Origin of the sequence: Duganella hordei (assembly GCF_040369125.1) — a bacterium.
Lineage (GTDB): Bacteria > Pseudomonadota > Gammaproteobacteria > Burkholderiales > Burkholderiaceae_D > Rugamonas > Rugamonas hordei.
This window is the reverse complement of record NZ_BPWI01000002.1, coordinates 56407-278423: the sequence shown is the minus strand read 5'-3', so window position 1 is coordinate 278423 and position 222017 is coordinate 56407. Positions and strand designations below refer to the sequence as shown.

Annotated in this window: 225 protein-coding genes and 1 riboswitch (1 of these 226 running past the window's edge); of the genes, 88 read left to right on the top strand and 137 right to left on the bottom strand. The window is 64.1% G+C overall.

Features of this window, described 5'->3' with window-relative positions:
* On the top strand, positions 1–654 hold the end of the coding sequence (locus ABWW33_RS05510; protein ID WP_353399788.1) for a thiamine pyrophosphate-binding protein. The gene continues 1050 nt to the left of window position 1, outside the view; 654 of the gene's 1704 nt are visible here — the last part of the coding sequence; its start codon lies off the left edge, out of view; it ends in the stop codon at positions 652–654.
* Between the two features lie 24 nt (positions 655–678).
* Here ABWW33_RS05510 and ABWW33_RS05505 read toward each other — a convergent pair whose 3' ends face one another.
* The 10 genes from ABWW33_RS05505 to ABWW33_RS05460 form a co-directional block, all read right to left on the bottom strand.
* A complete protein-coding gene (locus ABWW33_RS05505; RefSeq protein WP_353399785.1) occupies positions 679–1239 on the bottom strand; it encodes a hypothetical protein in 561 nt (186 codons plus the stop codon).
* Between the two features lie 71 nt (positions 1240–1310).
* Positions 1311–2393 carry a porin gene (locus ABWW33_RS05500; RefSeq protein WP_176654649.1) on the bottom strand — a complete coding sequence of 361 codons (1083 nt, stop codon included), beginning with the start codon at positions 2391–2393 and terminating at the stop codon, positions 1311–1313.
* Between the two features lie 759 nt (positions 2394–3152).
* Complete coding sequence (locus tag ABWW33_RS05495; protein WP_353399781.1) at positions 3153–3587, bottom strand: nuclear transport factor 2 family protein; 435 nt, start codon at positions 3585–3587, stop codon at positions 3153–3155.
* Positions 3584–4354: an SDR family NAD(P)-dependent oxidoreductase gene (locus ABWW33_RS05490; protein ID WP_353400696.1), complete on the bottom strand. Its 771-nt coding sequence runs from the start codon at positions 4352–4354 to the stop codon at positions 3584–3586. Before ABWW33_RS05490 ends, ABWW33_RS05495 begins: the two co-directional genes overlap by 4 nt.
* Positions 4355–4356: 2 nt before the next feature.
* Positions 4357–4929 carry a DUF3833 domain-containing protein gene (locus tag ABWW33_RS05485; RefSeq protein WP_353399778.1) on the bottom strand — a complete coding sequence of 191 codons (573 nt, stop codon included), beginning with the start codon at positions 4927–4929 and terminating at the stop codon, positions 4357–4359.
* Positions 4930–4944: 15 nt separating this feature from the next.
* Positions 4945–6225 (bottom strand): MFS transporter, encoded by a 1281-nt coding sequence (locus tag ABWW33_RS05480; RefSeq protein ID WP_353399776.1) that lies wholly within the window; start codon positions 6223–6225, stop codon positions 4945–4947.
* Complete coding sequence (locus ABWW33_RS05475) at positions 6222–6776, bottom strand: chalcone isomerase family protein (RefSeq protein ID WP_353399773.1); 555 nt, start codon at positions 6774–6776, stop codon at positions 6222–6224. The genes ABWW33_RS05480 and ABWW33_RS05475 overlap by 4 nt, the downstream gene beginning before the upstream one ends.
* 2 nt (positions 6777–6778) lie before the next feature.
* A complete protein-coding gene (locus tag ABWW33_RS05470; protein ID WP_353399770.1) occupies positions 6779–8014 on the bottom strand; it encodes a class I SAM-dependent methyltransferase in 1236 nt (411 codons plus the stop codon).
* Positions 8011–8805: a DUF1365 domain-containing protein gene (locus ABWW33_RS05465; RefSeq protein ID WP_353399767.1), complete on the bottom strand. Its 795-nt coding sequence runs from the start codon at positions 8803–8805 to the stop codon at positions 8011–8013. The genes ABWW33_RS05470 and ABWW33_RS05465 overlap by 4 nt, the downstream gene beginning before the upstream one ends.
* A complete protein-coding gene (locus tag ABWW33_RS05460; protein WP_353399765.1) occupies positions 8795–10069 on the bottom strand; it encodes an NAD(P)/FAD-dependent oxidoreductase in 1275 nt (424 codons plus the stop codon). Before ABWW33_RS05460 ends, ABWW33_RS05465 begins: the two co-directional genes overlap by 11 nt.
* Before the next feature lie 272 nt (positions 10070–10341).
* Here ABWW33_RS05460 and ABWW33_RS05455 point away from each other — a divergent pair, with 272 nt between their 5' ends.
* The 5 genes from ABWW33_RS05455 (at position 10342) to rpoH (ending at position 15189) form a co-directional block, all read left to right on the top strand.
* Positions 10342–11286, top strand: coding sequence for a MerR family transcriptional regulator (locus ABWW33_RS05455; protein WP_176654650.1), 945 nt, complete (start codon positions 10342–10344; stop codon positions 11284–11286).
* A gap of 117 nt (positions 11287–11403) precedes the next feature.
* Positions 11404–12444 carry a signal recognition particle-docking protein FtsY gene (ftsY, locus tag ABWW33_RS05450; RefSeq protein ID WP_353399762.1) on the top strand — a complete coding sequence of 347 codons (1041 nt, stop codon included), beginning with the start codon at positions 11404–11406 and terminating at the stop codon, positions 12442–12444.
* 16 nt (positions 12445–12460) lie between these two features.
* Positions 12461–13117: a cell division ATP-binding protein FtsE gene (locus ABWW33_RS05445; RefSeq protein ID WP_353399759.1), complete on the top strand. Its 657-nt coding sequence runs from the start codon at positions 12461–12463 to the stop codon at positions 13115–13117.
* Positions 13114–14034 (top strand): permease-like cell division protein FtsX, encoded by a 921-nt coding sequence (ftsX, locus tag ABWW33_RS05440; RefSeq protein ID WP_353399757.1) that lies wholly within the window; start codon positions 13114–13116, stop codon positions 14032–14034. The genes ABWW33_RS05445 and ftsX overlap by 4 nt, the downstream gene beginning before the upstream one ends.
* A 255-nt stretch (positions 14035–14289) precedes the next feature.
* On the top strand, positions 14290–15189 hold the full coding sequence (gene rpoH, locus ABWW33_RS05435; RefSeq protein WP_176654654.1) for an RNA polymerase sigma factor RpoH: 900 nt from the start codon (positions 14290–14292) through the stop codon (positions 15187–15189).
* A 76-nt stretch (positions 15190–15265) separates the two neighbouring features.
* On the opposite strand, the gene ABWW33_RS05430 is transcribed toward rpoH, so the two are convergent.
* Positions 15266–15529, bottom strand: coding sequence for a hypothetical protein (locus ABWW33_RS05430; RefSeq protein ID WP_176654655.1), 264 nt, complete (start codon positions 15527–15529; stop codon positions 15266–15268).
* Positions 15530–15681: 152 nt separating this feature from the next.
* Here ABWW33_RS05430 and ABWW33_RS05425 point away from each other — a divergent pair, with 152 nt between their 5' ends.
* Positions 15682–16200 carry a hypothetical protein gene (locus ABWW33_RS05425; protein WP_353399754.1) on the top strand — a complete coding sequence of 173 codons (519 nt, stop codon included), beginning with the start codon at positions 15682–15684 and terminating at the stop codon, positions 16198–16200.
* Between the two features lie 17 nt (positions 16201–16217).
* On the top strand, positions 16218–17981 hold the full coding sequence (ggt, locus tag ABWW33_RS05420) for a gamma-glutamyltransferase (protein ID WP_353399751.1): 1764 nt from the start codon (positions 16218–16220) through the stop codon (positions 17979–17981).
* On the opposite strand, the gene ABWW33_RS05415 is transcribed toward ggt, so the two are convergent.
* Complete coding sequence (locus tag ABWW33_RS05415) at positions 17970–19112, bottom strand: cytochrome P450 family protein (RefSeq protein ID WP_353399748.1); 1143 nt, start codon at positions 19110–19112, stop codon at positions 17970–17972. The genes ggt and ABWW33_RS05415 overlap by 12 nt on opposite strands.
* 125 nt (positions 19113–19237) lie before the next feature.
* On the opposite strand from ABWW33_RS05415, the gene lepB reads away from it, so the two are divergent.
* The 3 genes from lepB to ABWW33_RS05400 all read left to right on the top strand — a co-directional run bounded on the left by lepB (position 19238) and on the right by ABWW33_RS05400 (position 23132).
* The gene (gene lepB, locus ABWW33_RS05410) at positions 19238–19924 is read left to right on the top strand and encodes a signal peptidase I (protein WP_353399745.1); all 687 of its coding nucleotides are present in this window, start codon (positions 19238–19240) and stop codon (positions 19922–19924) included.
* Positions 19925–20013: 89 nt separating this feature from the next.
* Positions 20014–20754, top strand: a complete 741-nt coding sequence (locus tag ABWW33_RS05405; protein ID WP_176654659.1) for an ABC transporter ATP-binding protein — start codon at positions 20014–20016, stop codon at positions 20752–20754.
* A complete protein-coding gene (locus ABWW33_RS05400; protein WP_353399742.1) occupies positions 20751–23132 on the top strand; it encodes a CPBP family intramembrane glutamic endopeptidase in 2382 nt (793 codons plus the stop codon). The genes ABWW33_RS05405 and ABWW33_RS05400 overlap by 4 nt, the downstream gene beginning before the upstream one ends.
* On the opposite strand, the gene ABWW33_RS05395 is transcribed toward ABWW33_RS05400, so the two are convergent.
* On the bottom strand, positions 23098–23496 hold the full coding sequence (locus ABWW33_RS05395; RefSeq protein WP_176654661.1) for a RidA family protein: 399 nt from the start codon (positions 23494–23496) through the stop codon (positions 23098–23100). The genes ABWW33_RS05400 and ABWW33_RS05395 overlap by 35 nt on opposite strands.
* Before the next feature lie 115 nt (positions 23497–23611).
* Here ABWW33_RS05395 and ABWW33_RS05390 point away from each other — a divergent pair, with 115 nt between their 5' ends.
* Positions 23612–24532: a LysR family transcriptional regulator gene (locus ABWW33_RS05390; RefSeq protein WP_353399739.1), complete on the top strand. Its 921-nt coding sequence runs from the start codon at positions 23612–23614 to the stop codon at positions 24530–24532.
* Here the strand turns inward: ABWW33_RS05390 and ABWW33_RS05385 are convergent.
* Together ABWW33_RS05385 and garD are read right to left on the bottom strand one after the other, a co-directional pair.
* Positions 24520–25326, bottom strand: a complete 807-nt coding sequence (locus tag ABWW33_RS05385) for an NAD-dependent epimerase/dehydratase family protein (RefSeq protein ID WP_353399736.1) — start codon at positions 25324–25326, stop codon at positions 24520–24522. The two genes, ABWW33_RS05390 and ABWW33_RS05385, sit on opposite strands and share 13 nt — an antisense overlap.
* A gap of 29 nt (positions 25327–25355) precedes the next feature.
* On the bottom strand, positions 25356–26918 hold the full coding sequence (gene garD, locus ABWW33_RS05380) for a galactarate dehydratase (protein WP_176654664.1): 1563 nt from the start codon (positions 26916–26918) through the stop codon (positions 25356–25358).
* Positions 26919–27225: 307 nt separating this feature from the next.
* On the opposite strand from garD, the gene ABWW33_RS05375 reads away from it, so the two are divergent.
* From ABWW33_RS05375 to ABWW33_RS05345, 7 genes are all read left to right on the top strand, one after another.
* Positions 27226–27930, top strand: a complete 705-nt coding sequence (locus ABWW33_RS05375; protein ID WP_176654665.1) for a FadR/GntR family transcriptional regulator — start codon at positions 27226–27228, stop codon at positions 27928–27930.
* 230 nt (positions 27931–28160) lie between these two features.
* Entirely contained in the window at positions 28161–30884 is a 2724-nt protein-coding gene (locus ABWW33_RS05370; protein WP_353399732.1) for a TonB-dependent receptor plug domain-containing protein, read from the top strand.
* Positions 30885–30892: 8 nt separating this feature from the next.
* Positions 30893–32767, top strand: coding sequence for a glycoside hydrolase family 28 protein (locus ABWW33_RS05365; RefSeq protein ID WP_353399729.1), 1875 nt, complete (start codon positions 30893–30895; stop codon positions 32765–32767).
* Positions 32768–32823: 56 nt separating this feature from the next.
* Positions 32824–33630, top strand: coding sequence for a rhamnogalacturonan acetylesterase (locus tag ABWW33_RS05360; RefSeq protein WP_353399726.1), 807 nt, complete (start codon positions 32824–32826; stop codon positions 33628–33630).
* Entirely contained in the window at positions 33627–36251 is a 2625-nt protein-coding gene (locus tag ABWW33_RS05355) for a pectinesterase family protein (RefSeq protein WP_353399723.1), read from the top strand. Before ABWW33_RS05360 ends, ABWW33_RS05355 begins: the two co-directional genes overlap by 4 nt.
* 10 nt (positions 36252–36261) lie before the next feature.
* A complete protein-coding gene (locus tag ABWW33_RS05350) occupies positions 36262–38103 on the top strand; it encodes a glycoside hydrolase family 28 protein (RefSeq protein WP_353399720.1) in 1842 nt (613 codons plus the stop codon).
* A gap of 30 nt (positions 38104–38133) precedes the next feature.
* Complete coding sequence (locus ABWW33_RS05345) at positions 38134–38619, top strand: hypothetical protein (protein WP_353399717.1); 486 nt, start codon at positions 38134–38136, stop codon at positions 38617–38619.
* Positions 38620–38713: 94 nt separating this feature from the next.
* Here the strand turns inward: ABWW33_RS05345 and ABWW33_RS05340 are convergent, their stop codons facing one another.
* The 12 genes from ABWW33_RS05340 to ABWW33_RS05285 form a co-directional block, all read right to left on the bottom strand.
* The gene (locus ABWW33_RS05340) at positions 38714–38935 is read right to left on the bottom strand and encodes a hypothetical protein (RefSeq protein ID WP_353399714.1); all 222 of its coding nucleotides are present in this window, start codon (positions 38933–38935) and stop codon (positions 38714–38716) included.
* Positions 38936–39028: 93 nt separating this feature from the next.
* A complete protein-coding gene (locus ABWW33_RS05335; protein ID WP_353399711.1) occupies positions 39029–40555 on the bottom strand; it encodes a glycoside hydrolase family 43 protein in 1527 nt (508 codons plus the stop codon).
* Between the two features lie 68 nt (positions 40556–40623).
* Positions 40624–41499: an SMP-30/gluconolactonase/LRE family protein gene (locus ABWW33_RS05330; protein WP_353399708.1), complete on the bottom strand. Its 876-nt coding sequence runs from the start codon at positions 41497–41499 to the stop codon at positions 40624–40626.
* A complete protein-coding gene (locus tag ABWW33_RS05325; RefSeq protein ID WP_176654674.1) occupies positions 41487–43064 on the bottom strand; it encodes an aldehyde dehydrogenase (NADP(+)) in 1578 nt (525 codons plus the stop codon). The genes ABWW33_RS05330 and ABWW33_RS05325 overlap by 13 nt, the downstream gene beginning before the upstream one ends.
* Before the next feature lie 70 nt (positions 43065–43134).
* Complete coding sequence (kdgD, locus tag ABWW33_RS05320) at positions 43135–44046, bottom strand: 5-dehydro-4-deoxyglucarate dehydratase (protein WP_353399705.1); 912 nt, start codon at positions 44044–44046, stop codon at positions 43135–43137.
* A 150-nt stretch (positions 44047–44196) separates the two neighbouring features.
* Positions 44197–44961: a FadR/GntR family transcriptional regulator gene (locus tag ABWW33_RS05315; protein WP_176654676.1), complete on the bottom strand. Its 765-nt coding sequence runs from the start codon at positions 44959–44961 to the stop codon at positions 44197–44199.
* A gap of 145 nt (positions 44962–45106) precedes the next feature.
* Complete coding sequence (locus ABWW33_RS05310; RefSeq protein ID WP_353399702.1) at positions 45107–45925, bottom strand: HDOD domain-containing protein; 819 nt, start codon at positions 45923–45925, stop codon at positions 45107–45109.
* Between the two features lie 25 nt (positions 45926–45950).
* Positions 45951–47369 carry an MFS transporter gene (locus ABWW33_RS05305; RefSeq protein ID WP_353399700.1) on the bottom strand — a complete coding sequence of 473 codons (1419 nt, stop codon included), beginning with the start codon at positions 47367–47369 and terminating at the stop codon, positions 45951–45953.
* Positions 47370–47455: 86 nt separating this feature from the next.
* Positions 47456–48037, bottom strand: a complete 582-nt coding sequence (locus ABWW33_RS05300; protein ID WP_176654679.1) for a TerD family protein — start codon at positions 48035–48037, stop codon at positions 47456–47458.
* Between the two features lie 19 nt (positions 48038–48056).
* Positions 48057–48755, bottom strand: a complete 699-nt coding sequence (locus tag ABWW33_RS05295) for a TIGR00266 family protein (RefSeq protein WP_176654680.1) — start codon at positions 48753–48755, stop codon at positions 48057–48059.
* A gap of 27 nt (positions 48756–48782) precedes the next feature.
* The gene (locus ABWW33_RS05290) at positions 48783–49358 is read right to left on the bottom strand and encodes a TerD family protein (RefSeq protein ID WP_176654681.1); all 576 of its coding nucleotides are present in this window, start codon (positions 49356–49358) and stop codon (positions 48783–48785) included.
* Between the two features lie 101 nt (positions 49359–49459).
* Positions 49460–50509 (bottom strand): DUF475 domain-containing protein, encoded by a 1050-nt coding sequence (locus tag ABWW33_RS05285; protein WP_176654682.1) that lies wholly within the window; start codon positions 50507–50509, stop codon positions 49460–49462.
* Between the two features lie 104 nt (positions 50510–50613).
* Between ABWW33_RS05285 and nhaR the strand changes: the two genes are divergently transcribed.
* Positions 50614–51525, top strand: coding sequence for a transcriptional activator NhaR (nhaR, locus tag ABWW33_RS05280; RefSeq protein WP_353399695.1), 912 nt, complete (start codon positions 50614–50616; stop codon positions 51523–51525).
* A 5-nt stretch (positions 51526–51530) separates the two neighbouring features.
* On the opposite strand, the gene ABWW33_RS05275 is transcribed toward nhaR, so the two are convergent.
* Positions 51531–51908, bottom strand: coding sequence for a hypothetical protein (locus ABWW33_RS05275; protein WP_353399692.1), 378 nt, complete (start codon positions 51906–51908; stop codon positions 51531–51533).
* 160 nt (positions 51909–52068) lie between these two features.
* Between ABWW33_RS05275 and ABWW33_RS05270 the strand changes: the two genes are divergently transcribed.
* Together ABWW33_RS05270 and ABWW33_RS05265 are read left to right on the top strand one after the other, a co-directional pair.
* Complete coding sequence (locus tag ABWW33_RS05270) at positions 52069–53406, top strand: hemolysin family protein (protein WP_176654685.1); 1338 nt, start codon at positions 52069–52071, stop codon at positions 53404–53406.
* 16 nt (positions 53407–53422) lie between these two features.
* Complete coding sequence (locus ABWW33_RS05265) at positions 53423–54223, top strand: substrate-binding periplasmic protein (RefSeq protein WP_353399689.1); 801 nt, start codon at positions 53423–53425, stop codon at positions 54221–54223.
* On the opposite strand, the gene ABWW33_RS05260 is transcribed toward ABWW33_RS05265, so the two are convergent.
* From ABWW33_RS05260 to ABWW33_RS05235, 6 genes are read right to left on the bottom strand one after another with little or no spacing between them, the layout of a single operon-like run.
* The gene (locus ABWW33_RS05260; protein WP_353399686.1) at positions 54220–55254 is read right to left on the bottom strand and encodes an AI-2E family transporter; all 1035 of its coding nucleotides are present in this window, start codon (positions 55252–55254) and stop codon (positions 54220–54222) included. The two genes, ABWW33_RS05265 and ABWW33_RS05260, sit on opposite strands and share 4 nt — an antisense overlap.
* A 10-nt stretch (positions 55255–55264) precedes the next feature.
* Positions 55265–55864 (bottom strand): SCO family protein, encoded by a 600-nt coding sequence (locus ABWW33_RS05255; protein WP_353399684.1) that lies wholly within the window; start codon positions 55862–55864, stop codon positions 55265–55267.
* Positions 55864–56754 carry a heme o synthase gene (gene cyoE / locus ABWW33_RS05250; RefSeq protein ID WP_176654689.1) on the bottom strand — a complete coding sequence of 297 codons (891 nt, stop codon included), beginning with the start codon at positions 56752–56754 and terminating at the stop codon, positions 55864–55866. The genes ABWW33_RS05255 and cyoE overlap by 1 nt, the downstream gene beginning before the upstream one ends.
* Positions 56751–57920, bottom strand: a complete 1170-nt coding sequence (locus tag ABWW33_RS05245) for a COX15/CtaA family protein (RefSeq protein WP_353399680.1) — start codon at positions 57918–57920, stop codon at positions 56751–56753. The genes cyoE and ABWW33_RS05245 overlap by 4 nt, the downstream gene beginning before the upstream one ends.
* Before the next feature lie 6 nt (positions 57921–57926).
* Positions 57927–58544, bottom strand: coding sequence for an SCO family protein (locus ABWW33_RS05240; RefSeq protein WP_353399678.1), 618 nt, complete (start codon positions 58542–58544; stop codon positions 57927–57929).
* Positions 58528–59259 (bottom strand): SURF1 family protein, encoded by a 732-nt coding sequence (locus tag ABWW33_RS05235; RefSeq protein ID WP_353399675.1) that lies wholly within the window; start codon positions 59257–59259, stop codon positions 58528–58530. The genes ABWW33_RS05240 and ABWW33_RS05235 overlap by 17 nt, the downstream gene beginning before the upstream one ends.
* A 39-nt stretch (positions 59260–59298) precedes the next feature.
* Here ABWW33_RS05235 and ABWW33_RS05230 point away from each other — a divergent pair, with 39 nt between their 5' ends.
* A complete protein-coding gene (locus ABWW33_RS05230) occupies positions 59299–59502 on the top strand; it encodes a twin transmembrane helix small protein (RefSeq protein ID WP_176654692.1) in 204 nt (67 codons plus the stop codon).
* 95 nt (positions 59503–59597) lie between these two features.
* Here ABWW33_RS05230 and ABWW33_RS05225 read toward each other — a convergent pair whose 3' ends face one another.
* From ABWW33_RS05225 to ABWW33_RS05195, 7 genes are all read right to left on the bottom strand, one after another.
* The gene (locus ABWW33_RS05225; protein ID WP_176654693.1) at positions 59598–60458 is read right to left on the bottom strand and encodes a cytochrome c oxidase subunit 3; all 861 of its coding nucleotides are present in this window, start codon (positions 60456–60458) and stop codon (positions 59598–59600) included.
* A 41-nt stretch (positions 60459–60499) separates the two neighbouring features.
* Positions 60500–60703, bottom strand: a complete 204-nt coding sequence (locus tag ABWW33_RS05220; protein WP_176654694.1) for a DUF2970 domain-containing protein — start codon at positions 60701–60703, stop codon at positions 60500–60502.
* 11 nt (positions 60704–60714) lie between these two features.
* On the bottom strand, positions 60715–61272 hold the full coding sequence (locus ABWW33_RS05215; RefSeq protein ID WP_353399670.1) for a cytochrome c oxidase assembly protein: 558 nt from the start codon (positions 61270–61272) through the stop codon (positions 60715–60717).
* Between the two features lie 4 nt (positions 61273–61276).
* On the bottom strand, positions 61277–61384 hold the full coding sequence (locus tag ABWW33_RS05210; RefSeq protein ID WP_217430623.1) for a cytochrome oxidase small assembly protein: 108 nt from the start codon (positions 61382–61384) through the stop codon (positions 61277–61279).
* Between the two features lie 2 nt (positions 61385–61386).
* Positions 61387–62976: a cytochrome c oxidase subunit I gene (gene ctaD / locus ABWW33_RS05205; protein ID WP_176654696.1), complete on the bottom strand. Its 1590-nt coding sequence runs from the start codon at positions 62974–62976 to the stop codon at positions 61387–61389.
* Between the two features lie 15 nt (positions 62977–62991).
* Positions 62992–64218 (bottom strand): cytochrome c oxidase subunit II, encoded by a 1227-nt coding sequence (gene coxB, locus ABWW33_RS05200; RefSeq protein WP_176654697.1) that lies wholly within the window; start codon positions 64216–64218, stop codon positions 62992–62994.
* A 396-nt stretch (positions 64219–64614) separates the two neighbouring features.
* The gene (locus tag ABWW33_RS05195) at positions 64615–65541 is read right to left on the bottom strand and encodes a methyltransferase domain-containing protein (protein ID WP_176654698.1); all 927 of its coding nucleotides are present in this window, start codon (positions 65539–65541) and stop codon (positions 64615–64617) included.
* Between the two features lie 38 nt (positions 65542–65579).
* Here ABWW33_RS05195 and ABWW33_RS05190 point away from each other — a divergent pair, with 38 nt between their 5' ends.
* Together ABWW33_RS05190 and trmL are read left to right on the top strand one after the other, a co-directional pair.
* Entirely contained in the window at positions 65580–66356 is a 777-nt protein-coding gene (locus ABWW33_RS05190; protein WP_353399665.1) for a ComFC family protein, read from the top strand.
* Positions 66357–66376: 20 nt separating this feature from the next.
* The gene (trmL, locus tag ABWW33_RS05185; protein ID WP_176654700.1) at positions 66377–66847 is read left to right on the top strand and encodes a tRNA (uridine(34)/cytosine(34)/5-carboxymethylaminomethyluridine(34)-2'-O)-methyltransferase TrmL; all 471 of its coding nucleotides are present in this window, start codon (positions 66377–66379) and stop codon (positions 66845–66847) included.
* Here trmL and ABWW33_RS05180 read toward each other — a convergent pair.
* The 11 genes from ABWW33_RS05180 to ABWW33_RS05130 all read right to left on the bottom strand — a co-directional run bounded on the left by ABWW33_RS05180 (position 66829) and on the right by ABWW33_RS05130 (position 75579).
* A complete protein-coding gene (locus tag ABWW33_RS05180; RefSeq protein WP_353399663.1) occupies positions 66829–67776 on the bottom strand; it encodes a DMT family transporter in 948 nt (315 codons plus the stop codon). The two genes, trmL and ABWW33_RS05180, sit on opposite strands and share 19 nt — an antisense overlap.
* A 62-nt stretch (positions 67777–67838) precedes the next feature.
* Entirely contained in the window at positions 67839–68585 is a 747-nt protein-coding gene (locus tag ABWW33_RS05175) for a helix-turn-helix domain-containing protein (protein WP_353399660.1), read from the bottom strand.
* 27 nt (positions 68586–68612) lie between these two features.
* Complete coding sequence (locus ABWW33_RS05170) at positions 68613–68918, bottom strand: cytochrome C oxidase subunit IV family protein (RefSeq protein ID WP_176654703.1); 306 nt, start codon at positions 68916–68918, stop codon at positions 68613–68615.
* Positions 68919–68926: 8 nt separating this feature from the next.
* Positions 68927–69577: a heme-copper oxidase subunit III family protein gene (locus ABWW33_RS05165; RefSeq protein WP_353399657.1), complete on the bottom strand. Its 651-nt coding sequence runs from the start codon at positions 69575–69577 to the stop codon at positions 68927–68929.
* Positions 69574–70155, bottom strand: a complete 582-nt coding sequence (locus tag ABWW33_RS05160; protein ID WP_353399654.1) for a cytochrome c oxidase subunit 3 family protein — start codon at positions 70153–70155, stop codon at positions 69574–69576. Before ABWW33_RS05160 ends, ABWW33_RS05165 begins: the two co-directional genes overlap by 4 nt.
* A complete protein-coding gene (gene ctaD / locus ABWW33_RS05155; RefSeq protein WP_353399651.1) occupies positions 70152–71912 on the bottom strand; it encodes a cytochrome c oxidase subunit I in 1761 nt (586 codons plus the stop codon). Before ctaD (ABWW33_RS05155) ends, ABWW33_RS05160 begins: the two co-directional genes overlap by 4 nt.
* Before the next feature lie 9 nt (positions 71913–71921).
* Positions 71922–73019 carry a c-type cytochrome gene (locus ABWW33_RS05150; protein WP_353399649.1) on the bottom strand — a complete coding sequence of 366 codons (1098 nt, stop codon included), beginning with the start codon at positions 73017–73019 and terminating at the stop codon, positions 71922–71924.
* 15 nt (positions 73020–73034) lie between these two features.
* Entirely contained in the window at positions 73035–73538 is a 504-nt protein-coding gene (locus tag ABWW33_RS05145) for a hypothetical protein (protein ID WP_176654708.1), read from the bottom strand.
* Positions 73539–73586: 48 nt separating this feature from the next.
* Positions 73587–73889 (bottom strand): hypothetical protein, encoded by a 303-nt coding sequence (locus ABWW33_RS05140; protein WP_353399646.1) that lies wholly within the window; start codon positions 73887–73889, stop codon positions 73587–73589.
* A 7-nt stretch (positions 73890–73896) separates the two neighbouring features.
* The gene (rfaE2, locus tag ABWW33_RS05135; RefSeq protein WP_176654710.1) at positions 73897–74379 is read right to left on the bottom strand and encodes a D-glycero-beta-D-manno-heptose 1-phosphate adenylyltransferase; all 483 of its coding nucleotides are present in this window, start codon (positions 74377–74379) and stop codon (positions 73897–73899) included.
* A 12-nt stretch (positions 74380–74391) separates the two neighbouring features.
* The gene (locus ABWW33_RS05130) at positions 74392–75579 is read right to left on the bottom strand and encodes a PilT/PilU family type 4a pilus ATPase (protein ID WP_176654711.1); all 1188 of its coding nucleotides are present in this window, start codon (positions 75577–75579) and stop codon (positions 74392–74394) included.
* Positions 75580–75681: 102 nt separating this feature from the next.
* On the opposite strand from ABWW33_RS05130, the gene ABWW33_RS05125 reads away from it, so the two are divergent.
* The 3 genes from ABWW33_RS05125 to ABWW33_RS05115 all read left to right on the top strand — a co-directional run bounded on the left by ABWW33_RS05125 (position 75682) and on the right by ABWW33_RS05115 (position 77989).
* Positions 75682–76614 (top strand): hydrogen peroxide-inducible genes activator, encoded by a 933-nt coding sequence (locus tag ABWW33_RS05125; protein WP_353399642.1) that lies wholly within the window; start codon positions 75682–75684, stop codon positions 76612–76614.
* A 68-nt stretch (positions 76615–76682) separates the two neighbouring features.
* Positions 76683–77537 (top strand): 4-hydroxybenzoate octaprenyltransferase, encoded by an 855-nt coding sequence (ubiA, locus tag ABWW33_RS05120; protein ID WP_353399639.1) that lies wholly within the window; start codon positions 76683–76685, stop codon positions 77535–77537.
* Positions 77538–77638: 101 nt separating this feature from the next.
* Complete coding sequence (locus ABWW33_RS05115; RefSeq protein ID WP_176654714.1) at positions 77639–77989, top strand: ElaB/YgaM/YqjD family protein; 351 nt, start codon at positions 77639–77641, stop codon at positions 77987–77989.
* Positions 77990–78060: 71 nt separating this feature from the next.
* Here the strand turns inward: ABWW33_RS05115 and ABWW33_RS05110 are convergent, their stop codons facing one another.
* The gene (locus tag ABWW33_RS05110; RefSeq protein WP_353399636.1) at positions 78061–78306 is read right to left on the bottom strand and encodes a hypothetical protein; all 246 of its coding nucleotides are present in this window, start codon (positions 78304–78306) and stop codon (positions 78061–78063) included.
* On the opposite strand from ABWW33_RS05110, the gene ABWW33_RS05105 reads away from it, so the two are divergent.
* The 5 genes from ABWW33_RS05105 (at position 78305) to ABWW33_RS05085 (ending at position 83646) form a co-directional block, all read left to right on the top strand.
* Entirely contained in the window at positions 78305–79645 is a 1341-nt protein-coding gene (locus tag ABWW33_RS05105) for an MFS transporter (RefSeq protein WP_353399633.1), read from the top strand. The genes ABWW33_RS05110 and ABWW33_RS05105 overlap by 2 nt on opposite strands.
* Before the next feature lie 71 nt (positions 79646–79716).
* The gene (locus ABWW33_RS05100) at positions 79717–80709 is read left to right on the top strand and encodes a M14 family metallopeptidase (protein ID WP_353399631.1); all 993 of its coding nucleotides are present in this window, start codon (positions 79717–79719) and stop codon (positions 80707–80709) included.
* Between the two features lie 122 nt (positions 80710–80831).
* Complete coding sequence (locus tag ABWW33_RS05095; protein ID WP_353399628.1) at positions 80832–81773, top strand: LysR family transcriptional regulator; 942 nt, start codon at positions 80832–80834, stop codon at positions 81771–81773.
* A 342-nt stretch (positions 81774–82115) separates the two neighbouring features.
* Complete coding sequence (locus tag ABWW33_RS05090; RefSeq protein WP_353399625.1) at positions 82116–83126, top strand: porin; 1011 nt, start codon at positions 82116–82118, stop codon at positions 83124–83126.
* Positions 83127–83187: 61 nt separating this feature from the next.
* Positions 83188–83646 (top strand): cache domain-containing protein, encoded by a 459-nt coding sequence (locus ABWW33_RS05085; RefSeq protein WP_353399622.1) that lies wholly within the window; start codon positions 83188–83190, stop codon positions 83644–83646.
* Positions 83647–83781: 135 nt separating this feature from the next.
* Here the strand turns inward: ABWW33_RS05085 and ABWW33_RS05080 are convergent, their stop codons facing one another.
* The 3 genes from ABWW33_RS05080 to ABWW33_RS05070 form a co-directional block, all read right to left on the bottom strand.
* The gene (locus ABWW33_RS05080) at positions 83782–84009 is read right to left on the bottom strand and encodes an addiction module protein (protein WP_353399619.1); all 228 of its coding nucleotides are present in this window, start codon (positions 84007–84009) and stop codon (positions 83782–83784) included.
* Positions 84010–84088: 79 nt separating this feature from the next.
* Positions 84089–84412 carry an MmcQ/YjbR family DNA-binding protein gene (locus tag ABWW33_RS05075; protein WP_353400694.1) on the bottom strand — a complete coding sequence of 108 codons (324 nt, stop codon included), beginning with the start codon at positions 84410–84412 and terminating at the stop codon, positions 84089–84091.
* Between the two features lie 30 nt (positions 84413–84442).
* Positions 84443–84742: a high-potential iron-sulfur protein gene (locus ABWW33_RS05070; RefSeq protein ID WP_176654718.1), complete on the bottom strand. Its 300-nt coding sequence runs from the start codon at positions 84740–84742 to the stop codon at positions 84443–84445.
* 134 nt (positions 84743–84876) lie between these two features.
* Between ABWW33_RS05070 and ABWW33_RS05065 the strand changes: the two genes are divergently transcribed.
* Both ABWW33_RS05065 and ABWW33_RS05060 read left to right on the top strand, forming a co-directional pair.
* Positions 84877–86136: a parallel beta-helix domain-containing protein gene (locus ABWW33_RS05065; RefSeq protein WP_353399615.1), complete on the top strand. Its 1260-nt coding sequence runs from the start codon at positions 84877–84879 to the stop codon at positions 86134–86136.
* Between the two features lie 14 nt (positions 86137–86150).
* Entirely contained in the window at positions 86151–87287 is a 1137-nt protein-coding gene (locus ABWW33_RS05060; RefSeq protein WP_353399612.1) for an SO2930 family diheme c-type cytochrome, read from the top strand.
* Here the strand turns inward: ABWW33_RS05060 and proC are convergent.
* Positions 87284–88108 carry a pyrroline-5-carboxylate reductase gene (gene proC / locus ABWW33_RS05055; RefSeq protein ID WP_353399609.1) on the bottom strand — a complete coding sequence of 275 codons (825 nt, stop codon included), beginning with the start codon at positions 88106–88108 and terminating at the stop codon, positions 87284–87286. The two genes, ABWW33_RS05060 and proC, sit on opposite strands and share 4 nt — an antisense overlap.
* Before the next feature lie 2 nt (positions 88109–88110).
* Complete coding sequence (locus ABWW33_RS05050) at positions 88111–88815, bottom strand: YggS family pyridoxal phosphate-dependent enzyme (protein WP_353399606.1); 705 nt, start codon at positions 88813–88815, stop codon at positions 88111–88113.
* Positions 88816–88890: 75 nt separating this feature from the next.
* Between ABWW33_RS05050 and ABWW33_RS05045 the strand changes: the two genes are divergently transcribed.
* The 4 genes from ABWW33_RS05045 (at position 88891) to ABWW33_RS05030 (ending at position 94332) form a co-directional block, all read left to right on the top strand.
* Positions 88891–89934: a type IV pilus twitching motility protein PilT gene (locus ABWW33_RS05045; protein ID WP_176654723.1), complete on the top strand. Its 1044-nt coding sequence runs from the start codon at positions 88891–88893 to the stop codon at positions 89932–89934.
* Between the two features lie 106 nt (positions 89935–90040).
* On the top strand, positions 90041–91177 hold the full coding sequence (locus ABWW33_RS05040) for a PilT/PilU family type 4a pilus ATPase (protein WP_176654724.1): 1137 nt from the start codon (positions 90041–90043) through the stop codon (positions 91175–91177).
* Between the two features lie 9 nt (positions 91178–91186).
* Positions 91187–91672 (top strand): glutathione peroxidase, encoded by a 486-nt coding sequence (locus ABWW33_RS05035; RefSeq protein WP_353399602.1) that lies wholly within the window; start codon positions 91187–91189, stop codon positions 91670–91672.
* 155 nt (positions 91673–91827) lie between these two features.
* On the top strand, positions 91828–94332 hold the full coding sequence (locus ABWW33_RS05030) for a putative bifunctional diguanylate cyclase/phosphodiesterase (RefSeq protein WP_353399599.1): 2505 nt from the start codon (positions 91828–91830) through the stop codon (positions 94330–94332).
* Positions 94333–94339: 7 nt separating this feature from the next.
* Here the strand turns inward: ABWW33_RS05030 and ABWW33_RS05025 are convergent, their stop codons facing one another.
* The 4 genes from ABWW33_RS05025 to ABWW33_RS05010 form a co-directional block, all read right to left on the bottom strand.
* Positions 94340–95119, bottom strand: coding sequence for a mechanosensitive ion channel family protein (locus ABWW33_RS05025; RefSeq protein WP_176654727.1), 780 nt, complete (start codon positions 95117–95119; stop codon positions 94340–94342).
* A 137-nt stretch (positions 95120–95256) separates the two neighbouring features.
* Positions 95257–96498, bottom strand: a complete 1242-nt coding sequence (glcF, locus tag ABWW33_RS05020) for a glycolate oxidase subunit GlcF (RefSeq protein ID WP_353399596.1) — start codon at positions 96496–96498, stop codon at positions 95257–95259.
* 8 nt (positions 96499–96506) lie between these two features.
* The gene (gene glcE / locus ABWW33_RS05015) at positions 96507–97601 is read right to left on the bottom strand and encodes a glycolate oxidase subunit GlcE (RefSeq protein ID WP_444550981.1); all 1095 of its coding nucleotides are present in this window, start codon (positions 97599–97601) and stop codon (positions 96507–96509) included.
* A 10-nt stretch (positions 97602–97611) separates the two neighbouring features.
* The gene (locus tag ABWW33_RS05010; protein ID WP_353399593.1) at positions 97612–99102 is read right to left on the bottom strand and encodes an FAD-linked oxidase C-terminal domain-containing protein; all 1491 of its coding nucleotides are present in this window, start codon (positions 99100–99102) and stop codon (positions 97612–97614) included.
* A gap of 186 nt (positions 99103–99288) precedes the next feature.
* Between ABWW33_RS05010 and ABWW33_RS05005 the strand changes: the two genes are divergently transcribed.
* The 12 genes from ABWW33_RS05005 (at position 99289) to ABWW33_RS04950 (ending at position 107741) form a co-directional block, all read left to right on the top strand.
* Positions 99289–99852, top strand: coding sequence for a hypothetical protein (locus ABWW33_RS05005; RefSeq protein ID WP_176654730.1), 564 nt, complete (start codon positions 99289–99291; stop codon positions 99850–99852).
* Positions 99852–100097, top strand: a complete 246-nt coding sequence (locus tag ABWW33_RS05000; protein ID WP_176654731.1) for a helix-turn-helix domain-containing protein — start codon at positions 99852–99854, stop codon at positions 100095–100097. Before ABWW33_RS05005 ends, ABWW33_RS05000 begins: the two co-directional genes overlap by 1 nt.
* Positions 100098–100329: 232 nt before the next feature.
* Entirely contained in the window at positions 100330–100458 is a 129-nt protein-coding gene (locus ABWW33_RS04995; protein WP_353399589.1) for a hypothetical protein, read from the top strand.
* Between the two features lie 83 nt (positions 100459–100541).
* Positions 100542–101768, top strand: coding sequence for a hypothetical protein (locus tag ABWW33_RS04990; RefSeq protein WP_353399586.1), 1227 nt, complete (start codon positions 100542–100544; stop codon positions 101766–101768).
* A 21-nt stretch (positions 101769–101789) separates the two neighbouring features.
* The gene (locus ABWW33_RS04985) at positions 101790–102761 is read left to right on the top strand and encodes a hypothetical protein (RefSeq protein ID WP_353399583.1); all 972 of its coding nucleotides are present in this window, start codon (positions 101790–101792) and stop codon (positions 102759–102761) included.
* Between the two features lie 2 nt (positions 102762–102763).
* Positions 102764–103771: a lysophospholipid acyltransferase family protein gene (locus tag ABWW33_RS04980; RefSeq protein WP_176654734.1), complete on the top strand. Its 1008-nt coding sequence runs from the start codon at positions 102764–102766 to the stop codon at positions 103769–103771.
* A gap of 17 nt (positions 103772–103788) precedes the next feature.
* Positions 103789–104460: a DUF2987 domain-containing protein gene (locus ABWW33_RS04975; protein ID WP_176654735.1), complete on the top strand. Its 672-nt coding sequence runs from the start codon at positions 103789–103791 to the stop codon at positions 104458–104460.
* A gap of 13 nt (positions 104461–104473) precedes the next feature.
* Entirely contained in the window at positions 104474–105346 is an 873-nt protein-coding gene (locus ABWW33_RS04970; protein ID WP_176654736.1) for a CPBP family intramembrane glutamic endopeptidase, read from the top strand.
* Positions 105347–105426: 80 nt separating this feature from the next.
* Entirely contained in the window at positions 105427–105570 is a 144-nt protein-coding gene (locus ABWW33_RS04965; protein WP_353399578.1) for a hypothetical protein, read from the top strand.
* Positions 105571–105632: 62 nt separating this feature from the next.
* Complete coding sequence (locus ABWW33_RS04960) at positions 105633–106535, top strand: hypothetical protein (protein WP_353399576.1); 903 nt, start codon at positions 105633–105635, stop codon at positions 106533–106535.
* A gap of 79 nt (positions 106536–106614) precedes the next feature.
* Positions 106615–107169: a suppressor of fused domain protein gene (locus ABWW33_RS04955; RefSeq protein WP_353399574.1), complete on the top strand. Its 555-nt coding sequence runs from the start codon at positions 106615–106617 to the stop codon at positions 107167–107169.
* 17 nt (positions 107170–107186) lie between these two features.
* On the top strand, positions 107187–107741 hold the full coding sequence (locus ABWW33_RS04950; protein WP_176654740.1) for a cob(I)yrinic acid a,c-diamide adenosyltransferase: 555 nt from the start codon (positions 107187–107189) through the stop codon (positions 107739–107741).
* Here ABWW33_RS04950 and ABWW33_RS04945 read toward each other — a convergent pair.
* Both ABWW33_RS04945 and ABWW33_RS04940 read right to left on the bottom strand, forming a co-directional pair.
* On the bottom strand, positions 107738–108487 hold the full coding sequence (locus ABWW33_RS04945) for a M48 family metalloprotease (protein ID WP_353399570.1): 750 nt from the start codon (positions 108485–108487) through the stop codon (positions 107738–107740). The two genes, ABWW33_RS04950 and ABWW33_RS04945, sit on opposite strands and share 4 nt — an antisense overlap.
* A 69-nt stretch (positions 108488–108556) precedes the next feature.
* On the bottom strand, positions 108557–109468 hold the full coding sequence (locus ABWW33_RS04940; RefSeq protein WP_353399567.1) for a LysR family transcriptional regulator: 912 nt from the start codon (positions 109466–109468) through the stop codon (positions 108557–108559).
* A gap of 103 nt (positions 109469–109571) precedes the next feature.
* Here ABWW33_RS04940 and ABWW33_RS04935 point away from each other — a divergent pair, with 103 nt between their 5' ends.
* On the top strand, positions 109572–110792 hold the full coding sequence (locus ABWW33_RS04935) for an SGNH/GDSL hydrolase family protein (RefSeq protein ID WP_353399564.1): 1221 nt from the start codon (positions 109572–109574) through the stop codon (positions 110790–110792).
* On the opposite strand, the gene dxs is transcribed toward ABWW33_RS04935, so the two are convergent.
* From dxs to ABWW33_RS04920, 3 genes are read right to left on the bottom strand one after another with little or no spacing between them, the layout of a single operon-like run.
* Positions 110779–112650, bottom strand: coding sequence for a 1-deoxy-D-xylulose-5-phosphate synthase (gene dxs, locus ABWW33_RS04930; protein ID WP_176654743.1), 1872 nt, complete (start codon positions 112648–112650; stop codon positions 110779–110781). The two genes, ABWW33_RS04935 and dxs, sit on opposite strands and share 14 nt — an antisense overlap.
* Positions 112651–113541 carry a polyprenyl synthetase family protein gene (locus ABWW33_RS04925; protein WP_176654744.1) on the bottom strand — a complete coding sequence of 297 codons (891 nt, stop codon included), beginning with the start codon at positions 113539–113541 and terminating at the stop codon, positions 112651–112653.
* Positions 113538–113795, bottom strand: coding sequence for an exodeoxyribonuclease VII small subunit (locus ABWW33_RS04920; protein WP_176654745.1), 258 nt, complete (start codon positions 113793–113795; stop codon positions 113538–113540). The genes ABWW33_RS04925 and ABWW33_RS04920 overlap by 4 nt, the downstream gene beginning before the upstream one ends.
* 323 nt (positions 113796–114118) lie before the next feature.
* Between ABWW33_RS04920 and ABWW33_RS04915 the strand changes: the two genes are divergently transcribed.
* From ABWW33_RS04915 to ABWW33_RS04905, 3 genes are read left to right on the top strand one after another with little or no spacing between them, the layout of a single operon-like run.
* Positions 114119–115219, top strand: a complete 1101-nt coding sequence (locus ABWW33_RS04915) for an aromatic ring-hydroxylating oxygenase subunit alpha (RefSeq protein WP_176654746.1) — start codon at positions 114119–114121, stop codon at positions 115217–115219.
* Between the two features lie 8 nt (positions 115220–115227).
* On the top strand, positions 115228–116151 hold the full coding sequence (locus tag ABWW33_RS04910) for a DMT family transporter (protein WP_176654747.1): 924 nt from the start codon (positions 115228–115230) through the stop codon (positions 116149–116151).
* Between the two features lie 9 nt (positions 116152–116160).
* Positions 116161–117012, top strand: a complete 852-nt coding sequence (locus ABWW33_RS04905) for a sulfurtransferase (RefSeq protein ID WP_353399558.1) — start codon at positions 116161–116163, stop codon at positions 117010–117012.
* A 116-nt stretch (positions 117013–117128) separates the two neighbouring features.
* Here the strand turns inward: ABWW33_RS04905 and ABWW33_RS04900 are convergent, their stop codons facing one another.
* The 4 genes from ABWW33_RS04900 to polA form a co-directional block, all read right to left on the bottom strand.
* On the bottom strand, positions 117129–117410 hold the full coding sequence (locus ABWW33_RS04900) for a hypothetical protein (RefSeq protein WP_353399555.1): 282 nt from the start codon (positions 117408–117410) through the stop codon (positions 117129–117131).
* A gap of 61 nt (positions 117411–117471) precedes the next feature.
* Positions 117472–118173, bottom strand: a complete 702-nt coding sequence (locus ABWW33_RS04895) for a ZIP family metal transporter (protein ID WP_176654749.1) — start codon at positions 118171–118173, stop codon at positions 117472–117474.
* A 171-nt stretch (positions 118174–118344) separates the two neighbouring features.
* Positions 118345–119229 carry a dienelactone hydrolase family protein gene (locus ABWW33_RS04890; RefSeq protein ID WP_353399552.1) on the bottom strand — a complete coding sequence of 295 codons (885 nt, stop codon included), beginning with the start codon at positions 119227–119229 and terminating at the stop codon, positions 118345–118347.
* 35 nt (positions 119230–119264) lie between these two features.
* Complete coding sequence (gene polA, locus ABWW33_RS04885) at positions 119265–122033, bottom strand: DNA polymerase I (RefSeq protein WP_353399549.1); 2769 nt, start codon at positions 122031–122033, stop codon at positions 119265–119267.
* Positions 122034–122265: 232 nt separating this feature from the next.
* Here polA and ABWW33_RS04880 point away from each other — a divergent pair, with 232 nt between their 5' ends.
* From ABWW33_RS04880 to ABWW33_RS04870, 3 genes are read left to right on the top strand one after another with little or no spacing between them, the layout of a single operon-like run.
* On the top strand, positions 122266–122670 hold the full coding sequence (locus ABWW33_RS04880) for a hypothetical protein (RefSeq protein ID WP_176654752.1): 405 nt from the start codon (positions 122266–122268) through the stop codon (positions 122668–122670).
* A gap of 60 nt (positions 122671–122730) precedes the next feature.
* Positions 122731–123690, top strand: coding sequence for a homoserine kinase (locus ABWW33_RS04875; protein ID WP_176654753.1), 960 nt, complete (start codon positions 122731–122733; stop codon positions 123688–123690).
* A complete protein-coding gene (locus ABWW33_RS04870) occupies positions 123687–124466 on the top strand; it encodes a BPSS1780 family membrane protein (protein ID WP_353399546.1) in 780 nt (259 codons plus the stop codon). Before ABWW33_RS04875 ends, ABWW33_RS04870 begins: the two co-directional genes overlap by 4 nt.
* Before the next feature lie 3 nt (positions 124467–124469).
* Here the strand turns inward: ABWW33_RS04870 and ABWW33_RS04865 are convergent, their stop codons facing one another.
* From ABWW33_RS04865 to thiC, 11 genes are all read right to left on the bottom strand, one after another.
* Positions 124470–126773 carry a UvrD-helicase domain-containing protein gene (locus ABWW33_RS04865; protein ID WP_353399543.1) on the bottom strand — a complete coding sequence of 768 codons (2304 nt, stop codon included), beginning with the start codon at positions 126771–126773 and terminating at the stop codon, positions 124470–124472.
* Between the two features lie 37 nt (positions 126774–126810).
* On the bottom strand, positions 126811–129018 hold the full coding sequence (locus tag ABWW33_RS04860) for a M56 family metallopeptidase (RefSeq protein WP_353399540.1): 2208 nt from the start codon (positions 129016–129018) through the stop codon (positions 126811–126813).
* 130 nt (positions 129019–129148) lie between these two features.
* Positions 129149–129331: a hypothetical protein gene (locus tag ABWW33_RS04855; RefSeq protein ID WP_176654758.1), complete on the bottom strand. Its 183-nt coding sequence runs from the start codon at positions 129329–129331 to the stop codon at positions 129149–129151.
* 128 nt (positions 129332–129459) lie between these two features.
* On the bottom strand, positions 129460–130566 hold the full coding sequence (locus ABWW33_RS04850) for an S-(hydroxymethyl)glutathione dehydrogenase/class III alcohol dehydrogenase (RefSeq protein ID WP_176654759.1): 1107 nt from the start codon (positions 130564–130566) through the stop codon (positions 129460–129462).
* A 99-nt stretch (positions 130567–130665) separates the two neighbouring features.
* A complete protein-coding gene (locus ABWW33_RS04845) occupies positions 130666–131121 on the bottom strand; it encodes a DNA-binding transcriptional response regulator (protein WP_353399536.1) in 456 nt (151 codons plus the stop codon).
* 229 nt (positions 131122–131350) lie between these two features.
* The gene (locus ABWW33_RS04840; protein WP_176654761.1) at positions 131351–131980 is read right to left on the bottom strand and encodes an ANTAR domain-containing response regulator; all 630 of its coding nucleotides are present in this window, start codon (positions 131978–131980) and stop codon (positions 131351–131353) included.
* 70 nt (positions 131981–132050) lie between these two features.
* Complete coding sequence (thiE, locus tag ABWW33_RS04835; RefSeq protein WP_353399533.1) at positions 132051–132674, bottom strand: thiamine phosphate synthase; 624 nt, start codon at positions 132672–132674, stop codon at positions 132051–132053.
* A gap of 9 nt (positions 132675–132683) precedes the next feature.
* Positions 132684–133454 carry a bifunctional hydroxymethylpyrimidine kinase/phosphomethylpyrimidine kinase gene (gene thiD, locus ABWW33_RS04830; RefSeq protein ID WP_353400690.1) on the bottom strand — a complete coding sequence of 257 codons (771 nt, stop codon included), beginning with the start codon at positions 133452–133454 and terminating at the stop codon, positions 132684–132686.
* 53 nt (positions 133455–133507) lie between these two features.
* Positions 133508–134293: a thiazole synthase gene (locus ABWW33_RS04825; RefSeq protein ID WP_353399531.1), complete on the bottom strand. Its 786-nt coding sequence runs from the start codon at positions 134291–134293 to the stop codon at positions 133508–133510.
* A 29-nt stretch (positions 134294–134322) separates the two neighbouring features.
* Entirely contained in the window at positions 134323–134526 is a 204-nt protein-coding gene (thiS, locus tag ABWW33_RS04820; RefSeq protein ID WP_176654764.1) for a sulfur carrier protein ThiS, read from the bottom strand.
* Positions 134527–134533: 7 nt separating this feature from the next.
* Complete coding sequence (gene thiC / locus ABWW33_RS04815; protein ID WP_176654765.1) at positions 134534–136450, bottom strand: phosphomethylpyrimidine synthase ThiC; 1917 nt, start codon at positions 136448–136450, stop codon at positions 134534–134536.
* Positions 136451–136523: 73 nt separating this feature from the next.
* Positions 136524–136629: riboswitch (TPP riboswitch) on the bottom strand.
* Positions 136630–136867: 238 nt separating this feature from the next.
* Here thiC and ABWW33_RS04810 point away from each other — a divergent pair.
* Positions 136868–138091, top strand: a complete 1224-nt coding sequence (locus ABWW33_RS04810; RefSeq protein ID WP_353399528.1) for a DUF4382 domain-containing protein — start codon at positions 136868–136870, stop codon at positions 138089–138091.
* 29 nt (positions 138092–138120) lie between these two features.
* Here ABWW33_RS04810 and ABWW33_RS04805 read toward each other — a convergent pair whose 3' ends face one another.
* The gene (locus ABWW33_RS04805) at positions 138121–139017 is read right to left on the bottom strand and encodes a sterol desaturase family protein (protein ID WP_353399525.1); all 897 of its coding nucleotides are present in this window, start codon (positions 139015–139017) and stop codon (positions 138121–138123) included.
* A 105-nt stretch (positions 139018–139122) separates the two neighbouring features.
* Between ABWW33_RS04805 and ABWW33_RS04800 the strand changes: the two genes are divergently transcribed.
* Positions 139123–139716 (top strand): TetR/AcrR family transcriptional regulator, encoded by a 594-nt coding sequence (locus tag ABWW33_RS04800; protein ID WP_353399522.1) that lies wholly within the window; start codon positions 139123–139125, stop codon positions 139714–139716.
* Here the strand turns inward: ABWW33_RS04800 and ABWW33_RS04795 are convergent.
* Both ABWW33_RS04795 and ABWW33_RS04790 read right to left on the bottom strand, forming a co-directional pair.
* A complete protein-coding gene (locus tag ABWW33_RS04795) occupies positions 139702–140517 on the bottom strand; it encodes a crotonase/enoyl-CoA hydratase family protein (protein ID WP_353399519.1) in 816 nt (271 codons plus the stop codon). The genes ABWW33_RS04800 and ABWW33_RS04795 overlap by 15 nt on opposite strands.
* Before the next feature lie 77 nt (positions 140518–140594).
* The gene (locus tag ABWW33_RS04790; RefSeq protein WP_353399516.1) at positions 140595–142139 is read right to left on the bottom strand and encodes a M20/M25/M40 family metallo-hydrolase; all 1545 of its coding nucleotides are present in this window, start codon (positions 142137–142139) and stop codon (positions 140595–140597) included.
* A gap of 199 nt (positions 142140–142338) precedes the next feature.
* On the opposite strand from ABWW33_RS04790, the gene ABWW33_RS04785 reads away from it, so the two are divergent.
* Complete coding sequence (locus ABWW33_RS04785; RefSeq protein ID WP_353399513.1) at positions 142339–145134, top strand: valine--tRNA ligase; 2796 nt, start codon at positions 142339–142341, stop codon at positions 145132–145134.
* Positions 145135–145191: 57 nt separating this feature from the next.
* Here ABWW33_RS04785 and ABWW33_RS04780 read toward each other — a convergent pair whose 3' ends face one another.
* Positions 145192–145617 carry an Lrp/AsnC family transcriptional regulator gene (locus ABWW33_RS04780; RefSeq protein ID WP_353399510.1) on the bottom strand — a complete coding sequence of 142 codons (426 nt, stop codon included), beginning with the start codon at positions 145615–145617 and terminating at the stop codon, positions 145192–145194.
* A 123-nt stretch (positions 145618–145740) separates the two neighbouring features.
* On the opposite strand from ABWW33_RS04780, the gene ABWW33_RS04775 reads away from it, so the two are divergent.
* On the top strand, positions 145741–147345 hold the full coding sequence (locus ABWW33_RS04775; protein WP_353399508.1) for a phytoene desaturase family protein: 1605 nt from the start codon (positions 145741–145743) through the stop codon (positions 147343–147345).
* Here ABWW33_RS04775 and ABWW33_RS04770 read toward each other — a convergent pair whose 3' ends face one another.
* Together ABWW33_RS04770 and ABWW33_RS04765 are read right to left on the bottom strand one after the other, a co-directional pair.
* On the bottom strand, positions 147346–148314 hold the full coding sequence (locus tag ABWW33_RS04770) for a threo-3-hydroxy-L-aspartate ammonia-lyase (RefSeq protein WP_353399505.1): 969 nt from the start codon (positions 148312–148314) through the stop codon (positions 147346–147348).
* Between the two features lie 18 nt (positions 148315–148332).
* Complete coding sequence (locus ABWW33_RS04765; protein ID WP_176654775.1) at positions 148333–148959, bottom strand: helix-turn-helix transcriptional regulator; 627 nt, start codon at positions 148957–148959, stop codon at positions 148333–148335.
* 160 nt (positions 148960–149119) lie between these two features.
* On the opposite strand from ABWW33_RS04765, the gene ABWW33_RS04760 reads away from it, so the two are divergent.
* The 5 genes from ABWW33_RS04760 (at position 149120) to ABWW33_RS04740 (ending at position 154685) form a co-directional block, all read left to right on the top strand.
* Positions 149120–150244: a glycosyltransferase gene (locus tag ABWW33_RS04760; RefSeq protein ID WP_353399502.1), complete on the top strand. Its 1125-nt coding sequence runs from the start codon at positions 149120–149122 to the stop codon at positions 150242–150244.
* Positions 150231–151013 (top strand): DUF2334 domain-containing protein, encoded by a 783-nt coding sequence (locus tag ABWW33_RS04755; protein ID WP_353399499.1) that lies wholly within the window; start codon positions 150231–150233, stop codon positions 151011–151013. Before ABWW33_RS04760 ends, ABWW33_RS04755 begins: the two co-directional genes overlap by 14 nt.
* A 79-nt stretch (positions 151014–151092) precedes the next feature.
* The gene (locus ABWW33_RS04750) at positions 151093–151533 is read left to right on the top strand and encodes a DUF2147 domain-containing protein (protein WP_176654777.1); all 441 of its coding nucleotides are present in this window, start codon (positions 151093–151095) and stop codon (positions 151531–151533) included.
* A gap of 206 nt (positions 151534–151739) precedes the next feature.
* Complete coding sequence (locus ABWW33_RS04745) at positions 151740–153515, top strand: Ig-like domain-containing protein (RefSeq protein ID WP_353399496.1); 1776 nt, start codon at positions 151740–151742, stop codon at positions 153513–153515.
* A 24-nt stretch (positions 153516–153539) separates the two neighbouring features.
* The gene (locus ABWW33_RS04740; RefSeq protein ID WP_353399493.1) at positions 153540–154685 is read left to right on the top strand and encodes an OmpA family protein; all 1146 of its coding nucleotides are present in this window, start codon (positions 153540–153542) and stop codon (positions 154683–154685) included.
* A 12-nt stretch (positions 154686–154697) separates the two neighbouring features.
* Here the strand turns inward: ABWW33_RS04740 and ABWW33_RS04735 are convergent, their stop codons facing one another.
* Positions 154698–155459, bottom strand: coding sequence for a ThuA domain-containing protein (locus ABWW33_RS04735; RefSeq protein ID WP_353399490.1), 762 nt, complete (start codon positions 155457–155459; stop codon positions 154698–154700).
* A 196-nt stretch (positions 155460–155655) separates the two neighbouring features.
* Between ABWW33_RS04735 and rpsK the strand changes: the two genes are divergently transcribed.
* Positions 155656–156060, top strand: coding sequence for a 30S ribosomal protein S11 (rpsK, locus tag ABWW33_RS04730; RefSeq protein WP_353399487.1), 405 nt, complete (start codon positions 155656–155658; stop codon positions 156058–156060).
* A 21-nt stretch (positions 156061–156081) separates the two neighbouring features.
* On the opposite strand, the gene ABWW33_RS04725 is transcribed toward rpsK, so the two are convergent.
* From ABWW33_RS04725 to ABWW33_RS04710, 4 genes are all read right to left on the bottom strand, one after another.
* Entirely contained in the window at positions 156082–156435 is a 354-nt protein-coding gene (locus tag ABWW33_RS04725; RefSeq protein ID WP_353399484.1) for a YkgJ family cysteine cluster protein, read from the bottom strand.
* Positions 156436–156545: 110 nt separating this feature from the next.
* Positions 156546–156737: a ribbon-helix-helix protein gene (locus ABWW33_RS04720; RefSeq protein WP_353399481.1), complete on the bottom strand. Its 192-nt coding sequence runs from the start codon at positions 156735–156737 to the stop codon at positions 156546–156548.
* Between the two features lie 69 nt (positions 156738–156806).
* A complete protein-coding gene (locus ABWW33_RS04715) occupies positions 156807–157007 on the bottom strand; it encodes a ribbon-helix-helix protein (RefSeq protein ID WP_353399478.1) in 201 nt (66 codons plus the stop codon).
* A gap of 163 nt (positions 157008–157170) precedes the next feature.
* Entirely contained in the window at positions 157171–158016 is an 846-nt protein-coding gene (locus ABWW33_RS04710) for a spermine/spermidine synthase domain-containing protein (RefSeq protein WP_353399475.1), read from the bottom strand.
* Positions 158017–158819: 803 nt separating this feature from the next.
* On the opposite strand from ABWW33_RS04710, the gene ABWW33_RS04705 reads away from it, so the two are divergent.
* Positions 158820–159620, top strand: coding sequence for a fused MFS/spermidine synthase (locus ABWW33_RS04705; protein WP_353399472.1), 801 nt, complete (start codon positions 158820–158822; stop codon positions 159618–159620).
* Between the two features lie 55 nt (positions 159621–159675).
* Here ABWW33_RS04705 and ABWW33_RS04700 read toward each other — a convergent pair whose 3' ends face one another.
* The 12 genes from ABWW33_RS04700 to tyrS form a co-directional block, all read right to left on the bottom strand.
* The gene (locus ABWW33_RS04700) at positions 159676–160143 is read right to left on the bottom strand and encodes a YaiI/YqxD family protein (protein WP_353399469.1); all 468 of its coding nucleotides are present in this window, start codon (positions 160141–160143) and stop codon (positions 159676–159678) included.
* Complete coding sequence (gene ruvB, locus ABWW33_RS04695; protein WP_176654784.1) at positions 160143–161198, bottom strand: Holliday junction branch migration DNA helicase RuvB; 1056 nt, start codon at positions 161196–161198, stop codon at positions 160143–160145. Before ruvB ends, ABWW33_RS04700 begins: the two co-directional genes overlap by 1 nt.
* Before the next feature lie 182 nt (positions 161199–161380).
* A complete protein-coding gene (locus ABWW33_RS04690; RefSeq protein ID WP_176654785.1) occupies positions 161381–162094 on the bottom strand; it encodes a phosphoribosyltransferase in 714 nt (237 codons plus the stop codon).
* A 69-nt stretch (positions 162095–162163) separates the two neighbouring features.
* Positions 162164–162742: a Holliday junction branch migration protein RuvA gene (gene ruvA, locus ABWW33_RS04685; protein ID WP_176654786.1), complete on the bottom strand. Its 579-nt coding sequence runs from the start codon at positions 162740–162742 to the stop codon at positions 162164–162166.
* Positions 162743–162769: 27 nt separating this feature from the next.
* Positions 162770–163330 (bottom strand): crossover junction endodeoxyribonuclease RuvC, encoded by a 561-nt coding sequence (gene ruvC / locus ABWW33_RS04680; protein ID WP_353399466.1) that lies wholly within the window; start codon positions 163328–163330, stop codon positions 162770–162772.
* Between the two features lie 109 nt (positions 163331–163439).
* Complete coding sequence (purH, locus tag ABWW33_RS04675; protein ID WP_176654788.1) at positions 163440–165026, bottom strand: bifunctional phosphoribosylaminoimidazolecarboxamide formyltransferase/IMP cyclohydrolase; 1587 nt, start codon at positions 165024–165026, stop codon at positions 163440–163442.
* Positions 165027–165120: 94 nt separating this feature from the next.
* Positions 165121–165354: a helix-turn-helix domain-containing protein gene (locus ABWW33_RS04670; protein WP_008445162.1), complete on the bottom strand. Its 234-nt coding sequence runs from the start codon at positions 165352–165354 to the stop codon at positions 165121–165123.
* Between the two features lie 109 nt (positions 165355–165463).
* Positions 165464–166480, bottom strand: coding sequence for a tRNA dihydrouridine synthase DusB (gene dusB, locus ABWW33_RS04665; RefSeq protein WP_176654789.1), 1017 nt, complete (start codon positions 166478–166480; stop codon positions 165464–165466).
* 146 nt (positions 166481–166626) lie between these two features.
* On the bottom strand, positions 166627–167277 hold the full coding sequence (locus ABWW33_RS04660; protein WP_353399461.1) for a histidine phosphatase family protein: 651 nt from the start codon (positions 167275–167277) through the stop codon (positions 166627–166629).
* Complete coding sequence (locus ABWW33_RS04655; protein ID WP_176654791.1) at positions 167274–167942, bottom strand: YbhB/YbcL family Raf kinase inhibitor-like protein; 669 nt, start codon at positions 167940–167942, stop codon at positions 167274–167276. The genes ABWW33_RS04660 and ABWW33_RS04655 overlap by 4 nt, the downstream gene beginning before the upstream one ends.
* 17 nt (positions 167943–167959) lie before the next feature.
* The gene (gene dtd / locus ABWW33_RS04650) at positions 167960–168406 is read right to left on the bottom strand and encodes a D-aminoacyl-tRNA deacylase (RefSeq protein WP_176654792.1); all 447 of its coding nucleotides are present in this window, start codon (positions 168404–168406) and stop codon (positions 167960–167962) included.
* The gene (gene tyrS, locus ABWW33_RS04645) at positions 168403–169656 is read right to left on the bottom strand and encodes a tyrosine--tRNA ligase (RefSeq protein WP_176654793.1); all 1254 of its coding nucleotides are present in this window, start codon (positions 169654–169656) and stop codon (positions 168403–168405) included. The genes dtd and tyrS overlap by 4 nt, the downstream gene beginning before the upstream one ends.
* Before the next feature lie 157 nt (positions 169657–169813).
* On the opposite strand from tyrS, the gene ABWW33_RS04640 reads away from it, so the two are divergent.
* Both ABWW33_RS04640 and ABWW33_RS04635 read left to right on the top strand, forming a co-directional pair.
* Positions 169814–171196 carry a M23 family metallopeptidase gene (locus ABWW33_RS04640; RefSeq protein WP_176654794.1) on the top strand — a complete coding sequence of 461 codons (1383 nt, stop codon included), beginning with the start codon at positions 169814–169816 and terminating at the stop codon, positions 171194–171196.
* Positions 171197–171333: 137 nt separating this feature from the next.
* The gene (locus ABWW33_RS04635) at positions 171334–172428 is read left to right on the top strand and encodes an anhydro-N-acetylmuramic acid kinase (RefSeq protein WP_353399456.1); all 1095 of its coding nucleotides are present in this window, start codon (positions 171334–171336) and stop codon (positions 172426–172428) included.
* 62 nt (positions 172429–172490) lie between these two features.
* Here the strand turns inward: ABWW33_RS04635 and erpA are convergent, their stop codons facing one another.
* The 6 genes from erpA to ABWW33_RS04605 form a co-directional block, all read right to left on the bottom strand.
* The gene (gene erpA, locus ABWW33_RS04630; RefSeq protein WP_008445143.1) at positions 172491–172853 is read right to left on the bottom strand and encodes an iron-sulfur cluster insertion protein ErpA; all 363 of its coding nucleotides are present in this window, start codon (positions 172851–172853) and stop codon (positions 172491–172493) included.
* A gap of 51 nt (positions 172854–172904) precedes the next feature.
* A complete protein-coding gene (locus ABWW33_RS04625) occupies positions 172905–173276 on the bottom strand; it encodes a bactofilin family protein (protein ID WP_176654796.1) in 372 nt (123 codons plus the stop codon).
* 70 nt (positions 173277–173346) lie between these two features.
* On the bottom strand, positions 173347–174384 hold the full coding sequence (gene argC / locus ABWW33_RS04620) for an N-acetyl-gamma-glutamyl-phosphate reductase (protein ID WP_353399452.1): 1038 nt from the start codon (positions 174382–174384) through the stop codon (positions 173347–173349).
* A gap of 173 nt (positions 174385–174557) precedes the next feature.
* Positions 174558–174950, bottom strand: a complete 393-nt coding sequence (gene rpsI / locus ABWW33_RS04615) for a 30S ribosomal protein S9 (protein ID WP_008445137.1) — start codon at positions 174948–174950, stop codon at positions 174558–174560.
* Positions 174951–174959: 9 nt separating this feature from the next.
* On the bottom strand, positions 174960–175388 hold the full coding sequence (gene rplM, locus ABWW33_RS04610; RefSeq protein ID WP_056157909.1) for a 50S ribosomal protein L13: 429 nt from the start codon (positions 175386–175388) through the stop codon (positions 174960–174962).
* 129 nt (positions 175389–175517) lie between these two features.
* Positions 175518–177707, bottom strand: a complete 2190-nt coding sequence (locus ABWW33_RS04605) for an NHL repeat-containing protein (protein ID WP_353399447.1) — start codon at positions 177705–177707, stop codon at positions 175518–175520.
* A gap of 132 nt (positions 177708–177839) precedes the next feature.
* Here ABWW33_RS04605 and ABWW33_RS04600 point away from each other — a divergent pair, with 132 nt between their 5' ends.
* On the top strand, positions 177840–178265 hold the full coding sequence (locus tag ABWW33_RS04600) for an OsmC family protein (protein WP_353399444.1): 426 nt from the start codon (positions 177840–177842) through the stop codon (positions 178263–178265).
* Here the strand turns inward: ABWW33_RS04600 and coq7 are convergent.
* A complete protein-coding gene (coq7, locus tag ABWW33_RS04595) occupies positions 178262–178903 on the bottom strand; it encodes a 2-polyprenyl-3-methyl-6-methoxy-1,4-benzoquinone monooxygenase (protein WP_176654800.1) in 642 nt (213 codons plus the stop codon). The genes ABWW33_RS04600 and coq7 overlap by 4 nt on opposite strands.
* Before the next feature lie 46 nt (positions 178904–178949).
* A complete protein-coding gene (locus ABWW33_RS04590; RefSeq protein WP_176654801.1) occupies positions 178950–179384 on the bottom strand; it encodes a hypothetical protein in 435 nt (144 codons plus the stop codon).
* 111 nt (positions 179385–179495) lie between these two features.
* On the opposite strand from ABWW33_RS04590, the gene ABWW33_RS04585 reads away from it, so the two are divergent.
* The 4 genes from ABWW33_RS04585 (at position 179496) to ABWW33_RS04570 (ending at position 186154) form a co-directional block, all read left to right on the top strand.
* The gene (locus tag ABWW33_RS04585) at positions 179496–180275 is read left to right on the top strand and encodes an ABC transporter ATP-binding protein (protein ID WP_353399439.1); all 780 of its coding nucleotides are present in this window, start codon (positions 179496–179498) and stop codon (positions 180273–180275) included.
* Positions 180276–180278: 3 nt separating this feature from the next.
* Positions 180279–181475 (top strand): ABC transporter permease, encoded by a 1197-nt coding sequence (locus tag ABWW33_RS04580; RefSeq protein WP_176654803.1) that lies wholly within the window; start codon positions 180279–180281, stop codon positions 181473–181475.
* A 193-nt stretch (positions 181476–181668) separates the two neighbouring features.
* Complete coding sequence (locus ABWW33_RS04575; protein ID WP_176654804.1) at positions 181669–182562, top strand: ABC transporter ATP-binding protein; 894 nt, start codon at positions 181669–181671, stop codon at positions 182560–182562.
* A gap of 10 nt (positions 182563–182572) precedes the next feature.
* Complete coding sequence (locus ABWW33_RS04570) at positions 182573–186154, top strand: ABC transporter permease/M1 family aminopeptidase (protein ID WP_353399436.1); 3582 nt, start codon at positions 182573–182575, stop codon at positions 186152–186154.
* A 33-nt stretch (positions 186155–186187) separates the two neighbouring features.
* On the opposite strand, the gene ABWW33_RS04565 is transcribed toward ABWW33_RS04570, so the two are convergent.
* The 4 genes from ABWW33_RS04565 to ABWW33_RS04550 form a co-directional block, all read right to left on the bottom strand.
* Positions 186188–187801: a methyl-accepting chemotaxis protein gene (locus ABWW33_RS04565; RefSeq protein ID WP_353399433.1), complete on the bottom strand. Its 1614-nt coding sequence runs from the start codon at positions 187799–187801 to the stop codon at positions 186188–186190.
* 133 nt (positions 187802–187934) lie between these two features.
* The gene (locus ABWW33_RS04560) at positions 187935–188414 is read right to left on the bottom strand and encodes a hypothetical protein (RefSeq protein WP_353399430.1); all 480 of its coding nucleotides are present in this window, start codon (positions 188412–188414) and stop codon (positions 187935–187937) included.
* A gap of 92 nt (positions 188415–188506) precedes the next feature.
* Positions 188507–188989 (bottom strand): hypothetical protein, encoded by a 483-nt coding sequence (locus tag ABWW33_RS04555; RefSeq protein WP_353399427.1) that lies wholly within the window; start codon positions 188987–188989, stop codon positions 188507–188509.
* Between the two features lie 104 nt (positions 188990–189093).
* A complete protein-coding gene (locus ABWW33_RS04550) occupies positions 189094–189987 on the bottom strand; it encodes a LysR family transcriptional regulator (RefSeq protein WP_353399424.1) in 894 nt (297 codons plus the stop codon).
* A 74-nt stretch (positions 189988–190061) separates the two neighbouring features.
* On the opposite strand from ABWW33_RS04550, the gene ABWW33_RS04545 reads away from it, so the two are divergent.
* From ABWW33_RS04545 to ABWW33_RS04525, 5 genes are read left to right on the top strand one after another with little or no spacing between them, the layout of a single operon-like run.
* Complete coding sequence (locus tag ABWW33_RS04545; protein ID WP_353399421.1) at positions 190062–191087, top strand: NADP-dependent oxidoreductase; 1026 nt, start codon at positions 190062–190064, stop codon at positions 191085–191087.
* Positions 191084–191758 (top strand): hypothetical protein, encoded by a 675-nt coding sequence (locus tag ABWW33_RS04540; RefSeq protein WP_353399418.1) that lies wholly within the window; start codon positions 191084–191086, stop codon positions 191756–191758. The genes ABWW33_RS04545 and ABWW33_RS04540 overlap by 4 nt, the downstream gene beginning before the upstream one ends.
* Before the next feature lies 1 nt (position 191759).
* Positions 191760–192368 (top strand): hypothetical protein, encoded by a 609-nt coding sequence (locus ABWW33_RS04535; RefSeq protein WP_353399415.1) that lies wholly within the window; start codon positions 191760–191762, stop codon positions 192366–192368.
* On the top strand, positions 192347–192919 hold the full coding sequence (locus ABWW33_RS04530) for a hypothetical protein (protein ID WP_353400713.1): 573 nt from the start codon (positions 192347–192349) through the stop codon (positions 192917–192919). The genes ABWW33_RS04535 and ABWW33_RS04530 overlap by 22 nt, the downstream gene beginning before the upstream one ends.
* Positions 192920–192932: 13 nt before the next feature.
* Positions 192933–193262, top strand: a complete 330-nt coding sequence (locus ABWW33_RS04525; protein ID WP_353399413.1) for a DHCW motif cupin fold protein — start codon at positions 192933–192935, stop codon at positions 193260–193262.
* On the opposite strand, the gene ABWW33_RS04520 is transcribed toward ABWW33_RS04525, so the two are convergent.
* Entirely contained in the window at positions 193249–193491 is a 243-nt protein-coding gene (locus ABWW33_RS04520) for an addiction module protein (protein ID WP_176654815.1), read from the bottom strand. The genes ABWW33_RS04525 and ABWW33_RS04520 overlap by 14 nt on opposite strands.
* A gap of 335 nt (positions 193492–193826) precedes the next feature.
* Between ABWW33_RS04520 and ABWW33_RS04515 the strand changes: the two genes are divergently transcribed.
* Positions 193827–194117 (top strand): type II toxin-antitoxin system RelE/ParE family toxin, encoded by a 291-nt coding sequence (locus ABWW33_RS04515; RefSeq protein WP_176654816.1) that lies wholly within the window; start codon positions 193827–193829, stop codon positions 194115–194117.
* Between the two features lie 60 nt (positions 194118–194177).
* Here ABWW33_RS04515 and ABWW33_RS04510 read toward each other — a convergent pair whose 3' ends face one another.
* From ABWW33_RS04510 to ABWW33_RS04495, 4 genes are all read right to left on the bottom strand, one after another.
* Positions 194178–196850 (bottom strand): DNA topoisomerase III, encoded by a 2673-nt coding sequence (locus tag ABWW33_RS04510; protein ID WP_176654817.1) that lies wholly within the window; start codon positions 196848–196850, stop codon positions 194178–194180.
* Positions 196851–197097: 247 nt separating this feature from the next.
* A complete protein-coding gene (locus tag ABWW33_RS04505) occupies positions 197098–197562 on the bottom strand; it encodes a Smg family protein (RefSeq protein ID WP_176654818.1) in 465 nt (154 codons plus the stop codon).
* Between the two features lie 78 nt (positions 197563–197640).
* A complete protein-coding gene (gene dprA / locus ABWW33_RS04500) occupies positions 197641–198783 on the bottom strand; it encodes a DNA-processing protein DprA (protein ID WP_353399408.1) in 1143 nt (380 codons plus the stop codon).
* Entirely contained in the window at positions 198780–199889 is a 1110-nt protein-coding gene (locus tag ABWW33_RS04495) for a LysM peptidoglycan-binding domain-containing protein (RefSeq protein WP_353399405.1), read from the bottom strand. The genes dprA and ABWW33_RS04495 overlap by 4 nt, the downstream gene beginning before the upstream one ends.
* A 235-nt stretch (positions 199890–200124) precedes the next feature.
* Here ABWW33_RS04495 and def point away from each other — a divergent pair, with 235 nt between their 5' ends.
* Together def and fmt are read left to right on the top strand one after the other, a co-directional pair.
* The gene (def, locus tag ABWW33_RS04490) at positions 200125–200667 is read left to right on the top strand and encodes a peptide deformylase (RefSeq protein WP_176654821.1); all 543 of its coding nucleotides are present in this window, start codon (positions 200125–200127) and stop codon (positions 200665–200667) included.
* Between the two features lie 31 nt (positions 200668–200698).
* Complete coding sequence (gene fmt, locus ABWW33_RS04485) at positions 200699–201655, top strand: methionyl-tRNA formyltransferase (protein ID WP_353399402.1); 957 nt, start codon at positions 200699–200701, stop codon at positions 201653–201655.
* Between the two features lie 4 nt (positions 201656–201659).
* Here fmt and ABWW33_RS04480 read toward each other — a convergent pair whose 3' ends face one another.
* Complete coding sequence (locus ABWW33_RS04480; protein ID WP_353399400.1) at positions 201660–202565, bottom strand: LysR substrate-binding domain-containing protein; 906 nt, start codon at positions 202563–202565, stop codon at positions 201660–201662.
* Between the two features lie 105 nt (positions 202566–202670).
* Here ABWW33_RS04480 and ABWW33_RS04475 point away from each other — a divergent pair, with 105 nt between their 5' ends.
* Together ABWW33_RS04475 and ABWW33_RS04470 are read left to right on the top strand one after the other, a co-directional pair.
* Positions 202671–203489, top strand: coding sequence for a CmcJ/NvfI family oxidoreductase (locus ABWW33_RS04475; protein WP_353399397.1), 819 nt, complete (start codon positions 202671–202673; stop codon positions 203487–203489).
* Positions 203486–204064, top strand: coding sequence for a 2-hydroxychromene-2-carboxylate isomerase (locus ABWW33_RS04470; RefSeq protein ID WP_353399394.1), 579 nt, complete (start codon positions 203486–203488; stop codon positions 204062–204064). The genes ABWW33_RS04475 and ABWW33_RS04470 overlap by 4 nt, the downstream gene beginning before the upstream one ends.
* Positions 204065–204068: 4 nt before the next feature.
* On the opposite strand, the gene ABWW33_RS04465 is transcribed toward ABWW33_RS04470, so the two are convergent.
* The 3 genes from ABWW33_RS04465 to ABWW33_RS04455 form a co-directional block, all read right to left on the bottom strand.
* Complete coding sequence (locus ABWW33_RS04465; RefSeq protein WP_353399391.1) at positions 204069–204992, bottom strand: DUF2145 domain-containing protein; 924 nt, start codon at positions 204990–204992, stop codon at positions 204069–204071.
* Positions 204989–205447 carry a hypothetical protein gene (locus ABWW33_RS04460; RefSeq protein ID WP_353399388.1) on the bottom strand — a complete coding sequence of 153 codons (459 nt, stop codon included), beginning with the start codon at positions 205445–205447 and terminating at the stop codon, positions 204989–204991. The genes ABWW33_RS04465 and ABWW33_RS04460 overlap by 4 nt, the downstream gene beginning before the upstream one ends.
* Positions 205448–205525: 78 nt before the next feature.
* Positions 205526–206359 carry a glycosyltransferase gene (locus tag ABWW33_RS04455; protein ID WP_353399385.1) on the bottom strand — a complete coding sequence of 278 codons (834 nt, stop codon included), beginning with the start codon at positions 206357–206359 and terminating at the stop codon, positions 205526–205528.
* 287 nt (positions 206360–206646) lie between these two features.
* On the opposite strand from ABWW33_RS04455, the gene metH reads away from it, so the two are divergent.
* Positions 206647–210420 carry a methionine synthase gene (gene metH / locus ABWW33_RS04450; protein WP_444550984.1) on the top strand — a complete coding sequence of 1258 codons (3774 nt, stop codon included), beginning with the start codon at positions 206647–206649 and terminating at the stop codon, positions 210418–210420.
* A 9-nt stretch (positions 210421–210429) separates the two neighbouring features.
* Here metH and ABWW33_RS04445 read toward each other — a convergent pair whose 3' ends face one another.
* Genes ABWW33_RS04445 through ABWW33_RS04435 form a run of 3 tightly spaced genes read right to left on the bottom strand, consistent with a single transcriptional unit; the run spans position 210430 to position 213382 of the window.
* Complete coding sequence (locus tag ABWW33_RS04445; RefSeq protein WP_353399379.1) at positions 210430–211071, bottom strand: hypothetical protein; 642 nt, start codon at positions 211069–211071, stop codon at positions 210430–210432.
* 57 nt (positions 211072–211128) lie between these two features.
* Entirely contained in the window at positions 211129–212433 is a 1305-nt protein-coding gene (locus tag ABWW33_RS04440) for an ABC transporter permease (RefSeq protein ID WP_353399376.1), read from the bottom strand.
* A gap of 10 nt (positions 212434–212443) precedes the next feature.
* A complete protein-coding gene (locus ABWW33_RS04435) occupies positions 212444–213382 on the bottom strand; it encodes an ABC transporter ATP-binding protein (RefSeq protein ID WP_353399373.1) in 939 nt (312 codons plus the stop codon).
* A gap of 142 nt (positions 213383–213524) precedes the next feature.
* On the opposite strand from ABWW33_RS04435, the gene ABWW33_RS04430 reads away from it, so the two are divergent.
* Positions 213525–213902, top strand: a complete 378-nt coding sequence (locus ABWW33_RS04430) for an SPW repeat protein (RefSeq protein WP_353399370.1) — start codon at positions 213525–213527, stop codon at positions 213900–213902.
* Positions 213903–213931: 29 nt separating this feature from the next.
* Here the strand turns inward: ABWW33_RS04430 and ABWW33_RS04425 are convergent, their stop codons facing one another.
* From ABWW33_RS04425 to rsmB, 8 genes are all read right to left on the bottom strand, one after another.
* Complete coding sequence (locus ABWW33_RS04425; protein ID WP_176654836.1) at positions 213932–215212, bottom strand: EAL and HDOD domain-containing protein; 1281 nt, start codon at positions 215210–215212, stop codon at positions 213932–213934.
* 85 nt (positions 215213–215297) lie between these two features.
* Positions 215298–216071, bottom strand: a complete 774-nt coding sequence (locus ABWW33_RS04420; protein ID WP_353399367.1) for a class II glutamine amidotransferase — start codon at positions 216069–216071, stop codon at positions 215298–215300.
* 34 nt (positions 216072–216105) lie between these two features.
* Positions 216106–216363 (bottom strand): BTH_I0359 family protein, encoded by a 258-nt coding sequence (locus ABWW33_RS04415; RefSeq protein ID WP_176654838.1) that lies wholly within the window; start codon positions 216361–216363, stop codon positions 216106–216108.
* A gap of 111 nt (positions 216364–216474) precedes the next feature.
* The gene (locus tag ABWW33_RS04410; RefSeq protein ID WP_353399363.1) at positions 216475–216894 is read right to left on the bottom strand and encodes a GTPase; all 420 of its coding nucleotides are present in this window, start codon (positions 216892–216894) and stop codon (positions 216475–216477) included.
* Positions 216895–216898: 4 nt separating this feature from the next.
* Positions 216899–217606, bottom strand: coding sequence for a response regulator (locus ABWW33_RS04405; protein ID WP_176654839.1), 708 nt, complete (start codon positions 217604–217606; stop codon positions 216899–216901).
* A gap of 62 nt (positions 217607–217668) precedes the next feature.
* Positions 217669–219966 carry a sensor histidine kinase gene (locus ABWW33_RS04400; RefSeq protein WP_353399360.1) on the bottom strand — a complete coding sequence of 766 codons (2298 nt, stop codon included), beginning with the start codon at positions 219964–219966 and terminating at the stop codon, positions 217669–217671.
* The gene (locus ABWW33_RS04395; RefSeq protein WP_353399357.1) at positions 219966–220613 is read right to left on the bottom strand and encodes a DUF4390 domain-containing protein; all 648 of its coding nucleotides are present in this window, start codon (positions 220611–220613) and stop codon (positions 219966–219968) included. The genes ABWW33_RS04400 and ABWW33_RS04395 overlap by 1 nt, the downstream gene beginning before the upstream one ends.
* Positions 220606–222012: a 16S rRNA (cytosine(967)-C(5))-methyltransferase RsmB gene (gene rsmB, locus ABWW33_RS04390; RefSeq protein ID WP_353399354.1), complete on the bottom strand. Its 1407-nt coding sequence runs from the start codon at positions 222010–222012 to the stop codon at positions 220606–220608. Before rsmB ends, ABWW33_RS04395 begins: the two co-directional genes overlap by 8 nt.
* Between the last annotated feature and the right edge of the window lie 5 nt (positions 222013–222017).

Genomic DNA, 222017 nt, shown 5'->3' with positions numbered 1-222017 from the left:
CTGGCCGCGTGGCAGAAGCAGCCTCCGATCTTCCAGGACGGCGCCGCGCCGCTGGACCTGTGGCAGGTGGTGCAGCAGATCGACCAGATCGCCCCGCACGACACCATCATCACCAACGGCGCCGGCAACTACGCCACCTGGGCGCACCGCTTCCACAGCTACGGCGGCATGCGCACGCAGCTGGCGCCGACCAGCGGCGCGATGGGCTACAGCGTGCCGGCCGGCGTGGCGGCCAAGATCATCGCTCCCCGGCGCACCGTGATCACCTTCGCCGGCGACGGCGAGTACATGATGAACGGCCAGGAGCTGGCCACCGCCGTGCAGTACCGGGCGGGCGTGGTCATCATCGTGTTCAACAACGGCATGTTCGGCACCATCCGCATGCACCAGGAGCTGCACTACCCGGGCCGTGTGTCCGGCACCCAGCTGCACAACCCGGACTTCGCGGCGCTGGCCGTGGCCTACGGCGGTCATGGCGAGGTGGTCGATACGACGGCGGCATTCGGCCCGGCGCTGGAACGCGCGCTGGCCTGGGCCAACGGCAAGAACCTGCCGGCCGTGATCGAACTGCGCTACGACGGCAACCTGATCACGCCGGGCGCGACCCTGGAAACCATCCGCAAGAACGCGCAGGCGGCCAAGGCCGCGAAGTAAGCCGCCAATGGAAAAACCGCCGGCTCAGAGGCCGGCGGTCGTTGTTTTGACTGGATCGACATACGGCGCCGGGGCCGTCTCTCCGTCTTCATCCTTCTCTTTCTTGTGCTTGGGCGCGGGGCAGGCGCGGCAGGCGCCGGCCTTGCGCCCGAAATCGGTCACCAGCGACAGCCGCATCGGCACCGCCTCGTCGCCGCAATAGCCGCCGTCGAGCACCAGCGTCCTGCCGCCATCGGCCAGCTTGCCGTTGATGGTGCGCTCATCCTCGTCCGGCGGCTGCACGGTGAAATACAGCTGCTGGCCGCGCGGGTCTATCGTGACGTCGCTGGCCACCACCGGCCAGCTCAGGCCGCCGGCCGTGTATTCATACAACACCGTATCCACTTCTGAAAACCGTTGCAGCGTGATGCGCTGGCCGCCGAACTCGCCGCTGTCCGGATGGATGCACAGGTCGGAGTACACCACCATGCCGTAGCGCGGCAGGCCGCCAGGGGCGGACTTGCGCGACAGCTTGGGCGCGGCGAACACCGCGCAGGACGCCAGCAGGATGGAACCGGCCAGCACGGCACGTCGGGTAGTCATCATGGTAAGGGCTTTCAGAAATGAACAACGGCTGCACCAGGCAGCCGTTGTTGATTCTAACTGATTAAATCAGATTAGAAGGAGTGACGCATGCCGACGTTGAACGCCTTGTCGCCGCTACCGACGTCGGTGTTGCCACCAACGGTGTAGCTCGCGCCGTTCTTGTTCTTGATCTTGGCGTACGACACGTAGGTGCTGGTGCGCTTCGACAGAGCGTAGGAGTAACCCACTGCCCACTGGTCGGCGTCGCGGTTAGCAACTTCTTTGTCGTTCTTGCGGATCCACGAAGCCATCACGGTACCAGCGGTGTCGCCCACTGGTGCGGTCAGACCCAGCAGGGTGTCGTTGCTGTCTTGCGAAGCCACTGGCGCCACGGTGTAGCCGTATGGGTTGCTGGTGTTGGCCAGGGCGGCGCTGTTCAGGCCCTTGTCCTTGCCGAAGGCGACGTATGCCTTGACGACTTTGAAGTCGTAGTTGGCAGCGATCAGGGCGTTGTGGCCCATGCCGTTGGTTTTCACGGTGGCGGTGTCGTTGTTGCGGCTGTTGTAAGCCGCGGCAACGTTCAGAGGACCGTTGGTGTAGCCAACCGAAGCGCCGATCTGACGGTTTGCCGAAGCGTCGCCAGCGGTTTCACCGACGCTGTACGAAACCGCGCCCTGGAAGCCTTCCAGGTTAGGCGTTTTGTAGACAACGGCGTTGTCGTTGCGGGTCTGTGCGCCAGCAACTGGGAAGATGTTCTTGGCGGTACCAGCGTAGCCCAGTGCGAACGGATCGGCCACGTCGCGCAGGGTTTCGTAGTACGGGGTGTACTGACGACCCAGGGTCAGGGTGCCGGCGGTCTTCGAACCGATGCCGACGTAGGCTTCGCGGTTGAACAGCTTGTTGTTGGTGTTGTCCAGCGAGCCGTCGTCGATTTTCACGCCGGCTTCCAGTTTGAAGATGGCGCTCAGACCGCCACCCAGATCTTCGGTGCCTTTGAAGCCCAGGCGGGAAGCCGAAGCGGTGCCGCTGGCTACTTTGGTGACATTGCCAGCTGCGCCACCGCGCTCGCTAACGATACCGGCGTCGACGATACCGTAGATCGTTACGTTCGACTGTGCGAAGGCTGCGGAGCTCATTGCGCCCAGTACGGCGATGGAGATAAGGGATTTTTTCATTGCGTGTTTCCTTCAGTTGTGTTGCTGTAAAAAGGTAAAGCTAGTCTTACGCTTAAATTCGGTGCTTATCGGCGCCACCAGCAGACGCCGTCTGTGCGTGAGGGCATACTCCCCAGCTGCCACTGTGCGGTCCCGGTAGCCGGGACGGCGTTCACATAAGTTGCGGCCGATTTAATCGACGCCGGCTTTATCGCAGTGCACAAAGGCACCGGAGGCGGCACTATACTGATGCTTTGCTTTTCTATCAAGTGTAAATGCATTCATGTTGACTGTTGTTATGCATGCCAGATGATCAAAGCGCCAGCATTTTACCGCATCGCAATATTTCTTGCCGAGCAAGCGAACTAGCCCAGTATTTCCGCACGATGAACCAGTGCAGCAGCCCGTTGTGCGGGCCGCCCTGGTAACAAATGCAAGATCTATGCATGCGCGACCACATCGTTGTCGGACCAAGTAAAAATAGCCACTTTGCTATTTCTGACGCCATTTTATACTGAAGCACCCGCGCGCCCGCCTCTACCGAATGGTAATAAGCTTACAACTCAAGACATTGTTCGGCAGTTTCCGACGGCAAAATAGCTCAGGCGCCAACTTTGCTCATAGTGATACCCCTTTATTTGTGTACTAAATTTTGTGCCGTCGGAAAAGTGTTGCGTTGCATCAGCAATTTGTAAGAAATTGCTACTTGTTGTGGATTCACCACAAAATCACCGGCAAATCTTGCATATTTGCAGGTAATGCGGTGGAAAATCCGAGGTCTTAACGACTGGCCCGGCGCTTGAGATAGCGCATCAGCGCGCCCAGTACGGGCAGTTTTTCGTACAATTCCTCGGCCGCGTCCCAGTAGTCGCGGTGCAGCGCAACCTGGCCGTCGGCATTGAAGCGTACATGGGTGGCGCCGCGTATCACCTGCGGCCGGTCAGGCCATCGCGCCAGGCGGAAATGCAGCTCCCAGGTCAGGAAACCCTGCTCGCCGCGCACCATCTGCTCCAGCACCACAAACCGCGGCTGGTCCAGTTGCACGAACATGTGCTCGAACACTTCGACGATCGCGGCATGGCCGCCGATATCGTTGAACGGATCCTTGAAGCGGGCGTCGGTGGCGTACACCACGCGGATTTGCCGCACCGTCGCCGGCGTCAGCGTTTCAAAGAACGCCACCAGGCGCCGCATCGAAGATAAATGGTCGGTCATAGCCGCGTCACCTTGGCGATCAGCCAGAAATACACGCGATAAGGCAGCAGCCGGGCCAGTCTCAGCGTGTTGGTGAATGTTTTCGGGAAGTGGATGTGGAAAGCGCCGCGCTCGATGCCGCGCACCAGCGCCTCGGCGGCGGCGGCGGGCGTCATCAGGCCGGGCATGGCGAAATCGTTGCCGGTCGTGAGCGGCGTGGCGACGAAGCCGGGATTGATCAGGTAGACCCCGATCCGCTTCGGATGCAGGTCGAAATACAGGCTCTCGCACAGATTGATCAGCGCAGCCTTGGTCGGGCCGTATGCCAGCGCCTTCGGCAACCCGCTGTAGCCGGCCACCGACGAGACGATGCCGATCGCGCCCGATCCCTGGCCCAGCAGCATCGGCAGCACCACGTCCAGACAATTGAACACGCCGCGCAGGTTCAGGTCGAGCAGCCGGTTGGCGGCGGCCAGGTCGAAACTGTCGGCGCGCATCGCGCTGTAGCCGCCGGCGACCACCAGCACCAGGTCGATGCGCGGCCAGCGCGCCAGGATGCGCCGGTGGGCCTGCGCGATCGTGGCGTGGTCGGTCACGTCCAACGTCACCGCCATCACGCGCTCCTGCTCCTGCCCCGCCAGCGCGTCCAGCGCATCCTGGCGCCGCGACGACAGCGCCACCCGCGCGCCGCGCGCCCGCAGCAGCCGCGCCGTGGCCGCGCCGATGCCGCTCGAGGCGCCGATGATCCAGACGTAGCGGTCGCCCCAGTCGTCGATGGCGGGATTCATGCTCATGGCCGCGCCTGCGCTTCGCGGCGGTTGAAGGCCACCGTCAGGCTGCCCAGGCCGAAGCCGAACTTGCTCATCTGCGCGCGGTTGAGCATGACGCGGTCGTCGATCAGGTACAGCCAGTCGTCGAAGTCGACGTCATAGGTCTTGCCGTCGGCCGGCACTTGCAGCACGTATTGCAGGCGCATGGCGTTGCCCGACACCTCCACCCTGGCCTCGCCCACCACGTCCGGCGCGCTGCCGGTGTAGTGACCGGGCGAAGTCCTGCGCAGCGTCCACACGCGGCGCTGCCGGCTGCCGTCCGCATAGCTGAACTCTTCGTCCAGCGTGCCGACGCCGCCGCTCCAGCTGCAGCGCATCAGTACCGTGAAGCGTTTCTGCACCGTGCCCGCGCGGTCCTGGTACATGCCGTGCACATCGAGCGTGCCGTTGAAGTAACGCTCGATGTCGAGCCGGGGCTCCTGCCGCGCGTAGTGGTCGGGCGCGGCCGGCGCCGAGCAGCCGGCCGTGGCCAGCAGCGCCGCCGCGCCCAGCACGGCGGCGCACAGCGGCATCAATTTTATGGTGGTCTTCATGTTCGGGCTCCTGGTTCAACAATCGTGCAAGGGGGCGCGCCACAGCAGCGCGGCGGCCAGCAGTTTCAACACACACGGCAAGATGGCGTAGGCCAGCGACAGGGCGCCCAGTCCGCGCCCGCCGCCCGGTACATAGCCCATCCATTCCAGCGCCGGCAGTGCCAGGCCGGCCGCCAGCGCCAGCGTCATCTGCGCGCCCCAGTTCCAGATGCCGAAGTAGGCCGCCTCGTTGCGGCCGCTGTCGCCGGCGGCGGCGATCACGCCGGCCAGCAGCGCCGGCGGCAGCGCCAGGTCGGCGCCCAGCGCCACGCCGGACAGCACGCAGATCGCGCCGTACGAGAGGCTGTCGCCGGGGCCCAGCGCGCCGGCCCAGATGAACACGGCCGCCGTCACCAGCATGCTGGCGGTCCAGGCGCGCGCCTCGCCCAGCCGCCGCGCGACGGCCGGCCACAGCGCCATCGAGCCGGCGGCGCTGGCGAAGTACAGCAGCAGGAACAGGCCCGCGGCCGCGCCCCGCCGCAGGCGGTCTTCGGCAAAGAACAGGAACAACGTGGCGGGAATCGCGGCCGCCACGCCGTTTAGCATCAGGACCGCGAACAATGCCCGGAAGCGGCGCTGGCGCAACGGCGCCAGCAGCACGGCCGGGCCCGCCGCCCCCCGGGCCGGCGCCGGCGCGCCCGGGCGCGGCGCCTTGAGCAGCAGGCAGGCGGCGCCCGCCAGCACGGCCGCGGCAAAGGCGATGCCGAGCGCGTCGTAACCCCACAGCGATGGCAGCACGGCGGCCGTCATCACCCCCAGCAGGCCGCAGCTCTCGCGCACCGCCGCCAGCCGCGCGCGCTCGCCCGGACGCTGCGTCAGCGCCGCGCCCCAGCTCTGGTGGGCCACGGTGGCCAGGCTGAAGCCGGTGTACACCAGCAGCAGCGCGGCCAGGAACCAGCACAGCGCCGGCCCGCGGGCCAGCGCGGGCGGATGAAACAGCGCCGCGTAGCCGGCCAGCAGCGGCGGCAGCGCCATCAGCACGAAGCGCCGATAGCGGCCGCCGGCGCGCGCGATCCACCAGCCGATCAGCGGGTCGATGAAGGCCGCGGCGGTGCGCGCGGCCAGCAAGGCCGCGCCGATGGCCGCCAGCGTCAGCACGCCGCGCTGCGCGTAAAACTGCGGCACGTAGACATAGATCGGCAGCGCCAGCATCGCCAGCGGCAGGCCGAACAGGCCGTAGCACAACATCGACGGCAGCGACAGGCCGCTCGCGGGCGCCGCCGCGCGGGCGGCGGCGCCCGCGCCGTCGCGGCTCACGGCCCGGGCTCCGCGCCACGCAGCAGCGCTTCCCGCAGGCGCGGCGCGGTGGTGGCCGGATCGAGCCAGATGCCGAAGAACGCCTGCGCGAACGCCGCATCGCCCACCAGCGCCAGCGGCTTGCCATCGCGGTAAAAACGCACGCCGTGCCCCGGCAGGAACACGCCGGCCAGCCGGCTGCCCTCCTGCACGTCCGGGAAGATCGACTGCATCCGCGCCAGCCACGCCGCGCGCTGCGCCGGCGTGCCGGCGCCGGTCCGCTCCATCTGCTCGGCGCTGGCGGTGGCGATCCGATGGCCGTCCAGCGCACGCGCATAACGCAGCTCCAGCACATACGGCGCCGCCTCGCGCGCCGCCGGCCGGTAGCCCTGCGGTCCGACCCACAGCTCGGCCGTATAAATGGTCAAGCCGAAATACGTGAACGCGCCCCGCCCCGCCAGACGCGCCGTGCCCAGCTCCGCCTCGACGAAGGCCGGCGCCGCCCGTGCAGGCGCCATCGCCAGCAGTAGCGGCAGCAGCGCCAATACGCCTGTCCGCAGCAGCGCGCCCACCGTCAATCCTTGACCAGCGTGAACTGCATGACGTCGGTATTGCCGGCGCGGAAGGCGGCCTCGCAGTAGCACAGATAGAACTCCCAGGTCAGCATGAAGCGCTGGTCGAAGCCCTGCGCCGCCACCTCGGCGCGCCGCGCCAGGAAGCTGCGCCGCCATTGCAGCAAGGTGTCGGCATAGTCGGTGCCGAAGCGGAATTCGTCGCTCACGCGCAGTCCGTGCAGGCCGGCCTGGCGCCGGAACTCGGATGGCGAAGGCAGCATCCCGCCGGGGAAGATGTACTGCTGGATGAAGTCCGTTCCCTGGCGATAGCGGGCAAACAGCCGGTCGGCGATGGTGATGGTCTGGATGCAGGCGCGGCCGCCCGGCCTGAGGTTGCGCGCCACGCAGGCGAAATAGCTGGGCCAGTAGCGCTCGCCGACCGCCTCGAACATCTCGATCGACGCCACCGCGTCGTATTGGCCGTCGCAATCGCGGTAGTCGCACAGGCGCAGATCGGCCAGGCCCGCCAGGCCGGCGTCGGCCAACCGCCGCCGCGCATAGGCGAGCTGCTCGGTCGACAAGGTCAGGCCGGTGACGTGCGCCTGCGCCTCGCGCGCGGCCGTCTCGGCGAATCCGCCCCAGCCGCAGCCGATCTCCAGCACCCGCGCGTGCGGCGCCAGCTGCAGCTGGCCGACGATGCGGCGGTACTTGGCCAACTGCGCCAGCGCCAGGTCGCCGCCGCCGTCAAAGATGGCGCTGGAATACGTCATGGTCGGGTCCAGCCACAATTGATAGAAGGCGTTGCCGATGTCGTAGTGGGCGTGGATGTTCTTGCGGCTGCCCGCGCGCGAGTTGCGGTTCAACAGATGTTTGAGGCGGTACAGCAGGCTGCCCCACCAGCTGCCGTACACCAGCGCCTCGATGGCCTCGCGGTTGCGGATCAGCAGTTCGATCAGGCCCCTCAGGTTGTCGGTCTTCCAGTCGCCGGCGATGTACGATTCGGCAAAGCCGATGTCGCCGGCGCGCAACGCGGCGGCGCAAGGCTTCCAGTTCTTCAGCTCCAGCACCAGCGGGAACGAACCGTCGCCGTACAGCTGGTGGCTGCCGTCGGGCAGCTGCAGCAGCAACGCCCCATGCTGCAGGCCACGCAATATGTTGAGGATCAGCCGCGCGGCGGCCGGCGGCCTGCCGGCAGGCGCCGGCGCCTGCCGGCTCGGCGCCGCCGAGGTCGGCGAGGTCAGGAATTCGGTGCTCATCGGGATACTTTCTGTGTAGGCGGAACGGGTTTGGAAAAGAACGGCACGCGCCGCAGCCACAGCCTCAGCGCCTGCAGATGGATGCGCACCATCACGCCCAAGGTCATCAGCGGATAGCTCAGAAAGGCGCGCGCCGCGCTGCGGTCGTCGAGCGCCACGGCGCGGCCGGACAGGCTGGCTTCCAGCAGCGGACCGAGATCGTCGTCGTAGTCGATGCTGGCCAGCGTGTGTTCATGGCCGGCGCGCCGGCCATGGAAGAAGCGGAAACGGTAGGCGCCCTGCACCTGGCAGAACGGCGAGACATGGAAGATCTTGCGCGCGCTGAGTTCCTCGCCGACGGCTATCGTTGCGCCGTTCTCCAGCAGATAACAGTGCCGCTCGCCGAAGGTGTTGCGCACGTCGGCGACAATCGCGCGCAGGCGGCCGTCGGCGCGGTGGCAAAACCAGAACGACACCGGATTGAACACATAGCCAAGCACGCGCGGCATGGTTTGCAGCCAGACCTCGCCGTCGGCATCGTGCACGCCCTCGGCGGCCAGCAGCTGCCCTATCCATGCCAGCAGCGGCTGGCGGCCGTCGCCGTGATCGCTGTCGTGGAAGGACAGCAGGCCGCGGCGGTTGCGGCCGAACAGGCGGCAGCCGAAGTCCTGCTGGCCCAGCGCCCGCAGCGGCAGGCGGATAAAGTACATGCCGTAGCGGAAGCTGTGGCGCACCGGCCGCAGCCGCCGGTGCCGCACCTGGCCAAAGCACAGCTGCGGCACGGCCGGCGTGGCCGCCGCCTCAGGCTGCACGCTGCACCTGCGTGCGCGCGGCGATGGCGGCGGCCACCGCCAGGCCGGACTTGAGGCCGTCCTCATGGAAGCCGTAGCCGGTCCAGGCGCCGGCAAGCCAGATGCGGTCACGCCCCTGGACCTGGTGCAGCCGGCGCTGCGCGGCAATGGCGGCGGCGTCGAACACCGGATGGGCGTAATCGAATTTGCGCAGCACCAGGCACGGATCGGGCTCGCGCAGCGGATTGAGCGACACCAGCAGCGGCTGCGCGAACGGCAGCGGTTGCAGTTTGTTCAGCAGATAGTGGACGCAGACCCGCCGCGGACCGCGCTCACCATCGCCGCTGCCCTGGTAATTCCACGCCGACCAGGCCTTGCGCTCGGCCGGCAGGCAGCCGGTGTCGGTATGCAGCACCGCGCGATTGCGCTGGTAGCGCACCGCCGCCAGCACCGCGCGCTGGTCCGCGTCGGCGTCGGCCAGCACTTCTAGCGACTGGTCGCTGTGGCAGGCCAGCACCACCTCGTCGAAATTTTCCACGCCGTGCGCGCTACGCAGCGCCACCGCTTGCGGCCCGCGTTGCACCGACAGCACCGGCGTGTTCAGGTAGCGGCGCGGTATGGCCGCGGCCAGCCGCCGCACATAGGCGCGCGAGCCGCCCACGACGGTGCGCCATTGCGGCCGGTCGCGCACCTGCAGCAGGCCGTGGTTGCTGCAAAACTGGACGAAACTGGCCAGCGGGAAGGCCAGCATCTGCTCGGCGGGGCACGACCAGATACAGGCCGCCATCGGCAGCAGATACCAGTCGCGGAACGGCGCGCCATATCCCTGTGCGTCGAGGTATGCTCCCAGACTGACCTGCGGCGCCGCCCCCCGTGCCAGCGCGGTCGCGGCCTTGTTGAACCGCAATATATCGCGCAGCATGCGCAGGAAGCCGGGACGCAACAGGTTGCCGCGCTGGCAAAACACTTGGTCCAGGTTGCCGCCGGCCCACTCCAGCATGCGGCCGCCGACGGGCAGCTTGACCGAAAACCCCATTTCGCTGGCCGCCGTCTGCACGCCCAGCTCATCGAGCAAGGCGGTCAGATGAGGATAGGTATGGTGATTAAAGACCAGAAAACCGGTATCGACCCCGTGCGTGACGCCGTCGAAGCTGACGTCGACAGTGTTGCTGTGCCCTCCGAAGTAGGAGCCGGCCTCGAACAGGGCGACGTCATGCCCGGCCTGCACCAAGCGGTAGGCGCAGGACAGACCCGAGATTCCGCTCCCAACAACAGCTATTTTCATATTTTTTTCACCGTTACAAAAAATTTTGTCCTGGACAAAACTGGGGTAAGGCCGATAATCGGTTAAATAGTTCTGGATGTCAACTGTGTGTCGTGGACAAGCAGTTTTGCCTTGGCTTATACGAAGCAAAACACGATTTGGATGCAATACTTTCAGGCGCGAAAGGAATGTAAAATGCAGGTCGCGTTATGCCCGCCTCACGCTAGCGCACTGTGCACCCAGACCCTGTGCCAACCCTCGCGACTGTCAAAAACGGCGGCCGCATATGCCTGATGACAACTACAGCTTCTTCACAAACAGTTCCTAGCACGATCAGCGACGTCGAGCGCGACACCGGCGTCGCCAAGGAAACCCTGCGCGTGTGGGAGCGGCGCTACGACTTCCCCCAGCCCCTGCGCGACCCGAACGGCGAGCGCGTCTACCCCATCGAACAGGTGCAAAAGCTGCGGCTGGTCAAGCGCCTGATCGACCTCGGCTTCCGTCCCGGCAAGGTGATCCAGTACAGCGCGGACGAGCTGCAGGCGCTGACCGGCCAGGCCACCAGCAAGCTCGGCGGGCCGTCGGTGCCGCCGCCGGAGCTGCAAACCTATCTGGACCTGTGCAAGAGCCATCAGATGGAGGCGCTGCGCCGCAAGCTGTCGCAGGCGCTGCTGATGATGGGCCTGAAGAGTTTCGTCATCGAACTGGTCGCCCCGCTGACTTCGCTGATCGGCGAGGCCTGGGCCAGCGGCCAGCTGGCCACGTTCGAGGAACATCTATATACCGAGTCGCTGACGGTGGTGATGCGCAGCGCCATCTTCGCCATGCCGCAGGCCAACGCCAACAACGTCGGCGCGCCGCGCATCATGCTGACCACCTTGCCGCAGGAGCGCCACGGCCTGGGCCTGCTGATGGCCGAGGCCATGTGCGTGGCCGAAGGCGCCCACTGCATCTCGCTGGGCGTGCAGACGCCGCTGCTCGACATCGTCGAGGCGGCCCGGGTGCAGCGGGTCGACATCATCGCCCTGTCCTTCTCCGTGGCCATGAACGCGCGCCAGGCGCTGGACGGCCTGGCCGAGCTGCACTTGCGCCTGAACGGCAGCGTCGAGCTGTGGGCCGGCGGCGGCAATGCCGCGCTCAAGCGGCGCCGGCCGTCGTACGTGCGGGTCTACGCGCTGTCCGACATCAGCGCCGCCATTGCCGAATGGCGCCAGCGCAACGGTCCCGCCGCCAGCTGAAACGTTGTCATTCCGGTAGCAATCCGGGGCCGCCAGGCCGCGCTCTGGTAAAATACGCGCATTTCCCCGTGTCCGGCGCTGCCGGCATCTGCTTGAAGCGCCCCCAACCACATATCCATGTTTAGTTTCTTCAAGAAAAAACCTGTCGCCCCGGAAGTGCCTGAGCTTAAACCCCTGGCACCGGCCCCCACTCCTACCGTTGAAACCGCCCCCGCCGCCGCTGCCGTCGAGCCGCTGCTGCCGATCGAAGAGCCGGCGCAGAAACTGTCGTGGATGTCGCGCCTGAAGGCCGGCCTGTCCAAGACCTCGAACAACCTGTCCATCCTGTTTGTCGGCGCCAAGATCGACGACGCGCTGTACGACGAGCTGGAAGCGGCGCTGCTGATGTCCGACGCCGGCATCGACGCCACCCAATACCTGCTGGACGCGCTCAGGCAAAAGGTCAAGGACGACAAGCTGCTGGACGCGGCCGCCGTCAAGGCCGCGCTGAAACAGCTGATGATAGACCTGCTGCTGCCGCTGCAAAAGCCGTTCGAACTGGGCCGCCATAAACCGATGGTGATGATGATTTCCGGCGTCAACGGCGCCGGCAAGACCACCACCATCGGCAAGCTGGCCAAGCACATGCAGGCCAACGGCCAGTCGGTGCTGCTGGCCGCCGGCGACACCTTCCGCGCCGCCGCCCGCGAGCAGCTGATGGTCTGGGGCCAGCGCAACAACATCACCGTCATCTCGCAGGAGTCCGGCGACCCGGCCGCCGTGTCGTTCGACGCCGTGCAGTCCGGCAAGGCCAAGGGCCTGGACGTGGTCATGATCGACACCGCCGGCCGCCTGCCGACCCAGCTGCACCTGATGGAAGAGCTGAAAAAGATCAAGCGCGTCATCGGCAAGGGCCTTGAAGGCGCACCGCACGAAACGCTGCTGGTGATCGACGGCAATACCGGGCAAAATGCGCTGGCGCAAGTCAAAGCCTTCGACGACGCCCTGCAGCTGACCGGCCTGGTGATCACCAAGCTCGACGGCACGGCCAAGGGCGGCGTGCTGGCGGCGATCGCCCGCGTGCGTCCGGTGCCCGTGTATTTCATCGGCATCGGCGAAAAGATTGAAGACCTGCAGCCGTTCGTGGCTGCCGAATTTGTCGAAGCCCTGCTTGGATAACCCTTCGGATCCTTACATGATCGAATTCCGGAACGTCTCGAAACAATATTCCCCCGATGCGACGGCGCTGCGCGACGTCACGCTCACGGTAGAAAAAGGCGAACTGGTCTTTCTCGCCGGCCCGTCCGGCGCCGGCAAATCCACGCTGCTGAAGATGATCGCGGCCATGGAGCGCCCCAGCGCCGGCCAGGTCATCGTCAACGGCCAGGACATCGCCCGCATCAAGCCGGCCGCCGTGCCTTTCCTGCGGCGCAACCTGGGCCTGATTTTCCAGCAGCAGCGCCTGCTGACCGACCGCTCCATCCTGGCCAACGTCATGCTGCCGCTGCTGGTCACCGGCGCCTCGCGCAGCCAGGCCGAGCAGCGTGCCCGCGCCGCGCTCGACAAGGTCGGCCTGCTCGAACGCGCCCATGCCCAGCCGCTGGCCCTGTCCGGCGGCGAGCAGCAGCGGGTATCGATCGCGCGCGCCATCGTCAACCGGCCGCAAGTGATCCTGGCCGACGAGCCGACCGCCAACCTGGACCGCGCCAGCGCCAACAAGGTGCTCGATGCGCTCAAGGCCTTCCACTCGGTCGGCGTGACCTGCGTGATCTCCAGCCACGACGAGCAAATGCTCGACTCGGCCGCGCGCGTCATCCACCTCAATCAAGGTCAGCTGGAGGTGGCGGCATGACGCACTGGTTCCGCCAACACCGCTACGCGCTGGCCGCCGCGCTGGTCCACCTGCGCCGCTCGCCGGGCGGCTTCCTGTTCAATATATTAGTGGTGGCGATCGCGCTGGCGCTGCCGTTCACCGGCGTCACCCTGCTCGACAATGTGCGGCCGATGTCCGAGCAGCTGTCGGTCGATCCGGAAATCAGCGTGTTCCTCAAGCAGGACACGCCGCGCGAGCAGGCCGAGGCGCTGGCCGCGCCGCTGCGCCAGACGGTCAAGGACAAGCAGGCCAAGATCATCTTCACGCCGCGCGAAAAGGCGCTGGACAACCTGAAGGACAAGAGCGGCCTGGCCGACGTGCTGACCACGCTGGGCGAGAACCCGCTGCCCGACAGCTACGTGCTCAAGCTCGACGCCTTCCGCAACGCCCAGGCCGGCGGCGACGTCGACCTGCTGGCCGAACAGATCCGCGCGCTGCCCGGCGTCGACACGGTGCAGGTGGACTCGGCCTGGGTCAAGCGCCTGGCCGCGCTGCTCAACGTGCTGCGCCTGGCCCTGCTGCTGCTGGCCGCGACCCTGGGCACGGTGGTGGTGGCGGTGATCTTCAACACCATCCGCCTGCAGGTGATGACGCAGCGCGAGGAAATCCTGGTGTCCAAGCTGATCGGCGCCACCGACAGCTTCATCCACCGCCCCTTCTATTACACCGGCGCCCTGCTGGGCCTGTGCGCCGGCGGCCTGGCGCTGGGCGCGGTGTCGCTGGCGCTGCGCCCGCTGAACATCGCGATTGCCGAATTTGCAAGATTGTACGCGTCCGAGTTCCAGCTGGCGCCGCTGCCGCCGCTGGCCATGGGCGCCCTGCTGGCGCTGTCCGCCGGCCTCGGCCTGATCGGCGCGCTGCTGTCCGTGCAGCGCCATCTGTCCAAGCTCAACTGACCCCTCAACCTTTCCGTGCGTCCGCGCACGGAAACGACTCCCGCCCCGCCCTATCATTAAGCTTGGCCTAAGCTCCAACGCGCATGCTTGATTTATCAGAAGCCATGATGCTTAAAAACGTCATAGTATTTTTACTATCAGGGCGATAAATATCTGGTGATTGGCACTCAACGAAGGAGAGTGCTAATATATGTGAACTGAAGAGCAAATGAGTTCTCTGCAGCAACAGTCACACCATCGAGCAAAGGAATGAAAATGAATATGATGTCCGCACCGACTGCATTGGTCCCCGCCACCAATAGCGCACTGGGACTCGGGTTCACTGGCAACCTGGGGAACCTGGACGCCTATATTTCGGCCGTCAACCGCCTGCCGATGCTGACCCACGCTGATGAAATCTCGCTGGCCAAGCGGCTCAAGGAAAAGAACGACCTCGGCGCCGCCCAGGAACTGGTGCTGTCGCACCTGCGCCTGGTGGTGTCGATCGCGCGCGGCTATCTGGGCTACGGCCTGCCGCACGCCGACCTGATCCAGGAAGGCAATATCGGCCTGATGAAGGCCGTCAAGCGCTTCGACCCCGACCAGGGCGTGCGCCTGGTGTCGTACGCGATGCACTGGATCAAGGCCGAGATGCACGAGTACATCCTGAAAAACTGGCGCCTGGTCAAAGTGGCGACGACGAAGGCACAGCGCAAGCTGTTCTTCAACCTGCGCAGCCACAAGACCGGCCTGGACGCGATGACGCCGGCGCAGATCGACAGCCTGGCCAAGCTGCTGGACGTCAAGCGCGAAGAAGTGATCGAGATGGAAACCCGCTTGAGCGGCCGCGACATCGCGCTGGAATCGCCGAACGACGACGAGGACGACAAATTCGCCCCGATCGCCTACCTGTCGTCCGAGGCCAGCGAGCCGACCCGCGTGCTGGAAGCCGAACAGGTGACCCGTTTGCAGTCGGAAGGCCTGGAAGAAGCGCTGGGCAAGCTGGACGCCCGTTCGCGCCGCATCGTCGAAGCCCGCTGGCTGGCCAATGACGACGGCTCCGGCGCCACGCTGCACACGCTGGCCGACGAATTCGGCGTATCGGCCGAGCGCATCCGCCAGATCGAATCGGCCGCGCTGAAGAAAATGAAGGGCTCGCTGGCCGCTTTTGTTTAAGCCAGCCGGGTAAAAAATCCCCTCCTGCCCGAACGCATGCAAGATCGCGTTCGGTGCCGCAGGGGATTTTTTTGCTTTACGCTGCCAGGCCCTTGGCCAGCAGCTCGGCGACCAGCTGGTTCATCTCCAGCTCGCGCGCCTTGGCCTGGGCATGCAGCTGCTGCACCAGGTCGCCGTTGAGCTTGACCGCGAACGGCACCAGCCCCAGTTCCTGGTCGCGCTTGCGCTGCTCGCGCTTGTCGACGACGTCGGCCACCTTGCCGAAACCAGCCGCTCCTGGGGCCGCCATCTTGCCCATCAGTTTTTTGGCGTCACTTTTCGCCATGCCGGTTTTTTTCATGAGGGATATCCTGATTGATTCAAAGCAGACATTCTACGCAGCTTGTGCCGGCCGCGCCGACTTAGTTTGAGCCAGCGCTGTCGGCGTGCAGTTCGTGCGCCGCCGGTATGATCTTTTTGTTAAGCTTGCTTCCACTTGGATGGAGGTCCACAATGAAAACCACGAATTTGCGTGCCATATTGCGTCCGATGCTGCGCCAGCTGATCGTCCTGCCCGTGCTGGTCGCCATCATGGGCATGCTGCACGCCTGCGGCTCCGCGTCCGGCATGGGCAAGGCGGCCGCTCCCGCGGCGCAACGCTTCACCGCCACCTACGTGCTGCAGCAAGGCGGCAGCGTGACCATCGCGCAGGCCGCCACGCCAGGCCTGGCCGGCGCCACCGCCAGCGCCCCCGTCGTCAAGCTGGAACGCGTCAACGACAGCCGCTGCCGTGTCGGCGCGGTCTGCGTCTGGGCCGGCTACATCAGCTACAGCTTCACGCTGACCGGCACCGACGGCAGCACCAGCAGCTTCGTGCTGTCCGACAGCATGCCGAACGGCAAGCCCAGCGTCACGCAAAACGGCCTGACGTTCACGCTGGCCGGCGTCGAGCCGCAAGCGGTCCCGGCCAAGAATGAAGCGACGCCGGATTATCGGGTAAGCTTGAGGGTAAGCAACGCTCCCTCATCCTAACCCGACCCAGCGACCACATGACAACGATACGCCGTCCCGCCCGCACCGCCCTCGTTTCTTCCATCATCCTCACGCTGGCCCTGCCGCCGGCCGCCTTCGCCAAGACGCCGGTGGCCACCGGCACCGGCGGCGCCGTCGCCACCATCAGCGAACCGGCGTCGAAAGCCGCGCTGGCCATCCTCAACAAGGGCGGCAACGCCATCGACGCGGCGGTCGCGGCGGCGGCCACGCTGGGCGTGACCGATCCGTTCAGCTGCGGCATCGGCGGCGGCGGCTTCATGGTCATCTACCTGGCCAAGGACAAGCGCGTCATCACCATCGACCACCGCGAAACGGCGCCGGCCAGCTTCACGCCGACGGTGTTCCAGGAAAACGGCAAGGAGATGAACTTCGAGCAGGTGGTCGCCAGCGGCATGTCGGTCGGCGTGCCCGGCGCGGTGCGCGGCTGGCACGAGGCGCTGGACCGCTACGGCTCGATGTCGTTCAAGCAGGTGCTGGCGCCGGCGATCGCCGTCGCCACCGACGGCTTCAAGGTCAACGAGAATTTCTCCCACCTGATCGAGATGAGCCGCGACAAATTCAGCATGTTCCCCGATACCGCCGCGCTGTACCTGAAGGACGGCAAAGCCATCGCGCCCGGCGCCACGCTGCGCAATCCCGGCATGGCCAAGGCCTACCGCGAAATCGCGGCCGGCGGCGTCAAGGTCTTCTACGAAGGCAAGATCGGCCGCGCGGTGGTCGATACCGTCAACCAGCCGAAAGTGGCGGCCGGCGTGCGCGTGCGCTCCGGCAGCATGACGATGGCCGACCTGGCCAACTACGAAGTGCGCCTGCGCCAGCCTGTGCACAGCACCTATCGCGGCTACGACTTGTACGGCATGCCGTTGCCGAGCAGCGGCGGCGTTGCCGTGGCCGAAGCGCTGAACATCCTCGAGGGCTACGACCTCAAGTCCATGCCGCGCGAAAAAGCCGAGCACCTGTACATGGAAGCGAGCCGACTGGCCTTCGCCGACCGCAACGCCTACCTGGCCGACCCGGAATACGTCGAGGCGCCGGTGGCCGGTCTGCTGAACAAGGATTACGCCGCGCGCCGCCGTGAACTGATCAATCCGGCCCAGGCCAGCGTGCAGGCCCCGGCCGGCGACCCGTATCCATTCCAGAACGACGTCAGCGTGCCGCTGCGTCCCAACGCCAACAAGCTGCTGGCCGAAGGCGCGCACACCACCCACCTGACGGTGTCGGACAAGGACGGCAACATCGTCTCCTATACCTACACCATCGAATCGTGGGGCGGCAGCGGCATCACCGTGCCGGGTTACGGCTTCCTGCTGAATAACGAGATGACGGACTTCGATTTCTCCGGCCCGCATCCGAACGTGCCGGAAGCGGGCAAGCGCCCGCGCAGCAGCATGTCGCCGACCCTGGCGTTCAAGGACGGCAAGCCGGCGTTCTCCGTCGGCAGCCCTGGCGGCGCCACCATCATCACCACCGTGCTGCAGACGATCTTCAACTACGTCGACCTCGGCATGTCGATGCCGGACGCCGTCAACGCGCCGCGCCTGTCCGAACGCAACGGCATGGCGACCGATGTGGAACCGGGCTTCGCCGGCACCCCGCAAGCGCTGGCGCTGGAGAAGAGCGGCCAGCACTGGAGCAAGACGCCGGAGGAAATCGGCGCCGCCAACGCGCTGGTGTTCAACCCAGACGGCACCGTCACCGCCGTCAGCGAAGGCCACCGCCATGGCGTCGGCAGCGCGCTGGTGCAGAAATCAGCGCACTAGGCTGAATAGCGGGATGCGGGCGTTGGGCGAACGGCGGTAAGTCCAGTTCAACGCCTTCAGCATCGCCGCCCCAGGGGCGACGGCGATCGCCGACATCAGCGACTCCATGGCGCCGGTGGCGATCGCACAGGCCAGCGCATTGCCAGGGCAGGCGTGGATGCCATGGCCGAAACCGAACTCGCGGCCCTTGCCCAGCGGATCGCGGCTGGCGGCGGCCAGCACCAGCAGGATTGTTTGGCCGGCCCTCAACTGCGCGCCGCCGATCTCGCAATCCCGCGCGACGAAGCGGCGCGTGTTCTGCACCGGCGGATCGAAACGGCTCACCACCCGCACCAGCGCTGCGGCGTCTTCCGGACCGCTGCGTTCTTCCTCCGGCTGGCGCGCCAGCGCCAGCACGCTGTTGCCGACCAGGCCAGCCGTGGCTTCATACGTCTGCGACAGCAGGCCGACCAGATTGGCCAGCAAGGCGTGCGATTCGTTCCACCCCACCGCCTCTGCCTCCGCAATCACCAGCGACAGCAAGCTGCCCTCCGAGGCAGCCGTTGCGCCGCGCATCAGCGTCTTGAAGCTCTCCAGCAGCGCCTGCGCCGCCATGTGGGCGCGCTCGATTTGCGAAGCGTCGCTGAACGGTGACAGGCAGGCCACAAACTCGCCCATCCATGACGCCACCGCAGGCAGCTGGCTGTCCGCAAAGCCGATCAGGCTGGCCATGGCCGACACCGGCACCTCGAACATCCACGACGCCAGGCCATCATCACGCCACAGCTCAGCGCCTATCCGCGCCGCGCGCCGCCGGGCCTCATCGGTGCCGACACCGGCCAGCGCCCGCTGCAAGGCCAGCTTGGGCTGCGTGTGCCGCTCGCCATCATTCATGCGCACCAGCGCGCCGAACACCTGGCCCGCCGCGCCGCCCGCAATCGCCGCCGGCACCGGCTCGGCCAGCGGCCGCACGCGGCAATCCGGGTGCTGCATCACCGCTGTCACGCCGGCGGCGCTGGCGGCGATCCACAAGCCGAGGCCGTCGTCGAAATGCAGCCCTTGCCGCGCGGCGAGGCTGTCGTAATATGGATAGGGATCGGGATGCGTGACCGCGTCCAGCGCGTTTCGGGGAGGAGTGTGAGAGGTCGTCATGTGGATAGAATGCCAGCAATTTCACCGCGATAGTTAGGCCGGCGCCGAAGCAAGGCCGTTGCTAAGCCATGTTTAAGGATACAACGTCAACATGCCGCTACGGTATCGCTCACAAGGGAGATGAAATGAAAAACTGGATGCGCGCCAACAAGGGCTTCTTGCTGTTCCTGATGCTGTTCGGGATCTTCCGCACCGCTGTCGCCGACTGGAATCCTATCCCGTCCGCCTCGATGCACCCCAACCTGCTTGAAGGCGACGTGGTCTTCGTCAACCGCCTGGCCTACAACGTCAAGGTGCCGCTGACCGACATCGTCATCGGCACCACCGGCGAGCCGCAGCGCGGCGACATCGTCACCTTCTCGTCGCCCACCACCGGCATCCGCCTGATCAAGCGCGTGATCGCCTTGCCGGGCGACCGCGTCGAGATGCGCAACGAGCAGCTGATCATCAACGGCGAGCAGGCCGGCTACGCGGCGCTGGGCCACGGCACCGAAACCATCAAGGGCGTGGGCGACCTGGCCGCCGTGCGCGTGCGCGAATCGCTGGGCCAGGCCCAAGGCACCGGGCATCCTATCCAGCTGCTGCCGCAGTTGCAGGCGCGCCGCAATTTCGAGCCGGTCACCGTGCCGCCCGGCCAGTACATGATGTTGGGCGATAACCGCGACAACAGCGAAGACTCGCGCTACATCGGCCTGGTGCCGCGCGCGCTGCTGATCGGCCGCGCCGAGCGCGTGCTGGCCTCGGCCGACATCACCGGCAACTGGCATCCGCGCACCGAACGCTTCGGAATGAGCCTGTATCCCTCCCCGTGATGCAGCCCTTCGCGCCATGGCGATGTTATGATAGCTAGATAATTTCATAACATTGCCGAGGCCGTCATGGCGGCGGCGCGAGGGTTAACATGATCGAATTCCAGGGACTGTCCAAGATCTATGGCGGCTTCAGCGCCGTCAAACCGCTGACGCTGACTGTCAAACGCGGCGAAGTGTTCGGCTTCCTCGGCCCCAACGGCGCCGGCAAAACCACCACCATCCGCATGATGATGGGCATCCTGGTGCCCAGCGCCGGCCACGTGCTGATCGACGGCCTCGATTGCCACGCCGAGCCGGCGGAGGTCAAGCGCCGCGTGGGCTACCTGCCCGACACGCCGATCTTCTACGACTACCTGCGCGGCCGCGAGATCCTGCAATTCGTCGCCGAGATGCACGGCTTCGAGCGCGCCGAGGCGGCCCGCCGCGGCGCCAGCCTGCTGGCCGAGTTCGGCCTCGAGGAAGCGGCCGAGGACTACGCCGTCAACTACTCGCTGGGCATGAAGAAGCGCCTCGGCCTGGCCTGCGCGCTGATCCACGACCCTGCGGTGCTGATCCTCGATGAACCGATCAACGGCCTCGATCCGCGCGCCTCGCGCGACGTGCAGGAGCGCCTGCTGGCGGCGGCTGCGCGCGGCGTCACCATCTTCGTCTCCACCCACCTGCTGGACATGGCGGAAAAGCTGTGCGACCGCGTCGGCATCATCCACCACGGCCAGCTGGCGGCCACCGGCACGCTCGACGAAATCCGCGCAGAGGCTTCGGCCAGCGGCTCGCTGGAAGACGTGTTCCTGAAGATCACCGACGAAGCGGCGGCGGAGAGCGCCGAATGACGCAGCAAACAGCACAACCGCCGACGCAGGCGCGCGCCATCTGGCTGATGACAAAAATGCGCCTGACCCGCCAGCGCAATATGGTGGCCAATAACCTGTTCCGCAAATTCCGCAAGAAGAAGGCGCGCGACGGCATCGCCGGCAAAAAGAGTAGTCTGTGGGTGCTGACCTTGCTGATGGTGCTGTTCATGTCGTTCTCCTTCCTCAGCCTGTCGCGCAACGTGGTGCTCAACATGCAGTGCCACCTGGTGGCCGACAGCGCCTGCAACCAGGTCGACCAGCACGGCGCCCGCCAGGCCAATCTTGAAGCGTCCGCCGTCGAACTGCACAAGGCCCCGTTCGAGCCCGAGCTGGCCGGCGGCCTGACGATGGTGGTCACGCTGCTGTTCGGCATCGCCGTCCTGCTCCCGCTGGGCAGCAAGGAGCTGGCGCAACCCGACTGGGACATGGAATGGCTGGTGACCATGCCGGTCGAACGCTCGACGCTGTTGTGGGGACGGCTGCTGGAGCGCAGCGCCGCCAACTTCAGCGGCATGTTCGCGCTGTTGCCGCCACTGGCCATGATCGCCTGGTATTCGAACCTGGCCTGGTTCGCGCCGCTGGCGGCGCTGCTGGCGGCGCTCATGCTGCTGCCGCTGGCCGCATTGCTGCATACGCTGGCCGACACCGGATTGCGTATGTGGCTGCCGGCCTCGCAGCTGCGCAACCTGCAGGCCGTCACCGGTTTGTTCAGCATGCCGCTGATCTACTTCGTCATGGCGCTTGGCATGCCCGGCGCCAGCGGCTTTGTGATGGACTGGGCGCGCGCCTTCCCGGCATGGGCCGGCTGGACGCCGCCGGGGCTGGTGCTGCAAGCGATGCAGGCGCCCGACTGGGGCCGGGCCGTGCACATCATCGCGATGCTGCTGGCGCAGACCGCGGTGCTGCTGTGGGCCGGGGTAGCGCTGATGCGCTACCAGCTGCGCAATGGCGTCGTCAATTCAGGTTCAAGGGAGAGCGTGCGGCGCAAGCTGCCGGCTGCCTCCAGCGGCAACCTGCGCAGCCGGCTGTCCAACGCGCTGTCGCCGATCAAGCGCCGCGAGCTGCGGCTGCTGAGCCGCGACCGCAACTTCCTGGTGCAAACGCTGCTGCTGCCGGTGGTGATCGTCGTCAGCCAGATGGTCTTCAACGGCAAGCTCAATAGCCTGGCGGAGCTGGGCCAGCACCACACCACCGCCGCCGCCATCGCCTTCGGCATCGGCGTCTACGTGCTGATGCTGTCGGCCTTCCAGACGCTGAACAACGAAGGCCAGGTACTGTGGCTGCTGTACACCGTGCCGCGCTCGATCGAGAGCGTGTTGAAGGAAAAAGCCCAGCTGTGGGGCGTGCTGACCATGGTCTATCCACTGGTCGTCATCGGCATCAGCGCCTGGTACACCACGCAGTTCGACTGGACCATGCTGGTGCGGCTGCTGATCGTCTTCGCCGGCATTCCGATCTACTCGGTGATCGCCGTCTCGCTGGGCGTGTTCGCCTGCGATCCGCAGGCGGTCGACGTCCGTTCCCGCGTGCGGCCGACCTACATCTATCTCTACATGCTGCTGGCCAGCTTCTACACCTGGTCGATCTACAGCAGCGTGTGGTCGCAAAAGCTGGTGGTGATGGTGCTGATCGCATCGATGGCGCTGGCCTTGTGGCAGAAGGCGCGCGACGCCCTGCCCTATCTGCTCGATCCGGCCGCAGCTCCGCCGCCGCGCGTATCGACCTCCGACGGGCTGATCGCCGCCACCGCCTTCTTCATCCTGCAGGGCATCGTCGTGCTGGTGATCGCGCGGGACCCGAAGGCCATCGATCCGAAATCCATGACCATCGCCTTCGCCGCGGCCGGCGCGCTGGTATATGCGCTGATGCGCTTCAGCTACTGGCGCAGCAAGGCGGCTGGCGTGCCGACCATCCTGCGCGGCGGCGATGTCGCGCAATCGCTGCGCCATGGCGCGCTGGCGGCCGGCGTGGCGTGTATCGCCGGCGTTGGCTACCTGGCCGCGCTGCACCACTCGGCGCTGTGGGCGGACGTCGCCCGGCAGACTGCGGCATCGACAGGCGGCCGTGGCTGGATCATGCTGCTGGCCGTGGTGGCCGCGCCGTTGTGCGAGGAATTCATCTTCCGTGGCCTGATCTACGGCGGCCTGCGGCGCTCGATATCCGCGCCGCGCGCCATGATGATGAGCGCAGCGGTCTTCGCCGTGGTCCATCCGCCGCTGTCGATGCTGCCGGTATTCGCGCTGGGCCTGTGCACCGCGTGGACCTACGAGCGCAGCAAAAGCCTGCTGGCGCCCATGCTGGTCCACGCCTCATACAACGCGGTCATTCTCGGTTCGCAGCTCTGGCTATTACCTTGATCTCGAAATCGAAACCGTACAACCAGGTGACGCCGACAGCGGTAACGGTAGGATGCGGCGCATCGCCCCAGAACTCGCCGACGACGGACCAGATGCGCTCGAACCTCGTCGCCGGATCGACCATGAACACGGTGACGTCGACGACATCCTCGAAACTGCCGCCCGCCGCAGCCAGGATCGCGTTCAGGTTCTCGAATGCCTGGCGCACCTGGGCTTCCAGCTCGGGCTCCGGCGAGCCGTCGGGCAGACTGCCGACCTGCCCCGACACGAACAGAAAGCCATTGGACCGGATCGCCGGCGAATAACGGTTGCGCTCATACAGCGCCTGGCGGCCGGCGGGAAAAACTACGTCGCGTACAGACATGACTAACTCCTACAGTGATGGGATACCGAGACTGTAGAAAAATCCCGCCGAACGATAAACAGGCAAGACGTACAATGACTGTTTGGCGATCCCAAACAATCGAACCCGAAAACCCATGGACAGATTCGACACGCTGCAGGCGTTTGCCCGTGTAGTGGAAGCAGGCAGCTTCACCAAGGCGGCGCAGACGCTCAATATGAGCAAGACCACGGTGTCGCAGCTGGTGCAGCAACTGGAGGCGCGCCTGCGCGTCAAACTGCTGAACCGCACCACGCGGCAGGTCAAGCTTACGCCGGAAGGCGCGGCCTACTACGAGCGCGTGGTGCGCCTGCTGGGCGACCTGGAAGATGCGGACCATGCGCTGGCCGGCGACCTCGCAGCGCCGCGCGGACGCCTGCGCATCGATGTCCCCAGCCCGTTCGCGCGACTGATACTGATGCCGGCGCTGCCGGAGTTCCACCGGCGCTATCCGGAGATCCAGGTCATCATGGGCGTGAGCGACCGCAACGTCGATGTCATTGGCGAGAACGTCGACTGCGTGCTGCGCGGCGGGGAAATCACCGTGCCGTCGCTGGTGGCGCGCCGCGTCGCGAACTTGCGGCTAGGCGCATACGCCGCGCCGGCCTACCTGCGCGGCGCGGGAACGCCGGCGCATCCCCGCGACCTGGAGCAGGCATCGCATCACATCGTCGGCTTCCTGCGTTCCGGCAGCGGCACCATCGCGACCGCACGCATCAGGCGCCACCGCAACGGCGCGGAAGAATCGCTGGAATTGAAAGGCCGCTACGTGGTCGCGGCCGATGACGGCAACGCCTGCCTGGCGGCGGGACTGGCCGGCATGGGCGTGCTCTGGCTGCCGCGCTACATGGCGGCGCCGCACGTGGCGGCAGGCGAACTGACCACCCTGTTCGAGGACTGGCAGCTCGATCCCATGCCTTTATACCTCGCCTATCCGCAGAACCGCCACCTCAGCGCCAAGCTGCGCGTGTTCATCGAGTGGATAGACGAGCTGGTGGCCGCCACTCAGTCCTTGTAGCGCATTTCCGCCAGCGCGAAGCCGCCACCGTGATAGGTGACGGCGGCGTTCGGCCCGGGATAGGCGCCGGTGGCCGGGAATTTGGCCGCGAACTGCGCCGAGCTGTCCTTTGCGTTGAAGCCCAGATGCGAGGCCTTGCTGTTGTCCCACCACTTGGACTGGTTGTCCGAGACGCCGAACAGGATCGTAAAGCCCACGCGCGGGGCAAACAGCGAGCAGCGCAGCGCTTCGACCAGATCGTCGTAGCTGAGCCACGTCACCATCATGCGCGGATCGACCGGCTCCGGGAACGACGAGCCGATGCGCAGGCAAACCGTCTCCAGACCGGTGCGGTCGAAATAGTAGCTCGCCAGCTGCTCGCCGAAGCATTTGCTGACGCCGTAGAAGCTGTCCGGGCGCGTGCGGGCGTCCGCGTCGATGTAGTCGGTGTTGCGGTAGAAGCCGACGGTGTGGTTCGAGCTGGCGAAGATGATGCGCTTGACGCCGTGCTTGTGCGCGGCCTCATACAGGTTGGCCGTGCCGACGATATTGGCCGAGACGATATTCTCGAACACGTTCTCGGTCGAGATGCCGCCGAAATGCAGCACCGCATCCACGTCTTCGAGCAACTTCATTACGGCCGGCTTGTCGGCCAGGTCGCACTGGATGATTTCCTCGCCTTCGCGGGCCTCGCCCATGTCGGCGATATCGGACAACACCACCACATCCGCCCAGGGCTTGATGCGGTCGCGCAGGATTTTACCCAGGCCGCCGGCGGCGCCGGTCAGCAGCAATCGTTTGAATGGTTTGGTCATTTTCAGGTCTCGTGTCTATTCTCGTGTTTTCAGGTCACCGGGGCCGGGTTGAACAGCACCAGTGCGTTATGCAGCTTCCATTTTTCCGCCCAGGTACGGCGTCCGCTGGCGACATCCAGCAACAGCTGGAACATCTCCCAGCCGACGTCCGCGATGGTGGCCTCGCCGCTGGCGATGCGGCCGGCGTTGATGTCCATCAGATCGTGCCAGCGGGCGGCCAGCTCGTTGCGGGTGGCGACTTTAATCACCGGCACTTCGGCCAGGCCGTACGGCGTGCCACGGCCGGTGGTAAAGACGTGCAGGTTCATGCCGGCAGCCACCTGCAGCGTGCCGCAAATGAAATCGCTGGCGGGCGTGGCGGCGTAGATCAAACCCTTTTGCGTCAGCTTCTCGCCCGGCGACAGCACGCCCGAGATCGCACTGCTGCCCGACTTGACGATGGAGCCCATCGCCTTCTCCACGATGTTGGACAGGCCGCCCTTCTTGTTGCCGGGCGTGGTGTTGGCGCTGCGATCGACGCCGCCGCGCTTCAGGTAATTGTCGTACCACTCCATCTCGCGGATCATCGCTTCGGCCACTTCCGGCGTGGCGGCGCGCGAGGTCAGCTGGTCGATGCCGTCGCGGACTTCGGTCACCTCGGAAAACAACACGGTGGCCCCCGCGCGCACCAGCAGGTCGGTGGCAAAGCCCACGGCCGGGTTGGCGGTCACGCCGGAGAAGGCGTCGCTGCCGCCGCACTGCACGCCGACCACCAGCTCGGACGCCGGCACGGTCTCGCGCCGGCGCTTGTCCAGCGCGGCCAGGTTGATCTCGGCCTGCTTCACGATCGAATCGATCATCGACATGAAGCCGACATGCTGCGCATCCTGCAGGCAGACCAGCGCCGGATCGGCGCCGCCGCCGTTCTGGATCGGGATCGAACCCTTGGGGAACAAGCGCGTCGGCTGCAGCTTTTCGCAACCGAGGCTGACCACCATGGCCTGGCCGCCGAAGTTCGGGTTCAGGCTGATATTGCGCAGCGTGCGGATCGGCACCATCGCGCCCGGCGCGTCGATCGCCACGCCGCAGCCGTAGGTGTGCTCCAGGCCGACGACGTCGTCGACGTTCGGATACTTCGGCAGCAGTTCGTCCTTGATGCGCTTGACCGCGACTTCCACCACGCCCGCCACGCACTGCACGGTGGTGGTGATGGCCAGGATGTTGCGCGTGCCGACGCTGCCGTCCGGATTGCGGAAGCCCTCGAAGGTGTAGCCCTCCAGCGGCTCGGCCGGCGGCGGCTTGACCGTGGCGATCGGCAGGTTGACCAGTTCGCGCGCGGCGGGCATGTCCACATTCTGTTCGTTGACCCAGCTGCCGGCGGCGATGTCGCGCGCCGCGTAGCCGATGGTGACGTTATAGCGCTTGATCGGGTCGCCCTTGGCCAGGCTGCTCAGCGCGACCTTGTGTCCCTGCGGGATCGCCTCCAGCAGCGCCAGGCCGCTGGCGAAGACGGCGCCGGCGGACAGGCCGCCGTCGTTGACGACAATCGCGACGTTATCGTTGTCGTGCATGAGGATGTAGCGCGGCGTACCTGCGCTCGTCGGTGTCGTCATCTGAATTCCTTTTCCGGGCCCAGGTCCCGGCGAACGTTGTTTTTGCGTTGTTTTTTAGTGCTGCAAAGTGGTCAGGCCAGTTGGTTCGTGGCCGGCCGGCCGCTGGTTGTGGCCTTGACGCCACAGCCTGAGAACCGCATTATTCCGGGGCTTCTCCCCTGAAAAAACCGGTCGTCATACGGCTGCTTGATGATTTTAGTATGACAGCTAAAAATTAATTTGGCTAGTCCACATTGCATATTTGGTCTGACCACCTTAGAATGGCCTGACCAGATGGCAAGACAATGCCACTAACGAGATGAGACAAATGTTGAAAAAATCTTCCGCTCCAGCCGACGGCAACACCCACGAACCGCGCTTGTACCGCGTGGTGGCCGACCGCATCCAGGAGCTGATCCAGAACGAAAACATCGCCGCCGGCGAACGCCTGCCGTCCGAGCGCGATCTGGCCGCCAAGCTCAGCGTCAGCCGCGCCTCGCTGCGCGAAGCGCTGATCGCGCTGGAACTGGGCGGCGTGATCGAAGTGCGCGGCGGCTCCGGCGTCTATGTCAGCGACGTGCCCGAGCCGGTCGCCGCCGACCTGCCGGAAGCGGGCGCCGGGCCGTTTGAAGTGCTGTCCGCGCGCCGCCTGATCGAATCCGAAATCGCCGCCATCGCCGCGCGCGTCGCCACCGACAGCGCCATCGACGCCATCCTCAAGGCGGTGGTCGAGATGGAACAGAACCACGCCAACTATTCAAGCAACGAGCAGGCCGACCGCAACTTCCACATCGCCATCGCGCGCGCCACCGGCAACAGCGCGCTGGTCGGGTCGCTGAACTACCTGTGGGACCAGCGCGGCCGCCTGTGGCACAAGCTCAAGGAACACTTCCAGACCGAGGAGCTGCGCCAGGAGACACTGAAGGATCACCGCCGCATCCTGGAGGCCATTGCCGCCCACGATCCGGCCGCGGCGCGCAAAGCCATGCGCGCACACCTCGAACGCGTGACCCGCACCTTCTCGCGCGGATGAAGCATCGGCAGTAGCCGCAGCAATAGCAGTAATAGCAGCAATACCGCAGGACCGGCCTCGATGCCGGTCCGCGAACAAAGTAATCAAGTTATCGACCGGTTTGCGACCTCGGCCTGCCATCGCGCAGCAGCCCTCGTCTCAACGGCACGGAGTACGCGAGGTGCTCCAATCACGTCCAGTGCACATTCAGCACGACGCATAACTTTATTCAAAAAACGAAGGAGACAAGCATGAACAAGTCCGATCACTCGGTCCAAAAACGTTCCGCCCAACCCCGGCTGCTGTTGTCGGCCATTACCGTGGCTGTGCTGACGCTGGCCAACCAGGCTGCCGCGCAGCAGTCCGGCGAGGCGATGACCCGCGTCGAGGTGACCGGTTCGAGCATCAAGCGCCTGGCGACCGAGGCATCGCTGCCGGTCAGCACCGTCAAGGCCGAAGACTTCATCAAACAAGGTATCACCACGCTGGCCGACGTCATGATGTCGCTGCCGCAATCGGCATCGCTGGCGCCGTCGAACGCCGGCTCCGGCACCAACATCAACCTGCGCGGCTTGGGCGTCAACCGCACGCTGGTGCTGCTGAACGGCCGCCGCATGGCCAACGAGGCGATCGCCGACGGCTATGCCAACCTGGACGTGATTCCAATGAGCGCCCTGTCCCGCGTTGAGATCCTGCGCGACGGTGCTTCGTCGATCTACGGTTCCGACGCGATCGGCGGCGTGGTCAACTTCATCACCAAGACTTCGTACGAAGGCCTGTCGTTGACCGGCCAGGAAGTGCAGCCTGAAAAGAACGGCGGCGGCGACGAGCAGCGCGCCAGCATCACCTGGGGCAAGGGCAACCTGGAACGCGACGGCTGGAGCGTCTACGGCACCATCGACGCCCACCAGCGCACCCGCCTGGCCGCCAGGGACCGCGCCGACCTGAGCTCCGCCGCCCTGCTGACCAGCATCGGCCGTCCGCCTACGCTGGGCACCGGCGGCAACGCGACGCCTGCAAACTTCACCACCTCCACCAACAAGACCGCGCAGAACCCGTACGCCGCAAGCGGCTGCCTGGCTCCCTATTCGATCGTCGGCCAGAAGGGCACCTGCGTCCTTGATGCCAACGAATACGGCACCGCGCTGTACGCCAACCAGCAAGTGACGTTCTACGCCCGCGCCGCCAAGAAGCTGAGTGAAGACCACGTCGTCACCGTCGACTACTCGCGCGGCGAGGAATTCATCCTCGGCACCAAGAACCCGACCAATGCGCTGGCCGTCAGCGGCGTCAGCGCCACGCTGCCATCGACCAGCAAATGGTATCCGGGCAAAGCCGGCGGCGTGCCTGCCGTGGCTGGCCTGAACAACGCACCGCTAATCCTGACCTGGGCCGTGGCCGACCTCGGCCTGGCCACCACCAAGGACGTCCAGCTGAACCAGCGCTTCTCGGTCAGCGACGAGGGCACGCTGGCGGGCTGGGACTACAAGGCCGGCCTGGTGGTCGGCATCTCGAACCGCGACAACTACTACTACTCCGGCTACGTCAAGGGCCAGGGCCTGCTGGACGGCCTGAAGAGCGGCGCCCTGAATCCGTTCGGCCTGCAGGACGCAGACGGCAAGGCCTACCTGGACACCATCAAGGTGGACGGCGCCAAGAACCGCACCTCGAAGAGCACCTTTACCGGCGTCGACCTGACCGCCAGCCGCTCGCTGATGGAACTGGAAGGCGGCTCGCTGGCGCTGGCGCTGGGTGCAGACTTCCACCGCGACACCACCGAAGACACCAAGCTGCCGATCAGCGGCGAAGTCACCTACGCCAGCGCCGTGCCGTCGCACGGTGAAGGCAATCGCAACGTGGCCGCGCTGTTCGCCGAGCTGAATGTGCCGATCACCAAAACGCTGGAGCTGAACGCCGCCGTGCGCGACGACCATTTCAGCGACTTCGGCAACACCATCAATCCCAAGGTCAGCTTCCGCTACGAACCGACCAAGCAGCTGATGTTCCGCGGTTCGGCCAACACCGGCTTCCGCGCACCGACGCTGTTCGACCGCTACGGCTACCGCCTGCCGGGCGCCACCGGCCTGACCGCCGCCAAGTGGGACGATCCGGTCCTGTGCCCGGGCGGCACCCCAGGAGTGGCCGGCACCGGCAAGGCGCTGCCGGGCTATGTCGCTTCGACAGTCTGCAACACCACGCTGCCCAAGCAGACCGGCTCCAACCCCGACCTGGTGCCGGAAAAATCGAAGGGTTTCACGCTGGGTACCGTGTTCGAGCCGACCAAGTCGTCGATGGTGTCGATCGACTACTGGAACATCAAGATGACCGACATGCTGGCGAACTTGCCGGAGCAGGTCTACTTCCTCGATCCGGTGAAGTATGCGTCGTACTTCGTGCGCAACGCCGACGGCACGATCAACTACATCAAGAACACCACGATGAACCTGGGCGGCCAGAAGGCGGCCGGTGTCGACGTCTCGGCTTCGTACGCATTCCCGCGCACCGACTATGGCGACTTCAAGGCATCGATCGACGGCACCTACCTGACCCAGTTCGACAATCAGCTGGACAAGGGCAGCCCGTACGTATCGAACGTCGGCCAGTTCGGCCTGGCCAGCAACGGCACCACCAGCAGCCTGCCTATCATCACCTTCCGCTGGAAGCACACGCTTAAGCTGAACTGGGCCAAGGGCAACTGGAACATGCAGATGACCCAGAACTACAACTCCAAGTACACCGACCAGAACCTGGTAGCGCAGCAGTACTGGCGCAACATCAACTCGTACAAGGTATGGAACTGGACCACGACTTACAACGGCTTCAAGAACATCCAGATCACCGGCGGCATCACCAATCTGTTCAACGTGAATCCTCCAGTGACCAACAGCAGCCTGTATAGCTTCGGTTACCTGAGCAGCGCCGCCAGCCCGATCGGCCGCGCCTACAACGTCCGCGCAACCTACACCTTCTATTGAGAGAGCAGATGCATAACGACGAACAGAAACGCGAAGGCCTCGGCCGCCGCCGCTTCCTGCAGGCCCTGTCGGCTGCGGGCCTGACCGGCGCCGCCGGCCCGGCGGCGATGGCGGCCACGGCGAAAGCATCCGATCCGTGGAAGGAGGCGCAGGCGATCATCGACCGAGTCAGCAAGCCGCTGAAGTTCCGCGACGAGGATTTCACCATCACCGCTTTCGGCGCGGCTCCCTGCCAGACCAAAGAGGTGACGGCATGGACTTCGTTCACCGAGTCGGACACGCTGCAAACCCCGGTCTCCGGCTCGCATGACTGCTACCCTGCCATCGCCGCGGCCATCGCCGCCTGCCACAAGGCCGGCGGCGGCCGCGTGGTGATCCCGGCCGGCAGCTGGTACTGCGCCGGCCCGGTGGTGCTGCTGTCGAACGTGAACGTGCACCTGAAGGCGGGTGCCCACGTCTATTTCAGCAACAACCCGGCCGACTACGCCAAGTACGGCGCCTACGACTGCGGCAAGAACGGCAAGCTGTCGATCACGCGCTGGGAGGGCAACGACTGCCTGAACTTCTCATCGATGATCTACGCCCACGGTCAGGACAACATAGCCCTGACCGGAGAAGATAACAGCGCCATCCTGGACGGCCAGGCCGGCGTCGCCTTCGACGGCGATCCGGATTGCTGGTGGTCGTACAAGGGCCGCGAGAAACCGAATTGGGCCGGCGACATCGCCGCCGGCGCCGGCAACTACGTCAAGCACACCAAGGGCAAGACCGAAGTGCACGTCAATCCGGCCAATCCGACCTCGCTGCGCGAAGTCGCGCCGCACCTGAGCGAAGCGGAAGCCCTGTTCATCCAGGGCCCGAACGACAAGTGGCGCACCGACTCCTACTATCTGCGTTCGCTGGCGGAAGCCCGGGTGCCGGTGGAGAAGCGCATCTTCGGCCTCGGTCACTACCTGCGTCCGCACATGGTGCAGTTCATCAGCTGCACCAACGTGCTGTTCGAAGGCTACCAGACCACCAACACGCCGTTCTGGCAGCACAACCCGGTCAACTGCCACAATATGCACGTGAAGAAGATCTATGCCAACAGCATGGGTCCGAACAGCGACGGCTTCGACCCGGAGTCGTGTACCAACGTGCTGATCGAGGACTGCCACTTCAACACCGGCGACGACTGCATCGCGATCGACTCGGGCAAGGGCCCGGACATCCAGTTCGGACCCGCCAAGAACATCGTGATCCAGAACTGCAAGATGCAGAGCGGCCACGGGGCTTTGACGCTGGGCAGCATCATGTCCGGCGGGATCGAGAACATCTACGCGCAGAACCTGGTGTTCGAGAACAGCAACTGGAAGACCGATCCGCTGAACATCGCGATCCGCCTGAAGACCAACATGAGCCGCGGCGGCTATCTGCGCAATATGCATGTGCGGAACGTGCACATCCCGAACGGTATCCGCACCACGCCGGCGTTCTACTCGTCGCTGCCAGGCTCGCTGATACCAAACAAGTCGGTGGCGACATCGGCGGGCGGCATCATCACCATCGATTGCGGCTACGATCCGATCAACGACAACGTGCGGATACGTCCGCCCAGTGTCAGCCATGTACGGATCTCGAACGTGACCTGTGCCAATGTCGAGACCAAGGATGGCAAGTTCTCCTGCTACCAGGCGATCGTGATCCTGGGGCCGGTGGCGTCGGACTACAACGGCCCGGGCAAGCCGGTGGTGCTGCCGGTGTCCGACATCGAAGTCAGCGACTGCGACCTGGGCACGCCAGTCAACGCCGACAAGCCGCTGTATCTCTATAACGTCAAGGGTCTGAAGCTGAAGAACGTCAAGATAGCCGGCAAGGCTGTCAACAAGAGTTTCTCCGCCTGAGTCCAGGCGCCGGACCGCGACGCGGCCGGCGCCTTTTTTTTATCCCGGATATCATCATGAACTTCCAGAGCCTCACCATTGCCGCCGCCCTGACACTGGCCGGCGCGGCCGGTCACGCCGCCGACATGCCTGCACCCGCGCCGGCCAAGCCGATCCGCGTGATCCTCGTCGGCGATTCGACGATGGCCAACACCAGCGGCTACGGCGACGCCTTCTGCGCCCGCATCAACCGCGCCAATACCTGCATCAACCTCGCCAAGGGCGGCCGCAGTTCCGGCAGCTTCCGCGCCGAAGGTCGATGGGACGAAGTCGAGGGCCTACTGCGCGGCGCCGCCGCTTATCGCGCCACCTATGTGCTGATCCAGTTCGGCCACAACGACCAGCCGGGAAAACCGGGCCGCTCGACCGACCTGAAAACAGAATTCCCCGCCAACATGACCCGCTACGTGCAGGAAGTGAAGGCGCTCGGCGGCGTGCCGGTACTGGTTACGCCGCTGACCCGCCGCAGCTTCACCAACAAGGTCCTGGAAAACAATCTGCTGCCATGGGTGGAAGTTATCCGCGCCACCGCCGCCGCGCAGCACGTCGCGCTGCTGGACCTGAACGCCGACAGCTACGTCGCCGTGCAAGCCATGGGCGAGGATGAAGCCGACACGCTGGCCATGGCGCCGCGCCCCGACAAGGCCACCGAAGCGTCGCTGGTGGCAGGCAAGGTGGAAGTCGCCGGCGCCGCCAAATCCGCCTTCGACCGCACGCACCTGGGCACCAAAGGCGCCGCCTACTTCTCGCGCATGGTGATGGAAGAGATGAAGCGTGCCTTGCCGGAAACGGCCGGCCAGTTCAAACCGGAAAGCGAGCAATGATGCGTGGCCTGCGCTTGGTAGCCACGGCCGCCACCCTGCTCACAGCGGTGGCCATGGCACCTGTGCGCGCGCAGGACACGCGCACCGTCGCGGAACCAGCCGCCCCGCCATCATGCGCAGTGCTGACTGCCACTACCGACACACCCGGCAAAGACGACACCGCCCGCATTCAATCTGCCATCGACAAATGTGCCATCGGTCAGGCCGTGCGGCTATCGGCCAACAACGAGAAACAGAATTTCGTCGCCGGCCCGCTGACGCTGCGCAGCGGCGTCAGCCTGCTGGTCGACGCCGGTGTGACGCTGTACGCCAGCACCAATCCAAAGCTGTTCGATCGCGGCGCAGGCACCTGCGGCACCGTCGACAAGCTGGGCAAAGGCTGCAAGCCCTTCATCACCGCCGAGCAGACCAAGGGCAGCGGCATCTTTGGCGCGGGCGTGATCGATGGCCAGGGCGGCCACGTGGTCGACGGCGGCGCGGAATCGTGGTGGCAGCTGGCTCGCCGCGCGCAGAAGGAAGACGCACGCCAGAACGTGCCGCGCCTGATCGAAGTCACCAGTTCGCAGGACTTCACGCTGCACAAGATCACGCTGCGCAATTCGCCCAACTTCCATGTCACGCTGAACAAGGTGGATGGCTTTACCGCCTGGGACATGCGCATCGACACGCCGGCCACCGCGCGCAACACCGACGGCATCGATCCTATCTCGTCGCGCAACATCACCATCGCCCACAGCCATATCCGGACAGGGGACGACAACGTCGCCATCAAGGCCGGCAACAACGGACCGACGGAGAACATCTCCATCCTGCACAACCACTTCTACAGCGGCCACGGCATGTCGATCGGCAGCGAGACGAATGGCGGCGTACGCCGCGTGCTGGTGGATGACCTGAGCATGGACGGCACCACCTCCGGCCTGCGCATCAAGAGCGACGTCTCGCGCGGCGGCGTGGTCGACCAGATCATCTATCGCAATGTCTGCCTGCGGGATGTCAAGGCTCCGATCGACATCAGCACCCGCTACAACCCGCGCGCGGAAGGCAACCAGGTTCCGGTCTATGGCAACATCGAGTTCGACCGCGTGCACGCCATCACGCCGGGCCGCATCATCATGCAAGGTTACGACGAACAGCATCCGCTGCAGGCGACGCTGCGTGACGTCGGCATCGCCGGCAAAGCCGACCGCAAGATCGAATTCGCCCGGCTGACCGGCGACGCGACGGCGACTTCGCAAGCTTTCTGCGATGGCCGTTTCCCCGTCTACCCTGTGCAGGCCAGCAATCGCCCACAGCTCAGCATCGAGCAAGCCAGGCAATTCTCTTACGCCGAAGCGCTGAAATACGTCGGCGCCGCCGGTAGTGAGACCACCGACCCGTGGGATCCGCTGTCCGATCCGCTGGCAAAAGGCGCGGCCCTCACGCCTGACTACATCGTCGACAAGTCTGCCGCCGCCGACGGCATCAAGCTGTTCAACACCGTACAGGAAGCCGTCAACCGCGCGCTCGCCGACAGCAAGGATCATCCTGCCAAACGCCTGTACATGCTGCTGAAGCCGGGAAGCTATCCGGAGCTGGTCTACATCCCGGCATCGGCGCCGCCGATCACCATGTACGGAGAAGGCAAGGACTCTGCCGTCACCAGGATCACCGCGAAGCTGGACGCCTCCAACACCGGCGCCGCCTATGCCGCCCAATACGGCGCGCAGTTCGCCAAGGCGCCCGCTGACGTGCAGGCGATGTACGCAAGCATCAAGGACCGCGCGCAGATCGGCACCTTCGGCACCGCCACTGTCTGGGTGCGGAACGACGGCTTCCAGGCGCGCAACCTGACTTTCGAAAACGGCTACAACAAGGACAGCGGCAATGCCCGCGCCGAGGAACTCCCCAACATCAACAACGTGCACCATCAAGCGCTCGCCCTGCAAGTGGACGGCGCCGACAAGGCGCAGTTCGAAAATGTCCGCCTGATCGGTTTCCAGGACACGCTGTACCTCAAATCACCGCAGACCGGCAGCACCTCGCGCAGCTTCTTCAATAGGTCCTACATCGAAGGCGACGTCGATTTCATCTTCGGCGACAGCACCGCCTACTTCCACCAGACCGAAATCAAATCGCTTGGCGACCGCGGCCTGTCCTACGCCGCCGCGCCGGATACCCACGTCAGGACGCGCTACGGCTTCGTCTTCGACAACTGCCGCTTCACGCACGACGGTTCCGCCAACGCCAAGGCCGGAACCTTCTATCTGCTGCGCCAGTGGTTCCACAGTTCCCGGTGCACGCCATACAGCAAGGTGCCTGTGGACGGCTACTCCTGCACATACGGCCCGGCCAATGGCTATCAGGCACCGAAGGGGACGATCGCCAAGGTCTCGCTGGAAGCAGTCGGCAAAATGGTTGTGCTCAATTCCCGCATCGGTTCGCACATCAATCGCACGCATCCCTGGTCCGACTGGAACAAGGAGGGCACGCTGGCCTTTCGTCCGGCCCAATACAACTCCGACGACCACTGGAACAATCTGATCAAGGCCGGCATCGATCCCGTCAAGGATCTCGGCTACACGAGCAAGCCCTCGCCAGCGGACATCTACCTCGGTGAATTCAACAATTCGGACGAATAAGGAAACCAGCATGACTATCAACACCCAGCGCCGCAACCTGATGAAGGCCTTGCCGGCCGCGGGCCTGCCGTTCGGCATCCCCGCCGTAGCCGCCACAGCGTCCGATCCATGGCTGCAGGCGCAAGCCATCATCGACCATGTCTCCCGGCCGATGAATTTCCGCAAGCAGGATTTCGTCATCACCGCATACGGCGCGCAGACCTGCAAGCTGTCCAAGGTCAAGGCCTGGATCTCGTTCGAAGAACAGGACACGGTGGATACGCCTGCCGCCGGTTCGCCGGATTGCTACCCGGCCTTCGCCGCCGCCATCAAGGCCTGCAGCGAAGCGGGCGGCGGCCGCGTGCTGGTCCCCTCCGGGAACTGGTACTGCGCCGGTCCCATCGTCATGCTGTCGAACGTGAACCTGCACCTGAGCGCGGGCGCGCAGATCTACTTCAGCAACAACCCGCTGGACTACGCCAAGTATGGCGACATCGATTGCGGCAAGAACGGCAAACTCTCGATCTCGCGCTGGCAGAGCAACGACTGCCTGAATTTCTCCTCGATGATCTACGCCTACGGCCAGGACAACATCGCGCTGACCGGCGACGACTGGACCAGCATCCTGAACGGCCAGGGCGGCGTGCCCTTCAACGAAGCCGGCGACTGCTGGTGGACCTGGAAAGGCAAGTTGAAGACCCTGAACGCCGTGGCGCAAGGCTCCACGCCGAACTACAAGGCCGGCAAAATGTCGGAGAACACCGAGAACCCGTTGAACGCCGCGTCGCTGTCCACCGTCGCGCCGCTGCTGACCGAGGCGGAACGCCTGCTGATACAAGGCGAAGGCCAGCGCTGGCGCGCGGACGGCCAGTATCTGCCGGCGCTGTCTGAAGCGGGCGTGCCGCTGTCCAGGCGTGTGTTCGGCATCGGCCACTACCTGCGTCCGCCGATGATCCAGCTGATCGGCTGCACCAACGTGCTGCTGCAGGGCTACCACGTCACGCACACGCCGTTCTGGCAGCACCACCCTGTCCACTGCCGCAACATCGTTATCCGAAAGGTCCATTGCGAAAGCCTTGGACCGAACAGCGACGGCTTCGACCCGGAAGCCTGCGACCACGTGCTGATCGACGGCTGCACCTTTGACACCGGCGACGACTGCATCGCCATCAAGGCCGGCAAGGATCTGGACACGCAATACGGTCCTTCGCAAAACATCGTGATCCAGAACTGCACCATGCAGAGCGGCCATGGCGCCGTTACGCTGGGCAGCGAGATGGCCGGCGGCATCCAGAACGTGTTTGCGCAGAAGCTGGTTTTCCAGAATATCAACTGGGCCACCAACCCGCTGAACACCGCCATTCGCTTGAAGACCAACATGAATCGCGGCGGCTACCTGCGCAATTTCTACGTGCGCGACATCTCGATTCCCAACGGCGTGCAGACCAGCCCTTCGTTCTATGCGTCGCTGCCAGGGTCGCCGATCCAGTCGAAGACCGTGGCCACGGCGGCCGGCGCCATCGTCACCTTCGATTGCGACTACACGCCGATCAGCGACAACGTCCGCACGCGGCCGCCGGTGGTAAGCAACGTGCATATCTCGAACGTCAAGGTGGGCAATGTGAAGACCAAGGATGGCAAGTCCGCGTCGTGCTATCAGGCGATAGTGATACTCGGCCCGGTGGCGTCCGACTACAACGGCCCGCAACCCACGCCCGCCGTTGTGCCGGTGACGGACGTGACCATCACCGATTGCGATTTCGGCACGCCTGTCAACACCGCGCAACCCTGGTTCCTGTACAACGTCAAGGGACTGACGCTGAAGAACGTCACCATCGGTGGCAAAGTGCACAACGCCACGTTGTCGGTGTAAACTGGCCCGAATTATTCCAAGAGGCCCGCCATGCGTCCATTGCTCATACTGTTGCTGTTGTCCGCCGCCGCCGTGCAGGCCGCGCCTGTCGAAGCTTTGAAGCCGATGGCTTTCCTGGCCGGGCATTGCTGGAAGGGTGATCTGATCGAAGGCAAGCAAAGCGACGAGCATTGCTTCCAGTGGATTTACGATGGCCAGGCGCTGCGCGACGTGCATACCGTGCGCACTCCGGGCAAGCCGGACTACGTGGGCGAGACGATCTACTACTACGATTCGCAGGCGAAGGAAGTGGCGTTCCTCTACATCGAAAACCTCGGCGGCTACAGCCGGGGCACGGTGGTGCCAACCGCCACCGGCTTCGAATTCCCCGCCACGCAATACGTCGGCGGCGGGCAAGCCCTGACCTACCGCGTCCGCTGGACGCTCAAAAACCCCGACGCTTACGAAGCCTTCAGCGAGATGAACATCAAGGATAAATGGGTCACCCAGTTCAAGGTCGTGCTGAAACGCCAATGACAGCGGCCATCCCTTCTTAGAACCATTGGGAAACTGGGGTGATCGGGAAATACGCTACTTGGGATATTGATATCGTGTTGCTCTGGCGAGGACATCATATCCCCGTCACGACACCTATTGCTTGCAACGTATTATCAGGCATGCGGCGCACCAAGCCAATTGAAGATCCATCGCCCTTCTGCTTCTCGTCATACGCAACCTTGAGGAGGGCAAAAGCGCGCAACATCGCTTCGCCCTTGCTGATTCCTCTGGCGCATGCGATCGTGTTGAGCGCATCGTCGATTTCCGGCGACATTTCCACTGTCATGCTTCTCATGATGCACCTCCATCGCAGCACATTTGATAAAAATTATACTGTGCTTTTTTTGCTCGCTTTGCTTGAGAAAAAACAAACGCGCGGGGTGGCAAGCTAGGGTGTAACTCGGAAATAATCGATATCGACATGGCCGCCGTTGACGGCGAACAGGCCCACTTGAGCGCCTACCCAGCGCCCCATTTTGGCGGTAAACGGCTGACCGATGACGGTATAGGTTTGCTCGTCGCGGCTGTATGAGAAGGTCGTGACACCGCCAGGGCGAACTTGCATGCGCAAACAGATTTGTGAAGAGGTCAGCTCAGCACTTGCCTCTTCCCGCTCGGCGCAGGAAGCCTCGATCTTATAGCAGCCGACCAGCGCCAGCCAATTCTTGCCGCCGTCGCTCCGGACGCCAAGCCAGGCATAATCGGAGCCGTACATGACAAGGCCAGTTTTACCTCCCTCGCCCATCTGGCTCACATCGAGCTTCGCCGTCACAGTGAACGACTCTGCCGGCAGCTTTTGCAGCAACAGCGATGGTGTGTCCCACAGATTCTGTTGGCTCGGCTGTCCATATAGCCGCAGGGCGCCGGCGCGGGCAGTCAGCGAATACCACTCCGGCTTCCAGTTGGCATTCCATTGCCATTGCAGACCAAGCGCCGGGCCGTCGAATTCGTCGCTCCTCGCCGGCGACGTCGCGGCATGGCCTGTGACCGGCTTGCGATACCGCGCCACCGGTTGGCCTTTGCCGCTGCCCGCCACGTCCTCGCCGATCACCGGCCAGCCGTCGCGCCATTGCATCGGCTGCAGATGCACCACGCGGCCGTATGCGCGCTTGTCCTGGAAATGGAAGAACCAATCCTCGCCTTGCGGCGTCCGCACCCACGCGCCTTGATGCGGACCGTTGACCGTCGAACTGCCTTGCGCCATGACGATGCGGGCCTCATACGGCCCTTCAATGGTGCGCGAACGGAACACCGACTGCCAGCCGAATTCCACGCCGCCCGCCGGTGCGAACACATAGTAGTAGCCGTCATGCTTGTACAGCTTGGGACCTTCAAGCGTGGTGTAGCCGGGGAGCTTGTTGGCGTCGATGACGGTCTTGCCCGCGTCGTCCAGCATGCTGCTGGCGTCAGGCGCCATGCGGCGCAAGGTCAGCAGGTTGTTAATGCCCGCTCGGCTTTTGGCCCATGCATGCAGCAGATACGCCTTGCCGTCGTCATCCCACAGCGGAGCCGGATCGATGATGCCCTTCCCTGCCAGCAGAAGACGCGGCGCGCTCCACGGACCGGCGAATTTGGTCGCGGTCATCACGTAGACGCCGAAATCGGGATCGGGATAGAAGATCCAGAACTTGCCGTCATGGTAGCGCAGGCACGGCGCCCACACTCCCTTGCCATGCTGCGGCGTGGCGAAGACGTCCAGCGGCACCTGCTGCGGCAAGGCGTGGCCGACCAGCGTCCAGTTCACCATGTCCGGCGATTGCAGCAGCGGCAGGCCGGGCGCGCTGTTGAAACTTGAGGAAGTCAGGTAGTACATGTCGCCGACGCGGATCACGTCGGGATCGGAATAGTCGGCATGGATGACCGGGTTTTGATAGCGGCCATCGCCAAGATCAGGCGACCATGGTGCGACCGGCACAGTACCGCATGCGGCCAGCAAAGCCACAAACAAAAAGGGCAGACACCGTTGCAGCATCTGCCCCCGCATTACGCAGCGAACGGCGTTTCCGCCACGCCTTTGACGCCAGGCCGCAGCAGCACGACCGAACCGCCCCACTCCGCATCTTCCGGCTTGCCGGAGACGATGGACGTGACCATCAGCGTATCGAAGTCCTTGCCGCCGAAGGCGCACATGGCGGGCTTCAGCATCGGTACCTCGACGCGGCGATCCAGCTTGCCGTCCGGCGTGAAGCGCAGCACGACGCCGCCGTCGTTACCGCAGATCCAATAGCAGCCGTCGCTGTCGATCGCGGCGCCGTCGGGACGGCCCACATAGGTCGACAGATCGGCAAACACCCGCTTGTGCGACGGCACGCCGTCGTCGATGTCGTAGTCGAACTCCCACACCATGCGGCGCGCCGGATGCGAATCCGACAGGTACATGGTGCGGCCGTCCGGCGAAAACGCCAAGCCGTTCTGGGTGATCAGTTCCGACACCACCGGCGCCGAAATGCCGCGCGCATCATAGCGATACAACTCGCCGACCGCGCGCGCGGCCGACATGTCCATGAACATGGTGCCGCTCCAGAAGCGGCCCTGGCGATCGCAGCGGCCGTCGTTGAAGCGCATGCCCGCGCCCAGGCCGGCCACCGGCGCCGCCAGCCTGGTCTGGACGGCGGCTTCCGCTTCGCCCAGCTCCAGGCTGAAGATGCCGGTCTCCATGCCCGCGATCAAACCGCCGTTCGACTTGGCAGCGACGCACGCGACCATCTCGGTGGTGGTCCAGAAGCGCGCCGCGCCGGTGGCGTCGTCCAGCCGCCACACGCGCTTGGCGGGAATATCGACCCAGTACCAGGCCGATTCCGCCGCGCTCCAGGTCGGGCTTTCGCCCACCGTGCAAGCAACGCCGCTTACGCGTTCCACGCCAGATCCCCGTTGACGACGCGCGGGATGTTTTGCGGGTTCTCGTCGGTCAGCGATTCAGGCAGCAGGTACGAAGGCACGTCCTGGTAGCAGACAGGGCGCAGGAAGCGGTCGATGGCCGAAGCGCCGACCGACGTCGAACGGCTGTCCGAGGTCGATGGGTACGGGCCGCCGTGCACCATCGCGTGCGACACTTCCACGCCGGTACCGAAACCGTTGAACAGGATGCGGCCGACTTTACGTTCCAGCACAGGCATCAGGCGCGCGGCCAGTTCGCGGTCGGCGGCAGTGGCGTGTACGGCTGCGGTCAGCTGGCCTTCGACGTGTTCGGCCACGGCCAGCATTTGCGCTTCATCGTCGCACACCACCAGCAGCGAGGTAGGTCCGAAGATCTCGCCTTCCAGCGCAGGATCGGTCAGGAAGGTGTGCGCGTCGACCTGGTACAGGAAGGCTTGCGCGCCGCATGGCAGCGCGTCGGAAGCCTGGCCGGCGGCGGCCTGCTTGACACCGCTGACGCCTGCCAGCGTTTGCACGCCGGTGACGTAGGCCTTGTGTATGCCCGGGGTCAGCATGGTGGCTGCGCCCTTTGCGCCCAAGGTGCCGGCGGCGGCGTCGACGAAGGCTTGCAGCTTGTCGCTTTTGAGGCCGATCAGCAGGCCCGGGTTGGTGCAGAACTGGCCGGCGCCCAGCGTCAGCGAATCGGCGAACGCCTGCGGCAGCTTGGCGTTGTCCAGCGCGCCCGGCAGCAGGAACACGGGATTGATCGAGCTCATTTCGGCGTACACAGGGATAGGCTCCTTGCGTGCGGCGGCGGTTTTCATCAGCGCCACGCCACCGTTGCGCGAACCGGTGAAGCCGACAGCCTTGATGGCCGGATGGCTGACCAGGTTCTGGCCGATGGTCTGGCCGGAGCCGATCAGCATCGAGAACACGCCTTCAGGCATATTGCACTCGGCGGCGGCCTTGGCCACGGCCTTGCCCACCAGTTCCGAGGTGCCCAGGTGAGCCGAGTGGGCTTTCACCACGACCGGGCAACCGGCGGCCAGCGCCGACGCGGTATCGCCGCCGGCCACCGAGAACGCCAGCGGGAAGTTCGATGCGCCGAACACGGCGACCGGACCCAGGCCGATCTTGCGCAGGCGCAGATCGCTGCGCGGTGGGGTGCGTTCCGGCAGCGCGCTGTCCAGCGTGGCCGACTGGAAGCGGCCGTCGCGCACGACTTTGGCGAACAAGCGCAGTTGATTGCAGGTGCGGCCGCGCTCACCTTCGAGGCGGGCTTGCGGCAGGCCGGTTTCCTGCATCGCGCGCTCGATCAGCGCAGGACCCAGGTCCATGATGCGGTCGGCGATGGTTTCCAGGAACTTGGCGCGCACTTCCAGGCTGGTGGCGCGGTATGCGTCGAAGGCAGCGTCGGCCAGTTCGCAGGCGCGCTGCAGGTCGGCGGCGCCGGCCAGGCCGAAGGCCGGCTCGATTTCCACATTGCGCGATGGGTCGATCGCCTTCATCGAACCCTCTTTACCCAGAACCGCGCTGCGGCCAATAATCATTTCGCCAGTAATTTGCATAACCACTCCTTAGATGTGTGAAAAGCGCGGACGAGCCGCGCTTGTTTTAAAGCTGAAAAACCTTTGCTGATTACTGAGCGCCCTGCTTGCGCATCAGCTTATGCAGCATGTCGCATTCTTCCGCGGTCAGATCGGTCAGCGGTGCGCGCACCGGACCCGCATCGTGGCCCGCCAGGCGCGCGCCGGCCTTGACGATGCTGACTGCGTAACCTGCCTTGCGGTTGCGGATCTCCAGGTAAGGGAGGAAGAATTCATCCAGCATGCGGTTTTGTTCGGCGTGATTATCCGAGGCCACCGCGTGATAGAAGTCCATCGCCAGCTTAGGCATGAAGTTAAACACCGCCGACGAGTATACCGGGGTTCCCAAAGCCTTGTAAGCGGCGGCATAAACTTCCGCGGTGGGCAGGCCGCCCAGGTAGCTGAAGCGGTCGCCCATCTTGCGCCAGATCGAGACCATCAGCTCGATATCGCCGACGCCGTCCTTGAAACCGATCAGGTTAGGGCAACGGTCGGCCAGCTTGGCCAGCGAGTCAGGCGTCAGGCGGCAGTTGGCGCGATTGTAGACCACCACGCCCAGCTTGGTCGCCTTGCAGACCTCGGCCACGTGTTCGATCAAGCCGTCCTGGCTTGCTTCGGTCAGGTAGTGCGGCAGCAGCAGCAGGCCCTGGGCACCAACGCGCTCGGCTTCCTTGGCGTAGGCGGCGGCCACGCGGGTCGGACCGCCGACACCGGCCAGGATAGGCACCTGGCCGGCGCAGGTGTCGACCGCGGTCTTGATGATGTCGGTGTATTCGTTGGCCGTCAGCGAGAAGAACTCACCCGTGCCGCCGGCGGCGAACAGCGCGCTGGCGCCGTACGGTGCCAGCCATTCCAGGCGCTCGATATAGGTCGACTTGCGGAAGTTGCCTTCTGCGTCGAAGTCGGTTACCGGGAACGACAGCAGGCCAGAGGACAGGATTTTTTTGAGTTCATTCGGTTGCATAAGGTCTCCAAGTATCGACGTCTGAGCTATGTGGATGGGAACTTCGGCGGCATACTCGCCACCTGTTGTATGACATCGTACAACCATATCCGTTTGTGAGCAAGCAATTTAGCAAAAACTGCCGAATCGCCCGCCAGTCGTTGCTTTTTTTTACGCCGGCTCGCCGGCGGCGATGCCCTCTTGCGCGCGGCGCAGGCGCTCGCGGCTGTTGCTCAAATGGGTGCGCATGGCGGCGCGGGCCGCCTCCGCATCCTTGCGCAGGATGGCGTTGTAGATATCGTCGTGCTCGCGGTTGACGCGCTCCAGGTACACGGCCGGGTCGTCATGCGCCAGCTGCGCCGAGTTGACGCGGGCGCGCGGGATGATGGCGTTGCCCAGGTCGCTGAGGATGTCGACGAAATAACGGTTGCCGGTGGCCTGCGCGATCAGCAGGTGGAAGGCCACGTCCGACTCGACCGATCCCGGACGGTTCTGCGAATTCTGGATGCGCCGCAATACCGCGCCCATTTCCTGCACCTGCTCTTCGCTGCGGCGGGTGGCCGCCAGCCAGGCCGCCTCGGTCTCCAGGCTGATGCGCAGTTCCAGGATCGCCAGCACGTCGCCGATGGTGCGGATGGTGTCGGACGAAATCCGCAGGTTGGCCGGCTGCGGCTCCAGCACGAAGGTGCCGATGCCGTGGCGGGTCTGCACCAGCCCGGCCGCCTGCAGGTGGGAGATCGCCTCGCGCACCACCGTGCGGCTGACGCCGTGCATCTCCATGATCACCGATTCGGTCGGCAGCTTTTCGCCCGGCTTCAGCGTGCCGGCCTGGATGCTGTTGGTGAAGGCCTCAACCACGCCCTGGGCGAGATTGCGGTGCTTCTTCTTCGGCACGAGGACGGTGGGAGCGGACATGGCGGCTGCGGTCTGGTTCATGGTTATTCACTGTTGTATGACGACTATAAGCATACACGCTTCCTGCGTGTCGCACGAAGCGCATATTGCCAGAGTTTTGACGAAAATTGTGCCTTAGACACTATTTTGACCACAATTAGTGGGTATGGACTAGTTCTACCGGCGCTCAGGCCAGCAGCGCGGCGCTCATCGATGCGGCCTCGTCGGCCGACTCGAGCACGATCTGCTGCAGCGCGGCGTTGTCGCTGAAGAAGCCGGCCAGGCTGGCGTGCTCCGTTGTCGGCGCCAACGGCGAGGCGACCGGCGCCAGCCGCTTGGCGATCAGCAGCGTGTCGCGCAGACCCAGCGGCGGCGGCGTCAGCGTGGCGCCGCGCAGCGACACGATGGCCTGGCTGACCGGATCGGGGATGGCCATCTTGCGCATCACCTCGCGACAGATGATTTCCTGCGCGGCGCCGGCCCAGTCGTCGGGATCGTCCAGCAAGCCCGGGATCTCGTCGGCGCGCGACAGCAGGTAAAAGCCCCCTGCCTCATGCACGATGCCGGCGAACATCGCGGTATCGGGATCGGTGTTGGTCAGCCTGCGGGCGATCACATGGGCCAGCGCGGCCACATGGGCCGAATGGCGCCACAGCTGCTCGGCCTGGGCGCGCAGCGCGGCGTCGCGGATGGGGCTGCCGAACTGGCGCACCACCATCGCCGCCGCCATCGTGTACAGGTTGCGGAAGCCGACCCGCTGCACCGCCGAGCGCACGCTGGTCACCGGCGCGCCGCCGCGGTTGAACACCACGGCATTGGCCAGCGCCACGGTGCGCGCCGCCAGCAGCGGTTCGCCCAGCACCTTGCGGATCACGTCTTCGGTTTCGCAATCGGGATCGGACACCGCCATCTGCAGCCGCAATGCGGCATTGACGCTGGTTGGAAAGACCAGTTCCCCGCGCGAAGCTTGGGCGACGATATCGGCATAGTCTCTTAGTTTTTCCATAGCAACATTATAGCGCCATATACCGCTAACCAGCGCTTCCCTTCGCAACATGGGCGCCGGCGGCCGGCGCCAGCCGCAAAGCGTCGGCCAGACCCAACAGGCTGACCAGCGCCACCAGCACGAAAGCGAGCCGGTAGTCGATGGCCGGCCAGTCGGCGATGCCAAACGCCTGCGCGCTCCAGTGGCCCAGCCGCACGCCGGTCGCCCCCAGCGCGATGCCCAGCCCCAGCGCGACCTGGAAGGCGGTGCTGAACAAGGTGTTGGCCGCCGCCATGCGCTGCTGCGGCACGTCGGCGAAGGCGATGGTGTTGAGGGCGCTGAACTGCATCGAGCGCGTCAGGCCGCCGGCGTACAGCACGGCGGCGATGATCCACACCGGCGTGGACGGCGTCAGCAAGGCGCACGCGGCCAGCGTGGCGACGTTGGCCAGGCCGTTCACCAGGATCACCGGCTTGAAGCCGAAGCGGCGCAGGATGGGCGTGGTGGCGGGCTTCATCATCAGGTTGCCGGCGAAGACGGCGATCACCAGCAGGCCGGAATGGAAGGCGTCCTGCCCGAAGCCCAGCTGGAACATCAGCGGCAGCAGGAACGGCACCGCGCCGATCGCCATGCGGAACAGCGAGCCGCCGACGATGGTGATGGCGAACGTGGGAATCGCGAACGAACCGAGGTCGATCAGCGGATGCGCGGCCCGGCGCAGATGCCAGCCCAGCGCGGCCAGCAGCGCGGCGCCGGCGGCGATGCAGGCGCCCGCCTCCAGCCAGTCCGGCCGCAGGCTGCCCGCCACCTCCGCGCCCCAGGTCAGCAGCAGCAGCGCGCTGGCGCTGAGCAGGAAGCCGGGCCAGTCGAACGGCCGCCGCGCCGCCGCGCGCTGGTCGGGCACCAGCCACCAGGCCAGCGCCAGCGCGATCACGCCCAGCGGCAGGTTCAGGTAAAAAATCCAGCGCCACGAGGCATAGCTGGTGATGAAGCCGCCCACCGGCGGGCCGAGCACCGGCGCCACCAGCGCCGGCCAGGTCAGCGTGGCGATGACGGCGATCAGGCGTTCCTTGGGCGTGTTGTTGAGCACCACGAGGCGGCCGACCGGCACCATCATCGCGCCGCCCGCGCCTTGCAGCACGCGCAGCCAGACGAATTCGCTCAGGCCGTCGGCCATGCCGCACAAAACGGAGGCCAGCGTGAAGATCGCCAGCGCGGCGGCAAACACGCGCCGCGCGCCGAAGCGTTCGGCCACCCAGCCGCTGATCGGGATGAACACGCCCAGCGTCAGCAGGTAGGCGCTGACGCCGATGTTCAGCGCCAGCGGCGCCACGCCGAATGTCCTGGCGATGTCCGGCACGGCCGTGGTGATCACGGTGCCGTCCAGGTTCTCCATAAAGAAGGCGCCGGCCACCAGCAAGGCTATCCATTTGCTGGCGGTCGGCGCCGGGGTGTTGCTAGTCATGTCCGGCCCTGGCTGCGTTCGCGTCGATGCGCTATTGTAGCGCCGGAGCGCACGACGTTGGCGGACAGCGGTCGGCCGGATGGCGATTACAGGTGTGCGGCGATCTGCGGCAGCAGCTCGTCGAAAGTGCGGCCCTTGCCGTTTTCGCCGATGGCGTGCATCTTCCATTCGCCGTTGTGGCGGTACAGCTTGGCCATGATCTGCGCCGAGTGCGGCCCCTGCACCGACAGGTTGAAGCGCGCCACTTCCTTGCCGTTGACCGCGTCGACCAGGCGGCAGTAGGCGTTCTCCACCTGCGCGAAAGTCTGGCCGGTGAAGCTGTTCACCGTGAACACCAGGCTCTTGATCGACGACGGCACGGCGCCCAGGTCGACGTTGATCTGTTCATCGTCGCCGTCGCCGGCGCCGGTGCGGTTGTCGCCCGTGTGCTGGATGCTGCCATCCTTGCTCTTCAACTGGCGGAACCAGATCACGTCGACCGGCGCGCCGGACTCGTTGAACATCACGCACGAGGCGTCCAGGTCGACCGCCTCGGTCTTGGCGCCGAAGCCCAGGAAGCCCTTGCTCTTGATGGCGTCCCAGCCGAGGCCCATCGTCACGCGGCCCAACGCGCCGCCGGCTTCCTTTTCCAGAGATATCTTCTGGCCCTTGCTTAAACTGACTGTCATGGTTGACTCCTATGTTGATTTACTGCGTGCCGCCGCGCTGCGCCCAGGCCTGGAACGCCGCGCCGTTGCGCGAGCAGATCAGGATTTTTCCTTGTCCGGAAAAGCGCAGCACCATGCCTTCGCCGCTGGTCTGGCTGTTGACCAGATTGCTCAGAAAGCCGCTGCTGCCGCCCGTGGTGACCGAGATTTCATAGCGCAGCGCGCTGTCCCATGCCACCACGTGCGAGTTATCGATGATCACGTCGCGCCCCGGCGTCACGTCCAGTTGCGACATCGAGCCGAAGCCCGACACCGCCACCTGGCCGACGCCGGCCGTCTCTGTGATGAAAAAGCCGCCGCTCTGCGCGAACAGCGCATTGCCCAGGCTTTGGGTACGCACCTTCAGCTCGACGCTGGAGGTGGCTGCGACGAAGGCGCCGTCGCTCAGCATGTACTGCTGCTGGCCGACGTCCAATATCTGCATCGCTCCGGGCAGGCGCGGCGCCAGCAGGCAATCGCCCTCGCCGCGCACCGCCTCGATATGCTGCTGGAAGAAGGACTCGCCGTTGGCGAAGCGGCGCATGATGGCCGCGCCGATGCCGCCGGTGACCTTGCCCTTCAAATCGAGCGCCGCTTCCATCATCACCATCGCATCGGACTCGCAGTAGATTTTTTCACCGTGAGCCAGCGAGACGTGCAGGAATGGGTCGATATCGCCGGTGATCGAAAACTTGGGCATGATTGAGTCCTTTCTTCTGACTTTAAATTAAACGCTTACGCCGAACGACGAAGCCAGTGGGCCCAGGCCGCCCTTGAAACCCTGGCCGACGGCCTTGAACTTCCAATCGCCGCCGTTGCGGTACACCTCGCCGAACACCATCGCCGATTCGGTCGAACCGTCTTCCGACAGGTCGTAGCGGGCGATCTCGCCGTTGCCGGCGGCGTTGACGCAGCGGATGAAAGCCTTCTGCACCATGCCGAAGTTCTGGCGGCGTTCGTCGCCTTCGTGGATCGTCGCGCAGATGGCGATGCGTTCCACGTTGGCCGGCACCTTGGTCAGGTCGATGGTGACGGTTTCGTCGTCGCCGTCGCCGGCGCCGGTGCGGTTGTCGCCGGAGTGCGTGACCGACTGGTCCGACGATTTCAGGTTGTTGTAGAAGATGAAGTCATTGTCGGCGCGAACCTTGCCGTCCACTTTCAACAGGAAGGCCGAGCCGTCCAGGTCGAAGTCCTTGCCGTCGGTGCTGCGTACGTCCCAGCCCAGGCCGACCACGATTTTCGACAGGCCGGGAGCTTCCTTGCTCAGATTGACGTTGCCGCCTTTTTGCAGACTGATTGCCATGATGTGATACTCCTAAAAAGAGAACCGGACCTTATTTACACTTGGTGCTGCAGGCGGCGGGCCGTGTCCGTAATTGACGGCCCGCCGGATTCTTGAAAATTTTATGCTGCGATCGCGACGGCGGCTTCCTGCTTGCGGCGGTGGCGTACCGAAGACCACAGCGAGGCGCCGATGAAGGCAACACCAATCAGGCCGGTGAACAGTTCCGGGATGTGGTACTTCATACTTGCCAGCATGATCGCGGCCAGGATACCGATCGCATAGTGCGCGCCGTGCTCCAGGAAGACGAATTCATCGAGCGTGCCCTTCTTCACCAGGTACACCGTCAGCGAGCGGACGAACATCGCGCCGATGGCCAGGCCCAGCATGATGATCACGACGTCGGTGGTGATGGCGAACGCGCCGATCACGCCGTCGAAGCTGAACGAAGCATCCAGCACTTCCAGGTACAGGAAGCCGCCGATACCGCCCTTCTTGACCAGGTCACCGACGTTGCTGCCCTCTTCTTCCTTCTCCAGCAGGTTGCTGATCGCATCGACGCCGACGTAGATCAGGATGCCCCACAGGCCGGACACCAGCACCACCAGCTTGTGCGCTTCGCCTACCAGGCCCATGGAGCCCAGCAGGACGCCCAGCGCAATCATTACCGAGATCGAGGACACCTTGCCCAGCGAGCCGAGTTTCTTCTCGACGTTGCCCAGCCAGTGCACTTCTTTCTCGTCATCGAGCAGGAAGTTCAGGAACACCAGCAGCAGGAACATGCCGCCGAATGCCGCCACTTCCGAATGGTGATTCGTCAGGTGCATCGAATACGTCTTGGGATCGTTCAGCGCCAGGTGCCACACGTCCATGATGCCGATGTCCGCGGCCACCGCCACGATCACCAGCGGGAACAGCAAGCGCATGCCGAACACCGCGATGATGATGCCGACGCCGAGGAACAGTTTCTGCCAGTAGTCGTCCCAGGTCTTCAGCACGGAAGCGTTGACCACCGCGTTGTCGAACGACAGCGATACTTCCATCGCGGCCAGGATCGCGGCGATGCCCACGGCGGACAAGGCGCCGCCCCATCCCGATAGTTCGTAGCCCCACCAGCCCGCTGCGGCCAGGCACAGGAACGTGACGAGGAATGACACTTTGAAGTGTTTCATTCTTTTCTCTCTTGGTTATGAATCGATGGGATGCAGTGTAGAGAACAAACGACTTTTTAAAAATAGAAGATAATTGAAGTATTCCTTCGTAAAAATAGAAGATCATGAAAACCAGCGGATTGAATTTCCGCCACCTGTATTTTTTCTGGATGGTGGCCAAGGAGGGCGGCGTGACGCGCGCGGCCGAGCGGCTGGGGCTGGCCGTGCAGACCATCAGCATGCAGCTGGCGTCGCTGGAGCAATCGATAGGCAAGCAGCTGCTGGAGCCGCAGGGACGGCGGCTGGTGCCGACCGAGGCCGGCAAGCTGGCGCTCATCTATTGCGACCAGATCTTCCTGCTGGGCGACCAGTTGCAGGATGCGCTGGACGAGGCGGAGGCGGGCAAGATGCGGCTGACGGTCGGCATTTCCGATTCGCTGCCCAAGCTGATCGCCTTCCGCCTGCTGCAAGCGACGCAGCAGATGGACCAGCAGGTGCGGCTGGTGTGCATGGAGGATGAATTTGAAAACCTGCTGGCCGACTTGGCGCTGGGCAAGCTGGACGTGGTGCTGACCGACCGCGCCGTGCGCGCCGGCGGCAGCCTGAAGGTGTTCAGCCACCTGCTGGGCGAGAGCGACATGAAGCTGTTCGGCGTTCCCAGGCTGGCGCGCAAATACCGGCGCAACTTCCCGGCCAGCCTGCATGGCGCGCCGCTGCTGCTGCCGACCCGCAACAACGCGCTGCGCGGCCGCATCGACGCCTGGTTCGTGCAGCACGAGGTGCGGCCGGACATCGTCGGCGAGTTTGAAGACAATGCGATGCTGAACACCTTCGGCCGCAACGGGCTGGGCCTGTTCTTCGCGCCGTCGGCGCTGGCGCAGGACATCGAGGATCAGTTCGGCGCGGTGCTGGTGGGCGACGCCCCGGAACTACGGGAACAGTTCTTCGCCATCTCCAGCGCCCGCAAGATCACCCACCCGGCGATCGAGGCCATCCTCGGCGCGGTACACAGCGGCCCGTTCGCCATCGCCGAATAAGGCAGTCACAGGCTGGCCAGCAGCCGGGTCATGTCTTCCTTGCAGATTGCCAGCAGCTTCTTGGCGACGGCGAGTTGGTCCAGGTGCGGTTGCATGGCATCGGCCTGCGCCGGGTCGAACGAGGGCAGGAACTGCTCTTCGATGGTGGCCAGCAGGGTGAATTTGTCGACCAGCGCGTTGAAGTTGGCCAGCACGGCGTCTTCCACCTGCAGCGCGGCCAGCCTGGCCTGGGCGGCGGCGGCCAGTTTGCGGTAGCTGTCCGGCGTTTCCGGCCAGCGCAAGGCCTGGCCGCCTATCTGCGCCAGCAACCACGAATATTCGGTCTGCGCCCGGCTGAATCCATAGATGAACTGCCCGACGCTCTCGTAATATCCCTCGCTCATTTGGTGGCCTTTTTTGTCTTTTTAACCATGCCGCCAACTATACTGGAATCCCAGGCCCCAATTTACGCACATTCTTGCGTCGGCGGCGTTTTTTGCGCTGCGCTGCCGCACAGTCGTTTAAGATGCATGTTTTAACTACCCGAATCGCCGCTCGGCCCCTATGCAAAACCTCATGCTTGTCGTGCTCGCCGTCTTCCTGGTCGCGCTCAATGGATTCTTCGTGGCGGCCGAATTCGGCATCGTCACGCTGCGCAAGACGCGCGTACGCGCCATCGCCAAGACGCAGGGACTCAAGGGCCGCATCCTGGGCAAGGTGCACGGCGAGCTGGACGCCTACCTGTCCGCCTGCCAGCTGGGCATCACGCTGGCCTCGCTGGGCCTGGGCTGGGTCGGCGAACCGGCCTTCGCCAGCCTGCTGGAACCGCTGCTGACGGCCATCGGCGTCACCGCGCCGGAAATCGTCCACGGCATCGCCTTCGTGTTCGCCTTCTGCGTGATCTCCTTCCTCCACATCGTGGTCGGCGAGCTGGCGCCGAAGTCGCTTGCAATCCGCATGCCGGAGGTGATCGGCCTGTGGAGCGCGCTGCCGCTGTACGGCTTTTACTGGACCATGTACCCCTTCATCTGGGTGCTGAACGAGAGCGCCAACATGGTGCTCAAGCTGGCCGGCCTGTCCGGCAAGGGCAGCCACGACAGCCACTATTCGGTCGACGAACTGAAGCTGATCCTGCGCACCAGCCAGCCGGGCGAAAAGTTCAACAAGGATGAGCGCAACATCCTGGCCCACTCGCTGGATTTCAGCGACCTGGCCGTATCCGACCTGATGCGTCCGATTAACGAGGTGATCGGCCTGTACGCCAACCGCCCGCTGAACGACAACCTGCAAACCATGCTGCGCAACCGCTTCAGCCGCTACCCCTACTACGACAAGGATGGCGAGACGGTGCTCGGCGTGGTGCACCTGAAGGACCTGTTCTTCGCCCAGCAGTCGGGCAAGCCGGTGACCGACCTGGTGCCCTTCCTGCGGCCGGTGGAGACGATCTCGGCCCGCACGCCGGCGCTGGAGCAGTTCCGCCGCTTCCGCGACGGCGCGCCGCATTTCGCGCTGATCGGCGAGAAGGGCAAGCGTCCGCTGGGCTTCATCACGCTGGACAACCTGCTGGGCGCGATGGTCGGCGAGATCCACGACGAGTTCCGCCTCAACGAGAACGACTGGCTCAAGCAGCCCGACGGCACGCTGGTCGGCAAGGCCAGCCTGCCGATCTTCTCGCTCGAGCGCACACTGGGCATCGACATCGAAAACGAGGAGCTCGGGCTGGAAGAGGTAGAATCGGTGGGCGGCCTGATTATGCTGAAACTGGGCGATATCCCGAAACAGGGCCAGCGCATCAGTTTCCGCGGTTTCGACATCGTCGCCAAGAAAATGAACGGCCCGCGTATCCTGCTGGTCAAGGTCATCCCGAAGGATGACACCGAGGACAACGCCGACCTGGATTAACCCGGTAGGAGGCACTGTGCTGAGGCGTTCGATCCTGTGCTGTACCCTGCTCTGCCTTGCCGGCGCGCCAGGCGCGGCGCCGGCCGGCGAATGCGGGCATCTGCGTGTCTCCTTCTACGAGGACGGCGCATTGTTCTACCGGGGTCCCGACGGCAGCTGGACCGGCATCGACAAGGACGTGGTCGACGAACTGGCGCGCCGGCTGGGTTGCACCATCGAAGCCAGCGTCGATTCGCGGGTGCGCATCTGGGCCGGCTTGAACGCCGGCACCATCGATATGTCGGTGTCCGCCATCCCGCTACCCGAGCGGGAAAAAATCGGCCCCATCATCCCCTACATGATCGGACGCAATTACGTCCTGCTGCACAAGGACCTGAGCGCGCGCGTCACCAGCATGGAAAGCTTCCTCGCCGATCCACATTACAAGATCGCGGTGGTCAAGAGCTACAAGCACGGCAAGGCTTACGAGGCGTGGCTGGCGCAGCTGCGCGCCCAGGGCCGCGTGTTCGAGACGGCCGATCATCTTTCCATGCTGCGCCTGTTCAAGCTGGGGCGCGTGCAGGCCGTCATGGCGACGCCGACCACCTGGTATCCGCTGGTGAAACAGGAGCAGCTGGCCGGCACCTACAGCGTCATGGACTGGCGGCCCAAGGACAACATCGTCTCCGGACTGATCCTGTCGCGTCGGCGCATCGACGAAGCCACGGCGGCCCGCTTCAGCCAGGCGGTGCGGGCAATGCGCGATGACGGCACGCTGAGGCGCATCTTCACCCGCCACACCGACGCCGAGCGCGCCGCGCAGATGGTCAATTTCTAGGTGCCCTTGGTCCAGTTTTGCAGCAGGCCCAGGCCCACCGCCAGCAAGGTCGGGCCGATGAACAGGCCGACAAAGCCGAACGCCAGCACGCCGCCCATCACGCCCAGCAAGACCAGGATGAACGGCAGGCTGCTGCCGCGGCTGATCAGCATGGGCTTGACCACGTTGTCGACGCCGCTGATCAGGAACATGCCCCATACCAGCATGAAGATGCCCCAGCCGGTACGGCCTTCGTTGAACAGCCAGATCGCCGCGCCGCCCCAGATCAGCGGCGGGCCGACCGGCACCAGCGAGAACAGGAAGGTCGCCACCGACATCAGCGCGACGGCCGGCACGCCGGCGATCAGGAAGCCGATGGCGGCCACGCCGGCCTGCGCCAGCGCGGTGCCGAGCAGGCCGTACATCACGCCGCGCACGGTGCGGCTGACGGTATCGGCCACGGCCACGCTTTGCGCGCCGATCAGTTTATCCATGCCGGTGGCCAGCGCCGCCAGCATGGCGTGGCCGTCGCGGTACAGGAAGAAGCTGACGAACACCGCCAGGCTGACCTGCGCCACGCCGCTGCCCAGCACCATGCCGCCGCCCAGCAGGAAGCGGCGCGCCGGCTCCAGCAGGTTCTTGGCGACGTTCAGCAATTCCTCGCGGCTGCCCAGCAGCTTGCGCAGATAGGTGTCGGCAGCTTCGCCGAGCACCGGAATATCCTTCAGCCACGACGGCGGCACCAAGGTGCCGCTATCGATGCCGGCCTTGATCTGGTCGTAGAAATCGGAGGCGTTGTCGGCCACGTTCCAGGTCACCAGCGCCAGCGGCAGGATGATCAGCAGGGTCAGGCCCAGGCTCATGGTGGCGGCGGCCAGCGCGCGGCGCTGCTTGCATCTGGCCAGCAGGCGCTCGTACAAGGGCCAGCTGGAGATGGTGATGGCGGTGGCGAACAGGATCGCGGCCAGGAACGGCCGCAGCACGGTCAGGCAGCCGATCACCAGCAGGACGACGGCCGCGAGGCGGGTATAGGGTTGGAAGCGCTGTCGCATGCGCCCCGCCTCAGGAGGACAGGGACAACAACTGCTTCACGTCATGCACCAGCGGCGCCGGGCCCTGCCCGCTGCGCACCAGCAGGCGGATCTTGCCCTGCTTGTCGAACACATAGCTGGCGGCGGTGTGGTCCATCGAATAGCTGCCCGGCGTCTTGCCCTCCACCTTGGCGTAGAACACCTTGAAATCCTTGCCGACGGCGGCGGTCTGCTCGGGCGTGCCGTACAGGCCGAGGAAACGCTTGTCGAAGGCCGGCACATATTGCGCCAGCAGTTCGCGCGTGTCGCGCTCCGGGTCGACGGTGACGAACAGCACCTGCACCTGGTCGGCCTGCGGACCCAGCTCCTTCATCACGGCCGACATCTCGGCCATCGTGGTCGGGCAAACGTCCGGGCACTGGGTATAGCCGAAGAACATGATGACGACCTTGCCCCTGAAATCGGCCATGGTGCGCGGCTTGCCGTTATGGTCGGTCAGCGCGAAGTCCTTGGCGAAGGCGGCGCCGGTCAGGTCGGTGTTCTTGAATTCCAGCCGGGGGGCAGGCTTCTCGCCGCAGGCGGCCAGCAATACGGACAGGGCCACCAGGGCCAGGGCGAGGAGTTTTTTCATCAGATCTTGAAGTAGTGGTCCACCAGCAGCGCTGCGAACAGCAGCGACAGGTAGATGATCGACCAGGTGAAGGCCTTGCGGGCCACCAGGTCGGTGTAGTGGCGGTAGATTTTCCACGCGTGGCGCAGGAACACGGCGTTCAGCACGATGGCGCAGGCCAGGTAAATCAGGCCGCTCATGTGCACCACGTACGGCAGCAAGGTGGTGGCGGCCAGCGCGATCGAATACAGCCAGACGTGGAACTGCGTGAACTGCATGCCGTGCGTGACGGGCAGCATCGGCAGGCCGGATTTGGCGTAGTCGTCGCGGCGGTACAGGGCCAGCGCCCAGAAGTGCGGCGGGGTCCAGACGAAGATGATCATCACCAGCAGCCAGGCCTGCATCGGCACGTCGTTGGCGACGGCGGCCCAGCCCAGTGCCGGCGGCATCGCGCCGGACAGGCCGCCGATGACGATGTTCTGCGGCGTGGCCGGCTTCAATATCATGGTGTAGATGATGGCGTAACCGACGAAGGTGACGAAGGTCAGCCACATCGTCAACGGGTTCACCAGCGAGTACAGGATCCACATGCCGGCGCCGCCGATGACGGCGGCGAAGACCACGGTCTGCGTGACGGTGATGTCGCCCAGCGCCATCGGGCGGCGGGCGGTGCGCGCCATGCGGGCGTCGATTTCGCGCTCGGCCAGGCAGTTGACGGCGAACGCGGCGCCGGCCAGCAGCCAGATGCCCGCCGTGGCGGCGATCAACACGTGCCAGTCCGGCATGCCATCGGTGGCCAGGAACATGCCGATCACGGCACAGAATACGGCCAGCTGCGTCACGCGGGGCTTGGTCAGCGCCCAGTACTGTGAAGCGCGGCTGGCGGGTTTGGAGATGGTTTGAGTGGTCATTGGCGTTGCTTGGTGAACTGGGCTTGCCCGAAACCGGCGCCTGAGGCTGCCTTTTTGGCAAGATCGTACTGGTACTTAGCCTTGTAGTTTAACATGGTAAGCAGCAGGACCAGCATCGCCGCCCCGGCGTTGTGCAGCACCGCGATGGCCAGCGGGAAGCTGAGGAAGATGGTGGCGATGCCGCTGGCGATCTGCACCGCCAGCGTGATGGCGATATTGCGCGCGGTCCGGTGCAGCGCCGCGTGCTCCCACGCGCGCCAGGCCGTGTAGCCGGCCACCAGCGCGACGATGAAGCCGAAATTGCGGTGCACCCAGTGGATCGCCGTCAGCGCGGCAAACGGCAGGTAGTGGCCGGCCGCGGTCTTGCCCAGCTCGCGCCACAGGGTGAAGCCGTGTTCGAAGTCCATGTCCGGCACCAGCTTGCCGCCGCACAGAGGGAAATCGGTGCAGGCCAGCGTGGCGTAGTTGGTGCTGGTCCAACCACCCAGCGCCAGCTGCACCAGCAGCAGCGCGGCCGAGGCGCCGGCCAGCAGGCGGATGTTGCGCATCGCCGGCGGCGAGGCCGTCACCGTGCGCACCGGCGAGATCAGCTGGTTCTGGCGGCCGCCGTACCAGGCCAGCAGCGCCAGCAGGCCCATGCCCAGCAGCAGGTGGGTGGTGACGATCACCGGCTGCAGCTTCAGCGTGACGGTCCAGGCGCCGAACGCGCCCTGCAGGCAGACAAAGCCGAACAGCAGCGCCGGCAGCCACGGCGCATATTCCGGCCGTGTGCCTTTCGACTTGCGCCACTGATAAATGGATTGCGCCAGCATCGCCACGATCAGCACGCCGATCGTCATCGCCAGGTAGCGGTGGATCATCTCGATCCAGGCCTTGACCACGGTCACCGGGCCGGTCGGCAGCAGCGCTTCGGCCGCCGTGATCTGCTCATGCGCGAGGAAGGGATTGGCGGCGCCGTAGCAGCCCGGCCAGTCCGGGCAGCCGAGGCCGGAATCGGTCAGCCGCGTGAAGGCGCCGAACACGATCAGGTCGAAGGTCAGGAACACGCTGACCCAGACCAGCTTGCGGTACTTGTTGGCGTCGGACGAGGTCCACACCAGCGACAGCGGCAGCAGCGCGACCAGCAGCGCGGTCACGGCCATTTGGGCGATGGTGGTCGAGTGCATAGCCGGTCAGCCTATCGCCGAAGCCTTCAGCAGCTTGCTGATGTCCTTGTGGACCTTCTTCACCTTCTCGGTGTCGCTGGAGACGGCCCCTTTCGGGAAGCGCATCATCAGGTTGCCCAGCGGGTCGATCAGGTAGACGTGGTCGGACGCGCGGTCGCCGGCGCCTGGCTCCAGCGGCAGCCACTTGTCGATCACGGCGGCCGGCGCGCGCAGCATGCGGGTGCCGTCGTTGACGCGCATCAGCAGCGTGTCGAGCGGCTGGTCGTCGGTGATCATCCACACCCGCTCGATGCGCTCCATCTCCTTGCCCTGCATGGTGCGCAGCTGGCGCATCGCGAACAGCTGGTCCTGGCAATCCTGCCGGCAGTCGGACGGGCCGACCTTCAGCATGATCCACTTGCCCTTGTAGTTCTCCAGCGTGGCGGGCTTGCCGTCCAGCGTGGTGCTGGCCATGGCCGGGATCGGATGCTCGCGCGGATCGATCAGCGCGCCGAAGTTGGTCACCCCGCCCTTGGGCTTGATGACGTAATAAGTAAGGTAGGAGCCGACCAGCGGCGCCGCGCAGACGGCCAGCACCAGCAACAGCTTCCAACGCCCACGGCTTTGATTACTTTTGTTTTCCACGTCTGAATCCGTTCACTACAAAGAAGATAACCGCCATCGCCGACAGTGCGTACCACTGGAAGGCGTAGCCCTGATGTTTTTCCACGCCCAGCGACGGCGCCGGCCAGCCGCGCACCATCCGCGCATCGTCGCCGGCCGGCTTGGCCGGGCTCGTCTGCAGGACCACGAAAGGCTGCATGGTCAGGCCGCTGTCCTTGGCCACCTGCAGCGGATCGGCGTTCTGCACGATGGCTTTCGGCGTCAATACCGGTGTCTTGCCCAACTCCATCACGTGACCGGCATCCAGCCGCGCCGTGCCTTCCAGCGTGACGGTGCCGGCCGGCGTGGCGTAGACCGGCAGTTTGGCGCGGTCGGCCGCGTCGCGCGGCAGCCAGCCGCGCGCCACCAGCACGTGCATGTTCGATCCCGCAATTTTAAACGGCATCAGCAGATAAAAACCCGAGCGGCCGTCCGACGGACGGTTGTCCAGGTACAGCGGCCAGTCGGCGACAAATTCGCCGGTGACGGACACGCGACGGAACTCCACCGCCTCGGCCGCCAGCGGCGCGCCGTCGAGCAGCATCGGCGCGCTGGCGTTGCCCTGCGCCAGCTTGGCCTGCAGCACGATCTTTTGCGCCGCGCGGCGCTGCTGCCAGTTGCCCAGCTGTATGCCGAGCGTGACCACCAGCACGGTCGCCACGAAAGGGATCAGTTTAAAACGGAACGCAATACCCATTACAATGGAACCCCAATCAAACCATCTACCGGTCCTGCCATGAAAATTGCTGTCGCCATCGCGTTTATCCTGATCATCGGCAGCCTGGCTTCCGCCTTCTTCTTCCTGATGCGCGACAAGGGCAAAAGCAACAACACCGTGCGCGCGCTGGCGGTGCGGGTCGGATTGTCGATCGCCCTGTTCGCCGCGCTGCTGATCGCGCACAAACTCGGTTACATCCAGCCGACCGGCATCCGCGGCTAACTCAGTTGCTAAAAAAAATAGCCGCATCCGGGACGGTCCCGCATGCGGCTTTTTCTTCAGCGCCGCAGCAACATCGCTGCGGCATTATATCGTTGTTACAGCCAGTAGACGACGACGTACAGGCCGAGCCAGACGACGTCGACAAAGTGCCAGTACCAGGCCGCGCCTTCGAAGGCGAAGTGATGGTCTGCCGTAAAGTGGCCGCGCAGCACGCGCACCAGCACCACCGACAACATGATCGCGCCCATCGTCACGTGGAAGCCGTGGAAACCGGTCAGCATGAAGAAGGTCGAGCCGTAGATGCCCGAGGTCAGCTTCAGGTTCAGTTCGGTGTAAGCGTGGTGATACTCAAAGGCCTGGAAGCCCATGAAGATCGCGCCCAGGGCGATGGTGGCGAACAGCCAGAACGCCGTCTGCGCACGGTGGCCGGCGCGCAGCGCGTGGTGCGAGATGGTCAGCGTCAGGCCCGAGGTCAGCAGCAACGCGGTGTTGATGGTCGGGATAGGGAACGGACCCATGGTCTTGAATTCCTGCACGGTGCCGGCAGGACCGACGTTACCCCAGTGCGCGGCGAAGTCAGGCCAGATGAACTTGTGGTCCAGGTCGCCCAGCCAAGGCATGGTGATCGTGCGGGCATAGAACAGCGCGCCGAAGAAGGCGCCGAAGAACATCACCTCCGAGAAGATGAACCAGGCCATCGACCAGCGGTAGGAGTGGTCGACGCGCTGGCCGTACTGGCCGCTCTCGGATTCCTTGATGGCCTCGCCGAACCAGAAATACAGCACGGCGATAATCGATGCCAGGCCAATATAGTTCACGACTGGGCCCCACGAAGCATCATTGACCCAGGCCGAAGCGCCGATCATGGTGGTCAGCAGGGACATGCCTGCCAGCAGCGGCCATTTGGATGGACCAGGCACGAAATAGTACGGTGCCGCGGCGTTATGTGAACTCATCTTCATCTCCCTAAATCAACTTTATTCGAGAATGCTACGTTTTACTTTAAAACTACAAACTTGACGATCGTGATCAGCAGTCCGATAAAGCAGGCCACGCCGATCAATGCCGCGATGATGATGTGCACCGGATTCAATTTCGCCGAATCGGTGTCGAAATCGCTCTTGCGGCGCAGGCCGAAAAACGACCAGAACACCGCCTTCATCGAATACATGAACGACGCCTGTTTCTTTTCCTCTTGCATGGCGCTCACCTTTACTTGGATGCGGTCTTGTCCAGACCGCCCACCTCGAAGAAGGTGTACGACAACGTAATCGTCTTCACGTCCCTCGGCAGCGCCGGATCGATGAAGAACACCACCGGCATCTGCCGCGCCTCGTGGGGTTTCAAGCTCTGCTGCTTGAAGCAGAAGCACTCGACCTTCTTGAAGTGCGGCATCGCGCTTTGCGGTGCGTAGCTCGGTATCGCCTGCGCGCTGACTTCGCGGTTCTGGGTGTTGACCACCTCGTACATCACCGTCGCCAGCTCGCCCGGATGCACGGTCATGCTGTGCGTCACCGGACGGAAACGCCACGGACCTTGCGCATTGCCGTCAAACTCGATCGTCACGTCGCGCGTCTTGTCGACCTGCGTGTTCGTATCGGCGCTGACCGTGCCGTCCTTCTGCGTCAGCACGTTGATGCCCAGCGCTTCGCAGATCTGGCGGTAGAACGGGTTCAGCGCGTACGCAAACCCGAACATCAGCACCGCCACCACGATCAGCTTGCCCAGCAGCGTGCGGTTCAGCCCGCCGGTTTCCTTGTCTTCGCTCACGTCGTCAGCTCAGCCACATCCGTTTAACGAACACGGACAGGAAAAAGAACAGTGCCACGCCGGCCAACAGCAGGCCGGTCCTTGCGTTATTCGGCTTCTTCTGTTCGCCCATGATTACTTGAACTGCGGTGGCGTTTCAAAGGTGTGGAACGGTGCTGGCGAAGGCACAGTCCATTCCAGGCCTTCGGCGCCGTCCCATGGCTTCGCTTCGGCTTTCTTGCCGCCGCGGATGGTCGGCAGGATCACGAAGAACAGGAAGAACACTTGCGACAGGCCGAAACCGAAGGCGCCGATGGAGGCGATCATGTTGAAGTCCGTGAACTGCGCCGAGTAGTCGGCGTAGCGGCGCGGCATCCCTGCCAGACCCAGGAAGTGCATCGGGAAGAAGGTGACGTTGAACGTGATCAGCGACAGCCAGAAGTGGGTCTTGCCCATGGTTTCGTTGTACATGTGGCCGGTCCATTTCGGCGACCAGTAGTAGAAGCCTGCGAACAGCGCGAACAGCGAACCGGCCACCAGCACGTAGTGGAAGTGCGCCACCACGTAGTAGGTATCCTGCAGCTGGATGTCGATCGGGGTCACGGCCAGGATCAGGCCGGTGAAGCCGCCGATGGTGAACACGAAGATGAAGCCCACGGCGAACAGCATCGGGGTTTCGAAGGTCATCGAACCCTTCCACATCGTGGCGATCCAGTTGAACACTTTAACGCCGGTCGGCACCGCGATCAGCATGGTCGCGTACATGAAGAACAGCTGCGAGGTCACCGGCATGCCGGTGGTGAACATGTGGTGGGCCCAGACGATGAACGACAGGATGGCGATCGACGCCGTGGCGTACACCATCGAAGCGTAGCCGAACAGCTGCTTGCGGGCGAAGGCCGGCAGGATCTGCGAGACGATGCCGAACGCCGGCAGAATCATGATGTAGACCTCTGGGTGGCCGAAGAACCAGAAGATGTGCTGGTACATGACCGGGTCGCCGCCGCCGGCGGCGTTAAAGAACGAGGTGCCGAAGTGGCGGTCGGTCAGCGTCATGGTGATCGCGCCTGCCAGGACCGGCATCACGGCGATCAGCAGGTAGGCGGTGATCAGCCAGGTCCAGCAGAACATCGGCATTTTCATCAGCGTCATGCCGGGAGCGCGCATGTTCAGGATGGTGACGATGATGTTGATCGAACCCATGATCGACGAGGCGCCCATCAGGTGCATCGCGAAAATCGCCATGTCCATGCCCGGGCCCATCTGGGTCGACAGCGGAGCGTACAGCGTCCAGCCGGCCGCGGTGGCGCCGCCAGGGACCAGGAACGAGGTCGCCAGCAGGATCGCCGCAGGTGGCAGCAGCCAGAACGAGAAGTTGTTCATGCGCGCGAAGGCCATGTCCGACGCGCCGATCTGCAGCGGGATCATCCAGTTGGCGAAGCCGACGAAGGCCGGCATGATCGCGCCGAACACCATCACCAGGCCGTGCATGGTGGTCAGCTGGTTGAAGAACTCAGGCTGGAAGAACTGCAGGCCCGGCTTGAACAGCTCGGTGCGGATCATCAGTGCCAGCACGCCGCCCGAGAGCAGCATGATGAACGAGAACCACAGGTACAGCGTACCGATGTCTTTGTGATTGGTGGCAAACAACCAGCGCGACAAACCATGGGGATGGTCGTGAGCGTGATCGTGATCGTGTGCGTGATCCAAGGTGCTAGTGCTCATTTGTAACGCTCCTGATTACTTACGTGCAGCCACAACTTCGGCTGGTTGAACGATGTTTTCGGCGGCCTTGTTCGACCAGCTATTACGGGTGTAGGTGATGACAGCCGCGATATCCGTATCCGACAGTTGCTTCCAAGCCGGCATTTCGGCGGAGAATTTGCCGCTCTTCTTGCCGTGCAGCAGAACGTTGATCTGTTCAGCCTTGGGACCGTTGACCACTTCCGAGCCGTCCAGCGGTGCGAACGCGCCAGGCACGCCCTTGCCGTTGGCCTGGTGGCAGACCACGCAGTTGGCGCCGTAGACTTTTTCGCCCTTGGTTTTCAGCTCGTCGATGGTCCAGGTCTTGTTTGGATCGTCGGCCAGCGCGGCCATTTCTTTTTTCTTGCCATCGACCCAGGTCTTGTACTCGGCGTCGGTGACGACCTTGACCACGATAGGCATGAAGGCGTGTTCCTTGCCGCACAGCTCGGAGCAGTAGCCGCGATAGGTGCCGGTGTGTTCCGCCTTGAACCAGGTGTCGCGCACGAAACCGGGGATCGCATCCTGCTTGACGCCGAAGGCCGGGATCGACCACGAGTGGATCACGTCGTTGGCGGTGGTGACCATGCGGATTTTCTTGTTGACCGGAACCACGACTTCGTTGTCGACTTCCATCAGGTAGTTGTCGCCGCGCTTCTCGGTCGGCTCGAAGCCGGGAGAGCCCACTTGCGCGCGCGGGGTCGACAGGTTGGACAGGAAGGAGATGCCTTCGCCGTCGCCTTTCAGGTAGTCGTAACCCCATTTCCACTGCATGCCGGTCACTTTGATGGTGATGTCGGCGTTGGAGGTGTCTTTCATGCCGACCACGGTGCGGGTCGCAGGCAATGCCATGCCGATAACGATCAGGAACGGCACCACGGTCCAGGCGATCTCGACCGCGGTGGATTCATGGAAGGTGGCTGGCTTGTGGCCCAGCGACTTGCGGTGCTTGAAGATGGAGTAGAACATCACGCCGAACACGCCGACGAAGATGACCAGGCAGACCAGCATCATCCAGGTGTGCAGGCTGTAGATTTCGGACGCGATCTGGGTCGCTGGAGGCTGCAGGTTCAGTTCCCCTGCCACCGGGCCGCCGGTACCGCCGGTTGCCGCAGCGTAGGTACCCGTCGCGGTCGCCGCCGTGTCAGCCGCCCACGCTGGGATACTTGCCGCCATTACCGACAGCCCGAGCATCAACGATTGAAGTCGCTTCGCATGTTTCATGTTTTCCCCAACCACCCAAGAAATTAAAATATTTTTTTAACGACTCCGGATTTCGGTGAACTGAACCGGCGCCGCTCCTTAAACAACTTCAGGCCCCATGCCAGTCCCGTCTGAAAAAATCTTCATGACGCGACCCCGGCGGGACCTTGCGGCCTTTCACCTCGTCCCCAGATACTGCCCTGTGACAACGCAAAAGCCTGATTCTGCTTAATTCAAATGCTCGTTCGTGCTCGTTTCTGCCCGCATGCACCTCAGGTCGCTGGTTTATAGCTGGCGACGTGACATGCTGGCAAAATTAGTCAATGATTATATATAACAACAACGTCCCACATCAAGAAATAATCCAATCCGCAACTATGGCATAGCCCGGGGAACCACACTGTAACCGCAAACCCGCTACTGGCGCGGCTTTCGTGGTAAGTCAAAGCGGATGATCGCCTCGCCTTTGGACGTCATCCGGGGCGCCGGACGGAAGGCGTGGCCATAAATCACCTCGAAAGTCAGGCCCAGCTTGCCATCCGGCCGGCGTCCGCGCTCCAGCGCGTCCAGCATGCGGCGCCATGCCTGCCTGCCCATCAAGCCCCGCCGCAGCGTGCCCAGCGGATTGCCGCCCAGCGCGCGCACGTCGGCCAACAGGGCTTGCGGCGTGTCGTAGGTGACGGTGATGACTTCCATGTCCAGCACCGGTGTCGAAAAGCCAACTTCCACCAACTGGTCGCCAAAATCGTGCATATCCACGAAAGGCAGCGTGTGCTGGGCCAGGTCGGCCTCGGCAAAGGCAGCCCTCAGCTCGCGGAAAGTGTCCGGCCCGAAGCAGGAAAACATCAGCAGGCTGTTCACCCGCAGCACGCGGCGCCACTCGGCGAACACGCGGTCCGGCTGCGGATGCCAGTGCAGGGCCAGGTTGGACCAGACCAGGTCGACCGAGTTCGGCCCCAGCGGCAGATCGGCGAAATCGCCGCAGACCAGGTCCACGCCTGTCTTGGCCGGCAACAATTTGCTCAACAACTGGTTCAGCGAGGATTGTTTCGCAACCGGCCCCTGCGCCGCAAGCACCATCGCCTCGGCGGCGTCGATACCGAGTATTTGCGCTGCGGGATAAGATTTCTGCAACAGTGGCAGATCGGCACCGGCGCCGCAGCCGGCGTCGAGCACGCGCTGCGGTGCAATTTTGATCAGTTCCAGGCGGTCGAACATGCGCGACGATATTTCCCGGCGCAGGAAATCGGAGGGCTGGATGCGTTCGGGACGGCCAAACAGGGCGCGCACGCGCTCCTGGTCGATCGGCGCGCTTAATTTGGGGGGATTTGCGGGGACTTGCATGGTCGATAAGCGTGTAATGCGATAATGCGGCAGTGTACATGGTTGAAGGCAAAAGCGTGATCGAGCTCCCGACTCACCACACGATACGCCGGCTGCTGGGCCGCGCCAGCGGCGGCTTGCTGCGCGCGCTGCTGCCGCTGTCCTGTTCGCTGTGCGCCGCCGACAGCGACGACCTGCTCTGCCCCGGATGCGCTGCCCAATTTTTCGGCAGCGATGCCGCCGTCCCGCGCTGCCCGTGCTGCGCCAACCCGCTGCCCGCGGGTGCCGACAAGCAGCTGTGCGGCGCCTGCCGCAGCCACCGGCCGGCCTTCGACGTCACGCTGGTGGCGGCCGATTACGCGATGCCGATCGACCAGCTGGTGCTGCAGCTGAAATTCGGCCACCGCCTCGCGTTGGCGACGCTGTTCGCCCACCTGCTGCGCGACGCCGTCCTGCAGCAACCCGGCTTTGCGCTGCCCGCGCTGCTGTGCCCGGTCCCACTCGGCCCCCGCCGGCTGGCCGAACGCGGCTACAATCAGGCCTTGGAAATCGCCAGGCCGCTGGCGCGCAGCCTGGGCGTCGCGCTGCACCCGCGCCTGGCCGTGCGCATGCGCGACACGACGGCCCAGAGCAGCGTCGCCCCCGACCAGCGCCAGCAGAATATCGCCGGCGCCTTCGCCATACCGGACGCGGCCCTGGTGGCGGGCCGCCACATCGGCATCGTCGACGACGTCATGACCAGCGGCCGCACCTTGAACGAACTGGCGGCAACATTGAAGCGCCACGGCGCCGCGCGCGTGAGCAACCTGGTGTTTGCCCGCACGCCGCCCCATTGAACCGATAGAGGAGAATCACCTTGTTTCACGTCGTACTAGTCCAGCCGGAAATTCCACCCAACACCGGCAACGTCATCCGCCTGTGCGCCAACACGGGCGCCCAGCTGCACCTGATCGAGCCGCTGGGCTTTCCGCTGGAGGACTCCAAGCTCAAGCGCGCCGGACTGGATTACCACGAGTACGCCCAGATGAAGGTGCACAAGGATTGGCCAGCCTTCCTGGCCGAGGTGCAGCCCGATCCGGCCCGCATGTACGCGATGACCACGCATGGCTCCTCGCCGTTCGCCAACGCCAGCTTCCAGCCCGGCGACGTATTCGTGTTCGGCTCCGAAACGCGCGGCCTCGACCCGGCCTTCCGCGAAACCTTCCCGCCGGCCCAGCGCATCCGCCTGCCGATGCGCCCCGACAACCGCAGCCTGAACCTGTCGAACACGGTTGCCGTGGTGGTGTTCGAAGCCTGGCGCCAGAACGGCTACGCCGGCGGCGCCTGATACGCCGCAGCGGGCCGCCGCTCGGCGTGCAGCCACACCGACCACGCGACGCCGGCCACCAGCAGCACGATCGCCAGCCATTCCAGCGTATGCGGTGCCCGGCGCTGGTAGAGATAACCGTACAGCAGCCCGAACAGCACTTCGAACAGCAGCAGCTGGCCGGACAAGGTCACCGGCACGCGGCGGCTGGCGATGTTCCACAACTGGTTGCCGATCACCGACGCCGCCGTCGCCACCAGGGTAATCACCAGCCAGAAATGCAGCCAGTCGCGCGGCGGGGCGGCGGCCCTGGATGTCGCCAGCCAGAGCACCGGCGCCAGCAAAAGTGCGACGAGCCCGCTGCTGATGCCGTACAGCCCCGACCACTCGGCGCTGCTGAAGCGAGGGTTGCGCTTGAGGAAGCGTGCGTTGTCGACCGCATACCAGGTCCAGCAGACCAGCGCGCCGAACGCGCACAGCATGCCCGCGGCCAACGTCGGCCATGCGGCGACGCCCTCGCCCCGCGAAAACACTTCGACGTTGATGCACACCATGCCGGCCACCACCAGCAGCAGCGGCCACGCCAGCACACGCAAGGACACCGCGCCATGATCGCGCCGCCCGAGCAAGGTGACACTCAGCGGCAGCAAGCCGATCACCAGCGAAGCACCGGCGACGCCGGCCAGCTGCACGCCGCAAGACAGCAGCAGGTAATAGACGATATTGCCGGCCAGCGCGTGGCGCAGCAGGACCAGATAATCGGACGGCATCAGCCGCCGCAGCAGTCCCGCCAGGCGCGGCGCCAGCAGCACCAGCATGATCAGCCCGTAGGCCAGGTAGCGCCCCAGCGCCAGTTCCAGCGGAGAAAAGTCCCCCAGCCACTTCGGCATCACGAAGATCGTGCCCCACATCGCCCCGGCCGCCAGGCCGCACAACACGCCATACCACATAACGCCTCCTGTCATCGAAGCGGTGATTGTCGGCGCGGACTGCCGGGAAGGATTGTGCGGGACTAGCGGATTTTTGTCTGATCCTGCCGTTCGCGCTTCCGATAGGCCAGCGGCGTGACATCCAGCGCGCGGCGCATCGCATGGGTCAGCGCGCTCTGGTCGGCGTAGCCGGCCGCCGTCGCCAGCTGGGCGATAGGCAGATCGGTTTCCGCCAACTGCCGGCACACCCAGCGCAGACGCATGTCGGTCAGCCAGGCCAGCGGCGTGGTCTGCAGCTCGTCGCGGAACACGCGGTGCAGGCTGCTGACACTCATGTGCGCGGCCCCGGCCATCGTCTCGGTGCTCCACGGCTGGCCGGGATGTGCCTCGATGCGGCTCAAAGCGGCCAACAGCCGTGAAGCCGGCCGGATCTCCTGTTGCGCCAGCGACTCCAGCAGCAGCGGGGTCCAGTTGGCCAGCAAGGCCGGGCTGGCGCCGGATTGCGCGCGCATCAGCGCGATGAAGTCGATCAGCTTGGCCGCCGGCGCGCTGATCGGCGCATACGGCCGCTCGGCCAGCCGTGCGGCGGTTGCCTCGGGCACGGCCGCCAGGTCGAAGTCCAGTATCAGCGATTGATTCGGTTCGCGGGAGAATTGCGTATGGACCAGGCCCGGCTCGATGAACGCAGCGCGCAGCGGGTGCGCGATGCCGCCGGCGCCGTCGATGTCCAGGGTCAGCTTGCCCTTCAGCGGCAGCACCAGCTGGGCGAAGCTGTGCACGCCCGCCGACGGTACGGCATCGTAGCTGCGGAGATCGATTTCGGTAGGCATGGTGCCGTCAGTTTAGCACCTCCGCCGTCAACGGAAATACAGCATGCGGGTGAAGAAGGTGTAGCCGGACTCCAGCCACATCAGCCAGGCCAGCACCAGCAGGCAGGCCGGCGGCGCCAGGATGGCGTACATCAGCGCCGCGCGCTCCCAGCGCAGGTGCATGAACACCGCCACGATCAGCCCGGCCTTGGCCATCATCAGCAGCAGGATCAGCGTCCAGCGCAGATAGCTTTCGACGTGGAAGAAGTCGACCAGGTAGGAAAACGTGCTGAGCACGAACAGCAGCAGCCACACCTTCAGGTACAGGCCGATCGGATGCGTGGTCGATTCCATGGCGCCCCCTACCAAAGATAAAACAGCGCAAAGATGAACACCCAGACCAGGTCGACGAAGTGCCAATACAGGCCGGCGATTTCGACGATGTCGTATTTTTCATAATGGCCGCGCCGCACCCGCGCCGCGATGATGCTCAGGTAGATCACGCCGGCCGTCACGTGCAGGCCGTGGAAGCCGGTGATCATGAAGAAGCAGGCGCCGAACTGCGCCGCGCCGTCCGGATTGACCCAGGGCCGCACGCCCTCGCCGATCAGCTTGCTCCATTCAAACGCCTGCATGCAGACAAAGGTCGCGCCCAGCGCGGCGGTCAGCAGCATCAACCGTGAGCACATCGCCCGCTCGCCCCGGTAGGCGTAGTTGACCGCCATCGCCATCGTGCCGCTGCTGGTGATCAGCACGAACGTCATGATGGCGATCAGTATCAGCGGCAGCTGCGTGCCGCCTATCGTCAGCGAAAACACCTCGCTGGGATTGGGCCAGGCCGCCGTGGTCGAGATGCGCACCGACATATAGCCGGTCAGGAAACTGCCGAAGATGAAGGTGTCGCTGAGTAGGAAGATCCACATCATCGCCTTGCCCCACGGCACGCGGAACGCCTCCCGGTCACCCGACCAGTCCGCCACCATGCCTTGCCAGCCTGCCGTCTTGTCGCTCATGGCGCGCCTCCGCAAATCTGCTGCACCAGTTCCGGCGTCAGCCAGAACAACAGCGCGAACATGAGCAGCCACAATCCCAGCAGGAAATGCCAGTAGCGTGCGCACAGCTGTATCGTCGCCACCCTGCCCGCCGCCCACGTTGCGACAACCAGGCCGCCGATCACGTGCAGGCCGTGCAGTCCGGTGATCAGGTAAAAGAAACTGTTGGCCGGATTGCCGTCCAACGCGAAGTTGGCCGCCATTATGGCTTGCCACGCCCATAGCTGCGAGGCCAGGAAGGCCAGTGAACACAGGCACGCCAAGCCATAGGCACGCCACGACACCGCCGTCTTGCCGCAGTCCGCCGCGCGCCACGCGCGCTGCCACGCAACGCTGGCCAGCGCCAGCAATGCCGTGCTGAGCCACAGCTGCCACGGCACGATCGGCAGCGGCCGCCAATCCGGCAGCCCCATGCGCATCACATAGGCCGCGCTGAACAGGAAGAACAGCATGGCGATCACGCCCATCAGCAGCCACAGGCCGGTGCGCCGGGCGGCGGTGCCGGCATGCCCGGTCACCAGGTAAAGACTGGAATTCATGGCGTGCTTTCCTCCTCGGACAGCTTGGCCGCGGCGCCCGCCGGCCGCCGCCGTGCCTCTTCGTCAGGTCCCTGGTTTTGCGGCAGGTAGTCGCTGTCGCCGTCCTGCCGGCCGTAGTCGTACGCGCCGCGATACACGACCGGCAGCTGCTCGCCCCAGTTGCCGTGCACCGGCGGCGTTTGCGGGGTTTGCCATTCGAGGCTGGCGGCGCGCCACGGATTGCCGCCGGCCACGCGCCCGCGCACCGCGCTCCAGCACAGGTTCAGCAGGAACAACAGCTGCGTCGCACCGACCACCAGCGCGACGATGGTGATGAACGCGTTCAGCGTCTGCGCAGATTCCGGAATGAACGAATAATTTTCATACGCATAGTAACGGCGAGGCATGCCGAGCAAGCCCAGGTAGTGCATCGGGAAGAAGATCAGGTAGGCGCCGATGAAGGTCACCCAGAAATGCACGCGGCCCAGCATGACGTCGTACATGCGCCCGCTGACCTTGGGAAACCAGTGATACAAACCGCCGAACACCGCCAGCACCGGCGACACGCCCATCACCATGTGGAAGTGCGCGACCACGAAGTAGGTGTTGGACAGCGGGATATCCACGCTCACATTGCCAAGGAACAGCCCGGTCAGCCCGCCGATGACAAAGGTGCTGATGAAGCCAACGGCAAACAGCATCGGCACCGTCAGGTGTATGTCGCCGCGCCACAAGGTCAACGTCCAGTTGTAGACCTTGAGCGCGGTCGGCACCGCGATGATCAGCGTGGTGGTGGCGAAGAAGAAGCCGAACAGCGGATGCATGCCGCTCACATACATGTGGTGCGCCCACACCACGAAGCTGAGTCCGCCGATGACGATGATCGCCCACACCATCATCCTGTAGCCGAAGATCTGCTTGCGCGCGTGCACGCTGATCAGGTCGGAAATGATGCCGAACGCCGGCAGCGCCACGATGTACACCTCGGGATGGCCGAAGAACCAGAACAGGTGCTGGAACAGCAGCGGACTGCCGCCCTGGTGCGGCAGGTGCTGGCCCATCGACACCACGGCCGGCATGAAGAAGCTCGTGCCCAGCGCCTTGTCGAACAGCATCATCACGCCGCTGACGAACAGCGCGGGGAAGGCGAACAGCGCCAGGATGGTGGCGGTGAAGATGCCCCATACCGTCAGCGGCATGCGCATCAGTGTCATGCCCTGGGTGCGCGCCTGCAGCACCGTGGTGACGTAGTTCAGCCCGCCCATCGTGGCCGCCGCGATGAACACCAGCAGCGATACCAGCATGACGACGATGCCCCATTCCGTGCCCGGCGTGCCCGGCAGGATGGCTTGCGGCGGATACAGCGTCCAGCCGGCGCCGGTGGGACCGCCCGGCACGAAGAAACTGCCCGCCAGTATCAGCACCGCCAGCAGGTAGAACCAGTAGCTCAGCATGTTCAGGAAGGGAAACACCATGTCGCGCGCGCCGACCATCAGCGGGATCAGGTAGTTGCCGAAGCCGCCCAGGAACAGCGCCGTCAGCAGGTACACCACCATGATCATGCCGTGCATGGTCATGAACTGGTAGTAGCGGCTGGCGTCGATGAAGGCGAACTTGCCGGGAAAGCCCAGCTGCAGCCGCATCAGGTCGGACAGTACCAGCCCCACCATGCCGATCGCCAGCGCCGTGATGGTGTACTGGATCGCGATCACCTTGTGGTCCTGGCTCCACACATAGCGCGTCCAGAAACTCTGGGGATGCCCGCCGCCGTAGCTCATCGTCGCCTCCTACTGCCTGATGGTCTTGATGTAGTCGACCAGTTGCCCAACCTCGGCCGGACTCAGCTGCTGAGCCGGCATGATGGGCTGATAGCCCTTGACGACGCGCGCGGCGGGATTGGTGATCGATTCCCGCAGATACGTCTCGTCCACGTGCACAGAGGCGCCGTCGTTCATGGTTTCGTTTTTGCCGAACAGGCCCTTCCACGTCGGCCCCACGCCGGGATTGCCGTCCACGCTGTGGCAGGCCGCGCAGCCGCGCGACTGCGCCAGCAGCCGGCCCTGTTTGCCGGGCTCGTCGCCGCCGGCCGACACCGCCGACATCCGCGCGGTAAACGTCGGCTGCGCCTCCAGCCAGGCCTGGTAGGCCGGGCCGTCGTCGACCACCACGTAGCTGCGCATGTTGAAATGGCCGATGCCGCACAGCTGCGCGCACATCACCTCGAACTTGCCGGTCCGCGAAGGCGTGAACCAGAACGACGTCACCATGCCCGGCACCATGTTCATGCGGGTGCGGAATTCCGGCACGTAGAAATCGTGCAGCACATCCTGCGCGCGCAGCAGCACGCGCACCGGCCGGCCGACAGGAATATGCACTTCCTGTCCCTCGACCAGCAGGTCGTCCTGGCCGCTGGGATCGGCCGGATTCAGGCCATAGGGATTGCTGTTGTTGATGAAGCGCACGTCGGTACTGCCCAGCTTGCCGTCCTTGCCGGGCAGGCGGTAGTGCCACTGCCACTGCTGGCCCAGCACTTCAAACACCATCGCATGGGCCGGCGGATCGATCAGCTTGGCGTATACCGACAAGCCCGGCGCCAGCATCGCGATGATGCCCACCGTGGTGGCGCCGACCAGCCACCACTCCAGTTTTGTACTGCCATGCGCGGCGGCCGCGCGCACGCCGTCCTGGTGCTTGAACGTCACCAGCGCATACGCCACGAACAGGTGGATGACGACGAACAGCAGGCCGGTGATGGCAAAGGTCAGCAGCAGCGCGTCATCCATCTGCTGCCAGTTCGACGCGATAGGCGTCAGCCACCACGGACTCATGTAATGAAATTCCAGGGCGCCAACTACGATCAGTATCAATACGAGAGCTAACGCCATGGCCTCTTCCTGAAGCTAGCGCGGCCGGCTCGGCCGTTCCAGCTTGAGATAAATGAAGGCTGCGGCCATGCCGAAAATGACATGGGCAATGGCCGTCGGCCACCCTCGCAGCGCTACGAACCATGTATAGACCGCGGCCATGCCATAAAAGTTCAGCGCATAGAGCAGCAATCCGAACACGGCGCCGGCGGCCAGCGCCAGGCCCATGCTGGAATCAAGACGGAACGGCGCGATGATGGCGGCCAGCACGACACCGAACGCTACGCCCAGCGAGTAGTGCACCAGCAGCGCGGCGACGGTGACGCCGAGACTGTAGCCGCTGCCCTGCAGCGCGTCCCAACCCATCACCAGCGCGGCGATCATGTGGGTCGCCAGCCAGGGATCGTCGCTGCCGGTCGCGGCCAGCCAGATCGGCTCGAGCAGCATCAGCACGCCGCCGGCGCCGAAGCCCGCCACCGCAGCGGCGGCCCAGTCCGGCAGGCGCGCCTGCCAATGATGTGATTGCAGATGCAGTTCCATGATGTCTCCTCCCCGGATACCTGTGCGGCATTCAGTCTAGGAGTTTTTTCAGGACCTGTCAGCCCGCGCACGACTCGAAAACGACAGCCATAAAGCGAGCGCGGCGGCGCCAAGCAGACTCGTGCAGACGGTGCTGGCGGCCACCAGCGCGGCCGGGTTGCGCAAGCCCAGCAGGTCGGCCGCGAACGCCAGCGACACTGTCGCGATCAGCTGGGCCGGACAGAGGAAGCGCAGCTGGCGAAAGGCGCGCGCGTCGCCGCGCCGCCAGAACTTGAGCGCGACGGCAAACGAGGGGCCCCACAGCACGCCGAGAAAAACCAGCGCGGCGAAGGCGGAGAGCAGGATGCGCATGAGGAACCTAAGGACGCTGGGCGCGCACCTTGGTCAGCAGCTTGGTGGTCGAGCGGTCATGCTCGAAATCGATGGCGATGGCCTGGCCGCCGTAGGCCAGCACGGCCTGGCCTTCCGGGATCGCATCCATCTGGTAGTCACCGCCCTTGGCGTAGATTTCCGGACGCGCCTGCTGCACCACTTCCAGCGCGGTGTCCTCGTCGAAATCGACCACCAGGCTGACCGACTCCAGCGCGGCCAGCACCGCCATGCGGTCGGCGCAGGTGTTGAGCGGACGGTCGTCGCCCTTGCCCAGCCGCTTGACGGAGGCGTCGGTGTTGGCCGCCACCACCAGCGAGGCGCCCAGCGCGCGCGCCTGCGCCAGGTAGGTCACATGGCCGCGGTGCAGGATATCGAACACGCCGTTGGTCAGCACCACCGGCTTGGGCAGCGCGGCCACGCGGGCGGCCAGTTGTTCACGGGTGCAGAGCTTGGTTTCAAATTGAGGCATCAGGTTTCTTTTCTACTTGGATTCTTCTTCGTCCGGCTCTTCGTCGATCTGCATGCTGAGCGAGTCGGCGCCGGCGGACGGACTGTTGTCGCCGGGTTCCTTGCGGTCGCCGCGCAGCTTGATCTGCAGGCGCAGGCCGTTGGCCGAGTCGGCGTTGCGGATCGCCTCTTCGTAAGCGATGTAGCCCTTATTATAAAGTTCGTACAGCGCCTGGTCGAAGGTGCACATGCCCAGCTCGCGCGACTTGTGCATGATTTCCTTGATCGCCTGGAAGTTCCCCTTGAAGATCATCTCGGCGATGGTCGGCGTGTTGAGCAGGATTTCAATGGCGGCCTTGCGGCCCTTGCCGTCCTCGGTGCGCACCAGCCGCTGCGACACGATGGCGCGCAGGTTGGACGACAGATCCATCAGCAGCTGGTTGCGCCGCTCTTCCGGGAAGAAGTTGATGATGCGGTCCATGGTCTGGTTGGAGTTGTTCGCATGCAGCGTGCCCAGGCACAGGTGGCCGGTCTCGGCAAACGCGATCGCGTGCTCCATGGTCTCGGTGTCGCGGATCTCGCCGATCAGGATCACGTCCGGCGCCTGGCGCAGGGTGTTCTTCAGCGCGTTGTGCCACGACAGCGTGTCGACGCCCACCTCGCGGTGCGTGATCAGGCAGCCCTTGTTCTTGTGCACGTACTCGACCGGATCCTCCACCGTGATGATGTGGCCGGCCGAATTGGCGTTGCGGTAGTCGATCATCGCCGCCAGGGTGGTGGACTTGCCGGAGCCGGTGCCGCCGACCACCAGCACCAGCCCGCGCTTGGTCATGATGACTTCCTTCAGCACCTCGGGCAGGTCCAGCTTTTCGAAGTTCGGTATTTCCGATGCGATGGTCCGTATCACCATCGCCACGTTCTGCTGCTGCACGAAGACATTGACGCGGAAGCGGCAGACGTCCGGCAGCGAAATGGCAAAGTTGCATTCCAGCTCAGCCTCGAACTCGCGCTTCTGCTTGTCGTTCATGATCGACAGGGCCAGCGCGCGGGTCACGGAGCCGGTCAGCTTTTGCTGGCTCAGCGGCTTCATCGCCCCCTGCGACTTCATGCTGGGAGGGAAATCCGCGGAAATGAACAAATCCGAACCGCCGGTGTGGTGCATCACCTTCAGCAGCTTGTGCAGGTAGGCCTGCGCCTCTTCTGGACCAAATGTGGAGGACATACTTGCCTTTCGATGGTTACGCCGCATTATATCGGCAGCATTCCGCTACAATAGCTTTTCTAATTATTGCATCCCAGCATCGCCTGTGTTCAAATACATTTCATGACACTGACCGAACTGAAATACATCGTTGCTGTTGCACGAGCGAAACACTTCGGACACGCGGCCGAAGCTTGCTATGTTGCACAGCCTACGCTTTCGGTCGCCATCAAGAAACTGGAAGATGAACTGGGCGTGGTCCTGTTTGAACGGGGCGGCGCCGAAATCTCCGTCACCCCGCTGGGCGCGCAAATCGTCGCCCAGGCCGAGCGCGTGCTGGAACAGACCGCCGCCATCAAGGAACTCGCCAAACAGAACAAGGATCCGCTGGCCGGACCGCTGCGCCTGGGCGTGATCTACACCATCGGCCCCTACCTGCTGCCGCCGCTGGTCAAGGGCATGATAGACAAAGTGCCGCAGATGCCGCTGATCCTGCAGGAGAACTTCACCGTGCGCCTGCTGGAAATGCTGCGCCAGGGCGAACTGGACGCGGCCATCATGGCGCTGCCGCTGCCGGAGCACGGCATGGCGCTGCAGGCGCTGTACGACGAGCCGTTCGTGGTCGCGATGCCGGCCCAGCATCCGTGGACCAAGCGCAAGAGCATCCCCGCCGACGACCTCAAGACCGAAAACATGCTGCTGCTTGGTAACGGACACTGCTTCCGCGACCAGGTACTGGAAGTATGTCCCGAGATGGCCCGTTTCTCTGCACCCGGCAACGGCATGCAGCGCACCTTCGAGGGCTCGTCGCTGGAAACCATCCGCCACATGGTCGCCAGCGGCATCGGCCTGACCGTGCTGCCGCGCGCCTCGGTGCCGGACATGGACAGCGACGACGGCATGCTGCGCTTCCGTCCCTTCGACCTGCCGGAGCCGTCGCGCCGGGTGGTCATCGTGTGGCGCAAAAGCTTCACCCGCAAGTCCGCCATCGACGCCGTGTGCGAAGTGGTCGCCGCCTGCAACCTGCCCGGCGTCACCCCGCTCAGCGCCGGATGACGGCGCCGCCGCACCGGCGGGCGCGGGATTTGCGATAATCCCATCTTTCCCTACGAACGACGTCATCCATGAACAAGCTGGAGCTGTATTTCCGCCTCGTGCGGCTGGACAAACCTATCGGCACGCTGCTGCTGCTGTGGCCGACGCTGTGCGCGCTGTGGCTGGCCTCCGACGGTAAGCCGGACTGGACCGTCGTCGGCATCTTCGCGCTCGGCACGCTGCTGATGCGTTCCGCCGGCTGCGCGATGAACGACTACGCCGACCAGGATATCGACAAGTTCGTCAAGCGCACCGCGCAGCGGCCGATCACCAGCGGTCGCGTCAGCGGCAAGGAAGCGCTGGCGATCGCCGCCACGCTGGCCCTGCTGTCGTTCTGCCTGATCCTGCCTCTGAACGCGCTGACCAGGCAGTTGTCGGTGGCCGCCGTCATCATCGCCGGCACCTATCCTTACTTCAAGCGTTTCTTCGCCATCCCGCAAGCCTACCTGGGCATCGCCTTCGGCTTCGGCATCCCGATGGCGTTTGCCGCGCTGCAGGGCGCGGTGCCGGTGGTGGCCTGGGTGCTGTTGCTGGGCAACGTGTTCTGGGCCGTGGCCTACGACACCGAGTACGCGATGGTCGACCGCGACGACGACCTGAAGATCGGCATCAAGACCTCGGCCATCACCTTCGGCCGCTACGACGTGGCGGCGGTGATGCTGTGCTACGCCGTGCATCTGGGCTTGCTGCTGGCGTGCGGCTGGCAGCTGGGTATGGGCGTGTGGTTTGCCGGCGGCGTGGCGGTGGCGGCCGGCATCGCCTGCTATCACTACACGCTGATACGCGGCCGCGAACGGGATCCCTGCTTCTACGCCTTCCGCCACAACAACTGGCTGGGCGCGGCGGTGTTCGCCGGCGTCGCGCTCGACTACGCGCTGCGATAGCACGATGACAGGCTTGCACGATTGAGCCACCGCAAGACGGCGCGGGCCCCGCTGTCTACACTGATTATCCCCCAGCCACCAGCCACCTAGACGAGGTCATCATGGATCAGACTCAACAGAACGGTAAAGCCATCTCCGACAGCCAGGCCGCCAGCAACACAGCGCGCGACAAGCTGATGGACGAATTGAAAAGCACCATCGGCGAAGCGGAGAAATGGCTGCAGGACACCGCCGGCCAGGCAAGCGCCGTCGCCTCCGAAGCCCGCGCCCGTTTCGACGACTCGCTGCGCACCGCCAGGGCCGACCTGCGCAAGCTGGAGGACAGCGTCATCGCCCGCGGCCGCGGCGCGGCCGAATCGGCCAACGTCTACGTGCATGACAACCCATGGAAAGCCGTCACCCTCGGCGCCACGATAGGCGTCATCTTCGGGCTGCTGATCGCCAGGAAGTAAATCACGCCTCGCTCAGCCCATCCGTAGCGCATATGGCGTTCCGCGCGGGGCGCTGACGTCTCTCTACTCCATCAAGCCCCGCCAACTTCATCGCCAACAACCGGGCAGCAAGCTCCGTGTCCGCGTGCTGACGACATCACAACAGTGCCAAGCCGGACGACCTCGACATCGTATAAGGCAATAATCGGTGCCAAAAGAGCAGTTTTCGACATTGGATGCGCATATACACTGGAATTTGGATCGAGATCTTCCAGAAGCACAAGCGCATCACCCTGTGCCCACAGTAAATACAAACAATCATAAGGAGAGGTACGCATGGGAACTCATGCTCAAACACCGGCAATCGAACTTCCCGTGGAGGGAATCAGTGCAGCGACGCGTTCGAGAAAAAACCCGTGGCGAGAAATTTGTGCGGCCAGCATAGGCAACGCGCTTGAATTCTATGACTTGTTGATCTATGGCTATTTTGCGATCGTAATTGGCAAGCTCTTCTTCCCGGCGGACGATGAAGCCACCTCCTTATTGCTGAGTATCGCATCGTTCGGCATTTCCTTCGTTACGCGTCCGCTGGGCGCGATCATACTTGGCAGCTACGCCGACCGGGTTGGACGGAAGGCATCGCTGACCGCCTCCATCGCGTTGATGATGCTGGGCACGGCCATGATCGCCTTCGTGCCCAGCTATGCGCAGATCGGCATCGCGGCGCCGATCATCATCGTTTTAGCACGGATGTTGCAGGGCTTCTCGACGGGCGGCGAATTCGGCGCCGCAACCGCATTCATGGTTGAACACGCCGACGCCAAACGACGAGGTTTTTTCGCCAGTTGGCAAATGTCGACGCAGGGTCTGGCAACCGTGATGGCCGCCGGGGTCAGCGCCCTCCTGAGCGCGAATCTCACCGACGCGCAAGTGAGCGCCTGGGGTTGGCGCGTAGCGTTTGCCATCGGTCTGCTGATCGGCCCCGTGGGTCTGTACATTCGTCGCCATATCGACGAGACCGCCGATTTCAAAAAACTGGGGGAGGCGCAAAAGCAGAAATCACCGCTGCGTGAAGTATTCACCAATGACTGGCGCAACATGCTGCTGGGCGGCGGGGTCTTTGCGGCGGCAACGGCGTTCAACTATGTCCATAAAGTGTACATGCCGACCTATGCCATCAAGCAGCTGCATCTGCCGGCCAGCTCGTCCTTCCTGGGCGCGGTGGTCACCGGCGCGGTGCTGATGTTCGCGGCGCCGGTGGTAGGCAACCTGTCCGACCGCCTCGGCCGGCTTCGCGTCATGATGGTAGCGCTCATCCTGATCGGCACCACCAGTTTCCCGTTGTTCTTCCTGCTGTCGGCCTGGCCTACCGTCACCACCCTCATGCTCGTGCAAGCCTTGGTGGGACTGTTATTGGCGGCCTGCCTGGCACCGATTCCGGCACTCCTGGCGGATATCTTCCCCACCAGTACACGTGGCACGGGGCTGGCGCTCAGCTACAACTTCACGGCGACCCTGTTCGGCGGGTTTGCCCCGCTGATCGTCACGGTACTGATCGACACCCTGCACAACAAAACCGCGCCCAGTTTTTACGTCATGTCCACCGTCGCAATAAGTATTACCGCGCTTGTTTTACTGGGCCGGCGAACCGGCGGCGCCCCCGTGTCGCATCGATAAGCACCGGACTGTCCTCATACCGCAGTCGACGCCGGAACGTCGGCTGCTGCATCTTACTGGAGCAATCACACATGACCAATATGCATCACCCACATGCCAGCCTGGCACCCTATCCAATCGAGGTCGAATTCCCCAACATACGCCGCTGGCGCGACAGCGGGGGCATCGATTACATCCATACGTTCGACAGCCATGTGGCAGGCCCGCATGTCATGGTGCTCGCACTCAATCACGGCAATGAAGTGAGCGGCGCAATCGCGGTCGATACGCTGCTGGCCAGCGGCGTGCGGCCGATCGCGGGCCGCCTCAGCCTGGGCTTCGCCAACGTCGAGGCCTACGAGCGCTTCGATCCGCGTTATCCGGATGCGAACCGCTTTGTCGACGAAGACTTGAACCGGGTTTGGCATCCAGCCTGGCTGGACGGCACACGCGACAGCATCGAGTTGCGCCGCGCACGCGAGCTGCGGCCACTTATCGACAGCGTGGATCTACTGCTGGACATACACTCGATGCATGAAGAGGCGCCGCCGCTGATGATGTGCGGTCCGCTGGCAAAGGGACTGGAGCTCGCCATTGGTTATGAGATGCCCCAGCACCTGATCATTGATACAGGGCACGCCAACGGTACCAGGCTGCGCGACTATGGTCGCTTCGGCAATCCGCATCATCCGGCGAACGCGCTGCTGATCGAAACAGGACAACATTTCTCGCGCCGCAGCAGCCAGGTCGCGCTGGATAGCGCGTGCCGGTTCTTGCTGCAAAGCGGCGTGGTGAACATGCTTGATATCGCTCAGTTCCTTGGAGATGGCGATGATGCCAGCGCCGGCGATCAATACATCATCCAAATCACTCAGGCAGTAGTAGCCAAATCGATGGCATTCGAATTTGCGGCCCCCTACACCGGCATGGAAGTCATCACCAAGGCTGGAACCGTGATCGCCTGCGACAGCGGCATGGATGTCGTCACTCCCCACGACAACTGCATTATCGTTCAGCCTTCCTTGCGCCAGCTCGCACCGGGCATCGCCGTGGCGCGCCTGGGCCGGTTGCTTTCCCACGACTAAACCGTCGCAGGAATAAGACGCGCTTGCCTATCGCCGCGAGCCGGCACTATACTGACTTGCCAAAGTGAAACGAAAATTCCGGGAACTCCCCTGGGCGCCCCTCTCAAGGCAAAGGATGGAAAATGCAACTCGCATGGCTTGAGGATTTTGTCGAACTCGCCCGGACCCGGAGCTTTGCCCGTGCGGCGGAACTGCGCTGCGTTACGCACCCTGCGTTCGGACGCCGCATCAGGGCCCTGGAATTATGGGTTGGCGCTGCGCTGGTGGAGCGAAAGCAGCCTGCTGCGCTGACGCCAGCAGGGGTCTTATTCCTTGAAGCGGCTACTTATACCTTAAACGTTCTACATTCAGCTCGTGGGCAATTACAAGAGCGCTCAAGCCTGTCCGAAACACCGCTCCGTATCGCCACCGGCCGCACCTTGTCGCGCACTTATTTTCCAGAATGGTACCAAGGGATCTGCCATCGTTTCGGCACGCTCCCGGTGAGCGTCGTGACGAGCGGCTCCCAGGAAGCCATCGCAAGATTGGCGGCAGGCGATGTGGACTTGCTCATCACCTATTCCAGCCCCGTCACCAGACTGTTAATTGACGCCCGCCGCTACGAGTCTCAGCTTCTGGCAACGGAAATTATGTTACCGGTCAGCGCGCCGGATGCGCGCGGCGCCGCCCGCTATCAACTCTCGTATTCCAGCACTTCCCCAACGCCCTGGCTGGCATTTTCAAGCTCCCTCACGCTGCGGGGCATATTGGCCAAGCATATGGCCGAGCTCCCCCGAAAGATTGCCCTGCACATGGTTTACCAGTGCGATTCCTACGACTCGATATTGGAAATGGCGATTCGTGGAATCGGGCTGGCGTGGCTACCCGAACGCTTGGTCAGAGAGGAAATCCAGCGTGGCCGCCTGCTCGTCGTCGGCGACAGCAGCGTAAGAGTCCGTTTCGATATCGCGCTGTACCGCCGGCGCGACAGCACCGCCAATCATTGGGCGCGTACCATTTGGGACGGCCTGACCGAGGCGACCCCGACACCGGCAGCATCACTTGCCGCAGCGGTCCCAACCTGATCTTCCGCATCCCCCGTTCCACAGCTGTCTCGTAATTGCGACGCCCACCGGCCGTCCGCTGAGACCACACGCCCGTCGGCGTCAATATTTTCGCTTTTCACCGGCCCCTTTGCACCAGATTTGGGCGCCACCACGCCGACTTCAATCCGCTTGAGCAAATAGCACCAACCGGTGCCCTATCGGCAACGCTCTGCACAAGCTGCTTTCTATACTTGCTTCAGAACTACTGTGAATGCCTGGACGCACGCGAAGCTCCAGCCGGCACAACTCCACGGTAGCGGCAACTGACAGCAGCGGCCTTCCCGTTGTTCCGATCGCTTGAGCGGTTACTTGAGCATACCCTTGAAAGAGCAAACCATGAAAATAAGAGACATTGCAATTGCCCTGCTAGCCGCATCGGCCGCCCAGGCGCAGGCGCAATCCCAAGTGACCGTCTATGGCGTCATCGACCTCGATCTCGTACGCGACAACAATGGCACTGCCGGCGTCACGCGCATGGATGCGGGCGTTCTCAATGGTAGCCGCCTGGGCTTCAAGGGCAGCGAGGACTTGGGTGCGGGCTTGTCCGTCATCTTCCAACTGGAGAACGGATTCACCGGCGACACCGGCGCCCAGGCGGACCCCGCCAGGCTTTTTAACCGCCTGTCTTTTGTCGGACTGAGCGGCAAATACGGAACGCTGAAACTGGGGCGCCAGAACAATCCGGTCTACACCACGCTCACCAGCTGGGACCCCTTCGCCATCGGGATGGCGGGTGACTCTTCCCGTCTGTTCAGCTACAACGGCAGCCGTACCGATAACGTAGTGAGCTATAGCTACGCGGTAGGTAAAGTTCGCGGAGAATTCCAATACGGTGTAGGCGAGGTACCCGGCAACAACGCGGCCAGCCGCGTGCTGGCAGGTTGGACCGGCTACACAGTTGGGGCGCTGGACGTTGTTGCCACGTACCAGAATATCCGCAACGCCAACGATACCGCGGCCACACGCATGGCCCTGATTGGCGGCAATTACAACTTGGGTCCGGTTAAAGCATTTGTTTCCTACGCCAGAGAAGACGGCGTGGTACTGGGCAGCGCCAAATTGCTGAGCCAGCGTGATGCCTTGGTCGGCGCACGCATCCCGGTTAGTGAAGCCGGCACAGTCATCGTTTCCTGGATACGCAAAACAGACCGCATTCTGGTCAACGGCGGCGCGAACCAATACGCCATAGGCTATCGCCACGACTTGTCCAAGCGTACCACCCTGTACACCAGCATCGGCGAACTACGCAACGACGCGGCTGCGCTGTACAAGGTTGTCGCCGCAGGCAAGACCGACAAGTTGCTCAACGCAGGCATTCGTCACATTTTCTAAGCTGAACACGGCGGCGCCATCGCGGTGCCGCCGTCCCCTCTCCATACCAGGAAGCTCCGTCATGAAAACCTTATTGAAATCGTTGTTGCTTGTCAGTGCTTTTGCATTCACCGCCGGCGCCGCAAATGCCGCGGACAATCCGGCCGATGCCAAAGCCCTGGTGGAAAAAGGGGTGAGCTACATGAAGAAGCACGGCAAAGCTGCGCTGATTGACGAGATCAATCACAAAAATCCGATCTTCATAAATGGCAATATTTATCTCGCCATGCGCGCCACTGACGGCACGACTTTAGCCCATCCAATCAACCCGCGCGTGATCGGCAAGAACATGGTGACGCTGCCCGATGCAGACGGAAAATACTACCGCAAAGACATCCTGGATATCGCGGCAAAGACGGGCGCAGGCTGGATTGACTACCGCTACAACAATCCCAGCACCGGCGAAATTGAACGCAAGGCCACCTATTTCATACGCGTGGACGATGTGATACTGGAGGCCGGCATATACAAGGGAAAATAGGCTGCCTGGCCAGCCTGCGCATCAGTTTAACTTCAGCCAGGAACTCTGCGCCCAATCCCTGACGCTTTTGCTCGCACCATCGAGCCGCTTCCGCGACATGGCCGCTCACCGCTTGAGAGAATATGATTGGAAGCGTCATTGACGCATGCGGACGTGAGCTGCGGCCTCAACTTCATCCCAGGTCAGAACGTCACCCGGATTTGCCTCGTGTTCCGCTAACAACTTATCCAGTTCGGCTTTTTGCGCATCGGTCGGCTCGGGTACAGCACCGCTGCGAACAATGCCATCCCAGATTGCCTCTACCAAAGCAAGCTGATCTTCTACCGTCAACTCGCTCACTTGCTGTAGCAAATCGTTTTTCATGATGAGCTCCCTGAAGAATATCAGTCTACCATCGTACGATACGATGATACGCCACTGGCTCGCTGTCGCTTGATTGTGATCACAACATACCAGCTTCAACACTGGCGCCATGCAGCTTAAGCACCGACTTCGGCGCCGCCATCAGCCATGCATTCGCCAGCAGCACCGCCACACCGTCGCGGTGCGCCTGCGGCAGGCGCAGCAGGACCCACGGATGTTCGCGGCAATGGTCTGTGATGTAGTAGGTTTCCGGCGCTATCGTCAGCAGGCGTTCGCGCTCTTCCCACGTGGCGCGCACCGCGACCGACTCGCCATCCTCCTTCAGCCGCGCCATCAGCTTGCCTTTGACCTTCAGCGCCGGCGTGCCGTACGAGGTCGACTCTTCCACCGCGGGAAGCGCCAGGCGACAGCTTTGAAAGCAGCGTAATCCATGTCACCCGAACGAGCTGCACCAGCCGCCGGCCGCCACCAGCTTGCCGGCGAAGATGGGACAGCCGCCCATGCCGTTCGGGCCATCCTCGTAGATCTGGCATTTGCTGCATTGGTCGCCGGGTTTGAACTCGGGGAATTTGTGCCGGTCCACCTTGCCGGCGTCAATCAAGTAGTTGAACTCTTTCGCCTGCGGCTCGTCCTCCTTGAGCGCCACGCGGTCGTCGGCCCACGCCATGCAGCCCAGCGTCGCGGCGGCCAGGCCGGCGCAGGTGTTGAGAATAAATATTCGGCGATTCGTCATCTTTTTCCTTTCCGTCGCTGCCGCGCCACATGGCGCGACAAGGGCCATGATACGCCGTTGCGGCCGAAAACATGCTGCTATACTCAACGTTGCCAGGCACGCTACATTGACCAATAAAAAAATCAGGGGACAACATGTACAAGGCTATACGCGCAGTCGCACTTTGCGGTTCCATCGGCGTGTTGTTGGGCGCCTGCAGCAAGTCCGAAGCACCGGTGTCCGCCGAAACGGCCAGCGCTGACGCGGCCTTCCAGAAAAAACTGCAAGAGCAATTGCTGGACGCCAAGCCCGGCAGCGTGGTCGAGATCCCCGCCGGCACCTACCGACTGACCAGCGGCCTGACCCTGCGCGGCAACGGCGTGACGATACGCGGCGCCGGCATGGACAAGACCATCCTCTCGTTCAAGGGCCAGATCACCGGACCGGAAGGCATGCTGGTCTACGCCAGCAACTTCACCATCGAAGGCCTGACCATCGAGGATTCCAAGGGCGACGGCCTGAAGATCAACGACGGCGACAACATCACCATCCGCAAGGTCAAGGTGCAATGGACCGGCGGCTCCAAGGTCAGCAACGGCGCCTACGGCATCTACCCGGTCAAGACCAGAAACGTGCTGATCGAGGACTGCGTGGCGATCGCCGCGTCCGACGCCGGCATCTACGTCGGCCAGTCCAACGGCGTGGTCGTGCGCCGTTCGCGCGCCGAGCAGAACGTGGCCGGCATCGAGATCGAGAACACCATCAACGCCGACGTCTACGACAACGTCGCCACCAACAACACCGGCGGCATCCTGGTGTTCAACATGCCCAACCTGTCGCAACCGGGCCACAGCACCCGCGTGTACCAGAACAAGGTCGAGAAGAACAACCTGGGCAACTTCGCCGCGCGCGGCACGGCGGTGGCCAGCGTGCCGGCCGGTTCGGGCATCGTCATCAACTCCAATTCGAAAGTGGAGATCTTCGACAACGACGTCACCGATAACCAGACCGCCAACGTCATCATCTCCAGCTACCACTCGACCGGCTACTACACCGAAAAAGGCGTGGCCGCCGGCTACGATCCGTATCCGAAGGCGATCTACGTGTACGGCAACCGCTTCAAGGGCGGCGGCGATTCGCCCGACGGTCTCGACCTGAAGGCGCTGAAGATCGCCATGTACGGCTTGAGCGGCCACCTGCCCGACGTGCTGTGGGACGGCTACGTGGACACCAAGCTGATGGTCAAGGGCGTGCTGCCGGCCGACCAGCGCATCTGCATCCAGGACGGCGTGGACGTGCTCAACGCCGACGGTCCGAACAAGTACAAGAACCCGAGCAAGGACACCGCGCCGTACCGCTGCGAACTGGCCAAGCTGCCGCCGGTGACCATTACCCAGCTCGCCGCGCAGTCATGACGGGAGCAAGCGCAATGCGTTCGCTGCTGCTGGCGGCGATGGCGGCGTGCGTACTGTCGGCGTGCACGCAGAATCAGCAGCCGGTCAGCTTCATCGCCGAAGGCAATCCGGCCAAACTGAGCGACTGGCATCTGATGGCCGTCGCAGGCGGCCGCCTGAACCTGAACACCGGCGTCGTGCCCTACGACCTGAACACGCCGCTGTTCACCGACTATGCGCAAAAGCTGCGCACCGTATGGATGCCGAAGGGCCGGAGCGCCGTCTACAACGCCGACACCACGTTCGAGTTCCCGGTCGGCACCATCATCAGCAAGACCTTCTATTATCCGAAGGCGGCCGGCCCGGCCAAGGCGGTGCTGGCGACCTACGACACCAGCAAGAACGGCGGCGACAAGCTGGACCTGGCCAACGTGCGCCTGATCGAAACCCGGCTGCTGGTGCGCCGCGCCGACGGCTGGATCGCCCTGCCCTACGTGTGGAATCCCGAGCAGACCGAGGCCGTGCTGTCGCGCACCGGCGACCAGGTGCCGCTGGAAGTGGTGCACGAGGACCGGAGCAGCAAGCAGCTGACCTATGTGGTGCCGAACGTGAACCAGTGCGCGTCCTGCCACGTGGCGGACGTCAAGTCGCGCCAGTTCCAGCCCATCGGACCGAAGGCGCGGCACATGAACCGCAGCTACAGCCATGACGGCGTGAGCGTCAACCAGCTCGACTACCTGGCACGCATCGGCTACCTGAGCGGCGTGCCGGCCAACGCGGCGGCGGCCGCGCCGCACAACGCCAACTGGCGCGATGCGGCGCAAACGCTGGACGCGCGCGCCCGCGCCTACCTGGACATCAACTGCGCCCACTGCCACAACGACAAGGGCGCGGCCAACACCACGGCGCTGCACCTGAACATCGGCGCGCCGGCCGACCTGCATCTGGGTTTGTGCAAGCCGCCGGTGGCGGCGGGCGCCGGCACCGGCGGCCATGGCTACGGCATCGCGCCGGGCAAGCCGGACGAGTCGATCATGGTCTACCGGCTCAGCTCCGCCGAAACCGGCATCATGATGCCGGAACTGGGACGCGGCTCGGTCCACAAGGAAGGCGTGGCGCTGATACGCGCCTGGATCGCGGCGATGAAGCAGGGCTGCGACAGCAAGAGCTAGCTGGCGGCGCCCAGCTCGTCGCCCATCTCCTTGCCGCGGTGGGCGGCGGCCTTCATGGCCTTGATGATGGCCGCCTTGACGCCGCTCTCCTCCATGCTGGTCAGCGCCGCGTAGGTGGTGCCGCCCTTCGAGGTGACGCGCTCGCGCAGCAGCGACACCGGCTCGCTCGAGCGGATCGCCAATTGCGAGGCGCCGCCGAAGGTGGCCAGCGCCAGCTGCTTGCCCTGCTCCTCGTTCAAGCCCATTTCCACCGCGGCCTGCTGCATCGCCTCGATGAAGTAGAACACATAGGCCGGGCCGCTGCCGGAAACCGCCGTCACCGCATCGATCTGCGCCTCGTCGTCCAGCCACACGGTGGGGCCGACGGCGCGCAGGATGTCGTCCGCCATCTTCTTCTGTTCCGCGCTGACGCCGGCCGTCGCCGCCATGCCGGTGATGCCCATGCCGATCAGCGCCGGCGTGTTCGGCATGCAGCGCACGATGGCGCCGTAGCCGCCCAGCCAGCGCGACAGGTCCGCGCCGCGGATGCCGGCCGCGATCGACACGATCAGCGGCTGCTTGGCCGGCGAGATCAGCGGCGCCAGCTGCGCCGCCACTTCGCGCATGCTTTGCGGCTTCACCGCCAGCACGATCACGTCGGCCGCCGACACGGCGCCATCCGCGCCGGCGGCGGTGGTCACGCCGAATTGCGCGTGCAGCCGTGCCAGCGCTTCCGCGTTCGGGTCGGCCACGTGGATGTTGGCGCCGGCCGTCAGTTTGTTCGCCAGTCCGGCGATCAGGGCGGAGGCCATGTTGCCGCCGCCGATAAATGCTATTTTCATGGTCAAGCCTTGTTGTATTGTCGTGATCCAAAAATGGCGCTGCCGACGCGCACGATGGTGGCGCCCTCGACGATCGCCGCGCGCATGTCGGCCGACATGCCCATCGACAGCGTATCGAGCGCCAGGCCGTCGGCGCGCAACTGCTCGTACAGCGCCCGCAGCTGCGCGAACGCCGCGCGCTGCTGTTCAAAGTCCTCGGCCGGCTCGGGGATCGCCATCAGGCCGCGTAACGTCAGATTCGGCAGCGCCGCGACCTTGTGGGCCAGCGCCGCCAGTTCGTCCGGGGCGACGCCGCTCTTGCTGGCCTCGCCGCTGATATTCACCTGCAGGCAGATCTGCAGCGGCGCCATGCCGGCCGGCCGCTGCTCGGACAGCCGCTGCGCGATCTTCTCGCGTTCGACCGTGTGCACCCAGGCGAAGTTCTCGGCAATGGGGCGGGTCTTGTTGCTCTGGATCGGGCCGATGAAATGCCACTCCAGCGCCGGCGCGCCGGCCGCCTGCAGCGCCTGGATCTTGTCCAGCCCCTCCTGCAGGTAATTCTCGCCGAACGCCCGCTGGCCCGCGCCCACCGCCTCCAGCACCGCGTCCGGGCCGAAGGTCTTGGACACGGCCAGCAAGCGCACCGACTGAGGCGGCCGGCCAACATCTTGGGCTGTGGCAATAATAGTCGAGGTGATTGCTTGCAAGTTCTGGGGGATCAGGGACATAATCATCGGGTAAAAAATCGTTATTAAGCTGTACATCAGACTGCACATCACCAACGTCAGGCACAGGGATTATAAATGGACATCTCCGAACTTCTCGCATTCTCCGTCAAGAACAAGGCTTCGGACTTGCACCTGTCAGCCGGCCTGCCGCCGATGATACGGGTACACGGCGACGTGCGCCGCATCAACCTGCCGCCGCTGGAGCACAAGGACGTGCACGGCATGATTTATGACATCATGAACGACGGCCAGCGCAAGGCCTACGAGGAAATGCTGGAATGCGACTTTTCGTTCGCGATTCCCGGGCTGGCGCGCTTCCGCGTCAACGCCTACAACCAGGAACGGGGCGCGTCGGCGGTGCTGCGGACGATTCCATCGAAGATCCTGAGCCTGGAGGAACTGAACGCGCCGAAGATCTTCGCCGATTTCGCCCTGAAACCGCGCGGCCTGGTGCTGGTGACGGGTCCGACCGGATCCGGCAAGTCGACCACCCTGGCGGCGATGGTCAACCACCTCAACGAAAACGAATACGGCCACATCCTGACGATCGAAGACCCGATCGAGTTCGTGCACGAATCGAAGAAGTGCCTGATCAACCAGCGCGAGGTGGGGCCGCACACGCTGTCGTTCAACAACGCGCTGCGCTCGGCGCTGCGGGAAGACCCGGACGCGATCCTGGTCGGCGAGCTGCGCGACCTGGAAACCATCCGCCTGGCGCTGTCGGCGGCGGAGACGGGCCACCTGGTGTTCGGCACCCTGCACACCTCGTCGGCCGCCAAGACCATCGACCGTATCGTCGACGTGTTCCCGGCCGATGAAAAGGAGATGGTGCGGGCGATGCTGTCCGAATCGCTGCAGGCGGTGATCTCGCAGACGCTGCTGAAGACCAAGGACGGCAGCGGCCGTGTGGCGGCGCACGAGATCATGGTGGCCACGCCGGCGATCCGCAACCTGATCCGCGAAGCGAAGATCGCGCAGATGTACTCGGCGATCCAGACCGGCAGCAACGTCGGCATGCAGACCCTGGACCAGAACCTGACGGACCTGGTGCGCCGCAACGTCATCAGCGCCGCCGCCGCCCGCAACGCCGCCAAGACGCCGGACAATTTCCCCGGCTAAAACCTGGGGTCAGATCCGACATTTGGACACGAACTCTGCCGTAGCGGCCGCTACGGCAGAGTTCGTGTCCAAATGTCGGATCTGACCCCGTCTTAAAGGACACATCATGGAACGCGACCAGGCATCCAAATTCATGTTCGACTTGCTGCGCTTGATGACCAGCAAGAAGGGCTCGGACCTCTTCATCACCGCCGGCTTCCCGCCGGCCATCAAGATCGACGGCAAGATGACGCCGGTGTCGTCGCAGGTGCTGACCTCCGCCCACACCATGGACCTGGCCCGCTCCATCATGAACGACAAGCAGACCGCCTCGTTCGAGCTGACCAAGGAGGCCAACTTCGCCATCAGCCCCGGCGACCTGGGCCGCTTCCGCGTGTCGGCGTTCGTGCAGATGAGCTCGGTCGGCATGGTGTTGCGGACCATCACCAGCGAAATCCCCAAGCTCGAGGACCTGGGCCTGCCCGACGTGCTCAAGGACGTCGTCATGTCCAAGCGCGGCCTGGTGGTCATGGTCGGCGCCACCGGCTCCGGCAAGTCGACCACCTTGGCGGCCATGGTCGGCTACCGCAACGAGAACAGCTACGGCCACATCATCACCATCGAGGATCCGGTCGAGTACGTCCACCCGCACAAGAACTGCATCATGACCCAGCGCGAAGTCGGCGTCGACACCGACGACTGGGAAATCGCCCTGAAGAACACGCTGCGCCAGGCGCCGGACGTGATCCAGATCGGCGAGATCCGCGACCGCCAGACCATGGACCACGCGATCGCCTTCGCCGAGACCGGCCACCTGTGCCTGGCCACCCTGCACGCCAACAGCGCCAACCAGGCGCTGGACCGCATCATCAACTTCTTCCCCGAGGAGCGCCGCCAGCAGCTGCTGATGGACCTGTCGCTGAACCTGAAGGGCATGATTTCCCAGCGCCTGATCCCGAAGAAGGAAGCCAAGGGCCGCGCCGTGGCGATCGAGATCCTGCTCAATTCGCCGCTGATCTCGGACCTGATCTTCAAGGGCGAAGTCCACGAAATCAAGGAGCTGATGAAGAAGTCGCGCGAACTGGGCATGCAGACCTTCGACCAGTCGCTGTTCGACCTGCACGAGGCGGACCTGATCACCTACGAGGACGCGCTGCGCAACGCCGACTCCGTCAACGACCTGCGACTGGCTATCAAGCTGGAAGGCAAGGCCGCCAAGAACCGCGACCTGTCGGCCGGCACCGAACATCTGGGACTCGTCTAAGGAAGCACCGTGAGCACACTCTACGACATCACCGCCGACAGCCTGGCCGGCACTCCGGTCGACCTGGGCCGGTACAAGGGCCAGGTCCTGCTGATCGTCAACACCGCCAGCAACTGCGGCTTCACGCCGCAATACAAGGGGCTGGAGGCGGTCTACCAGCAGTTCAAGGACAAGGGCGTGACGGTGCTGGGCTTCCCCTGCAACCAGTTCGGCGCCCAGGAGCCGGGCCAGGCCGACGAGATCGGCGCCTTCTGCGAAAAGAACTATGGCGTCACCTTCCCGCTGTTCGCCAAGATCGATGTCAACGGCGACCACGCCCACCCGCTGTTCCAGAAGCTCAAGAAGGACGCGCCCGGCATCCTCGGTACCGAGGCGATCAAATGGAACTTCACCAAGTTCCTGATCCGCAAGGACGGCACCGTCTACGATCGCTACGCTCCATCCACCAAGCCGGAAGACCTGATCGCCGACATCGAAAAGCTGTTGGCCGAATAAGCTTGGTCAGGAAAGTTGTAAAATAGTGAAAACGTTTTCCAAAAAACGTGCTTTGGGTTAACTTTTCGGTAATAATGGCCGTTGGTCATTTCCAATCGAATCAGTCGCCTATGTCGTTGTTTGGAAAAATACTTTCGCAATGGATGCGGATGGGGATGTACTCCCGTTTGTTCCTGCCCATCTTCGTCATCATTGCCGTGGTGGTGGGCCTGCGATACACCTTGCTGTTCCAGTCGGAAACGGAATACGCCAATGCCCGCTATCAAAAAGACGCGGGAGAACTGGGCGTTTACCTGCACAAGGCCCTGCTGCCGGCGCTGACCACGCCGGACCGCGCCGCCCTCGACAACATCCTGTCCGGCGCCCTGCTGCTGGAGGCCGACCTGGTCTCGGCGCGGCTGGACTACGCCGGCGGCCATCTCGAGGCGCTGCGCAGCGCGCGGCCGGCGCCGTCGTTCCCCAACTGGTTCCACGACCTGCACGGGCTGGCGCCGATCGACCGCACCATCTACATCGGCAACGCCATGCTGGTGCTGGCCTTCGAACCGACGCTGCCGCTGGAACAGGTCTGGCGCACGCTGCACCAGCAGGCCGTCATCTCCACGGTCAACATCGCCATCATCTACACGCTGCTGGGCATCATCTTGTTCGCCAACAAGCGCATGCTCAAGCGCGTGACCGACACCACCACCCGCTTCCAGCACGGCGACCACAGCGTGCGCCTGCCGGTCAGCGGCACGCTCGAGGCGCGCACGGTGGCCATCACCTTCAACAACATGGCGCAGCGCGTGCAGGCGCTGGTGTACAAGCTGCAGCAAAGCCAGTCCGAGCTGAGCCGGCAATTGGAACAGACGCTGCGGGCGCAGGCGCAGCTGCAGGCAGAGAAGGACCGCATCGAAGTGACGCTGGCGTCGATCGGCGACGCCGTCATCACCACCGACCTGATGGGCAAGGTCGCCACCATCAACGACGTGGCGCAGCAGCTGACCGGTTGGCCCGAGTCGCGCGCGCGCGGCATGGAGCTGCATCAGGTGTTCGTCTTGGAGAACAACTTCGGCCAGCACTCGCTGCTCAAATCGATGGCGGCGATCTACGCCGGCGGCGAAGTCGTCAAGGTCGGCAACCAGAGCCTGCGCAACCGCCTCGGCCAGAGTTTCACCGTCGAATACACGGCCAACGCGATCCGCGCCGCGCTTGGCGAGGTGCAGGGTTCGGTGCTGGTGTTCCGCGACGTGACGGAGCGCCGCCAGCTGATGCAGCAGATCTCCTGGCAAAGCAATCACGACATCCTGACCGGACTGCCCAACCGCGCCGCGCTGGCGGCCCGCTTCGAGCAGGAAGTGGACCGCGCGCGCGACCAGGACTACCTGCTGGCGGTGTGCCTGTTCGACCTCGATCACTTCCAGCACGTGAACCAGACGCTGGGCCAAACCGTCGGCGACGAGATCCTCAAGCAGGCCGCCAGCCGCCTGCACGACTTTGCCGGCCAGCGTCATTACGTGGCGCGCCTGGGCGGCGATGAATTCGTGCTGCTGCTGCCCGAACTGGAAGACCGCGCCGGCGTCGAGCGGGCGATGGAGCGGCTGATGGCGGCGCTGTCGCGCGACTATGTGTGCGAAGGCCAGGCGGTCAGCATGTCGGCCAGCGCCGGCATCGCCGTCTACACCGGCAACGAGATCAGCGCAGACAGCCTGCTGCGCCATGCCGACCAGGCGCTGTACCAGGCCAAGATCACGGGCCGCAACCGCTATCATTTCTTCGACGCCGACCTGGACGAACAGGTCCGCACCCATCACAACCGCCGCACCGAGGTCCGCGCCGCGCTGCGCGCCGGCGAACTGCGGCTGTACTACCAACCCAAGCTGGACATGCGCAAGGGCCGCATCGTCGGCATGGAGGCGCTGCTGCGCTGGCAGCATCCGCAGCGCGGCATCGTCGGCCCGATGGACTTCCTGCCCATCGTCGAGCACAGCGACGTGATCGTCGACATCGGCGAATGGGTGCTGCGCGAAGCCCTGCGCCAGCTGCTGGTCTGGCGCGAGTCCAACCCCGACTGGGTCATCAGCGTCAACATCGCCGCGCGCCATTTCCAGCGTTCCGACTTCGTGGGGCAGCTGACGGCGATCCTGGCCGAGTTCCCGCAAGTGCCGCCGCACATGCTGGAGCTGGAGATACTCGAGTCGTCGGCGCTGAGCGACATCAGCCACGTGCGCCGCATCATGCTCGAGTGCCAGGCGCTGGGCATCAGCTTCGCGCTGGACGATTTCGGCACCGGTTACTCGTCGATGTCCTACCTGAAGCGCCTGCCGGCGGACGTGCTGAAGATCGACCAGAGCTTCGTGCGCAACATGCTGGTGGACCGCGACGATCTGCACCTGGTCAGCGCCGTCATCGGCCTGGCCAGGTCCTTCGGCCTGGGCGTGATCGCCGAGGGGGTCGAGACCATCGAGCACGGCGCCATGCTGATGCGGCTGGGCTGCGACCTGGTGCAGGGCTACGGCATCGCCCGGCCGATGCCGGCGGACGATGTGCTGCCCTGGGTCGCCAGCTTCGACCAGGCCAAGGTGTGGCAGGCGGCAGCTCAGCTGCCGCCTATCCTCAACCTGCACAGCGAACCGGCCGCCAGCACGTCGCAGATGCCCTTGTTCGTGCAGGGTTAGCTATAGGCTAGACGGCGGCGCGCCGTTCGCTCATGCGCCGCTCGCTGAGCGAGCTGGGGCCGATCGCCTCGCCTATCCCTTCGGCCGTCTGCACGCCGCGCACCGTCCGGCGCTTGGCATACCAGTCGCGGATGATCTGGCCGGCCGTCTCGCGCGCGCCCAGCCCGAACGCCAGGCCCGCCGCCAGCGCCACCGCGCCGACCAGCGCCACAAACAGCGCATCGACAAACATGGTCGCGATGCCGAGCTGGCCGATCGCCACGATCACGCCGAAGCCGAGCACCAGGCCACTGGCCACCTTGCCCAGCAGGTCGGCGTTGCGCAAATCGCTTTCCGTGGCGGCGCCGCGCACCAGCTTGCCCAGCGAGTTGGCCGCCAGCCCGGCGATTACCAGGATCACCACCGCCACCACCACGTTCGGCAGCCACAGCAGCACCTGCCGCAGCACTTCCGACACCGCCGGCAGTCCCAGCGCATCGAAAGCGACCACCAGCGCAATCAGCCGCACGAACCACTTGACCACGGCGCCCACCACGCCGGCCGAATCCATCGGCATGCCCATGTTGTGGAAGAAGCCGGCCAGGCCGGCACGCTGTGCCAGGTCATTGAATTTAACGGAGCGCAGCAGGACCATTATGGCTTTCGCCAGCGCGGCCGCGATCAGCCAGCCGACGATGAGTATGACCGCAAATCCGATCAGTTTCGGGATCGCCTGAAACAGCATGGCCATGGCGGCGGACAGCGATGTCATCAAGGCCGTTCCCCACTCGGTGATTTGATTTTGCATGATTCCTCCAGTTGGTTCGATTGATCGCATGGAGGCAGGCCGCACCGGCGCCGCCGTTGCCTCCCCCACCCTTGTGAGGCAATCGGCGACGGTCAAAGTTCCTGATTTACGCTGCGCCTTTGACGGGCGCCAAAAAACTAAGTCAGCGCGCGGTCGATCAGCTCGATCCAGTGCGTCACCGGCGTCTGCGTGCCCGACTGCAGGTGCGCGCTACAGCCGACGTTGGCCGAGACGATGGTGGCGGCGCCGGTATCGGCCAGGTTGGCCAGCTTGCGGTCGCGCAGCTGCAGCGACAGCTCCGGCTGCAGCAGCGAATAGGTGCCGGCCGAGCCGCAGCACAGATGGCTGTCGGCGCACAGCACGACGTCGACGCCGACCGCGCGCAGCACGCCCTCGACCTTGCCGCGTATCTGCTGGCCATGCTGCAGCGTGCACGGAGGGTGGTAGGCGACGCGTCCGCCGGCGCTGCCGTTACTGTTGCCGGTGCCTGCGCGGCGCTTCAATTCCTCTTCGAATTCGGGCATGACCTCGCTCAGGTCGCGCGTCAACGCGGCAATGCGCTGCGCCTTGTCGGCGTAGGCGCTGTCATGCGCCAGCAGGTGGCCGTATTCCTTGACCGTGACGCCGCAGCCGGAGGCCGTCATCACGATCGCCTCGACCGCGCCGTCCCGCACATACGGCCACCAGGCATCGACGTTGCGGCGCATGTCGTCCAGCGCCGCTTGCTGGTCGTTCAGGTGGTGGCGCAGCGCGCCGCAGCAGCCGGCCTTGGGCGCCACCATCAGCTGCACGCCCAGCGCATCCAGTACACGCGCGGTGGCGGCGTTGATGTTGGGCGCCATCGCCGGCTGCGCGCAGCCTTCCAGCACCAGCATCTTGCGCGCATGTTCGCGCGTCGGCCAGGCGCCGGCGCCCTGCATCGCCGGAATCTTGTCCTGCAGCGCAGGCGACAGCAGCGGGCGGAAAATCTGTCCCGCGCGCAGGGCCGCCGTGAACACCGCCTTGCGCGGCAAGGCTTGCTTCAGCACCAGCCGCTTCATGCGCTCGATGAACGGGCGCTCGACGCGCTCCTCCACCACCTTGCGCCCGATGTCGATCAGGCGCCCGTACTTGACGCCGGACGGACAGGTGGTTTCGCAGTTGCGGCAGGTCAGGCAGCGGTCCAGGTGGGTTTGCGTCTTGACCGTGACCGGCGCGCCTTCCAGCACCTGCTTGATCAGGTAGATGCGTCCGCGCGGACCGTCCAGCTCATCGCCCAGCAGCTGGTAGGTCGGGCAGGTGGCGGTGCAGAAGCCGCAGTGGACGCAGGCGCGCAGGATGGCGTCGGCCTCTTCGCCTTCGCGGGTGTTCTTGATGAAATCGGCGAGATTGGTTTGCATAGGCGTGGTCAGTACATGCGGCCGGGGTTGAAGATCCCTGCAGGATCGAAGGATTGCTTCAGCCGTTCGTGGATTTTCGCCACGGCCGGCGCCAGCGGATGGAATACGCCGACGCTCTTGTCCGCGCCGTGGAACAGCGTGGCATGGCCGCCGGCGGCCGCCACGGCGCCGCGGATGCCGGCCGCCTGTGCGGCGTCGCATTCGTCCATCCTCAGCCAGCGCTGCGCCCCGCCCCACTCGATCAGCTGTTCGCCGCGCAGGATGATGGCGCTGGCCGCCGATGGCAGCGACAGGCGCCACAATGCGCCGTCGCTGGCGCCGCTGCTAAAATATGCATGCGATTGATCGCGCAGCGCGGCCCAGAACGCCGGGCCGTCGTCAAGGGCCTGGCCGCCAAGCTTGCGCAGCGCCGCGTCCACCGCCGCCTCCGCGCCGGACAGGCGCAGCGACAGCACGTCCCGGTGCCAGCAGCTCGCGGATATCGGCAGCGGCTGGCCGGCCCATTCGTTCAGCCGGCGCAGCGCGTCGATCTCGCTCATCTCGAAGCACAGGCTGGCCTCGCGCACCGGAACCGGCAGCACCTTGAGCGACACCTCCAGTATCAGGCCCAGCGTGCCCAGCGACCCTGCCAGCAAACGCGAGACATCGTAGCCGGCCACGTTCTTCATCACCTGGCCGCCGAAGCGCAGCGCCTCACCGTGGCCGTCCATCAGCACCGCGCCCAGCACGAAGTCGCGCACCGCTCCGGCGCTGGCGCGGCGCGGGCCTGACAGCGCGCTGGCCACCACGCCGCCGATGGTCGATTCCGCGCCGAGACGCGGCGGCTCGAAGGCCAGCATCTGGTTGTGCTGCGCCAGCAGCGCCTCGATTTCCGCCAGCGGCGTGCCGCAGCGCGCGGTGATCACCAGTTCCGTCGGCTCGTAGGCGACGATGCCGGCGTACGCGCGCGTATCGAACACTTCGCCTTGCAGCGACTGGCCGTACCAGTCCTTGGTGCCGCCGCCGCGCAGGCGCAATGGTTGGCCGGCGGCCGCCGCGGCGCGTATGCGCACGCTGAAGTCTTGGGCGATGGAGTGCATATCGGTGGTCAGGTTGTTCGTCATGCTGCTCCGTTCAGTAACGCGGCAAATGGGAGAACGGCAGCATGCCGCCGCTGACGCGCATCTTGCCGAATTCGGCACAGCGGTTCAGCGTGGGAATGGCCTTGTCGGGATTGAGCAGCCCCGCCGTATCGAAGGCGCGCTTCACCGAGAAGAACGCTTCCAGCTCGGCGGGCGCAAACTGCGCGCACATGGAATTGATCTTCTCGATGCCCACGCCATGCTCGCCGGTGATGGTGCCGCCCACTTCCACGCACAGCGCCAGGATCTCGGCGCCGAACGCCTCGGCGCGCTCGAACTCGTCGGGAATGTTCGCGTTGAACAGTATCAGCGGATGCAGGTTGCCGTCCCCCGCGTGGAACACGTTGGCGCAGCGCAGGCCGTATTTGGTCTCCATCTGCGCGATCCCCTCCAGCACCTGGCCCAGGCGCTTGCGCGGGATGGTGCCGTCCATGCAGTAGTAGTCCGGCGAGATGCGGCCGGCCGCCGGGAAGGCGTTCTTGCGGCCGGACCAGAACTTCAAGCGCTCCGCCTCCGACTGCGACACCGCGATCGCGCTGGCGCCGGCCGTGTTGAGCACCGCCGACATGCGGGCGATTTCCTCTTCCACCTCCTCGACGGTGCCATCGGCCTCGCACAGCAGGATGGCGGCGGCGTCGGTATCGTAGCCGGCCTTGACGAACGGTTCGACCATGCGCGACGAGGTCTGGTCCATCATCTCCAGCCCGGCCGGGATGATGCCGGCGGCGATCAGCGCGGCCACCGCGTGGCAGCCCGCCACCACTTCGTCGAACGACGCCATGATCACGCGCGCGGTGGCCGGCTTGGGCACCAGCTTGACCGTCACTTCGGTGACGATGCCCAGCATGCCTTCGGAGCCGATGAACACCGACAGCAGGTCCAGTCCCGGCGCGTCGAGCGCCTCGCTGCCCAGCTCCACCACGTCGCCGTCGATGGTGACCACGCGCACGCGCAGCACGTTGTGCACGGTCAGCCCGTATTTGAGGCAATGTACGCCGCCCGAGTTCTCCGCCACGTTGCCGCCGATGGTGCAGGCGATCTGCGACGACGGATCGGGCGCGTAGTACAGGCCGTGCTGCGCCGCCGCTTCCGAGATCGCCAGGTTGCGCACGCCGGGCTGCACCACGGCGCTGCGGGAGTAGGCGTCCATGCGCACGATGCGGTTCAGGCGCGCGGTCGACAGCACCACGCCGTCGGCGATCGGCATCGCGCCGCCGGACAGGCCGGTGCCGGCGCCGCGCGGCACGATGGGCACGTTCAGCCCGCGGCACACCTTCAGCACCGCGACGATCTGCGCCTCGGTATCGGGCAGCACGACGATCATCGGCAGCTGGCGGTAGGCGGCCAGGCCGTCGCATTCGTAGGGGCGGGTATCCTCGGAATCGGACAGCACGCAGCGCCCCGGCAGCGCCTCGCGCAGGGCCTCGGCAACCTGTAGTCGGCGCGCGGTGACGGTGGCGGGAGCGGCGGGGGCAGTGTTCATGGAGGGCGTTTTTGGGCGGCGTATGGTCGAGAGTCGATTGTAAGCACAAAACCCGGCGCCGCCTAATACAGGCTGTTGTGCATAGCACCACAGCGCCTGCGCCGACGGCTCTTACGTTAAAATGTCGTTAATACAAGAATTTTTTGAGGCTGTACAATAATTTTTTACCGTAGAAAAATAAAACCCATGCTGTTCTCCACTCCCGGTCACAACCACATCCGCTACCTGTGCATCGTGCTGCAGATCGTGCTGCAGGTCTTCCTGGTGGTTCAGGTATCGTTCTTCATTCTCGCCTGGATGGTCCCCATGCCGTTCGAGCTGCTGTGGTGGGTGATGCAGGTGCTGCCAGACGGCATGAGCGTGGCCGACATGCAGCGGCTGTCTTCGCTGTATCGGCTGCTGGGCGTACTCATCGGCCTGCTGCCGCTGAGCTTTCTGGTGTTCGGCGTGATCCGGCTGCGGCAGACGCTGCGCGAATTGCAGCGCGGCGCCATCTTCGCCACCCGCACCATCGGCTACATGCGGGCGTTTGCCGGCGCCGTGTTCGCGTCGGTCACGCTGTCGAGTCTGGAACCGGCGCTGCGCGCCATCGTGTTCAACCTGGTTTCCAACACCCGCGCCTTCCGCATCGGCTTCGACGTCACCTCCAACGAGGTGCTGTTGCTGCTGGTGTGCGGGCTGTTCTACCTGATCGCCGCCATCATGCACGAAGGCCGCCGCCTGGGCGAAGAAAACGAAGGCTTCATCTGATGACCATCATCGTCAACCTGGATGTGATGCTGGCCAAGCGCAAGATCAAGTCGAAGGAGCTGGCGGCCTTCATCGGCATCACCGAACAGAACCTGTCGCTGCTCAAGTCCGGCAAGGTGCGCGGCATCCGTTTCACCACGCTCAACAAGATCTGCGAGCGGCTGGCCTGCCAGCCGTCCGACATCCTCGAATGGCGCCCGGACGAAGGCGACCCAGCCGACGACGCCGGCGGCGACGACTTCTAAACTTTCCCTCCACCTGGCCTGCACGCCGCCGATGCGCTCTTGCGCAGGCGGCGGCGCGCCCCTCGCATTCGATATAACAAAAAAACAACGCTTAAAAATATCGTAAAACAATAACAAATTACTGATTGACACAAAAATATGATCGATTTACTATTTATTCCAGCTGAACCGGGAACTATGCTGCAGTGTCGATCTCACAGCTACCTTGATAACCACCCACATGGAGTTTTAAATGGAAAACATCGAAATCACCCAAGTAGAATTCGTCGTCGAAGAACTGGAAGCCCGCTTCGAAATGGAAGCCGTGCCTAGCGTTCCAGCACCGGACTGGACCTACACCTGCTCGGTGTCCGACAAGTAATACCGAGCTGGAAACGGGAGTCGCACGCCTCGCTCCCGTTTCTCTTCCCGCATCGTCCATCCCTCCCCATTCCGCACTCCCCCATGGCCGCCATACCCACGCTCAAAGAAGGCATCCGGATCTCGCCGTACCGCGAAGCGGGCGCCGCACAACGCTTCCTGCTGGAGCTGGACAACCGCCATTTCCTGATTACCGCCAAGTCGCGCGCGCTGATCGAAGCGCTGCTGACGGCGCCGGCCACGCCCGACCAGCTGGAGCGCCAATACCTGCAACGCAGCGGCGCCGCGCTGCCGTCCGACGAACTGATCGCGCTGGCCGCCGCCACGCTGCCCGCCGCGCTGTTCAGCGACGCCGCCCCGGCCGCGCGCGGCAATCCCTTCACCATCAGCATCGACTTGCTGTCGCCGTGGTACGCCGGCCTGCTGACCGGCCGCCTGGCGTGGCTGTTCAAGCCGTCGCTCGCATGGAGCCTGGTGGCCATCTTCGCCGTGCTGCACGGCTGCGTGCTGCCGGCCGCCATGCACGCCGCCCACGAAGGCTGGAGCGGCAGCGGCGGCACGCGCCTGGTGGCCCTGCTGCTGCTGAGCGGACTGATCCACGAGCTGGGCCACACGACGGCCTGCCGCTATTTCAATTGCCCGCACGGCGCCATCGGCTTCGGCCTGTACGTGATCTTTCCCGCCTGGTACGCCGACGTCAGCAAGGCCTGGCGCCTGCAGCGCCGGCAACGCGCGGTGGTCGATCTGGGCGGCGTGTATTTCCAGGCGCTGATGCTGATCGGCGTCGACCTGTATGCGCTGGCCAGCGGCAGCCCCGACGCGCTCAAGCTGATCTGGCTGGTCACCTTCACCATGCTGTTCACGCTCAACCCCGTGTTCAAGTTCGACGGCTATTGGCTGCTGTCCGACCTCAGCGGCCTGCACAACCTGCACCGCCAGGTGCGCCAGGCCAGCGCCGAAATGCTGATGCCGCTGTTCGGCCGCGCCCGGCCCGGCGCGCGTTCGCCGGTGCTGTACGCCTACGGCCTGCTGAGCGGCGCCTACATGCTGTACTTCGCCAGCTTCCTGGTGACCGAAGTGCGGCGGCTGGCCCGGACGCTGCCGGACGCGCTGGCCGACAGCCTGCACCAGCTGGGCGCGGCCGCCGGCGCGGCCCGGCTGGCGGACGCCGGCTGGTCCGCGTGGCGCCTGCTGGGCGATCTGTTGTGGCCGCTGGTGATCGCCTCGGCCTGCGTCATGCTCGCCATGAAAACGCTGCGCGCGCTGGCCGGGCTGCGCAGCGCCGTCGTGCACGCCCGATTCGCCGCCTGACACCGCCACGGAGACGCCGCCATGTTCCTTCGCTTCCCCCGCCTCGCCGCCCTGTTGCGCCGGCCGCCGGCAGCCTCCTATGCGGCGCGCCTGCAGCACCAGCGCGCCGAGGCCAACACCACCCGCCTCGCCGCCAAGGGCTTGCAACATGCGCTGGCCCTGGGCAACGACGAGGCGATGCGCGTCGCCGGCGCCGCGCAGGCGGCCTACCGCCAGCTGTGCGCGCAGAGCTCGCCCGGCAGCGCGCCGCAGGCGCTGCTGCGCACGCTGAGCGACCGCCTGGCACAACACTCCTGCCTGCTGGCCCTGCCGTACAGCCTGCCCGGACTGCGGCTGCTGCGCCAGCTGGCCGCGTCCGGCCTGCGCATCGTCGTCGTCACCACGCCGGTGGTGGAGCAGGTGCTGGCCGAGATCGGACTGCCCGCCGACAGGCTGGCCAGCGTCGGCACCAACCATGTGGTGCGGATGATCAAGGCCGGCACGCCGCAGCCGACGCTGTACATCTCCTTCCCGGAGCTGCACGCCGGCAGCGACGGCACCCGCACCTGGGTCAGCTTTAACGGCATGCGCCACGCCGTGTCGCTGCTGGAACCCTTGCTGTGTTGCCTGGGACTGGAGGCGCTGTACACGCTGACTCCGGCCGAAGAACCCGAACTGACGATATTGCGACTGACGCCGCTGAAGCCGCGCGACGCCAGCCTGACCATCAGCTCCGTCACCAGCTGGCTGACGCTGCATCTGCAAGCGGCCGCCAGCGCGCTGCCGGCGCAGACGCTGTCCTGGTCCCAGTTGTACCGCGCCAGCGCGCCCTACCTGCAAGTCGAACGCGACGACCAGCTCAAGCAGCTGAACGCCTACATCGACGCCTGGCACCGCCACGGCAACGGCCTGGACGGCGGCACCTGCGCGGCGGCGCGCGCACGCCTGGCCGCCTGGGCCGCCCAACCTGTCACGCCCGCCCACCACGGCGCCGGCCTGCCGTCGCGAGGATAACCATGCCGTCAATGACCGAACTGCTGCTGCACCTGCGCCTGCACCTGGCGCGCGCGCAATTGGAACTGTCCAGCCTGGTCGAGCGCGACGGCCGCCGCCAGTTCGCGCAGGCCGTCGGCATCGCGCTGCCCGAACTGTCCGCAGCCGAGCTGGACCGCCTATACTTGCGCTACCGCCTGTCGATGCGCAATTTCCACCTGATCAAAACCCACCTGGCCGGGCTGGATGCGGCGCGGCTTGAATCGTTCGTCGCGCGCCATGTGCGCATCGAGGGCGACGTCTGCCTCGATCAGCTGAAGCGGGACGACAAGCCGGTCATCTTCGTCACGCCGCACTACGGTACCTTCCAGCTCGGCTGCCTGAAGCTGATCCAGGAAATCGGCCGCCACAAGACCGTCAACGCGTTCTACAACCCGCCGTCGGTCAGCAGCAGTTCCAGCGGTTTCGAGGAACTGTTCCAGCGCCTGGGCTACGGCTTCAACGCGCTGTTCAACGACGACAGCGCCGTGCTCAAGGCCTTGCGCGTGCTGCGCCGGGGCGAAGCGCTGACCATGATGCCGGACGTGTTCGACATCAGCGGCCATTCGCTGTACGTGCCGTTCTTTAACAGGCTGGTACCGGCGATGGCCGGCACCAGCCTGTTCGCGCTGAAGAGCAACGCCACCGTCATCGTCGGCCACAGCTGCCCCGGCGATGGGCTGGACACGACGGTACGGCTGGGTACGCCGTTGGCGGTGCAGCGCAGCGGCGACCTCGATGCCGACATCGCCGCGTTGACCGCCGCCATTTTCCGCGAGATCGAGGCGCAGATACGGCGCGCGCCGCAGCACTGGGTGTATTTGCCGGGCAGCGGCGAACTGCTGCAGCGGCGGCTGCGCGTGGACAACGGCTCGCCGCAGCAATGGCTGGAGCAACTGCGGTCGGCCGCGCCGGCCTTCAGCAATGCGATCCCTGAATTCCCCCAACTGTTGCAGGACCTGGCGCCACCGGCCCTGGCCGCAATGCAATGATCAACCGGAGAAGCCTGATGATCCACCCGATCCCGGCCGCGCTGTTGGCCTGCCTGTGCCTGAGCGCGGGCGCCGCCGAACGCGAACTGGCCGACTACCAGACACTGCTGAAAATCACCCACCTGGACAAGGTGTACGAGTTTCCCGCCGAGCAGCGCGACAAGCTGGTCATCCGCGGCAACATGAAGCCGCGCAACGCCACCATCCGGCCCGAGGAAGTGCGCCTGTTCCTCGTCGACGGCGGCGAGACCACGCGCCTGCCCGTCAGCGCCGACGGCGGCTTCGACCTGAAGTCCGATCCGCGCTGGCTCAAGGCCAACCCGATGATCTACACCAGCCTGGCGGCCGACGAGAAGTCGGCGTTTTCCTTCAGCGCCCGGCCGACGCTGCCCGACGGACTGCGCTTCAGCTACGCCAGCCTGATGACCAGCGTGCGCCAGATGAACGCCATGATGCGCGCCGGCGCCGGACCGATGCGCTTCTTCATGCCGACCTTCAGCGGCGTCGAGCTGCAGTTCCCCGCCACCGCCGCGCCGACGCTGGAGCTGCAGACGCGCGACGGCGTGCGCCAGTTGCGCGCCGACGCGCAATCGCGCATCCGGCTCAAGCTGGACGAAGCGCTGCTGGCCGCCAATGCGCAAATCCTGCTGTCGGCACGTCCGCTGGCGGCTGACTTCCTGACCGACTGAGGCCGCGCGCGCCATGCAACGGTCGACCGCCACGGCAGGGATCAGACACTGGCTCAAACACCGCGGCCTGCGGGCGCTGCGCTCGCCGCTGGCGCGCATCGCACTGGCCTGGTGCGTCGTGAGCCTGCCCGCGTTCGGGCTGGCCTCCCTGCTGGGACAGGATGCGTCACCGTTGTCCCAGCTGCTGCGTCCGCTACTGGTGACGGCGCTGTCGCTGGCCGCCTACTGCGGCTACGTGCGCCTGGTCGAACGGCGCCGCCCGGGCGAGCTGGCGGTGGCGGGCGCCTGGACCGAAAGCGGCGCCGGACTGCTGATCGGTGCGCTGGCGTTCGGCCTGGTGATGACGATACTGGCCGCCTCCGGCGCCTACCAGGTCGAAGGCCACAACCGCTGGGCCGAGCTGGCGCTGAACGTGCCGCGCTTCGTACAGGGCGCGGTGACCGAGGAGATCTTGTTTCGCGCCATCCTGTTCCGCATCCTGGAGCAGCGCTTCGGCAGCAGCGCCGCGCTGCTGGCGTCGGCGCTGCTGTTCGGCGCGCTCCATCTGAGCAATCCGGCCGCCACCCTGTTCAACGCTGCCGCGATTGCCATCGAAGCGGGTTTGATGCTGGCGGCCGCCTACATGCTGACCGGCCGGCTGTGGCTGTGCATCGCCATCCATTTCGCCTGGAATTTCGTGCAGGGACCGGTGTGCTCGGTGGCCGTGTCCGGCTATGCCCAGCAGGGCTTCCTGATCGGCAGGCTGGATGGGCCGGACTGGCTGACGGGCGGCAGCTTCGGCGCCGAAGCCTCGCTGGCCGCCGTGGCGGTGTGCACCGTGTCGGGACTGGTGTTGCTGACACTGGCGCGCGACGCCGGCCGCTTCGTGCCCGCCGGCAGGCGATAAGAAACACCGCAGCCGTCCGGGCTGCTCAGGGCCGCCGAAAACTGATCTAGAGTAGGCATAGCAACAATGAAGGAAATCGCATGGACCTCGCACTTTACGGCGTACCGACAATGACCGACCACATCGAGCAGAAACTGGCCCAGGTCAAGGAAGTCATTTTCGAGCAGATCGAAGCGCTGCCGGTGGCAATTGAATGGAGTTGCCCGACGCAGGAAGACTACTAAGCAGCACTTTTCGTTTAACTCCCGATGCTTTGCAAAGGCGCCCAAACGCCTTTGCTTTTTTTATGCAAAAATCCCGCACGATCATGGCATTGGCCAACATGCTGCGGCTGGGCATTCCGCGCCCCGCCGCCTATGCCCACATCCGCAAATGGCGCCGCTACCAGCAAAGCCTGCTGGCCAACGAACGCATGGACGCGCGCTACCGCCACCGAGGCCCGGTGCCGGACGCCAGCGTCTCGACGCTGTATATGTCCTGCCACTACGGCAGCTACCCGGTCCTGGTCAAGGCGCTGGCCGACGCATCGCCGGCGCGCAAGGTTTATTGCTGCATGAGTACGCAAAGCGACGAGCATGCGCAGATGTTGAACCGGCTGGCGCACCGGCACGGCTTCAGTATCCAGTTCATCCTCGGCGGCTTTCCGCTGATTAAAGGCATACGCCGCGCGCAAGCCGAGCGGGCGCCGATTTTCGTGCTGATCGACCGTCCTTGGGGGAGCGGCTCGCCGGCAGACACCAGCCACGCCTTCCTCGATGGGAACATCCTGGCCAAACCCGCGCTGTTCACGCTGGCCGAGCGCATGCAACTGCCGCACCGCCTGCTGTTCGCCGATCCCGCGCCGGATGGCTGCGTGATCACCGATCTCGGCCCGTTGTCCCAGCGGGACTGCCTGCGCGCGCTGGAGCAGCGCGTGGCCGCACATCCCTACTACTTCGACCGCATGTTCGACCTGCACAAGTTTTTCTGGAACGAACGACGGCACGACGCCTATCTGTTGTTCAAGGTGGAGGCCGGCCGCTACATCCTCGACATCGACCGCCAGCGCAGTTTCGAGTTGCCGGAACCGCTATACCGGCAGCTGGCGCAGGCCCGGCGCCGGCACGGCAATTTCGACGGAGTCGACGAACTGGCGCTCACCGGCCAGAGCGCAATATTCGGCCTGCGCCACCCGCGGCACGCCTGGTAGCGCAAAAACTGCTGACACCGCGGGCCGCCTTGGCGTATGCTTCGAACCCATCAGACAATCAGCTTATTCGGAGCGGCAGATGGCATACAATTTTGAGCAGGCTTGGCTACTGGCGCTGGAAGAGCGTTTTGGCGTGACGGCGCAGATCGCCGAAGTGGCGCTGGCAAACCGTCCGCGCATGCTGGTCTATTATTTCCCGGATTTCCCGGCGCAGGGCATGCTGACGGCGGTGACGGCCGGGCTGTCCAACGCCAACCACCCGAGCTGGGTCAACGGCCGGCCGGAACTGAGCTTCACGCTGAAAACCACCGACAGCGGCTGGGGCAGCGCGGCCGCCTACATCGCGCAGTCATTCTACGGCGACAGCCCGTTCCACTACCAGGCTTCGTTCAAGCTCGACGCGCCGATGTCCAAGGACAGCGCGATGAACGCCTGCTTCGTCTACAAGCCGCAGTTCATGAGCGACGAGCAGATCACCTTCGAGCTGCCCGACCGCACCATCCACCTGGCCGGCCTGTTTCCGATGTACGATGAGGAAGTCAGCATGTACGAAACCGTCGGCCTGCTGGAGTTCTGGAACACCCCGGGCTTCGATTGCTACGACCCGCGCCGCGCCAGCCTGGCGGCCAAATAACTACTGAGGAATCAAACATGGGCAACCGACTCTCCAAAATCGCCACCCGCACCGGCGACGGCGGCACCACCGGTCTGGGCGACGGCAGCCGCACCGACAAGGACAGCGTGCGTATCCACTCGATCGGCGAGGTGGACGAACTCAATTCGCACATCGGCCTGCTACTGTGCGAAGACATGCCGGCCGACCTGCGCGAAGAGCTGGTGACGATCCAGCACGACCTGTTCGACCTGGGCGGCGAGTTGTGCATCCCCGGCTACCAGATGATCACCGAGGCGCACGTCGAGCGCCTGGACACGCTGCTGGCCAAGTACAACGCCACCTTGCCGGCGCTGACGGAATTCATCCTGCCGGCCGGCTCGCGCGCGGCCTCGCAGGCGCACGTGTGCCGCACCGTGTGCCGCCGCGCCGAACGCGCCATCGTCACGCTGGGCAAGACCGAGACCATCCACGAGCATCCGCGCCAGTATGTGAACCGCCTGTCGGATCTGATGTTTGTGCTGTCGCGCGTGTTGAACCGCTACGCCGGCGGCAGCGACGTGCTGTGGCAGCACGAGCGCAAGCGCGGCTAGGGCTTGAACAACTGCTCCATCCCCTTCGCCATGCTGAGGCGCGAGGCGCTGGCCGGATAAGCGCCGGCCACCAGCGCCGCCTGGTCGCCCATGGCCAGCTTGCGATAGAAGCTGACCATCTCGCCGGCCGGCCAGCCGGCGCGATGCGCCAGCACCATGCCCAGTTGATCGGCCTCGGATTCCTGCAGGCTTGAAAGTTTGGACAGCCGTATCTGCAGCGACAGGTCGCTGTCCAGGCGCTCCATCACCACCTCCAGCGGCGGCATCGGCTGACGGTTCAGGAATAGCGCTTCCGACAAGGTTTCTCGATGATGCTCGGCCACCGCGTGGGCGACTTCGTGTCCCAGTAACGTGGCCAGCTCGCCGTCGCTCAGCGCCAGCTGGCGCACGAAGGCGCTGCCGACCAGGATCTTGCCGCCCGCCATGCAGATGGCGTCGACTTCCGGATCGCTGGTGGTATGGAACTCCCACTGCCATGCCGCCGCTTCCGGCTTGAGCGCCACGGCGGCCCGTATCAAGCCGGCGCCTATGGTCTGCAAGCGCGCCAGCAAGGCGCGGTCGTCGTCCAGGCGCCCGGAAGCCGCCAGTTCGACCACGCGATCGATATAACGGTCCTCCACCTTGCTGGCCACCTCCTCGGCGCTGAAAATCAGCTCCTGCGCCCGGCCTGATTCCGGCACCTGCGCACCGGCGCCGGCGTGCGCCAAACATGCGGCCATCAAGCCGACGACGATCAGTTTCATCATGCCTCCCCGGCGCGATCTGATATAAACGGTTTATATCAATATACGCCATGCTCCGCCGGGGACAAGGACTTACGTCAATTGTGTTGCGTAACCGGGAAGGTGAGCGATCTCAGCCGCAAGATGGTCGAGCAGCAGGCGCGCGCGCAGCGGCTGGTAGCGGCGCGACGGCGACAGCAGATGTAGCGGCTGAGGCCGCCCTTGCCATTCCGGCAGCACGCGCACCAGCGTGCCGCTGCCGAGCAGGTCTTGCACCAGCCACAGCGGGCACAAGCCGATGCCGCCGCCGGCCGCCAGGCTTTCGCGGATCGCCAGTGCGCTGTTGACGCGGTAACGGCCGTGCGTGTGGACGGTTTCCACTTGTTCGCCGCGCTGCAGCGTGAGCAGATCGCCGTCGGCCAGCCAGGCGAAACGGATGTAGTCGAAGCGCGCCAGATCCCGCGGCTGCAGCGGTTCGCCATGCGCGCGCAGGTACTCTGGCGCCGCCACCAGTTGCCGCGGCGACACCCCGGCCAGCCGCGCCACCGCGTCGGGCGGCAGCTCATGCCCTTGGCGCACGGCAATGTCGACGCCATCCTTGACCAGGTCGACCATGCGGTCGTCGAGTATCAGCTCGATCTCGACCTGCGGGTAGCGCGCCATGAACGGCGCCAGCAAGGCGTTCAGGCGGAACTGCCCGAACGCGGATGGCGCGTTGACCCGCACCAGCCCCGCCGGCGTGTCGGTCTGGCCGCGCGCATCGGCCACCGCTTCCTGGTATGCGGCCAGCACGCCCAGCGCGCGCTGGTAGAAACGGCTGCCCTGCGGCGTCGGCTGCAGGCTGGTGGTGCTGCGTTCCAGCAGGCGCACGCCCAGCTCGCGTTCCAGCGCGGCCATCAGCTTGCTGACGGTGGGCTGGCTTGTGCCCTCCTCCCGCGCCACGGCAGACAAACTGCCCAGCTCGACGGCCCGCACAAAACAACGCAGTGAACGGATGGTATCCATGACGCCCTCATTCCATATTTGAATAAAGTATAGTCAGTTTTGCCGCCTTCCGCGTAATTCAGGAATGACCTATCGTGGGCTCCTCACTTTTCAGGAGCGCATCATGAACAAATTCCTCGCCGCTGCCGTGCTGGCGGCATCACTCACCGCGCCGCTGCATGCGGCGGAAAACTGGGTCGCCAGCTGGCAGGCCAGCCCGCACGCCGCCTGGCGCAGCGGAGATTTCGTGCTGCCGACCGGCATCCCCGACAGCCTGGCGCAGCAAACCGTGCGCGAAACGGCGCGCATCAGCGTGGGCGGCCGGCGCGTGCGCATCGTGCTGTCCAATCGCTACGGCAGCCAGCCGCTGGTGGTCGGCGAGGCGCATGTGGCGCGCGCCGCCGGGGCGGACGGCGGCATCGCGCCGGGTACCGATCAGGTGCTGACCTTCGGCGGCCAACGCGGCACCGTCATTCCCGCAGGCGCGCCCGCAGTCAGCGACGCGCTGGAGATGCCATTGGCGGCATTGGAAAAACTGGCCGTCAGCGTCTACCTGCCGCAGAAAACGCCGCTGGCCACCTTCCATTGGGGCGCGCAGCAGACCGGCCATATCGCCGCCGGCAACGTCGCCTCAGCCGCCGCACTGCCCAGTGCGACGCCGCTGCACGGCCGCGCCCTGCTGGCGGGGATCTGGGTCGATGCGGAGATGCCTGCGCGCGCGGTGGTCGCATTCGGCGACTCCATCACCGACGGCAATGGCTCGACGCCCGACAGTGACCGGCGCTGGCCCGACCAACTCGCCGGGCACCTCGGCGCCGGCGGCGTGGCGGTGGTCAATGCAGGCATCTCCGGCGCGCGCCTGCTGGGCGACCGCATGGGTGCCAATGCGGCCGCGCGCTTCGAGCAGGACGTGCTGGCGCAGCCGGGCGTGCGTACGGCGGTGGTGCTGATGGGGATAAACGATATCGGCTGGCCGCAAAGCGCGTTCGCGCCGCAGGAGGCGCCGATGACGGCGGCGCGCATGATCGCCGCCTACCGGCAGCTGATCGCGCAGGCGCACGCGCGCGGCGTGCGCATCGTCGGCGGCACGCTGCTGCCGTTCGAAGGTGCGCTGCAAGGCACGCCCTTCGACGCCTACTACACGTCCGCCAAGGACGCGGTGCGCGGCGAGGTCAATCGCTGGATCAGGGAAAGCGGGGAGTTTGACGAGGTGGCCGATTTCGACGCGCTGCTGCGCGACCCGGACCACCCGTCGCGCATGCAGCCGCGCTACGACAGCGGCGACCACCTGCATCCCGGCGATGCCGGATATGCGGCGATCGCCCGCAGCATCAGCCGTTATTGACGACCAGGCGCGGCTCGCCGCCTGCAAAGCGCTGTTTGATCGAGGCGGTGATGCCGGCTGCGTCCAGGCCCACGCTGCTCAGCAGCTTGGCCGGGTCGCCGTGGTCGATGAACTTGTCCGGCAGGCCCAGCATCAGCAGCGGCTTGACGATGCCTTCGGCGGCCATCGCCTCGGCAACCGCCGAACCGGCGCCGCCCATGATGGAGCCCTCTTCCACCGTCACCAGGTAATCATGTTCGGCCGCCAGCTTCTTGACCAGCTCGACATCCAGCGGCTTGACGAAGCGCATGTTGGCGACCGTCGCGTCCAGCGCATCGCCGGCGGCGACCGACGGTGCGACCATCGAGCCGAACGCCAGGATCGCGATCTTCTGGCCCTTGCGCTTGATTTCGCCCTTGCCGATTTCCAGCGTGGTCAGCTCTGGCTTGATCGCCGCGCCGATGCCGGCGCCGCGCGGATAGCGGATCGCCGCCGGACCGTTGTACTGGTAGCCGGTGGTCAGCATCTGGCGGCATTCGTTTTCGTCCGACGCCGCCATCACCACCATGTTCGGGATGCAGCGCAGATAGGCCATGTCGTAGTTGCCGGCGTGGGTGGCGCCGTCGGCGCCGACCAGGCCCGCGCGGTCCAGCGCGAACGTCACGTCCAGGTTTTGCAGCGCCACGTCGTGGATCAGCTGGTCGTAGCCGCGCTGCAGGAAGGTGGAGTAGATCGCCACCACCGGCTTCAGGTTCTCGCAGGCCAGGCCGGCGCCGAAGGTCACCGCGTGCTGCTCGGCGATGCCGACGTCGAAGTAGCGGTCCGGATATTCCTGCTCGAAGCGCACCATGCCCGAACCTTCGCGCATCGCCGGCGTGATGCCGACCAGCTTCTTGTCGGCGGCGGCCATGTCGCACAGCCAGTTGCCGAATACTTCGGTGTAGGTGATCTTGCCCGGCGCGGCGGCCGGCTTGATGCCCTCGGCCGGATTGAATTTCGGCGTGCCGTGGTACAGGATAGGCTCGGCCTCGGCCAGCTTGTAGCCCTGCCCCTTTTTGGTCACCACGTGCAGGAACTGCGGCCCCTTGAGCTGCTTGATGTTCTGCAGCGTGGGGATCAGCGATTCCAGGTCGTGGCCGTCGATGGGGCCGATGTAGTTGAAGCCGAACTCCTCGAACATCGTGGCCGGAACCACCATGCCCTTCGCGTGTTCTTCCAGCCGCTTGGCCAGTTCCAGCACGGGGCCGGGCAGCACCGACTTGCCGACGTTCTTGGCGGCGGCGTAGAACTGTCCCGACATCAGGCGCGCCAGATAGCGGTTCAAGGCGCCGACCGGCGGCGAGATCGACATGTCGTTGTCGTTCAGGATCACCAGCAGGTTCAGGTCTTCCTGCACGCCGGCGTTGTTCAGCGCCTCAAACGCCATGCCGGCGGTCATCGAGCCGTCGCCGATGACGGCGATGGCGTGGCGGTGCTCGCCCTTGATCTTGGCCGCCTGCGCCATGCCCAGCGCCGCCGAGATCGAGGTCGACGAGTGGGCCGTGCCGAAGGTGTCGTATTCGCTTTCGTCGCGCTTGGGGAAGCCGGAGATGCCGTTCAGCTGGCGCAAGGTGTGCATGCGGTCGCGGCGGCCGGTCAGGATCTTGTGCGAATAGGTCTGGTGGCCGACGTCCCAGACGATGCGGTCGTGCGGCGTGTTGAACACGTAGTGCAGCGCCACCGTCAGCTCGACGGTGCCGAGGTTGGACGACAGGTGGCCGCCGGTCTTCGACACGGAATCGAGCAGGTAGCTGCGCAGTTCGTGCGCCAGCGGCGTCAGCTGGGTGCGCGTCAGCTTGCGCACGTCGGCTGGGGTATGTATGTTTTCGAGCAAGTTCATTTATGCCTTCCGCTGCACGATCAAATCCGCGAGTTCGCGTAACCGCAGAGCTTTTTCTCCAAACGGCGCGAGCGCTGCGTGCGCGTCGAGCCGCAATTTTTCCGCCAGCGCGCGCGACGGCTCCAGACCCAGGATCGAGACGTAGGTCGGCTTGTTGTCGGCGGCGTCCTTGCCGGCGGTCTTGCCCAATGTGGCCGAATCGGCCGTCGCGTCGAGCACGTCGTCCACCACCTGGAACGCCAGGCCGATGGCGCGCGCATACACGTTCAGCGCGGCGAGTTCATTGTCGTCCAAATCCTTGCCGGCCAGCGCGCCCAACACCACCGCAGCGCGCAGCAAGGCGCCCGTCTTCAGCTGATGCATCTGCTCCAGCTGCTCCAAGGTCAGGCTGAGGCCGACGCTGTCCAGGTCGATCGCCTGGCCGCCGCACATGCCGGCCGAGCCGGAGGCGTGCGCCAGCAGGCGCAGCATCGCCACCTGGCGCGCGGCGGGAACGCTGGCCGCTTCCGACAGCACCAGGAAGGCCTGCGATTGCAGCGCATCGCCGACCAGCAGCGCGGTCGCCTCGTCGTAAGCCACGTGCACCGTCGGCTTGCCGCGGCGCAGTTCGTCGTCGTCCATGCAAGGCATGTCGTCGTGCACCAGCGAGTAGGCGTGGATCATTTCGACCGCCGCCGCCGCGCGGCTCAGCGTGGCCGCGTCGGCGCCGAACAGCGCGCCGGCCGCATACACCAGCAGCGGTCGCACGCGCTTGCCGCCGCCCAGCAGCGCATAGCGCATGGCCGCGTGCAGCTTGGTCGGCACCGCCGTGGCGGTAGGCAGAAAACCGGATAAATCGTTTTCGGATGCCGCCTGGACGGTCTTCATCCAATCGTCGAAGGCGCCGCTCATTGTTCGGCCTCGCCGGCTTCCGCGAACGGCTTGAGCATGTCGCCGTCCAGTACCTTGACCTGGGATTCCACTTTTTCCAGCTGGGCGGCGCAGAACTTCACCAGCTCGGAACCGCGCGCATAGGCGGCCACCGAGGCTTCCAGCGGCAGCTGTCCTGCCTCCATTTGCGCAACCAGCTGGGCCAGCTCCGCCATCGCTTCTTCGAACGAGACGGGGACGGCGGCGGTCGCGTCGGCAGTTAATTTCTTAGACATAGTCACTCAGGTTTCAAGGCAAAAACACGTGCCAGCGCAGTGTAGCCCGTTATTTTAGAACAAACCACCTCATCCGGTGGAACTATAGCCTCCCGCTGGCGGGGCAATCCATGGATTTTATCGCAATCGTCGCCATATGCCGTACCAGCATGCAATTTTCACAAGATTTTGCACGAAAAACGAGCACAGCAGTCCGCTGGAGAGGGGTAAAAGGCGGTATAATCTCCGGTTCTGTCCGAAATACCATTTTCAACAACTTTGAATTCAGGTCTTTACGGATTCTGTCTCTTCTTGGTTTGATGTATATATTAAGGGGGGTTGGGATGTCCGATCTGGGTACCCACGCCAAGCTGGCGCGTCCACACGCGCAACTTCCGGTTGACGTCTACTTTGACGAAGCGCTACTGCAGCGTGAAATGCAGCAATTATTCCAGTCCGGTCCGCGCTACGTCGGGCACGAACTGATGGTGCCGAACGTCGGCGACTTCGCGACCCTCGTTTCCGAAAACGAAGGGCGTATGCTGGTGCGCAACGCAAACGGGCTGGAGCTGCTGTCCAACGTCTGCCGCCACCGCCAGGCGCTGATGTTCAACGGCCGTGGCAACGCCAACAACATCGTCTGCCCGCTGCACCGCTGGACCTACGACCTCAAGGGCGAACTGATCGGCGCACCGCACTTCCCGGAAACGCCCTGCCTGAACCTGCCGAAGACCAGGCTGCAAAGCTGGAACGGCCTGCTGTTCGAGCAGAACGGCTACAACGTCATGGAAAAGCTCAATGAGCTGTCGGTGACCAGGGACCTGGATTTCTCCGGCTATATGTTCGACCACGTCGAAGTGCAGACCTGCAATTACAACTGGAAGACCTTCATTGAAGTCTACCTGGAGGACTACCACGTCGAGCCCTTCCATCCGGGCCTCGGCGGCTTCGTCAGCTGCGACGACCTGCGCTGGGAATTCGGCCAGGACTACAGCGTGCAGACGGTGGGCGTCAACCGCGGCCTGCAGAAATCCGGCTCGGAGATCTACAAGCGCTGGCAGGAGCAGGTGCTCAAGTTCCGTGGCGGCGAACCGCCGCCGTACGGCGCGATCTGGCTGACCTTGTATCCGAACATCATGGTCGAATGGTATCCGCACGTGCTGATCGTCTCGACCCTGTGGCCGGACGGCCCGCAGCGCACCAAGAACGTGGTCGAGTTCTACTACCCCGAGGAGATCGTGCTGTTCGAGCGCGAGTTCATCGAGGCCGAGCGCGCGGCCTACATGGAAACCTGCGCCGAGGACGACGAGATCGCCCTGCGCATGGATGCCGGCCGCAAGATCCTGATGCAGCGCGGCACCAGCGACGCCGGCCCCTACCAGTCGCCGATGGAAGACGGCATGCAGCACTTCCACGAGTGGTATCGAGCCAATATCGACTTATAGGATTTTCGATGCAATCACTTTGGATGTTGTTTGCCAGTTTCATGTTCGCCGCGATGGGGGTGTGCGTGAAGCTGGCCTCGCAAGAGTTTTCAACCTCCGAACTGGTTGTGTATCGCGGAATAGTCGGCATCATCGTGCTGGCCGTCGCGATCCGCGCCCAAGGCGGGTCGTTCCGCACCACCATGCCGTATGCCCACCTGTGGCGCGGCGTGGTCGGCGTGGTGTCGCTGTGGCTGTGGTTCTATTCGATCGGCAAGCTGCCGCTGGCCACCGCCATGACGCTCAACTACATGGCGCCGATCTGGATCGCCGTCTGGCTGTTCGCGATGGGTTGGTGGCATGCCAAGAACCAGGTCAGGTGGCCGCTGCTGGCGGCGGTGGCGATGAGCTTTGTCGGCGTCACCCTGCTGCTGCAGCCGGCCTTCCAGGCCAACCTGCTGGCTCCCGCCCTGCTGGCGCTGTCTTCCAGCGTGCTGTCGGCGATGGCCTATCTGCAGGTGCGCAAGCTGGGCCTGGCCGGCGAGCCGGAGAACCGCGTGGTGTTCTATTTCGCCATCATGAACCTGGTCGCCGGTGTCGCCGGCAACTACGTGTTCGCCGGCGCCGGCGGCGCCGTGTGGCACTCGATCGCCAGCGTGCACGGCGCCTTGCTGATGCTGGGCATCGGCATTTGCGCCACCAGCGCGCAGATCGCCATGACGCGCGCCTATCGCCTCGGCAACACGCTGGTGGTGGCCAACCTGCAATACACCGGCATCGTGTTTTCCAGCGTGTGGGGCGTGCTGGTGTTCGGCGACGTGTTCAGCTGGCACAGCTGGCTGGGCATCTCCATCATCCTGCTGTCCGGCGTGGCCGCAACGTTCTACAATACGCGCAACACCGAACGCGGTAAGGCGATAGCCAGTACCGACCCGATAGCCAGCGAAGTATAAGGAGCACGCATGCACACCACCCTGATCAGCGCCGCCGACCTGTCCCAGCATCTGACCGATGACAACTGGGTGATCCTCGATTGCCGCCACGACTTGATGAATCCGAACGCGGGCCGCGACGGCTTTGCCATCGGCCACATCCAGGGTGCGCAGTTCGCCAACCTCGATACCGACCTGGCGGGCGCCAAGACCGGCCCGGACGGCAAGTTCCGCGGCCGCCATCCGCTGCCGGCGCGCTCCGCGCTGATCGAGACGCTGCGCGGCTGGGGCATCAGCGACGATACGCAAGTGGTGGCCTACGACGCGCACGGCGGCATGTTCGCCGCGCGCCTGTGGTGGCTGTTGCGCTGGGTCGGCCATCCGGCGGTGGCGGTGCTGGACGGCGGCCTGGCCGCGTGGCAGTCGCAGGGGCTGGGCATGGTGACGCTGGCCCAGCGCCGCACGCCGGGCACCATCAGCGACAAGCCGTCGCTGGTGAAGACGGTGTCGGTGGACGAGGTGGTGGCCAATCTGGCCACGCAGGAACGCACGGTGGTCGACGCGCGCGCGGCCGACCGCTATCGCGGCGAGAACGAGACCATCGATCCGGTCGGCGGCCATATTCCGGGCGCCAAGAACCGCTTCTTCAAGGATAACCTGGGCGCCGACGGCCGCTTCAAGGACGCCGCGCAGCTGAAAGAGGAATTCGCCCCGCTGTTCGCCAGCGCGCCGCAAGCGATCATGCAATGCGGCTCGGGCGCGACGGCCTGCCACAACCTGCTGGCCCTGGAAGTAGCCGGCCTGCCCGGCGCCGCGCTGTATCCCGGCTCCTGGAGCGAATGGTGCGCCGATCCCGCCCGCCCGGTGGCGACCGGAGCCTAAAGTACTTTTACGCGGACCTGCCGAACCCCCCGCGTCACGGTTATACCGCCCTTTCCCAAGCGGTATTCAATCGCGTGACCAGTCTTGGGAATAGGAAATCGGCGCCAACCGGCAGTCTACCCGGCGCGCCGCTTCCGCTTTGCATGACGGTCCAATAAACTTCTTATATGCGCCATTACTTCTTCGTTAGGAATGGTCATGCCCGCTGCGATTTCAGCCTCCGCCTCCAGATCCGCCTGAATGCCCTCTTCGACGTCATCGAAGCCGTAGAGCCAGACATCAGGCCACAGGTACTCGGCGGTCACTTCGGCCAACTCCGCCAAGCGTTCAAGACGGGCACGGTCGGCGGTGGAGAGGGCCGCTAGCGCTTCAGCTTGCTTTTTTTGTCTGGAGTTCATCCAGCTATGATACTCCCGGCCGCGCCCGTGGCAAGCGCGCGGGATTGAGCGGCCACAAGCCTTAGTGGCCGTGCGTCAGGAACAGGACGATGGCGACGCCGGCGGCGATCAGCAGCACTTGCGGCACTGATTCGCGCATCGTCGCGCGGCGCTGCATTTGCGGCATCAGGTCGCTGACGGCGATGTAGATGAAGCCCGACGACGCGAACACCAGCACGTACGGTATCAGGCTGCTGGCGCGGTCCAGCGTGTAGTAGCCGAGCAGCCCGCCGACGATCGCCATCAGGCTGCACAGCAGATTGTAGACATAGGCGCGCGTGCGCGAAAAGCCGGCGTTCAGCAGCACGATGAAGTCGCCGATCTCCTGCGGAATCTCGTGGGCGATGATGGCCAGCCCCGTCACCAGGCCCAGTTCCGGATTGGCCAGGAAGGCCGCCGCGATCAGGATGCCGTCGGTGAAGTTGTGCATGCCGTCGCCGACCAGAATCATCCAGCCGGCCTTGCCCGCCTCGTGCTTGTCGTGGCCGTGATGGTGGTGGTGGCCGTCGCCCTCGTGATGGTGCGAATGGCGCAGGATCGCCAGCTTCTCCAGCAGGAAGAACGCCAGCAGCCCACCCAGCAGCGTGGCGAACAGGCTGCGCGCGCTGGCCTGCGACTCGAACGCCTCCGGCAAGGCGTGCAGCAGCGACGTCGACAACATGATGCCCACCGACAGGCTGACCATACGCTCCACCACCTTCGACAGCAGCGTAAACGAGAACACGGCGGCAGCACTGATGCTGACGACGCCGGCGACCGTGGTGGCCAGTAATATGGAGATAAGGACAGGATCGATGTTATAGCCTCTGGTAGCGGGAGCCGTGCCGCTGCGAGCGAGCCGGGGCGTTATTTTACCGCCCAGCCCGGTTTTATGCTTACTTTGGCTAAAATTTGATCAGGACACGCCGTTTTGCTTGAACCAGGCCAGCGTGCGGCCCCAGCCATCCTTGGCGTCCGCCTCGACGTAGCTCGGACGATAATCCGCATTGAACGCATGGCCGGAGTTCGGATAGATGACGAAGGTCGACTTGTTCGGCCCCTTGGCCAGCGCGGCCTTCATCACCGTGATCGATTCCTGGGTGATGCCGGTGTCCTTCAAGCCGTACAGGCCCAGCACCGGCACCGTCAGAGTGCCAGCGATATCGACCGGATGCCTGGGAAAGTTGGCGTTGGTCTCCCCGATCAGCCGGCCATACCAGGCCACGCCGGCCTTCAGCGACGGATTGTGCGCGGCATACAGCCAGGTGATGCGGCCGCCCCAGCAGAAGCCGGTGATGGCGATCTTGTCCGGATTGCCGCCGTTGGCCTTGGCCCAGGCCACCACCGCGTCGAGGTCGGTCATCACTTGCGCGTCCGGCGTCTTGGAGATGATGTCGCGCTGCAGGTCGGCGATCGAGGCCACCTTCTGCGGATCGCCCTGGCGCACGAACAGGTCCGGCGCCAGCGCCAGGTAGCCCAGCTTGGCGAAGCGGCGTGCGACGTCGGCGATGTGCTCGTGCACGCCGAAGATTTCCGAGATCACCAGCACCACCGGCAGGTTGCCCTTGCCTTCCGGCTGGGCGCGGTACACCGGCACGGTCTGGCCGTTGACGGTGATGGTGATGGTGCCGGCGGTCAGGCCGACGGTATCGGTGTGGATGACGTTCTGCGCCACCACCGGCATCGCGGCGGCGGCGAAGCCGGTGCCCAGCGCCACCTTCAGGAAGTCGCGGCGGTCGACGCCGTCCGACAGGCTGGTTTTGGCCAGCAAACTCTCTGCATCACGTTTCAAATCATCCATCCGATTCCTCCTTGATTAGTGTGCGGAAGCACAACTTAATGTGCTTCATCCCAGTTCTTACCAACGCCAACCTCTGCGATCAGCGGCACCTTCAACTCAGCCACGCCGGCCATCAGTTCCGGCAGCTTTTGCTTGACCAGCTCCAGCTCGGCATCCGGCACTTCTAGCACCAGTTCATCGTGCACCTGCATGATCATCTTGGTCTGCAGCTTGTCTTTTTCCAGCCAGTCCTGCACCGCCACCATGGCCAGCTTGATCAGGTCGGCCGCCGTGCCCTGCATCGGCGCGTTGATCGCCGCGCGTTCGGCGCCCTGGCGGCGCGGGCCGTTCGGCGAATTGATCTCCGGCAGCCACAGGCGGCGGCCGAACACCGTCTCCACGTAGCCGCGCGCCTTCGCCTGCAGGCGCGTGTCGTCCATGTACTGCTTGACGCCCGAGAAGCGCGCGAAATAGCGGTCGATATAGCTTTGCGCGGCGCCGCGCTCGATGCCCAGGTTGCCGGCCAGGCCGAACGCGCTCATGCCGTAGATCAGGCCGAAGTTGATCACCTTGGCGTAGCGGCGCTGCTCGCTGGTCACCTCTTCCGGCCCCACGCCGAAGATCTCGGCGGCGGTGGCGCGGTGGATGTCCACGCCTTCGGCGAAGGCGCGCAGCATGTTCTCGTCTTCCGAGATGTGCGCCATGATGCGCAGTTCGATCTGCGAATAGTCAGCCGACACGATATGGCTGCCCGGCGGCGCGATGAACGCCTCGCGGATGCGGCGGCCTTCCTTGGTGCGGATGGGGATGTTCTGCAGGTTCGGGTCGTTGGAGGCCAGGCGTCCCGTCACCGCCACCGCCTGCGCGTAGTTGGTGTGCACGCGGCCGGTCTCCTGATTGATACCCTTCGGCAGCTTGTCGGTGTAGGTCGACTTCAGCTTGGACAGGCTGCGGTATTCCAGCAGCACTTTCGGCAGCGGGTAATCCTCGGCCAGCTTTTGCAGCACTTCCTCGTCGGTGGACGGCGCGCCGCTCGGGGTCTTCTTCACCACCGGCAGCTTCAGCTTCTCGAAGAAGATCTCGCCGATCTGCTTCGGCGAGCCGAGGTTGAACGGCTGCTCGGCCAGCTCATGCGCCTTGGCTTCCAGCTCGACGATGCGCGCACCCAGCTCGGCCGATTGAATGTTCAGCAGCTCGGCGTCGATATGCACGCCGTTGCGTTCTATCTTCTGCAGCACCACGGCGGTCGGCAGTTCGATATTGCGGTAGATGTAGGCCAGCTTGGCGTCGTTTTCCACCTCGCCTATCATCGCCAGGTGCAGGCGCAGCGTGATGTCAGCGTCTTCCGCCGCGTAGTCGGTGGCGCGGCCGATTTCCACCTTGTCGAAGGTGATCATGCTGGCGCCCTTGCCGCAGACGTCAGAGAACGGGATCGTCGTGTGGTTCAGGTGGCGCAGCGCCAGGCTGTCCATGTCGTGCGTGCGGTGCGATTCGAACACATAGGATTCGAGCAGCGTGTCGTGATGGATGCCCTGCAGCTTGACGCCGTGGTTGGCGAAGATGTGGCTGTCGTATTTCAGGTTCTGGCCGACCTTGAGCTTGCTCTCGTCTTCCAGCCACGGCTTGAGTTTTTCCAGCACGTGCTCGCGCGACAGCTGCTCCGGCACGCCCTGGTAGGAGTGCGCCACCGGAATGTAGCAGGCCACGCCCGGCTCCACCGACAGCGAGATGCCGACCATCTGCGCCGTCATCGGCTCCAGCGACGTGGTCTCGGTATCGACGGCGGTCAGCTTGGCCGCGCCGATCAGGGCGATCCACTTGTCGAGCTGCTCGTCGGTCAGCACGGTTTCGTAGTTGGTGGCGACTTTCGGCGCCTCGCCAAACATGTCCAGGTTGGCGGAAACGGCGCCGCCGGCCGCAGGTTCGGCACCAGCTGCGGCCTTGCCTACCGGCGCCTGCGGCGTCGTCGCGCCCAGCTCGCGCAGCAGTGTCTTGAAGCCGTACTTGCTGAAGAAGGCCAGCAGCGTTTCCTGGTCCTCGCCGCGCGCCACCAGCGATTCGCTGATCGACATCATGTGGCCCGACAGGTCGCAGTCCAGCTTGACGGTGATCAGCTCGCGGCCCTTGGGCAGCCATTCCAGCGCGCTGCGCAAGTTCTCGCCGACCGCGCCGCTGATCTTTTCCGCGTTGGCGATCACGCCGTCCAGCGAGTCATAGGCGGTCAGCCACTTGAGCGCCGTCTTCGGCCCGCACTTGGACACGCCCGGCACGTTGTCGACGGTATCGCCGATCAGGGTCAGGTAATCGATGATGCGGTTGGGCGGCACGCCGAACTTGGCCAGCACGCCCGCCTCGTCCATCTTCTCGTTGGTCATGGTGTTGATCAGCATGACTTGCGGATTGACCAGCTGCGCCAGGTCCTTGTCGCCGGTCGACACCACCACGTTCATGCCGGCCTTGGCGGCCTGCACCGACAAGGTGCCGATGACGTCGTCCGCCTCCACGCCGTCGACCATCAGGATGGGCCAGCCCATGGCCTTGACCGCCTCGTGGATGGGCTCGATCTGCAGGCGCAGGTCGTCCGGCATCGAGGCGCGGGTGGCCTTGTATTCCGGATACATATCGTCGCGGAAGGTCTTGCCCTTGGCGTCGAACACGCAGGCGATGTAGGCGGCGGGATAGTCGGCGCGCAGGCGGCGCAGCATGTTGACCATGCCGTGCATGGCGCCGGTCGGATGGCCGTCGGGGCTGCGCAGGTCGGGCAGCGCATGGAAGGCACGGTACAGGTAGCTGGAACCGTCAACTAACAACAGGGTATTTTGCATAGGGACTAGATAAGGGTGAGGTGCGCCGTCAACAATGGCGGCTTTGCCACGAATGGCGCATTATCGCAGGTTTTCGGCGCCGTCCGGCAGGCGTCAGAGTTTCAATAATGACAATTTCGTGTTGCGCAAACCAGGAGCTTACGCCTTTTAAAACAGCGAAGCGTGTCAGTTTGTTACAATGGATCATACATAAAAATTCCATGGCTATTCACACCCTCTAAGGCGATCCATCATGATGCGCACCTCCACCCTCCTGCCGGCCCTGCTGCTGACTCTGGTCACCCACGCGGCGTTGGCGCAGTCCACTCCCAGCCAGGCGCCGCCGAAACTGGAAAAGATAGAGGAAGTGGCGGACGACCCGATCACGGTCACGGCCAAGCAGACCCAGGAACACCAGATCTCCGAGAAGCGCGACAACAGCGGCAACGTCGTCGAAGCCACCGTCAAAAGCGGTCCGAGCACGTACAAACTGAAGCCGAACCACCCAGCCGGCACGGCCCTGCCCGGCGACGCCTTGGGCGGCGCCAACCGCGGCGCGCAATGGACGGTGATGGAGTTCGACATCGGCAAGAAGAAGAAAAAGACCACGGAAGAAGACGGTTCGGCGGACACCGCCGCGCCGCCAGCCGTGAAATAAAACAATAACGCAGGCGCCCGCCATGGCGGGCATCCTCAGCTAACCTCATCAGATTTTCACATGGCAGTGTTTACCCCGGTCTCCCTGGACGATATCGCCCAGTGGATCAAGCAATTCCCCCTCGGCTCGGCGTTGGCGCTCAAAGGCATCAGCTCCGGCATCGAAAACAGCAATTTCTTCCTGACGACGGAGCGCGGCGAGTTCGTGCTGACGATCTTCGAGAACCTGTCCTTCGAACAATTGCCGTTCTATCTCAAGCTGATGCACCACCTGGCCGACCGCGGCGTGCTGGTGCCGGCGCCGGTCGCCAACGACCAGGGCGAGCTGATCGTCGCCCTGCACGGCAAGCCGGCGTCCATCGTCAGCAAGCTCGAGGGCAGTTCGCAAATGGATCCGCAGCCGGTGCATTGCGCCGCAGTCGGCGCCATGCTGGCGCGCATGCATATCGCCGGCCTGGACTACGAACTGCAGCAACCCAACCTGCGCGGCCTGGACTGGTGGAACGAAACCACGCCGCAAGTGCTGCCCTTCCTGTCGGACAGCAATGCCCACCTGCTGAAGGCCGAGATGCATTTCCAGGAAGCCTTTGCCGGCTGCCACACCTACCGCCAGTTGCAGGTGGGTCCGGTGCATGCCGACCTGTTCCGCAACAACGTCATGTTCGACGGCGAACGCCTGACCGGCTTCTTTGATTTCTATTTCGCCGGCTGCGACACCTGGCTGTTCGACGTCGCCGTCACCGTCAACGACTGGTGCATAGCCCTCGACACCGGCGTGCTCGACACGGCCCGCGTGCGCGCCCTGCTGGACGCCTACCACGCCGTGCGGCCGTTCACCGACGCCGAGCAAACCGCGTGGCAGCCGATGCTGCGCGCGGCGGCGCTGCGCTTCTGGCTGTCGCGCCTGTACGACTTCCACCTGCCGCGCGAGGCCGAGATGCTGACGCCGCACGATCCGACCCACTTCGAGCGCATCCTGCGCGAACGCATCGCTACGCCGGCGCCGGGGCTGCGCGGATGAGCAAGCTTCCCGCACGCGCAGGCTGGCACTGGGTCAAACAAGGCATGCAGGTATTCCGCAGGCAGCCGGGCGCGCTGATGGCGCTGTTCTTCTGCTGCATGTTCCTGTCGCTGTTTTCGCTGCTGATCCCGCTGATCGGCGGCATGGCGCCCATCCTGCTGGCGCCGATGTTCAGCGTGGCGCTGCTGCAGGCCTGCGCCGACATCGACGACGGCAAGCGCGCCATGCCCAACCTGGTGCTCAGCGGTTTCCGCAAGCCGGCGCGCCGGCCGCTGCTGGGCCTGGGGGTGCTGTACCTGCTGGTGATGCTGCTGTCGCTGACGGTGCTGAGCCTGATGGACGGCGGCGTGCTGGTGCAGATGGCCACCCGCCAGATCGAGATGGACCAGAAGCTGCTGGAGGATTCGCGCAGCGCGCTGTTCGTGTCGTCCGGCGTCTACATGGCCGGCTGGATGCTGACCTGCCTGGCCGCGCCGCTGATCTACTGGCAGAAAATGACGCTGGCCAAGGCGCTGTTCTTCAGCGTGGTCACCGTGTGCCGCGACATCAAGGCCTTCCTCGCGGTGGCGATCGTGCTGTTCCTGATGTTCCAGGTCTGCACCGCGATCCCGGTGCTGCTGTTCGACTCGCCGCAGCTGGAAGTGGCCTCCATCTTCACCATCTTCCTGATGATGATCGTGCTGATGCACTGCACGCTGTATGCCAGCTACCGCCAGATCTTCGGTGCGCCGCCGCAGGCCGAAGCCGCGGCGGTCAAGCTGGACCAGCAAGATTAAGCTTTAACGCCCCATCCGTTCCAGCTTGGCGATGCTCAGGTCCAGCACCTTCATGCCGTGGCTGCCGAAGTTGATCTGGGCGCGCGCATTGCTGCCGCTGCCCTCGATGTTGACGATCACGCCTTCGCCGAACTTGCCATGGGCGACCGACTCGCCGATGCGCCAGCCGGCGCCGGGCGCCTTCTGCGCGATCTTCTGCGCGATGGCGTTGTCTGAACCGACCAGCGGCGTTTCGTCCCAGGCCGACTTCTTGTTGGCGAACCAGTGCGACTGCACTTTCGGCGACAGCCACTTCAACGACTCTTCCGGCAACTCGTCGAAGAAGCGCGACTTCATGTTGTAGCGGGTCTGTCCATGCAGCATGCGGGTCTGCGCGAAGCACATGTACAGGCGCTGGCGCGCGCGCGTGATCGCCACGTACATCAGGCGGCGCTCTTCCTCCACGCCGTCATGCTCGCGCGAGCTGCTCTCGTGCGGGAACAGGCCCTCTTCCAGTCCGGTGATGAAGACGTTGTTGAACTCCAGTCCCTTGGCCGAGTGCACCGTCATCATCTGCACGGCTTCCTGGCCGGCGGTGGCCTGGTTGTCGCCCGCCTCCAGCGACGCGTGCGACAGGAAGGCAGACAACGGCGACATCACGGTGGCCAGCGGCGCATCGGCGTCGAGGATCTCGAAGCCATCCTCGTTGACGATCGGCGCGCCGGACTGGGCTTGCGCCTGCGGGCCCAGGTGCGCGGGCGCGCCCTGGCCGAAGCCTTCTTCCGAGACGAACTGCGTGGCCGCGCTGACCATCTGCTCCAGATTCTCTATGCGGTCGGCCCCTTCTTTTTCAGTCTGGTAGTGGGCCAGCAGGCCGGAAGCCTCCAGCACCACGCGCACCAGTTCCGGCAAGGCCATCTGCTGCGTCTCGAAGCGCGCGCCCTCGATCAGCTTGACGAAGCCGCCCAGCGACGAGCCGGCCTTGCCCGCCACATAAGGCACGGCGGCGTACAGCGAGACGCGGTGCTGGTCGGCGGCCGCCTGCAGCGCTTCGATCGAGCGCAGGCCGATGCCGCGCGTCGGGAAATTCACCACCCGCAGGAAGGCCGAATCGTTGTGCGGGTTGTCCATCAGCTGCAGGTAGGCGATCGCATGCTTGACCTCGGCGCGCTGGAAGTAGCGCAGGCCGCCATAGACGTGGTACGGAATGCCGGCCGAGAACAGCGCATGCTCGATCACGCGCGACTGCGCGTTGGAGCGGTACAGCACGGCGATCTCGCTGCGGGCGGCGCCGTCGGCGATCAGGTTCTTGGTTTCCTCGATGATCCACTGCGCCTCGGCCAGGTCCGAGCTGGCCTCGTAGACGCGCACCGGCTCGCCGTGGCCGGCGTCGGTGCGCAGGTTCTTGCCCAGGCGCTTGCTGTTGTTGGCGATCAGCACGTTGGCGGCATCGAGGATGTGGCCGTGCGAGCGGTAATTCTGCTCCAGCTTGATCAGGTTCTTGACGTGGAACTCGCGTTCGAACGCGCTCATGTTGCCCACGTTGGCGCCGCGGAAGGCGTAGATGCTCTGGTCGTCGTCGCCGACGGCAAACAGCGCGCCGCCGCCGTCGCGCTCGCCGTGGCCGGCCAGCAGCTTGAGCCACTTGTATTGCAGGTCGTTGGTGTCCTGGAACTCGTCGACCAGGATGTGCTTGAAGCGCTGCTGGTAGTGTTCGCGCAGCGGCTGGTTGCGGCTGAGCAGCTCGTAGGTGCGCAGCAGCAGCTCGGCGAAATCGACCACGCCTTCGCGCTGGCATTGATCGTCGTACATCTGGTACAGCTCGACCTTCTTGCGCTCGTCGGCGTTGTAGGGATCGATCTTGTCGGCGCGCAGGCCCTGGTCCTTGGCGTTGTTGATGAAGTACATCACCTCTTTCGGCGGAAACTTCTCATCGTCGACGTTGTTGGCCTTGATCAGGCGCTTGATGGCGGACAGCTGGTCTTGCGAATCGAGGATCTGGAAGGTCTGCGGCAGCGCGGCGTCGCGGTGGTGGGTGCGCAGCAGGCGGTTGCACAGGCCGTGAAAGGTGCCGATCCACATGCCGCGTGTATTAATCGGCAACATCGCCGACAAACGCGTCATCATCTCCTTCGCCGCCTTGTTGGTGAAGGTCACGGCGAGCAGGCCTGACGGCGACACCTGCCCGGTCTGGATCAGCCAGGCGATGCGGGTGGTCAGTACGCGGGTTTTGCCGGAGCCGGCGCCCGCCAGGATCAGGGCGCTTTGTGCCGGCAGGGTCACGGCGGCGAGTTGTTCGTCGTTGAGGTTGTGAAGAAGATTTTGCATCCCGTGATTATACCGGGACTCACCTCAACGACGCGGTTCAAGCCGACGGTACGGGCACCGCTTTGCCGTTTTTCTGGGCTTCACGTATCAGTTCCCTGGTCGTACGCTCGGCTTCGCGGCTGGCCTTGGCCTGCTCGCGGCCCAGTTCGCCCATCTGCCGGCCCAGTTCCACCATCGGCCGGTTTTGCTCGGCCATCTTGCGGCTCATTTCCTGCACCGGCACGTGCGCCTGGGCGATCTTTGCCGCCTGCGCGGAGATCTCGGCCTGGTATTGCGCTATCTGCTTGCCCAGCGGTTCCATTTCGGCGCGCAACTGGTCCTGCCTGGCGCGGTAGGCGCGCATTTTCTCAGGAGTGGGATCGCCTTCTATTTCGCGCGCGGCCTGCTCCATCTTGCGGCCGACAGTTTCCTGCTGGCGCACCACGCGCTCCAGCTGGCGGTGCTGGCGTTCCAGCTCGCGCTCGGGTCCGCTGGCGGTCTCGCGGGAGACGGCTTCCATCTGCGCGCCTATCGCTTCCATCGCCTTGCCCTGCACTTCCATTTTCTTGCCCTGCTCTTCCATCTGTTTGCCGATGCGGTTGGCCGGCCCCCAGGCCTCGTTGACCTTGGCGAGCGTGACGGGATCCTGGATCACATAGGTTTTGTCGCCGTCGCGGAACCAGACGAAATCGCCCTTCATGGATTGGCGCATGCCGTCGACGCGGGCCAGGTCGCGCCTGTCGGCGGAGACGGTCATGCGGTCACGGTCGGCCTGCACCAGCGCGTAGGCGAAGTCGGCATCGTTGCGGTTCATCGCCAGGCGGTCGAATTTGAAAGAGCGCACGCCGTTCGGACCGGTCTGGACCCGCAGGTCGGACGCAGCAATTGCAGGAACCGGTGGCAATGGGGGAATTTCCACGGCGCGCATCGCCGGCACTGCCGGGATGGCGGGAATGGCCGGAATAGCTGGAATGGCCGGAATAGCTGGAATAGCTGGAATAGCGGGAACCGGTGGCACTACATGGATCGCCATACGTGCTGCGGGTGCAGCAGGAGCGGCAGGAGCGGCCGGCGCAGCTGGGGCTGCTGGAGCTGCCTTCGCGGCGGGCGCGGCCTTGGCGGCCGGCGCCGGCTTGGCGACCGGGTACGGCGCTGGCTCGGGGGCTGGCACCGGATCGGGTGCGGGCGCGGCGGCAGGAGCCACCGCGCTTTGCGGCTCGGCCATGGCGGCAGCCGGCGGCGCGGCATGGGCGTAGAACACGGCGCCGGCGGCGAACAAACCCATCAAGGGCAAAGCCATCTTCCAGCTGACCGGTTCAACATCGGGACGCAGCAGGCGTTTGATACGAGACATGAGATTTCCTCCGTGAGCCGCGTGGGCAAGTTGTGTGGTATCGAACTGGAAACGATCCAGTTCCGACAGGGCTTGCGCCAGCCGTTGCGGCTGGCCGAGCATGCCTACCGCCAGGTCGTCGGCGATTTGTTCCCGCTCGATCCGTATCCTGCGTGACAAGGCCCAAACACTAGGGTGATAGAACAGCACGATTTCTATCGCGCTTTGAATCAGGTTGACCAGGTAGTCGTGCCGCTTGATGTGCGCCAGTTCATGCGCCAGCAGCGCCTCGAGCAAATCGGGCGGCATGCCGCTGACCAGCGCCGTCGGCACCAGCACGATCGGACGCCAGCAGCCGGCGGTGATCGGGCTGTCGAGCAGGTCGGCCACGCCCAGCCTGACGTGCTGCGGAATCTCGAAGCGGCGCGCCAGCTCGGACAAGCGGCGCTGCCAGTAATGATTGACGGTGTATTCGTCGGGACGGGTGCGCTCGGCCACCCATTTCAGGCCCACCGCCAGCCGCAGCGACATCAGCGCCGCGCCGGCCAGCCACAGGCCGACCACCCACGGCAGCTGGCGGCGCAACATGGTTTCCCAGGCAGACAAGGTATCGTCGCCGAACAGGGTCGGCACGATGGCGGCGGCGCCAAGTCCGGCGCCGGCCGTGCCATCGGCATCGACCAGCACGCTCAGCATGTGGACCGCGCTGTCGCCGCGGTTGGCGTCGGCCAGGTGCATGAAGATGCTGGCCAGCGGCAGCGCCGCGCACAACAGCATGCCGGCGCAGGCCACCGCATACCGGGTCTGCGGACGGGCGCCGCGCAGCGCATGCATCGCCAGCGCAACGCCCCAGCCGATCAGCAGGCCTTGCCAGATGAAATGCAGCAGTGCCCAGCCTACGGCGGGCACCAGGGCCGGCAGGACGCTATTCATAAGCGCCTGCCTGCCGTGAAATCGTCACCATGCGTATTGCTTCCATGCCGCACTCCCAGTTGATGGATGTAGAATAAATTATCTAGATGACGATGTCTAGAACTTTTTTTCTACATGCGGCCAACGGTGTTTAACGTGCGCGCTTGGCGCTGATGGTCACGACCGGCATCTTGACGCCGTCCACCACGGCCACCTTCACCGAGCCGGGATCGATCGCGGGTGCGGTGCGCACTTCGGCGCTGGCGTAGCCGGTGGCGCACAGGATGACTGCGCTGGCTACAAAGATGACTTCCATGTTTTTCAGTACGTTCATGATGTTTCTCCTTCAGTGGTGGGCCTTGCTTCCATGACTCCACTGTAGACAAACACCCCGCCGAGCGCCTGCGGATTGCGACGGAATGCAACTTTGACGGAGCAAAGCGCATCCCGCCGCGACGGACGTCAGTAAATGACCACCGAACGGATCGATTCGCCGCTCTTCATCAGGTCGAAGCCTTCGTTGATGCGCTCCAGCGGCAGACGGTGGGTGATCAGGTCGTCGATATTGAGCTTGCCTTCCATATACCAGTCGACGATCTTCGGCACGTCGGTGCGGCCGCGCGCGCCGCCGAAGGCCGAACCCTTCCACACGCGCCCCGTCACCAGCTGGAACGGACGGGTGGAAATCTCCTGCCCCGCCGCCGCCACGCCGATGATGATCGACTGGCCCCAGCCCTTGTGGCAGCACTCCAGCGCCTGGCGCATGGTGGTGGTGTTGCCGATGCACTCGAAGCTGTAGTCGGCGCCGCCGTCGGTCAGCTGGATGATCGCGTCGACCACGTTGTCCACCTCCTTCGGATTGACGAAATGGGTCATGCCGAACTTGCGCGCCATCTCCTGGCGGGCCGGGTTGATGTCGACGCCGATGATCTTGTCGGCGCCCACCATTTTGGCCGCCTGGATCACGTTCAGGCCGATGCCGCCCAGGCCGAATACGACGACGTTGGCGCCAGCCTCCACCTTGGCCGTGAACAGCACGGCGCCGACGCCGGTGGTCACGCCGCAGCCGATGTAGCAGACTTTATCGAACGGCGCGTCCTCGCGGATCTTGGCCAGCGCGATTTCCGGCACCACGATGTAGTTGGAGAAGGTCGACGTGCCCATGTAGTGATAGATCGGCTTGCCGTCGATGGAGAAGCGGCTGGTCGCATCCGGCATCAGGCCGCGGCCCTGGGTCGAGCGGATCGACTGGCACAGGTTGGTCTTTTGCGACAGGCAGAACTTGCATTGGCGGCATTCCGGCGTGTACAGCGGAATGACGTGGTCGTCCTTCTTCAGCGACTTGACGCCGGGGCCGACGTCGACCACCACGCCCGCGCCCTCATGGCCCAGGATGGCCGGAAAGATGCCTTCCGGATCGGCGCCCGACAGCGTGTAGTAGTCGGTGTGGCAGATGCCGGTGGCCTTGATTTCCACCAGCACCTCGCCCTCGCGCGGACCGCCCAGTTCCACTTCCTCGATCGTCAGCGGTTTGCCCGCCTGCCATGCAATGGCTGCTTTGGTTTTCATTGTTCGTCCTGTGGCTGCGTTGTTCGGGATGCCGGAACGGGCGTGCCGTTCCGGTGATCCGCCATGATAGCAAGCCGGGGACGATCTGTGGTGCGGGGACTATTGCGGCTCGACCGGCATCGCCTGGCCGATGCCGAGCAGGTCGGACACCGTGCGCCACAGCTGGCGCGGCGAAGTCCACGGCTTGGGCAGGAAGGCGCTGCCGACGGTGTGGCGTTCCGGGTGGCGCGCCGAATACAGCAGCACCCGGGCGTCGCCCTGGCGCATGCGCACCGTCGACAGCAGGTCGGCGCCGTCGCCGTCCGGCAGGTCGGGATCGATCACCACCAGCGCGAACTGCTCCAGCTCCAGCAGCCGCTGCGCGGCCGCGAAGGTCGCCGCGTGGGTGACGTGGGTTTCCGGCACAAGCAAGGTCGACAGCACCAGCGCGGCGTCGGCGTCGCCGTCCACATGCAGCACGCGCGGCGCCGTCGCAAAGATGGAAAAGCCGATGGCAGCACCGCCCTCCTGGTCGTTGAAGGGCCGGTAGGTGTCCCGGGAAATATCGTTGGTCATGGGTGTCTCCGCACACAAAGCTGATAGAAATGCGATGCCCGGCTACTGGGTAAGACAGGGAATCGCAGACGATCGGCGGAGTTGGGCCGAGGGAATCAAGACGGGCGCAGGGAACAGGCGGCCGGTGAGGCGGCAGGCGCAGGTTGGAGGCCCTGCCGCGTAGTACTACGTATAGTGTATCTGAAAAATTCCCGAAGGCAAGAAAATGCTTGCCTTCAGGCACAGATGTTTACTTTTTGAGACGCTGGTTGAAGGCGGCGTGCAGGCTGTTCAGTGTTTCCTCGGCCGACAGCAGCTGGTCGGCCACCTCGTTGACCTTGCGCCGGTTGGAGCGGGCGTGGTCGCGCAGCACCTCGAAGGCGGTGTTGCGGTCGGTCTGGAATTTGCACATCAGCAAGCCGACGGCCAGGCTGGTCTCGCGGCCGGCGGCCAGCGCCGCGTTCAGGTTCAGCTCGGTGCGCCGCAACTGGCGGATTTCGTCGGCGCGGGCCAGGCCGGCGGCAAAGGCCGGCATCAGATGCTTCTCGTCGACCGGCTTGACCAGGAAGCCGACCGCGCCATAGGAGGCGGCCTGCTTGCCGGCGTCGGCGTCGCCGCGGCCGGACAGGAACATGAAAGGCACCGAACTGGTCGCGTGCAGCTGCTTGGCCAGTTCCAGGCCGTTCATGCCGGGCATGTGAATGTCCAGCAAGGCCAGGTCGGGCTCGCGCTGGGCGATCGCCTGCAGGGCCTGCTCGGCGGACGACGCTTTCAGGATGTCGTAGCCGGCGTGGCCGAGCACCTCGCCGAGGAAGTCGAGCAGCAGTTGATCGTCGTCGACGATGAGTATCAAACGCTTCGGGCTGGTAGGTACATTCATGTGGCGGCAACCTTGGGCTTAAGCTAACGCTCCAATTATACGGCCGAAAACCACCCGTGACGCGAACGTTTTATTGCATTTTGTACAGCGCCAGGAAGCGGCCGACGGCGGCGGCCACGCTGTCGGCCTGGTACACGCTGCTGATGGCGGCCACCATGTTGGCGCCCCTGTCCACCAGCGGCGCGGCGTTTTCCGGCGTCATGCCGCCGATGACGACGGTCGGCACGGCGATCGCCTCGCGCGCCTGGTCGAGGATCTCCAACTTGGTAGTCACCGCGTATTTTTTCACGCGCGACGGGTAGAAGCCGCCGAACGCCACATAGCTGGCGCCGGCCGCCTGCGCATCCAGCGCGCGCGGCATGTCGCCGTAGCAGGAGGCGCCGATGATCTTGCCGGAGCCGAGCCGGGCGCGGACCTGCGCGACTTCGGCGTCGGTGCCGCCGAGGTGGACGCCGTCGGCATCGATCTGCTCGCACAGCTCGACGAAATCGTTGACGATGAACGGCACGCCGTAACGCCGGCACAGCGCCAGCAGCGCCGTGGCCTGCGCCAGGCGCAGTTCGGGGCCGGCTTCCTTGTGGCGGTATTGCAGCATCGCAATGCCGTCGCGGCCGGCGGCCAGCGCCTGTTCGCTCAGGTCCAGCAGGCGGTCGGTGTCGTCCCAGTTGGGGGTGACCAGGTAAAGTCCTTGCATGATGCCCTCTCAGCTTAGGGGTGAGCGCAGCGGGATGCGCTGGCCGGCGGCCACCGCGTAGGCGTCGCGCAGCGCGCCGTGGGTGTATTGCTGGGCCAGCGACAGCGCGCCGGCGGTCGGCGCGCCCAGCGCCAGCTGGCCGGCGATGGCCGATGCCAGCGTGCAGCCGCTGCCGTGGAAGCCGCCGTCCAGGCGCGGCCAGCGCCATTCGCGCTCGGCATCGCCGGCGCGCACGGCGCCGTGGGACGGGCCGAACCAGCGGTTGACCACTTCGTCGCCGTCGGCATGGCCGCCGGTGATCAGCACATGGCGGCAGCCGCGCGCCAGCAGCGCCTGCGCCTGGGCGGCCGGCTGGGCTTCGCCCGTCAGCGCCTGCGCTTCCGGCCCGTTCGGCGTCAGCACCGTCGCCAGCGCCAGCAGCGGCGCCAGTGCCTTCACGGCGTCATCGCGCGACAGCAGGTCGCCATGGCCGCTGGCCAGCACCGGATCCAGCACCACCGGCAGGTCCGGCTGGCGGCCGCGCAGGCGCACGATCACCTCGGCGATCGCCAGCGCATTGGCAGCGCTGCCGGGGATGCCGATCTTCACCGCGCCGATGGCCATCTTCTCGACCAGCGTCCACGCCTGGCGCAGCACCATGCCGCTGTCGACCGGCTGCACGCCGTGGACGCGGTCATTGTCCTGCACCGTCAGCGCGGTGACGACGGTGAGCGCATGCGCGCCCTGCCCGGCGACGGCCTGCAGGTCCGCCGCGACGCCGGCGCCGCCGGACGGATCCATCCCGGCGAACACCAGCACGCAAGGCCGTTTGTCCGCAGCCTGCAGCGTCGCGCTCACGACAGCCGGCCGGCCATCGGCGACGACGGCGAGGCCGCGAACTTGCGCGGAATGCGGCCGGCCAGGTAGGCCTCGCGGCCCGCCTGCACCGCCAGCTTCATGGCGCGCGCCATGCGCACCGGATCCCGCGCGCCGGCGATGGCGGTGTTCATCAGCACGCCGTCGCAGCCCAGCTCCATCGCGATGGCGGCGTCGGACGCGGTGCCGACGCCGGCGTCGACCAGCACCGGCACCTTGGACTGCTCGATGATCAGAGACAGGTTCCAAGGATTCAAAATGCCCATGCCGGAACCGATCAAAGAGGCCAACGGCATCACCGCCACGCAGCCGATGTCCTCGAGGATCTTGGCCTGGATCGGATCGTCGCTGCAGTAGACCATGACGTCGAAGCCATCCTTGACCAGCGCCTCGGCGGCGATCAGCGTTTCCGGCATGTGCGGGAACAGCGTCTTCTCGTCGCCCAGCACTTCGAGCTTGACCAGCTTGTGGCCGTTCAACAGCTCGCGCGCCATCTGCAGCGTGTAGATGGCGTCCTTGGCGGTGTAGCAGCCGGCCGTGTTGGGCAGGATGGTGTATTGCGACGGCGGCAGCACGTCCAGCAGGCTGGGCGCCTTCGGATCCTGGCCGATGTTGACGCGGCGGATCGCCACGGTGATGATTTCCGCTTCGGCGGCGTCGGTCGCCTCGCGGGTTTGCGGCAGGTCCTTGTACTTGCCGCTGCCGACCAGCAGCCGCGATGTGTAGCTCTTGCCTGCGATAGTCAATACGTCTTGATTGCTCATGTCCGTTCCTTATTCAAGTTCCTTGCCGATCAACCGCCGCCGATGGCGCGCACGATGTCGACCTTGTCCTGCGGCTGCAGCTCGCGCTGCGGCCACTGCTGGCGCGGCACCACCGAGCGGTTGACCGCCAGCGCCAGCGCCTGCCCCGTCAACGACAGCGCATCGACCAGTTGATCCAGCGTCTGCCTCGGCGGCACCGCGTGCGGCGCGCCGTTGAGTTCAATCTCGATCATGCCGGCCTCACAGCTTGCGATACAGCTCGGCGCCGCTCTTGATGAACTCCACCGCCTTGACCTGCATGCCCTGCTGCAGCGCCGCGCCGTCGGACATGCCGTTGGCCGCCGCGTACTCGCGCACTTCCTGCGTGATCTTCATCGAGCAGAAATGCGGACCGCACATCGAGCAGAAGTGCGCCACCTTGGCCGAATCCTTGGGCAGGGTCTCGTCGTGGAACTCGCGCGCCTTGTCCGGGTCGAGGCCGATGTTGAACTGGTCGTCCCAGCGGAATTCGAAGCGCGCCTTGGACAGCGCGTTGTCGCGGATCTGCGCGCCCGGATGGCCCTTGGCCAGGTCGGCCGCATGGGCGGCGATCTTGTAGGTGATGATACCGTCCTTGACGTCGTTCTTGTCGGGCAGGCCCAGATGCTCCTTGGGCGTGACGTAGCACAGCATCGCCGTGCCGTACCAGCCGATCTGCGCGGCGCCGATGCCGGAGGTGATGTGGTCGTAGCCCGGCGCGATGTCGGTGGTCAAAGGGCCCAGCGTATAGAACGGCGCTTCGTGGCACTGCTCCAGCTGCAGGTCCATGTTCTCTTTAATGAGCTGCATCGGCACGTGGCCGGGGCCTTCGATCATCACCTGCACGTCGTGCTTCCAGGCGATCTGGGTCAGCTCGCCCAGGGTTTTCAGTTCGCCCAGCTGCGCCTCGTCGTTGGCGTCGTAGATCGAGCCGGGACGCAGGCCATCGCCCAGCGAGAACGACACGTCGTAGGCCTTCATGATCTGGCAGATCTCTTCGAAGTGCGTGTACAGGAACGATTCCTTGTGATGCGCCAGGCACCACTTGGCCATGATCGAACCGCCGCGCGAGACAATGCCGGTCAGGCGCTTGGCCGTCATCGGCACGTAGCGCAGCAGCACGCCGGCGTGGATGGTGAAGTAGTCGACGCCCTGCTCCGCCTGCTCGATCAGCGTGTCGCGATAGATTTCCCAGGTCAGGTCCTCGGCCTTGCCGTTGACCTTTTCCAGCGCCTGGTAGATCGGCACGGTGCCGATAGGTACGGGGCTGTTGCGGATGATCCATTCGCGCGTTTCGTGGATATGCTTGCCGGTGGACAGGTCCATGACGTTGTCGCCGCCCCAGCGGATGGCCCAGGTCATCTTCTCCACTTCCTCGCCGATCGACGAGGTGACGGCCGAGTTGCCGATGTTGGCGTTGATCTTGACCAGGAAGTTGCGGCCGATGATCATCGGCTCGATTTCCGGGTGGTTGATGTTGGCCGGGATGATGGCGCGGCCGCGGGCGATTTCCTCGCGCACGAATTCCGGCGTGATCTCGGCCGGGATGCTGGCGCCGAACGACTGGCCCGGATGCTGGCGGCCCATCAGGTCGGCCAGGCGCTGGCCCATCGGGCCGGACGTCTTCAGGCTCTCCAGGTATTCCTTGCGGCGCAGGTTTTCGCGGATGGCGACGAACTCCATCTCCGGCGTGATGATGCCCTGGCGGGCGTAGTGCATCTGCGTGACGTTCTTGCCCTCGCGCGCGCGGCGCGGCTTGCGGTGCAGGTTGAAGCGCAGCTCGGCCAGCGCCGGATCGGCCAGGCGCGCCTGGCCATATTCGGAGGTCGGACCGTCCAGTTCCTCGGTGTCGTTGCGCTCCAGTATCCACGGCAGGCGCGGCGTCGACGCCAGGCCGGAACGGATGTCGATCACCGCGTCGGGATCGGTGTACGGGCCGGAGGTATCGTAGACGTAGATCGGCGGATTGGCCTCGAAGCCGAACGATGCCGGCGTGTCGGACTGGGTGATTTCGCGCATCGGCACGCGGATGTCGGGACGGCTGCCTTGAACGTAGACCTTGCGGGAATTGGGTAAAGGCTTGATGGCTGCCTCGTCCACCGTGGCGGTGGCGGAGAGGAATTTGGCGTTGGCGTTCATTTGGCTCCTTTGTTAGCTACAGGAGCCAGCAAAGGAGGTTGGACTTGCCCATCACGGATACGGCGATGTGTGGCGGCGATGTCCTAAGCTTCCCTTCGCTGGCATTATCCAGATCAGGTTCGGAGGGTATTTCTCACCCGCGCCTCGCTGTGCGATTTGCAGGACCCCTAGCGTTTGCCACCTTGCGGCAGCGCGACGATTATAACCTTGCCTTGGGAATTACAACAACCGATTCTTCCTCGGCACAGAAAATACCCTGCGTGCGGATTCAAGCGAGCCGAGGTGTAACAAATGTAAGAGGCGCGCGCTATGTTCGGCATCGCACATAAAAGTTTCTAGAAAGAACTCACACTATCCGCACAGCGACACCGCGTCGCCACAACAAGCGCCAGACGCGCGATTATCGGGAGACCCATCATGAAACCAGCACGCCCATCCATCTATCTTGCCGCCGCCGCGGCCTTGTCCCTGTCCGGCCTGAGTGCCTGCGGCGGCGGTGGCGGCAGCAGCGGCGATACCGCCCCCCCAGTCACCATGGGCACGCTGGCCGTGTCGATGACGGACGCGCCGTCTTGCGGCTTCGATGCCGTCAACGTCACGGTCAACAAGGTACGCGTCAACCAGAGCAGCTCGGCCAGCGACACCGATGCCGGCTGGACCGACATCACACTGAACCCGGCCCGCAAGATCAACCTGCTGACCCTGACCAACGGCACGCTGGAGGCGCTGGGACAAACCGCGCTGACCGCCGGCCACTACACGCAGCTGCGGCTGGTGCTCGACCCGAACACCGGCAACGGACTGGCCAACTCCGTCGTCGTCAGCGGCAGCACCACCGAGCAATCGCTGGATACGCCGAGCGCGGTGCAAAGCGGCATCAAGCTGATCAACGCCTTCGATGTCGCCGCCGGCCAGCGCGTCGACCTGGTGCTGGACTTCGACGCCTGCAAATCCATCGTCACCAAGGGCAACGGCAAGTACGCGCTGAAACCGGTGGTGAAGGTGATCCCGACCACGCTGAACGGCATCGGCGGCTTCGTCTCGACCGCGCTGCTGGCCAGCCACGTGATGGTGTCGGCGCAGCAGAGCGGCGCCATCGTCAGCGCCACCACGCCCAATCCCACCACCGGCGAGTTCGCGCTCAGCCGCCTGCCGCTGGGCAATTACGACGTGGTGGTCACGGCCGACAGCCGCGCCGCCGCCGTGGTCGGCACAGTGCCGGTGACCAGCACCTCGGCCACGGTCGCCATCAGCACCGCCGCCGCGCCGATCACGCTGCCGGCCACCGCCACCGGCAGCATCGGCGGCACCGTCACGCTGACGCCGGCCAGCAGCACCGCCACCGCCTACGTCGCCGCCAAGCAGAGCTTCGTGGCCGGGCCGACGGTCACGATCAAATACCAGGGCGCCGACCTGGCCAGCGGCAGCTACACGCTGAGCGGCCTGCCGGTCGGCGCGCCGCAATACGCGGTGTACAGCGCCACGCTGCCGCTGCAATTCGCCAGCGCCGCCACCGTACTGCCGGGCGCGGGCAAATACATGGTCGAGGCCTCCGCCGAGGGCTACACCACGGCCAGCCTGCCGCTGGTCGACATCTCCCTGCTCAATCAAAGCAACGTCAACTTCAGCCTGAAGCCATAAGCGCCGGGAGGCGAACCGGGCTTGCCCTTTTACCGGAAGGGCAAGCCCAGCAACCTGACCAATTGGCGGTCGCCGGGATATTGCTCGCGGTCCGCCACGCCCAGCCGCTCCGGCGCCGCGCCCGGCAAGCGGAAGGTGCCGAACAGCTGGTCCCAGATCGAGACGGTGGCGCCATAGTTCCCTGCCTCATCCAGGCTGGCGCTGTGATGAAAACGGTGCAGCTCGGTGCCGATCAACAAGCGGTTGAACCATCCCGCCCTGGCATCGACGTTGAAGTGCGACACCAGCCCCTGGAAGCCATTGAACGCCGAGGCGGCGAACACGGCCGCCGGCGAAAAGCCGAACAGGATGGCCGGCAGCATCAGCAGCACGCGGACGTAGGCACTGTTGATGGGATGACCCACCACATGCATGAACACGTACACCTCGCCAGGCAGATGGTGGACCGCATGGGTCTTCCACAGCCAGCGGCCCAGCCAGCCCCGCCCTTCATGGCTGTAGCGATGCAGCCAGTACCAGAGAAAATCCGACATCAGCACCGCGCAGACAGCTTCAACCTGCCAGGGCAGCGCGCTGTGATGAAGCGGTAGCCCCGCGTGACGACCGGCCAGCCAGGTCACGGCCTGCGTGGTCGCGGCAATCGTCGCGCCGTTGACGACCAGCATCGGCAAATCGCGCCGCAGGAACGATGCCCGGGTCATGTTCCACTCGCTGCGCATCGGCGCGAGTCGCTCCAGGGCCACCATGGTGGCGATCAGGGTCAGCAGATAAACCGGATAGGCTTGGCCAAGCGGCCCGAGCCGGCCGCCGACCGCGGCGTGGATGAAAACCAGCGTGGCGGCCAGGGCGAGCGGATAAAACAGATAGCACCGCCAGTTCGGGCGGGACGCGGCGAAAGGCCGCACGGGCACAAGGGGATCGGACATGGACTACACTCCTGGAATGGACACGTGTTCATGATCGCCCACGGTTCTTCGCCGCGACAGCGCGAAGGCCGGGGCTGTGTCCGTTAGCAGACATCCACCCGCTTTATGTCCAGGAACGCCATGACCGACAGCACACCAGCACCGGACCGCCGCGTCCTCAAAACCAAGGCCGCCCTGCGCGACGCGATGCTGGACTTGATGGCTTTGCGTGGCTGGGACGAGCTGACCATCCAGGAGATTTGCGACCGTGCCAACGTGGGCCGCTCGACCTTCTACATGCACTATCAAAGCAAGGAGGACCTGCTGTCCGAAGGCCTGAACGAGTTGCGCGACATGATCGCCGCGCAGGGGGCGGACACGGAACATGCCGGCTGCCACTTTCTGGCCGGCCTGCTGAGCCACATGGCGCAACAGCGCGACGTGTTCAGGGCAGCCATCGGGCGCCGCAGCGGACACGGCGTGGCGCGCCGCTTCCGGCACATGGTGTTCCAGCTGGTGGTGATCGAACTCAAACGGCGACGGCACCCGGCCGCCGCGCATCCATGGGTGGCCATGTTCGTGGCTGGCGGCATCGTCGAGGCGATGGCGTGGTGGGTGGACGCGCCCGAGCCGCCGTCGATCGACGACATGCGGCGCGAGCTCGACGAACTGGCCCTGGCCGTGCTGGGGGGCGCAGCCGCGGGTTCAATCCTTGAATGAAGGCGGGCGCTTGCTCATGCCGGACATCATGGCCTCCTGCAGGTCGGCCGACATCAGCATGGCCGCGTTCCAGGTGGCGTTGTAGTTCAGGCCGTCGGCCACCGTGTGGTCGCGGGCGTAGGTGATCATTTCCTTCACGCCGCGGATGGCCAGCGGCGCCTTGGCGGCGATGTCGGCGGCGATGGCGCGCACGCCGTCGCGCAAGGCCTCCGGCGAGTCGAACACGCGGTTGACCAGGCGGATCTCCTTCGCCTCGGCGGCATCGACCTTGCGCGCCGTGTAGGCCAGCTCGCGCGCCATGCCGTCGCCGATCAGCTTGGGCAGGCGCTGCAGCGTGCCGACGTCGGCCGTCATGCCGATGTCGATTTCCTTGATGGTGAACCAGGCGTCGGCCGAGCAGTAGCGCATGTCGGCGCAGCAGATCAGGTCGATGCCGCCGCCGACGCAGGCGCCGTGCACGGCCGCCAGCACCGGCTTGCGGCAGCGCTCCAGGCTGGTCAGCGTGTCCTGCAGGTCGAGGATCACGCGGCGCAGGTTCTCGCGCGTGCGGCCGTCGCAGTCGTCGCGGATCTGCGCGCCCAGGCCCATCATCATCTGCAGGTCGATGCCGGCGGTGAAGCCCTTGCCTTCGCCCGCCAGAATCGCCACCCGGATCTCCGGCGTCGCATCGATGTACTGGAAGGCGCTGCGGATATCGTTCCACATCGCCAGGCTCATCGCGTTCATCTTCTCCGGGCGGTTCAGGCGCACGGTGGCGATATGGTCTTCGACGCCGACGGTCACGGTTTCAAAACTGGGCATTGCTGTCTCCTTTGAATGATGGCGAAAGCATACTCCAGATGCGGCGGCCGGCACAGCATCGCCGGCCGCCGTCGCCCTTATTGCGGGAGGTAGGTCAAGGTCAGCGTGTAGCTCGACGCCGCATAGCCGTTCAGCAGCACATAGGCGTTGCCGTTGGCGGCGTACGACACGGTGCAGCTCTCGGTGCTGCTCGGACCGTCGGACTTGCAATCGTAGCTGCTGGTGGTCGCCGCGCCGGCCTTGCGCACATACAGGTCGGTGTCGCCGGTGCCGCTGAGTGCCGCCCTGAAACTGCCGCCGGCGGCCACCTGGTAAGGACCGTAGGCGCGGGTCTGGCCCCTGGCCAGGCTGCCGGTGAAGGTCTCGGTGCGCTCGGCCGGCGGCGTGACGCCGGCGCCGTCGCTGCCCAGCTCCACCGCGTAGGCCAGCGCCATGCGCGCGAACTTGAGCGCGTGGTCGGCCTGGTTGCCGCTGTTGGCGTAGGTGTCGTTGGCGGTGTGGATGTAGGGATCGTCCTCGCCCATCGCCGCCTCGAACGGCATCGACGACCAGTAGCCGGCCGAGGTCCACGACGCATGGTCGGAACAGGCGTAGCCGCACTTGTCGTAGCCGATCTTCAGCGTCGGCAGGTAGGTCGTGATCAGGTTGGCGACGAAGGTGTTCTGCGCGTTGTCGGTGTAGTCGGTGTACAGGTAGATGTCGTTGACCGAGCCCTTGTAGTTGGTCATGTCGAGCTGCATCACGCCGACCACGTTGACGTTGCTGGCCTTGTGGTTCTGGGCGATGTCCTGCGAGCCGCGCAGGCCGACTTCCTCGGCGGCGTAGCCGATCATCTTGATGGTGCGGCGCGGCTTGTAGCCGCTGGCGATCATCACCCGCAGCATCTCGGTCATGCTGGCGATGCCGGAGGCGTCGTCGTCGGCGCCGGGCGCCTTCGTGGTCTCGCTGGTGCCGGCCTGGTTGATCGAATCGAGGTGGCCGCCCAGCACCACCACTTCGTTCGGGTTGTCGGTGCCGGTGATGGTCAGGATCACCGACTTTTGCGGGTAGGCCGAATGGGTGTACTGGGTCACGGCGATGTCGCTGCGGCCGGCCGCCATCGTGGTCCAGCGCTGCTTGAGCCAGTTCGACGCGTTGACGCCGTTGTTGGTCGTGTAATAGAGGTTGGCGTAGGACGACATGTCGATGATGGTCTGGCCGATGTTGCTTGCCTGCATCTGGGCCAGCATGGGATTGACCACGCTTTGCTGGTCGATCGCATACGACGGCCGCGCCGCGGCCAGGCCCGCCAGCGTGGTGCGGGTCTTGGACGGCGTCAGCGCGGCGATGCCGGCCGCCTCGCTGGCGTGGAACATGAAGCCGCCGCAGCGGTGCAGTTCGCGGTGCACGGCGGCCGACAGCGCCAGCATCTGCCGCTCGTCGACTTCGACCAGATGGATTTTCTCCTGTCCGGCCAGGGTGGCGCGGCTTTCGCGGGCCGCCGCCTGCGGCGCCGCCTTCTGCAATTGCGCATACGCGGCGTCGCCGACGCTGATCCAGACCTTGTTGGACTGGGCCAGCGCGGAAGCCGATGCGCCGGCGAATAAGCCTGCGATCAGCACAGCAATGAGTCGTGTGGTCATTTCCGTCTCCGTGTTATCAAAAAATTATTGGGATCGGAAACGGTATGCTTTTGGCGGCCACGAGTCAAAAATCTTGCAAAATTCGACAATGTGACGGGAAATGTCCGGAGTTTAACAAACGCCGATGCGCGCATGGCTTGCCGCGTCATCTATAATGGCTGTTTTCGCAAACGCATTTCTAAAATAAATCAGCCAAATCATGGAATTAGCCAAGTCTTTCGAGCCTGCCGACATTGAACAATTCTGGCGTACCGAGTGGGAACAGCGCGGTTACTACACCGCCACCCTCGACGCCGGCAAACCTTCTTTCAGCATCCAGCTGCCGCCGCCGAACGTGACCGGCACCCTGCACATGGGCCATGCATTCAACCAGACCATCATGGACGGCCTGACCCGCTACCATCGCATGCTGGGGCATAACACCGCCTGGATCCCGGGCACCGACCACGCCGGCATCGCCACGCAGATCGTCGTCGAGCGCCAGCTGGACGCGCAGAAAATCTCGCGCCACGACCTGGGCCGCGAGAAGTTCGTGGAAAAAGTCTGGGAGTGGAAAGAGAAATCCGGCTCCACCATCACCGGCCAGATGCGCCGCCTGGGCGCCTCGCCGGACTGGAAGCGCGAATACTTCACCATGGACGAGCCGCGCTCGAAAGTCGTCACCGACGTCTTCGTCCGCCTGCACGAGCAGGGCCTGATCTACCGCGGCAAGCGCCTGGTCAACTGGGACCCGGTGCTGGGCACCGCCGTCTCCGACCTGGAAGTGGTGTCGGAAGAGGAAGACGGCTCGATGTGGTACATCAAGTACCCGCTGGCCGACGGCAGCGGTTCGCTGACCGTGGCCACCACCCGTCCCGAGACGATGCTGGGCGACGTCGCCGTGGCGGTCGATCCGACCGACGAGCGCTACCTGCCGCTGGTCGGCAAGATGCTGAAGCTGCCGCTGTCGGACCGCGAAATCCCGATCATCGCCGACTCGTATGTCGACAAGGAGTTCGGCACCGGCTGCGTCAAGATCACCCCTGCGCACGACTTCAACGACTACGCCGTCGGCCAGCGCCACAACCTGGCGATGCCGTCTATCCTGACCCTGGACGCCAAGATCGCCGACGACGCGCCGGCAGCCTACCGTGGCATGGACCGCTTCGTTGCGCGCAAACAGATCGTCGCCGACCTGGAAGCGCAAGGCCTGCTGGAACAGGTCAAGCCGCACAAGCTGATGGTGCCGCGCGGCGACCGCACCGGCGTGGTCATCGAGCCGATGCTGACCGACCAGTGGTTCGTCGCCATGAGCAAGCCGGCGCCGGAAGGCACTTTCTTCCCGGGCAAGTCGATCGCCGAGACCGCGCTGGACAAGGTCGCCAGCGGCGAGATCAAGTTCGTGCCGGAAAACTGGAGCACCACCTACAACCAGTGGCTCAACAACATCCAGGACTGGTGCATCTCGCGCCAGCTGTGGTGGGGCCACCAGATCCCGGCATGGTACGACGACGCCGGCAACATCTTCGTCGCCAAGACCGAAGCCGAAGCGATCGCGCAAGCGGCCGCCAAGGGCAGCACCGGCCCGCTGCGCCGCGACAACGACGTGCTCGACACCTGGTTCTCGTCCGCGCTGGTGCCGTTCTCGACCCTGGGCTGGCCGGAAGAAACGCCCGACATCAAGGCCTTCCTGCCATCGTCGGTGCTGGTGACCGGCTTCGACATCATCTTCTTCTGGGTGGCGCGCATGGTCATGATGACCGCGCACTTCACCGGCCAGGTGCCGTTCAAGACCGTGTACGTGCACGGCCTGGTGCGCGACTCGCAGGGCCAGAAGATGTCCAAGTCCAAGGGCAACACGCTGGACCCGATCGACCTGATCGACGGCATCGGCATCGACGCGCTGGTGGAAAAACGCACCACCGGCCTGATGAATCCGAAAGCGGCCGAGAAGATCGCCAAGGCCACGCGCAAGGAATTCCCGGAAGGCATCGCCGCCTACGGTACCGACGCGGTGCGCTTCACGATGGCCTCGTACGCCTCGCTGGGCCGCAACATCAACTTCGACCTGGGCCGCGCCGAAGGCTATCGCAACTTCTGCAACAAGCTGTGGAACGCGACCCGCTTCGTGCTGATGAACACCGAAGGCAAGGATTGCTCCGCGAATGAGGCGGACCTGTCGAACGCCGACAAGTGGATCATCTCGCTGCTGCAGAAGGCCGAGCTGGACGTGGCCAAGGGCTTCGAGGACTACCGCTTCGACAACATCGCCTCGACCATCTACAAATTCGTCTGGGACGAGTACTGCGACTGGTACCTGGAAGTGGCCAAGGTGCAGGTGCAGAGCGGCACCGAAGGCCAGCAGCGCGCCACCCGCCACACCTTGCTGCGCGTGCTGGAAGTGGTGCTGCGCCTGGCGCATCCGGTCATTCCGTTCGTCACCGAGGCGCTGTGGCAGGCCGTCGCGCCGCTGGCCGGCAAGACGGGCGACTCGATCATGATGCAGCCGTACCCGATCGCCAACACCGCCAACATCAATGAATCGGCCGAAGCCTGGATGCAGCAGCTGAAGTCGCTGACCGACGCCACCCGCAACCTGCGTGGCGAAATGCAACTGGCGCCGTCGCTGCGCGTGCCGCTGATCGTCGAGCCGGGCAATGCGGCCGACAAGGCGGCGATGGAATTGTTCGCGCCGTACATCCAGTCGCTGGGCAAACTGGCCGAGGTGCAGATCGTCGACGCGCTGCCGGAATCGCCGGCCGCCGTGTCCATCGTCGGCACGACCAAGCTGATGCTGAAGGTGGAGATCGACGTCAAGGCCGAGCGCGAGCGCCTGGCCAAGGAGATCGCCCGCGTCGAAGGCGAGATCAACAAGGCCAACGGCAAGCTGTCGAACGAAAGCTTCGTCGCCCGCGCGCCAGCCGAAGTGGTGGCGCAAGAGAAGGAACGCGTTGCCAACTTCTCCGCCACGCTGGACAAGATGCGCGAACAGTTCGCCAAGCTGCCAGCCGCCTGATAAGTTCCGCTGCAAAGCAAAAGCCGCCCGGCGCAAGCCGCGCGGCTTTTTTTTTGGCTAGCGGTCGATGCGGGTCGTCATCAGGATCGACGTCGTGGTCCGCTCCACCCCATCCAGCGCACCGATCCGGTCGACCACGCCATCCAGCTCCTCCACCGAACCGGCTTCAACGCCGGCGATGAAATCGTAGATCCCATTCACCGAATGCAGCGTGCGCACATGGGCAATCCGGCGCAGCGCGCTTTCTATGCCGGGCGTCAGTTTCGGCGTGGCCGTGATCATCACCAGCGCGCGTACCAGTCCCGCGCGATAGTCCGCGCTGGTGCGCACCGTATAACCGATCACAACACCTGAACGCTGCAGGCGGTCGATGCGGCTTTGCACCGTCGTGCGCGACAGCCCCAGCTTGCGTGCCAGCTCGGTCGTCGCGGCGCGCGCGTTTTCGCGCAATAGCGCCAGCAGTTGCTGATCGATGTCGTCCATTTTTTCCTTTTGCCGATACCTTCGTCATTTTGCTCAGTATTTTCATGCAATTCGTCTGCCTGTGCAATGCAATTTGCCGACGCCGTCCGCACAATGGAATCCCTGTGTTTTTGGAGAGATTTGATGCGCGACGTGATCATTATCGGCGGTGGCCACAACGGCCTTGTATGTGCCCACTATCTGGCTAAAGCAGGGCTGAAAGTCACCGTGCTGGAGCGGCGCCCCGTGGTCGGCGGCGCGGCGGTGACCGAGGAATTCCACCCGGGATTTCGCAATTCGGTGGCCGCGTACACGGTGTCGCTGCTCAATCCCAAGGTGATCCACGACATGGAACTTGCCAGGCATGGATTGCAGGTCGTCGAGCGCCCGCTGGCGAACTTCCTTCCGCTGGATGACGGCCGCTACCTGAAGATCGGCCCCGGCAAGACCGCCGCCGAAGTGGCGAAGTTTTCCCAGCGCGACGCCGACCGCCTGCAAGCGTATGGCGAACATCTGGAGGCCGCGGCCGAACTGCTGCGCGACACGGTGCTGCAGACGCCGCCCAACCTGGTCCAGGGCAACTGGCTCAGCGCCCTGCCCGAACTGATCAAGGCCGGCAGCCTGGGCAACCGCATGCGCAAGCTGCCGCTCGCCACCCAGCGCGAACTGCTCGACCTGTTCACCAAATCGGCCGGCGACTACCTGGACGGCTGGTTCGAAAGCGCGCCGATCAAGGCCGCCTACGGCTTCGACAGCATCGTCGGCAACTACGCTAGTCCGTACACGCCGGGCTCCGCCTATGTGCTGCTGCATCATGTGTTCGGCGAGGTGAACGGGAAAAAAGGCGCCTGGGGCCATGCCATCGGCGGCATGGGCGCCATCACGCAGGCGATGGCCAGGTCGGCCGAGGCGCTCGGGGTCGAGATCCGCACCGGCTGCGGCGTGCGGGAGGTGCTGCTGGATAAGGGCAGCGCGGTCGGCGTCGTCACCTCGAAAGGCGAGCGGCTCGATGCGCGGGTGGTGGTGTCCAACCTTAATCCGCGCCTGCTGTACACGACGCTGGTCGACGCGGCCGCCCTGCCTGGCGATTTCCTGCGCCGCATGGAGGGCTGGCGCTGCGGCTCGGGCACTTTCCGCATGAACGTCGCGCTGTCGGAGCTGCCGGACTTCAGCTGCCTGCCCGGCAAGACGATGGCCGAGCATCACGGCAGCGGCATCATCATCGCGCCCAGCCTCGGCTACATGGAGCGCGCCTACCATGACGCCCGCGCGCTCGGCTGGGCGCGCAAGCCGATCGTCGAAGTGCTGATTCCTTCCACGCTGGATCCGACGCTGGCGCCGTCCGGCCAACATGTCGCCAGCCTGTTCTGCCAGCACGTCGCGCCGCAGTTGCCCGACGGCGCCAGCTGGGACGAGCATCGCGACACCGTCGCCGACCTGATGATAGATACCGTCAACGCCTACGCCCCCAATTTCAAGGGCTCGGTGCTGGGCCGTCAGATCATGAGTCCGCTCGACCTGGAGCGCACCTTCGGGCTGGTCGGCGGCGACATCTTCCACGGCGCGCTGGGACTGGACCAGCTGTTCTCTGCGCGACCGATGCTGGGCCATGCGGACTATCGCGGCCCGATCGCCGGACTGTACACCTGCGGCGCCGGCACCCATCCCGGCGGCGGCGTGACCGGAGCGCCGGGGCACAACGCCGCGCACGAAGTACTGCGTGACTTCAAGTTGAAGAAGTATGCGTGATTATTCTGCCAGCAGCGCGGCGTAGCGTTCGATGTCGACGTTGCCGCCGCTGATGATCACGCCGATCCGCTTGCCTTGCAACTTGTCCTTCATCGCCCGCGCGGCGGCGAAGCCCAGGCAACCGGTCGGCTCCACCACCATCTTCATGCGCGCCGCGAAGAAGCGCATCTCGGCGCGCAACTGCTCATCGCTCACCGTCAGGATATCGTCCACGTCGCGCTGGATGATCGGGAAGGTCAGGTTGCCCAGGTGCTGAGTCTGCGCGCCGTCGGCGATGGTCTTCGGCGTGTCGATATGCACGATGCTGCCGCTGCGGAACGACTGCTGGCCGTCGTTGCCCGCTTCCGGCTCCACGCCATAGATTTTGGTCGACGGCGAAATCGCCCGCGTCGCCAACGCCGAGCCGCTCAGCAGGCCGCCGCCGCCCAGGCAGACGAACAGCGCATCCAGGTGTCCGACTTCCTCCAGCAATTCCTTGGCCGCCGTGCCCTGCCCCGCGATCACGTCCGGATGATCGTACGGCGGAATCAGTGTCAGGCCATGCTTCTGCGCCAGGTCGCGGCCGATCTGTTCGCGGTCTTCGGTGTAGCGGTCGTAGGTCACCACTTGCGCGCCGTAGCCGCGCGTGGCGGCGATCTTCGACGCCGGCGCGTCGAGCGGCATGACGATGGTGGCCGGAATGCCCATCAGCCTGGCCGACAGCGCGATCGCCTGCGCGTGATTGCCCGACGAGAAGGCCACCACGCCGGCCTTGCGCTGGGCCGCGTCGAACTTCGCCAGCGCGTTGTAGCCGCCGCGGAATTTGAACGCGCCCATGCGCTGCAGGTTCTCGCACTTGAAGAACACTTCGGCGCCCAGTTCCTCGTTGGCGGTGCGCGAGGTGGCCACCGGCGTGCGGTGCGCGTGGCCGGCGATGCGTTCCGACGCGGCGACCACATCGGCGTAAGTTGGCAGTTTCAATTCGCTCATGATGCTCCTAAGGATGAATTAGCGCGCGTCGTTGTAGACGGTCGCGCGGGATACGTTGAGGTAGGCGGCCACGATCTCCATCGCGCGCCGCACGTCGCTCAGGCCGGCGTCTTTCAGTTCGCGCATCAGGGCCTTGCGCTCGTCGGCCTTCAGTGCGCGCGGCGTCGAGCCCAGGCGCGCCGCGAACTGGTCGATGCGGATGCGGATGGCGTCGGCGCCGGTCGGCTCCATCGTCTCGCTGACGGCCGCTTCCGCGTTGACGCTGCTGAATTGCGTCAGCAAGGTGTTCAGGCTGCGGAACACGGTCAGGTCCACATTCATGCACAGCGCGGCGATGTAGCGGCCCTCGCTGTCCTTGATGCCGACCGACGTGCTTTTCGCCAGCCGGCCGTCGGGAAAGGTGTTCGGATAGTTGGCGATCACCTGCGCGAATTCGGGATCGGCGATGCGCGCCAGCCCCAGCTTGGTGGCCGGCGCGCCGATGCTGCGCCCGGACATATTGTTGTGGATCGCCAGTATCGTGTGCTTGGGATCGAGCAGGTCATGCAGCACCACTTCGCAGAACGGCGCCAGCGTCTGGCCCAGTCCATCGGCGACCTGCTTCATCTGTTCCAGCAGATTTTTCTGTTCGGCTGTCTTTTTCATTTGCACATATTATCTTATTTTAGACAATAAGTGTAATTTCAGCGGTGTAGGATGGCGGCGCCGCATGCTGTAGGAGCGCCGCTTTTGGCCGCGTGCCGCTGCGCCGCCAGGCGTTTGCTGACATATCATCCTCTCAGCATGACTCTATCCCGAGGCAGATATGCATGTGGTCGACGTGACGATGTTCTATGGCGGTGGCGGCGGCGGCATCACCACCTACCTCGACGCCAAGGCGCGCTGGCTGGCGGGTCGGGCGGACATGCGCCATACCATTGCCAGCCCCAACCTGCCGCCGCACGCCGGCGCGGTCGCCCAGGCCGGCCCGCCGCACACGGTGGCGCTTCCCGGCATCGCGCTGCCCGGCTTGCACGGCTACCGCATGCCGCGCTCGGCGGAAGCGGTCACGCGGGTGTTGCTGCGGCTGCAGCCGGACCTGATCGAAACCGGCGACGCCGGTCCCTGCGGCTGGGCCGCGGTGCATGCGGCGCGGCGGCTCGGCGTGCCGCTGGTCGGCTTCTATCATTCGGACCTGCCGCAACTGGTGCGCAAGCGCTTCGGCAGCGCCGCCGGGCGGATGGCGCAGCAATACGTGCGCCGGCTGTACCGCCATTGCGACCTGCTGCTGGCCCCCAGCGCGGCCATGGTGCGGCGCCTGGCCACGCTCGGCCTGCATGCGCACCAGCAGCCGCTGGGCATCGACACCGTGATCTTCCATCCGCAACGCGCGCACGGCAACCTGCGCGCCGACCTCGGGTTGCCGGCGTCGGCCCGGCTGCTGGTGTACGCCGGCCGCTTCAACAGTACCAAAAAGCTCGACCTGCTGGATGCCGCCGTCAGGCGACTCGGCGCGCCCTACCATTTGCTGATGGTCGGCGGACGCGCGCCGCGCCGCAGCGGACCGGTGTCGGTGCTGCCGTTCCAGACCAACCCGCGGGCACTGGCGCGGCTGCTGGCAGGCTGCGACGCGCTGGTGCACGCCGGCGACAGCGAGACCTTCGGCCTGATCGTGCTCGAGGCGATGGCCTGCGGCCTGCCGGCCGTGGTCACCAGCGCCGGCGGCATCTGGGAACTGGTCGCTCCGGGGACGGGCGTGGTGGTCAAGCCGAACAGCGCGAGCAGTCTGGCGGAAGGCATCGCCGCGCTGTACGCCGGGGACTTGGCCGGCATGGGCGAGCGCGCCCGCCGCACGGCGTGCACGCACTACGACTGGAACCGGGTGCTGCCGCATCTGCTGGACCACTACCATGCCCTGCGCGGGCCGGGCAGCGCCAGTGTCGGCCGCTGAACAGCCCATCCGGCGCGCGTTGTGCGTGTCGATCCATGACGTGGCGCCAGCCACGTGGCCGGACTGCCTGCGCCTGTGGCAGGCGTTGCGCGCGGTGGCGGATATTCCGCTGACCTGGCTGGTGGTGCCGTGCTATCACGGCCGGCGCGGCGACCCGCTGTGCGGCGCGCGGGCATACGAGACGGCCATCGAGCAGGTGCTGGCGCGGGGCCATGAACTGGCGCTGCATGGGTACACCCACCTGGACCGGGGCCCGCCGCCGCGCAACCTGTCCGAGGCGTATTGGCGGCACCTGTTCACGCAAGGCGAAGGCGAGTTCGCGGCGCTGAGCACGCAGCAGGCACAGCGCCGGCTGGCGCTGGGCATGGCCTATTTTTCCCGGCGCCGCTGGCCGCTGCATGGCTTCGTGGCGCCGGCCTGGCTGCTGAGCGACGGCGCCTGGGCCGCGCTGCGCGACAGCGGCTTGCTCTACACCACCACACTGCGGCATTTTCATCTGCTGCGTGAGCGGCCGCTGGCGCTGCCCGCGACCAGCCTGATGTACTCGACCCGCAACGCCGCCGGCCGGCTCCTGTCGCGCATCGCGGTTTCGGCAGCGACGCGTCAGGCGCCGGCGCAGCTGGTGCGGTTCAGCCTGCACCCGCGCGACGCCCGCCATCCGGCGCTGCTGCGCCACATGCAGCGCACGATGGCCTCGCTGCTGGCAACTCACGAGCCGCTGACCAAGGCAGACTTCGCCAACCAGGCCATTTTCGACGGCGGACTCTAATCGATCAGGCGGCTGCGCTCACGCGTCCGCCAGTTCGTATAATGAAAGTCCAAACCAAAAACAAACCCGGAGACCCCTCATGAAATTCCTCGCACTGATCATCACTGCGGCACTATCCATCGCCCCGGCCTTTGCCGACGACAGCTCGCCTGTCGGCCTGTGGAAAAACATCGACGACGTCAGCGGCAAGCCGAAGGCGCTGATCCGCATCACCGAAGGCAACGGCGTTCTGCAAGGCAAGATCGAACAGCTGTTCCGCGCGCCCGGCGAAGACCAGAATCCCAAGTGCGAGAAGTGTGACGACGCGCGCAAGAACCAGCCCATCGTCGGCATGGTCATCATGAACGGCCTGAAGAAGGATGGCGACGAATACGCCGGCGGCGAAATCCTCGACCCCGACAACGGCAAGGTCTACCGCAGCAAGATGCACCTGACCGACGGCGGCAAGAAACTCAGCGTGCGCGGCTACATCGGCGTGCCGATGCTGGGCCGCTCGCAAGTGTGGCTGCGCCAGGAATAAGCCGGCCTCACTCTCCTGCGCCGCGCGTTCTGCGCGGCGCCGAACTCCTCTGATGTTTATTTTCCACAAAGTTTCCTAGCCTTAAAGCGCTATGCGCGCAAGCGCACATACCGGCGCCGGCGGGCATGACATCGTGAACCACTTGCCTTTCGCCAACAGCGAAGGCAGCTAGTTGGTCCACTGATTTCAGTACAAAAGGAAACATCATGAATGTCCTGCAGAGATACACCAAGACACTGTTCTATTCCGTCGGCTTCCTCGCCGCCACCTTGCTGGCAGGCTGCGGCGGCGGCGACCAGGGGCGCGATCCCATCCTCGGCGTGCCCGGCGCGACGCTGGTTTCGCTGGCCGTCACGCCCTTGGCCCCTAGCATCGCCCTCGGCGCCACCCAGCAGTTCAGCGCCAGCGCAACCTTGAGCGACGGCTCCACACAGCCGGTGACCGCCACCTGGACCTCGGCCACCCCGGCCGTCGCCACCATCGGCGGCGCTACCGGACTGGCCACCGGTGTCACCCCTGGCACCGCCGTCATCAGCGCAGCCTACGGCGGCAAGACCGCGTCGGCCACGCTGACCGTCACGCCGGCCGTGCTGATGTCGATCGCCGTCGCGCCGCAAAACCCGACCGTGCAGATTGCCGCCAGCCGTCAACTGACCGTCCTCGGCACCTATTCCGACGCCACCACCAAGGACCTGACCGGCAGCTCGACCTTCGTGTCGGCAACGCCAGCCAGCGCCACCGTCAGCAACGGCGGCCTGGTCACCGGCGCCGCCCTCGGCACCTCGGTGGTCACCGCCACCAGCGGCGGCAAGAGCGCGGCCACCACCATCACCGTGCCTGGCGTAGCGCTGACCAGCATCGCCGTGACACCGCAAAACCCGACCGTGCAGATCGGCGCCACGCGCCAGCTGGCCGTCATCGGCACCTATTCGGATGCCTCCACCCAGGATCTGACCGCCAGCTCGAGCTTCGCGTCGGCAACGCCTGGCAGCGCCACCGTCAGCACCGGCGGCCTGGTCACCGGCGCCGCATCGGGCAGCTCGGTCATCACCGCCACCACCAGCGGCAAGAACGCGGCCACCACCGTCACCGTGCCTGCAGTGACGCTGTCCAGCATCGCCGTTACGCCACTGACCTCCACCGTCGTGGCCGGCGGCCTGCAGCAATTCGTCGCCACCGCGACCTATTCGGATAACACCACCGCGTTTGTCACCAGTTCCGCCGCATGGACCTCGAACAGCCCGTCGATCGGCACCGTGGCCTCCACCGGCGTCGCCACCGGCGTCGCTGCCGGCACCGCCACCATCACCGCCACCGTCGGCACCAAATCGGGCAGCGCCGCGCTGACCGTTACCGCCGTCGCGCCTCCGCCACCACCTGTCTCGCTGTCGGTACCGCTGGGTAGCGCCGCCAATTTCGCAGTACTGGCAGGCACCTCGCTGACCAACAACTCCGGCGGCACCACGCTGATTACCGGCAACGTCGGCGCGCCGTCGCAAACCACCGACCCGACGCTGGCCGCCGGCTACACCAACTACAAGTCCGGCGCCATCCTGTCCGGCGCCATGGCCGATCTGCAAACCGCCATCAGCAACGCAAACGGCCGCACCTGCGACGTCAGCTTTGCCGGCGACATCGACCTCGGCGGCCTGACCCTGGCCCCTGGCGTCTACTGCTACGCCGGCGCCATCAACATCACCGGCACGCTGACGCTGAACGGTCCCGGCGTCTACATCTTCCGCACCGCGCTGACGCTCAACTCGACCGCCAACGCGATCGTCGCCCTGAGCAACGGCGCCACCGCAGGCGATGTGAGCTGGGTGCCGGTTGGTCCCGCCACCCTGGGCGCCAATGGCGTCTTCAAAGGCACGATCCTCGGCCAGTCGGCTGCGATCACGGTGGGCGACAACACCACGCTGCTCAACGGCCGTGTGCTGACCGCCGCCGCCGTCACGCTGCGCAACAACCAGATCGCCAAATAAACGCTCATCTATCGGGACATCATCATGACCATCGCAAAAAAAATCGGAACCCTGAGCGCGCTCGCCTGCGCCATGCTCACCATCCAGCTCGCACAAGCGGAAGAGCCCTTTGTCAATCCGGAATGGGCCAACAGCGCCTGGTACCTGGGCGCAGGCGTCGGCCGCTCGCGCGCCACCATCGACGAGCAGCGCCTGACGGACAGCCTGAAAGCCAACGGCGCCACGGTCACGGCGTTCAGCAAGGATGAGCGCGACACCGGCTACAAGCTGTTCGTCGGCAAGCAGCTGAACCGCTACCTGGCGGTGGAGCTGGGCTACTTCGACCTGGGCAAATTCAGCTTCAACTCGACCACGTCCGGCAACGGCGTGTTCAACGGCGAGGCCGGCTTCAAGGGCGCCAACCTGGACTTGCTGGGACAGTTTCCGTTCACCGAACGGCTGTCGCTGCTGGGCCGGGTCGGCATGAACTACGCCAAGACCAGCACCCACTTCACAGGCAACCGCCTGATGGCGGTGACCGGTCCCGATCATAGCGAGCGCAAGCTCAACGCCAAGGCCGGCCTGGGCCTGGAGTACAAGCTGAGCGAAGCCTTGGCCGTGCGCGGCGAGATGGAACGTTATCGCGTCAACGACGCCGTCGGCAATCGCGGCGACGTCGACCTGCTGTCGGTCAGCCTGGTCTACAAGTTGGGCCGACCTGCGCACAGCGCGCCGGTCTATGTGCCGCCGCCGGCTGCGGAACCAGCGCCGCCGCCGGTGGTAGCGCCGGCCCCGCCTCCGCCGCCGCCAAAAGCACCGGAGCCGACATCGGAAAAAGTCTCGTTCGCCGCCGAAGCGTTGTTTGATTTCGACAAGTCGGTCGTCAAGCAGGACGGCAAGGCCGCGCTGGACGATCTGCTGCTCAAGCTGCAAGGCATGAACACCGAAGTGATGGTCACCGTCGGCCATACCGACTCGGTGGGCTCGGACGACTACAACCAGAAACTGTCGCTGCGCCGCGCCGAAGCGGTCAAGGCTTATCTGGTGTCCAAAGGCATGGACGCCGCTCGCATCTACACCGAAGGCAAGGGCGAGACCCAGCCGATGGCCGACAACAAGACGGCTGAAGGCCGCGCCAAAAACCGCCGCGTGACGGTCGAGGTGGTCGGCACGCGCACGGTCAAAAAATAAGCCGGAAGGCGGCTACTGCTGGATGCCCTTGCCTGTGGCGGTCCAGTAGATGCCGCCCATCAGGTGTCCCAGGTATTGCGGGTCGCGGTACATCTCTCCGTTGTGTCCCAACGAAGTGATGAACACGCGGCCCTTTTCGTATGTGTGGTACCACGCCACAGGGTGATCCTTGCCCATGCCGTGCGTCACCTGGCCCGGCCAGATCTTGGTCGGATCGTAGGTGCTTTCGTCGACATTCAGCACGGGATGGATCTTGATGTCATACGGATTGTCGAACACATACCATTCATCGCTCCAGACCCAGCGCGACGGCAAGCCGTAGGTCGCCGGGAATTTCCTGTCTACCACCTCGGCCACGCCGGTCTGCAGCATCGGGTGGTTGCCGACGCGGCGGCCGATCAGTTTTTCAAACCATGGCCAGGTATTGGGCGGAATGATCAGCGCGCGGTGCACCAGCATGGCGTTGCCGCCGTTGCGCATGTAGTCCTCGAATTTCTTGCGGCGCGGCTCGCTCAGTTCCTCGCCCGGCGTATTGAGGAACATGATGGCGGCGTACTGACTCAAGTCGCCGTCGAACACTTCCGGCTTGTTGGTGTAGGTCAGCTCGAAGGCATGCAGCTTGGCCAGCGTCTCCAGGCTGTCGCGCGCGATCGGGATGTACTCGTAGTGATACTTGCCCGGCATCGCCAGCACCAGCAGCTTGTACTGGTTGTCCGCATGAACCGAAGGGGCAAGCAGCAGCCCGGCGCACAGCGCCATCACTATTTTCCTCATGGCAGTCCTCATAAAAAAAGATAGCGCTAACATCTCATGGCGCATGGCAGTTGTAAAGCACTATCCACGACTTCCCGGTCCGCCACATCGGCGCCGGTCGGCAGCTGCATTACGTTTAGCTCACACAATATGATAAGGTGATTATCATATGAGTTACATGCGAGAGTGATAGAATGCACGCTCAAATAGGAGAAATATGGCAAAGTCAGCCAATAAGGCAACATCGGCACGCATGCGAAAAAAGGTCAGCAGGAACGTCAGCTCCGCGATCGCGCACGTCCACGCATCGTTCAACAATACGATCATCACGATTACGGATCTGCAAGGGAATGCGCTTTCCTGGGCAACCTCCGGCAGCGCCGGATTCAAGGGGTCGCGTAAATCGACCGCGTTCGCAGCACAGGTTGCTGCCGACGCCGCCGGAAAACTTGCTGTGGAGTTTGGCGTTCACAGTCTGCAGGTGCGCATCCAAGGTCCGGGACCTGGTCGTGAGTCGGCGGTACGCGCTTTGAACAGCCTCGGCATAAGGATCCTCGAGGTCCAGGATGTAACCCCCATGCCGCATAATGGCTGCCGCCCGCCAAAACGCCGTCGCATCTAGATATCGTTAAAGCGTTTGCCGTCAAAGCAGTACGTGACGTACTTCCCTGAAATACGTAAATATTTCTTGCTCGATTGCAGGGGAAATCATTTCCGCCGGCCGTCTGTGGTTGGGACACATGAGTTGCGGCGTGGTACCGAACAAACGGCAAATCAAGGGACGCTCGGCATACACCTCACATCCTCCACTGCCGAGATAGGGGCAACTCCAAGCGGCGAGCGCGGCTTCATGCTCCGCCGCGCTCTTTACCGGCAGCCTGGCGATCTCCACGGTGGAAATGCGTACAGGCCCGCAGCAATCATGGCAGCCCGGAACGCACTCGAACTCCGGTATCCTGCTGCGGAAGAATTTGATTTTCTGACTATGTCCACCCATACCCTAGACCGTTTCAACGAAGATCGACGCCTGGCTCGGCAAGGCAATCCGCCTGCGCCGATCGCGGAGTCCGGGGTGAATCCCGGTCCGGCAGCGCCGGCATCAAGGATTTATTTTTTTTGCGGTGGTAATCCGAGTGTATTTTTCGTACTGTAATGAACGTCATGCTGTTCAAGGTACTCGCGCATCAGTCGACGCAGGACCTGGGACGGCGTCAGATCCTGGGCCGCGCACAACTCCTCAAATGCCTTCTTCTTGGCAGGGTCGAGCAAAATAGTCATGCGGGCAGATTTGGTTTCCATTGGTCTAGATGAGAATGAGTAGTCAATTATAATTTGATTATAATTGAATTCCCTGAAAACGCTGAAAAACTATGATGCTTCTTCTTCGACTTGCTTCTTGCCAATTCGACTTTTGGTACTATAGTCGATACCAAAACTCTCCATATAGTCCCGCATAAGCTGGCGCAATACTTGTGAAGGTGTCAAATCCTGACTCGCGCACAGCCGTTCAAACGCTTGTTTCTTCACCGGGTCGACCAGCACGGTCATCCGCGCCGTTTTGCTTTCCATGATCATGTCCTAAACTGCTGAAAATGCCGACATTATAATTGAATTAGCATTGCATTCCCCCAAATGCCCATTCGAATGATGGCGGCAAGGGCCTTGCCCGGGCAACACCGGCAGCCTGAAATCCAGGCCCTGAACAATCCTTGAACATCGAATGCCCAGTCGATCAATAGGGCATAAAGGCCGCGCCAACATCATAGTCGGCGATCGCATCAAATTCCGCGTCACTCTTGTCGTGAGCGGTTTTCAGCCTGTCGACAAAGTCTCCTAACGCGAGGCCATGCCGGAGGTCAAGTTGTTCAGCACGCTTTACCAGCGTCGGGCGATGCGTCATCTGGCCCACATCTTTCGTTGCAAGGATGATGCGATTGATGCACCCGGACGGATCGCCCCACCACAACCTCGGCCCAAAGACTTTCCGCAAGCGCGTCATCACAGGCATTAAATCATCAGTCGTACCAAATACATTCGACACAAGGACGCCATCCAGGTCCAGCACCTCGCTGCAGCGTCGATAGAAAATTTCGGTGCTGAGTTTGGGCGCCAGGCCATCCGCCACGAAACCATCATGCAAAATGACATCGACAGTATGTTGCATGCCGAACAGATAGTCCTCGGCATCGGCATGAATGATTTGGAAGCGTTCATCATCCTCAGGCAGCATGAATTGCCGCCTGAGCGCAATGACGTGCTGATCCAATTCCAGCACGGTTATGCGCGTCGCATATAAGTGGCGATAGCAGAACTTGGCCAACGAGCCGCCGCCCAAACCTATCATTAAAATATGGCGGGGTGCCGGTTTCGTCAGCAAAAAAGCCATCATGGCCCGCGTATAGCTCAACAACAATTCATCAGGTGCGGCAATGCACATGGCGCTTTGAATATAGCGCCCGTCGAAATGCAGCGTACGCATGCCGCCATGATCGAACGCGAAGGGCTTGCCTTGACTGTAGGCCAGTCGGTCCGCAAAACGATGGGAATGCATCGCGTAATCATCGTCCAAGTTCAACATTTGCTTCCAGCCACCACGAGAAATCCTCTGCAGTCCACCTGCGACGCCTTACCGGACGGAAATGTCTGCCATCCAAACCCTGGCGTGCCCGCCACCTGCCAGGCCGGGGAGCATACGCAGAAAAGCATCATTTTACACCACTTTAATGATACGTACATTATCATGCTATGGTAATGTATACCAACGAGCCGTCTCTCTCCCGCGCCGCGCAGACAACCGGTCAGAAAGCTGGGTCGTCAGGACCGGTAGCCTAGTTTTGACATCAATGCAGCATAAAAAACGTTTAGATAAAAATGAAAATAACTGAAAACTGCCCCACAGCTCCCAGCAGTGCCCAATGCCCCAGGCACCGGGAGACGGAGAGCGTTTGGCAAGTCAGGCCCCTTACCGTCAGGGAGTACGGCAAGCGGATGCTAAAGACGAGTTGTGAATATCTCTGCGAAGAACGCCGATGCAAAATCGTCGGTTCAATCAGCTGATTCCAGACACATGCATTCATTGACCACAGTGCCAGTTTATGAATGCCAAGCTTGGCGCATTGACTGGAAAATCGAAACACACGCAGTATCAATTCCCATTGACAGCGACCGTAAAAATTAACCACGTCTTGAAAAATGTTATACCGACAAACGCGACAATCCTGTTCATCGCCTTTTTTTGAGTTACAGGTCAACGCCATTCTCAAGAGATTTGTGGCTCGGTCTCTTTTAGTTTCCCCCTCGCCACGTTTAATACGAAGTTTGGGATTTTATATTACCTCCACTTTGCTCACCGAAAAACTTCCGCCCCGCCAGGACTGCGTGATGATGCTTTTGGGGAAACTATCGGATTTACTTCTTCTCTCGCTCTCCGATAAACCAATTCTTCACAAGAAACAAAGTTCACTGGCGCTGATGTTCGACGCTTTTTCAATTCAGAGCGAAATGAATCTGGACGAACCGGATGATCTGGTTTTGGCTTACACACAATCCATGATGGGCTTTCTTTTATTTAAACGAAATCCAAATAAAATCGGCATGATAGGCTTGGGCGGAGGTTCTTTGGCAAAATTTTGCTATCGCCATCTCCCCGAGTCCGCCATTGCGGTCGCGGAGATTGACCGACAGGTGATTGATTTGCGCGACCAATTCTTTGTCCCGGAAGATGATGAGCGATTTAATGTGGCTTGCATGGATGGCGCAGAATTCGTCCGGCACGCGGACGCGGAATTTGATGTATTGCTAGTTGATGGCTTTGATAACAACGGCCAACCGCCCCAACTATGTAGCCAACAATTTTATCAGGACTGCTATAAGGCTTTGACCCCAAATGGCGTGATGGTGGTGAATCTGCTTGGCGGCGATTTGTGGCAGACAAATATTTATATAAATCGCATGCGGAATAGTTTTGGTGGTTCGGTCATTATGATCAATGCGCTGGACTCCTTAAATATGATCGCCTTCGCGGCCAAAGGCGACGCGATGAATCTGGACAGGGAAATACTGCAAAGACGAATGATGCGGTTGACGATGTTGCACCCGGTAATACTACGTGCAACGGCTCAACGCATCCTGGCTGCACAGAAGGCAATCAATATCCGCCGAAAAAATATTTTGGTTGGGTAGCTTGGATTGAAAATTACGCGCCTCTACATCTTGCGGCCATCGAGATCGTGCGCAGTCAACTGCGGCTGGCGGCCTCGCGCTGGATCTTGCTGATGTGACGGTCCAGGCTGTTGGCGAAGGCCTGGCGGTCGCCCTGGCTGAAGGCGGCCGGGCCGCCGGTGTCGACGCCGCTGCCACGCAGTTCGTCCATGAAGGCGCGCATCGTCAGCATCTGCGCGATGTTGTCGTTGGTGTAGAACTCGCCGCGCGGGTTGAGCGCGTAGCCGCCCTTCTTCAGCACGTCCGACGCCAGCGGGATGTCGCCGGTGACGACCAGGTCGCCCGGCGCCAGCAGGCGCACGATTTCCTGGTCCGCCACGTCGGCGCCGGACGGCACCTGCACCGAACGGATGAAGCGCGACGGCGGCACCCGCAGCAGCTGGTTGGCCACCAGCGTGACCTGCATCTGCGTGCGGTCCGCCACGCGGTAGAGGATGTCCTTGATGACCGCCGGACAGGCGTCGGCGTCGACCCAGATCTGCATCACAGGTCCCACAGTTCGCCGTTGGGATTGGTGCGCGGCGCGGCGACGCCGAAGTGCTTGTACGCGGCCGGCGTGGCGACGCGGCCGCGCGGCGTGCGCTGCAAAAAGCCTTGCTGGATCAAATAGGGTTCCAGCACGTCCTCGATGGTGTCGGCAGCCTCGCCGATGGCGGCCGCCAGGTTGCCGATGCCGACCGGGCCGCCGCCGAACTTGAACAGCACCGCTTCGAGCAGCTTGCGGTCCATGACGTCGAAGCCGACGGTGTCGACGTCGAGCATGACCAGCGCGGCGTCGGCGGTGGCCTTGGTGATGTCGCCGTTGCTCTTGACTTCGGCGTAGTCGCGCACGCGGCGCAGCAGGCGGTTGGCGATACGCGGCGTGCCGCGCGCGCGGCGGGCGATTTCCACCGCGCCGTCCGGGGCGATGTTGGCCTTCAGCAGCGCGGCGCTGCGGGTGACGATCTTGGTCAGTTCCTCGGTGTTGTAGAACTCCAGCCGGGCGACGATGCCGAAGCGGTCGCGCAGCGGATTGGTCAGCATGCCGGCGCGCGTGGTCGCGCCCACCAGAGTGAACGGCTGCAGGTCCAGCTTGACGGAACGGGCCGCCGGGCCTTCGCCGATCATGATGTCGATCTGGTAGTCTTCCAGCGCCGGGTACAGGATCTCCTCGACCACCGGCGACAGGCGGTGGATTTCGTCGATGAACAGGACGTCGTTGGCTTCCAGGTTGGTCAGGATGGCGGCCAGGTCGCCCGGACGCTCCAGCACCGGGCCGGAAGTCTGGCGCAGGTTGACGCCCATCTCGCGCGCGATGATGTTGGCCAGCGTGGTCTTGCCCAAGCCCGGCGGGCCGAACAGCAGCGTGTGGTCGAGCGCCTCCTTGCGGTTGCGGGCGGCGGCGATGAAGATTTCCAGCTGGTCGCGGATCTTGGACTGCCCGACATATTCATCGAGATGCTTGGGGCGCAAGGCGCGCTCGATCGCCTCCTCATTCGGCGACGACGGCGCCGCGTCGATGATGCGCTGTTCGGTGAAGCTGTCGGTCTGGATGCTCATCAATACTCAATCAAGTGTTCTTGTCATTCAACTGGGGAGGCAAGGCGCTCAACATACGGCGCACGTAGTCTCCTATCATTTCGTTCCCGGCAAGCAGCTGCTCTTGCTCGGTTTGGCTCAGCATCCGGACTTTACCCTTCAACTCAGGCAAACTATCCAGTTTCACAACCAAAGGTTCAACTTTACCCTCCTCCACCAACTTCCTCCAAGCGCTCAATGACTCTTTCGCTTGTTGAAGTCTGAATAAGATATCGGGCTTCTGAAGCGGTGAGACAGTCGAAGCCGAATCCGAAACGTTGCCTCCACCAGAATTCGATTGTTCCATGCTTCCTCCTCAATTCAACGAGCTGATTCCCAGTTGGTGTCAGCGTAGCCGAATGTGCTTTTCCGGTCAGCACGCTCGCTCCGAGGATCTGGCTACCTTGGCCTAGAATATGGCCTCGCAGATTGGCAAGCGTACCACCTTGACCGATAAAGTCGTCGACCAGTACATAGTGTAGGCCAGATTCCACGTGCCCCCTGAAAATCGCCTGATTTGCCAAGCGAACAAATCCGCTTGAGCCAGTGTGGCCCACAACGTTGGCCTGAAATACGCGTTCCTCGACATTCCATCTCAACAGATGGGCAAGAACTTCAGCCATGGCCCTGGGGATCGCGTTCATGCCTGCGGACTCTTCTGCAAGCACGGGCAACAAGACTGGTGCTTGCGAACCGAATTCGCGACTCATGCGATCTACCAGCTCATACGAGAGCGAATCAAGTATCAGCCTAACCGATGCAATAACGTCGCCTGACTTGCTTTGTTGATAGCTGGGGTGTTGTTTGACGTGCTGCTCTGATGCGTGAATGAGAACGTCCGGAAAATCATTCCAGGGAAAGCGTTTCGCGTGCTCCATGATCGGCGCCTCCACCTAAGCTCGAACATCGAGCTTAGGTGGAGGCACCCGCAATGCGTTTGAGACGGATCAGCCTTTGGAAAGCGCTTTCAGCGCTTGCTTGATGCCGTCCGACACGCCGCTGCCGGCGGGCACGGTCTTCAACGCCAGCAGGGCTTCCTTGTCGGAGTAGCCCAGCGCCAGCAGCGCGTTCAGGATATCAGATTGCGAGTCCGGCACCGCATGGCCGCCGCCGGCGCCGATGTCCGCGCCCAGCTTGCCCTTCAGTTCCAGCAGCAGGCGCTCGGCGGTCTTCTTGCCGATGCCGGGCACCTTGATCAGGCGGCCCGACTCCTGCAACGTCACCGCCTGCGCCAGGTCGGAGATCGACATGCCCGACAGGATCGACAGCGCGGTGCGCGCGCCGACGCCGGTGATCTTGATCAACTGGCGGAACACGGCGCGCTCCTCGGCGTTGCCGAAGCCGAACAGCAGATGCGCGTCCTCGCGGATTGCCTGGTGCGTGAACAGCACCACTTTTTCGCCCACGCCGGGCAGGTTGTAGAAAGTGCTCATCGGTACATCGACTTCATAGCCGACGCCACCGCAGTCCACCAGCAGTTGCGGCGGATTTTTTTCAAGCAAAGTACCGGAGAGACGACCGATCATCGTGTTGTAGCCTATAAAAAAGAGGGATTAACCGACCAGGCGGCCGTTTTTCATGCGCAAGCCGGCCAGCGGACCGCGGGCGGCCGTCGTCGTGCCCCTGCCGGCGCCGGCGATCAGGGTCAGCGTTTCGCGGCTGTGGGCGTGGCAGATGGCGATGCCCAGCGCGTCGGCGGCGTCGGTGCCGGGCAGGCCGGGCAGCGACAGCAGCCGCGCCACCATGTCCTGCACCTGCGCCTTGACCGCGCGGCCGGTGCCCACCACCGCCTGCTTGACCTGGGTCGGCGAATATTCGGCCACGCTCAGCTGCGCCGACACCAGCGCGCAGATGGCCGCGCCACGCGCCTGGCCCAGCAGCAGGGTCGACTGCGGATTGACGTTGACAAACACCTGCTCGATGGCCGAGCAGTCGGGATTGTAGAGCCGGGCCACTTCGGCCACGCCGTCCAGGATCACCTTCAGCCGCGCCGGCAGGTCGCCCTCGCCGCTCTTGATGGTGCCGGAGGCGATGTAGCGCAGCTTCGCACCCTGCTTGTGGATGACGCCAAAGCCGGTCGTGCGCAAGCCAGGGTCGATGCCGAGAATAATCATTGATGGATTGTATGCAGTAAAGAAAAAGCCCGCAAGCTTGCGGGCTTCTGAATAGTGAGGTTGCTGCAAAATGGGCGCAACGAAGCTGCGGCCGTTTTGCAGCGACCGATTAGTGGCGGAAGTGACGGGTGCCGGTGTAGAGCATCACCACGCCGCGCTCGTCGGCCGCGTCGATCACTTCCTGGTCGCGCATCGAGCCGCCCGGATGGATCACGCAGGTCGCGCCGGCGTCCACCACCACGTCCAGGCCGTCGCGGAACGGGAAGAAGGCGTCCGACGCCACCACCGAACCGGCCAGCGACAGGCCGGCGTTCTGCGCCTTGATCGAGGCGATGCGGGCCGAGTCGATACGGCTCATCTGGCCGGCCCCCACGCCCAGGGTCATGTTGTTGCCGCAGAAGACGATCGCGTTGGACTTGACGTACTTGGCCACGCGCCAGGCGAACATCAGATCCTGCAGCTGCTGCGGCGTAGGCTGCAGCTTGGACACCACTTTCAAATCGGCGATCAGCACGTTCTTGGAATCGGCCGACTGCACCAGCAAACCGCCGCCGACGCGCTTGAAGTCCATGGCATTGACGCCGTTGCCCAGCGGGATTTCCAGCAAGCGCACGTTCTGCTTGGCCGACAGGATCTGCTTGGCTTCAGCCGAGAACGTCGGCGCGATCAGCACTTCGACGAACAGCTTGGCCAGTTCGGTCGCGGCAGCCGCGTCCACTTCCACGTTGAAGGCGATGATGCCGCCAAAAGCCGAGGTCGGGTCGGTCTGCAGCGCGCGCTTGTAGGCCTCGACGGCATTGGCGCCCAGCGCCACGCCGCAAGGATTGGCGTGCTTGACGATCACGCAGGCGGCGCTGTGGTCGAAGCCGCCCATGCTCTTCACGCATTCCCACGCGGCATCGGCATCGGCGATGTTGTTGAACGACAGTTCCTTCCCCTGCAGCTGTTTGTAGTTGGCCAGCGCGCCTTCGGTCTTGACGATGTCGCGGTAGAACGCGGCCGACTGGTGCGGGTTCTCGCCGTAGCGCATGTCCTGCACTTTTTCAAACGCCACGTTCAGCGTTTTCGGATAGGCGTTGCGGCTGGCGTGGGCGCGGGTGGCGTCCAGGCTGGTCAGGTAGTTGGCGATGGCGCCGTCGTACTGCGCGGTGTGCGCGTAGACCTTGGTGGCCAGCGTGAAGCGGGTGTCGTAGCTGACGTAGCCGGGGGCGTTGTCGGTGGTCTTCATTTCCGCCAGCACCACGCCGTAGTCCGACGGGTCGCAGATGACAACCACGTCCTTGTGGTTCTTGGCGGCGGAACGCAGCATGGCCGGGCCGCCGATGTCGATGTTCTCGATCGCGTCTTCCAGCGTGCAGGTGTCCTTGGCGACGGTGGCCTGGAACGGGTACAGGTTGACCACGACCATGTCGATGGTCGGAATGTTGTGCTCTTCCAGCTTGGCCACGTGCTCGGGGAAGTCGCGGCGGGCCAGGATGCCGCCATGAACCTTCGGATGCAGCGTCTTGACGCGGCCATCCAGCATCTCCGGGAAACCGGTGTAGTCGGCAACTTCGGTCACTGCCACGCCGTTGTCGGCCAGCAGTTTGGCGGTGCCGCCGGTCGACAGGATGTTGACGCCCATGGCGGACAGCGCGCGGGCGAAGTCCAGCACACCGGTTTTGTCGGATACGGAGATGAGAGCTTGTTTAATCATGGCTATGAGAGGCTAGGTGGTTGAATATTCTGTATGTCGAGGCCGGCCAACAGCGGCCGTCCCCAGCCGCTCATGCCGGAAAAACGCGCGCTGTTTACAGCAGGCCGTGTTCTTGCAGTTTTTTGCGCAGCGTGTTGCGGTTGATGCCCAGCATCTGCGCGGCGTGCGACTGGTTGCCGTCGGCACGCGTCATGACTACTTCCAGTATCGGCTTTTCGACGGTCAGCACGACCATGTCGTAGATGTTCGATGCCTGCTGCTCGCCCAGGTCGTTGAAGTAATCTTCAAGGCTCTTCTGGACTACTTCCTGGATACTTTCTTTGCTCATTTTATGTCGTTCGCTCATTAAATCTGTTGACGCTGGTAAATCAACCCGGGGCTTGTGACCCTGGCGCTTACCCTTTTGATCTGACTTTTTTAGTGCTCTCTACACCGTCTCAGGCGGCTTGCAGTTCTTCCGCGAGGCGGTATTGTAACCGCTCGCCGTGACTCCACTGGGATTCGAAAAATTGATCAACGGCAATCAGCTGTTCTTCAGTGGATTCCAGCAGGTTCATTTTCTGACGGAATTCCTCGCCGCCGGCAAGGTCGCGCACGTACCAGCCGATGTGCTTGCGTGCGGTGCGCACGCCCAGGTAGTCGCCGTAAAAGGCGTAGTGGGCGCGCAGGTGTTCGTCCATCAACGCGCGCACCTCGTCGACGTACGGCGCCGGCAGATGGGTGCCGGTGCGCAGGTAATGGTCGATCTCGCGGAAGATCCACGGCCGGCCTTGCGCGGCGCGGCCGACCATGACGGCGTCGGCGCCCGTGTAGTCCAGGACAAACTTGGCTTTTTCCGGCGACGTGATGTCGCCGTTGGCCACCACCGGAATGGCCACCGAGCGCTTGACCGCCGCGATGGTGTCGTACTCGGCGTCGCCGGTGTAGCCGTCGGCGCGGGTGCGGCCGTGCAGCGTCAGCATGGCGATGCCGGCGTCTTCCGCGATGCGCGCGATGTTCAGCGCGTTTTTATGGGATCGATTCCAGCCGGTGCGGAATTTCAGCGTGACGGGAACGTCGACAGCGCCCACCACCGCATCGAGGATTTGCCTGACCAGCGCTTCGTCCTGCAGCAGCGCCGAGCCGCACCAGGCGTTGCACACTTTCTTGACCGGGCAGCCCATGTTGATATCGATGATCTGGGCGCCGCGCTCGACGTTGAAACGGGCGCAATCGGCCAGGTCCTGCGGGTCGGCGCCCGCGATCTGCACCGCTTTCGGCTCCATCTCGCCGGTGTGGTCGGTACGACGCGAGCTTTTCTCGGTCGCCCACAAGCGCGGGTTCGAGGCCGCCATTTCCGACACCGCATAGCCCGCTCCCAGCTGTTTGCACAGCTGGCGGAATGGACGATCCGTGACGCCAGCCATGGGGGCGACGAAAACGTTGTTGCGCAGTAAATGAGGGCCGATTTGCACTGGCGATACCTGAACGGGAAGAAGGAACCCTCTATTTTAACCGAAGGGCTGCTCAAATAATAAGCACTATTTTTTATGAATCCGGCAAATGTGCAGCCTTGCCGTTATGAGTGACTATTTCCGTGCGTAAATTTTCAGCGCGGTCGTCAGACTATATCGTCCAGGGCAGCCAGGCTCAGGTGTTCGACTTCGCCCCAGCTGTCGAGCGACAATTTGCCGTCCGCCCAGCTGAAGCGGTTGATGCTGGCGTTCTTGACCTGGAAGTCGCGCGGGCTGTCCAGCGACATGCCGACGGCTTCGCGGTAGGCGCACTCCAGCACGCCGCCGTGGGCGACGATGGCGATGGTGCAGCCCGGATGGCGCGCCGCCCAGCCGGCGATGCCGGCGGTGGAGCGCTGGTAGAACTGGCGAAAGCTTTCCGCCTCGCGCGCGCCCGGCGGCATCACGGCATCGATATCGCGGGCTTGCCACAATGCGTACTCGGCCGGGTATTCGCGTTCGATGTCGGCATACAGCATGCCTTCGAACACGCCGTAGCAGCGCTCGCGCAACTGCGGATCCGTTTGCAGGCTCAGGCCGTCGTAGTGGCCGGCCGCGGCCTGCGCGGTTTGCATCGCCCGCTGCAGGTCGCTGGACACCAGCACGTCGAGCTGCTCGCCTGCCAATGCCTGCGCCAGCGCCTCGGCCTGGCGTTCGCCTTCTTCATTGAGCGGGATGTCGGTGTGGCCCTGGAGGCGGCGCGCGGCGTTCCAGGCCGTCTCGCCATGGCGGATCAGCAAAATGGTGGTGTTCTTCATGCAGTCTTTTTTCTCGACCGCCGCGCCAGCGCGGACAGTACCGGATTCAGGGTGTAGCTGCCGATCAGCTGGGCTTCGTCGATGATATGACCGTGTATGGCGTTGAGCACGTCGACGCAGGTGAAGCGCCCTTCCAGCTCCAGCCGCGGAACATCCAGCGCATAGATGCGGAAAACATAATGGTGCACACGCTCATCGTTAAACGGCGGACAGGGGCCATCATACCCGTAATAGTCGCCGGCCATCGCCGGGTCGGCCGAAAACCATCCGCTGTAATCGTTGATGCCCTGGCGCAGCCGCATGCCGTCCAATACGAATTCCGGCCCCGGCTTGCCGCGCGCGGTCACGCCGTCCGCCATGGCGCCCTCGGCAATGGACGTCAGGCCGGCCGGGATATCGATGACGCTCCAGTGGAAGAAGTCACCGCGCGGCAAGCCGGCGGCCAGCGTGCAATCGGCGCGGTTGACGTTGCTGGCATCCTGCGGCGCGTCGCCGTCTATGCACAGCAGGACCAGCGATTCCGTGCCGGCCGGCACATCGCGCCAGGCCAGGTGGGGATTGCGGTTGGCGGACAAACCGACCTGCCCGCCCGCATCCAGCGCGGCGAAGGCGTAGTCCGCGGGAATGGTGTCGCCATTGCGAAAACTGTCGCTGGAAAGTTTCATGTCCGTCTCCCCGCTATTTATTTAGCGTTAGTTTGCAGCCAAAACGTCACCGGGCCGTCGTTGGTCAGCGAGACTTTCATGTCCGCGCCAAATTGGCCGGTTTGCACCACCGCATGCTTGAGGCGCGCCCGTTCGACAAAATAATTGAACAGGCGCAGGCCGTCGGCCGGCGCGGCGGCCGGCGTGAACGACGGCCGCGTACCCGACTTGGTATCGGCCGCCAGCGTGAACTGCGGCACCAGCAGCAAGCCGCCGGCCACGTCGGTGACGCTGCGGTTCATCTTGCCGGCCTCGTCCGCAAACACCCGGTAGCCCAGCAGCTTGGTCAGCAAGGCATCGGCCTCCCTCTCGGTGTCGTTGCGCTCGGCGCATACCAGCACCATCAAACCGGCGTCGATGGCGCCGACGGTGGCGCCGTCGACCACCACGCTGGCGCTGCTGACGCGCTGCAACAGCCCTATCATGCGGTCAGCGTCACGCGCGCGAACTTGCGCTTGCCCACTTGCAGCACAAAGGTGCCGGCATCGATCTTGACCGTCTTGTCGCTGATCACGGTGCCGTCGATGCGCACGCCGCCCTGGTCTATCATGCGGCCGGCCTCGGACACCGACGCGCACAGGCCCGCCGACTTCAGCAGTTGCTGGATGCCGGCCGGCGCGCCCGGCAGCGTGATTTCCGCCACGTCGTCCGGGATGCCGCCCTTGGAACGGTTGACGAAATCGTTCAGCGCCTCTTCGGCGGCGGCCTGCGAGTGGAAGCGGGCGACGATTTCCTGCGCCAGCGCCACCTTGGCGTCGCGCGGATTGGCGCCGCCGTCCACGGTCGCCTTCAGCGCGGCCAGGTCGGCGATCGAGCGGAACGACAGCAGCTCGTAATACTTCCACATCATCACGTCGGAAATGCTCATGATCTTGGCGAACATGGTGTTGGCCGGTTCGGTGATGCCGATGTAATTGTTCTTCGACTTGGACATCTTGTCGACGCCGTCCAGGCCTTCCAGCAGCGGCATCGTCAAAATGCACTGCGGCTCCTGGTCATAATCCTTCTGCAGCTCGCGGCCAACAAGCAAGTTAAATTTCTGGTCTGTTCCACCTAGCTCAAGGTCTGCCTTCAAAGCGACCGAATCGTAGCCTTGCATCAACGGATAGAGGAACTCATGGACGGCAATCGGTGTCCCATTCTTGAAGCGTTTGCTGAAATCGTCGCGTTCCATCATGCGCGCCACGGTGTAGTGCGAGGCCAGCTTGATCAGGCCGCGCGCGCCCAGCGGGTCGCACCACTCGGAGTTGTAGCGGATTTCGGTCCTGGCCGGATCCAACACCAGCGAGGCTTGCTTGAAATAGGTCATGGCGTTTTGCTCGACCTGCTCGCGCGTCAGCGGCGGACGGGTGGCGTTGCGGCCGGACGGATCGCCGATCATGGAGGTGAAATCGCCGATCAGGAAAATCACCTGGTGGCCCAGGTCTTGCAGCTGGCGCATCTTGTTCAATACAACGGTGTGGCCAAGGTGCAGGTCGGGTGCGGTAGGATCCAGGCCCAGCTTGATGCGCAGCGGTACGCCGCTTTGTTCGGAGCGCGCCAGTTTCTGGGCGAACTCGCTTTCAATCAGCAACTCGTCGACACCGCGTTTGGTGATGGCGAGAGCCTCCAGGACGCTGTCGGTCAGCGGCAATGCTTTAGAGGGGGCCGGCGGTGTCGAAACAGTGGTAGTCATAATTTTTTGCGGTATTTTTCAGAAAAAGGTAGGCAGCCTCAGGAGTTTGATATAATCCTCGATCCATCAATCTTGCCGTACGAAAACGAACTTAAACAATAATTAGAAGAAATAAAACGTTCCTGAATAGTTCAAGCGGCAAATTTTAACTGATTGCATGAACCAAATACATAAATTCACGAGCTCACGCTTGTTCAATCTGCTAGGTTCTACGCGCAAGGCGCGCATCGTCAGCGCGTCTGCATTGTTTCTTGCAGTATGTGCGTTTGGTGCGGCCGGCGTAGCTCCGCTCGCCCCGGATGCTTCCGATTTGCCAGTCAAGTCGGTGCAGGAATCGGTGGCGCTGCCAGACCTCAGCTCGCAAATCAGCGCGCTGGAACAGCAATCCTCCAACGAACATTTCGTCCACGAAGAAAAGATCCGCGCCGGCGATACGCTGGCCGCATTGCTGAATCGTTTGGGTGTGGACGATGAGGCGGCCGAGAACTTTATCAAAAAAGATAAAGTCGCGAAAGGCGTCATGCAGCTGAAGACGGGCAAGCGCGTCCAGGCGCAGACCGACGACGAGGGCAACCTGCAATGGCTGCGCGCGGTGGTCGTCGACGGCAAGGACAATCCGGTCAAGAACATCAAGATCAGCCGCAAGGGCGACAACTTTGTCGCCGAGGAAGAAGCGGCCAAGCTGGAACGCCGCGTGGAAATGCACGCGCGCACCATCAGCTCGACCTTGTATGCGGCAACCGATTCGAGCGAAGACGGCACCAAGCTGCCGGACTCTATCGTCAAGCAGATCGTCGAGATGTTCTCGACCAGCATCGACTTTCGCGGCGACCTGAAACGGGGCGACCATTTTAATGTGGTGTACGAAACGTTCTGGCAGGATGGCGAGTTTGTGCGAGCGGGCCGCATCCTGGCCGGCGAGTTCACCAACAAGGGCACGACGTATCAGTCGGTCTGGTTCGAAGATCCACAAAGCAAGCAGGGCGGCGGCTACTACAGCTTCGACGGCAAAGCCCTCAAGAAAGCCTTCCTCAAATCCCCGGTTGAATTCTCCCGTATCTCTTCTGGCTTCGCGATGCGCGTGCATCCGATTTCCGGCCAGTGGAAAGCCCACAAAGGCATCGATTTCCCTGCACCGACCGGCACGCCGATCCGCGCTTCGGGCGACGGCGTCATCGATTTCGCCGGCACCCAGAACGGCTACGGCAATTTCGTCATGATCAAGCACTGGGCCAACTACACCACCGCCTACGCACACATGAGCCGCTTCGCGCCTGGCATCAAAAAAGGCAGCAAGGTCAGCCAGGGTGACGTGATCGGCTACGTCGGCACCACCGGCTGGTCGACCGGCGCGCACCTGCACTACGAGTTCCGCGTCGGCGGCGAAGCCAGGGACCCAAGCACCATGAACGTGCAAGCCCAGGCCCCGTTGACAGCGGCGGAAATGTCGCGCTTCAAAGCCTACGCTTCGGACATGTCGCACCGCTTCGCGCTGCTGCAACCGGGCGGCTCCGGCGGCACACGCGTCGCGGCGAAATAAACGCAACGTAAGACTTATCAAGACAGGTCGCTTCGGCGGCCTGTTTTTTTATGATGATGCGCCGCTGGGTTCGCTTCTTCCGTGCGACAACGCACGCAAGCTCAGGCAAAATACGTTTTTGAACAATGGGGGCTGCGATGGCGTTGTATATCGGTTTAATGTCCGGCACCAGCCTGGACGGCGTGGACGGCGCACTGGCGCAATTTGACGGCGACGCCATCAGCACGCTGGGCGCGGCCTACATCCCCTTCCCTCCCGCGTTGCGCGCCGACCTGATGGCGCTGCAGGCGGCCGGCCCCAATGAGATCGAGCGCGAGGCATTGGCCGCCAACCAGCTGGCGCGGTTCTACGCCGATTGCGTGCAGGCATTGCTGGCCGAAGCCAGGCTGCAGCCCAAGGATGTGCGCGCGGTGGCGGTCCATGGCCAGACCATCCGCCATCGCCCCGAGCTGGGCTTCACGCGCCAGACCAACAACCCCGCCCTGCTGGCCGAGCTGTGCGGCATCGACGTGATTGCCGACTTCCGCAGCCGCGACATCGCCGCCGGCGGCCAGGGCGCGCCGCTGGTGCCGGCCTTTCACCAAGCCTTGTTCGGCAAGGCCAGGCAGACGCGGGTGGTCGCCAACATCGGCGGCATCTCGAATATCAGCGTGCTGGCCGACGGCCAGGTGACCGGTTTCGACACCGGCCCCGGCAACGTGCTGATGGATGCCTGGATAGGCCGCCACCAGGGCAAGGAATACGACCAGGACGGCGCCTGGGCGGCCAGCGGCAAGGAAATCCCGGGATTGCTGGCGAGCATGCTGGCGGAGCCGTATTTCGCCGTGCCGGCCCCCAAGAGCACCGGGCGCGACCTGTTCCACGCCGACTGGCTGGATGGGCAGTTGGCGGCGTTCCCGACCGCCGCGCCGGAAGATGTGCAGTGCACGCTGACCAGGCTGACCGCGCTGACGCTGGCGCAGGCGATACGGGCCTATGGCGGCGGCGCGGACGCGGTCTATGTCTGCGGTGGAGGCGCCTACAACGGCGTGCTGATGAGCGAATTGGGCACCGTGCTGGGCAAGCAGGTGCTGGTGGCGTCGACCCAGGCGCTGGGCGTGGCGCCCAACCGCGTGGAGGCGCTGGCGTTCGCCTGGCTGGGATACCGCTTCAGCGAGCGGCTGGCGGGCAATTTGCCGAGCGTAACGGGCGCCAGCGGCGACCGCGTGCTGGGCGCGCTATACCCCCGCTGAAAAAACAACGGCGGAGCAACCGAAGTTGTCCGCCGTGGTGTCCGCGTTGTGCGGAGTGAAACTTATACCGAGAACGACGAGCCGCAGCCGCAGGTCGAGGTCGCGGTTGGATTCTTGATCACGAATTGCGCGCCTTCCAGGTCGTCCTTGTAGTCGATTTCCGCGCCGACCAGGTACTGGTAGCTCATCGAATCGATCAACAGCTGAACGCCGTTCTTGACCATGGTGGTGTCGTCTTCGTTGACGATTTCGTCAAACGTGAAGCCGTACTGGAAGCCGGAGCAGCCGCCACCCTGCACGAATACGCGCAGTTTCAGGTCTGGATTACCCTCTTCCTCGATCAGTTGGGCGACCTTTTCGGCCGCGCTATCGGTGAAGATGATAGGCGACGGGATTACATCTAGCGATTCGGCGACAGCATTCATTTCAGACTCCTACGTGAAAACATTTGGCCCATTATAGACCCTTGGCGTAAATTATGCTCCGGAGACCACCAAAAGGGGTTCCACGCCGGAACTGTCGCGATGGGTCAATTGCCCCAGCACCTGTGCGCCGCCGTGCATTTCCAAAACTTTGTAGCACACATCCCCAATGATGCGGGCTTTGGGCTGGATTTCAAGCAAGGCGGTGCTGATTACGCTGCCCTTGATCTCGCCATTGACCACCAGATGGTCGCAGCGCACCTCGCCCTCGATCCGGGCGTTCTCGCCAATCACCAGGTAGCTGGCGTGGCCGGCCTCGGCAACCACGTTGCCGAATACCTTGCCATCGATGCGCATGCCGCCGCGAAACAACAGATTACCGTCTACGCGGGTGGTGGCGCCGATCAGGCTGTCCATATCGGTCATGTGTGGCTTTCTGATTACAAAGTTGGGCGGAAATCCTTAATCTACTATCCCCTTCCGGCCACACTTTGATTTACGGCAGCAGCGCGATCTGCATCAGGCCGGTTGTCTCTTCCAGGCCAAACATCAAATTCATGCACTGCACGGCCTGGCCGGACGCGCCCTTGACCAGGTTGTCCTGCACCACCAGCACGATCACGGTGTTGCCGTTGTCCGGACGATGCAGCGCCAGGCGCAGCACGTTGGAACCGCGGGTGGAACGGGTTTCCGGATGCGAACCGAACGGCATCACATCGACGAACGGCGAATCTTTGTATTGCTCTTCGAACAAGGTTTGCAGTTCTTCATTGCTCACGTCCCTGGTCAGGCGGCCGTACAGGGTCGAATGCATGCCGCGTATCATCGGCACCAGGTGCGGCGTGAAGACCAGGCCGACCTTGTCGGACGTGAACTTCTGCAGCTGGGCCGAGGTTTCCGGCGTGTGGCGGTGGCCGGCCACGCCGTAAGCCTTGAAGTTGTCGCTGGATTCGGAGAACAGTGTGCCGATCTCGGCCTTGCGGCCGGCGCCGGACACGCCGGATTTGCAGTCGGCGATCAGTCCGCCGGCATCGATCAGGCCGGCCTTCAGCAGCGGATAGTAGCCCAGCTGCATGGTGGTCGGGTAGCAACCCGGATTGGCGACCAGGCGCGCACCCTTGATGGCGTCGCGGTTCAGTTCGACCAGGCCGTAGGCGGCCTCTTCCAGCAGATCCGGGCAGGTGTGCTCGATCTTGTACCATTTTTCAAAGACGGCCTTGTCCTTGATGCGGAAATCCGCCGCCAGGTCGATCACCTTGACGCCGGCCTTCAGCAGCTCGGGCGCCTGCGCCATGGCCACGCCGTGCGGGGTGGCGAAGAACACCACGTCGCACTTGCTCAGGTCGGCCTTGTCCGGCGACGAAAAGGCGATGTCCACGCGGCCGCGCAGCGAAGGGAACATATCGGCAACCGGCAAGCCATCTTCCTTGCGCGACGTAATTGCCGTCAGCTGCACATCAGGGTGGACTGCCAACAGTCGCAGCAATTCCACTCCGGTGTATCCGGTGCCGCCGACGATGCCAACTTTGATCATGTTCTTTCCTTGAATGAGGTAATGCGTGGAGAAATGGCTGCCATTTTATCAGTCATAGGCTACAGGCGTATTACGTCTGAAAAACCCTTGACCAAATAGCAAAAAAGCCGCCCGGCGCAAGGCCGGCGGCTTTTTTGAGGATGCGCCGCAAGCAGCGCACCACAGCGTAAAAATTAACGCTTCGAGAATTGCTTTGCGCGACGTGCTTTGCGCAGACCAACTTTTTTACGTTCAACTTCACGTGCATCGCGGGTAACGAAGCCGGCGCGTGCCAGATCGCCCTTCAGCGCTGCATCGTAGTCGATCAGGGCGCGGGTGATGCCGTGACGCACAGCACCTGCCTGGCCGGACTCGCCGCCGCCGTGAACGTTGACTTTGATGTCGAAACGCTCAACGTTGCCGGTCAGTTCCAGTGGTTGACGAATAACCATCAGGCCGGTTTCGCGGGAGAAGTACTCAGCCGCTGGCTTGCCGTTAACGATGATTTGGCCAGTGCCAACTTTGATAAACACACGAGCTACTGCACTCTTGCGACGGCCGGTGCCGTAATTGTAGTTACCGATCATGTCAGTTCCTTAGATTTCGAGTGCTTTAGGTTGCTGAGCAGCGTGCGGGTGCGAACCTTCAGCGTACACTTTCAGCTTCTTGATCATTGCGTAGCCCAGTGGGCCCTTCGGCAGCATGCCCTTGACGGCTTTTTCCAGAGCACGGCCTGGGAAACGCTGTTGCATTTTCAGGAAGTTGGTCTCATAGATGCCACCTGGGTAGCCCGAGTGACGGTAGTAGGTCTTCTCGGTTGCTTTGGTGCCGGTCACGCGCAGTTTGCCTGCGTTGATGATGACGATGAAATCGCCGGTATCGACGTGAGGAGTAAATTCTGGCTTGTGTTTGCCGCGCAGTCGGAGTGCCACTTCGCTGGCAACACGTCCGAGGACTTTGTCCGTCGCGTCAATCACGAACCAATCGCGCTGGACTTCATGGCCCTTAGCGGAAAAAGTTTTCATGTTGACTTCCTAAATAATAAAACACGCTCAAATGGTGGTTCCGCCATTGCTTCAGCGGACTCGGCCTTCTTATTTACTTTCCTGAGCGAACGGAAAGCCGACAAGTATAAGCGGGAACCACCACCCGAGTCAAGCCGCAATTGGCTCGGAAGCCGCCTCCGCCGCGCCATAGCGGAAAACATTGACCACATTGAAAGTCGTGTCCGGCACGTACAGCCGCCCCTTGTCGGCGTAGATGAAGTACGGCATCCACACGCCGCCGGCGTCCGGATATTTCTTGAACACGGAGATGCCGGTCTCGTAAGTCAGCGTTTTTTCGCCGATGCGGAACACTTTCAGCGCCCGGTTGACCAGGTCGTTGACGATGAGGCGGTCGCCGTCGATGCAGACGCTGGCCGGCAGCATGAACTTTTCGTAGTCGACATCGACATCATCGCAATAGCCGAGAGTGCCGTAGCTCCACAGGCTGTTGCCTTCCCGGTCGAACACGCGCACGCAGTTGTTGAACTGGTCGCAGACGAACAGCCGGTCCTGGTCGTCGATGGCGATGTCGCACGGCGTGAAGTCGTTGTCTGACTCCCAGCGGAAGTTCTTGCGGAAGGCGACATAGCCGGTCGGCTGGATCTGCCACATCGAGATGCGATTGTTCAGCGAATCGGCGATATAGATCTCGCCCCGGCTGTTGACGGCGATGCCCTGCGGCGCCTTCAGCGTGCCCTCGCCGCCTATGCCCTCGCGGCCGAACGGCACGCCGTAGTTGATCAGGTAGCCGGCCGGGTTGAACTGGTACATGGCCACCGTGCACATATTGAAGTTGGTGACGAAGACGATCGGTGTGCCGGGGCAGATATGCCCCAGCGGCGGCGTGTGCGGGTAATACACATCCATCGCCAGGTCGCCCGGCACGAAGAAGCCGCGCATCATGTCCTGCAGCTGGTGGTAGGGATCGCTCTCCGTATTAAATGTCTTCATGCACCAGTTGCCGGAATCGATGTTCAGCGAGGTGCCGACCATGCGCGCCAGCGGATCGATGCCGGTGGCGGTCAGGAACTGGTCGTACCAATACTTGTAAACACTGGTGGTGGCGCTGGCCCACTGGTCGAACCAGCTGCCGGCAACCGCTTCGCGCGGCACGGTGCGGCGCTCGCGCTTGAAGCCGATCACCGACGTCATGCAGTTGAACTGCGACGTCTCGCGCAGGCGGTTCTGGTCGTCGCGCCGGTGGCCGACCGATTCGATCAGCAGCGCATCCTCCTCGCCCTTGATGCGCGGGATGCGCACCTTGATGACGCTGGACGCGAACGGCTCGCTGATGAAATACACGTCCGGCTCGCCGTCCGCCGCGCAGATCTGGTACGGCCCGACGAACACCACGTCCTCCAGCGCGCCGTAGACGAAGTCGGAGACCGAATGCACCGGTTCTATCGAGTGGTTCCACAACGGCAGCAGGCCGCTGACCACGGTGACCTGCTCGCCTTCCAGGTTGTAGATGGCGATGGCGTTCTCGATATGGCCCGGCACGAACACGCGGTCGCCGATCACGCACACCGAGCGCATCACGTTGAACTTGCCGATACCGGTGGGCTTGCCGTGCTGGTGCAGCATCACCGTGTCGTGCGGCGCCTGCACCACCTCGTCGACGATGGGCCAGTCGGTGCTGATCTTCAGGATTTCGTAATGGCCGGTGTTGGCGATGTACAGGTTGCCGTTGCTGTCGCTGGCGATCCCTTGCGGCCACAACAGCTCGTGCGTGACGCCCGGACCGCCGACGTGGCGGAACTGGCTGACGTACTCGCCCTTCAGCGTGAACTTGAGCACGCGGCTGGCCAGGTCGTCGGCCGTGTGGAAGAACTCGTCGCAGACATAGATGTAGTCGAAGCCGTCGCGCTCGCGCACCACGGTGACGCCGTTGGGGTCGGACAGCGGCAGGTAATCCTTGTCGCCCTCGCCGAAGGCGAAATCGAACCAAACCTCGTGCTCGTCGTAAGCGAAGGCGACCACGCGGCCATGCCCCATGTCGGTGCAAAACATGATTTGATAGGTGGGATGCGGACACACATGGAAGGGCATCAGCAGGCGCGGCGCGTCCGGCGTTGCCTCGCCTGGGCCTTCGATCACGTGCAGCAAGGTCGACAGGTCGGCGGAAAACACCAGCAGGCGGCTGTTGCCGGTATCGCACACCCAGAGCCGGCCGTAACTATCGGCATGCACGCCGACCGGGGAGTTCAGCGTGAAATCGTCGGCCAGCGGACCGGTGGGCGTAGTGCCCGGCACAGTCAGTTCACCGTAAGAGCAAAGGTATTTGAGGTCCTGAGTCATCGAAACGCTCCTTGATGTATGTCAAGAAATTATCAGGTCTATGCGGCGGCGCAGCAAGAGAAAAATCCTCATGCAAGCCACTCCTGCCGGAGTCCTTTACAATATGCGCAACGATATCCAATGGAGAGTACGATGGAATGCAAAGTCAGCTGGAATGGCCCGTCGGGCATGAGTTTCTTGGCCCAGACCGGTTCCGGCCACATGGTCAACATGGATGGCGCGCCGGAAGGTGGCGGCCACAACCTGGCGCCGCGCCCGATGGAAATGGTCCTGCTCGGCGCCGGCGGCTGCACGGCCTATGACGTGGTGCTGATTTTGAAGAAGGGCCGCGCCGACATCCGCGGCTGCGAGTGCACCTTGAAAGCCGACCGCGCCGACACCGATCCGAAGGTGTTCACCAAGATCAACTTCCACTTCACCGTGACCGGCAAGGACTTGAAGCCGGAGGCCGTCGAGCGCGCGATCACGCTGTCGCACGACAAGTACTGCTCGGCATCCATCATGCTGGCCAAGACCGCCGAGATCACCCACTCGTTTGAAATTATTGATGTAGCTTAAATGTAGTAGGCGGTGCTGGTCATCACCTTGCCCATCACCGCCATCACCGCCTGCACCGGGGCCGGCGTCTGCGCGGCGCCCAGTTGCTGCGCCGCGGCGCCGTGCGCGATCTCATCTATCCGCATCTGATCGACAATCGCGCGCGACTTGGCGTCCTGCGGCGGCAGCTTGTCCAGGTGGCTTTCCAAATGCGCCTCGACCTGGCGTTCCGTCTCCACCACAAAGCCGAGGCTGCGCGCATCGCCCAGCACGGCCGCTGCCGTGCCCAGCGCGTACGCGCCCGCATAGAACAGCGGATTCAGCACGCTGGTATGCGAATTCAGCTCGGCCAGGCGCTGCGCGGTCCACGCCAGGTGGTCCTCCTCTTCGCGGCTCGAATGCTCGAACTGCTGGCGGATCGCATCGGTGCGGGCAAAGCGCGCCTGCGCGTTGTACAAGGCTTGCGCGCACACTTCGCCCACGTGGTTGACCCGCATCAGGCCGGCGCTATGGCGTTGTTCGGCCTCGCTCAGCTCGCCATCGGCCGCGTGCAGCGCCGGCGTCGGCCTCGACGCCGAGGCAACGCCTGCAACCACGCGCAGCGCCTTGTCGACGCCGGTGATGAAACGGTCAAGCGGAGTGTGATGATGTGCGGCCATGAGCAAACCTGGATAGTTCAAAACACTCATTATAAAGGCGGCCGCCCTAGTTTGCGTCGGCCTCTTCGCGCAGCTGCCGCTGCCGCTCGATGTAGTCGGCCACCGGGCCGCGCACGTCGATTTTGGAAATATCCTTGGCCACGCTCAGGTTCAAGCCCAGCAGGAAGGGGATGTTCTCGACCGGCACTTCGGTGCAATGCTCGGCAAACGCCTTCAGGAAGCGCTTGGACTCGACCACCTTCACCACCTTCTCGCCGCTCATGTATTGCAGGATGCTGGTGATGCTGTGGCCCTTGCCGATGGTGTGATAAATGAATTGGTTGAACTTCCGGTCCAGCTTGGGAAAGTCCAGCGTTTCCTTGGTCATCAGGCCGGACAGGTAATATAAGCCCAGCGCCACGCGGAAGAAGCCGGTGGACTCGCTGCGGTCCACGCCGCAATGGGTGACCGCCAGAATTTTTTCCTGCAATTGAGGGTTCATTTTTTGCTGTTCTCCCGAATACGACTATAGCAAGACATTGAATCAGCTGGTTGCTTGCGTATGAGAATTTTTACATGCTACTCTTGAAATCTTTTTAATGAGGGCAGCGGAATGATCGAGGTAAGTGGCCTGGCCAAACGCTTTCGCCTGCCGTCCCGTGGCGGCAAGCCCGCGCAGGCGCGCGATCCGCGCGACCACGACGGCTGGTTCCATGCGGTGCGCGACGTCAGCTTCCGCTGCGCGCCGGGAGAGGTGCTGGGCCTGCTCGGCCCCAACGGCGCCGGCAAGACCACGACCCTGCGCCTGCTGTCCACGGCGCTGAAACCCGATGCCGGCAGCATACACGCCAACGGCGTCGACCTGCTGCACGATCCGCTGGTGGCGCGCCAGCACATCGGCTTCCTGTCCGGCAGCACCGGCCTGTACGGCCGCCTGACCGCGCGCGAAAACGTCGAATACTTCGGCCGCCTGCACGGCATGGGCCCGCAGCACCTGAAGCGCCGCTGCGACGAACTGTTCGACCTGCTGCAGATGCACGAGTTCGGCAACAAGCGCGCCGACCAGCTGTCGACCGGCATGAAACAGAAGTGCTCGATCGCCCGCACCGTGGTGCATGAACCACAGATCGTCATCCTCGACGAGCCGACCACCGGCCTGGACGTGATGGCGGCCAAGATCCTGCTCGACTTTATCGCCAGCTACAAGGCGCTGCGCGTGCCGCTGATCTTCTCCACCCACCACCTGCATGAAGTGGAAAAGCTGTGCGACCGCGTCTGCATCATCAACCACGGCAAGACCGCCTTCCACGGCACGGTCGACGAGCTGCGCCACCTCGGCGGCAGCGCCGACCTGTACGACGCGTTTGTCGACGTCATCAACCGGGAAGCCTGAGCCATGTGGACCATCTACCTGAAGGAACTGCTGGAACTGGCGCGCGACCGCAAGACCTTCTTCTTCACCGTGTTCATCCCGGTGTTCGCGATGCCGCTGATCTTCACCGGCTTCGGCTTCCTGTCGTCGAGCATGTTCAAGCACGCCAGCCAGGCCGAGATGACGTACTCGATCTTCGGCAAGGAAAACGCGCCGCGGCTGGTCGAGCGCTTCGCCAGGGAAAAAGGCTTCCGCGAAGTGCCGCTGGCCGGCCCGGACGACATCAAGGCCGCGATCGGCGACGACCGCATCAAGTTCGCGCTGGTCATTCCTGCCGGCTTCGAGCAGACCTTGTCCAACCACCAGCAGGGCGTCATCGCGCTGCACTACAACAGCGCCGTCACCGTCGACCTGACGCGCAAGCGCGTGATGTCGGTGATCGGCGGCCAGAACCGCATGCTGCGCGAGCAGGCGCTGTCCGCGCTCAATCTCAACAAGGAGCAGCTGCGCTTCGCGCTCGACCCGATCACGCTGGAAGACCATTCCACCGCGGACAAGCGCGAGCAGATGGGCGCGATGATAGGCGGCATGCTGCCCTACATCCTGCTGATGGTGTGCCTGATGTCGGCCATGTATCCGGCGATCGATACCGGCGCCGGCGAGAAGGAGCGCGGCACGCTGGAAACCCTGCTGCTGGCGCCGGTCTCGCGCAGCGCCATCGTGCTGGCCAAGTTTCTGATGCTGTTCACCATCGGCCTGACCTCGGCGCTGCTGATGATAGGCAGCATGGGCGTGCTGCTGTTCTTCTTCGGCCCGATGATAGGCGGCGACCTGGTGCAGATGGTGCGCGCCATCGGCGTGCTCGACCTGGCCATGGTGGCGCTGATGCTGGTGCCGACCGCCGCCATCTTCGCCGCCATCCTGCTGTCGATCTCGGTCTACGCCAAAAGCTACAAGGAAGCGGCCGGGCTGATCTCGCCGCTGATCATCGTCACCATCCTGCCGACCTTGGTGGCGCTGCTGCCCGGCGTGGAGCTGGACTGGAAATGGGCTATGGTGCCGCTGACCAATGTCTCGCTGGCGATGAAGGAACTTGTCAAAGGCACCATGGACTACAGCATGTTCTGGGTGATCCTCCTGTCCACCACGGTGACCGCCGGCGCGCTGCTGGCCCTGTGCCGCTGGTGGTTCAACCGCGAGCAGGTTTTATTTAGGAATTGAACAAGTTGTCTATTCAACTACTAAAAAGCGGCCGCCGCCCATTCCCCCGATTTCGCACTCTGGCGCGCGGTTTTTGCCGCCCATCGCAATGGCGCCCCATCTGCAAGGCAATTTCAATACAATGCCATCATATGAAAAGTGACTGGCCGTGGGGAAATACCGGCCGGGCACTGGCGATCCTTCAGGAGTAAGTATGGAATTACGCATCAGCAACTTGTCTAAAACCTACGGCAATGGCGTCGTGGCGCTGGACAATATCTCGCTCACCATCCCCGCCGGGATGTTCGGACTGCTGGGCCCCAACGGCGCCGGCAAGTCCACGCTGATGCGCACGCTGGCCACCCTGCAGGAATGCGATTCCGGCTCGGTGTTCCTGGACGATATCGACGTGCTCGACGAAAAAGACGAAGTGCGCCGCCTGCTGGGCTACCTGCCGCAGGACTTCGGCGTCTATCCGAAAGTGACCGCCTACGAACTGCTGGACCATTTCGCCGTCCTCAAGGGCCTGTCCAACCGCAACCGCCGGCGCGAAGTGGTCGACGGCCTGCTGCAGCAAACCAATCTGTTCGACGTGCGCAACCAGCGCCTGGGCGGCTTTTCCGGCGGCATGCGCCAGCGCTTCGGCATCGCCCAGGCGCTGCTGGGCGATCCCAAGCTGATCATCGTCGACGAGCCGACCGCCGGCCTCGACCCGCAGGAACGGGTGCGCTTCCACAACCTGCTGTCCGACATCGGCGAAGACAAGACCGTGATCCTGTCGACCCACATCGTCAGCGACGTGGCCGACCTGTGCGCCAACATGGCCATCATCAACAAGGGCCACCTGCTGCTGTGCGGCCCGACCCAGGAACTGATCCACGAGGTCAGCGACAAGATCTGGGCCCGCTTCATCGACAAGCGCGACCTGCCGTCGTTCCAGTTGCGCCATCCGGTCATCTCGTCGCGCCTGCTGTCGGGCCGCACGCTGATCCATGTCTACAGCGAGAACGATCCGGGCGACGGCTTCGAAGAAGCCATCGGCGACCTTGAGGATGTCTACTTCGCCACCATCGCCGGCCGCCACAGCGCCGCGGCCACCTGCGACTGAGGCGGCGACCATGTTTGCCATCGCTCTCTTTGAAGCGCGACAGCGCCTCAAGCTGTTGTCCACCTGGGTGTATTTCGCCGGCTTCCTGGCGTTGTCGCTGCTGTGGATGATGGCCGCCGGCGGCTTCTTCAAGGGCGCCTCGGTCACCTTCGGCAGCCAGCTGATCGACTCGCCGCGCTCGCTGATGTTCACCACCAGCTTCCTCGGCTCGCTGGGCGTGGTGGTTATCGCCGCCATGATGGGCCGCTCGGTGCAGCAGGATTTCGAGTACGACATGCAGCACTTCTTCTTCAGCGCGCCGATCAAGAAACACCAGTACATGTTCGGCCGCTTCCTCGGCGCCTACCTGACGCTGGCCGTCATCTTCACCAGCATCCTGCTGGGCGCCTGGCTGGGCAGCTACATCCCCGGCATCGATCCCGAGCGGCTGGGACAGCCCGGCGCGGCCGGCTACCTGATTCCCTACCTGATCGTCATCCTGCCCAACATCTTCATCTTCGGCGCCGTGTTCTTCATCCTGGCCGCGCTGACACGGCGCATGCTGCCGGTCTACATCTCCAGCGTGGTCATGCTGATCGGCTACATCGTCGCCCCCGGCCTGGCGCGCGACCTCGACTACAAGACGCTGGCCGCGCTGATCGACCCGTTCGGCACCACCGCCGTGATCCGCGTGACCGAGTACTGGCCCATCATCGAGCGCAACACCCGCATGTTCTATCCGGAAGGCGTGTACCTGCTGAACCGCGTGCTGTGGTGCTCGTTCGCGCTGGCCGGCCTGCTGGTCGGCTACTGGCGCTTCCACTTCATCGCCACCATCGACAGCGGCCACGGCAGCACCAGCCGCGGAGAAGGCGAAACGCCGCTGCACCTGTCGGCGGCCTCGACCAACACGCAGGAAAAGCCGGACTTCAAGTCGCGCAGCCTGGCCGCGCTGCTGTTGCAGATGAGCTGGCTGAACCTGCGCGAAACCACCAAGAACATCTATTTCGTCGTCATCGTGCTGGCCGGCGTGCTGATGATGTTCGCGAGTTCGCTGGACATGGGCTCGATGTTCGGCACCACCACCTACCCGGTCACCTACCTGGTGCTGGAATCGGTGAGCGAAACCTTCGCGCTGTTCATGCTGGTCATCACCACCTTCTACGCCGGCGAGCTGGTGTGGCGCGAGCGCGAGGCGCGCATGGGGCAGATGCTGGACGCGCTGCCGGTGCCGAGCTGGCTGCCGATGCTGTCCAAGCTGTTCGCGCTGATCGGCCTGCAGGTGTTGCTGATGGCGATCGTCATGCTGAGCGGCATGGCGATCCAGATCGTCAAGGGCTATTTCATCCTCGAGCCCGGTCTGTACCTGTACCACCTGTTCCTGCTGCAGCTGCCGCAATACGCGCTGGTGGCGGTGCTGGCGATCGCCATGCAGGTGCTGATCAACCAGAAATACCTCGCCTACTTCGCGATGATCGTCTACTACCTGGCCACGATCACGCTGGGCACGATGGGCGTCGACGATCCTATGCTCATCTACGGCAACAGCCCCAGCTTCATCTATTCCGCGATGAACGGCTATGGCCACTTTCTGGCGCGCGAGCGCTGGTTCGAGGCCTACTGGGGCGGCGCGGCGCTGCTGCTGGTGGTGGTGTCGCTGCTGTTCTGGTCGCGCGGCACCGACGATGGCTGGCGCCAGCGCCTGCAACTGGCGCGCCATGCGCTGACGCTGCCGGTGCTGGCCACGATCGCGGCCGGGCTGCTGATCTTTGCCGGCGCAGGCGGAGTGCTTTACTACAACATGCACATCGTCAACTGCTACAAATCGCCCTATCAAAAAGATGCCGAGCGCGCCGACTACGAACGCAAGTACAAGAAGTTCGCCGTCGTGCCGCAACCGCGCATCACCGATGTCAAGCTGGACGTGGCGATCGTGCCGGACAAACGCAGCCTGGTCGTCAAGGGACGCTACCTGCTCGAGAACAAGACCGCGCAGCCGGTCAGCGACGTGATGATCCACCAGGACAGCACCACCACGCACTACAAGGTGCGCTTCAGCCAGGACGTGCGGCCGGGCATCAACGATGAACAGCTGGGCTTCTACAGCTACAAGCTGGCCAAGCCGCTGGCGCCGGGCGAGAAGCTGACGCTGGACTTCGACATCGCCTACACGCCGAACGGCATCCTCGGCATCGGCCAGGACACGCCGGTGGTCGCCAACGGCACCTTCTTCAACAACAGCGTGCTGCCGCACATCGGCTACATGCAGGCGGCGGAACTGAGCGACGCGCGCGACCGCAAGAAACACAAACTGCCGGCGCGCGAGCGCATGCTGCCGCGCGACGATCCGGCCGGCCTGGCCAACAACATCGTCAGCAGCGACGCCGACTGGATCAACTTCGACGCCACCATCAGCACCAGCGCCGACCAGGTGGCGATCGCGCCGGGCACGCTGCTCAAGGAATGGAGCAGGCAGGGGCGGCACTACTATCACTACAAGATGGACCAGCCCATCCTGAACTTCTATGCGTTCCAGTCGGCACGCTACCTGGTCAAGCGCGACTGGTGGCAGGATGTAGGCATCGAGCTGTACTATCATCCGGGCCACGAATACAACCTGGACCGCATGGACAAGGGCATCAAGGAATCGCTGGACTACTACACCAAGAACTTCGGGCCCTACCAGCACAAGCTGGTGCGCATCGTCGAGTTCCCGCGCTACGCCGCGTTTGCGCAATCGTTCCCGAGCACGATCCCGTATTCGGAATCGATAGGATTCATCGCCAAGGTCAACGACAAGAATCCAAAGGACATCGATTATCCGTTCTACGTCACCGCGCACGAAGTGGCGCACCAGTGGTGGGGGCATCAACTGGTCGGCGGCAACACGCGCGGCGGCAGTGTGCTGAGCGAAACCCTGGCCGAATACTCGGCGCTGATGGTGATGAAGAAGAGCTTCGGCGCCGACAAGATGCGCCGCTTCCTGCACTACGACCTGGACCAGTACCTGATGGGCCGCGCCATGGAACGCAAGAAGGAATTGCCGCTGGCGGAGAATGAAAACCAGAACTACATCCAGTACCGCAAGGGCAGCCTGGCGATGTACCAGCTGCAGGACATCGTCGGCGAAGCCAAGGTCAACAGCGCGCTGAAGGACATGCTGGCGCAATACGGCCGCAAGAGCGGGCCGTACCCGAGCGTGACGGTGCTGGTGGACGCGCTGCGCAAGATCGTGCCGCCGGACCAGGCCTACCTGATCGACGACCTGTTCAACCAGATCGTGCTGTATGAAAACCACGCGGTATCTGCCAGCGCGCGCAAGCTGGCGGACGGCCGCTACGAAGTGACGTTCGCGGTGAGCGCCGCCAAGGTGCACGCCACCGACCAGGGCGTGGAAAAGGATACGGCGCTGAAGGACTGGATCGACATCGGCATCGACGACAAGGACGGCAACAGCCTGTACCGCGAACGCAAGCTCATCGAGCGCAAGGACAATCTGTACACGGTGATCGTCAGCGGCCGTCCGGCCAAGGCCGGCATCGACCCCGACAACAAGCTGATTGACCGCAAGCCCGACGACAACCTGATCAACGTCGAGCTGCAAGCCCAATAACCCCCGGGGTCGGCACTGACCCCGGTTTTATTTTTAGACGTTGAGTTGCAGGCGGGCGGTGGCTGGGCGGCGGCCGGTGCCGGCTGCCGTGCGGCGCGCGCTTGGGGCCGCGCTCAGTTTGAACACGGCCACCACCTGCGCCAGCGCGTCGGCCTGGTCGTGCAGCGAGGCTGCAGCGGCGGCGGCTTCTTCCACCAGCGCGGCGTTCTGCTGCGTTACCTGATCCATCTGGCCGATCGCCTGGTTGACCTGCTCGATGCCGGAACTCTGCTCCAGGCTGGCCGTCGTGATCTCGCCCATGATGTCGGTCACGCGCTGGATGCTGTCCACCACTTCGCTCATCGTCATGCCCGCCTGCGTCACCAGCATGCTGCCGGCGTCAACTTTTTCCAGCGAATCGTCGATCAGCGTCTTGATCTCTTTGGCCGCCGTCGCGCTGCGTTGCGCCAGGCTGCGCACTTCGGTCGCCACCACCGCGAAACCGCGGCCCTGCTCGCCGGCGCGGGCCGCTTCCACCGCTGCGTTCAGCGCCAGGATGTTGGTCTGGAAGGCGATGCCGTCGATGACGCCGATGATGTCGACGATCTTGCGCGCCGAGACGTTGATCGCGTCCATGGTTTCGACCACGTCCGCCACCACGCCGCCGCCGCGCTGCGCCACTTCCGTTGCCTTGACCGCCAACTGATTGGCCTGGCGCGCGTTGTCGGCGTTCTGCTTGACGGTCGACGTCAGTTCCTCCATCGACGACGCGGTCTCTTCCAAGCTCGACGCCTGCTCTTCGGTACGGCCCGACAGGTCCAAGTTGCCGGCGGCGATCTGGCTCGATGCGCTGGAAATGCCTTCGGTGCCGCTTCGTACTTCCGCGACGATGCCGATCAAGCCGTCGTTCATCATGCGCAGCGCTTCCAGCAGGCGGCCGGTCTCATCCTTGCTGGTCGCGGCGATATGGCTGGTCAAATCCTTGTTGGCCACGGCGACGGCGATTTCCACCGCCTGGTTCAGCGGCACCGTGATGCCGCGCGTCAAACGCCAGGCGCAGACGACGCCCAGCGCCAGCACCACCAGGCCGAACACGATCATGAACTGGCGGCTGCGCTGGTACAGCGTTTCAATCGCCACCGCGTTGTCGTCGATGCTCTTGCGCTGCAGTTCCAGCAGGCCGCGCAGCGATTCCAGGTAAGCCTTGCCGTCGGGAGTGAAGCGCTGCTCCAGCAGCTCGGCGGCCTCCTCCAGCTTGCCGTCCTTCTTCAGCGCGACGATGCCGTCGCGCGAGGCCAGGTAGCGCTTGCGGTTGGCCTTCATTTCCTCGAACAGCGATTTTTCCTTCTCGCTCTCGAGCAATGGCTCGACTTTCTTTTGCAGGCCGTTGACCTCGGCGGTGGAGGCCGCCGTCTCTTCGGCAAAGAACGGTCCCAGCGACGGGTCGCTGCTCTTGGAGATCGCCGACGTGCGGCGCACGCTGGTGTGGATCAGGCGATACCAGTCGCTGATCATGCGTTCCTTGGCCAGCGGCTGCTGCATCATGTCGCGGGTGGCTTCCGCCACGGTCTGCATGTGGCCGATGCCGATCACGGTCATCAGCGTCATCAACGCCAATACCAAGCCAAAGCCCGCGGCAAGGCGCGTGCCGATTTTCAAATTTTTCATGATAGAGATTGCCGGCTAAGGCAATGTTGGAAATACGACTACAACGATTGAAACTGCGAATCGGGCGAGGGGATATAGTTGCCCTGAAGAATCAGCAGTGTACCACAGCAATTATTTTATTGCTGAAGTATGACTAGGCTGTGACGTCCAGCGAGCTGACCAGCCCGGCGTTGAAGGAGTCGGCGATGACGGTGCCGGCCAGATTGGGATTGGCCTTCAGCAGGTCGGCCCAGTTAGCCGATGCCTGGGCGGAAAGTCCGCTGACGGTGCCGGCGCCGGTATAAACGCCGGACGCCGATGGCGACGATGCCAAAGAGGAAAGAATGCCCTGGTCCAACGCCTGCTGGGCAGTGGCCGAAGTGTCGACGTTGCTGCCCTGCTCAGGCACGCTGATCGGCTCGGTGGTTTGCCCCGCCTGCTGCAGCGCATCCAGCAAGCCCGACGGCGTGTACACCGAGGCACCGGTGCTCCCGCCCAGCGAGGCCACCACCGCCGACTGCGCCGACAGGCTGACCGCCTCGGACGACAAGGCCCCCGCCGCCACACCGGACACGGTAGGAACGTAAGGCTGGTACGCCGGGCTGGCGCTGACGGAGTTGAGGGCGACGGTCATGGTGCTTTCACTATAGTGGTTGGGTCCGCATGGCGCAAGCGCAAAAAAACCGGGCGGTTTGGAGGCGCCCGGCTTTCTTAAAACTTCGGCAATCAGATTTTGGCGGCGTCGTGGTCGCGCTGGACCTTGTCGGCATGGCGCTCCACCTTCTCCTCATGGCGCGCCAGCTGCTCGTGATGCTTGTCGGCACTGCGGAGGGCGATCACTTTTTCGTCGTGCTTGATGACCTGCTTCTGCACCTTGATATCGTGCTGCTCGGCACGGCGCGCCTGATCCAGCTGCTGCGCGCCGGCGATGTCGCCCTTCTTGATCTCGGCGTGCTCGGCGCGGGCCAGCGCGTTGCGTTCGCCGCGCTCCGCCTGCAGTTGCTGCTTGCCGGCGGCGACCTGGCCTTGCTTGGCGGCGATCACCGCGTTGTCACGCTTGATCTGGCGGGTGTCCTGGTGTACTTCCTTGCTGTCCTGGCGAATCTGAGCGTTGTCCTGGCGGACTTGCGCCACTGGATTGGTTTGCGCGAAGGCTGCTGCACTGATCATGGAAAGCATGCCGGCGATCATCAGGGATTTGGTTTTCATGATGGAGTTCCTTTTCTAGTGGTTTGCAGATCGCTGCTCATCAGCGTCTTGAGCAATTAACGCGGCCGCCACGCAAGGCGGTGACCACATTCCAGTAAGAAAAGTTACCAGGTGTATCCGGCCAAGGCGGCAGCCAGCTCGCGCTGCCAGGCGCCGGCCTTGACGTGATTCCACACCAGCGCCACCTGCTCCACGCATTCGAACGCGCAATCGGTGACGTGGATGCGGCGCAGTTCCGGATCGGCCAGCGCGAAGTCCGGCAGATAGGCCAGCGCCTGGTCGGATTTGACCAGCGTCAGCAGCAATTGCAGGTCGTCGGTCCAGTAGCGGATCTTGCGCGGCAGCTGATCGTCGCGCCAGCCGTCGGAGCGGGCGCCGCGCTGCACGCCGCAAAACAGCGATCGCGACGGGCAGGCAAAATCATGCTCCAGCACCTGCGCCGAGGTGGCCTCGTCCACCGCCAGCGGATGCCGCCGCCCCGCCACCAGATGCAGGGTCACGCTGCCCAGCGGCGTGACCTGCCATTCGTCCGACCAATGCTCGCCACGGCCTTCGATCACGTCGCCGGTGACGATGGCGGCGTTGATGTCGCCGCGCGCCAGCGCCGCCAGCGCTTCATCCTCGAACATCGCCTGCATGCGCAGGCTGCCATCCGGATACGCCTGCAAGGCCTGCGACAACATCTGCCCGTGACGCCACAGCAAAATCGCCGGCCCGCCGATGCGGCTGTCGACCGTGGCCTGCTCGCCCATCAAATCGGCCCTGGCCTGGTCGGCCAGCGCCAGCAGCGTCTGCGCGCGCGACAGCAGCAACTGGCCGCTGTCGTTCAGCACCAGCTGCTTGCCGCTGCGGTCGAACAAGGGCTTGCCCAGGCTGTCCTCCAGCCGCTTCAAGGCCTTGGACACGGCCGACGGCGTCAAATGCATCTCCAACGCGGCCGCGCCCAGCGACGGCCGGCGGGCGGCGCTGACAAACACACGCAAGTCAGAAAGGTTCATGATGTCCAAACAGGATACAAAAAGTGAATTTAAGTTGCTTTACGCGATACGAATAGCATCTTACCATCCGCAGCATGACGACCCTCACCCAAAAACAATGGATCTACCGCCGGCAGCCTGTCGGCCAGATCACCGCCGAGCACTACGAGCTCGTTGAACAACCGCTGTCCACCACGCTCGGCGACGGCGAAGTGCTGATTGAAGCGCGCTGGTTCAGCGTCGATCCGTACATGCGCATCGGCCAGTCGACCAAGCCGACCTACGACACTGATCCGCATCCGCTCGACGCCGTGCAACAGGGCGGCGTGGTGGCGCAGGTGCTGGCCTCGAACGCGCCCGGCTTTGCCGCCGGTGACTGGGTGCAGAGCTATACCGGCTGGCAAACCCATGCGCGTGTGCACGCAAGCGGACTGAAACGCATCGATCCCGACCTGGCACCGGTCACCACCGCGCTGGGCGTGCTTGGCATGCCGGGCCGCACCGCCTGGTTCGGCCTGACCGAATCGGGCAAGCCGCATGCGGGCGAAGTAGTGGTGGTCTCCGGCGCGGCCGGCGCGGTCGGATCGCTGGTGGTGCAGTTCGCCAAGCGCCACGGCGCCCGCGTGCTGGGCATCGCCGGCGGCCAAGCCAAGTGCGACTGGCTGCGCGACACACTGGGTGCGGACTGGACTATCGACTACAAGGCCTGGAACGATGCCGACGCGCTGGGCGCGGAAATCAAGCGCCTGACCGGTGGCGTCGACGTGTATTTCGATAACGTCGGCGGCATGGTGACCGATGCCATCATCCCCATCATCAACCGCCGCGCGCGCATCGTCATCTGCGGCCAGATCAGCCAGTACAGCGGCGGGCTGGAGACGCCGGAACTGGGACCGCGCCTGCTGCATCACATGCTGTACCAGCGCGCCACGATCCAGGGCATGCTGGCGCGCGACTACCTGCACCGCATGGACGAGATGGTCCGCATCGTCGCGCCGTGGGTGAAGGCCGGCGAGATCGTGTTCGAGGAAACGGTGATCGACGGCTTCGAGCAATTGCCGTCGGCGCTGAATTCGCTGTTCACCGGCGAGCACCGCGGCAAGCTGCTGGTGAAGGCATGAGGGCCGTCGCCGTAACGCTGGCGCTGGCCCTGGCGGCCGGCAGCGCTGCCGCCGCCGACGCCACCTACGGCGAGCACGGCATGGCGCTGTTTGGCGGCAAGCAAGGGCTGTATGCATCGCACCTGCCGATGTTCCATGCGCCGCACGACTATCAGGTGATCCTGCAGGTGCACGTCGCCGATGCGGCCACCGACGCCGCGCTGCGCAAGCGTCTCGACGGCAAGACCGCGCTGTGGACCATCGCGCCGGAGAAGTTCGAGCTGTCGCGGCTGGCGCCGTCGGCCGCCGCGCCGCTGCGGCAGTTCAAGGCCGACCTGGTGCAGGGACACTTTGAGCAAGGCGGCGCAACGCAGTTCGCCGCCGCCACCGTCGTGGTCGACAAGGTGCTGATGTTCCGCCAGCTGTCGCCGGCGCAGAAGAGCAGCGCGCACGCCAGCTACGTGCAGATCGGCAGCGGCAATCAGCGCTACCTGGTCAAGCGGATCGACAGCCGGCCGGACTTCGACCACATCGTTGCCTACACCGCGGCAAGCGGCGCATCGACGGCGGCCATCACGCTGCGCAAGCAAGCGCTGCAGCAGCCGGACGCTCAAGCATTGGCCGCAGCGCTGCATGTGCCCGCCGGCGCGATTCGTGGTACGGTGTATTTTTCTACCGACGACTTGAAGTGACATGGTTCCAGCAGAATACGAAGGCTTGTGGCGCCGCAAGGGCATCTGGCGCAGCAACGGCAGCAGCGACCTGACCACACAGGTTTGGTGGTTCCAGGCCGCGCGTTACCACATCGACCTGCGCATTCCCGTCGGCCGCGCCGGCATCAGCGGCTTTGCCGGCGAAACGGTGGTGGACGGCGACCGCTGCGAATGGCGCCCCGCCATCGCCTGCCCCGCGATCAGCGCCGACCTCGACGCCGGCTGGATGCGTTTCGACGACGCCGACCACATCCACGAGACCGGCCTCGACCACAGCTACGAAGAGGACTGGTACCGGGAACCCACCGGTGCCATGCATGGCGCGCGCCTCGAAGACCCCGACAGCGATGAGCTGGCCTACCTGCTCATCGGAGAGCGCTGGATGGCATGGGCCCGCGGCAGCCCGAGCGGCGCCTGCGAGATCACCGTCTACCGCCATGACCAGCAATGGCAGGCAGTCGCGTCAACTCTTGATGCGGCGCCGTCCCTGACGACGCCGACCTTGCAACAAGCGCTACAATGGAACTCCGGCGACATGGTGATGCCGGCGCTGGCGCCTGGCCGAGCATGGCGAGTCAGTTCAAAATAATCATGACCCTACGCTGCGCTATCCTGGCTTTCGGCTTTCTCTTCAGCACTGCGGCGGCGAGCGCCGATTCCGCATCGTCCAAACTGATCGACCAGATGCAGGGCGTGTACAAACACCGCTTTGCCAATGCTGTGTACGTGGGAGAGGGCAAACCCGACGAGCCCTATCAATCCGAGGACATCGTCGAAATCGTCCGCTACGACGACGAGCGCATCTATTTCCGCGCCGAGCTGCAGTTCTATAACGGGCACACGTGCAGCATCAGCGGCATCGCCAAATACGACCAGGGGCATTTCGTTTATCGCGACCCGCAAGCGCCACTGCCGGGCGAAGCGCCCTGCACGATGTCGATCAGCACCAACGCCGGCCAGCTCAGCCTCACAGACCGGATCAACGGCAGCGCCAGCTGTCATCCCGGCCACTGCGGCGCGCGCGGCAGTTTGTCCGATTACACGATCCCCACCAGCGCCAAACGCAATATCCGCTACATGGACCGGCTCAAGGCATCGACCGAATACAAGCAGGCCGTTGACGAGTTAAGCACCAAATAGCCGAGAGCCAGTCATGCAGATTTCAGACATCCCCTTCGGCACCACCGACTGGCGCTCCATCGAGCCCACCGAGCATCCGGGCGAAACCGGCACCGCCTACTGGCGCACGCAAAAGTTCGGCGCGATCCGCGTTCGCATGGTCGAGTACACGCCAGGCTACCTGGCAGATCACTGGTGCGTCAAAGGCCACATCCTGTTCTGCCTGGAAGGCGAACTGCACACCGAACTGGAAGACGGCCGCAGCTACACGCTGACGCCCGGCACCAGCTACCAGGTAGCCGACAACGCCGAGCCGCACCGATCCTCAACAACGATCGGCGCCAAGCTGTTTATCGTTGATTGAGCTGGCGAGATCCAGTCATCTCTCTCATCACGTCGTGAACCTCAAATAACTCGCAATCCCCTTGCTCATGAGACGCCACTCGACGTTCGATTTCCGCTATCCAAGCGGCATCCACATCGACCAAAGCATCCTCACGTAAAGACTCGAGCAGTAAAGTAAGCAGGCGCAGCCGTTCATGAGCGGGAAGCGCACAACCTAGCGCGGCAAGTTCTGCAACACGATCGACCATAGTCGCTCCTGAGATGTAAGAGAGTAATGCAGTCCTATTAACGAATAAGTTAATATTTCAATCCTCTTCCGACGCAATGTCTACTACTTTCGGAAAGATCAATGACCGCAGTCGCGCGATATACTAAAGTCATGCAAAGATATCAGATTCAGGAGTTCAAACATGTCACCCGCCAAACAGAGAGTAATCAACCTTTTGGAGTCGTTGCCGGACGACTGCTCCTTGGACGATATTCAGTATCATCTCTACGTTTTATCCAAGATTGAGAGCAGCGAGGAGCGCGTAAAAGCGGAGGGAACCCTGACGCAAAACGAGGTTAAGCAGCGTCTTAGCAAATGGCTAGAAAGATAGCTTGGTCGGAAGCCGCGACTGAGGACCTCGAAGCTATAGCAAATCTGATAGCGCAGGACTCGCCACCGAATGCATCCAAGGTAGTTAAAAAGATTGTGGCCGCTGCAGACGGCCTCGGTCGCTTCCCTCATCTGGGTGTGGTGATTCCCGAAACAAATAACCCGGCGATCCGGCAGCGGATCGTATTTCACTATCGCTTGATCTACAAGGTGGAGTCTGATGCAATTGTCATCCTTGCAGTGATTCACAGCAGGCGCCGTCTACACATTCGCTGACGGTGAAGATCGAAAAAAACGGGACCATCAAGGTCCCGTTTTCACTGGTGCCGCTGAGGATTACTCGGCAGTTGCGGCGGCTTTTTTCGGCGCTGCTTTTTTGGCTGGCGCTTTCTTGGCTGCCGGCTTTTTCACCGCTGCGGCCTTGACCGGCGCGGCTTTCTTGGCCGGGGCTTTTTTGGCCGGAGCCGCTTCCGCCGCATCTTCCGCGCCGTCGTCCGCCACCGCCGCTTTGCCCTTGGCGGGCGCTTTGGCCTTGCGCTCTTCGAACTCGAAGCTGATCTTGCCGTCCTTGCCCTTCACCAGGAAGGCCTTGAACGGACGGCGCGTGCGCTGCGAAACAAAGCCCGGCAGCAGGTCGGTCTTGCCGTCGTTGAGCAGCTTGGCCATCTGCTCGGGCAGGATCTCCTGCTGCAGGATGATGCGGCCGCTGCGGAAGTCGCACGTCTTCGGCTTGGCGACGCTGTTCTCGCACACATACGCCAGGCCCATCTCGTACACGCCGCCGGCACATTTCGGGCAAGGCCCCAGCGCGGTCTGGCCGGTGAAGTCGACCGGTTCCGCATCCTCCGAATCGTCGTTCTGGCCGAAGTCGAACTCCAGCTTGAAGTTCTTGATCTCTTCGTCGCGCACGATGCGCAGGATGGCCGCGAACGGACGTCCCATCTTCGAGCGGAAACCTTGCAGCGGGCCGATGGTGCGGTCCTTCAGCAATTGCTCGACTTCCTCGATCTCGAACTGGCGGCTGCCCGGCGTCTTGCTCATCGAGAAGTCGCACTTGGTGCAGGCGAAGCGGCGATAGTTTTCCTTGACCACGCTGTTGCAGTTCGGGCAAGGCGTGCGCAGCGTGTGGTAGTCGCCGGGGATCGTATCGTTGTCGTATTCCTTGGCGCGCTTGACGATGATCTGCGTCATCTGGGCGATTTCACGCATGAACTCGTCACGCGAGATCTTGCCCTTCTCCATCTGCGACAGCTTGTATTCCCACTCGCCGGTCAGTTCCGGCGCGGTCAGTTCGTTGACGCCCAGGCCGCGCAGCAAGGTCATCAGCTGGAACGCCTTCGCGGTCGGCATCAGCTCGCGGCCTTCGCGCAGCAGGTAGCGCTCGGTCAGCAGACCCTCGATGGTGGCGGCGCGCGTGGCCGGCGTGCCCAGGCCCTTGCCGGCCATCGCATCGCGCAGCTCGTCGTCCTCGACCAGCTTGCCGGCGCCTTCCATGGCCGACAGCAGCGTCGCCTCCGTGTAGCGTGCGGGCGGCTTGGTGACCAGGCCGTTGGCGTTGACCTGGTCGGTCAGCACCTTTTCGCCCTTGGCCACAGGCACCAGGTTGCCGTTGGCGTTGCCTTCCTTGTCGTCGTCGGTCGACGCTTCCTTGCCGTAGATCGCCAGCCAGCCCGGATTGGTCATGACCTTGCCTTCAGTCTTGAACTGATGGCCCATCACTTCGGTGTAGCGGGTGGTGACCTGGAACTCGGCAGGCGGGAAGAACACGGCCATGAAGCGGCGCGTGACCAGGTCGTACAGCTTCTGCTCCGGCTCGGACAAATTCTTCGGCGCGATCGTGGTCGGGATGATCGCGAAGTGATCCGAGATCTTGGTGTTGTCGAAGATGCGCTTGTTCGGCTTGACCCACTTCTTGTCCAGGATCTGCTTGGCGAACTGGTGGTAGTTCGGGTTTTCCTTGACCACGTCCAGCGCCTGCAGCACGGTCGGAATGTAGTCTTCCGGCAGGTGGCGCGAATCGGTACGCGGGTAGGTCAGCACCTTGTGCTTTTCGTACAGCGCCTGGGCCAGGCCCAGCGTGTTCTTGGCCGAGAAGCCGAAGCGCGAGTTGGCTTCGCGCTGCAGGCTGGTCAGGTCGAACAGCGCCGGCGCCATCGACGTGGTCGGCTTGGCTTCCTCGGTGACCACGCCCTGCTTGCCGCGGCAAGCCATGGCGATGGTGTCGGCCGCCGCCTTGCTCCACAGGCGCTCGGCGCGCTTCTCCGGATCGGTCTCGTCCTTCTTGAACTTGGTGTCCAGCCAGCGGCCTTCGTAGATACCGGCCGCGCAGACGAATTCGGCGCGCACTTCCCAGAAGTCGCGGGGGACGAATTTCTTGATCTTCTCTTCGCGCTCGACCACGATCGACAAGGTCGGCGTCTGCACGCGGCCCACGGTGGTCAGGTAGAAGCCGCCCTCTTTCGAGTTGAACGCGGTCATCGCGCGGGTGCCGTTGATGCCGATCAGCCAGTCCGCTTCCGAGCGGCAGCGGGCGGCGTCGGCCAGCGGCATCATGTCTTCGTCGCTGCGCAGATGGGTGAAGCCTTCGCGGATCGCGCCGGGCGTCATCGATTGCAGCCACAGGCGCTTGACCGGCTGCTTGGCCTTGGCGTTCTGCGCGATCAGGCGGAAAATCAGTTCCCCTTCGCGCCCCGCGTCACATGCGTTGATCAGGGTGGTGACGTCTTTGCGTTTGATCAGCTTGTTGAGCACCTTGAGCCGCGACTCGGTCTTGGCGATCGGATTGAGCGCGAAGTACGGCGGGATCATCGGCAGGTGGGCGAAGCTCCACTTGCCGCGCTTGACGTCGTGTTCTTCCGGTACGGCAATTTCCAGCAGGTGACCGACGGCGGAGGACAGCACGTACTCGTCGGATTCAAAGTACTCATCGTGCTTGGTAAAGCCGCCAAGCGTCTTCGCGATGTCGTTCGCGACAGAAGGCTTCTCGGCGATGATGAGGGTTTTGGTCATATTTTGTATCTCGTTTTTTAACACTTTGGATGGGTGCAGCATGCGCATCATACATGGATCGCGTCGCAGTCTGCACTTTTGCGTCGCCGATGGCAAGCCCGGCGCGTGACAGTCTTGTCAAAGCGCCAATGATAAGCGGGTTGCCGGCCAGACTGCAAGCAAACAGCGCCATAGCGGGTAGCGGCGCCGGTGAATGTTGTTTAATTTATTGCCCGGAAGGAAATCCAAGGCAGGCTGCACGTATATATTAGTGCAGCAGGCGTGGCGCCTGGTCCTCGTCGGAGCCGAACAGGTCGTCGAACATCAGCGCGTCCGGCTCCTTGCCTTGGCTCCAGAGCAACATCAGGACGATGACCTTGAGCTTGCCCAGCGAGACCGGCGCCTCTTCCAGCGCCAGCGCCCGTTCGATGACGATTTCGCGTTGCAATGGCGACAACACCTTGGCCGATTCCAGGAACTGGATGAAGCCGATCGCGGCAGAACCGAGCACGTCCTGCTCTTCGTCCACGTAGAAACGGGTGCCGGTGGAGGCCGCCGTCAGCGTTTGCTCGACCCCGGCCATCGCGGTCAGGTCGGTCAGCCAAACCAATGCCTCGGAAATCTCTACATCGTCAAAACCGACAGCCGACAGTTTCTTGGCCAATGCCGCCGGTTCAGGGCAGGCATCGGGACGGTAATACGTCTCGTAGAGGTAAACAAGGATGTCGAACATGGCTCTACTCTATCAGCTAAAACAGATGCCGCACAAGTGCTGCACAGAACGCCTTATCTTTCAGCAACTTGGACGCTGTCATGCGCGCAAGCGTTGGAACATACCGCCGGGCAAACGCTCGATCAGGCCCGCCAGTTCCAGCGCCAGCAACTGGCCCTGCAGGTCGGCGGCGGCCTGTCCCAGGCGCAGCGCCAGCAGGTCGGCCGGGGCCGGATCGTCGCCCATCGCCTCCAGCACGCGGTCGACAAAGCTGTCGTCCAGCGGCGGCCGCGCGCCGCCGGCGCCGGGCGCCAGCAATTGCAGGTCGGTCAGGATGTCGGCCGCCGTCTCCACCAGCTTGGCGCCGTCCTCGCGTATCAGGATGTGGCAGCCCTTGGACAAGGTGGCGTGGATGGAGCCGGGAATCGCATACAACGCCTTGCCCTGGTCCACCGCCAGCCGCGCCGTGATCAGCGAGCCGGACTTCGCGGCCGCCTCCACCACAAGCACGCCGCGCGCCAGCCCGCTGATGACGCGGTTGCGGCGGGGGAAGTTGTCGCGCAGCGGCGGCGTGCCCAGCGCGTACTCGCTGACGATGCAGCCCTGCTCGGCGATGCGGCGCGCCAGCTCGCCGTGACGGGCCGGGTAAATGCGGTCGGGGCCGGTGCCGATGACGGCGATGGTGCTGCCCGGACCGTTCAAGCCGCCCGCGTGGGCCGCCGCGTCGATGCCCAGCGCCAAACCGGAAACGATGGTCAGGCCGGCGTCGGACAGCGCCTCGGCCATGCGCGCGGCGTTCAGCATGCCCTGCACGCTGGCATTGCGCGCGCCGACCACGGCCAGCGACGGCCGCGCCAGCAGCCCGGCATTGCCCTTGACGTAAAGCATCAGCGGCGCGGCGGCGACATGGCGCAGCGATGCGGGATAGCCGGGATGGTCCAAGGTCAGCAGCAGGTTGCCGGGTTGTTGCTGCCAGGCCAGCGTGGCCTCGACCAGCGCAGCCAGTTCGGCGGGCGGCTGCAGCAGCGCGTCGGCCTGGTCGCGCTTGACCTCCTCCAGCAGCGTGTCGCGCTCGGCGCCAAAGATCGCCTCCGGCGTGGCGAAGCGCTCCAGCAGCCGGTGCGCCGTCAGCAGGCCGACGCCGGCCGTCATCTGCAGGCGCAGCCAGCCAGCCAGCTCGGGCGCGCTGACTGGTTGGAACTCGGCGGTGGGGGTATCCGTGGCTTGCACGGCGCGGGTCACTCCGGCGACTTGGCGACGTCGCCCACTTCCACCGGCGCCGACACCTGCATGATCAAGCCGTAGGAAATATGCTTAAACACGCGGAAGATAAACAAGCTGCCCACTTCCTCATCCGGCAGCTTGACCTGCTGTTCGCGCATGCCCAGCCAGCTCTTCTTGGCGGTGCCGTCGCTCACAGTCTTCCCCGCATGGTACAGCTGCAGCACGGAGCCGATGTCGAGTCCGTCAAGCTTTCCGCGATTAATGCTGACTACCTGGTTCTGGCCGGCGTGCGTCACGCCGCCGTAGATCGCCACCACCCGCGAATTGACCTTCAGCTCAGGCGGATGCGGCACGTAATTCTGCATCGGCATCGGCGGAATCGCGCGCAGCTGGTCGCCCTTGCCCATTTCCTCCTTGGCGCTGGCGACGATGAAGGTATGCACGTCGCTGCCGCTGCCCGGCTTGGCTTCGTTCTGCAGCTTCAGCGTGCCCAGGTAAAACGCCTCGTAGCCGATGACCTGCTTGGTGACCGGATCCTTCAGCGGGGTGCCGGGACGGAACACCTGGAACGAGGTGTTGCCCTTCAGGTCGCCGCGCACATAGGCTTTGTCGTCCTTGCCCAGGAACACATGGCTTTCCTGCGTGGCCACCACGCGCGGCGCGCCGGCCAGTTCGTCGTTTTCGATGATCAAAGGCTGCGTCAGGAACGGCTCGATGACGCCGGCCGGAATCGACGTCACCGCGTCCTTGCCCAGGCCCTCGGTGCGCAGTTGCGGCTTGAGCCGCAGGTTGGACGCGCCGCCGGCGCCGTCGATGGTCGCCTCGATCTTGTTGCCCAGCCGCAGGCGGCCGGCGGTGCGGTCGAACCAGATGATCTGGCCCGGATAGATCCAGTGCGGGTTGGCGATCTCGTCGCGGTTCATGCCCCAGACGGTCGGCCAGCACCATGGACGCTCGAGGAATTTACCGGAAATGTCCCACAGCGTATCGCCCTTGACCACCAGGTGCTGGTCCGGCGCGTCGGCGCGGAATTCACATTTCAGTGGTTCCGCCGAGGCCGCCGTCAGACCGGAAAAAAGCGCCGCCAATACTAAGCGGGTGCCGACTGTGCTAAAATTTTTCATTAGTAGATCCGGTAAATGCGCCATACATTGCGCAGGCACACGATAGCAAGAAGGTGAAAAGGCTTGCTAAATTGAATCAAATTCTGCCCATAAAACCCTGAACTAGCAAGAGAAACCGCGCAATGGTACCCGGCGCGGATGTTGCATTTTTGATGGGGAAAACCGCCGCGGCGACCTCCGGTCCACCGCGCGCGTTATCAAGGCAATCACTTAGTTATCAACACAGTTACAGCACATGGCTATCTTAAATATTTTGCGTTACCCCGACCCACGCCTGCACAAGGTCGCCAAGCCGGTCACCGTCTTCGACGAGCGGCTGGAAAAGCTGGTCGCCGACATGGCCGAAACCATGTACGAAGCGCCCGGCATCGGCCTGGCCGCGTCGCAGGTCGACGTGCATGAGCAGCTGGTCGTCATCGACATCTCCGAAACCAAGGACGCGCTGGTCGCCTACATCAATCCGGAAATCATCTGGGCCAGCGAAGAGAAGCAGGTCTACGACGAAGGCTGCCTGTCGGTGCCCGGCATCTACGACGGCGTCGAACGCCACGCCCAGGTCAAGGTCCGCGCGCTGGACGTCAAGGGCCAGCCTTTCGAAGTGGAAGCCGACGGCCTGCTGGCGGTCTGCATCCAGCACGAGATGGATCACCTGCTGGGCAAGGTGTTTGTCGAATACCTGTCGCCGCTGAAGCGCAACCGCATCAAGAGCAAGCTGGTCAAGGAAGAGCGCGGCATGGCGCGCGAAGCCCAGTTGCGCGCGCAAGGCCGCCGCTTCTGATTTCCATCATTCAGCATCACCGGGGAACCGCATGAAAGTCATCTTCGCCGGCACGCCGGAATTTGCCGCCGTGGCCCTGCAGTCCCTGCATGAGGCCGGCTTTGAAATTCCGCTGGTGCTGACCCAGCCCGACCGTCCGGCGGGACGCGGCATGCATCTGCAACCGTCCGCCGTCAAGCAATACGCGGTCGCGCACGGCATCGAAGTGCTGCAGCCGCTGTCGCTGCGCACCGACAGCAAGGACCCGGTGCGCGCCGAGCAGGCGCTGGCCGCGCATGCGCGTCTGCTGTCGACGCCGTACGACGTCATGGTGGTGGCCGCCTACGGCCTGATCCTGCCGCGCAGCACGCTCGACATCAAGCCCTGCCTCAACATCCACGGTTCGCTGCTGCCGCGCTGGCGCGGCGCCGCGCCCATCCACCGCGCGATCGAGGCGGGCGACCGCGAGACCGGCATCACCATCATGGAAATGGAAGAAGGCCTGGACACCGGCCCGATGCTGCTGATCGAGCGCATCGCCATCGGCGACCAGGACACCACCGGCATGGTGCACGACAAGCTGGCCGCGCTCGGCGGCAAGATGATCGTCGAGGCGCTCAACAAGATGAGGCACGGCCAGCTGGAAGCCGTGCCGCAGCCGGAGGCCGGTGTCAGCTACGCCGCCAAGATCAGCAAGGAAGAAGCGGCGCTGGACTTCACCCAACCGGCCGTCGAGATCGGTCGCAAGATCCGCGCCTTCAATCCCTTCCCCGGCGCGCACGCGTCGGTCAACGGCGTCAACGTCAAGCTGTGGGGCGCCGAACTGCTGGAAGCCGACAGCAAGGCGCCGGCCGGCCAGGTGTTGGCGGCCGACGCGCAGCACGGCATCGTCGTGTCCTGCGGCAGCGGCTCGCTGCGCCTGACGGAACTGCAAAAGCCGGGCGGCAAGCGCCTGCCGGCGGCCGAGTTCATCAAAGGCTTCCCGCTTGAAGGCTTGACCTTCGCCTGACAACTCAGCCCGCAGCCTTGCGTGCTTCGGCGCGTATCCAGTCGGCGACGATGATGGCGTCCGCGCCGGCGTCGCGCCGCGTCAGCAGCCAGTAGGCGTAATCGCTGGCGGCCGGCGGCAAGCCGCTGGCCAGCGCCAGCTTGCCCTGCTCCAGCAAAGGCCGCACCAGTTCCAGCCGTCCCAGCGCGACACCCTGCCCGGCCAGCGCAGCCTGCACCACCTGATCGTACTGATTGAAACGCAGCATGCCTTGGGGCTTGACCTTCCCTGCACCGGCGCCGCGCAGCCAGGCAGCCCATTGCAGCCAAGGACGCGACACGTCGTCAAACTCAAGCAACACCTGCCGGCGCAACTGCGCCGGATCTTCAATCGCGGCCACGGCCAACGCGGGATGCGCCACCGGCACCAGCGCTTCGCCGAACAGCCGCAGCGCGCCTTGCGGCGCCTCCTCCGGCCGGCAATACCGCAGCGACAAATCGACCTGCTCGCGTTCCAGATCGACGAAGCGGTTGTTGGCGGCCACCCGCACGTCGATGTCCGGCGCCGCCTGCTGGAACGCGTTCAGGCGCGGCAATATCCACAAGGCCGTCACGCCGATGCTGGCGCTGATGGTGACCGGCTGCCGCGTATCGGCGGGGCGCAGGCTGGCTACCACGTCGCCCAATTGCTCCAGCATCGCATCCGCGCTGCGGAACAGCCGCCGGCCCTCGCCGGTGAACTCGATGGAGCGGTGCCCGCGCACCAGCAGCCGGTAGCCCAGCGACGATTCCAGCGCCTGTATCTGGCGGCTGAGCGCCGACTGCGTCAGGCACATGTCTTGTGCCGCGAGCGTGATACTCATGCGGCGGCCGACTGCGACAAAGCTGCGCAGCAGGTCCAGCGGCGGAAGATCCAAAAGGCGGTCAGGCATGGCATGACTGTATCACGCATGCACAACAGGAATGTGAATGCGGCGAATATACCGTTTGAGCGGCGAGGCGGAATCGGATTCAATGAGGCTTTCAGGGAGACCGACATGACTCATCACACCACCGCCGCGCTGGAGTTCCTGCAGCCGACATCCGAGCGCCCATACACCTATATGTACCCGCCGCCCGACGGCCGGCCGTGGCAGAACGCAGCCTACGAATCCGTGGCGGTGGCGATACGCGACGCGCGCGCGGACGGCGGCCTGTCCATCGACCGCGAAGGCTACGAGCTGCGCGAGGCGCCCACCGCGGTGCGCGACTTCCTCGACAAGGACCAGGTGGTACGCCTCTACTATCCCGAAGTGGCGGAGCTTGCGCTCGCAGTCTCCGGCGCCAGCCTGGCCTTTGTGTTCGACCATCTGGTGCGCAAGCGCACGCCTGGTTCGCCGCAGGCGTTCGGCCGCGTCGAAGGCCAGCGCCCCGGCGCGGCGGGACGCGTGCACTGCGATTTCACGCCGGCGTCGGCGCACCGCAGGCTGCTGCAGGAGTTGGGCGACAAGGCGGCCGGCGTTCGGCGCTACGCCATCGTGAACCTGTGGCGTTCGATCCGCCATCCGGTGTTCGATGCGCCGCTGGCCGTGTGCGACGCGCGCAGCGTGTCGTCCGACGATCTGGTCGCCAGCGATATCTTCTACCCCGAGCGCACCGGAGAAATTTACCAGGCCATGCACAATCCCGCGCAATCATGGGCATACTTCCATGCGATGACGCGCGAGGAGGTGCTGATCTTCAAGCAGTACGATACCGAAATGGCGGGCCATACGCCCCATGCCGCTTTTGAGCACCCGGAAACACCGACGGGTGCGCCGCTACGTGAAAGCATTGAAATCCGCTGTCTGCTGATCTATCAAGGAGATGCAAAATGAAAATTGAATTCTGGTTCGACTTCGCCAGCAACTACAGCTACCTGAGCGTGATGCGCATCCGCAGCCTGGCGCCGGACGGCGTGGCCTGGCGCCCCTTCCTGCTTGGCCCGATCTTCAAGGAAGCGGGCTGGAACAACTCGCCCTTCGTTCTGCAGAAGGACAAAGGCGCCTACGTCTGGCAGGACATGCCACGCCAGTGCGCCAAGTACGGCTTGCCTTGGCGGCAGCCGACCGAGTTCCCGCGCAACTCGCTGCTGGCGGCGCGCGTGGCCATCCTGTGCGAAGAGCAGCCATGGATGCAGGATTTGTGCGAGCGTGTAATGCTCGCCAATTTCTCCGAAGACCGCGACATCGGCAGCGCGGAAGTCATGACGGACATCCTGACCTCGCTGGGCCAGGACGCCGCAGCCATCCTGCAGGAAGCGCAGAGCGACGCCAACAAGGCCAGGCTGCGCACGCGCACCGAGCAGGCCAAGGCGCTGCATATCTTCGGCGCGCCGACCTTCATGGTGGACGGCGCCATGTTCTGGGGGAACGACCGGCTGGACGACGCGGTGGCGATGGCGATGCGCTAGTCCACTAGTCGCGCAGCGAGATCACACGATCGCCGTCGCCCGGCTTGCAGCCTGCGGCGATCGGCGTCCAGCCTCGGTGGATGACGATCTGCCGCTCGTCGTGGCACAGCTCGACGCGCTCGCTGCCTGGGAAGCGCTGGTGCACAAAGGCTTCGACAGTCGAGGGCAGACTGATCTTCAGCTTCATCGCCCAGCGGTCGTCATCGGGATGGTCGTCCAGATGCAGCAGCGGCACGAAGTGCGAGACCAGCATCAGGAAGCGGGAATCGACGTCGACCGGTTCCGGCGCATAGCGCTCGTCGCGCAGCCAGCGCTGGGCGCGTTCGCGCAGGTCGTCGCCATCCGCCAGGTCGCCCCAGCCGGCGGCCAGCATTTCCATGACCCACTGGTTGCAGTTCTGGTAGCGGGTGCTGAAGGCATAGGCACTGGCGCTGTACTGCGCGGCCAGCAGGTGCAGCACGCGCGGGGTGTCGAGCAAGGCCGGACGCAGCTGCGCGATGGCCTGCGGCGGCAGCCGCACGATGGAGATGTAGCCCAGCGCGGGATCGTCGGTGCCGAGCGCGAAGCCGGCCAGGCCCTGGTCGAATATCCGTGGACGATGCTCGTCGCAGGCATAGTAAAGCTGTCGCGCGGACCAGGCGCCGGCTTCCGAACGCCAGGCCAGCGCGGCGTGCGAGTAGCGGATGCCGAAGCGCGACAGGTCGAGTCCCGAGCGGCTGACCAGCGCCAGCCCATCGTCGACGCCGGCCAGTTCCTCGCGCAGCACGGCGGCAAAGCGCAGCAAGCGGTCTTGTTCGGACGCGGTCAGCGGCTGGCTGCGGTCGCAAAAACGTGAAGCACCGGAGGAACCGCCGGCCTGCGCGGCGCCGGCCGTGCACAGCGCGGCGCAGGCCAGCGTGGCCAGCGCCAGCGCGCGGGCCAGCTTCAAATGCCGAGTGGGCGCGAGGCCAGCTCGCCGTACCACTCATCGGCCAGCACGAGGTAGAACGGCTGATGCGTGTCGCCGCGGCCGAACTCGATGCCGTAGACGCGGTTCTGCGCATACATCGCATCGCCGACGGCAAGTTGCTGCTTGTCGAAGGTGGTCTGCGGCAGATCCAGCACGACGCGCTGCTGCGGATCGCCGGCCTCCATGGTCACACGGGTACGGCCGGCGCGGTCGGGCGTGGCGGCGATCTGGATGATGCGGTACTCGCCGTCGGCGACGCGGCGGTTGTCGCCTTTCGAGCTGTTGCTCGAACCGTTGAGCGAATCGGAAATACTGCCGCTGGACGCCGATCCAGCGCTGGAGGCCGACGAAACGAAACTGTCGGCGTTGGCATTCAAAGCCAAACCCAGCGCGCCGGCCGCGCAGATCAGGCGGATGGATTGAGAAATCTTCATCGATACTTCCTTAATTTTGCAAATAAGGAAGTATAAGTTAAATCACGGAGCTGGCAGGCGAACGATGGGGCCGGCATGTCAGATGATTTGGACAAACCCGGCACATATCTGCGATTCGCGCGGCAGCACCAGCTTGCTGCTGCGCACCTGCCGGTTCCAGTCGTGGTTGGCGCGCTCCTTGTCGGCGCAGTAGTAGTTGCGGCCGTGATCCAGATGCAGGCTCACCAGCGTATGCCGCGCCCGCACGCCGCGCACACCGATATGGTTCAGCCGCAAGCCCATGTTCAGGTCGCCGCCGCCATACGCCATCTGCTCGTCGAAACCGCCGACGGCCAGCACGTCCTTGCGCCAGGCGCAGCTGTTGGAGCCGCTGAAGGCGTCGCGCTGGGTCAGCACGTCCAGCGTCCGCGCCAGCAGCCGGTTGCGCGTCAGCCGCGACGCGCCCTTGCGAAAGCCGGGTATCGCACGCAGATAGCCATAGCTGAACAGGCTTTGGTCGCGCACCGCCGCCAGCAGGTTGCTGCGCAGGTGGTAGGCCTCGGGAATGCTGATGTGGCTGCCGCCGGACAAAAAGATCCCGCGCCGCATCAGCCGCACGTAGTTCTCGACATAGTCGTCGCGCGGAATGCAGTCGCCGTCGGTGAACAGCAACAGGTCGCCGCAGGCCGCCAGGATGGCGCGGTTGAGCGCGCGGTACTTGCCAAAGCCGCGCTGCTCCTGCGTCTGGTGCAGCAGCGGCAATTGCCAGCCCTCGGCCTGTACCGCGGCGATGGCGGCGCCGATCGCCGGGTCCACGCCGTCCTGGGCGACGATGATCTGGTCCGGCCTGTGCGTTTGCCTGGCATAGCCGGTGAGCACGCATTCCAGCTCGCGGCCCTTGCAGTGCGCGGAAATAATGACGGTGATTTTCATCGTAGCGCAATCGACATGAAGGAGGCTTCATTCTGTCGACGCGACGTTGCTGGCTAATTGCGCAATGTTGCACTTGGTATCGCTCTGTTTCCCCGGTAAATCCATGCAAAACCAAGTAAGGACAAGTAGCAAACAAGCAACAAAACGGCAGATTGTTGCTGCGACGCAGCGGTTGGCTGAAGCTTATTCCGCGATGCCGTATAATTTTAGACCGCCGACCATCGTTGGCGCCGCTCGCCCACGACCACAGAAAGTATTAGATGAATAACAACGTGTCCCGCCCCGTGATGTCCAAGACCGATGCCCAGCTGCGCGAGATCCTCGCCCGCCGCATCATGATTCTCGACGGCGCGATGGGCACCATCATCCAGCAGTACAAGCTGGATGAAACCGCGTACCGCGGCGGCCCGACGGGCCGGTTCATCGACTTCGCCGCCCCCGCTGGTTCCGGCGCGCGCGAGCTGTTCGTCAAGGGTAACAACGAGCTGCTGACGCTGACCCAGCCGCAAGTGATCCAGGAAATCCACGAGCGCTACCTGGCCGCCGGCGCCGACCTGATCGAAACCAACACCTTCGGCGCCACCACCATCGCGCAGGACGACTATCACATGGCCCACCTGGCCTATGAGATGAACGTGCAAGCGGCCAAGCTGGCGCGCGCCGCCTGCGACAAGTACAGCAGCGCCGACAAGCCGCGCTTCGTCGCCGGCGCCCTCGGCCCGACGCCGAAGACCGCCTCGATCTCGCCCGACGTCAACGACCCGGCCGCGCGCAACATCACCTTCGACCAGCTGGTCGACGCCTATCACCAGCAGACCAAGGGACTGGTCGAAGGCGGCGTCGACGTGCTGCTGGTCGAGACCATCTTCGACACGCTCAACTGCAAGGCCGCGCTGTTCGCGATCGACAAATTCTACGAAGAGAACCCGGGCCTGCCGCGCCTGCCGCTGATGATCTCCGGCACCGTCACCGACGCCTCGGGCCGCATCCTGTCCGGCCAGACCGTTCCAGCCTTCTGGAACTCGGTGCGCCACGCCAAGCCGCTGACCATCGGCCTCAATTGCGCGCTGGGCGCGGCGCTGATGCGTCCCTACGCCGAAGAGCTGTCGCAGATCGCCGACACCTATGTCTGCATCTACCCGAACGCCGGCCTGCCCAACCCGATGAGCGACACCGGCTTCGACGAACTGCCGGCCGACACCTCGGCGCTGCTGCGCGAATTCGCCGACGCCGGCTTCATCAACGTGGCCGGCGGCTGCTGCGGCACCACGCCGGACCACATCAAGGCCATAGCCTCGATGCTGGCCAAGACCGCGCCGCGCACCGTGCCGGTCGTGCCGGTGGCGCAGCGCCTGTCGGGCCTGGAACCGTTCACCATCGACGACAGCTCGCTGTTCGTCAACGTCGGCGAGCGCACCAACGTCACCGGCTCGAAAGCGTTCGCGCGCATGATCCTCAACGAGCAGTACGACGAGGCGCTGAGCGTGGCGCGCCAGCAGGTGGAAAACGGCGCCCAGGTCATCGACATCAACATGGACGAGGCGATGCTCGATTCTCTGGCGGCGATGACCCGCTTCCTCAACCTGATCGCCTCCGAACCGGACATCTCGCGCGTGCCGATCATGATCGACTCGTCCAAATGGTCGGTGATCGAAGCGGGCCTGAAGTGCGTGCAGGGCAAGTCCATCGTCAATTCGATCTCGATGAAGGAAGGCGAGGAGGAATTCATCCGCCAGGCCAAGCTGTGCCGCAGCTACGGCGCCGCCGTCATCGTCATGGCCTTCGATGAAAAAGGCCAGGCCGACACCTTCGAGCGCAAGATCGAAATCTGCGAGCGCGCCTACAAGCTGCTGGTCAACACCGTCGGCTTCCCGCCGGAAGACATCATCTTCGACCCGAACATCTTCGCCATCGCCACCGGCATCGAAGAGCACAACAACTACGCGGTGGACTTCATCAACGCCACCCGCTGGATCAAGGAAAACCTGCCGCACGCGAAAATCTCGGGCGGCGTCTCCAACGTGTCGTTCTCCTTCCGCGGCAACGACCCGGCGCGCGAGGCGATCCACACCGTGTTCCTGTACCACGCGATCAAGGCCGGCATGACCATGGGTATCGTCAACGCCGGCATGGTCGGCGTCTACGACGACTTGCCGGCCGAGCTGCGCGAGCGCGTCGAGGACGTGGTGCTGAACCGCCGCGACGACGCCACCGAACGCATGATCGACATCGCCGGCACCTTGAAGGCCGGCGCCGGCAAGCAGGATGCGCAGAACCTGGAATGGCGCAGCGGCCCGGTCGAGAAGCGCCTGGCGCACGCGCTGGTGCACGGCATCACCCAGTTCATCACCGAAGACACCGAAGAGATGCGCCAGCAGGTGCTGGCCGCCAACGGCCGTCCCATCCACGTGATCGAAGGCCCGCTGATGGACGGCATGAACATCGTCGGCGACCTGTTCGGCCAGGGCAAGATGTTCCTGCCGCAAGTGGTCAAGTCGGCGCGCGTGATGAAGCAGGCCGTGGCCCACCTGATTCCGTACATCGAGGAAGAAAAGCTGGCCGAGGAAAAGCGCACCGGCATCGTCGCCAAGCCGAAGGGCAAGATCGTCATCGCCACCGTTAAGGGCGACGTGCACGACATCGGCAAGAACATCGTCTCGGTGGTCCTGCAATGTAATAACTTCGAAGTGGTGAACATGGGCGTGATGGTGCCCTGCTCCGAGATCCTGGCGCGCGCCAAGCTGGAAAACGCCGACATCATCGGCCTGTCCGGCCTGATCACGCCGTCGCTGGAAGAGATGGCCCACGTGGCCAAGGAAATGCAGCGCGACGAGCACTTCCGCATGCTGAAGATCCCGCTGCTGATCGGCGGCGCCACCACCAGCCGCGCCCACACCGCCGTCAAGATCGCCCACAACTACGAAGGGCCGGTGGTCTACGTGCCGGACGCGTCGCGCTCGGTGTCGGTGGCGCAGTCGCTGTTGACGCCGGAGAGCCGCGAGCAGTACATCGAGGAGATTTCGCAGGACTACATCCGCATCCGCGAGCAGCACGCCAACAAGAAGGCGCTGCCGATGCTGTCGCTGAAGGACGCGCGCGCCAACAAGATGGTGGTGCCGTTCGACGGCGCCGCCGCGCCGGTCAAGCCGAAGTTCATCGGCCGCCGCGAGTTCAAGAACGTCGACCTGGCGACCATCGCCCGCTACATCGACTGGGGCCCGTTCTTCCAGACCTGGGACCTGGCCGGCCCGTTCCCCGCCATCCTGACCGATGAAGTGGTCGGCGAGGCGGCCACCAAGGTGTTCGAGGAAGGCCAGGCGTTGCTGAAGAAGCTGATCGACGGCCGCTGGCTGAGCGCCAACGGCGTCATCGCCCTGCTGCCGGCCAACACGGTCAACGACGACGACATCGAGATCTACACCGACGACACCCGCGCCACCGTGGACTTCACCTACTACGGCCTGCGCCAGCAGGGCGTCAAGCCGGTGGTGGACGGCGTGCAGCGTCCTAACCAGTGCCTGGCCGATTTCATCGCGCCCAAGGCCTCGGGCGTCAAGGACTACATCGGCATGTTCGCCGTCACCGCCGGCCTGGGCATCGAGAAGTACGAGAAGCGCTTCGAGGACGCGCACGACGACTACTCGTCCATCATGCTCAAGTCGCTGGCCGACCGCCTGGCCGAGGCGTTCGCCGAATACATGCACGAGCGCGTGCGCACCGACCTGTGGGGCTATGCCGCCGGCGAGACGCTGAGCAACGACGACATGATCGCGGAGAAGTACGTCGGCATCCGTCCGGCGCCGGGCTACCCCGCCTGCCCCGAGCACACCGTCAAGCGCGACATGTTCAAGACCCTGCAGGCCGGCGAGATCGGCATGGAGCTGACGGAATCGTTTGCCATGTATCCGGGCGCCGCCGTGTCGGGCTTCTACTTCGCGCACCCGGAATCGAAGTACTTCGTGGTCGGCAAGATCGGCGAAGACCAGCTGGCCGACATGGCCGAACGCCGCAAGGTGGACAAGGCTGAACTGGAGCGCTGGCTGGCGCCGAATCTGTCTTAACTAAGTTATCTAGAGCGCGGCCATCACCACGGTGGCCGGCGTGTTCACCTGCGGCGCCGCCGGCGCCAGCAGCGTGGATCCGGGCGGCAGGCTTTGCTTCAACAGCTTCAAGGCCTCCGCCGTCAGCGCCACGAAGGCGTTCTGGTGCTCCATCAGCTGGCGCGTCATCCACTGCCAGCCCTCTTCCGTTTCGCACAACCACACCATGCCGTCGGGGAAGCCGTCGGGGATCGCCGCCAGCGGCGCCTTGACCACGATGCGGCTTTGCGGTCCCCACAAATAGTCGGGCGGCGGCTCGCGGTGCCAGCCGTAGCCATTCTTTTCAGCGTAGGTGTGGTTGTGGCGGAAGGTCAGGTCGACCACTTCCCGCTCGCCGACCAGGTCGTCGGCCGATTCGATCCAGCAGTGATAGGCGCCGCCGGCAGGATTGGAAAAGGCGTCGTTGTCCATCATGCGCATCAGCCGGCCGGCGCCGCAATCGACCGCGGCCAGGCCCGCCACCGGCCGGTAGACCCGGTCCAGCACGATGCTGATCAGATTCGAACCGACGATGGCGTACACGTGGCACAGCGAACAATATTGTTCAGGATAGTGCTGGCGGATGACCTGATTGACGCACTGCGCGATCAGGGACCTGACGGATAACGCCATCGAAAAAGCTCACGAAACGGTTTGTATCCTTATGTAACGGATTGTTTTGCGGAAACTTTAACGGCGGAAGCGCCACAGCGCCAGCGAACCGAACAGCGCCGCAAAACCCAGCTGCACGGCGATCGGCTTGAGCGCGCCTTCCAGGCCGAGGCCGCGCCAGGTGACGGCGTCGAAGCCGTCGATGGCCCAGCGCGTCGGCACCACCAGCGTGACCTGCTGCACCCATTCCGGGAAGATGAACGACGGCACCCAGGCCCCGCCCAGCATCACCATGATCAGCGTGGCGAACACGGCGATGCCGCGCGCCGCTTCCGGCGTCTTGCCGAAGGCGGCGATCAGCAGGCCGAAGGCCGCCGTCATCAGCGAGAAGCTCAGGGCGATGCCGAGGAAGCCGCCGATGCTGCTGATCTCGACCTTGAAGATCAGCACGGCGCAGGCAAACATCGCGCACATCAGCCCCAACGCGATCATGGCGCCGGAGATGGCGCGTCCGGCCAGCACCGTCGTCATCGAGATCGGCGCCGCCAGCAGGCGGTTCCAGATGCCCATGCGGCGCGCCAGCAAAATGCCGATGCCCATGTCGATGCCCATGAACAGGATGAACTGCACGCCCATGCCGGCGAACGAGTGCGCATAGCCGTTGTACTTGGGACCGCTGCTCAGCGGCTGGTCCTGCGTGGTGTAGGGCATGCTCATGCCGACCGGAGCGGTTTCCGGCGCCGGCTTGCCGCCGGCCTTGGCGGCGGCTTCCTTCTCGGCCTCGGTGGCGGCGCGCTGGTCCTGGAATTTTTTCAGGCTGACGAGGAACTCGCTGATCTGGGCCTTGTCCGGATCGCTGGCGCCGCTGGCCTGCAGTTCGGCCAGCTGCCGTTCCGTGGTCTTGTTGCCCTTCGGGCTCATGACGGCGGCGCTGGTCACCTGCATCACCTGCTGCGTCAGCAAGCCCTTCACCATCGCCAGCATCGTCGATTGCGAAGGATCGTAGTAGACCGGGATTTCCGGCTTGTCGCGGCCGCTGAACAGGGCGTCGCCGGCGCGCTCGCCAAAGCCGTCGGGGATCACCACCGCCACCGCCAGCTTGCCCTCGCGCACCCGGGCCCTGGCCTCGGCGTCGCTCAGCTCGACGACCTTCAGCGAGCTGTCTCCTTTCAGGCCGGCGGCGATTTTCTTGCCGCTGTCGGACTGGTCCAGCTGCACCAGGCCGACCTCGATCTTGCTGGTCTTGGCCTCCGAGCCGCCGCCGAACAGCGAGCCGAAGAAGGCCGCCAGGATCACGGGCATCAGCAGGTGCAGCATCAGCGCGCGCTTGTCGTTGATATACAGGATCAGGTCTTTGCGGACCAGTGCGATCAAAGCAGTCATGGTGTTCCTATCAGTCGCGCAGGCTGCGGCCGGTCAGGTTGAGGAAGATGTTTTCCAGCGAAGTCTTGGCGGTGGCGAAGTGCAGCAGCGGCCCCTGTCCGGCGAGCCAGGCCAGCACCGCCGGCGCGCGCGCGGCGTCGGCCAGGCCGATGTCCAGCGCATGGCCTTCGCACTGCACGCCGGTGACGCCCGGTTGCGCCTTGACGCCGTCCAGCAGCGCGGCCGACGGTTCGGCGGCCAGCTCGGCGCGCAGCGCGGCCTGTGCCGGCAGGCGCTGGTACAGGGCGGCCGGGGTTTCGTCGGCCAGCACCTTGCCGTGGTCGATGATGACGATGTGGTCGGCCAGCCGCTCGACTTCCTCCATGTAGTGGCTGGTGTAGATCAGCGAGCGGCCCTGCGCCTTCAGCGCTTCCAGCGTGTCGAAGATGGCGTTGCGGCTTTGCGGGTCGACGCCGACGGTCGGCTCGTCGAGGATCAGCAGCTGCGGATCGTGCAGCAGCGCGGCGGCGATGTTGAGGCGGCGCTTCATGCCGCCGGAAAAGGTGGCCGGCTTGTCGTTGGCGCGGTCGGCCAGGTTGACCAGCGCCAGCGCCTGCTCGCAGCGCTGCTTCAGCAACGCGCCCTTCAGGCCGTACAGCGCGCCGAACAGCTTGAGGTTTTCCATCGACGTCAGGTCGTCGTACAGCGCCAGGTCCTGCGGCACGAAACCGATCTTGCGCTTGGCGCCGCTGACGCCCAGCGTAATGGTCTCGCCATCCATCGTGATGCCGCCGCTGTCGGCCTGCAGCAGGCCGCAGATCATGCCCACCGTGGTGGACTTGCCGGCGCCGTTGGGGCCGATCAGGCCGACGGTCTGGCCCTGATGCACCTTGAACGAGACGCCGTCGACCGCCTTGCGCGCGCCATACGATTTGGATACCTGATCCACGCTGAGTAAAACAGAGGCCATAGAGCTGTCCCGTCGAGTGTTATCACAAGGGCACGAGCATAACGTTGCAATAATTAAATGGCAAGCCGCGATGAACTTTTCACCACACCCGCGGCCTAAGAATGAACGCCGCCATCCGGCGGCCTGTCTTTGGGAGGCGCATATGGCAACTAATCCATCCGTCAAACGCTGGCAAGACCAGCTGATCCTGTTGCTGGGGCTGTGGTTCTTCATCACGCCCTGGGTATTCGGCTATCCGATTCCGTCCACGCAGGCCTGGACCGCCTTCATTTCCGGCGCGGTGATGGCGATACTGGCGGCATTCGACCTGTACAAGACCTACTTCTGGGCCGTGGTGCTCAACCTGCTGGTGGGGATCTGGGTGGCGGTATCGCCGTGGGTGCTGAAAATCGCCGACAACCGCGAGCTGATGTGGAACTCGGTGGTGGTCGGCATCGCGGTGGTGGTGCTGGCGCTGTGGGAAATGCGCACCGATCCCGAACTGGTCAAGCACTGGCCAGGCGCCGGCCACGCGACTTGAACGGCGCGTGACCTGCAGTTCGTGGTGCGTTACAAGGCGTAGCGCACCACGTTGTCGCTCCATTCGAAGGCGGCCATTTCCAGCTCCACCAGTTCGTCGGTAGACATGGCGAGATCGCGCAGCGTTGGAATGATGTGGTCGTCCATCTCTTCGATGCGTTCGATGCACTCGGCCAGCTTGAGCAGGTCGCCAAAGAAACCACCGCGGTACAGCAGCGCTTCCGACACTTCCTCGTTGACCGGTATCTGGGCCAGGATCTCCGACATCGGTATGCCGAACAACGTATCCATCAGCGACATGATGCCGACCGTGAAAGCGATATCGGCCACGCCCCGATGGCTGGGCCGCAGCTTGCCGGCCAACAGCTCCAGCAGGCGGCCGCGGGTGGTGGCCAGCATCAGCAGCGGCGTCATGCTGTGGCCGCGCTTGCTCGGTTCGGCGTACAGCATGATCTGCAGCCAGCGCTGCAGCTGGCGGCGGCCCAGTATCGTCACCGCCTGGCTCAGCGAATCGATGCGCTGGCGGGCGCCGACGGCCGGCGTGTTCACCAGCCGCAGCAGGTTCAGCGCCAGCGACACGTCACGCTTGATGGCGCGCTCGATGTCCTGGTTGTCCGCTTCCGAGGTGACCAGGGTCATCAGCTCCATCACCGCCAGCTGCGACGGCGACAGCTTCTTGCCGCTCATGATGACCGGCTTGGCGAAGTAATAGCCCTGGAAGTAATCGAAGCCCAGGTCCAGGCAATTCTTGAATTCCTCGCGCGTCTCGACCTTCTCGGCCACCAGCTTTTTCTTATCCTGGCGGAAGCGCGGCGCCAGCTTCATCAGCGTCGACAGCGGGATGTTGCGCATGTCCATCTTGACGTAGTCGACCAGCGGCAGCAGCTCGGCGACCTTGCCGGTGTCGCCGGTCACGTCGTCCAGCGCGAAGCTGAAACCATGGCCCACCAGCTCCTGCATGCGGGTCAGGATTTGCGGCGTCGCCTGCATCGTATTGACGATCTCCAGCACCACTTTCTCGCGCGGCAGGAAGGAAAAGATGTCGGTCATCAGCACGCTGGCATCGACATTGACGAAACCCAGCGCGTCGCCGATGGTTTTTTCCATCCCCAGCTGGGAGGCATGGGCGATCACCGCCGCGGTCGCGGTCAGTTCGTTGGTGACGTTGGCCGGGCCGACCGGAGCGTTGCGGAAAAGCAACTCATAACCAAACAGCGCCTGGTTGCGATCCAGGATGGGTTGGCGGCCCAGATAGAATTCGCGCACGCGCAGGCTGCGGGAACCGGCATCTTGTTGGGAGAGATCGATCATTGCTAGTCAGTCCAAGGCATGGGGCTGATATTTCGCCATACTAATATTTTGACAGTATTGCGGCTGGCTGTCTGGATAATTTATATCAATCTGCCGCTTGAGGAATACCGTCGATAAACACTTTCAGTTCACCGGCGGTAAAAGCCGTCCATTGTTCGTTGGTCGTCAGCGGCTGGGTGACGATGATGGCGACCCGGTCGTTGGGCGTCGTCACTTGCGAGAAATCGACGCTGACATCCTCGTCGGACAGCTTGGCGGTATCGAAGGGATACTGGCGCACCAGGTAAAACAGGTGGGTCGAGCAATGGGCGAACAGCTCGCCGCCGGACGACAGCAGCATGTTGAAGGTGCCGTAGGCGGCGATTTCACCGGCCAGCTCGGCCAGCGCGGCGCGCAAGGTGGCCAGCGGCGGGCGCCGCTCGCCGAAGCGGGCGCGCAACTGCTGCAAAATATAGCAGAACGCCTGTTCGCTGTCGGTGGTGCCGACCGGGCGGTAGGCGCCGTTCAGCAGCGGCGCGAACGCTTTCAGGTCGCCGTTGTGGGCGAACACCCAGTACCGCCCCCACAGCTCGCGCACGAAGGGATGGCAATTCTCCAGCGCCACCTGGCCTTGCGTGGCCTTGCGGATGTGGGCGATGACGTTCTTGGATTTGATCGGATAGCGCTTGATCAGCTCGGCGATCGGCGAGGCGATGGCAGCCTGGTGGTCGACGAAATGGCGTACGCCGGCGCCCTCGAAAAAGGCGATGCCCCAGCCGTCGTGGTGGGTGTCGGTCTGGCCGCCGCGCATGGCGAAGCCGGTAAAGCTGAACACAATGTCGGTGGGGACATTGCAATTCATTCCTAGAAGTTGGCACATGGCGTGATTATAACGCCATGTGCCGCCTGCGATCTCAGTGCAGGGCCACCGGATGGCTCATCAACTCATCGTAACTGCCCAGAAATTCATCAATTTCCGCCATCGTCGGCTCGCCGGCGATCAGCTCGTTGACGTCGCGGCGGAAGTTCTGCGCCAGGATGCCGTTGATGAAAATCTCCCGTTTGCCGCCCTTGTCGACGATTTCATAGCCGCCGAAACGCAAGGCATCCAGATTCCGGTCAGCGCCGAATTCGACCACGCTGTACTGTTCGCTGTTGTAGATGAGGTTCATTTTGCTTCCTTTCTCCAGGGGGCGAGACACTCTTCGGTTCCGCCTTCAGCACAGAAATGGGGCCGAAAGCAGACGATTCAAGTCCTACAAGGCCCGATCGGCAGGCTGGGTCTAGGCCGCGATATCGGATTGCAAATCCAGCAACTCGCCGTAGGGCGCCTCGGACAGCCAGGAACGCAGCAGCTCCAGGTGCTCGGCCGTTGCCAGACTGATATACAGCCGCGCGGGAGGTTGGCGCAGCACGCGATTCAATGTTACTCGCAAAACGAGATTGCCGCTGCAATGAAGACAGCCGGGGGCAATACGCAACACTTGCGGAACAGGATCGAGCCGGACGGGACCGTCGGCAGGGTCGAAGGCCAGTGCCGAACCGCCGTCCGACAAGCCCTCCAGGATGATGACGCTGGCCACTCCCGTCGTCAGGAGGGCGGCAATGGCGTTTTCGCGCTCGCCGGCGCGAGAGCCCGTAACCAGCCAGGTCGGCACCGGCGCCCGCTTGGGGGCAGCGCCGGGGACCATGGGTCCGGTCACGGACTCAGGCGCCCTTTTTTGCCAGCTTGCCCGGCTCCACGCCCAATTGCTTGAGCTTGCGGTACAAGTGGGTGCGTTCCAGGCCGGTCTTCTCGGCCACGCGCGTCATGCTGCCGCCTTCGCGGCCCAGGTGGTGCTCGAAGTACATGCGCTCGAAGGCGTCGCGCGCCTCGCGCAGCGGCAGGTCGAACGACAGGTTGAACATGTGGTTGTCGCTGCCGGCGACGGTGGCGCCGCCGCGCACGGTGATCGACGCGGCCGGAGCCTGCGTGAAGCTGACATTGGCCACCTCCTCCGGCTGGGCCACCGCCGGACGCGGCGCCAGCGCCGGCGCGCGCACCGTTTCCTGGGCCCGCGTCAAGCCTTGCTGGACCGCCTTCAGCAGTTTTTGCAGCGCGATCGGCTTTTCCAGGAAATTGAGCGCGCCGATGCGGGTCGCCTCGACCGCCGTATCGATCGTCGCGTGGCCGGACATCATGATCACCGGCATGGTCAGCAAACCGTCGCGCTGCCATTCCTTGAGCAAGGTGACGCCGTCCGTATCCGGCATCCAGATATCGAGCAGCACCAGGTCCGGCGCGCCGCCGGCACGCGCCTCGCGCGCCTGCTGGGCGTTTTCCGCCAGTTGTATTGCGTGTCCCTCGTCGCTCAAGATTTCCGAGAGCAACTCGCGGATACCCATTTCATCGTCCACTACCAGAATGTTTGCCATCTTCCCTTGCCTTCCTCATTTCGCCGTCATATGTGCGGCAATGATTTTTTTAGTCATTGAAACTAGGTATTTTGCGTCGCCGGTGCTAACTTTAACAGCAAAATCAATACCGACGCGCCACTTCTATCGACATGGTTCTGGATATCGATCCGTCCCCCATGTTCATCGATAATTTTTTTCACCATCGCCAGGCCCAGGCCGGTGCCGCGCGCCTTCGACGTGACATACGGTTCGAACGCCCGCGCCAGGATCTTCGGCGCGAATCCGGGGCCGTTGTCGGAGATCGCCAGGCGCACCGCCGTGCGCGTGCTGCCGTCCGCGCCCTGATAATGAATGGCTTCGCTGATCACGTCAATGTGCGGTTGCGGCGCGCCGGCCGGCAGCTCGGCCATCGCGTCCTGAGAATTCTGCAGCAGGTTGTGGATCACCTGGCGCAGCTGGGTGGCGTCGCCCATCACCAGCGGCAGGCCGGGCGCCAGTTGCGGGTGGATGATGTCGTCTCCCTCGCCGCTCAGGTACAGGTGCAGGATTTCCTCGACCAGCGCGTTCAGGTCCAGCGGCTGCAGCACGGCCGGCGGCGTCTTGGCGTAGTCGCGGAAGTCGTCGACCATGCGCTTCATCGCCGCCACCTGGTTGACGATGGTGGCCGTGCCGCGGTTGAGCAGCTCCTCGTCGGCCGGCGCCAGCTTGCCTTCGAGCTTCATCTGCAGGCGTTCGGCCGACAGCTGGATCGGCGTCAGCGGGTTCTTGATCTCGTGCGCCAGCCGCCGCGCGACTTCGCCCCAGGCGATCGAGCGCTGGGCCGAGATGACGTCGGAAATATCGTCGAACACCACCAGGTAGCCGCTGCCGCCGCCCTCGACCGGCAGGCGCGAACCGCGCGTCAGCAAGGTCAGGTCGTTGTCGTCCAGGCTGGCGCTGCGGCGCGGCACCTCGATCTGGCGCTGCCAGTGCAGCCGCTGCAGGTTGCGCCCGGCCGCCGATTGCGCGCTCTGCGCGGCAAACGCGGCCACGATGGCGCCGCCGAACTCCTGCAAGCCTTCGATCTCGTCGAGCTTCTGCCCTATCATCGTCACGCCGGCCTGCTGCAGGATGCGCTCGACCGAGTCGTTGCAGCTGATCAGGTGGAATTCGTGGTCCAGCACCATCACGCCGGCCGACATATTGGCCAGCACCGATTCCAGGTGGGCTTTCGCGTTTTGCAGCGCCGCCCGGTTGCGCTCGACGGCGCTGCGCGCGTCCGACAGCTGGCGCGTCATGGTGTTGAACGACTGCGTCAGCGTGCCCAGCTCGTCCGAGGTGGCGACGATGGGCCGCGGCGACAGGTCGCCCTCGGCCACCGCGCGCGTGCCCTCGGCCAGCAGCAGCAGCGGCTGGGCCAGGTCGCTGGCGATCAGGAAGGCGCTGGCGATGGCGCCGAACACGGCCAGCAGCAGGGTCAGGGTCAGGGTGACGATGTACATCTTGCGCAGGCCGACGCGGGCCACGAAGCGCTCCTTGTAGTCGGAATAGGCGCTGCGGATGGTTTCGCCGTCAGCGGCCAGCTGGGCCGGCGCCAGCTGGATCAGCTGCAGGTAGCGCGGCGCCAGGTGGGTGCCGTTGTCCTGCACCCGGTCAGGGATCGCCATCACCACCCGCAGGCGCAGCTGGTTGGCGTTGTCCTGCTGGTTGACCGGTGCATCGATCAGGTTGCTGCGCAGCTCGTTGCCGCCCTCGGGCGCGCCGTAGCTGTCGCCGCTCTTGGCCTTGTCCATCATTTCGCGGGTCGGCAGGTCGGCCGACAGGTTGCCGCTGCGGCTGGCGCGGGCGCTGACGACCAGGCCGCCCTCGGCATCGACGATGATGGCGTTCTGCATGCCCGCCTGTTCCTTGACCAGGCCGGCCAGGGTGGCGCGCTCGGTGCCGTAGGGTTGCTCGGCCAGTTGCTGGACGGTCCTTTGGGCGATCACGGTCAGGTCGCCCAACGCCGCGTCCAGGCCGGCGCGGCTCAGGTTGATGCCCGATTCCAGCGCCTGCTCGACCGGCACGTTGAACCAGGATTCGATCGACCGGGAAACAAACATCACCGACACCAGGAAGATCACCAGGCCCGGCAGCACGCCGATGGCGGCAAACAGCAGCACCAGCCGGGCCATCAGCTTGGAGCCGAACTTGCCGCTCTTGTAGCGGGCATACAGGCGGAACAGCGACACCGCCACCAGCAGCAGCAAGGCGCCGGCCACAGCCGCGTTCAGGCCCAGCAGCCAGGCGTAGTAGCGGTCGAAAAAGCCGGAATTGGCCGACGCGGACGCCAGCAGGAACAGCAGGATACTGACAATGGCGCCGCCGACGACGGAAAAATACCGCAGGGCCGTGCTCACTACTCCGCCTTATACGGGAAGTTTTTCTTGTCCGACGCCAGACGCCATTCGCTGCTGTTGAGGGCGTTGACCTTGAGCGGCTTGGACACGTAGTTGGGGTCCAGCCCCATGCTGAGCTTGACGTTATAGGTTTCGCCGACCTTGAGCGCGCCGCGCGGCGCCACCACCCAGCGGTTCGGGTTGCGTATCGTCTCCAGCGCCTCTTCCAGCGACGACCAGTAGTTGAGCTTGACGCCGCCGCTGACGCTGACGCTGTACCTGCGGGTCAGCACGTTGTAGCCCAGTATCAGGGTCTGGCGCTTGACGATGGCCTTCTCGTCGAACCAGTACCAGCGCGGACGGGTGAATTCGATCTCGGTGGTGAAGTACAGCGACACGCCGTAGCCCAGCGCGTCCTCCATGTCCTTGGTCAGTTCGAAGCCGTACTTGGCGTTGAGCCGGTAGCCCTCGTCGCTGGCCTCGACCAGCGCCCGGCGGATCTCGACGCCATCGGCGGCGCTTGCCGCCTGCGGCAGCAGGCATGCCAGTATCAGCAGCAGTTGTCCGATCAGGAGGCGAAAAAATCGTCGTGTCACGTGTGGGCCGGTGCTCAATGGTTGCGTCGGTTGCGTCGTACTCGGGAATATACAGGCAAAACGGTTACGCATTTTTCTGGAACAGCGCGTAGAACAAACCATCGTGATCCTGCCCGGAGCCGCCGGCGGGGAGCAACTGACCGGGCGCATCGAGCCGCACAGCCTGATTACGTACAGCAAAAGCGGCCGCCTGCGCCTCGGATTCCTGCGGCCACACGGAACATGTCACGAATAGCAATTTACCACCCGGGGCAAGCATCTGCCAAAGATTGTCGAGGATTTTGGACGAAAGTGTTGCAAGTTGGAGCGTGTCGCCCTTGCGCCGCAGCCAGCGGATATCCGGGTGGCGGCGCACGATGCCGGAGGCCGTGCACGGCACGTCGGCCAGGATGCGGTCGAACGGTTTGCCGTCCCACCATCCGGCGCTCTGGGCGTCGGCGGCGCGCAGCGTGGCCTGCAATTGCAGCCGATCGAGGTTCTCGCCCACGCGCGCCAGTCGCTTGGCGTCGGCGTCCAGCGCGGTGACGCTGGCGTCGGCCAGCTCCAATATATGGCAGGTCTTGCCGCCCGGCGCGGCGCAGGCGTCGAGCACGCGCATGCCGTCCCGGACATCGAGCAGCGGCGCGGCCAGCTGGGCGCCGGCGTCCTGCACCGAGACCGCGCCGTCGGCAAAGCCCGGTATCAAGGTCACGCCGACCGGCTTGGCCAGCCGCACGGCGAACGGGCCGATCTGTTCGGCGGCCATGCCGGCCGCGTCCAGGGTGGCCAGGTATTGTTCCATCGTGGTCTTGCGCACGTTGATGCGCAAGGTCAGCGGCGGCGCGGTGTTGCCGGTCGCCAGCAGGCCCTGCCAGTCCTGCGGCCAGGCGGCCTTGGCCGCGTCGATCCACCATTGCGGGTAGTTCCACTTGGCCAGCGGCTGCAGCAGCGCGGTCTCCAGCAGCGCCTTGCGCTCGCGCAGCAGGCGGCGCAGCACGGCGTTGACCATGCCCTTGGCGCGGGCGGTGTCCGGATGGGCGTCGGCCGCCGTCACGGTCTGGTCCACCACGGTGAATTCCTCGTACGGCGGCACCTCGTCCGGCGCGGTGATCAGCGCCAGCGCGCAGGCCAGCAGCGCCGCCACCAGCGGTTCCGGGGCCTTCGGCGCCATCAGGCCGATCAGGGTTTCGCTCTGGCCCAGCTGGCGCATGCAGCGGTAGGCGATGTCCTGCATCGCGCCGCGCGCCTGCGGCGTGGCGTCGCCCTTGGCCCAGACCTGGGCCAGCGCCTGCGGCAGATTGGTGCCGGTACGGACCTGAGCCACCGCTTGGGCGGCGCCGATCAGGCTATAGGCCAGCGAATCGGGCTTGAGGCCGGTCTGGAAGCTGGTTTGCAGCGACGGTTTCAGGTCGCGCGCATGGCTGGCGCGCAGCTTGGGCGCTGCAGCCTTTGCGGGGGACTTTAAGGAGAGCGTCGGGCGCTGCTTGTTCATATGCT

What these genes read in the sequence shown, in the direction of transcription:
- ABWW33_RS05505 (WP_353399785.1), bottom strand. Translation starts at nt 1,239, where the DNA reads ATGATGACTACCCGACGTGCCGTGCTGGCCGGTTCCATCCTGCTGGCG.
- ABWW33_RS05500 (WP_176654649.1), bottom strand. Translation starts at nt 2,393, where the DNA reads ATGAAAAAATCCCTTATCTCCATCGCCGTACTGGGCGCAATGAGCTCC.
- ABWW33_RS05495 (WP_353399781.1), bottom strand. Translation starts at nt 3,587, where the DNA reads ATGACCGACCATTTATCTTCGATGCGGCGCCTGGTGGCGTTCTTTGAA.
- ABWW33_RS05490 (WP_353400696.1), bottom strand. Translation starts at nt 4,354, where the DNA reads ATGAATCCCGCCATCGACGACTGGGGCGACCGCTACGTCTGGATCATC.
- ABWW33_RS05485 (WP_353399778.1), bottom strand. Translation starts at nt 4,929, where the DNA reads ATGAAGACCACCATAAAATTGATGCCGCTGTGCGCCGCCGTGCTGGGC.
- ABWW33_RS05470 (WP_353399770.1), bottom strand. Translation starts at nt 8,014, where the DNA reads ATGAGCACCGAATTCCTGACCTCGCCGACCTCGGCGGCGCCGAGCCGG.
- ABWW33_RS05460 (WP_353399765.1), bottom strand. Translation starts at nt 10,069, where the DNA reads ATGAAAATAGCTGTTGTTGGGAGCGGAATCTCGGGTCTGTCCTGCGCC.
- ABWW33_RS05455 (WP_176654650.1), top strand. Translation starts at nt 10,342, where the DNA reads ATGACAACTACAGCTTCTTCACAAACAGTTCCTAGCACGATCAGCGAC.
- ftsY (WP_353399762.1), top strand. Translation starts at nt 11,404, where the DNA reads ATGTTTAGTTTCTTCAAGAAAAAACCTGTCGCCCCGGAAGTGCCTGAG.
- ABWW33_RS05445 (WP_353399759.1), top strand. Translation starts at nt 12,461, where the DNA reads ATGATCGAATTCCGGAACGTCTCGAAACAATATTCCCCCGATGCGACG.
- ftsX (WP_353399757.1), top strand. Translation starts at nt 13,114, where the DNA reads ATGACGCACTGGTTCCGCCAACACCGCTACGCGCTGGCCGCCGCGCTG.
- rpoH (WP_176654654.1), top strand. Translation starts at nt 14,290, where the DNA reads ATGAATATGATGTCCGCACCGACTGCATTGGTCCCCGCCACCAATAGC.
- ABWW33_RS05430 (WP_176654655.1), bottom strand. Translation starts at nt 15,529, where the DNA reads ATGAAAAAAACCGGCATGGCGAAAAGTGACGCCAAAAAACTGATGGGC.
- ABWW33_RS05425 (WP_353399754.1), top strand. Translation starts at nt 15,682, where the DNA reads ATGAAAACCACGAATTTGCGTGCCATATTGCGTCCGATGCTGCGCCAG.
- ggt (WP_353399751.1), top strand. Translation starts at nt 16,218, where the DNA reads ATGACAACGATACGCCGTCCCGCCCGCACCGCCCTCGTTTCTTCCATC.
- ABWW33_RS05415 (WP_353399748.1), bottom strand. Translation starts at nt 19,112, where the DNA reads ATGACGACCTCTCACACTCCTCCCCGAAACGCGCTGGACGCGGTCACG.
- lepB (WP_353399745.1), top strand. Translation starts at nt 19,238, where the DNA reads ATGAAAAACTGGATGCGCGCCAACAAGGGCTTCTTGCTGTTCCTGATG.
- ABWW33_RS05405 (WP_176654659.1), top strand. Translation starts at nt 20,014, where the DNA reads ATGATCGAATTCCAGGGACTGTCCAAGATCTATGGCGGCTTCAGCGCC.
- ABWW33_RS05400 (WP_353399742.1), top strand. Translation starts at nt 20,751, where the DNA reads ATGACGCAGCAAACAGCACAACCGCCGACGCAGGCGCGCGCCATCTGG.
- ABWW33_RS05395 (WP_176654661.1), bottom strand. Translation starts at nt 23,496, where the DNA reads ATGTCTGTACGCGACGTAGTTTTTCCCGCCGGCCGCCAGGCGCTGTAT.
- ABWW33_RS05390 (WP_353399739.1), top strand. Translation starts at nt 23,612, where the DNA reads ATGGACAGATTCGACACGCTGCAGGCGTTTGCCCGTGTAGTGGAAGCA.
- ABWW33_RS05385 (WP_353399736.1), bottom strand. Translation starts at nt 25,326, where the DNA reads ATGACCAAACCATTCAAACGATTGCTGCTGACCGGCGCCGCCGGCGGC.
- garD (WP_176654664.1), bottom strand. Translation starts at nt 26,918, where the DNA reads ATGACGACACCGACGAGCGCAGGTACGCCGCGCTACATCCTCATGCAC.
- ABWW33_RS05375 (WP_176654665.1), top strand. Translation starts at nt 27,226, where the DNA reads ATGTTGAAAAAATCTTCCGCTCCAGCCGACGGCAACACCCACGAACCG.
- ABWW33_RS05370 (WP_353399732.1), top strand. Translation starts at nt 28,161, where the DNA reads ATGAACAAGTCCGATCACTCGGTCCAAAAACGTTCCGCCCAACCCCGG.
- ABWW33_RS05365 (WP_353399729.1), top strand. Translation starts at nt 30,893, where the DNA reads ATGCATAACGACGAACAGAAACGCGAAGGCCTCGGCCGCCGCCGCTTC.
- ABWW33_RS05360 (WP_353399726.1), top strand. Translation starts at nt 32,824, where the DNA reads ATGAACTTCCAGAGCCTCACCATTGCCGCCGCCCTGACACTGGCCGGC.
- ABWW33_RS05355 (WP_353399723.1), top strand. Translation starts at nt 33,627, where the DNA reads ATGATGCGTGGCCTGCGCTTGGTAGCCACGGCCGCCACCCTGCTCACA.
- ABWW33_RS05350 (WP_353399720.1), top strand. Translation starts at nt 36,262, where the DNA reads ATGACTATCAACACCCAGCGCCGCAACCTGATGAAGGCCTTGCCGGCC.
- ABWW33_RS05345 (WP_353399717.1), top strand. Translation starts at nt 38,134, where the DNA reads ATGCGTCCATTGCTCATACTGTTGCTGTTGTCCGCCGCCGCCGTGCAG.
- ABWW33_RS05340 (WP_353399714.1), bottom strand. Translation starts at nt 38,935, where the DNA reads ATGAGAAGCATGACAGTGGAAATGTCGCCGGAAATCGACGATGCGCTC.
- ABWW33_RS05325 (WP_176654674.1), bottom strand. Translation starts at nt 43,064, where the DNA reads ATGCAAATTACTGGCGAAATGATTATTGGCCGCAGCGCGGTTCTGGGT.
- kdgD (WP_353399705.1), bottom strand. Translation starts at nt 44,046, where the DNA reads ATGCAACCGAATGAACTCAAAAAAATCCTGTCCTCTGGCCTGCTGTCG.
- ABWW33_RS05315 (WP_176654676.1), bottom strand. Translation starts at nt 44,961, where the DNA reads ATGAACCAGACCGCAGCCGCCATGTCCGCTCCCACCGTCCTCGTGCCG.
- ABWW33_RS05310 (WP_353399702.1), bottom strand. Translation starts at nt 45,925, where the DNA reads ATGGAAAAACTAAGAGACTATGCCGATATCGTCGCCCAAGCTTCGCGC.
- ABWW33_RS05305 (WP_353399700.1), bottom strand. Translation starts at nt 47,369, where the DNA reads ATGACTAGCAACACCCCGGCGCCGACCGCCAGCAAATGGATAGCCTTG.
- ABWW33_RS05300 (WP_176654679.1), bottom strand. Translation starts at nt 48,037, where the DNA reads ATGACAGTCAGTTTAAGCAAGGGCCAGAAGATATCTCTGGAAAAGGAA.
- ABWW33_RS05295 (WP_176654680.1), bottom strand. Translation starts at nt 48,755, where the DNA reads ATGCCCAAGTTTTCGATCACCGGCGATATCGACCCATTCCTGCACGTC.
- ABWW33_RS05290 (WP_176654681.1), bottom strand. Translation starts at nt 49,358, where the DNA reads ATGGCAATCAGTCTGCAAAAAGGCGGCAACGTCAATCTGAGCAAGGAA.
- ABWW33_RS05285 (WP_176654682.1), bottom strand. Translation starts at nt 50,509, where the DNA reads ATGAAACACTTCAAAGTGTCATTCCTCGTCACGTTCCTGTGCCTGGCC.
- nhaR (WP_353399695.1), top strand. Translation starts at nt 50,614, where the DNA reads ATGAAAACCAGCGGATTGAATTTCCGCCACCTGTATTTTTTCTGGATG.
- ABWW33_RS05275 (WP_353399692.1), bottom strand. Translation starts at nt 51,908, where the DNA reads ATGAGCGAGGGATATTACGAGAGCGTCGGGCAGTTCATCTATGGATTC.
- ABWW33_RS05270 (WP_176654685.1), top strand. Translation starts at nt 52,069, where the DNA reads ATGCAAAACCTCATGCTTGTCGTGCTCGCCGTCTTCCTGGTCGCGCTC.
- ABWW33_RS05260 (WP_353399686.1), bottom strand. Translation starts at nt 55,254, where the DNA reads ATGCGACAGCGCTTCCAACCCTATACCCGCCTCGCGGCCGTCGTCCTG.
- ABWW33_RS05255 (WP_353399684.1), bottom strand. Translation starts at nt 55,864, where the DNA reads ATGAAAAAACTCCTCGCCCTGGCCCTGGTGGCCCTGTCCGTATTGCTG.
- cyoE (WP_176654689.1), bottom strand. Translation starts at nt 56,754, where the DNA reads ATGACCACTCAAACCATCTCCAAACCCGCCAGCCGCGCTTCACAGTAC.
- ABWW33_RS05245 (WP_353399680.1), bottom strand. Translation starts at nt 57,920, where the DNA reads ATGCACTCGACCACCATCGCCCAAATGGCCGTGACCGCGCTGCTGGTC.
- ABWW33_RS05235 (WP_353399675.1), bottom strand. Translation starts at nt 59,259, where the DNA reads ATGGGTATTGCGTTCCGTTTTAAACTGATCCCTTTCGTGGCGACCGTG.
- ABWW33_RS05230 (WP_176654692.1), top strand. Translation starts at nt 59,299, where the DNA reads ATGAAAATTGCTGTCGCCATCGCGTTTATCCTGATCATCGGCAGCCTG.
- ABWW33_RS05225 (WP_176654693.1), bottom strand. Translation starts at nt 60,458, where the DNA reads ATGAGTTCACATAACGCCGCGGCACCGTACTATTTCGTGCCTGGTCCA.
- ABWW33_RS05220 (WP_176654694.1), bottom strand. Translation starts at nt 60,703, where the DNA reads ATGCAAGAGGAAAAGAAACAGGCGTCGTTCATGTATTCGATGAAGGCG.
- ABWW33_RS05210 (WP_217430623.1), bottom strand. Translation starts at nt 61,384, where the DNA reads ATGGGCGAACAGAAGAAGCCGAATAACGCAAGGACCGGCCTGCTGTTG.
- ctaD (WP_176654696.1), bottom strand. Translation starts at nt 62,976, where the DNA reads ATGAGCACTAGCACCTTGGATCACGCACACGATCACGATCACGCTCAC.
- coxB (WP_176654697.1), bottom strand. Translation starts at nt 64,218, where the DNA reads ATGAAACATGCGAAGCGACTTCAATCGTTGATGCTCGGGCTGTCGGTA.
- ABWW33_RS05195 (WP_176654698.1), bottom strand. Translation starts at nt 65,541, where the DNA reads ATGCAAGTCCCCGCAAATCCCCCCAAATTAAGCGCGCCGATCGACCAG.
- ABWW33_RS05190 (WP_353399665.1), top strand. Translation starts at nt 65,580, where the DNA reads ATGGTTGAAGGCAAAAGCGTGATCGAGCTCCCGACTCACCACACGATA.
- ABWW33_RS05180 (WP_353399663.1), bottom strand. Translation starts at nt 67,776, where the DNA reads ATGTGGTATGGCGTGTTGTGCGGCCTGGCGGCCGGGGCGATGTGGGGC.
- ABWW33_RS05175 (WP_353399660.1), bottom strand. Translation starts at nt 68,585, where the DNA reads ATGCCTACCGAAATCGATCTCCGCAGCTACGATGCCGTACCGTCGGCG.
- ABWW33_RS05170 (WP_176654703.1), bottom strand. Translation starts at nt 68,918, where the DNA reads ATGGAATCGACCACGCATCCGATCGGCCTGTACCTGAAGGTGTGGCTG.
- ABWW33_RS05165 (WP_353399657.1), bottom strand. Translation starts at nt 69,577, where the DNA reads ATGAGCGACAAGACGGCAGGCTGGCAAGGCATGGTGGCGGACTGGTCG.
- ABWW33_RS05160 (WP_353399654.1), bottom strand. Translation starts at nt 70,155, where the DNA reads ATGAATTCCAGTCTTTACCTGGTGACCGGGCATGCCGGCACCGCCGCC.
- ctaD (WP_353399651.1), bottom strand. Translation starts at nt 71,912, where the DNA reads ATGAGCTACGGCGGCGGGCATCCCCAGAGTTTCTGGACGCGCTATGTG.
- ABWW33_RS05150 (WP_353399649.1), bottom strand. Translation starts at nt 73,019, where the DNA reads ATGGCGTTAGCTCTCGTATTGATACTGATCGTAGTTGGCGCCCTGGAA.
- ABWW33_RS05145 (WP_176654708.1), bottom strand. Translation starts at nt 73,538, where the DNA reads ATGGAACTGCATCTGCAATCACATCATTGGCAGGCGCGCCTGCCGGAC.
- ABWW33_RS05140 (WP_353399646.1), bottom strand. Translation starts at nt 73,889, where the DNA reads ATGCGCATCCTGCTCTCCGCCTTCGCCGCGCTGGTTTTTCTCGGCGTG.
- rfaE2 (WP_176654710.1), bottom strand. Translation starts at nt 74,379, where the DNA reads ATGCCTCAATTTGAAACCAAGCTCTGCACCCGTGAACAACTGGCCGCC.
- ABWW33_RS05130 (WP_176654711.1), bottom strand. Translation starts at nt 75,579, where the DNA reads ATGTCCTCCACATTTGGTCCAGAAGAGGCGCAGGCCTACCTGCACAAG.
- ABWW33_RS05125 (WP_353399642.1), top strand. Translation starts at nt 75,682, where the DNA reads ATGACACTGACCGAACTGAAATACATCGTTGCTGTTGCACGAGCGAAA.
- ubiA (WP_353399639.1), top strand. Translation starts at nt 76,683, where the DNA reads ATGAACAAGCTGGAGCTGTATTTCCGCCTCGTGCGGCTGGACAAACCT.
- ABWW33_RS05115 (WP_176654714.1), top strand. Translation starts at nt 77,639, where the DNA reads ATGGATCAGACTCAACAGAACGGTAAAGCCATCTCCGACAGCCAGGCC.
- ABWW33_RS05105 (WP_353399633.1), top strand. Translation starts at nt 78,305, where the DNA reads ATGGGAACTCATGCTCAAACACCGGCAATCGAACTTCCCGTGGAGGGA.
- ABWW33_RS05110 (WP_353399636.1), bottom strand. Translation starts at nt 78,306, where the DNA reads ATGCGTACCTCTCCTTATGATTGTTTGTATTTACTGTGGGCACAGGGT.
- ABWW33_RS05100 (WP_353399631.1), top strand. Translation starts at nt 79,717, where the DNA reads ATGACCAATATGCATCACCCACATGCCAGCCTGGCACCCTATCCAATC.
- ABWW33_RS05095 (WP_353399628.1), top strand. Translation starts at nt 80,832, where the DNA reads ATGCAACTCGCATGGCTTGAGGATTTTGTCGAACTCGCCCGGACCCGG.
- ABWW33_RS05085 (WP_353399622.1), top strand. Translation starts at nt 83,188, where the DNA reads ATGAAAACCTTATTGAAATCGTTGTTGCTTGTCAGTGCTTTTGCATTC.
- ABWW33_RS05080 (WP_353399619.1), bottom strand. Translation starts at nt 84,009, where the DNA reads ATGAAAAACGATTTGCTACAGCAAGTGAGCGAGTTGACGGTAGAAGAT.
- ABWW33_RS05070 (WP_176654718.1), bottom strand. Translation starts at nt 84,742, where the DNA reads ATGACGAATCGCCGAATATTTATTCTCAACACCTGCGCCGGCCTGGCC.
- ABWW33_RS05065 (WP_353399615.1), top strand. Translation starts at nt 84,877, where the DNA reads ATGTACAAGGCTATACGCGCAGTCGCACTTTGCGGTTCCATCGGCGTG.
- ABWW33_RS05060 (WP_353399612.1), top strand. Translation starts at nt 86,151, where the DNA reads ATGCGTTCGCTGCTGCTGGCGGCGATGGCGGCGTGCGTACTGTCGGCG.
- proC (WP_353399609.1), bottom strand. Translation starts at nt 88,108, where the DNA reads ATGAAAATAGCATTTATCGGCGGCGGCAACATGGCCTCCGCCCTGATC.
- ABWW33_RS05050 (WP_353399606.1), bottom strand. Translation starts at nt 88,815, where the DNA reads ATGTCCCTGATCCCCCAGAACTTGCAAGCAATCACCTCGACTATTATT.
- ABWW33_RS05045 (WP_176654723.1), top strand. Translation starts at nt 88,891, where the DNA reads ATGGACATCTCCGAACTTCTCGCATTCTCCGTCAAGAACAAGGCTTCG.
- ABWW33_RS05040 (WP_176654724.1), top strand. Translation starts at nt 90,041, where the DNA reads ATGGAACGCGACCAGGCATCCAAATTCATGTTCGACTTGCTGCGCTTG.
- ABWW33_RS05030 (WP_353399599.1), top strand. Translation starts at nt 91,828, where the DNA reads ATGTACTCCCGTTTGTTCCTGCCCATCTTCGTCATCATTGCCGTGGTG.
- ABWW33_RS05025 (WP_176654727.1), bottom strand. Translation starts at nt 95,119, where the DNA reads ATGCAAAATCAAATCACCGAGTGGGGAACGGCCTTGATGACATCGCTG.
- glcF (WP_353399596.1), bottom strand. Translation starts at nt 96,498, where the DNA reads ATGCAAACCAATCTCGCCGATTTCATCAAGAACACCCGCGAAGGCGAA.
- glcE (WP_444550981.1), bottom strand. Translation starts at nt 97,601, where the DNA reads ATGACGAACAACCTGACCACCGATATGCACTCCATCGCCCAAGACTTC.
- ABWW33_RS05010 (WP_353399593.1), bottom strand. Translation starts at nt 99,102, where the DNA reads ATGAACACTGCCCCCGCCGCTCCCGCCACCGTCACCGCGCGCCGACTA.
- ABWW33_RS05005 (WP_176654730.1), top strand. Translation starts at nt 99,289, where the DNA reads ATGCTGTTCTCCACTCCCGGTCACAACCACATCCGCTACCTGTGCATC.
- ABWW33_RS05000 (WP_176654731.1), top strand. Translation starts at nt 99,852, where the DNA reads ATGACCATCATCGTCAACCTGGATGTGATGCTGGCCAAGCGCAAGATC.
- ABWW33_RS04995 (WP_353399589.1), top strand. Translation starts at nt 100,330, where the DNA reads ATGGAAAACATCGAAATCACCCAAGTAGAATTCGTCGTCGAAGAACTG.
- ABWW33_RS04990 (WP_353399586.1), top strand. Translation starts at nt 100,542, where the DNA reads ATGGCCGCCATACCCACGCTCAAAGAAGGCATCCGGATCTCGCCGTAC.
- ABWW33_RS04985 (WP_353399583.1), top strand. Translation starts at nt 101,790, where the DNA reads ATGTTCCTTCGCTTCCCCCGCCTCGCCGCCCTGTTGCGCCGGCCGCCG.
- ABWW33_RS04980 (WP_176654734.1), top strand. Translation starts at nt 102,764, where the DNA reads ATGCCGTCAATGACCGAACTGCTGCTGCACCTGCGCCTGCACCTGGCG.
- ABWW33_RS04975 (WP_176654735.1), top strand. Translation starts at nt 103,789, where the DNA reads ATGATCCACCCGATCCCGGCCGCGCTGTTGGCCTGCCTGTGCCTGAGC.
- ABWW33_RS04970 (WP_176654736.1), top strand. Translation starts at nt 104,474, where the DNA reads ATGCAACGGTCGACCGCCACGGCAGGGATCAGACACTGGCTCAAACAC.
- ABWW33_RS04965 (WP_353399578.1), top strand. Translation starts at nt 105,427, where the DNA reads ATGGACCTCGCACTTTACGGCGTACCGACAATGACCGACCACATCGAG.
- ABWW33_RS04960 (WP_353399576.1), top strand. Translation starts at nt 105,633, where the DNA reads ATGCAAAAATCCCGCACGATCATGGCATTGGCCAACATGCTGCGGCTG.
- ABWW33_RS04955 (WP_353399574.1), top strand. Translation starts at nt 106,615, where the DNA reads ATGGCATACAATTTTGAGCAGGCTTGGCTACTGGCGCTGGAAGAGCGT.
- ABWW33_RS04950 (WP_176654740.1), top strand. Translation starts at nt 107,187, where the DNA reads ATGGGCAACCGACTCTCCAAAATCGCCACCCGCACCGGCGACGGCGGC.
- ABWW33_RS04945 (WP_353399570.1), bottom strand. Translation starts at nt 108,487, where the DNA reads ATGATGAAACTGATCGTCGTCGGCTTGATGGCCGCATGTTTGGCGCAC.
- ABWW33_RS04940 (WP_353399567.1), bottom strand. Translation starts at nt 109,468, where the DNA reads ATGGATACCATCCGTTCACTGCGTTGTTTTGTGCGGGCCGTCGAGCTG.
- ABWW33_RS04935 (WP_353399564.1), top strand. Translation starts at nt 109,572, where the DNA reads ATGAACAAATTCCTCGCCGCTGCCGTGCTGGCGGCATCACTCACCGCG.
- dxs (WP_176654743.1), bottom strand. Translation starts at nt 112,650, where the DNA reads ATGAACTTGCTCGAAAACATACATACCCCAGCCGACGTGCGCAAGCTG.
- ABWW33_RS04925 (WP_176654744.1), bottom strand. Translation starts at nt 113,541, where the DNA reads ATGAGCGGCGCCTTCGACGATTGGATGAAGACCGTCCAGGCGGCATCC.
- ABWW33_RS04920 (WP_176654745.1), bottom strand. Translation starts at nt 113,795, where the DNA reads ATGTCTAAGAAATTAACTGCCGACGCGACCGCCGCCGTCCCCGTCTCG.
- ABWW33_RS04915 (WP_176654746.1), top strand. Translation starts at nt 114,119, where the DNA reads ATGTCCGATCTGGGTACCCACGCCAAGCTGGCGCGTCCACACGCGCAA.
- ABWW33_RS04910 (WP_176654747.1), top strand. Translation starts at nt 115,228, where the DNA reads ATGCAATCACTTTGGATGTTGTTTGCCAGTTTCATGTTCGCCGCGATG.
- ABWW33_RS04905 (WP_353399558.1), top strand. Translation starts at nt 116,161, where the DNA reads ATGCACACCACCCTGATCAGCGCCGCCGACCTGTCCCAGCATCTGACC.
- ABWW33_RS04900 (WP_353399555.1), bottom strand. Translation starts at nt 117,410, where the DNA reads ATGAACTCCAGACAAAAAAAGCAAGCTGAAGCGCTAGCGGCCCTCTCC.
- ABWW33_RS04890 (WP_353399552.1), bottom strand. Translation starts at nt 119,229, where the DNA reads ATGGATGATTTGAAACGTGATGCAGAGAGTTTGCTGGCCAAAACCAGC.
- polA (WP_353399549.1), bottom strand. Translation starts at nt 122,033, where the DNA reads ATGCAAAATACCCTGTTGTTAGTTGACGGTTCCAGCTACCTGTACCGT.
- ABWW33_RS04880 (WP_176654752.1), top strand. Translation starts at nt 122,266, where the DNA reads ATGATGCGCACCTCCACCCTCCTGCCGGCCCTGCTGCTGACTCTGGTC.
- ABWW33_RS04875 (WP_176654753.1), top strand. Translation starts at nt 122,731, where the DNA reads ATGGCAGTGTTTACCCCGGTCTCCCTGGACGATATCGCCCAGTGGATC.
- ABWW33_RS04870 (WP_353399546.1), top strand. Translation starts at nt 123,687, where the DNA reads ATGAGCAAGCTTCCCGCACGCGCAGGCTGGCACTGGGTCAAACAAGGC.
- ABWW33_RS04865 (WP_353399543.1), bottom strand. Translation starts at nt 126,773, where the DNA reads ATGCAAAATCTTCTTCACAACCTCAACGACGAACAACTCGCCGCCGTG.
- ABWW33_RS04860 (WP_353399540.1), bottom strand. Translation starts at nt 129,018, where the DNA reads ATGAATAGCGTCCTGCCGGCCCTGGTGCCCGCCGTAGGCTGGGCACTG.
- ABWW33_RS04855 (WP_176654758.1), bottom strand. Translation starts at nt 129,331, where the DNA reads ATGAACGTACTGAAAAACATGGAAGTCATCTTTGTAGCCAGCGCAGTC.
- ABWW33_RS04850 (WP_176654759.1), bottom strand. Translation starts at nt 130,566, where the DNA reads ATGAAAACCAAAGCAGCCATTGCATGGCAGGCGGGCAAACCGCTGACG.
- ABWW33_RS04845 (WP_353399536.1), bottom strand. Translation starts at nt 131,121, where the DNA reads ATGACCAACGATATTTCCCGGGACACCTACCGGCCCTTCAACGACCAG.
- ABWW33_RS04840 (WP_176654761.1), bottom strand. Translation starts at nt 131,980, where the DNA reads ATGAATGTACCTACCAGCCCGAAGCGTTTGATACTCATCGTCGACGAC.
- thiE (WP_353399533.1), bottom strand. Translation starts at nt 132,674, where the DNA reads ATGCAAGGACTTTACCTGGTCACCCCCAACTGGGACGACACCGACCGC.
- thiD (WP_353400690.1), bottom strand. Translation starts at nt 133,454, where the DNA reads ATGGATCCGTCCGGCGGCGCCGGCGTCGCGGCGGACCTGCAGGCCGTC.
- ABWW33_RS04825 (WP_353399531.1), bottom strand. Translation starts at nt 134,293, where the DNA reads ATGAGCAATCAAGACGTATTGACTATCGCAGGCAAGAGCTACACATCG.
- thiS (WP_176654764.1), bottom strand. Translation starts at nt 134,526, where the DNA reads ATGATCGAGATTGAACTCAACGGCGCGCCGCACGCGGTGCCGCCGAGG.
- thiC (WP_176654765.1), bottom strand. Translation starts at nt 136,450, where the DNA reads ATGAACGCCAACGCCAAATTCCTCTCCGCCACCGCCACGGTGGACGAG.
- ABWW33_RS04810 (WP_353399528.1), top strand. Translation starts at nt 136,868, where the DNA reads ATGAAACCAGCACGCCCATCCATCTATCTTGCCGCCGCCGCGGCCTTG.
- ABWW33_RS04805 (WP_353399525.1), bottom strand. Translation starts at nt 139,017, where the DNA reads ATGTCCGATCCCCTTGTGCCCGTGCGGCCTTTCGCCGCGTCCCGCCCG.
- ABWW33_RS04800 (WP_353399522.1), top strand. Translation starts at nt 139,123, where the DNA reads ATGTCCAGGAACGCCATGACCGACAGCACACCAGCACCGGACCGCCGC.
- ABWW33_RS04795 (WP_353399519.1), bottom strand. Translation starts at nt 140,517, where the DNA reads ATGCCCAGTTTTGAAACCGTGACCGTCGGCGTCGAAGACCATATCGCC.
- ABWW33_RS04790 (WP_353399516.1), bottom strand. Translation starts at nt 142,139, where the DNA reads ATGACCACACGACTCATTGCTGTGCTGATCGCAGGCTTATTCGCCGGC.
- ABWW33_RS04785 (WP_353399513.1), top strand. Translation starts at nt 142,339, where the DNA reads ATGGAATTAGCCAAGTCTTTCGAGCCTGCCGACATTGAACAATTCTGG.
- ABWW33_RS04780 (WP_353399510.1), bottom strand. Translation starts at nt 145,617, where the DNA reads ATGGACGACATCGATCAGCAACTGCTGGCGCTATTGCGCGAAAACGCG.
- ABWW33_RS04775 (WP_353399508.1), top strand. Translation starts at nt 145,741, where the DNA reads ATGCGCGACGTGATCATTATCGGCGGTGGCCACAACGGCCTTGTATGT.
- ABWW33_RS04770 (WP_353399505.1), bottom strand. Translation starts at nt 148,314, where the DNA reads ATGAGCGAATTGAAACTGCCAACTTACGCCGATGTGGTCGCCGCGTCG.
- ABWW33_RS04765 (WP_176654775.1), bottom strand. Translation starts at nt 148,959, where the DNA reads ATGAAAAAGACAGCCGAACAGAAAAATCTGCTGGAACAGATGAAGCAG.
- ABWW33_RS04760 (WP_353399502.1), top strand. Translation starts at nt 149,120, where the DNA reads ATGCATGTGGTCGACGTGACGATGTTCTATGGCGGTGGCGGCGGCGGC.
- ABWW33_RS04750 (WP_176654777.1), top strand. Translation starts at nt 151,093, where the DNA reads ATGAAATTCCTCGCACTGATCATCACTGCGGCACTATCCATCGCCCCG.
- ABWW33_RS04745 (WP_353399496.1), top strand. Translation starts at nt 151,740, where the DNA reads ATGAATGTCCTGCAGAGATACACCAAGACACTGTTCTATTCCGTCGGC.
- ABWW33_RS04740 (WP_353399493.1), top strand. Translation starts at nt 153,540, where the DNA reads ATGACCATCGCAAAAAAAATCGGAACCCTGAGCGCGCTCGCCTGCGCC.
- ABWW33_RS04735 (WP_353399490.1), bottom strand. Translation starts at nt 155,459, where the DNA reads ATGAGGAAAATAGTGATGGCGCTGTGCGCCGGGCTGCTGCTTGCCCCT.
- rpsK (WP_353399487.1), top strand. Translation starts at nt 155,656, where the DNA reads ATGGCAAAGTCAGCCAATAAGGCAACATCGGCACGCATGCGAAAAAAG.
- ABWW33_RS04725 (WP_353399484.1), bottom strand. Translation starts at nt 156,435, where the DNA reads ATGGGTGGACATAGTCAGAAAATCAAATTCTTCCGCAGCAGGATACCG.
- ABWW33_RS04720 (WP_353399481.1), bottom strand. Translation starts at nt 156,737, where the DNA reads ATGGAAACCAAATCTGCCCGCATGACTATTTTGCTCGACCCTGCCAAG.
- ABWW33_RS04715 (WP_353399478.1), bottom strand. Translation starts at nt 157,007, where the DNA reads ATGGAAAGCAAAACGGCGCGGATGACCGTGCTGGTCGACCCGGTGAAG.
- ABWW33_RS04710 (WP_353399475.1), bottom strand. Translation starts at nt 158,016, where the DNA reads ATGTTGAACTTGGACGATGATTACGCGATGCATTCCCATCGTTTTGCG.
- ABWW33_RS04705 (WP_353399472.1), top strand. Translation starts at nt 158,820, where the DNA reads ATGATGCTTTTGGGGAAACTATCGGATTTACTTCTTCTCTCGCTCTCC.
- ABWW33_RS04700 (WP_353399469.1), bottom strand. Translation starts at nt 160,143, where the DNA reads ATGCAGATCTGGGTCGACGCCGACGCCTGTCCGGCGGTCATCAAGGAC.
- ruvB (WP_176654784.1), bottom strand. Translation starts at nt 161,198, where the DNA reads ATGAGCATCCAGACCGACAGCTTCACCGAACAGCGCATCATCGACGCG.
- ABWW33_RS04690 (WP_176654785.1), bottom strand. Translation starts at nt 162,094, where the DNA reads ATGGAGCACGCGAAACGCTTTCCCTGGAATGATTTTCCGGACGTTCTC.
- ruvA (WP_176654786.1), bottom strand. Translation starts at nt 162,742, where the DNA reads ATGATCGGTCGTCTCTCCGGTACTTTGCTTGAAAAAAATCCGCCGCAA.
- ruvC (WP_353399466.1), bottom strand. Translation starts at nt 163,330, where the DNA reads ATGATTATTCTCGGCATCGACCCTGGCTTGCGCACGACCGGCTTTGGC.
- purH (WP_176654788.1), bottom strand. Translation starts at nt 165,026, where the DNA reads ATGATTAAACAAGCTCTCATCTCCGTATCCGACAAAACCGGTGTGCTG.
- ABWW33_RS04670 (WP_008445162.1), bottom strand. Translation starts at nt 165,354, where the DNA reads ATGAGCAAAGAAAGTATCCAGGAAGTAGTCCAGAAGAGCCTTGAAGAT.
- ABWW33_RS04660 (WP_353399461.1), bottom strand. Translation starts at nt 167,277, where the DNA reads ATGAAGAACACCACCATTTTGCTGATCCGCCATGGCGAGACGGCCTGG.
- ABWW33_RS04655 (WP_176654791.1), bottom strand. Translation starts at nt 167,942, where the DNA reads ATGAAACTTTCCAGCGACAGTTTTCGCAATGGCGACACCATTCCCGCG.
- dtd (WP_176654792.1), bottom strand. Translation starts at nt 168,406, where the DNA reads ATGATAGGGCTGTTGCAGCGCGTCAGCAGCGCCAGCGTGGTGGTCGAC.
- tyrS (WP_176654793.1), bottom strand. Translation starts at nt 169,656, where the DNA reads ATGACTACCACTGTTTCGACACCGCCGGCCCCCTCTAAAGCATTGCCG.
- ABWW33_RS04640 (WP_176654794.1), top strand. Translation starts at nt 169,814, where the DNA reads ATGAACCAAATACATAAATTCACGAGCTCACGCTTGTTCAATCTGCTA.
- ABWW33_RS04635 (WP_353399456.1), top strand. Translation starts at nt 171,334, where the DNA reads ATGGCGTTGTATATCGGTTTAATGTCCGGCACCAGCCTGGACGGCGTG.
- erpA (WP_008445143.1), bottom strand. Translation starts at nt 172,853, where the DNA reads ATGAATGCTGTCGCCGAATCGCTAGATGTAATCCCGTCGCCTATCATC.
- ABWW33_RS04625 (WP_176654796.1), bottom strand. Translation starts at nt 173,276, where the DNA reads ATGACCGATATGGACAGCCTGATCGGCGCCACCACCCGCGTAGACGGT.
- argC (WP_353399452.1), bottom strand. Translation starts at nt 174,384, where the DNA reads ATGATCAAAGTTGGCATCGTCGGCGGCACCGGATACACCGGAGTGGAA.
- rpsI (WP_008445137.1), bottom strand. Translation starts at nt 174,950, where the DNA reads ATGATCGGTAACTACAATTACGGCACCGGCCGTCGCAAGAGTGCAGTA.
- rplM (WP_056157909.1), bottom strand. Translation starts at nt 175,388, where the DNA reads ATGAAAACTTTTTCCGCTAAGGGCCATGAAGTCCAGCGCGATTGGTTC.
- ABWW33_RS04605 (WP_353399447.1), bottom strand. Translation starts at nt 177,707, where the DNA reads ATGACTCAGGACCTCAAATACCTTTGCTCTTACGGTGAACTGACTGTG.
- ABWW33_RS04600 (WP_353399444.1), top strand. Translation starts at nt 177,840, where the DNA reads ATGGAATGCAAAGTCAGCTGGAATGGCCCGTCGGGCATGAGTTTCTTG.
- coq7 (WP_176654800.1), bottom strand. Translation starts at nt 178,903, where the DNA reads ATGGCCGCACATCATCACACTCCGCTTGACCGTTTCATCACCGGCGTC.
- ABWW33_RS04590 (WP_176654801.1), bottom strand. Translation starts at nt 179,384, where the DNA reads ATGAACCCTCAATTGCAGGAAAAAATTCTGGCGGTCACCCATTGCGGC.
- ABWW33_RS04585 (WP_353399439.1), top strand. Translation starts at nt 179,496, where the DNA reads ATGATCGAGGTAAGTGGCCTGGCCAAACGCTTTCGCCTGCCGTCCCGT.
- ABWW33_RS04580 (WP_176654803.1), top strand. Translation starts at nt 180,279, where the DNA reads ATGTGGACCATCTACCTGAAGGAACTGCTGGAACTGGCGCGCGACCGC.
- ABWW33_RS04575 (WP_176654804.1), top strand. Translation starts at nt 181,669, where the DNA reads ATGGAATTACGCATCAGCAACTTGTCTAAAACCTACGGCAATGGCGTC.
- ABWW33_RS04570 (WP_353399436.1), top strand. Translation starts at nt 182,573, where the DNA reads ATGTTTGCCATCGCTCTCTTTGAAGCGCGACAGCGCCTCAAGCTGTTG.
- ABWW33_RS04565 (WP_353399433.1), bottom strand. Translation starts at nt 187,801, where the DNA reads ATGAAAAATTTGAAAATCGGCACGCGCCTTGCCGCGGGCTTTGGCTTG.
- ABWW33_RS04560 (WP_353399430.1), bottom strand. Translation starts at nt 188,414, where the DNA reads ATGACCGTCGCCCTCAACTCCGTCAGCGCCAGCCCGGCGTACCAGCCT.
- ABWW33_RS04555 (WP_353399427.1), bottom strand. Translation starts at nt 188,989, where the DNA reads ATGAAAACCAAATCCCTGATGATCGCCGGCATGCTTTCCATGATCAGT.
- ABWW33_RS04550 (WP_353399424.1), bottom strand. Translation starts at nt 189,987, where the DNA reads ATGAACCTTTCTGACTTGCGTGTGTTTGTCAGCGCCGCCCGCCGGCCG.
- ABWW33_RS04545 (WP_353399421.1), top strand. Translation starts at nt 190,062, where the DNA reads ATGACGACCCTCACCCAAAAACAATGGATCTACCGCCGGCAGCCTGTC.
- ABWW33_RS04540 (WP_353399418.1), top strand. Translation starts at nt 191,084, where the DNA reads ATGAGGGCCGTCGCCGTAACGCTGGCGCTGGCCCTGGCGGCCGGCAGC.
- ABWW33_RS04535 (WP_353399415.1), top strand. Translation starts at nt 191,760, where the DNA reads ATGGTTCCAGCAGAATACGAAGGCTTGTGGCGCCGCAAGGGCATCTGG.
- ABWW33_RS04530 (WP_353400713.1), top strand. Translation starts at nt 192,347, where the DNA reads ATGGCGAGTCAGTTCAAAATAATCATGACCCTACGCTGCGCTATCCTG.
- ABWW33_RS04525 (WP_353399413.1), top strand. Translation starts at nt 192,933, where the DNA reads ATGCAGATTTCAGACATCCCCTTCGGCACCACCGACTGGCGCTCCATC.
- ABWW33_RS04520 (WP_176654815.1), bottom strand. Translation starts at nt 193,491, where the DNA reads ATGGTCGATCGTGTTGCAGAACTTGCCGCGCTAGGTTGTGCGCTTCCC.
- ABWW33_RS04515 (WP_176654816.1), top strand. Translation starts at nt 193,827, where the DNA reads ATGGCTAGAAAGATAGCTTGGTCGGAAGCCGCGACTGAGGACCTCGAA.
- ABWW33_RS04510 (WP_176654817.1), bottom strand. Translation starts at nt 196,850, where the DNA reads ATGACCAAAACCCTCATCATCGCCGAGAAGCCTTCTGTCGCGAACGAC.
- ABWW33_RS04505 (WP_176654818.1), bottom strand. Translation starts at nt 197,562, where the DNA reads ATGTTCGACATCCTTGTTTACCTCTACGAGACGTATTACCGTCCCGAT.
- ABWW33_RS04495 (WP_353399405.1), bottom strand. Translation starts at nt 199,889, where the DNA reads ATGAAAAATTTTAGCACAGTCGGCACCCGCTTAGTATTGGCGGCGCTT.
- def (WP_176654821.1), top strand. Translation starts at nt 200,125, where the DNA reads ATGGCTATCTTAAATATTTTGCGTTACCCCGACCCACGCCTGCACAAG.
- fmt (WP_353399402.1), top strand. Translation starts at nt 200,699, where the DNA reads ATGAAAGTCATCTTCGCCGGCACGCCGGAATTTGCCGCCGTGGCCCTG.
- ABWW33_RS04480 (WP_353399400.1), bottom strand. Translation starts at nt 202,565, where the DNA reads ATGCCTGACCGCCTTTTGGATCTTCCGCCGCTGGACCTGCTGCGCAGC.
- ABWW33_RS04475 (WP_353399397.1), top strand. Translation starts at nt 202,671, where the DNA reads ATGACTCATCACACCACCGCCGCGCTGGAGTTCCTGCAGCCGACATCC.
- ABWW33_RS04470 (WP_353399394.1), top strand. Translation starts at nt 203,486, where the DNA reads ATGAAAATTGAATTCTGGTTCGACTTCGCCAGCAACTACAGCTACCTG.
- ABWW33_RS04460 (WP_353399388.1), bottom strand. Translation starts at nt 205,447, where the DNA reads ATGAAGATTTCTCAATCCATCCGCCTGATCTGCGCGGCCGGCGCGCTG.
- ABWW33_RS04455 (WP_353399385.1), bottom strand. Translation starts at nt 206,359, where the DNA reads ATGAAAATCACCGTCATTATTTCCGCGCACTGCAAGGGCCGCGAGCTG.
- metH (WP_444550984.1), top strand. Translation starts at nt 206,647, where the DNA reads ATGTCCAAGACCGATGCCCAGCTGCGCGAGATCCTCGCCCGCCGCATC.
- ABWW33_RS04445 (WP_353399379.1), bottom strand. Translation starts at nt 211,071, where the DNA reads ATGGCGTTATCCGTCAGGTCCCTGATCGCGCAGTGCGTCAATCAGGTC.
- ABWW33_RS04440 (WP_353399376.1), bottom strand. Translation starts at nt 212,433, where the DNA reads ATGACTGCTTTGATCGCACTGGTCCGCAAAGACCTGATCCTGTATATC.
- ABWW33_RS04435 (WP_353399373.1), bottom strand. Translation starts at nt 213,382, where the DNA reads ATGGCCTCTGTTTTACTCAGCGTGGATCAGGTATCCAAATCGTATGGC.
- ABWW33_RS04430 (WP_353399370.1), top strand. Translation starts at nt 213,525, where the DNA reads ATGGCAACTAATCCATCCGTCAAACGCTGGCAAGACCAGCTGATCCTG.
- ABWW33_RS04425 (WP_176654836.1), bottom strand. Translation starts at nt 215,212, where the DNA reads ATGATCGATCTCTCCCAACAAGATGCCGGTTCCCGCAGCCTGCGCGTG.
- ABWW33_RS04420 (WP_353399367.1), bottom strand. Translation starts at nt 216,071, where the DNA reads ATGTGCCAACTTCTAGGAATGAATTGCAATGTCCCCACCGACATTGTG.
- ABWW33_RS04415 (WP_176654838.1), bottom strand. Translation starts at nt 216,363, where the DNA reads ATGAACCTCATCTACAACAGCGAACAGTACAGCGTGGTCGAATTCGGC.
- ABWW33_RS04405 (WP_176654839.1), bottom strand. Translation starts at nt 217,606, where the DNA reads ATGGCAAACATTCTGGTAGTGGACGATGAAATGGGTATCCGCGAGTTG.
- ABWW33_RS04395 (WP_353399357.1), bottom strand. Translation starts at nt 220,613, where the DNA reads ATGCGTAACCGTTTTGCCTGTATATTCCCGAGTACGACGCAACCGACG.
- rsmB (WP_353399354.1), bottom strand. Translation starts at nt 222,012, where the DNA reads ATGAACAAGCAGCGCCCGACGCTCTCCTTAAAGTCCCCCGCAAAGGCT.